At 39.0% G+C, this 230686-nt stretch carries 218 protein-coding genes, 10 tRNA genes, 1 other RNA gene and 1 other annotated feature (1 of these 230 cut by a window edge); of the genes, 88 read left to right on the top strand and 141 right to left on the bottom strand.

Annotation, left to right across the window (positions count from 1 at the left end):
* The 9 genes from TSP02S_RS02740 to TSP02S_RS02700 all read right to left on the bottom strand — a co-directional run.
* Positions 1-135, bottom strand: the beginning of a protein-coding gene (locus TSP02S_RS02740) for an ABC transporter ATP-binding protein (protein ID WP_041081690.1). Its footprint begins 1593 nt before the window's first position; only the first 135 of its 1728 coding nucleotides appear in the window; the start codon lies at positions 133-135; its stop codon lies off the left edge, out of view.
* 44 nt (positions 136-179) lie between these two features.
* Entirely contained in the window at positions 180-965 is a 786-nt protein-coding gene (prmC, locus tag TSP02S_RS02735) for a peptide chain release factor N(5)-glutamine methyltransferase (protein WP_232503751.1), read from the bottom strand.
* Positions 966-988: 23 nt separating this feature from the next.
* Positions 989-1288 (bottom strand): metal-sulfur cluster assembly factor, encoded by a 300-nt coding sequence (locus TSP02S_RS02730; RefSeq protein ID WP_041081689.1) that lies wholly within the window; start codon positions 1286-1288, stop codon positions 989-991.
* A gap of 12 nt (positions 1289-1300) precedes the next feature.
* The gene (locus tag TSP02S_RS02725; protein WP_041081687.1) at positions 1301-1783 is read right to left on the bottom strand and encodes a ferritin-like domain-containing protein; all 483 of its coding nucleotides are present in this window, start codon (positions 1781-1783) and stop codon (positions 1301-1303) included.
* 4 nt (positions 1784-1787) lie between these two features.
* Complete coding sequence (locus tag TSP02S_RS02720) at positions 1788-2276, bottom strand: ferritin (RefSeq protein WP_041081685.1); 489 nt, start codon at positions 2274-2276, stop codon at positions 1788-1790.
* 57 nt (positions 2277-2333) lie between these two features.
* Positions 2334-2966: a peroxiredoxin gene (locus TSP02S_RS02715; RefSeq protein WP_041081683.1), complete on the bottom strand. Its 633-nt coding sequence runs from the start codon at positions 2964-2966 to the stop codon at positions 2334-2336.
* 158 nt (positions 2967-3124) lie between these two features.
* Positions 3125-3970 (bottom strand): protease modulator HflC, encoded by an 846-nt coding sequence (gene hflC, locus TSP02S_RS02710; protein WP_041081682.1) that lies wholly within the window; start codon positions 3968-3970, stop codon positions 3125-3127.
* Positions 3967-4962: an FtsH protease activity modulator HflK gene (gene hflK / locus TSP02S_RS02705; RefSeq protein WP_232503750.1), complete on the bottom strand. Its 996-nt coding sequence runs from the start codon at positions 4960-4962 to the stop codon at positions 3967-3969. Before hflK ends, hflC begins: the two co-directional genes overlap by 4 nt.
* Complete coding sequence (locus tag TSP02S_RS02700) at positions 4934-6940, bottom strand: efflux RND transporter permease subunit (RefSeq protein ID WP_041081680.1); 2007 nt, start codon at positions 6938-6940, stop codon at positions 4934-4936. Before TSP02S_RS02700 ends, hflK begins: the two co-directional genes overlap by 29 nt.
* Before the next feature lie 86 nt (positions 6941-7026).
* On the opposite strand from TSP02S_RS02700, the gene TSP02S_RS02695 reads away from it, so the two are divergent.
* Positions 7027-7800 (top strand): TatD family hydrolase, encoded by a 774-nt coding sequence (locus TSP02S_RS02695; protein ID WP_041081678.1) that lies wholly within the window; start codon positions 7027-7029, stop codon positions 7798-7800.
* A gap of 9 nt (positions 7801-7809) precedes the next feature.
* On the opposite strand, the gene TSP02S_RS02690 is transcribed toward TSP02S_RS02695, so the two are convergent.
* Positions 7810-8988, bottom strand: a complete 1179-nt coding sequence (locus TSP02S_RS02690) for an MFS transporter (protein ID WP_041081676.1) — start codon at positions 8986-8988, stop codon at positions 7810-7812.
* A 191-nt stretch (positions 8989-9179) separates the two neighbouring features.
* On the opposite strand from TSP02S_RS02690, the gene TSP02S_RS02685 reads away from it, so the two are divergent.
* The 9 genes from TSP02S_RS02685 to TSP02S_RS02645 all read left to right on the top strand — a co-directional run bounded on the left by TSP02S_RS02685 (position 9180) and on the right by TSP02S_RS02645 (position 17652).
* The gene (locus TSP02S_RS02685) at positions 9180-9422 is read left to right on the top strand and encodes an NAD(P)H-dependent oxidoreductase subunit E (RefSeq protein ID WP_041081675.1); all 243 of its coding nucleotides are present in this window, start codon (positions 9180-9182) and stop codon (positions 9420-9422) included.
* Positions 9400-11001 (top strand): [Fe-Fe] hydrogenase large subunit C-terminal domain-containing protein, encoded by a 1602-nt coding sequence (locus TSP02S_RS02680; RefSeq protein ID WP_041081674.1) that lies wholly within the window; start codon positions 9400-9402, stop codon positions 10999-11001. Before TSP02S_RS02685 ends, TSP02S_RS02680 begins: the two co-directional genes overlap by 23 nt.
* 1 nt (position 11002) lies before the next feature.
* Entirely contained in the window at positions 11003-12142 is a 1140-nt protein-coding gene (locus tag TSP02S_RS02675) for a SpoIIE family protein phosphatase (protein WP_041081672.1), read from the top strand.
* Between the two features lie 13 nt (positions 12143-12155).
* Entirely contained in the window at positions 12156-12635 is a 480-nt protein-coding gene (nuoE, locus tag TSP02S_RS02670; RefSeq protein ID WP_041081670.1) for an NADH-quinone oxidoreductase subunit NuoE, read from the top strand.
* Entirely contained in the window at positions 12625-14505 is a 1881-nt protein-coding gene (locus TSP02S_RS02665; RefSeq protein ID WP_041081668.1) for an NADH-ubiquinone oxidoreductase-F iron-sulfur binding region domain-containing protein, read from the top strand. The genes nuoE and TSP02S_RS02665 overlap by 11 nt, the downstream gene beginning before the upstream one ends.
* An 11-nt stretch (positions 14506-14516) precedes the next feature.
* Positions 14517-16490 (top strand): [Fe-Fe] hydrogenase large subunit C-terminal domain-containing protein, encoded by a 1974-nt coding sequence (locus TSP02S_RS02660; protein WP_041081666.1) that lies wholly within the window; start codon positions 14517-14519, stop codon positions 16488-16490.
* Positions 16457-17134, top strand: coding sequence for a redox-sensing transcriptional repressor Rex (locus tag TSP02S_RS02655; RefSeq protein ID WP_041081664.1), 678 nt, complete (start codon positions 16457-16459; stop codon positions 17132-17134). The genes TSP02S_RS02660 and TSP02S_RS02655 overlap by 34 nt, the downstream gene beginning before the upstream one ends.
* Before the next feature lie 6 nt (positions 17135-17140).
* Positions 17141-17509 (top strand): YkvA family protein, encoded by a 369-nt coding sequence (locus TSP02S_RS02650; protein ID WP_041081663.1) that lies wholly within the window; start codon positions 17141-17143, stop codon positions 17507-17509.
* Positions 17510-17576: 67 nt separating this feature from the next.
* A tRNA-Asn gene (locus tag TSP02S_RS02645) sits at positions 17577-17652 on the top strand.
* Between the two features lie 130 nt (positions 17653-17782).
* On the opposite strand, the gene TSP02S_RS02640 is transcribed toward TSP02S_RS02645, so the two are convergent.
* The 4 genes from TSP02S_RS02640 to TSP02S_RS02625 all read right to left on the bottom strand — a co-directional run bounded on the left by TSP02S_RS02640 (position 17783) and on the right by TSP02S_RS02625 (position 22787).
* On the bottom strand, positions 17783-18919 hold the full coding sequence (locus TSP02S_RS02640; protein ID WP_041081661.1) for an aldo/keto reductase: 1137 nt from the start codon (positions 18917-18919) through the stop codon (positions 17783-17785).
* Positions 18920-18959: 40 nt separating this feature from the next.
* Entirely contained in the window at positions 18960-20642 is a 1683-nt protein-coding gene (locus TSP02S_RS10685) for a sensor domain-containing diguanylate cyclase (RefSeq protein WP_052465281.1), read from the bottom strand.
* A gap of 133 nt (positions 20643-20775) precedes the next feature.
* Positions 20776-22029 (bottom strand): ABC transporter permease, encoded by a 1254-nt coding sequence (locus tag TSP02S_RS02630; protein WP_041081660.1) that lies wholly within the window; start codon positions 22027-22029, stop codon positions 20776-20778.
* On the bottom strand, positions 22011-22787 hold the full coding sequence (locus TSP02S_RS02625; RefSeq protein ID WP_052465280.1) for an ABC transporter ATP-binding protein: 777 nt from the start codon (positions 22785-22787) through the stop codon (positions 22011-22013). Before TSP02S_RS02625 ends, TSP02S_RS02630 begins: the two co-directional genes overlap by 19 nt.
* A gap of 139 nt (positions 22788-22926) precedes the next feature.
* On the opposite strand from TSP02S_RS02625, the gene TSP02S_RS02620 reads away from it, so the two are divergent.
* From TSP02S_RS02620 to TSP02S_RS02600, 5 genes are read left to right on the top strand one after another with little or no spacing between them, the layout of a single operon-like run.
* Positions 22927-23541 (top strand): site-2 protease family protein, encoded by a 615-nt coding sequence (locus TSP02S_RS02620; protein ID WP_041084040.1) that lies wholly within the window; start codon positions 22927-22929, stop codon positions 23539-23541.
* Between the two features lie 14 nt (positions 23542-23555).
* The gene (locus tag TSP02S_RS02615; protein ID WP_041081657.1) at positions 23556-24044 is read left to right on the top strand and encodes a hypothetical protein; all 489 of its coding nucleotides are present in this window, start codon (positions 23556-23558) and stop codon (positions 24042-24044) included.
* Positions 24041-25120, top strand: coding sequence for a non-hydrolyzing UDP-N-acetylglucosamine 2-epimerase (wecB, locus tag TSP02S_RS02610; protein ID WP_041081655.1), 1080 nt, complete (start codon positions 24041-24043; stop codon positions 25118-25120). Before TSP02S_RS02615 ends, wecB begins: the two co-directional genes overlap by 4 nt.
* Positions 25120-26193, top strand: a complete 1074-nt coding sequence (locus tag TSP02S_RS02605; RefSeq protein ID WP_144380707.1) for a Gfo/Idh/MocA family protein — start codon at positions 25120-25122, stop codon at positions 26191-26193. Before wecB ends, TSP02S_RS02605 begins: the two co-directional genes overlap by 1 nt.
* A complete protein-coding gene (locus tag TSP02S_RS02600) occupies positions 26181-27818 on the top strand; it encodes a sensor domain-containing diguanylate cyclase (RefSeq protein WP_144380706.1) in 1638 nt (545 codons plus the stop codon). Before TSP02S_RS02605 ends, TSP02S_RS02600 begins: the two co-directional genes overlap by 13 nt.
* On the opposite strand, the gene TSP02S_RS02595 is transcribed toward TSP02S_RS02600, so the two are convergent.
* From TSP02S_RS02595 to TSP02S_RS02575, 5 genes are read right to left on the bottom strand one after another with little or no spacing between them, the layout of a single operon-like run.
* Positions 27805-30321 (bottom strand): AAA family ATPase, encoded by a 2517-nt coding sequence (locus tag TSP02S_RS02595; protein WP_041081650.1) that lies wholly within the window; start codon positions 30319-30321, stop codon positions 27805-27807. The genes TSP02S_RS02600 and TSP02S_RS02595 overlap by 14 nt on opposite strands.
* Positions 30318-30929 (bottom strand): hypothetical protein, encoded by a 612-nt coding sequence (locus TSP02S_RS02590; protein WP_041081649.1) that lies wholly within the window; start codon positions 30927-30929, stop codon positions 30318-30320. The genes TSP02S_RS02595 and TSP02S_RS02590 overlap by 4 nt, the downstream gene beginning before the upstream one ends.
* Before the next feature lie 11 nt (positions 30930-30940).
* The gene (locus TSP02S_RS02585; protein WP_041081647.1) at positions 30941-32926 is read right to left on the bottom strand and encodes an alpha-amylase family glycosyl hydrolase; all 1986 of its coding nucleotides are present in this window, start codon (positions 32924-32926) and stop codon (positions 30941-30943) included.
* A 14-nt stretch (positions 32927-32940) separates the two neighbouring features.
* Positions 32941-34146, bottom strand: a complete 1206-nt coding sequence (locus tag TSP02S_RS02580; RefSeq protein ID WP_041081645.1) for an adenosylhomocysteinase — start codon at positions 34144-34146, stop codon at positions 32941-32943.
* A 9-nt stretch (positions 34147-34155) separates the two neighbouring features.
* Positions 34156-35196: a DUF362 domain-containing protein gene (locus TSP02S_RS02575; protein WP_082025877.1), complete on the bottom strand. Its 1041-nt coding sequence runs from the start codon at positions 35194-35196 to the stop codon at positions 34156-34158.
* A gap of 98 nt (positions 35197-35294) precedes the next feature.
* Between TSP02S_RS02575 and TSP02S_RS02570 the strand changes: the two genes are divergently transcribed.
* The 11 genes from TSP02S_RS02570 (at position 35295) to TSP02S_RS02520 (ending at position 47097) form a co-directional block, all read left to right on the top strand.
* A complete protein-coding gene (locus TSP02S_RS02570) occupies positions 35295-36203 on the top strand; it encodes an AEC family transporter (RefSeq protein WP_041081644.1) in 909 nt (302 codons plus the stop codon).
* A gap of 68 nt (positions 36204-36271) precedes the next feature.
* A tRNA-Leu gene (locus tag TSP02S_RS02565) sits at positions 36272-36359 on the top strand.
* A 107-nt stretch (positions 36360-36466) separates the two neighbouring features.
* On the top strand, positions 36467-37948 hold the full coding sequence (locus TSP02S_RS10900) for a diguanylate cyclase domain-containing protein (protein WP_082025875.1): 1482 nt from the start codon (positions 36467-36469) through the stop codon (positions 37946-37948).
* A gap of 21 nt (positions 37949-37969) precedes the next feature.
* On the top strand, positions 37970-38800 hold the full coding sequence (locus TSP02S_RS02555) for a DegV family protein (RefSeq protein WP_041081642.1): 831 nt from the start codon (positions 37970-37972) through the stop codon (positions 38798-38800).
* Between the two features lie 46 nt (positions 38801-38846).
* Positions 38847-38933: transfer RNA gene (locus TSP02S_RS02550), tRNA-Leu, on the top strand.
* A gap of 43 nt (positions 38934-38976) precedes the next feature.
* The gene (locus TSP02S_RS02545; RefSeq protein ID WP_052465278.1) at positions 38977-39813 is read left to right on the top strand and encodes a Cof-type HAD-IIB family hydrolase; all 837 of its coding nucleotides are present in this window, start codon (positions 38977-38979) and stop codon (positions 39811-39813) included.
* Positions 39810-40970 carry a DegT/DnrJ/EryC1/StrS family aminotransferase gene (locus TSP02S_RS02540; RefSeq protein WP_041081640.1) on the top strand — a complete coding sequence of 387 codons (1161 nt, stop codon included), beginning with the start codon at positions 39810-39812 and terminating at the stop codon, positions 40968-40970. Before TSP02S_RS02545 ends, TSP02S_RS02540 begins: the two co-directional genes overlap by 4 nt.
* Positions 40971-42464 carry an apolipoprotein N-acyltransferase gene (gene lnt, locus TSP02S_RS02535; RefSeq protein WP_041081638.1) on the top strand — a complete coding sequence of 498 codons (1494 nt, stop codon included), beginning with the start codon at positions 40971-40973 and terminating at the stop codon, positions 42462-42464.
* Positions 42461-43648 (top strand): phosphopentomutase, encoded by a 1188-nt coding sequence (locus tag TSP02S_RS02530; protein WP_041081636.1) that lies wholly within the window; start codon positions 42461-42463, stop codon positions 43646-43648. Before lnt ends, TSP02S_RS02530 begins: the two co-directional genes overlap by 4 nt.
* A complete protein-coding gene (locus TSP02S_RS02525; protein WP_041081634.1) occupies positions 43645-44490 on the top strand; it encodes a creatininase family protein in 846 nt (281 codons plus the stop codon). The genes TSP02S_RS02530 and TSP02S_RS02525 overlap by 4 nt, the downstream gene beginning before the upstream one ends.
* Positions 44491-44616: 126 nt before the next feature.
* The gene (locus tag TSP02S_RS02520; protein ID WP_041081632.1) at positions 44617-47097 is read left to right on the top strand and encodes a vWA domain-containing protein; all 2481 of its coding nucleotides are present in this window, start codon (positions 44617-44619) and stop codon (positions 47095-47097) included.
* Positions 47098-47138: 41 nt separating this feature from the next.
* Here TSP02S_RS02520 and TSP02S_RS02515 read toward each other — a convergent pair whose 3' ends face one another.
* The 17 genes from TSP02S_RS02515 to TSP02S_RS02435 all read right to left on the bottom strand — a co-directional run bounded on the left by TSP02S_RS02515 (position 47139) and on the right by TSP02S_RS02435 (position 59655).
* Complete coding sequence (locus TSP02S_RS02515) at positions 47139-47402, bottom strand: stage V sporulation protein S (RefSeq protein WP_041081631.1); 264 nt, start codon at positions 47400-47402, stop codon at positions 47139-47141.
* Positions 47403-47460: 58 nt separating this feature from the next.
* Positions 47461-47536: transfer RNA gene (locus TSP02S_RS02510), tRNA-Arg, on the bottom strand.
* A 6-nt stretch (positions 47537-47542) separates the two neighbouring features.
* Positions 47543-47618 (bottom strand) — tRNA-His (locus TSP02S_RS02505).
* 5 nt (positions 47619-47623) lie between these two features.
* A tRNA-Arg gene (locus TSP02S_RS02500) sits at positions 47624-47700 on the bottom strand.
* Positions 47701-47775 (bottom strand) — tRNA-Gly (locus tag TSP02S_RS02495).
* Positions 47776-47954: 179 nt separating this feature from the next.
* Positions 47955-48491, bottom strand: coding sequence for a glucose-6-phosphate isomerase family protein (locus tag TSP02S_RS02490; protein ID WP_041081630.1), 537 nt, complete (start codon positions 48489-48491; stop codon positions 47955-47957).
* Between the two features lie 88 nt (positions 48492-48579).
* Positions 48580-50019, bottom strand: a complete 1440-nt coding sequence (locus tag TSP02S_RS02485) for an aldehyde dehydrogenase family protein (protein WP_041081628.1) — start codon at positions 50017-50019, stop codon at positions 48580-48582.
* Positions 50020-50033: 14 nt separating this feature from the next.
* Positions 50034-50870 carry a GntR family transcriptional regulator gene (locus TSP02S_RS02480; protein ID WP_232503748.1) on the bottom strand — a complete coding sequence of 279 codons (837 nt, stop codon included), beginning with the start codon at positions 50868-50870 and terminating at the stop codon, positions 50034-50036.
* 26 nt (positions 50871-50896) lie between these two features.
* Positions 50897-51874: an aldo/keto reductase gene (locus tag TSP02S_RS02475; RefSeq protein ID WP_041081626.1), complete on the bottom strand. Its 978-nt coding sequence runs from the start codon at positions 51872-51874 to the stop codon at positions 50897-50899.
* Between the two features lie 15 nt (positions 51875-51889).
* Positions 51890-52300: a D-ribose pyranase gene (gene rbsD, locus TSP02S_RS02470; protein WP_041081624.1), complete on the bottom strand. Its 411-nt coding sequence runs from the start codon at positions 52298-52300 to the stop codon at positions 51890-51892.
* A 30-nt stretch (positions 52301-52330) separates the two neighbouring features.
* A complete protein-coding gene (xylB, locus tag TSP02S_RS02465) occupies positions 52331-53854 on the bottom strand; it encodes a xylulokinase (protein WP_041081622.1) in 1524 nt (507 codons plus the stop codon).
* Between the two features lie 10 nt (positions 53855-53864).
* Positions 53865-54785 (bottom strand): ribokinase, encoded by a 921-nt coding sequence (locus TSP02S_RS02460; RefSeq protein WP_041081620.1) that lies wholly within the window; start codon positions 54783-54785, stop codon positions 53865-53867.
* A complete protein-coding gene (locus tag TSP02S_RS02455; protein ID WP_041081618.1) occupies positions 54778-55431 on the bottom strand; it encodes a transaldolase family protein in 654 nt (217 codons plus the stop codon). The genes TSP02S_RS02460 and TSP02S_RS02455 overlap by 8 nt, the downstream gene beginning before the upstream one ends.
* A gap of 4 nt (positions 55432-55435) precedes the next feature.
* Positions 55436-56404 carry an ABC transporter permease gene (locus TSP02S_RS02450; protein WP_041081617.1) on the bottom strand — a complete coding sequence of 323 codons (969 nt, stop codon included), beginning with the start codon at positions 56402-56404 and terminating at the stop codon, positions 55436-55438.
* Positions 56401-57912, bottom strand: a complete 1512-nt coding sequence (locus TSP02S_RS02445; protein WP_041084035.1) for a sugar ABC transporter ATP-binding protein — start codon at positions 57910-57912, stop codon at positions 56401-56403. Before TSP02S_RS02445 ends, TSP02S_RS02450 begins: the two co-directional genes overlap by 4 nt.
* Positions 57913-57915: 3 nt before the next feature.
* Positions 57916-58614, bottom strand: coding sequence for a deoxyribose-phosphate aldolase (gene deoC / locus TSP02S_RS02440; RefSeq protein ID WP_041081615.1), 699 nt, complete (start codon positions 58612-58614; stop codon positions 57916-57918).
* Positions 58615-58686: 72 nt separating this feature from the next.
* The gene (locus tag TSP02S_RS02435; RefSeq protein WP_041081613.1) at positions 58687-59655 is read right to left on the bottom strand and encodes an ABC transporter substrate-binding protein; all 969 of its coding nucleotides are present in this window, start codon (positions 59653-59655) and stop codon (positions 58687-58689) included.
* Between the two features lie 297 nt (positions 59656-59952).
* Here TSP02S_RS02435 and TSP02S_RS02430 point away from each other — a divergent pair, with 297 nt between their 5' ends.
* Positions 59953-60426 carry a hypothetical protein gene (locus TSP02S_RS02430; protein ID WP_041081612.1) on the top strand — a complete coding sequence of 158 codons (474 nt, stop codon included), beginning with the start codon at positions 59953-59955 and terminating at the stop codon, positions 60424-60426.
* Between the two features lie 48 nt (positions 60427-60474).
* On the opposite strand, the gene arcC is transcribed toward TSP02S_RS02430, so the two are convergent.
* The 5 genes from arcC to TSP02S_RS02405 form a co-directional block, all read right to left on the bottom strand.
* Positions 60475-61407, bottom strand: coding sequence for a carbamate kinase (gene arcC, locus TSP02S_RS02425; protein ID WP_041081610.1), 933 nt, complete (start codon positions 61405-61407; stop codon positions 60475-60477).
* 67 nt (positions 61408-61474) lie between these two features.
* The gene (gene rpsR, locus TSP02S_RS02420) at positions 61475-61717 is read right to left on the bottom strand and encodes a 30S ribosomal protein S18 (protein WP_041081608.1); all 243 of its coding nucleotides are present in this window, start codon (positions 61715-61717) and stop codon (positions 61475-61477) included.
* Between the two features lie 14 nt (positions 61718-61731).
* Positions 61732-62178 carry a single-stranded DNA-binding protein gene (locus TSP02S_RS02415; RefSeq protein ID WP_041081606.1) on the bottom strand — a complete coding sequence of 149 codons (447 nt, stop codon included), beginning with the start codon at positions 62176-62178 and terminating at the stop codon, positions 61732-61734.
* A gap of 2 nt (positions 62179-62180) precedes the next feature.
* Positions 62181-62525, bottom strand: a complete 345-nt coding sequence (gene rpsF, locus TSP02S_RS02410; RefSeq protein WP_041081605.1) for a 30S ribosomal protein S6 — start codon at positions 62523-62525, stop codon at positions 62181-62183.
* A gap of 120 nt (positions 62526-62645) precedes the next feature.
* Positions 62646-63575, bottom strand: coding sequence for an alpha/beta fold hydrolase (locus TSP02S_RS02405; RefSeq protein ID WP_041081603.1), 930 nt, complete (start codon positions 63573-63575; stop codon positions 62646-62648).
* 98 nt (positions 63576-63673) lie between these two features.
* Between TSP02S_RS02405 and TSP02S_RS02400 the strand changes: the two genes are divergently transcribed.
* The 11 genes from TSP02S_RS02400 (at position 63674) to TSP02S_RS02350 (ending at position 78759) form a co-directional block, all read left to right on the top strand.
* Positions 63674-64942: a hypothetical protein gene (locus TSP02S_RS02400; RefSeq protein WP_041081602.1), complete on the top strand. Its 1269-nt coding sequence runs from the start codon at positions 63674-63676 to the stop codon at positions 64940-64942.
* Between the two features lie 229 nt (positions 64943-65171).
* Complete coding sequence (locus TSP02S_RS02395; RefSeq protein WP_041081600.1) at positions 65172-69974, top strand: Ig-like domain-containing protein; 4803 nt, start codon at positions 65172-65174, stop codon at positions 69972-69974.
* A gap of 103 nt (positions 69975-70077) precedes the next feature.
* Positions 70078-71112 carry a D-alanine--D-alanine ligase family protein gene (locus tag TSP02S_RS02390; RefSeq protein ID WP_144380705.1) on the top strand — a complete coding sequence of 345 codons (1035 nt, stop codon included), beginning with the start codon at positions 70078-70080 and terminating at the stop codon, positions 71110-71112.
* A 17-nt stretch (positions 71113-71129) separates the two neighbouring features.
* The gene (locus TSP02S_RS02385) at positions 71130-71501 is read left to right on the top strand and encodes a CoA-binding protein (protein ID WP_041084033.1); all 372 of its coding nucleotides are present in this window, start codon (positions 71130-71132) and stop codon (positions 71499-71501) included.
* 222 nt (positions 71502-71723) lie between these two features.
* Positions 71724-72671 (top strand): tripartite tricarboxylate transporter substrate binding protein, encoded by a 948-nt coding sequence (locus tag TSP02S_RS02380; protein WP_171816305.1) that lies wholly within the window; start codon positions 71724-71726, stop codon positions 72669-72671.
* Between the two features lie 52 nt (positions 72672-72723).
* Positions 72724-74241 (top strand): tripartite tricarboxylate transporter permease, encoded by a 1518-nt coding sequence (locus tag TSP02S_RS02375; RefSeq protein ID WP_041081597.1) that lies wholly within the window; start codon positions 72724-72726, stop codon positions 74239-74241.
* Positions 74238-74684 (top strand): tripartite tricarboxylate transporter TctB family protein, encoded by a 447-nt coding sequence (locus TSP02S_RS02370; RefSeq protein ID WP_041081595.1) that lies wholly within the window; start codon positions 74238-74240, stop codon positions 74682-74684. The genes TSP02S_RS02375 and TSP02S_RS02370 overlap by 4 nt, the downstream gene beginning before the upstream one ends.
* Positions 74685-74706: 22 nt before the next feature.
* Positions 74707-76035 (top strand): NAD(P)-dependent malic enzyme, encoded by a 1329-nt coding sequence (locus TSP02S_RS02365; RefSeq protein ID WP_041081593.1) that lies wholly within the window; start codon positions 74707-74709, stop codon positions 76033-76035.
* 11 nt (positions 76036-76046) lie between these two features.
* Positions 76047-76334: a UxaA family hydrolase gene (locus TSP02S_RS02360; RefSeq protein ID WP_041081592.1), complete on the top strand. Its 288-nt coding sequence runs from the start codon at positions 76047-76049 to the stop codon at positions 76332-76334.
* Positions 76331-77488: a UxaA family hydrolase gene (locus TSP02S_RS02355; protein ID WP_041081590.1), complete on the top strand. Its 1158-nt coding sequence runs from the start codon at positions 76331-76333 to the stop codon at positions 77486-77488. Before TSP02S_RS02360 ends, TSP02S_RS02355 begins: the two co-directional genes overlap by 4 nt.
* Positions 77489-77499: 11 nt before the next feature.
* Entirely contained in the window at positions 77500-78759 is a 1260-nt protein-coding gene (locus TSP02S_RS02350; protein WP_232503747.1) for a nickel-dependent lactate racemase family protein, read from the top strand.
* 83 nt (positions 78760-78842) lie between these two features.
* On the opposite strand, the gene TSP02S_RS02345 is transcribed toward TSP02S_RS02350, so the two are convergent.
* The 11 genes from TSP02S_RS02345 to TSP02S_RS02295 form a co-directional block, all read right to left on the bottom strand.
* Positions 78843-79622 (bottom strand): VRR-NUC domain-containing protein, encoded by a 780-nt coding sequence (locus TSP02S_RS02345; protein ID WP_232503746.1) that lies wholly within the window; start codon positions 79620-79622, stop codon positions 78843-78845.
* A 76-nt stretch (positions 79623-79698) separates the two neighbouring features.
* Positions 79699-80334 (bottom strand): ABC transporter ATP-binding protein, encoded by a 636-nt coding sequence (locus TSP02S_RS02340; protein ID WP_041081585.1) that lies wholly within the window; start codon positions 80332-80334, stop codon positions 79699-79701.
* Positions 80319-80978 carry an ABC transporter permease gene (locus TSP02S_RS02335; RefSeq protein WP_052465276.1) on the bottom strand — a complete coding sequence of 220 codons (660 nt, stop codon included), beginning with the start codon at positions 80976-80978 and terminating at the stop codon, positions 80319-80321. The genes TSP02S_RS02340 and TSP02S_RS02335 overlap by 16 nt, the downstream gene beginning before the upstream one ends.
* A complete protein-coding gene (locus TSP02S_RS02330) occupies positions 80975-81763 on the bottom strand; it encodes a substrate-binding domain-containing protein (protein ID WP_041081583.1) in 789 nt (262 codons plus the stop codon). Before TSP02S_RS02330 ends, TSP02S_RS02335 begins: the two co-directional genes overlap by 4 nt.
* A 41-nt stretch (positions 81764-81804) precedes the next feature.
* Positions 81805-82785 (bottom strand): M48 family metallopeptidase, encoded by a 981-nt coding sequence (locus TSP02S_RS02325; RefSeq protein WP_041081581.1) that lies wholly within the window; start codon positions 82783-82785, stop codon positions 81805-81807.
* Positions 82786-82794: 9 nt separating this feature from the next.
* A complete protein-coding gene (locus TSP02S_RS02320) occupies positions 82795-83352 on the bottom strand; it encodes a LemA family protein (RefSeq protein ID WP_041081579.1) in 558 nt (185 codons plus the stop codon).
* A 78-nt stretch (positions 83353-83430) separates the two neighbouring features.
* A complete protein-coding gene (locus tag TSP02S_RS02315) occupies positions 83431-84438 on the bottom strand; it encodes a hypothetical protein (protein WP_041081577.1) in 1008 nt (335 codons plus the stop codon).
* 57 nt (positions 84439-84495) lie between these two features.
* Positions 84496-85704 carry an S-layer homology domain-containing protein gene (locus tag TSP02S_RS02310; RefSeq protein ID WP_041081576.1) on the bottom strand — a complete coding sequence of 403 codons (1209 nt, stop codon included), beginning with the start codon at positions 85702-85704 and terminating at the stop codon, positions 84496-84498.
* A gap of 129 nt (positions 85705-85833) precedes the next feature.
* Entirely contained in the window at positions 85834-87027 is a 1194-nt protein-coding gene (gene tyrS / locus TSP02S_RS02305; protein ID WP_041081575.1) for a tyrosine--tRNA ligase, read from the bottom strand.
* 4 nt (positions 87028-87031) lie between these two features.
* Positions 87032-87262 (bottom strand): preprotein translocase subunit SecG, encoded by a 231-nt coding sequence (gene secG / locus TSP02S_RS02300; protein ID WP_041081573.1) that lies wholly within the window; start codon positions 87260-87262, stop codon positions 87032-87034.
* Between the two features lie 66 nt (positions 87263-87328).
* On the bottom strand, positions 87329-88678 hold the full coding sequence (locus TSP02S_RS02295; RefSeq protein WP_052465275.1) for a B12-binding domain-containing radical SAM protein: 1350 nt from the start codon (positions 88676-88678) through the stop codon (positions 87329-87331).
* A gap of 142 nt (positions 88679-88820) precedes the next feature.
* Here TSP02S_RS02295 and TSP02S_RS02290 point away from each other — a divergent pair, with 142 nt between their 5' ends.
* Positions 88821-89666 (top strand): hypothetical protein, encoded by an 846-nt coding sequence (locus TSP02S_RS02290; RefSeq protein WP_041081571.1) that lies wholly within the window; start codon positions 88821-88823, stop codon positions 89664-89666.
* A gap of 241 nt (positions 89667-89907) precedes the next feature.
* Here TSP02S_RS02290 and TSP02S_RS02285 read toward each other — a convergent pair whose 3' ends face one another.
* Together TSP02S_RS02285 and TSP02S_RS02280 are read right to left on the bottom strand one after the other, a co-directional pair.
* Entirely contained in the window at positions 89908-90579 is a 672-nt protein-coding gene (locus tag TSP02S_RS02285; protein ID WP_041081569.1) for a GntR family transcriptional regulator, read from the bottom strand.
* A gap of 5 nt (positions 90580-90584) precedes the next feature.
* Positions 90585-90929, bottom strand: a complete 345-nt coding sequence (locus TSP02S_RS02280; protein ID WP_041081567.1) for a DUF1292 domain-containing protein — start codon at positions 90927-90929, stop codon at positions 90585-90587.
* Between the two features lie 205 nt (positions 90930-91134).
* Here TSP02S_RS02280 and TSP02S_RS02275 point away from each other — a divergent pair, with 205 nt between their 5' ends.
* The 6 genes from TSP02S_RS02275 to TSP02S_RS02250 are packed head-to-tail and all read left to right on the top strand — an operon-like array spanning position 91135 to position 97773.
* A complete protein-coding gene (locus tag TSP02S_RS02275; protein WP_041081566.1) occupies positions 91135-92118 on the top strand; it encodes a BMP family ABC transporter substrate-binding protein in 984 nt (327 codons plus the stop codon).
* 19 nt (positions 92119-92137) lie between these two features.
* Complete coding sequence (locus tag TSP02S_RS02270) at positions 92138-93640, top strand: ABC transporter ATP-binding protein (RefSeq protein WP_171816304.1); 1503 nt, start codon at positions 92138-92140, stop codon at positions 93638-93640.
* Complete coding sequence (locus TSP02S_RS02265; RefSeq protein WP_052465273.1) at positions 93615-94655, top strand: ABC transporter permease; 1041 nt, start codon at positions 93615-93617, stop codon at positions 94653-94655. Before TSP02S_RS02270 ends, TSP02S_RS02265 begins: the two co-directional genes overlap by 26 nt.
* Positions 94645-95538 (top strand): ABC transporter permease, encoded by an 894-nt coding sequence (locus TSP02S_RS02260; RefSeq protein WP_041081564.1) that lies wholly within the window; start codon positions 94645-94647, stop codon positions 95536-95538. The genes TSP02S_RS02265 and TSP02S_RS02260 overlap by 11 nt, the downstream gene beginning before the upstream one ends.
* The gene (locus TSP02S_RS02255; protein WP_041081562.1) at positions 95535-96386 is read left to right on the top strand and encodes a MurR/RpiR family transcriptional regulator; all 852 of its coding nucleotides are present in this window, start codon (positions 95535-95537) and stop codon (positions 96384-96386) included. Before TSP02S_RS02260 ends, TSP02S_RS02255 begins: the two co-directional genes overlap by 4 nt.
* The gene (locus TSP02S_RS02250) at positions 96376-97773 is read left to right on the top strand and encodes a xylulokinase (protein WP_041081561.1); all 1398 of its coding nucleotides are present in this window, start codon (positions 96376-96378) and stop codon (positions 97771-97773) included. Before TSP02S_RS02255 ends, TSP02S_RS02250 begins: the two co-directional genes overlap by 11 nt.
* Here TSP02S_RS02250 and TSP02S_RS02245 read toward each other — a convergent pair whose 3' ends face one another.
* From TSP02S_RS02245 to TSP02S_RS02210, 8 genes are all read right to left on the bottom strand, one after another.
* Positions 97774-98739 (bottom strand): histone deacetylase family protein, encoded by a 966-nt coding sequence (locus TSP02S_RS02245; protein WP_041081560.1) that lies wholly within the window; start codon positions 98737-98739, stop codon positions 97774-97776.
* Positions 98736-99173 (bottom strand): ribose 5-phosphate isomerase B, encoded by a 438-nt coding sequence (gene rpiB / locus TSP02S_RS02240; protein ID WP_041081559.1) that lies wholly within the window; start codon positions 99171-99173, stop codon positions 98736-98738. Before rpiB ends, TSP02S_RS02245 begins: the two co-directional genes overlap by 4 nt.
* 6 nt (positions 99174-99179) lie before the next feature.
* On the bottom strand, positions 99180-99530 hold the full coding sequence (locus TSP02S_RS02235) for an STAS domain-containing protein (protein WP_041081558.1): 351 nt from the start codon (positions 99528-99530) through the stop codon (positions 99180-99182).
* The gene (gene lexA / locus TSP02S_RS02230; RefSeq protein ID WP_041081557.1) at positions 99523-100122 is read right to left on the bottom strand and encodes a transcriptional repressor LexA; all 600 of its coding nucleotides are present in this window, start codon (positions 100120-100122) and stop codon (positions 99523-99525) included. The genes TSP02S_RS02235 and lexA overlap by 8 nt, the downstream gene beginning before the upstream one ends.
* Positions 100119-100496 (bottom strand): archease, encoded by a 378-nt coding sequence (locus TSP02S_RS02225; protein WP_041081556.1) that lies wholly within the window; start codon positions 100494-100496, stop codon positions 100119-100121. Before TSP02S_RS02225 ends, lexA begins: the two co-directional genes overlap by 4 nt.
* Complete coding sequence (gene gyrA / locus TSP02S_RS02220) at positions 100481-102907, bottom strand: DNA gyrase subunit A (protein WP_041081554.1); 2427 nt, start codon at positions 102905-102907, stop codon at positions 100481-100483. The genes TSP02S_RS02225 and gyrA overlap by 16 nt, the downstream gene beginning before the upstream one ends.
* A gap of 12 nt (positions 102908-102919) precedes the next feature.
* Entirely contained in the window at positions 102920-104797 is a 1878-nt protein-coding gene (gene metG, locus TSP02S_RS02215) for a methionine--tRNA ligase (RefSeq protein ID WP_041084028.1), read from the bottom strand.
* Positions 104798-104885: 88 nt separating this feature from the next.
* The gene (locus TSP02S_RS02210) at positions 104886-106454 is read right to left on the bottom strand and encodes an MBL fold metallo-hydrolase (protein ID WP_232503745.1); all 1569 of its coding nucleotides are present in this window, start codon (positions 106452-106454) and stop codon (positions 104886-104888) included.
* A 397-nt stretch (positions 106455-106851) separates the two neighbouring features.
* On the opposite strand from TSP02S_RS02210, the gene TSP02S_RS02205 reads away from it, so the two are divergent.
* The 15 genes from TSP02S_RS02205 to TSP02S_RS02135 all read left to right on the top strand — a co-directional run bounded on the left by TSP02S_RS02205 (position 106852) and on the right by TSP02S_RS02135 (position 125825).
* Entirely contained in the window at positions 106852-107814 is a 963-nt protein-coding gene (locus TSP02S_RS02205; protein ID WP_041081550.1) for an ABC transporter permease, read from the top strand.
* 32 nt (positions 107815-107846) lie between these two features.
* On the top strand, positions 107847-108821 hold the full coding sequence (locus TSP02S_RS02200; protein ID WP_041081548.1) for a sugar-binding protein: 975 nt from the start codon (positions 107847-107849) through the stop codon (positions 108819-108821).
* A 44-nt stretch (positions 108822-108865) separates the two neighbouring features.
* Positions 108866-110392 (top strand): sugar ABC transporter ATP-binding protein, encoded by a 1527-nt coding sequence (locus TSP02S_RS02195; RefSeq protein ID WP_041081547.1) that lies wholly within the window; start codon positions 108866-108868, stop codon positions 110390-110392.
* 16 nt (positions 110393-110408) lie between these two features.
* Positions 110409-112283, top strand: coding sequence for an ABC transporter substrate-binding protein (locus tag TSP02S_RS02190; RefSeq protein WP_041081545.1), 1875 nt, complete (start codon positions 110409-110411; stop codon positions 112281-112283).
* Between the two features lie 67 nt (positions 112284-112350).
* Entirely contained in the window at positions 112351-113358 is a 1008-nt protein-coding gene (locus tag TSP02S_RS02185) for an ABC transporter permease (protein WP_041081543.1), read from the top strand.
* 12 nt (positions 113359-113370) lie between these two features.
* Positions 113371-114225, top strand: a complete 855-nt coding sequence (locus TSP02S_RS02180) for an ABC transporter permease (RefSeq protein WP_041081542.1) — start codon at positions 113371-113373, stop codon at positions 114223-114225.
* Positions 114226-114234: 9 nt separating this feature from the next.
* Entirely contained in the window at positions 114235-115236 is a 1002-nt protein-coding gene (locus TSP02S_RS02175; protein WP_041081540.1) for an ABC transporter ATP-binding protein, read from the top strand.
* Positions 115220-116200, top strand: a complete 981-nt coding sequence (locus tag TSP02S_RS02170; protein ID WP_041081538.1) for an ABC transporter ATP-binding protein — start codon at positions 115220-115222, stop codon at positions 116198-116200. The genes TSP02S_RS02175 and TSP02S_RS02170 overlap by 17 nt, the downstream gene beginning before the upstream one ends.
* A complete protein-coding gene (locus TSP02S_RS02165; RefSeq protein ID WP_041081536.1) occupies positions 116197-118533 on the top strand; it encodes a glycoside hydrolase family 3 N-terminal domain-containing protein in 2337 nt (778 codons plus the stop codon). The genes TSP02S_RS02170 and TSP02S_RS02165 overlap by 4 nt, the downstream gene beginning before the upstream one ends.
* Complete coding sequence (locus TSP02S_RS02160) at positions 118533-119516, top strand: acetylxylan esterase (protein ID WP_041081535.1); 984 nt, start codon at positions 118533-118535, stop codon at positions 119514-119516. The genes TSP02S_RS02165 and TSP02S_RS02160 overlap by 1 nt, the downstream gene beginning before the upstream one ends.
* A 25-nt stretch (positions 119517-119541) precedes the next feature.
* Positions 119542-120678: an ROK family transcriptional regulator gene (locus TSP02S_RS02155; RefSeq protein ID WP_041081533.1), complete on the top strand. Its 1137-nt coding sequence runs from the start codon at positions 119542-119544 to the stop codon at positions 120676-120678.
* A 12-nt stretch (positions 120679-120690) separates the two neighbouring features.
* Complete coding sequence (xylB, locus tag TSP02S_RS02150) at positions 120691-122175, top strand: xylulokinase (RefSeq protein WP_041081532.1); 1485 nt, start codon at positions 120691-120693, stop codon at positions 122173-122175.
* Between the two features lie 574 nt (positions 122176-122749).
* Positions 122750-124051 carry an ABC transporter substrate-binding protein gene (locus TSP02S_RS02145; protein WP_041081530.1) on the top strand — a complete coding sequence of 434 codons (1302 nt, stop codon included), beginning with the start codon at positions 122750-122752 and terminating at the stop codon, positions 124049-124051.
* Between the two features lie 79 nt (positions 124052-124130).
* The gene (locus TSP02S_RS02140; protein ID WP_198407759.1) at positions 124131-124985 is read left to right on the top strand and encodes a carbohydrate ABC transporter permease; all 855 of its coding nucleotides are present in this window, start codon (positions 124131-124133) and stop codon (positions 124983-124985) included.
* A gap of 9 nt (positions 124986-124994) precedes the next feature.
* On the top strand, positions 124995-125825 hold the full coding sequence (locus TSP02S_RS02135) for an ABC transporter permease subunit (RefSeq protein WP_198407758.1): 831 nt from the start codon (positions 124995-124997) through the stop codon (positions 125823-125825).
* Between the two features lie 39 nt (positions 125826-125864).
* Here the strand turns inward: TSP02S_RS02135 and TSP02S_RS02130 are convergent, their stop codons facing one another.
* From TSP02S_RS02130 to TSP02S_RS02105, 6 genes are all read right to left on the bottom strand, one after another.
* Positions 125865-126920 (bottom strand): ABC transporter permease subunit, encoded by a 1056-nt coding sequence (locus tag TSP02S_RS02130; protein ID WP_041081526.1) that lies wholly within the window; start codon positions 126918-126920, stop codon positions 125865-125867.
* 1 nt (position 126921) lies between these two features.
* Entirely contained in the window at positions 126922-127962 is a 1041-nt protein-coding gene (locus TSP02S_RS02125; RefSeq protein ID WP_198407757.1) for an ABC transporter permease subunit, read from the bottom strand.
* A complete protein-coding gene (locus TSP02S_RS02120) occupies positions 127955-129547 on the bottom strand; it encodes a sugar ABC transporter ATP-binding protein (RefSeq protein ID WP_082025868.1) in 1593 nt (530 codons plus the stop codon). The genes TSP02S_RS02125 and TSP02S_RS02120 overlap by 8 nt, the downstream gene beginning before the upstream one ends.
* 78 nt (positions 129548-129625) lie before the next feature.
* Entirely contained in the window at positions 129626-130744 is a 1119-nt protein-coding gene (locus TSP02S_RS02115; protein WP_041081521.1) for a DUF3798 domain-containing protein, read from the bottom strand.
* Positions 130745-130822: 78 nt separating this feature from the next.
* Entirely contained in the window at positions 130823-131170 is a 348-nt protein-coding gene (locus TSP02S_RS02110) for a hypothetical protein (RefSeq protein WP_041081520.1), read from the bottom strand.
* 3 nt (positions 131171-131173) lie between these two features.
* Positions 131174-132421: a DUF1576 domain-containing protein gene (locus tag TSP02S_RS02105; RefSeq protein WP_041081519.1), complete on the bottom strand. Its 1248-nt coding sequence runs from the start codon at positions 132419-132421 to the stop codon at positions 131174-131176.
* 145 nt (positions 132422-132566) lie between these two features.
* Here TSP02S_RS02105 and TSP02S_RS02100 point away from each other — a divergent pair, with 145 nt between their 5' ends.
* Genes TSP02S_RS02100 through mscL form a run of 3 tightly spaced genes read left to right on the top strand, consistent with a single transcriptional unit; the run spans position 132567 to position 135087 of the window.
* On the top strand, positions 132567-132995 hold the full coding sequence (locus TSP02S_RS02100; RefSeq protein ID WP_041081518.1) for a 4Fe-4S binding protein: 429 nt from the start codon (positions 132567-132569) through the stop codon (positions 132993-132995).
* Positions 132979-134739, top strand: a complete 1761-nt coding sequence (locus TSP02S_RS02095; RefSeq protein WP_041081516.1) for an aldehyde ferredoxin oxidoreductase N-terminal domain-containing protein — start codon at positions 132979-132981, stop codon at positions 134737-134739. Before TSP02S_RS02100 ends, TSP02S_RS02095 begins: the two co-directional genes overlap by 17 nt.
* A 27-nt stretch (positions 134740-134766) precedes the next feature.
* The gene (mscL, locus tag TSP02S_RS02090) at positions 134767-135087 is read left to right on the top strand and encodes a large conductance mechanosensitive channel protein MscL (RefSeq protein WP_070104613.1); all 321 of its coding nucleotides are present in this window, start codon (positions 134767-134769) and stop codon (positions 135085-135087) included.
* A 4-nt stretch (positions 135088-135091) separates the two neighbouring features.
* Here the strand turns inward: mscL and TSP02S_RS02085 are convergent, their stop codons facing one another.
* The 9 genes from TSP02S_RS02085 to TSP02S_RS02045 form a co-directional block, all read right to left on the bottom strand.
* On the bottom strand, positions 135092-136204 hold the full coding sequence (locus tag TSP02S_RS02085) for a hypothetical protein (protein ID WP_232503744.1): 1113 nt from the start codon (positions 136202-136204) through the stop codon (positions 135092-135094).
* 166 nt (positions 136205-136370) lie between these two features.
* A complete protein-coding gene (locus TSP02S_RS02080; RefSeq protein ID WP_041081514.1) occupies positions 136371-137627 on the bottom strand; it encodes a glycerate kinase type-2 family protein in 1257 nt (418 codons plus the stop codon).
* Positions 137617-138210 (bottom strand): hypothetical protein, encoded by a 594-nt coding sequence (locus TSP02S_RS02075; protein ID WP_052465271.1) that lies wholly within the window; start codon positions 138208-138210, stop codon positions 137617-137619. Before TSP02S_RS02075 ends, TSP02S_RS02080 begins: the two co-directional genes overlap by 11 nt.
* 57 nt (positions 138211-138267) lie before the next feature.
* Positions 138268-139230 carry a TRAP transporter substrate-binding protein gene (locus TSP02S_RS02070; RefSeq protein ID WP_041081512.1) on the bottom strand — a complete coding sequence of 321 codons (963 nt, stop codon included), beginning with the start codon at positions 139228-139230 and terminating at the stop codon, positions 138268-138270.
* Positions 139231-139287: 57 nt separating this feature from the next.
* Complete coding sequence (locus TSP02S_RS02065; protein WP_052465270.1) at positions 139288-140469, bottom strand: Gfo/Idh/MocA family protein; 1182 nt, start codon at positions 140467-140469, stop codon at positions 139288-139290.
* 11 nt (positions 140470-140480) lie between these two features.
* On the bottom strand, positions 140481-141578 hold the full coding sequence (locus TSP02S_RS02060) for a M24 family metallopeptidase (RefSeq protein WP_041081510.1): 1098 nt from the start codon (positions 141576-141578) through the stop codon (positions 140481-140483).
* Positions 141575-143071, bottom strand: coding sequence for a tripartite tricarboxylate transporter permease (locus TSP02S_RS02055; RefSeq protein ID WP_041081509.1), 1497 nt, complete (start codon positions 143069-143071; stop codon positions 141575-141577). Before TSP02S_RS02055 ends, TSP02S_RS02060 begins: the two co-directional genes overlap by 4 nt.
* 12 nt (positions 143072-143083) lie before the next feature.
* The gene (locus TSP02S_RS02050) at positions 143084-143530 is read right to left on the bottom strand and encodes a tripartite tricarboxylate transporter TctB family protein (protein ID WP_041081508.1); all 447 of its coding nucleotides are present in this window, start codon (positions 143528-143530) and stop codon (positions 143084-143086) included.
* 52 nt (positions 143531-143582) lie between these two features.
* Positions 143583-144551, bottom strand: coding sequence for a tripartite tricarboxylate transporter substrate binding protein (locus TSP02S_RS02045; protein ID WP_041081506.1), 969 nt, complete (start codon positions 144549-144551; stop codon positions 143583-143585).
* Positions 144552-144967: 416 nt separating this feature from the next.
* Here TSP02S_RS02045 and TSP02S_RS02040 point away from each other — a divergent pair, with 416 nt between their 5' ends.
* Genes TSP02S_RS02040 through amrB form a run of 8 tightly spaced genes read left to right on the top strand, consistent with a single transcriptional unit; the run spans position 144968 to position 153447 of the window.
* A complete protein-coding gene (locus TSP02S_RS02040) occupies positions 144968-146161 on the top strand; it encodes a type II secretion system F family protein (protein WP_041081504.1) in 1194 nt (397 codons plus the stop codon).
* A gap of 60 nt (positions 146162-146221) precedes the next feature.
* Positions 146222-146569, top strand: coding sequence for a hypothetical protein (locus TSP02S_RS02035; protein ID WP_171816303.1), 348 nt, complete (start codon positions 146222-146224; stop codon positions 146567-146569).
* A 4-nt stretch (positions 146570-146573) separates the two neighbouring features.
* The gene (locus tag TSP02S_RS02030) at positions 146574-147560 is read left to right on the top strand and encodes a hypothetical protein (RefSeq protein ID WP_041081500.1); all 987 of its coding nucleotides are present in this window, start codon (positions 146574-146576) and stop codon (positions 147558-147560) included.
* The gene (locus TSP02S_RS02025; RefSeq protein WP_041081498.1) at positions 147532-148110 is read left to right on the top strand and encodes a hypothetical protein; all 579 of its coding nucleotides are present in this window, start codon (positions 147532-147534) and stop codon (positions 148108-148110) included. The genes TSP02S_RS02030 and TSP02S_RS02025 overlap by 29 nt, the downstream gene beginning before the upstream one ends.
* A gap of 2 nt (positions 148111-148112) precedes the next feature.
* Positions 148113-148577: a hypothetical protein gene (locus TSP02S_RS02020; protein ID WP_041081496.1), complete on the top strand. Its 465-nt coding sequence runs from the start codon at positions 148113-148115 to the stop codon at positions 148575-148577.
* Complete coding sequence (locus TSP02S_RS02015) at positions 148574-149044, top strand: hypothetical protein (protein WP_041081495.1); 471 nt, start codon at positions 148574-148576, stop codon at positions 149042-149044. The genes TSP02S_RS02020 and TSP02S_RS02015 overlap by 4 nt, the downstream gene beginning before the upstream one ends.
* Positions 149045-149056: 12 nt before the next feature.
* A complete protein-coding gene (locus TSP02S_RS02010; protein WP_041081494.1) occupies positions 149057-152611 on the top strand; it encodes a type II secretion system protein GspD in 3555 nt (1184 codons plus the stop codon).
* A complete protein-coding gene (amrB, locus tag TSP02S_RS02005; RefSeq protein WP_041081493.1) occupies positions 152608-153447 on the top strand; it encodes an AmmeMemoRadiSam system protein B in 840 nt (279 codons plus the stop codon). Before TSP02S_RS02010 ends, amrB begins: the two co-directional genes overlap by 4 nt.
* Here the strand turns inward: amrB and murJ are convergent.
* Genes murJ through TSP02S_RS01975 form a run of 6 tightly spaced genes read right to left on the bottom strand, consistent with a single transcriptional unit; the run spans position 153428 to position 160139 of the window.
* Positions 153428-154870, bottom strand: a complete 1443-nt coding sequence (gene murJ, locus TSP02S_RS02000; RefSeq protein WP_041081492.1) for a murein biosynthesis integral membrane protein MurJ — start codon at positions 154868-154870, stop codon at positions 153428-153430. The two genes, amrB and murJ, sit on opposite strands and share 20 nt — an antisense overlap.
* A gap of 2 nt (positions 154871-154872) precedes the next feature.
* A complete protein-coding gene (locus TSP02S_RS01995) occupies positions 154873-156066 on the bottom strand; it encodes a pyridoxal phosphate-dependent aminotransferase (RefSeq protein WP_041081491.1) in 1194 nt (397 codons plus the stop codon).
* Positions 156066-157211, bottom strand: coding sequence for a class I SAM-dependent rRNA methyltransferase (locus TSP02S_RS01990; protein ID WP_082025867.1), 1146 nt, complete (start codon positions 157209-157211; stop codon positions 156066-156068). The genes TSP02S_RS01995 and TSP02S_RS01990 overlap by 1 nt, the downstream gene beginning before the upstream one ends.
* Before the next feature lie 13 nt (positions 157212-157224).
* On the bottom strand, positions 157225-158313 hold the full coding sequence (locus TSP02S_RS01985) for an iron-containing alcohol dehydrogenase family protein (protein WP_041081488.1): 1089 nt from the start codon (positions 158311-158313) through the stop codon (positions 157225-157227).
* A 12-nt stretch (positions 158314-158325) separates the two neighbouring features.
* Positions 158326-159006: an endonuclease V gene (gene nfi, locus TSP02S_RS01980; protein WP_041081487.1), complete on the bottom strand. Its 681-nt coding sequence runs from the start codon at positions 159004-159006 to the stop codon at positions 158326-158328.
* Positions 159006-160139 (bottom strand): LCP family protein, encoded by a 1134-nt coding sequence (locus TSP02S_RS01975; RefSeq protein WP_171816302.1) that lies wholly within the window; start codon positions 160137-160139, stop codon positions 159006-159008. Before TSP02S_RS01975 ends, nfi begins: the two co-directional genes overlap by 1 nt.
* A gap of 123 nt (positions 160140-160262) precedes the next feature.
* Here TSP02S_RS01975 and TSP02S_RS01970 point away from each other — a divergent pair, with 123 nt between their 5' ends.
* Genes TSP02S_RS01970 through TSP02S_RS01945 form a run of 6 tightly spaced genes read left to right on the top strand, consistent with a single transcriptional unit; the run spans position 160263 to position 165231 of the window.
* Positions 160263-160661 carry a hypothetical protein gene (locus TSP02S_RS01970; RefSeq protein WP_041081485.1) on the top strand — a complete coding sequence of 133 codons (399 nt, stop codon included), beginning with the start codon at positions 160263-160265 and terminating at the stop codon, positions 160659-160661.
* Complete coding sequence (locus TSP02S_RS01965; protein ID WP_232503743.1) at positions 160655-161128, top strand: restriction endonuclease; 474 nt, start codon at positions 160655-160657, stop codon at positions 161126-161128. Before TSP02S_RS01970 ends, TSP02S_RS01965 begins: the two co-directional genes overlap by 7 nt.
* 13 nt (positions 161129-161141) lie before the next feature.
* Positions 161142-162398, top strand: a complete 1257-nt coding sequence (kamA, locus tag TSP02S_RS01960; protein ID WP_041081484.1) for a lysine 2,3-aminomutase — start codon at positions 161142-161144, stop codon at positions 162396-162398.
* A complete protein-coding gene (locus tag TSP02S_RS01955) occupies positions 162386-163282 on the top strand; it encodes a hypothetical protein (protein WP_041081483.1) in 897 nt (298 codons plus the stop codon). Before kamA ends, TSP02S_RS01955 begins: the two co-directional genes overlap by 13 nt.
* A gap of 2 nt (positions 163283-163284) precedes the next feature.
* The gene (gene dnaN / locus TSP02S_RS01950) at positions 163285-164385 is read left to right on the top strand and encodes a DNA polymerase III subunit beta (RefSeq protein ID WP_041081482.1); all 1101 of its coding nucleotides are present in this window, start codon (positions 163285-163287) and stop codon (positions 164383-164385) included.
* A gap of 3 nt (positions 164386-164388) precedes the next feature.
* Complete coding sequence (locus TSP02S_RS01945) at positions 164389-165231, top strand: ABC transporter ATP-binding protein (RefSeq protein ID WP_052465269.1); 843 nt, start codon at positions 164389-164391, stop codon at positions 165229-165231.
* On the opposite strand, the gene TSP02S_RS01940 is transcribed toward TSP02S_RS01945, so the two are convergent.
* The 5 genes from TSP02S_RS01940 to TSP02S_RS01920 all read right to left on the bottom strand — a co-directional run bounded on the left by TSP02S_RS01940 (position 165209) and on the right by TSP02S_RS01920 (position 170406).
* Entirely contained in the window at positions 165209-165940 is a 732-nt protein-coding gene (locus TSP02S_RS01940) for an amino acid ABC transporter ATP-binding protein (RefSeq protein ID WP_269763774.1), read from the bottom strand. The genes TSP02S_RS01945 and TSP02S_RS01940 overlap by 23 nt on opposite strands.
* Entirely contained in the window at positions 165937-166656 is a 720-nt protein-coding gene (locus tag TSP02S_RS01935; RefSeq protein ID WP_041081481.1) for an amino acid ABC transporter permease, read from the bottom strand. The genes TSP02S_RS01940 and TSP02S_RS01935 overlap by 4 nt, the downstream gene beginning before the upstream one ends.
* 32 nt (positions 166657-166688) lie before the next feature.
* Complete coding sequence (locus TSP02S_RS01930; protein WP_041081479.1) at positions 166689-167444, bottom strand: transporter substrate-binding domain-containing protein; 756 nt, start codon at positions 167442-167444, stop codon at positions 166689-166691.
* A 245-nt stretch (positions 167445-167689) separates the two neighbouring features.
* Entirely contained in the window at positions 167690-169021 is a 1332-nt protein-coding gene (locus tag TSP02S_RS01925) for a TldD/PmbA family protein (protein ID WP_041081477.1), read from the bottom strand.
* Positions 169018-170406 (bottom strand): TldD/PmbA family protein, encoded by a 1389-nt coding sequence (locus TSP02S_RS01920; protein WP_041081476.1) that lies wholly within the window; start codon positions 170404-170406, stop codon positions 169018-169020. Before TSP02S_RS01920 ends, TSP02S_RS01925 begins: the two co-directional genes overlap by 4 nt.
* A gap of 98 nt (positions 170407-170504) precedes the next feature.
* Between TSP02S_RS01920 and TSP02S_RS01915 the strand changes: the two genes are divergently transcribed.
* On the top strand, positions 170505-171578 hold the full coding sequence (locus TSP02S_RS01915) for a THUMP domain-containing class I SAM-dependent RNA methyltransferase (protein ID WP_041081474.1): 1074 nt from the start codon (positions 170505-170507) through the stop codon (positions 171576-171578).
* A 27-nt stretch (positions 171579-171605) separates the two neighbouring features.
* On the opposite strand, the gene TSP02S_RS01910 is transcribed toward TSP02S_RS01915, so the two are convergent.
* The 13 genes from TSP02S_RS01910 to TSP02S_RS01855 form a co-directional block, all read right to left on the bottom strand.
* Complete coding sequence (locus tag TSP02S_RS01910; protein ID WP_041081472.1) at positions 171606-176555, bottom strand: DNA-directed RNA polymerase subunit beta'; 4950 nt, start codon at positions 176553-176555, stop codon at positions 171606-171608.
* A 26-nt stretch (positions 176556-176581) separates the two neighbouring features.
* Positions 176582-180100: a DNA-directed RNA polymerase subunit beta gene (rpoB, locus tag TSP02S_RS01905; RefSeq protein WP_041081471.1), complete on the bottom strand. Its 3519-nt coding sequence runs from the start codon at positions 180098-180100 to the stop codon at positions 176582-176584.
* A 161-nt stretch (positions 180101-180261) separates the two neighbouring features.
* Positions 180262-180654 carry a 50S ribosomal protein L7/L12 gene (rplL, locus tag TSP02S_RS01900; protein ID WP_041081469.1) on the bottom strand — a complete coding sequence of 131 codons (393 nt, stop codon included), beginning with the start codon at positions 180652-180654 and terminating at the stop codon, positions 180262-180264.
* 15 nt (positions 180655-180669) lie between these two features.
* The gene (gene rplJ, locus TSP02S_RS01895) at positions 180670-181212 is read right to left on the bottom strand and encodes a 50S ribosomal protein L10 (RefSeq protein WP_041081467.1); all 543 of its coding nucleotides are present in this window, start codon (positions 181210-181212) and stop codon (positions 180670-180672) included.
* A gap of 12 nt (positions 181213-181224) precedes the next feature.
* Positions 181225-181356 (bottom strand) — a sequence feature (ribosomal protein L10 leader region).
* Positions 181354-182058, bottom strand: coding sequence for a 50S ribosomal protein L1 (gene rplA, locus TSP02S_RS01890; protein WP_041081465.1), 705 nt, complete (start codon positions 182056-182058; stop codon positions 181354-181356). (Overlaps the previous feature by 3 nt.)
* Positions 182059-182078: 20 nt before the next feature.
* Positions 182079-182504: a 50S ribosomal protein L11 gene (gene rplK / locus TSP02S_RS01885; protein ID WP_041081464.1), complete on the bottom strand. Its 426-nt coding sequence runs from the start codon at positions 182502-182504 to the stop codon at positions 182079-182081.
* 42 nt (positions 182505-182546) lie between these two features.
* Positions 182547-183611: a transcription termination/antitermination protein NusG gene (gene nusG / locus TSP02S_RS01880; RefSeq protein ID WP_041084018.1), complete on the bottom strand. Its 1065-nt coding sequence runs from the start codon at positions 183609-183611 to the stop codon at positions 182547-182549.
* Positions 183612-183616: 5 nt separating this feature from the next.
* Positions 183617-183814 (bottom strand): preprotein translocase subunit SecE, encoded by a 198-nt coding sequence (secE, locus tag TSP02S_RS01875; RefSeq protein ID WP_041081462.1) that lies wholly within the window; start codon positions 183812-183814, stop codon positions 183617-183619.
* Positions 183815-183840: 26 nt separating this feature from the next.
* Positions 183841-183917, bottom strand: a tRNA-Trp gene (locus tag TSP02S_RS01870).
* Between the two features lie 5 nt (positions 183918-183922).
* Positions 183923-184069, bottom strand: a complete 147-nt coding sequence (gene rpmG / locus TSP02S_RS10895; RefSeq protein ID WP_082025864.1) for a 50S ribosomal protein L33 — start codon at positions 184067-184069, stop codon at positions 183923-183925.
* Positions 184070-184096: 27 nt separating this feature from the next.
* Positions 184097-184183: transfer RNA gene (locus TSP02S_RS01865), tRNA-Tyr, on the bottom strand.
* A gap of 8 nt (positions 184184-184191) precedes the next feature.
* Positions 184192-184267, bottom strand: a tRNA-Thr gene (locus TSP02S_RS01860).
* Positions 184268-184382: 115 nt separating this feature from the next.
* Complete coding sequence (locus TSP02S_RS01855; protein WP_041081461.1) at positions 184383-186197, bottom strand: aldehyde ferredoxin oxidoreductase family protein; 1815 nt, start codon at positions 186195-186197, stop codon at positions 184383-184385.
* 128 nt (positions 186198-186325) lie between these two features.
* Between TSP02S_RS01855 and TSP02S_RS01850 the strand changes: the two genes are divergently transcribed.
* Together TSP02S_RS01850 and glyS are read left to right on the top strand one after the other, a co-directional pair.
* Entirely contained in the window at positions 186326-187171 is an 846-nt protein-coding gene (locus TSP02S_RS01850) for a glycine--tRNA ligase subunit alpha (protein WP_041081460.1), read from the top strand.
* Entirely contained in the window at positions 187168-189183 is a 2016-nt protein-coding gene (gene glyS / locus TSP02S_RS01845) for a glycine--tRNA ligase subunit beta (RefSeq protein ID WP_041081459.1), read from the top strand. Before TSP02S_RS01850 ends, glyS begins: the two co-directional genes overlap by 4 nt.
* Before the next feature lie 19 nt (positions 189184-189202).
* On the opposite strand, the gene guaB is transcribed toward glyS, so the two are convergent.
* A complete protein-coding gene (guaB, locus tag TSP02S_RS01840; RefSeq protein WP_041081458.1) occupies positions 189203-190663 on the bottom strand; it encodes an IMP dehydrogenase in 1461 nt (486 codons plus the stop codon).
* A 77-nt stretch (positions 190664-190740) separates the two neighbouring features.
* Here guaB and TSP02S_RS01835 point away from each other — a divergent pair, with 77 nt between their 5' ends.
* The 6 genes from TSP02S_RS01835 to TSP02S_RS01810 are packed head-to-tail and all read left to right on the top strand — an operon-like array spanning position 190741 to position 195410.
* Entirely contained in the window at positions 190741-191010 is a 270-nt protein-coding gene (locus tag TSP02S_RS01835; RefSeq protein WP_041081456.1) for an acylphosphatase, read from the top strand.
* A 15-nt stretch (positions 191011-191025) separates the two neighbouring features.
* Positions 191026-191637: a dTMP kinase gene (tmk, locus tag TSP02S_RS01830; protein ID WP_041081455.1), complete on the top strand. Its 612-nt coding sequence runs from the start codon at positions 191026-191028 to the stop codon at positions 191635-191637.
* Complete coding sequence (locus TSP02S_RS01825) at positions 191637-192746, top strand: ABC transporter permease (RefSeq protein WP_171816301.1); 1110 nt, start codon at positions 191637-191639, stop codon at positions 192744-192746. Before tmk ends, TSP02S_RS01825 begins: the two co-directional genes overlap by 1 nt.
* 5 nt (positions 192747-192751) lie before the next feature.
* The gene (gene yfcE / locus TSP02S_RS01820; RefSeq protein ID WP_041081452.1) at positions 192752-193309 is read left to right on the top strand and encodes a phosphodiesterase; all 558 of its coding nucleotides are present in this window, start codon (positions 192752-192754) and stop codon (positions 193307-193309) included.
* Positions 193306-194277, top strand: coding sequence for a hypothetical protein (locus tag TSP02S_RS01815; RefSeq protein ID WP_041081450.1), 972 nt, complete (start codon positions 193306-193308; stop codon positions 194275-194277). Before yfcE ends, TSP02S_RS01815 begins: the two co-directional genes overlap by 4 nt.
* Positions 194274-195410, top strand: a complete 1137-nt coding sequence (locus tag TSP02S_RS01810) for a trans-sulfuration enzyme family protein (RefSeq protein WP_041081448.1) — start codon at positions 194274-194276, stop codon at positions 195408-195410. The genes TSP02S_RS01815 and TSP02S_RS01810 overlap by 4 nt, the downstream gene beginning before the upstream one ends.
* Positions 195411-195430: 20 nt before the next feature.
* Here the strand turns inward: TSP02S_RS01810 and tsf are convergent, their stop codons facing one another.
* From tsf to TSP02S_RS01630, 36 genes are all read right to left on the bottom strand, one after another.
* Positions 195431-196027 carry a translation elongation factor Ts gene (gene tsf, locus TSP02S_RS01805; protein WP_041081446.1) on the bottom strand — a complete coding sequence of 199 codons (597 nt, stop codon included), beginning with the start codon at positions 196025-196027 and terminating at the stop codon, positions 195431-195433.
* Positions 196028-196071: 44 nt separating this feature from the next.
* Positions 196072-196557: a pantetheine-phosphate adenylyltransferase gene (coaD, locus tag TSP02S_RS01800; RefSeq protein WP_041081444.1), complete on the bottom strand. Its 486-nt coding sequence runs from the start codon at positions 196555-196557 to the stop codon at positions 196072-196074.
* Position 196558: 1 nt separating this feature from the next.
* Positions 196559-197185 (bottom strand): metallophosphoesterase family protein, encoded by a 627-nt coding sequence (locus TSP02S_RS01795; RefSeq protein WP_041081442.1) that lies wholly within the window; start codon positions 197183-197185, stop codon positions 196559-196561.
* Positions 197182-198033 carry a prolipoprotein diacylglyceryl transferase gene (lgt, locus tag TSP02S_RS01790; protein WP_041081440.1) on the bottom strand — a complete coding sequence of 284 codons (852 nt, stop codon included), beginning with the start codon at positions 198031-198033 and terminating at the stop codon, positions 197182-197184. The genes TSP02S_RS01795 and lgt overlap by 4 nt, the downstream gene beginning before the upstream one ends.
* Positions 198034-198036: 3 nt before the next feature.
* On the bottom strand, positions 198037-198468 hold the full coding sequence (locus TSP02S_RS01785) for a hypothetical protein (protein ID WP_041081438.1): 432 nt from the start codon (positions 198466-198468) through the stop codon (positions 198037-198039).
* Positions 198465-199028, bottom strand: coding sequence for an aminoacyl-tRNA hydrolase (gene pth, locus TSP02S_RS01780; RefSeq protein ID WP_052465268.1), 564 nt, complete (start codon positions 199026-199028; stop codon positions 198465-198467). Before pth ends, TSP02S_RS01785 begins: the two co-directional genes overlap by 4 nt.
* Positions 199025-199681, bottom strand: coding sequence for a 50S ribosomal protein L25 (locus TSP02S_RS01775; RefSeq protein WP_041081434.1), 657 nt, complete (start codon positions 199679-199681; stop codon positions 199025-199027). The genes pth and TSP02S_RS01775 overlap by 4 nt, the downstream gene beginning before the upstream one ends.
* A gap of 16 nt (positions 199682-199697) precedes the next feature.
* Positions 199698-200648, bottom strand: coding sequence for a ribose-phosphate pyrophosphokinase (locus TSP02S_RS01770; protein WP_041081432.1), 951 nt, complete (start codon positions 200646-200648; stop codon positions 199698-199700).
* On the bottom strand, positions 200648-202000 hold the full coding sequence (glmU, locus tag TSP02S_RS01765; protein ID WP_041081431.1) for a bifunctional UDP-N-acetylglucosamine diphosphorylase/glucosamine-1-phosphate N-acetyltransferase GlmU: 1353 nt from the start codon (positions 201998-202000) through the stop codon (positions 200648-200650). The genes TSP02S_RS01770 and glmU overlap by 1 nt, the downstream gene beginning before the upstream one ends.
* Positions 202001-202013: 13 nt before the next feature.
* A complete protein-coding gene (priA, locus tag TSP02S_RS01760) occupies positions 202014-204176 on the bottom strand; it encodes a replication restart helicase PriA (protein WP_232503742.1) in 2163 nt (720 codons plus the stop codon).
* 39 nt (positions 204177-204215) lie between these two features.
* Positions 204216-204434, bottom strand: coding sequence for a hypothetical protein (locus tag TSP02S_RS01755; RefSeq protein WP_041081429.1), 219 nt, complete (start codon positions 204432-204434; stop codon positions 204216-204218).
* 2 nt (positions 204435-204436) lie between these two features.
* Positions 204437-204970: a bifunctional pyr operon transcriptional regulator/uracil phosphoribosyltransferase PyrR gene (gene pyrR / locus TSP02S_RS01750; protein ID WP_041081427.1), complete on the bottom strand. Its 534-nt coding sequence runs from the start codon at positions 204968-204970 to the stop codon at positions 204437-204439.
* Positions 204964-205779 (bottom strand): hypothetical protein, encoded by an 816-nt coding sequence (locus tag TSP02S_RS01745; RefSeq protein WP_232503741.1) that lies wholly within the window; start codon positions 205777-205779, stop codon positions 204964-204966. The genes pyrR and TSP02S_RS01745 overlap by 7 nt, the downstream gene beginning before the upstream one ends.
* Positions 205748-206929 carry a tRNA guanosine(34) transglycosylase Tgt gene (tgt, locus tag TSP02S_RS01740; protein WP_041081426.1) on the bottom strand — a complete coding sequence of 394 codons (1182 nt, stop codon included), beginning with the start codon at positions 206927-206929 and terminating at the stop codon, positions 205748-205750. The genes TSP02S_RS01745 and tgt overlap by 32 nt, the downstream gene beginning before the upstream one ends.
* On the bottom strand, positions 206886-207524 hold the full coding sequence (locus TSP02S_RS01735; RefSeq protein WP_041081424.1) for a cyclodeaminase/cyclohydrolase family protein: 639 nt from the start codon (positions 207522-207524) through the stop codon (positions 206886-206888). The genes tgt and TSP02S_RS01735 overlap by 44 nt, the downstream gene beginning before the upstream one ends.
* Positions 207521-208261 (bottom strand): deoxyribose-phosphate aldolase, encoded by a 741-nt coding sequence (deoC, locus tag TSP02S_RS01730; protein WP_052465267.1) that lies wholly within the window; start codon positions 208259-208261, stop codon positions 207521-207523. The genes TSP02S_RS01735 and deoC (TSP02S_RS01730) overlap by 4 nt, the downstream gene beginning before the upstream one ends.
* Positions 208262-208272: 11 nt before the next feature.
* On the bottom strand, positions 208273-208821 hold the full coding sequence (locus TSP02S_RS01725) for an HD domain-containing protein (protein ID WP_041081422.1): 549 nt from the start codon (positions 208819-208821) through the stop codon (positions 208273-208275).
* A 1-nt stretch (position 208822) separates the two neighbouring features.
* Positions 208823-210031: a hypothetical protein gene (locus tag TSP02S_RS01720; protein WP_144380702.1), complete on the bottom strand. Its 1209-nt coding sequence runs from the start codon at positions 210029-210031 to the stop codon at positions 208823-208825.
* On the bottom strand, positions 209940-210710 hold the full coding sequence (gene radC / locus TSP02S_RS01715) for a RadC family protein (protein WP_171816349.1): 771 nt from the start codon (positions 210708-210710) through the stop codon (positions 209940-209942). The genes TSP02S_RS01720 and radC overlap by 92 nt, the downstream gene beginning before the upstream one ends.
* Entirely contained in the window at positions 210652-211248 is a 597-nt protein-coding gene (locus TSP02S_RS01710) for a Maf family nucleotide pyrophosphatase (protein ID WP_052465266.1), read from the bottom strand. The genes radC and TSP02S_RS01710 overlap by 59 nt, the downstream gene beginning before the upstream one ends.
* Positions 211172-211720 carry a Gx transporter family protein gene (locus TSP02S_RS10835; protein ID WP_232503789.1) on the bottom strand — a complete coding sequence of 183 codons (549 nt, stop codon included), beginning with the start codon at positions 211718-211720 and terminating at the stop codon, positions 211172-211174. Before TSP02S_RS10835 ends, TSP02S_RS01710 begins: the two co-directional genes overlap by 77 nt.
* Positions 211717-212085 (bottom strand): NusG domain II-containing protein, encoded by a 369-nt coding sequence (locus tag TSP02S_RS01700; RefSeq protein ID WP_041081415.1) that lies wholly within the window; start codon positions 212083-212085, stop codon positions 211717-211719. Before TSP02S_RS01700 ends, TSP02S_RS10835 begins: the two co-directional genes overlap by 4 nt.
* Positions 212069-213121 carry an FAD:protein FMN transferase gene (locus TSP02S_RS01695; RefSeq protein ID WP_041081414.1) on the bottom strand — a complete coding sequence of 351 codons (1053 nt, stop codon included), beginning with the start codon at positions 213119-213121 and terminating at the stop codon, positions 212069-212071. The genes TSP02S_RS01700 and TSP02S_RS01695 overlap by 17 nt, the downstream gene beginning before the upstream one ends.
* Positions 213091-214080, bottom strand: coding sequence for an AmmeMemoRadiSam system radical SAM enzyme (amrS, locus tag TSP02S_RS01690; RefSeq protein WP_041081413.1), 990 nt, complete (start codon positions 214078-214080; stop codon positions 213091-213093). Before amrS ends, TSP02S_RS01695 begins: the two co-directional genes overlap by 31 nt.
* A gap of 11 nt (positions 214081-214091) precedes the next feature.
* Positions 214092-214616, bottom strand: a complete 525-nt coding sequence (amrA, locus tag TSP02S_RS01685; RefSeq protein WP_041081412.1) for an AmmeMemoRadiSam system protein A — start codon at positions 214614-214616, stop codon at positions 214092-214094.
* The gene (locus TSP02S_RS01680; RefSeq protein WP_041081411.1) at positions 214613-215407 is read right to left on the bottom strand and encodes a 6-phosphofructokinase; all 795 of its coding nucleotides are present in this window, start codon (positions 215405-215407) and stop codon (positions 214613-214615) included. The genes amrA and TSP02S_RS01680 overlap by 4 nt, the downstream gene beginning before the upstream one ends.
* 19 nt (positions 215408-215426) lie before the next feature.
* Positions 215427-216167, bottom strand: a complete 741-nt coding sequence (locus TSP02S_RS01675) for an anaerobic ribonucleoside-triphosphate reductase activating protein (RefSeq protein ID WP_070104612.1) — start codon at positions 216165-216167, stop codon at positions 215427-215429.
* Positions 216168-216173: 6 nt separating this feature from the next.
* Positions 216174-217961, bottom strand: coding sequence for a ribonucleoside triphosphate reductase (locus TSP02S_RS01670; protein ID WP_041081408.1), 1788 nt, complete (start codon positions 217959-217961; stop codon positions 216174-216176).
* Positions 217962-218101: 140 nt separating this feature from the next.
* Positions 218102-219463, bottom strand: coding sequence for a M14 family zinc carboxypeptidase (locus tag TSP02S_RS01665; RefSeq protein ID WP_041081406.1), 1362 nt, complete (start codon positions 219461-219463; stop codon positions 218102-218104).
* A gap of 12 nt (positions 219464-219475) precedes the next feature.
* Positions 219476-220420: an oligopeptide/dipeptide ABC transporter ATP-binding protein gene (locus TSP02S_RS01660; protein ID WP_041081404.1), complete on the bottom strand. Its 945-nt coding sequence runs from the start codon at positions 220418-220420 to the stop codon at positions 219476-219478.
* Complete coding sequence (locus TSP02S_RS01655; protein WP_041081402.1) at positions 220402-221379, bottom strand: ABC transporter ATP-binding protein; 978 nt, start codon at positions 221377-221379, stop codon at positions 220402-220404. Before TSP02S_RS01655 ends, TSP02S_RS01660 begins: the two co-directional genes overlap by 19 nt.
* Positions 221376-222221, bottom strand: a complete 846-nt coding sequence (locus TSP02S_RS01650; protein WP_070104611.1) for an ABC transporter permease — start codon at positions 222219-222221, stop codon at positions 221376-221378. Before TSP02S_RS01650 ends, TSP02S_RS01655 begins: the two co-directional genes overlap by 4 nt.
* Before the next feature lie 10 nt (positions 222222-222231).
* Entirely contained in the window at positions 222232-223206 is a 975-nt protein-coding gene (locus tag TSP02S_RS01645) for an ABC transporter permease (RefSeq protein WP_041081401.1), read from the bottom strand.
* A 56-nt stretch (positions 223207-223262) separates the two neighbouring features.
* Positions 223263-224825 carry an ABC transporter substrate-binding protein gene (locus tag TSP02S_RS01640; protein ID WP_041081399.1) on the bottom strand — a complete coding sequence of 521 codons (1563 nt, stop codon included), beginning with the start codon at positions 224823-224825 and terminating at the stop codon, positions 223263-223265.
* 25 nt (positions 224826-224850) lie between these two features.
* Positions 224851-225978: an amidohydrolase gene (locus TSP02S_RS01635; protein ID WP_041081397.1), complete on the bottom strand. Its 1128-nt coding sequence runs from the start codon at positions 225976-225978 to the stop codon at positions 224851-224853.
* Entirely contained in the window at positions 225975-227105 is a 1131-nt protein-coding gene (locus tag TSP02S_RS01630; protein ID WP_052465264.1) for an amidohydrolase family protein, read from the bottom strand. Before TSP02S_RS01630 ends, TSP02S_RS01635 begins: the two co-directional genes overlap by 4 nt.
* A gap of 256 nt (positions 227106-227361) precedes the next feature.
* Between TSP02S_RS01630 and TSP02S_RS01625 the strand changes: the two genes are divergently transcribed.
* Positions 227362-227847, top strand: a complete 486-nt coding sequence (locus TSP02S_RS01625; protein ID WP_041081393.1) for a methylglyoxal synthase — start codon at positions 227362-227364, stop codon at positions 227845-227847.
* On the opposite strand, the gene TSP02S_RS01620 is transcribed toward TSP02S_RS01625, so the two are convergent.
* From TSP02S_RS01620 to ffs, 3 genes are all read right to left on the bottom strand, one after another.
* Complete coding sequence (locus TSP02S_RS01620) at positions 227810-228829, bottom strand: NAD-dependent epimerase/dehydratase family protein (RefSeq protein WP_041081391.1); 1020 nt, start codon at positions 228827-228829, stop codon at positions 227810-227812. The genes TSP02S_RS01625 and TSP02S_RS01620 overlap by 38 nt on opposite strands.
* Entirely contained in the window at positions 228826-229263 is a 438-nt protein-coding gene (locus tag TSP02S_RS01615) for a MarR family winged helix-turn-helix transcriptional regulator (RefSeq protein WP_052465263.1), read from the bottom strand. Before TSP02S_RS01615 ends, TSP02S_RS01620 begins: the two co-directional genes overlap by 4 nt.
* A gap of 115 nt (positions 229264-229378) precedes the next feature.
* Positions 229379-229644: signal recognition particle sRNA large type (gene ffs / locus TSP02S_RS10830), an RNA gene on the bottom strand.
* A gap of 167 nt (positions 229645-229811) precedes the next feature.
* On the opposite strand from ffs, the gene TSP02S_RS01610 reads away from it, so the two are divergent.
* Complete coding sequence (locus tag TSP02S_RS01610; RefSeq protein ID WP_041081389.1) at positions 229812-230216, top strand: pyrimidine dimer DNA glycosylase/endonuclease V; 405 nt, start codon at positions 229812-229814, stop codon at positions 230214-230216.
* Positions 230217-230686: the final 470 nt, after the last annotated feature.

Here is a 230686-nt window from a genome sequence, read left to right as displayed (position 1 = left end):
ATTCATATATCCATCAATTGCTCTTCTTACAATTTGTGGTGGCAAAAGATCAACAACTGCAGATACAAGAACTATGAGTATTGCAAGCACGAAAAACCAAAAATAAGGCTTTGCATAACCCAAGAGTCTTTTCAAATTCTTTCACCTCAATGTTGTTAGACTCACGAATTATTTTACTACTATATCTTTATATGAAAAAACCTGATTTTTCCAAATTGATCATGAAAAAATGAAATATTTCCAAAATAACAGAGTTCTTTCAATTGATCCCTTTGTTCTAAAGAAAACTCCATCATAACATGTTTTCCTTTAATGAATTCTATTTCCTTGAAAAATTGTTTGTAGAAATCAAGACCGTCTTCTCCTGCAAATAACGCGTCATGAGGTTCCGCCAAAACATCTTTTGGAAGAGTTGCAGTTGTAGGGATATATGGAGGATTTGAAATGATCAAATCGATTTTATGAATAAATGGCTTGACGGGTTCCAAAAATGCACCTCTGAGAAAGTTTATTCTTGCCCCCTGTTTTTGAGCATTTTTCTGAGCTATTGAAATGGCTTTTTCATTAATATCAGTCGCGTAGACTTCACAATCACTGTTCAACGCGATGGCGATGGCTATTGCTCCCGAACCTGTCCCTATATCAACAACAGTCCTTAGGTTCTCGCGATCGATTAACTCTAAAGCAAGATCAACTAAAGTTTCCGTTTCGATCCTCGGTATGAAGACACCTTCTTCTATATAAAATTCCAACCCATAGAAATAGCATTTTTTTGTTATGTACTGCAAAGGAAAACCATTTGATCTAAGTGTTGCAGATTCAAGTGTTTGCTTTGAAAGTTCATCATCGATCTTATTTTCAAATGAAAGCAGTATCCTTTCTTTTGTCATGCCAGTGATGGTTGACAAAATCAAAAGTGCCTCTGTCCCTGGTGATTCAGAGGCACTACTGAGTATATTCTTCAACAATATGTACAGTTCTCTAAAAGTCATATCCCAAATCTTTTTCGCAACTCCTCATTCATTCTGTCAGGTGTCCATGGTGGATCAAAGGTCAAGTTGATTTTGACATCTTTGACGCCTTCTATCTCGCGAATCTTGTCTTCGGCATCTTGCAGAATCATCCCAGCAAGTGGACAAGCAGGTGTTGTCATAGTCATTGTAACGGTCACATTATTCTGTTGATCGATATCTATATCGTAGACAAGTCCTAAACTCACAACGTCCAATCCCAGTTCAAAATCTATGACATTCCCCAAAGCCTTCAAAACATCATCTTTTGTTATCATATATATCTCCTTTCAAAGATTTTCAATCAAATTGGTGAGTAATTGTACATGGCTCATCTCTTCATTGACAATGAGATCTATTTTGTCTCCACCTAAGGACCCAGGAACAAACTGTTTGATACCCAGATAAAATATGATCGAGTCCTTTTCCAAATCTATGGCTATTCTCAAAAGTTCTGATACTGATCGAATATCTTTGAATTTAATAGTTGGATCAGATTTAATATCAAAAACTTTGCTGTTTGCGATTGCCTGCAGGTATTTGGCAGCCTCACCGGTTGGATCGAGAAATTCGGAAATCTCTCGTTCCTTTTTTGCGATATCCAATCTCATGGTGTGAAATCTCTTTTCATGTTCTTTTTCCATGTCCGCAAGTTTCAAAAAGACCGATTTTTTGGAATAATCGGAGAATTTTTCAGCAACTTTTGTGTAAAAAACTGCACCGTTTTTTTCGATTTGTTCTGCAATCTCAAAGACTTCGTCAATGTTGAACATCCTATCACTCCCTCTTAGCGAGTTCTCTATCCATCATTATTATACCAACAGGGCTGTCCTTTATCTTTTCAATCGTCTGTAAAATCTTTGAGGCACTTGATTCTTCTTCAATTTGTTCGTTTACAAACCATTGCAAGAAATTATATGCAGCGTGGTCGTTTTCCTTTTTGGATAGCTCGACGAGATTGTATATACTGGCTGTGACCTTTTGTTCGTGCTCATAAACATGTTTAAAGACCTCGAACGGTCCTGCCCATTCCTTTACAGGTCGTTCTAAACTGAATAATTCTACTCTTCCTCCACGCTCATTTATATGCTCGTAGAACTTCATAGCATGTTTGAATTCTTCTTTTGCTTGTAACTTCATCCAATGTGCCATTCCCTCGAGATTCTGCGAATCAAAATACGCTGCCATTGAAAGATACAAATACGCAGAATCCAATTCTTTTTTGATCTGTTCGTTAAATGCCCTTTGGATTGCCTCTTTTATCATAAAATTATCCCTCCCCAATTATATTTTAAACCCCCGAACAGTGTCGGGGGCATTTTACTAAACTTTCTTGTGGCACAGCCACCAATCAAGACATTCGTACTGCTCTTTCCTCTTCATAGCTTCTTCGATATTCGTTGGTGGTGGGACTATTACCTCATCCTTGAATAACTCATTATTTGGCCAATTTGCTGGTATGGCAACTTTGTTTTCATCAGCCACTTTGAATGCTTTCACAACTCTCACAATCTCATCGATATTCCTTCCCACTTCTTGTGGGTAATAGAGTATCGTACGAATTATCCCATTGGGATCTATTACAAAGACAGCTCTGACGGTGTTACTACCTTTTGCTGGGTGAACCATTCCGAGCATTTCCGCGACCTTTCCGGTGTCTGCTATGATTGGAAATTGAATTTGTACACCAATCTTCTCTTTAATCCATTCAACCCACTTAATGTGTGAGAAAACCTGGTCGACACTTAAACCAATTAGTTCGGCTCCAAGTTTTTTGAATTCATCGTATCTTTTTTGGAAACCAACGAATTCAGTTGTGCAAACAGGTGTGAAATCAGCAGGATGACTGAAAAGTACCAACCATTTCCCTTTGTAAGCATCTGGAAGTTTCATCTTACCATGTGTAGTGAGTACCTCCATCTCTGGAAATCTTTCACCCAAAAGTGGTATACCCATCCTAATCACCTCCAAGTAAAATATACCACAAATAAATATTTCTTTTCGTTTTAAATTCATATTGTTATGTACATAGAATACAATATTAATATAAAACATCCACACCAAATTGTCCTTCAAAAAACAAAAGAGATAGGAAATCGAGATCGAATTACTTTTCACTTCATTTGGTTGAGTATATTCATATCTTCTCCGATCAAGACAACACTATCTGGGATAATTAATTTATAACTGTCGAGTGTTCTCAGTAGTTTATAGAAATCTTGATCCTTTGAGAAGGCTTCGGCATATATACGTGTGGCACTTGCTTCTCCAGTACCTTTTATTCTTTCGGCCTCACTGAGAGCCTCGGCTCTCAAGACTGTTGCCTCTTTATCAGCCTCGGAGCGAATCTTTTGTGCCTCTTTTTGCCCTTCGGCTCTGATCAAAGCTGCTATACTTTGCCTTTCAGATTTCATTCTCTCAAAGACTGCTTGTTGATTTTCATTCGGCAGATCTGTGTGCTTGATCCTGACATCTCTTATTTCTATACCAAAATCGGCAAGATTCTTTTTAGAAAACTCTGTTATGTCTCCAAGATACTGCCTTTCACCGGTCACAATATCGTCGAAATCCAACTTCGCTAATGTGTTTCTCAAGCCAGAATAGACGACATCATCTATTCTTGAAAGCGCCAATGACACCGTCCTAACTGATTCGATAAACTTTTTTGGATCTGAGATTCTCCAGATGGCATAAGAGTCGACAAGCATTGTTTTCTTATCTAAGGTGATAACTTTCTCGACGGGTATATCATATATATAAAAACGCTTACTCAGGCGAACGACGTTGTCTACAAACGGTGTGCGCATGTACAGACCGGGCTCAGAGATCACCTTTCTTATTTCACCAAATCGAATGACTATTGCGTACTGGGTTTGATCAACAATGAAAAAAGACAACCCAACAAAGACAATCGCTATGGCTATAACAACGAGTATACTTATCAAGATCATCTTTTTCATTTTCCATCACCACCAATCAATTTGTCTAAGCTAAGTAAAGTGATGTTCTGTGAACCGTCGAGCAATATTATTCTCTTTGCCTTAGGTAGAACTTCTTCAAGCGTTTCAATCTTCAAACGAGTCTCTGTGACCTTCGGTGCATTTTTGTACTCGTTCAGAATGCTCAGGAATCTCTGCACTTCACCAGTTGCTTGCAAAACTTTTTGCTGAGCATAGGCTTCGGCTTCCAAAATTATCTTTCTTGTTTCCCCTTCGACGGAAGGAATAAGATTATTTGCGTATTTGAGAGCTTCGTTGATGTATCTTTCTTTATCCTGTTTTGCATTATTTACATCATCAAAAGCAGCAATGACAGATTGAGGTGGTACGACTTCCTGAAGCAGCACATTTATAATTGTCACGCCAACATCGTATTGGTTCAGTAGTTGTTGTGTTATTTGATGAACTTCGTATGAAACTTTATCTCTTTCTGCCGTTAGAATTTCATCAACAGTTCTCTTTGCTATCATTTCCCTCAAAGCAGATTCTGTAGTGAATTTGACAAGCTCTTCAGCATTTTCAACACTGAAGATAAACTTCACAGGGTCATTCACACGAAATTGGACAACCGCTTCGACCGATACTATGTTGCCATCACCCGTTAATATCAAAGCCTCTTCCTTTTTTTGAACATATTGACCGGGTCTTACTGTTCTAAAACCAATCTCTTGTTTTCTAATTGTCTGAACATCTACTATAACATGTGTTTGAAAAGGATATGGTGCGTGGACGTGTATACCAGGACCTGTTGTGTGGCTGTATTTACCAAACGTCTTAACCAATGCCACTTGAGAAGGACCAACTTGGTATATTCCAGTCATAAAATATGCAACTAAAATCGCTATTGTCACAAATATAATTACGAGCCTTGCACTCATTTCTCCTTTCTCCTTTCTTCTACTATAGCAGATAACCCAGAAAAATCTATTTTGAAATTCGTTGAGTTTTATCATATTTTATAATTCCACACATCCAAAACAACGTATAAAAAGCCGACATAAACATGGCAATGAACATCAAAAGTGCAATATGAACATGAACTCTCATTGGTGAAAGTAACAGAACACAAAAACCTATCCCCACACCAAACGCATTAGCCAATATTGGTCTTGCTGCTATATTCAGGGTATGAACAAGTGGAAGATCCACTTTTCTCTTTTGCATCATTTTATAAGTGTACGTGAAATGAATAGCGTAATCTATCCCTGCGCCGAGTGCTATGTTCATAATATAAGCACTAATAACATTGAGAGGTATGTTGAATAACCCAAGAAAACCATAAATATTCAGAATACTCAGAATAATTGGTATCATACTCATTAAACCGAGTTTGAAATCTTTGAGCATCAAAATCATCATCAATGTGATCAAAAAAATCGCTAAAATTATGCTTACTCTTTGATTTGAAAGGGTTTCATCGTTCATCTGTAAGTACTTGTAATTTTCACCAGTAACGGATACCTCTTTGAGCCCTTCGAGTGATAGAGATTCTAATGTATTCTGAAGATCATAATGAGTTTTCTTGGAGAGATCTTTCAGAAAAACCAGCATCAAGGCACTCTTATCGACTCGATTGACGAAAGTTCCTTCTGGTAAAACAAACGAGACCACGTTTCTAAAAAGTGGCGGAATCATTTCATTGATATCCAAAATGGACAAAGTGCGTCGGGCATATTTCAAAGCACTTTGTCTAACTTGTTCTATGATTTCAATACCCTGTTTTGACAACGGCTCTACGCTCAAATTGATTTTGACCATGACCGGGATACTCACTTGAGATATGCTTTCAACTATTCTCGAGCCTTCCATGACCTTGGAAGATTTTCTAAAAAACATCAATACATGAAATTCCTGTTTGACATATAAAACAAAAAAGCACAAGAGAATTGAAAGGCCAACAAGAATTATCAGATTTATCTTTCTATGTTTTATGAGATAATTTGTTATTCCATCTTTCCACAACTGCGTTCTTTGGTATCTCAAAAAACTCGCAATAGATGGTAAGAAAACAAAAGTGGCGAAACCTGCCATTCCAACGCCATATGCACCCGACAATCCGAGCTCTGTCATAACAGGAGAAGACGTAAAACACAGAGAGAGAAATCCAACAACTGTTGTTGAAGTAGTCATCAAAAGTGGTATAAATGTCTCTTTCAAGGCTCTATATGCCCTTTCAAAACAATTTGGATCTTTAATTGATAAATAATGCGACATATAGTGAAGGCCTGCTGCACTTCCCATAACCAACGTGATGAATGGCATTAAAACATTTTCAAGAGTTATGGTCTTACCAATCGCGCCATATATTCCAAGCATATACACAGTTGCCAATAAACTTGGCAAGAAAGAGAGAAGGGCTGCCCAAAAGTTTTTCAAACTGATGTAAAATATCACAAATATAACGCAAATAGCAATTGGTGAAAGATATTTCAGAATAAATCCTATATACTCAAGAGCCTTAGCCGCGATAAAGGAATTCCCGAAAAGCGCTGCACCATATTTTTTAGTCAACCGTGAAATCTCGGTCGACGTTTTTTCTGGTTGCGAAGATATTATTGCTATCAAAATTGCGTAATCTTTGCCCTTGTATTTGCCAACAAGACCAAGTTGTTGAGCAAATGCCACTTTACCACCGACAGTGAAAGGAAATTCAAGTGGATTTATAACAAGAGAAACGCCCTTCACACCTCTTATAACTGTTGCAGCTTCACTGACTTTGTTTTTGTCATCAGATGGTATGGCTATCAACACAAGATCTTTTATTGCAAAAGAATTTGATATATCTCTTTCGGTTTGAATATAATGTGATTGTCTTGAAACTTGAGATTTGAAATATCCACCTATCTTCAAATTTCTCAATTGCCAAATAGATAAAGAGCCAAGAACAATCATCAAAGCAACTGCAATCCATCTCTTCTTGATCCATTCCAAGAATTTTCGCCCCTCACTTCGTGTTGTGCTAAAATTTAATGATGATATCTTCAGAAAGAATATACCATTTTCGAAAGGAGAAAATTATGAGAATAGTCGACACACATGCTCATCTACATTTTTCTCACTTTAAAGGCGATTTAGAACATTTGGTTGGCAGATTTTCATCTGATGGTATAGAATTCGTTATCAACGTTGGAATAGATGTGGATGATTCAACAGAGTCACTGAATCTCGCCAGCAAGTTCAGCTCAATCTTTTGTTCAGTAGGCGTTCATCCACACGAAGCGAGTAAAGTCGAAAGAGATTACATACAGAAATTAAAAAAACTGGCAGAAAGTCCCAAGGTCATTGCCATTGGAGAAACTGGGTTGGATTACTACAGAAATTTTTCATCAAAAGAAGACCAAAAGAGGGTCTTCCAGGAGCAACTATTACTTGCCAAAGAACTCGATCTTCCTGTGATAATTCACATAAGAGATGCATATGAAGATGCATATGAGATGATCTCCAAAATTGGTCTTCCAAATGCTGGCGGAGTAATTCACGCTTTTTCTGCCGACACCTCTTGGGCTCTCAAGTTCATTGAAATGGGTTGTTTTATAGGAATAGGTGGTCCTCTGACCTATCCAAAGAACATCTCACTCAAAAACGTTGTGAGAGCAATTGGTATAGAAAATATCGTTACAGAGACTGATTGTCCCTATTTGCCACCACAACAATTCAGAGGAAAAAGAAACGAACCTGCATATGTGAGATTTGTCGTGGAAGAAATCTCAAGGATATTGAACGAAGATCCAAAAGAAATTTCAACCCAGCTCTTACAAAATGCAAGAGAATTATTCAGTATCAATCAATGAAAAGACAACTCACACCTTGATTGCAGAGTAGTTTCTTTTCATCCAAACAAGAGCGGGTAGTGAGACTAAAAGGCTGCACGTTGCCAAAACTGCAGATACGACAAATACCCAGTGATATCCCATTCTTGTTGCAACATAAGCAGAAATGACAGGAATAAAGATCCTACTGAAGATATTCAGACCCTGAAAGAACCCTTCCCAACGTCCAAGCTCTCTTGGTGCTATGTGCAGTTTTATGGTTTCTCTTGCAGGAAACCATAGGATAAAGCCTACTCCCATGATCACATGTGAGATAAAAAACAAGTATACATTCGGTACTAACCACAAAACAAAGGACAAGGTGATCAACAAAATACCTATAGTTAAATTAACTGATGGATGATTCTTCACAAACCTTTTCCAGAAAATCGATGATGCCACAGAGGCAGAAAAAACCAGCTCGAACAAGAAAGGTGAAGAGCCACCGAGTTTGAAATAGTCAATCAGATAATAAGAAATTACGAGAAAGCTTGCAAAATTGAAAGCCATGTTACACAAATATTGGTGGAACATGATAGAGAGAAATGTGCGAAGATTCGTGGTGGCGATTACATGACCATCAGGTACTTGCATTCCATTATCTATCTTAGGCAGTATTTTCAAATAAGAGAATGCGTAAAAAACATTCACACAAAAAACCATGAAAAATACCGCTCTCAGAAAACTCTGTCCATTCATAAAGGGAGCTAACAGGAAAACAAAGACGAAGTACGACACGGTCTTCAAAAATTCAGTCATAAAAAACTCAAATGAATATATCACTTCTCTGTATTTTGGGGTGAAGATCGCTCGTTCATACATGACCTGACATGGGTAAAAGATATCAGTGAGACTCAAAAACATCTGCGCAATGGCAAAGCTCCATAAACCCGTTGAGAAAGCAAAAATCAAAGATCCAACGGCAAATGAAGTCCTTGCAAGGAACAATCCATAATTGACAGAGATTTTTTCAAATCTCCTACCAAGCACATAAGCCAATATTGCTTGCACAATATAAGAAACACTGAACAACCATCCAACGTTTTCCATGGAAATGTTCATCAATTTTCCCAAAGTTGGCACGGCGATGATCGAGGAAAAAGAAAAACCAGAGATACTGATAAACAACAAATAAATCCTCACATTTTTATCGAGCTCACGCCATCGCATTTTATCACCATAAACAGTTTATATTACTAACTTCATTTTTTCAATTAACTCCTTTGAGTTAAACCATCTGTAATGGTAGATTAATTAACATTTCTCTTTTGTCGAGCAGCTTTCATTGACAGCGAACCTGTCGGCGTGATAAGATTATTGTGAAATATATAACGATAAAAATATCACGATTAGGTGGTCATATGGTGGTAAGAGTCTGCATGGGAAGCTCTTGTCATTTGAAAAATTCATATAGAGTTGTTCAGAAACTCGAGGAATTAAAACAAAAATACCCCGATATCTCTATATATGGTTCATTGTGCTTCGGCAGTTGTTCTGAAGGGGTTTGTGTTCAGATAGATGGAAAACTCTATAAACAAGTTAGTTCAAAGAACATAGAACAGATTATCTTGGAGGCGAAAAATGAGTCTAATCATCTCGAATGAAGCAAGTTGTATGTATTGTTATAAATGTCTTAGAAATTGTCCCGTTAAATCACTCAGCTTCAGTGATGGCAAAACAAAAGTAATCGAACAAGAATGCATAGAATGTGGAACTTGTATTTTAGTCTGCCCGCAAAAGGCAAAAAGTTATCTGAAACACATTTCACAATTCGAACAGATCTTGGGAAAACCCTTTCTTATATCGATTGCTCCATCGTTTTTTGCACACTATGACCAACCATACAAAGTCATCTCGTTGTTGAAAAAATTAGGTGCTATAGTAGTGCAAGAAACTGCTACTGGAGCGGAATTGATCTCAAAAGAATACGAAAATGAATTCTCAAATGGCAAAACAGTTATAACAACAGCGTGTCCTGTCGTTGTCAATTTAGCAGAAAAATACTATCCAAAAGTACTCGATTACCTTGCTCCATATGTTTCACCGATGACAGCACACTCAATACTCATGAAGAATCGCTACGGTGACTTTCCAATCGTTTTCATAGGACCTTGTATAGCAAAGAAAAATGAAAAATCAAACGTGGATATCGTACTGACTTTCGAGGAATTAGATGAGTTTATACAAAAAAACAAATTCAAAATCGATGAATTACCAGATGATTTCCCTACTCCTCCATATCCGCACAGAGCACGAATGTATCCAACATCTGGTGGGATAAATCATACTGTAAATGGTGAATACAGAAGTCATCTTTCAGTAGAAGGTCTTGAAAACATCTCAAGCATCTTTTCACAGATAGAAAGTGTAGAATATGGCTTTTTCATCGAAGCCTCTGCCTGTGTTGGTAGTTGTATTAATGGCCCAGCTATTAGAAAAGATATCAGCCTACTTGAAAAAAGAAGAAGAATAATGAACCACATTGAAAAAATGAAATCAATGGAATCAAAAGTCATCATTTCACATCCTTCGATGAATTTATCAAGAACCTTTCATGATAAACATGTAGCACCTTTGGTCAGTCAAGAACAGATCCAGGAAGTTTTGAAATCGCTCGGTAAAGACGACCCAAAAAGGCAACTGAACTGTGGTGCCTGTGGATACGAAACCTGTAGAGAAAAGGCTGCAGCTGTTGTTCTCAACAGGGCAGAAAAAGAGATGTGTGTAACATATCTTGTTGATAAACTGAAAGCCGCCACAAATAGAGTCGTCGAAGAATCACCAAATGCAATCATTATATACAAGGACAAGTCCATCCTGTACAAAAACAAGGCTGCCGAACAACTCCTCTGGGATATACCACAACAAAATCTCTCGGATCTTCTAAAGCAAATAGCATCACATCCAAATCAAGTCTACGAAATCCCTTCGAAAGGTTCCTTTTTCATAAAAACCTTTAAGCTGCCTCAAGATGCAAGTGAAGTTTTGTTAATGGTTGATATGACCAAGGAAAGGCAACAAGAAGAGAGATTAAAGATCATAAAACAAGAAACACTCAACAAAATTGAAGAAATGCTTTCGAAACAAATGAGAATAGCTCAAGAAATCGCAGGTCTTTTAGGGGAATCGATAGCAGAAACAAAGAGTCATTTTGTAGAACTTCGAAAATTCATGGAGGAATGAAATGCTTGCCTGCCAAATACATTTTGCAAAAAAGAATAAGCAAGGAGAAGAAATATGTGGTGACTCGATATGTGTGAAAAGAGATGAGAAAAAATTCGCCATGAGTGTCTCAGATGGACTTGGAAGTGGTGTAAAGGCGAGTATACTTTCAACACTCACCACTTCTATGGCAACCACGATGTTATTCAATGGCGTTCCAATCAATGAAGTTTTTTCTTCGATACTTGCAACTCTACCAATTTGCAAAGTCAGAGGTATAAGCTATGCCAATCTCTGTTCAGTAGTTTTTAATGCCGATCAAAACCTTTGTTCAATAGTAGAATATGAATTTCCCGTGACGCTCTATTTCAGAAACAAGGAACTCATAAAACTCGAAAGGCGAACGATCATCGTTGAAGCCAAAGAAATTTCGTTCAGTGAAATAATCCCTCAAGAAGGTGATTTGGTCTTTGTCATGACAGATGGTGTATCGCAAGCTGGAATGGGTACACAGAATTTTCCTCTTGGTTTTGGCGTGGAAAACATAATCAGAGAAATAACTGTTTTACTTGAAAACAATATAAATCCAAAGAATATAGTGGATCATTTGGTCAAACTGGCAAAGCAAATAGATCGAGGTACACGTGGCGATGATGCCCTTGCTGCAGTCGTCAAATTCAAAACCCTACAGACTGTGAACCTCTTTGTCGGACCACCTCAAGACAAATCGAAAGATGAAGAATTAGTTCAAAAATTCATGAAACAAGATGGCAAAAAGATCATATGTGGCGGCACAACCGCTCAGATCTTTGAAAGAATTCTCAAAAGAAAGGTTGAACTCGACCTTCGTTCCTTCTCCGAAGAATTCCCACCTATTGGAAAGATGGACGGAGTTGATCTTATCACAGAAGGTATAGTCACATTGACTCATGTCTTTCGTTATCTCAACGGACAACAGGAACGATTAGCTTACGGGGCAAGCATCTTGGTCGACATGTTGCTCGAGGCAGATCAAGTGAATTTTTTTGTGGGAAGAGCCATTAACCCTGCTCACCAAAACCCACTTTTCAGCCATGACATTTCTCTAAAGTTCAGATTGATTCATGACATAGCACAAATTCTCAAGCAAAATGGGAAGATTGTGAATCTCGAATATTGCTGAGGAGGTGAACAGAGTGGAAAGGAATTTTGAAAAAGTTGAAGAGATTCTGCAAAAACACGGATACAAGAAAGAAAATCTCATAAGAATCCTGCTTGATGTTCAAAAACAGTACAGATATCTGCCAGAGGATGTGATCAATTATATAGGTGTTGCATTGCAAATTCCTCCGGCAAAAATCTTTGGGGTTGGCACATTTTATGCCCAATTTTCTCTCAAACCAAAAGGCAAATACACCATACTTTTGTGTGATGGAACAGCCTGTCACATGGAAGGTTCAACTGCTTTATTGAAGGCTATAGAAGAGGAACTAAATATAAAACCTGGTGAGGTTACAAAAGATCTCATGTTCAGCGTAGATCAAGTTGGTTGTCTTGGAGCCTGTGCGTTGGCTCCAGCGATGGTGATAAACGAAGAAGTCTACGGAAATCTAACTCCCGAGAAGGTAAAACAGATCATCAAAAAAATTGAAGAAGGTGAAAAAGATGCTCAGTAGTGTTAGACAAGCAATCGAATTCATAGAAAAGCAGAAAGAAAAAAGAAATGAAAAACTACGTGATCTTTCGATTTATGTGTGTGTCGGAACAGGTTGTACGGCAAAAGGTGCAATGAAAATCTACAACGAGTTTCAAAGAATTCTTGAGAAAGAAGGACTCATAGACTCAGTCAAATTGTCAAAACTCGAAGAGCACGAAAGTCCTTTAAAAAGAACTGGTTGCTGTGGAAGATGTTCGAATGGACCACTTGTAAATATACTGCCTCATGGTTATTTCTATGCTCATGTCACCGTAGATGATGTTTCAAAGATTGTTGAAAAAACCATCAAACGTGGTGAACCTGTTGAAGAACTTCTTTTATTCGATCCAACAACAAATCAGCGTGTAAAAACTCTTGAAGAGACAACTTTATACGAAAACCAGAATTTTTACATCATGGAAGATATTGGAAAATGTGAATGTGACAACATAGAAGATTACATGGCAAGAGGTGGGTATAGTTCACTTATAAAAGTCCTATCTCAAATGAAACCAGAGGAAATAGTTGAGATGGTCAAAGCGTCTGGACTCAGAGGCAGGGGTGGTGGAGGTTTTCCAACGGGATTGAAATGGGAAGCCGCAAAAAATAGCAAGGCAGAGAAAAAATTCGTGGTTTGTAACGGTGACGAAGGAGACCCTGGGGCATTCATGAATAGAACTCTTCTTGAAAGAGATCCACATCTGGTATTAGAAGGTATGATCATTGCCGGTTATACCATAGGTGCACAGAAGGCATACGCATACATCCGAGCAGAGTACCCCATCGCAATTCACATGTTTCAAAAAGCAATAGACGACGCTAAGAGATTGGGACTTCTTGGTGAAAACATTCTTGGTACAGGTTTTTCATTTGATGTAGAGATCAAAGAAGGTGCCGGCGCATTTGTGTGCGGTGAAGAAACCGCCCTTCTTGCATCGATAGAAGGCAAAAGGGGAATGCCAAGACCAAGACCACCATTTCCAGCGCAATCTGGTTTATGGGGATACCCGACATTGATAAACAACGTTGAAACCTATGCGAATATACCGAGAATCATAAGAGATGGTGTTGAAAAATACAGAAAACTCGGTGTTACCAATTCACCTGGTACAAAGATGTTCTCAGTCACTGGACCTCTTAAAGTAACAGGAATCATCGAGGTTCAGTTTGGTACCACCCTGAGAAAGATAATCTATGACATCTGTGGTGGGCTTGTCAATGGTGAAGAGTTCAAAGCCGTACAAATAGGTGGACCATCTGGAGCATGTTTGTCCAAAGAATTTCTCGACATGCCACTCGACTATGACACATTGAGATCTGCAGATGCAATGGTTGGTTCTGGTGGAATCGTCGTTATAACAAAAAGAACTTGCATGGTAGAAGTTGCAAGATTTTTCCTGGATTTCACAAAGAGAGAATCATGTGGAAAATGTATACCGTGTCGCGAAGGAACAATGCAGGCATACACAATCTTGGAAAAATTCACCAAAGGCAAAGCCACAAAACAAGACCTTGAAAACCTCGAATTTCTCGCGAAACTGATCAAAACAACTTCACTATGTGGTCTCGGAAAGACTGCACCAAATCCGATAATAAGCACCTTAAAACTTTTCAGAGATGAATACATAGCGCACTTGAATGGCGTGTGTCCAAGTGGTACTTGTACCGCATTCAAGAAATACACAATCAACGAACAAATATGCAAAGGCTGTGGATTATGTGCAAGATCTTGTCCACAAGGTGCAATAACAGGTGAAAGGGGTAAACCATACAAAATAGATCAAGAAAAATGTTTAAAATGTGGTTTGTGCGTTGAAAAATGCAAATTCAAGGCTATAGAAATTCTTTAGGAGGTGATAACATGAAAGTATTCGTCAACGATAGAGAGATAGAATTGAAAAATGGTTCAAGAAATCTCCTTGAAGCTCTCAGAGAAGCCGGTATAGAGATACCAAACTTGTGTTATCTATCTGAAACCTCCATCTATGGAGCGTGCAGAATGTGTCTTGTTGAAATAGATGGAAAAGAAATTGTCACTTCCTGTACAACCAAACCACGTGAAGGTATGAGAATAAAAACGAACACACCACAAATCCATGAATTGAGAAGGGGTATCTTGGAATTATTGCTTGCTACACACAACAGAGATTGTACTACGTGTGAGAGAAATGGTAGTTGTAAACTCCAAAGATATGCCGAAGAATTTGGAATAAGAAATGTGAGATTTTCTCAAGTAAGCAAAAATACAAAAACAGATAAATCTTCACCTATAATCAGAGATAATTCAAAGTGTATTTTGTGCGGTGATTGTGTCAGAGTCTGTGAAGAAGTCCAAGGGATCGGTGTAATAGATTTTGCATACCGCGGTTTTGCTACACAAGTAACACCCGTTTTCGAAACAGAACTGTCAAAGACTGAATGTGTATATTGTGGTCAATGTGTTGCTCATTGTCCAACAGCTGCTTTGACCTTTAGAAATGACCTTGATCGACTTTATCAAGCACTCTCGTCTGGTAAAACCATCATAGGTATGATTGCGCCTGCAGTAAGAGTTGCCGTGCAAGAGGAACTCTCTATGGACTCAGACACTGCAATGGCGGAAAGGTTAGTTACTTTCCTAAAGATGTCTGGCTTCTCAAAGGTCTTCGATGTGGCATTTGCGGCAGACCTCGTTGCATACGAAGAGGCACACGAGTTCTATGAAAGAATCAAAAATAACCAAAGGCTTCCACAACTGACATCTTGTTGTCCGGCTTGGGTAAAGTACGTTGAACAGTTCTATCCACAATATGTTGAAAATCTCTCAACGGTAAAATCACCACAGCAGGCACTCGGAACTGTTATCAAAAAAATATACGCAAAAAAGATGGGAATAAATCCGGACGATATCATTCTTGTCTCATTCATGCCGTGCACTGCAAAAAAATTCGAAGCAGAAAGAGAAGAACACATAGGTACAGTTGACCTTGTCTTGACAACAAAAGAACTTTCACAGATGATCAAAGCCAGTGGGATCAATCTCAAACAAATCACACCTGAACCTTTCGATAGACCATTTGGAATTTCATCACAAGGTGGACTCAATTTTGGAAAGACAGGCGGAGTTCTTGGAACTGTAGTAGAAGTCATTAGAGAAGAAGTTGGCATATCAGATGAAAAATATCAAGACCTACAACCGGGTGTGAAATCAATAACGCTTCAGTTGAAAAATGGGAAAACAATCAAAGGCCTTGTAGTGTTTGGACTTGGCAATGCAAGAAATGTCATGAAAGAAGTGATGGAGAAAGTTACAGATGCAGACATAATAGAAGTTATGGCATGTAATTATGGTTGTGTTGGCGGAGGAGGTCAACCATATCCAAATGACTCAAGAGTCAGGCAAAATCGAGCAAGAATACTAAAAGAAACAGCAAATATAAAAGCAATCTATTCGCCTGTGGAAAATTACTATCTACAAAAACTATATCAAGAAGAGTTCAATGATCACCACACACGCCACATGATTCACACAAATTACAAACCAAGAAAACGCGTTGAATCAAAAGACATAGAGATATTGCCATTACCAAAAGAAGACAAAACAACAGTGAGAGTTTGTCTTGGCACTTCTTGTTACATGAAAGGTTCTTACAAAATACTCTCTCAACTCATAGAATCAGTCAAAAAAGTGGACCTTGCCGATGATGTAGAGGTAGTTGGAACATTCTGTTTTGAAAATTGTGGTAAGTCACCAAATGTCATGGTAAATGATAAACTAATCAGTGAGGCAACCTTTGAGAAAGTCAAAGAGGTGTTAAAGAGGTGCCAGATCAACAAGATAAAGAACCAATCTTGATACCAAAACCAACATTGGACAGATTGAAACTCTACCACAGGTTATTGAACGAAATAGAACAAAAGCACATATCGTCCGAGGAAATGGCGCAGAAAATTGGCACAACTGCCGAGCAAGTTCGAAAGGATCTGACATATCTCAAAACCACTGGAAAGCCAAAAGTGGGGTACAATGTGGAAACGTTGCGCCAAGAGCTTGAAGAACTCTTCGGCGTCAAAAAAACAACAAAGGTAATTTTGGTTGGCGCAGGACACCTTGGTAGTGCACTTGTGAACTATCCAGGTTTTGCAAATTATGGAATAGAAATCGTGGCAATCTTTGACAATGATCCAAAAAAGGTAGGTATGTTCATTGGTGAACTCTCGATATTACCCATGAAAGATATCGGCAGAGTGGTAAAAAGATTCGGTGTAGAAATAGGAATTATATGTGTTCCAAAAGAATCTGCTCAGGAAGTGGCTGAAATACTCGTTTCAAAAGGTATCAAAGGTATATGGAACTTTGCACCAACAAGGCTTATAGTCCCAGACGATGTTTTTGTGGTTGATGAGGACATGACTCAGAGTCTGTTGACACTCAAGCATTTCTTGGAAATGAAGAAACAGAAAATGCAAGAATCTCAGCATAATTCAGAAAAGGCTTGATTGTGAATGAAAATCGCTGAACTCAATTCAACGATTGCGGCTCTGTATTTGATGCGCAGAGATAAGCGCGTCCCAAAAAGATCAAAGATTCTGATTAGTATTGCAATTGGATATATCTTGAGCCCAATAGATCTGATACCTGATTTCATACCATTTCTTGGACAAATCGATGATCTTTTGATCGTACCAGCACTTGTTGGTATGGCGCTGAGATCAATACCAAAAAAAGTCTTTGAAGAATACAAATCAAAAGCTCAGCAAGTACAATTGACTAAACGTTTCGGAAAAATAACTTTGGTCATCATAGCTGTCTGGGTTGTTGTGATAGTCTGGTTGGTTCGTGTTGTTTTGAAGTTTATACAACATACAGTGTAATACTTTATTCACCTTTTGTATACTTGAAAAGTACCAAAGCTTTGATAAAATGATTCTCAGAAACTGTTCCGGCGTAGCTCAACCGGTAGAGCGGGTGGCTGTTAACCACTAGGTTGGGGGTTCGAGTCCCTCCGCCGGAGCCAAGCAGAAAGGCGGCTGAAAAGCCGTCTTTGTTATTTCAAAATCAACAATGGTGCTTCCATTTCTTTCCAATCCACTTATTTTTTCCTTTTATATTCATCATTTAATGACCTCTCTTTTTATCTTTATCTTCTATCTTTTCACAAATTCATTGTGAACTTTTTTAAGAAGTGAAGGAATCTCAAGTTTTTGGGGACATTTGCTAAGGCACTCGTTACACTCTATACAGAAAGAAGCTGACATTTTTTGGCTCTCAAACCATCTGTATGTTCCCATTCCTCCCTCTATATCTTCAAACATGATCGTTTCATTGTATAGTCTGAAATTTCCTGGAATATTCACACCATTTGGACATGGCATACAATAACCACATTCTGTGCAGTTGATCACTGCGAAAGACTCTAAGGTTTTTCTTGTTTCTTCAATTAGTTCTAAATCATCGTGTGTTAAGTTATTAGGTGTCACTTGGTTCATTATCTGTATATTTTCTTTCACTTGCTCTATAGTACTCATTCCACTCAAAATGACCGAGATCTGTGGAAAATTTCCAAGCCATCTCAAACTCCATTCCACAGCAGACCAGTTTTTCCCGTTTCTTTTCAAGATTTCCTTGGCTCTATTTGGGAGTTTCGCGAGCTTTCCACCTTTTAGAGGCTCCATTATCACAATAGGTAGTTTTTTGGAAGAGGCATACTTGAGACCATTCAAACCAGCCTGATAATTGATATCCATATAGTTGAGCTGAATTTGACAAAAATCCCAATCATAACCGTCTACAATCTCTTTGAAGATAGGATATTTATCATGGAAAGAAAAACCAGCAAATCTTATCTTTCCCTGTTTTTTTGCCATCTCGAAAAATTCAAAAAATCTCAAATCCTTTATTTTTTGCCATCTTTCTTTGTTGAGTGCATGCATAAGATACATATCTACGTGGTCGGTCTGAAGTTTTTTTAATTGTTCATCTAAAAATCTGTCGAAATCTTCGTATTTTTCTACCTGCCACACAGGAGATTTTGTGGCAAGGAAAACTCTTTCTCTATACCCATCTTCAAGTGCCTTTCCAACAACTTTTTCACTGTTTCCTCTATGATAAGGATATGCAGTGTCAACATAATTCACTCCATGATCGATAGAATATCTGATCATTTCTATTGCTTTTTCTTCATCAATTTGAGATTCATCGCTGTTTAAGATAGGAAGTCTCATAGCCCCAAATCCCAAGAGAGATGTCTTTATACCTGTTTTCCCAAAATCTCTGTATTGCATCATTTTACCTCCTTTATATCAAGTTTTGAGTTATTAGAAATCAATGATTTTTCTTTTCGAATTTCTTTTCGTACATTTTTAGATCTGCTTCCTTCAACGCTTCTTCGATACTTATTTTATTATCTGAAGACCACTTTGAAAAGCCGTAGCTTATTGAAATTCTCAAATCTGGGAAATCTCTAAATTTGATTTGTCCCAGAGAATTTTGAATTCTTTCAATAACTTGCTCTGCTTCCTTGATTTGTAAATCAAAAAACAGAACTACAAATTCATCCCCACCTATTCTAAATATGAGATCCTTTTTTCTTATATCATTTTGTAATTTCTCTGCCAGTGTCTTTAAAACTATATCACCCACATCATGACCATATGTATCATTTATCGATTTGAAGGAATCAACATCTAAAAAACATACCACAATATTGCTGTTGTTTTTCTGAATATCGTCAAGACATTTCATCAGAAATCTTCTATTGAACAAGTTAGTCAGAGGATCAAGGAAAATATCATATTTGTACTTCTCAATATCTTGCTTCAAACGCTCGGTAGTCATATATTGTACTATCATCTGTTTTCTGATTTGTTCTTTCATCTCCTGGATAGATTGCTCGAGTTCTGAAGTCTCTCTTATTTGTGATTCGATATTCGTATCTTCCACATCCAGTGGTGATCTCTGAAATTTTCTGATACTGTTCAGTAAACCCTGAATAGGTTTTGAAATCCTTCTGAAAACATTTACACTTATCCAAAACCCCAAGATTATCGCTATAGTAATCGCTGTATTAAGAGAAATTATCATAGATCTTTTCATCGATTCCATCTTTGAAAAATCCAGAACCATGAGGACTCTGAGCGTAAAAAAGGCGCTCTTTCCACTCCAATCAATGTTTGTGACTTGAGTCGTGGGAATCCAATTCTTGTAGACTTTGAAGTGAGAATTTTGCATATTTTGCACTACAAAAGTATTTTCTGCCTCAGGACTGCTGAAATATTCCTTCTCCTCATCAGTAACTGCTACATAATTTCCAAATGGAGCGAAAGATGAACCATACAAGCGTATCTCCTCTATGTATTTATTATCTTGTGCGATCTTTTTTAAGCCATCCCAAAGATCTGTTACAATCAGTGGGTCAAGTGATAAACCGATCTCTAATATCCAATTGTTTTGTAGTCTCTTATAACCAAAGATTCTCGGAAGGTTGGTTCTAAATTCAAAACTCAAACCTTCGATAAGAGATTCTCCGACTTTCAGAGGCTCCAATCTCCCTGCCCAGTACCTTGGAACAGCCTTTGCGATGTCAAGTCCAAGATCTTCGAGATAGTCTGTTCTCTCGATAACACCGCCGGGATTTATCAAATACCAATTCACACGATCAACAAACTGCAGAGAAAGATTCGCCAATTTTTCAGTCAAAGCCTCCGTTATTTGCTGATCAGAAAGGTCATTCAACACATCTGATTGCCAAATTGACAGGTTCAACGAATCTTTCAAAATGGGGTTGTAAGACGTATCAAAGGCTTTAATAGTTCTTTGCCATTGATCTATGTAAGAAGAAACAGAACTAACTATATTTTCGAAAGTTGGTCCAAAGACATATTTTTGGTAAAAATAGTTGAAGACAATTGTTAGAAACAAACTAATCCCAATTATGATGAAGGCAGATAGCAAAACTAATCTTTTGAGGAGTAAATTCTGCAGCGAAGGTTTCGAGTTTTTGTCCAATTTTTTTCCCCCTTAGACAATTGTTATATATGTTATCATACATTTATTAAATGTGAGAGTCATTTTATGGTGGTATAACACATACAATAGAAAAATCCGGGTGGAATTCATTCACCCGGATTTTGTGTGGACATCACTTCTTGAAAAAAGCCATTCTCTTAGATTTTCTCATAGACACACCGACTATGAGCCGATCACTGTTGAAGAGTTTTGTGATGAAAGTCACCAATACAACTGCGAGTACAACGTTGTAAATACATCCATAAATTACAAAGAGACTTTTGCCAAAAAGTAGATTTCGTATCGAAAGCATTGGATGTGTAAAAGGTATCGCAAAGATGATCACTTTCAACGGGACAGACAATGAAGAAAAATCTTTGAACATGGTTATGAGCATGCTGAAAATGGCAAGTGCAGTCAATGGAAAGGTCATGGTTTGTGCACTTTTGAAATCCTTGGAGACAATCCCCAAGAACATCGACATCCCAATTCCACATAAAAGCGCAGAAAACAAAGAGATACCTATCATTACATAGTCCCAAGTATTAAGAGTTAACCCAAGAGAACCAGTAGAAGAAACAGTAAAAGATTTCATGTAGAAATTAAAACCTATCATGTATATACCTGCCATGATTAATCCTGCTATTGTTGCAGCAAGAATTTTAGAAAAAACAATATAACTTCTATTCACAGGCATAGTCATGAGTGTTTCTAATGTTTTGTTTTCCTTCTCTAAACCCATTGAAGAAATAACGGTACTCCCTGCCATGATTATGAGCATCATCATTACAACAGATGTCATAGTAGTTTGTGAACTTGTAAGATTTAAAAGTTGTGATGGTGATAGTCCATCAAATGTTTTTTGATTGAAGAAAGTCGCATCGATTTTCTCAATCGGGTCAAGTACAAATTGCGGATTTTCGATACCATGTTGATTCATTAGTATCATTCTCACCTGATCTTCAACATTCTCACAGAATCTCTCAAAAACAGTTGATGAAATGGTATCGGCTATACCAAGTCCTTTTAGTAGCCAGAATACCTTTATCTTCCCCTTTTCACCTGATTTAATATTGCTGGTAAAATCATGGTCTATAAAAAGAAGCGCTGCTCCACCATTCTGTTGCAAACTCTTAAGGCCCTCTTCTAAATCTTCTCCCATGTATATGACATTTGCAAAATTGGCTATATTCTGTTCAATGGTTGCTCCGAAACCGTTCTTGTCAAGATTGACAACGGCTACCGACGGTTTTTTAGAGATCTCACTTTCTACACTTCCCACAGTTTTGCCGATAAAAGCATAGACAAAAGATACTACTACAACAACAACGATGCTCGAGACAGTCAGAACTTCTCTGAGTTCTTTTTTCAACAAGTTCCAGAACATCGTATCACCTCTGTAAAGACTTCCTCGACATTTGAAACGCCAAATTCTTCTTTCAAATTCTTAGGTGTACCAGTTTTAACTATCTGACCATTGTTTATAAGGGCAATTCGATCACAGAGAAATTCAACTTCGAGCATATTATGCGATGAGAGAAGGACAGTTCCACCGTTTTTAACGAACTCTTTGATGGTATTTCTCACTTCGCGTGCGTTTAATACATCCAAACCCGATGTTGGTTCATCGAGAACGGCTAACTTGGGATCGACCATCAAAGCCCTTGCTATTAAAAGCCTCCTTGTCATACCTTTGCTGTAAGTACTAACCTTTGTTTTTAAACGTTCAGATAAACCAGATATCTGTGTTCCTCTTTCTACTATTTGCTGAAAGTGACTTTCATTCTTTGCAAAAAATTTGGCGATGAATTTCAAATATTCCAATCCAGTGAGCTCTTTATATGCTCCTGCATCTTCTGGCAAATAACTTATAACCTTTCGAACTTCGTGAGGTTCACTTGAAAGATCATGTCCAAAAACCTTCACAACTCCCGCATCTGGTTTTAATAGAGTGCAAATAATTCTCAATGTAGTAGTTTTACCAGCTCCATTTGGACCAATAAGGCCAAAGATCTCACCTTCTTCGATCTCGAAGCTGATCCCCTTCAAGGCTTTGAAATTTCCGTAACTTTTTCTTAGATCATTAACTTCGACTATCTTCACCGCTTCACCCCCGAAAGAATATACTACGGAACCAAAATACATAAACCAAAAATAAGTGAAATCTACTAACTGGTATTTTCCAATTAACAATTGTCTTGAGTTGGTAATCATATTCAGTGAGTCATTGACTAAAAACCAACGTTGATGTGCTAAAATGAGCTCGAGGTGTCTTTCGTTGGTGGTGGTTGATTATCTCAAACATATCACAGAAACTGTTATAACCGGTTTCATAGCGGTTGTTTTAACAGTCACACCGCGTGAATATTTGAAAGCAAGAACTGCTGTTTTCTTCGGTGATCAAACTCCGGCAAAAGTAGGGCGTGTTTCGCTCAATCCATTTGTTCATCTTGATCCAATAGGTACTATAACATTCATATTCCTGGATTTTGGCTGGTCACGTCCCGTACCAATAAGACCTTGGAATCTCAAAAGAAAAAAGAAAACTTTTCTACTGGTTTCTCTTGTTGGGCCAATTGTCGGAGCAATCTGTTTTTTAATATATGGGCTTTTTGCTCGAGCGTTGGAAAGTAAGGAAAGCTATGTCTTTGAAACACTCTTTAAAGCTGCCAAATTCAGTCTGACGTACGCACTTTTTTCGTTGTTTCCAATACCGCCACTCGATGGTTCAAGAGTGCTCGGTGCACTCCTTCCAGAATATTATACAGAGTGGTATCTGAAATACGAAGTGTACGGTGTGTTATTCTTGTTAGCTTTGGTTGTTCTGTGGATCATGCCACTTGTAATGAGTCCATTTGTGAATTTCATCGACAAACTCACGATCTTTGTAACCGGATGAAAGGAGTCATAGGAATGTTGGTAATAAGATATCCGTTGTCTTTGAATGTGCTCAGGAGATTGAAAGCATCAGATCTTGTAAAATACACAGGAAGAATTATTGTGCTGAGCAGGCGCGCTTTTGAAAGAATTATAACTTACGAAAAAGCCGAAGGTCTTGTACCAGAGTATATAAACGGTGAATTGATTTGTTTTGGTTCATTGCAAAATGATTCCGTTCAGCTGTTGGAGATCAAAGATCATGAAGATTTTTTGGAAAAATCCTTTCTCTTTGGTGTTGTATCTGTCTTATCTAAAAGTGCTAAAGCCAGTAATTTCTATTTCAAAAGATATGCAAGGGTTATGTTTGTTCCAACTTGCGATGTAACCGTAAAGTCTTTCAGGATTCTGGCACACGCAGATTTGAAAAATGAAGCGGTCGTCGAAGTAGAAGTCGAAGATCTCTTGATGCGAGTCGCTATTGATTCAAAAGGATGTACAAAAACTGTGGGGGTAGATCAATGAAATCCTGCTTTGTCTTTGGCACAAGACCAGAAGTTATAAAAACCGCTCCAGTGTATCTATACTTCAAAAATCTCGGTGAAGAAGTAATTTTAATTGCAACAGCTCAACATAGAGAAATGATGGATATGATGATAAAGGTTTTCAACATAAAACCCGACTATGATCTTGATGTGATGACTCAAAATCAATCTTTGAATATGATAGTTTCACGGGTAATGGAGAGAATTGAACCAATCTTGATGAAGGAAAGACCCGATATCGTTTTTGTCCAGGGAGATACCACTACTGCTCTCAGTGCCTGTTTGGCTGCATTTCATCTCTCTATCCCAGTGGCACACATCGAAGCTGGATTGAGAAGTGGTGATCTTTATGATCCTTTTCCCGAAGAATTGAACAGACGATTAATCGATGTATCATGTAGATATCTTTTTGCTCCAACGAAAAGAGCAAAAGAAAATTTATTGCGTGAAGGTCTTGATGAAAATAGGATTTTCATCGTGGGAAATACCGTTATAGATGCATTAGAGCTCATAAGAAAAAAAATAAATATGGTATCTCTGAGAAAAGAGCTCATAGATTCAGATTATTACATTCTAATGACACTCCATCGTAGAGAGAACATAGGTGAAAAGATGAGATCTATTCTCAGGGCAACGGCAGACTTTGCGCAAAAAAATGATATTAGAGTGGTCTTTCCAGTACACAAAAACCCAAATGTGAGGCAGATTGTCGATGAAGAAGTCGGAAAAAATCCGAATTTCATTTTGATCGAACCTGTAGACTATTTGCATTTCTTATCGCTCCTTGATGGTGCAAAATTCGTTGTGACAGATTCGGGAGGAGTGCAAGAAGAAGCACCTTCTTTCAATAAATTCGTTGTAGTTGCAAGGCAGACGACTGAAAGGCCTGAATTGATCGAAGCGGGGCTCGGTATACTCGCTGGGACTTCTAAAGAAACGGTTTATGAAGCTATAAATGAAGCAAATAGAAAAAATCTAAATTCAATTGAAAATCCATTCGGCGATGGAAAAAGCTCGGAGAGAATATACAAAATCATAAGAGGTGATATCGCTTGATGCTGAGAATGGCTTTGATTGGATGTGGAAGAATCTCTCCAAAGCACGTCGAGGCTATAATTGAAAACCAAGAAATCGTCAAACTCGTAGCGGCATGTGACTTGGTTGAAAAAAAGGCAAAAACAGTGGCAGATCAAATTGAAAAAGTCATTGGGTACAGGCCTAACGTTTATACAGATTATAAGGAAATGCTAAAAATGGACGATATAGATTTTGTAGCGATTGCAACACCGAGTGGAACACATTACCAAATAACACTTGATTGTCTGAATTTTGCTAAGCATGTACTTGTGGAAAAACCAATGGCTTTGAGCACGACTCATATGAAAGAAATGGTGAATTTGGCAAGAAAGAAAAATTTGAAACTCGGTGTGTGCTTTCAAAATAGATTCAATCCGCCCGTCCAAGAATTGCGAAAGAAATTAGAGAGTAATGCCTTTGGTAAGATATTTTACGGGACAATAAGCGTGAGATGGAATAGAAATGAAGATTACTATAAGCAAGCCTCATGGCGTGGTACTTGGGATCAAGATGGTGGAGTTTTGATGAATCAGAGTATCCATGGAATCGATTTGCTTCAATGGATGCTTGGTAGTAAACCAAAAAGGGTCCTTGGCTTGATAAAAAACATGAATCATCCATATATCGAATCAGAAGATCTTGGTGTTGGAATAGTGGAATTTGAATCCGGTGCTATAGGAATAATCGAAGGCACTTCGAATATCTACGATAGGAATCTGGAAGAAGTTCTTTCAATCTTCGGTGAAAGGGGAACGGTGAAAATCGGAGGGCTCGCAGTTAACCGTATTCTTACCTGGAGATTTCCAAATGAAGATAGCCATCCTTATATGAACCTTTCAGATCCAGACACCGTTTATGGGAAAGGTCATGTCGCGTTGTACAGAGATTTCTGTGAATCTCTGATGAAAGATCATGATCCGTACATAACTGGTGAAGAAGGTCAAAATGCCGTTCAGATAATTCTTGGTTTATATAAATCGGCTATTGAGAATAAATGGATAGATCTACCTGTTGAATTTTCCACTGAACAGATGAAAAGGTGGTCCTTCTGAGAAAACTCAGTTGGTTGATGTTAATAATCATAAGTATAACAATTGGTTTCTACTATAAACCAGGATTACCTGATACAGTAGATATAGTTTTTACTATATACGTATTGCTTGTTGCTTCTCTTTTTTCGAACAATTTGAATTCAATTGTGATTCTCTCCACGGTTTTGCCATACACCCTTTACACTCAAAGTACCCTTGCACCTTTCTTGGTAGGCCTTGGAGTATTACTACAAATTGGAAAGATCGGTTTAAAAAGAAGAATATCTCAAGCGCTTGTCTTTTTCGCAACCACGGCGATCTCTATTCTCATAGCATCGATATTTGTTGATTTGTACCTTCATTTGGCTATCTTTTCGCTTATGACAATTTTGATATATATGTTTTTGAGCTATCTTTTTGGTGAACAATCTCATATAACCTTTGATGAAATCATCTACATTTTGTTTTTCGTACTAATCACAGCAATTATTGCAGGACTTCGCATGCCTCCTCCGTCTTTTGCGCTTTCAATTTATCCTGTTGGTTTATGGATGTATTTGAGAATTCTCTCTTTCAAGAAGACTTTAAAAATCTATAAATCACAACATGAAAGATTCCAACAGTTCAGAGAAAAGCTCGCCGCTTTAATAGAATTGACAAATACTGTTTCGCAGAAAAGTACTGTTCACCAAAGTCTTTCAATGGTTGCTGAAGCTGTTAGTCAGATCAGTGGTTATAGATATGTACTGATAAATATATTAGACAGAGAAAATGGCAAGATATTCAGAGCAGCTCATTATGGACTGAGTCAGAGTGAATTTGAAAGGCTCAAATCCAATCCCCCACCAATCGAATATATATCCAAATTCATGCAAGAAAGATTCAAGATCAGTAATTCCTATTTTGTTCCACAAGGTGCTCTTGAATTACCTGCCGAATATGTTGCAACGCTCTTGAATTCACATTCAGATCTTTTTAATGAACCAGATGCATGGAAACCAGATGACATGCTCATAGTTCCTGTTTACAGTCCTAACCAAGATCTGGTGGGGTATATATCCGTCGATGCGCCCATTCACGGGAAGCGACCTTCTGTGGAAGATGTTCAGATAATGGAATTGATAGCAAGCCAGGTTTATAAATTGCTTGAGCGCTCAGAGACTTACCAGAATATCGTAGTACGGCAACCTTACGACCAGCACACATTACTCTTAACACATTCGGCCTTCCTCGGAGTTCTTGAATCAGAGTGTCAGAAAGGACAACCTTTCGCAGTGGCTATAATAGATATCGATGATCTGACAAAAATAAATTCTCAATATGGCCATGAAACCGGAGACAGAATCATAGAGAAAATAGCAGAAGTCCTCAAGAACAAAACCAGAAAATCAGATGTGGCCGCGCGATACGGCGGCGAAGAATTCGCGATCATACTGAGAAATGTTTCAAAATCCAAAGCAATTGAGATCATCGATAGAATTCTGGATGAGATTAGAAAAATTCAAGACACTGTCAATGTAACCGCAAGTGCCGGTATAGGTATCTTTCCAGATCATGGAAGTGACTATCGGAGCATTATGAAATACGCGCTCAAAGCTCTTGAAATAGCCAAAAAGTCTGGCAAAGATAGATTTATGGTACTTTAAGCACTAAAACTGGCTCAACACCAAGAATCTTCAAAAGTTTCTGATCACTCGTGAAGATTATAACCTGTCTTTGCATAGCTTCGTCTTTCAACAATTGTGCAGCTTTTTCAAGTCGTGTTTCGTCGAATCTTATTAGAAAGTTGTCTATGATCAAAGGTATGGAATCTTCTGGTTGCAATGTATTGTAGAGCGCTATCTTATAACAAAGTAATAACTGATCCAACGTGGCACGACTGAGAGTGTCAATTGTATTTGTAAACTGATTCCCTACGAAAAATCTCACAGAAAGATCTTTTTCAACAGACATGCTTTGCGACAAATCAGTGAATCTACCGAACAAATCTTTCAGAATCCTCGAAAATTTCTCTACATAAGTTCCTGTAAGGCGAGTTAGCTCATTGAGTAGAAACTCCTTTACCTGTGCCGATTGATTTCTGAGTTTTGAGTATGCTTCTTTTTCAAGTTTTTTCAAGGAAAGCTGGTGTATTTGGTTTGCAATATCAGTTGAAAGATCGATTTTAGAAATCTGCTCATCGATCTTTTTGACTTTCTCACTCAGATTTTCTCGCTTTTCTGATAAATCTGCCATAGATTTCTCAAGTCTCTTTTTTTGTCCCAAAAATTCTGCCAATTCTCGATAACTCTGCGCCAAGACAAACAAATCTCCATGCTTAAATATGTCTTGTAATCTGAGTATTTGATCTATTTTGTGTTGAATTTGTTCTATTTTCGAATTTCTCTCAAATGCCATCTGAAGTTGCTGCATATCTTGCAAACCAAGTGAGCTAATTTTTGAGAAATACAGTGTTGATAAGTGTGATCGATCTTCCTTTACTTTCTCAAGATCGATTTTCACTTGATCGATGGATTGTTGAATCAAGAAATACTCTAATTGTTTTCTCTCAAGACTTTCAACAATCTCATTCAGTCTAAGCACAACACTCGGAACATCCTTTATATCCCTTGCTCCAAACCGATGAAGCTCACTCACCAAAGCCATTCCTTCTAAGGAAACTCTCTCTTCTAATTTCTCCATCTCCCGATCCTCATTCAACCATTTGCTGTATTCTTCATATGCCTTTTTCAATTCTTCCAAGCTATCGACACCAAAGGCACTCAAGACACGGTGAATGGCTGACTGTTTCTTTTTTTCAGCCGAACGAAACTCCAGCTGAAGCTTTATCTTTTGTTCATCTTCTTCTTCGAGTTTTTTCATCGTTCTAATTAACAGAAAAAAGAAAATGCCCGAAATTGCGCCGGTGATCACAGATATATAGAACCACACAGGGCTTATAAATAATCCAAACCCAACGCTAATCGCAGAGAAGATAAGTGTTACCAAACTCAAAACGCGTTCTAATCCCACGTGGCTTCTATGCTTTGAGATCTCACTCTCGATGAACTGTAGTTTATTGTTTATTTGTTTCATCTCAAGTTCTATAGAAGTGGGTACTTCGGCTTCAAGAGAACGAAGGATCTTATCTCCTTCACGTTTGAAAACTTCCCAATTTGGCCGATAACTCGCTCTATGACTTTCAAGCTGCTCCAATTTGTTTTCCAAAACTCTATAACTCAACTCGAAGTTCTTTATCCTCAATTTCACCTTTTCTATGTCTTCCTGCCAATCAAGTTCACTTTTCAAGTCATTCATCTGCTTTTCCACATCTGAACGTTTTTTGAGTAATTCTTCGATTTTGCCTTCGAGTTCTTTACATTTTTGCTCGGCATTCTCGATCTTTTGGTGAAGCTGTATGATCTCTGTGTATTCTTCTGCAGTGATAATAGGTAATCGTCTCTCCATGTCCAGCATTTCTTGAAGTTCTTTCAATTGCCTATTCAATTGCTCATCGATCTTTTCCAATTCTCGTGTGATCATGAAATCAACACGCTTTAGTTCATCAAGCAATTTTTGTTTCTGATTGAAAATATCGTTCAAATCACTCTCGATCTTTGATCTTTCTCCAATCAATCCAAAAAGTTGATGCCTATGCCACTGGAAAGCTTCAATCTCTTTTTGCAAAATTTCTATTTGCTCATCGATATCTTTCTCGGTCTTCAACAACCTTTCTTCAAACTCTGGTTGCCTTTTCAGAAGCATTGAAATTCTCTCGGCTTCCTCAAGTTGTGCCATCTTTCTTTTGAGTCTGGCTATGATGGTTTCATCTACTCTGAGCAGTTCAACGATGTCTTCTTCATCTGATAACAAACCAATCGATTCGACGTACTTCCTATCTAATAAAGGTTGCTGAATTAAGACTTCCTCTTCTTTCATACCTTCGATGATTAAAGAGCCACCAAATTCGTCAAAATCCCAAGGTTTATAACGGTTCAACTCATCTTCCGAAAGTCCACCGAGACCCGATACCATGAATCGATAAAGAGTGGTCTTCCCCGATTCATTTGGTCCAAAAACGACATTTACCCCATCTTTGAAGACCACTTGGCAATTATGAAATTTTCCAAAACCCGTTATCTTCAAGCTTTTTATCTTCAGAACACTCACCCCTCACAGAACTCTATCAGATTAATCAGAAAGCATAAAGCCTTTTGCGACATCTTTTCACTCATTCTTCTTTCGAACGAATCCTGTGGATCTCTGCAAACAAAGGCAACTTTGTTGCCAAATAGTTTTGCTTTTTCTGATTCAGAGAGCGTTACAAAATCTGGTAAATAGCCAACAACTCCATCTGAGAGATTCTCTGGATTTTCAATTGGTCTTGGGACAACACCTTTGGCAGAACTCTCGACGATTAGCAATTTATCATCTTCTGATAAAACAAAAACAGGTTTTTCAACCAAAACTGGATTTGAAGAAGATTCTATATCTGGTCTTTCCTGCACCAACTGTATATCAGGTAAATTCAGATGATATAGAAAACCTTCGTCTTGGCAGATTTTCAAGCTGTGAGGTACAAGTGAGAGAATCTGAATGATTTGATCTGGTAAAGCAAGATCACCAAAGAGATCTACTGCTATGTGTTCATCGGCATCGAATCTGAGAAATTCAAGAAAGATCTCTTTTTTTAAATTGGTTACCTGCTCATAATTCAATGGAAATTCAGCATCTTTTGAATCATAGAACTTTAGACCTACTAAATAGATCTTTTTCACAAGCTCACCGCCTATTTGAAATCTATTTTGTACAGAGCAAAATCATAACCCTTTAATTTACAAACTAAGGTCTTTGATGGCCTTTCTTGCTGCCAATTTGATTTGCTCCAAAATTCAACATCTTGAATATCTAAGACTTTGCCATAGGTTTTCTCAAGCTCGATACCTATATCTCTTTCACTCTCGTCGAGATTGGCAACGATTATAATTGCTTTATTATCTTTCCAATATGAGATGTTAGCCGTTTTGCCGTCCTGCCAACTCAGATAAACTGGCCTGTACGTCCCATTTACTATCAAGTCCAAGAACTGCCTTCTGAGTTCGATGATTTCAGACAAAAAATCCGTGAGTTCTGATTTTTTCCAATGCATCGCGTAGTGATCAAAAAAGGCAAGTTTCCCTTGAAATTCATCTTCACAAGAGAGTGTGAATCTACCACACGCATCGTTGTCAAGACCAAGATTCATGGGTTGAGTTTCCTCAATCTCCTGCCCTGAATTTATCATCAAAACGCCATTTGGCGCAAAGGCACAGAGAAATGCCACCAAATGCTTGAATTTGCCATCTTTTCTATGGGCAATTCTTGGGGTATCTGGTGTCTCGGCACAGGCAATATATGGAAGTTCAACATTTACAGCTACCGACTGAACAAATTCATAGGTTTTTTCATGAACCCTTGGAAGCATCCACCAACTATTGCCTATTATCACATCATAACCTGCTTCTTTTGCCTCTTTGGCTCTGTGCATTTCGAGCTCTTCAGCCACAAATACAAAAGATGGATCGTACATCCTTGCGTTCTTGATGATTATCTGTTCAAGTTCATCTGGCAATGCATGTCCCATATCGAGTCTTATACCGTCAATACCGAACCTTTTCTGAAAATACGGGATCACGGAAGCAATATAATCCCACAACTCCTTGTTTTGTACCCTGCCAGGAAAGCGACTTGCCTTTATGACATCAAATAGAACATAGGGAGCCTGATCTTTTGAAATCTTTCCTTCGGCAGTTACAGGATGGTCAAGATATAGTCTTAAAAAAGTCACATCATCCCAGGTAGGTTGTGGATCATTTATCCAATCCGAGAAACCAGGTGCAGTTACTAAACTAAAGTGTTTTGCGATATTGTACATGAAATTTTCTTCATTAGAATCTTTTTTTATCTTTTCCCACTTATCGGGATCTATTTTCTTTGGATCAAAAGTGAATTTTCCTATGTGTTTTATAACTTGTTCCTGGTCATAGATTTTTTTCATATTTTCAAAATCTGGTTGGCAAAAACCAAGATGCGGGATCTTTGGAGGTTTATAATCTGCCAGATCATCGACTTTAATCCAGTAGAACCAATCTGGATGTTCGAGAATTAAATTGCAATCCCTCGCAGCCGTTCGCGGGATAAAATCAAGTATCACCCTAATACCCAGAATATGGCATGCCTCAACTAAAACTAAAAACTCATCATCGACGTTCCAACCTTCAAGTAACGGATCGTGGTACTTTGAATCTATCTTCAAAAAATCTTTCACAGAATAAGGTGAACCTATCTCACCTTTTCTGAAAATATGACTACTCTGTGTGACGGGTAAAAGATAAAGTACGTCCACTCCAAGTTTCACAAGATGTGGTAATAGAGCAATCATCTTCAAGAATGTACCAGACTCACGATACCCAAGTATATCATCTTGTTCAAATCTTCCAAAACCTTTGTGATTATATGCAGTAGTAGATCGAACAAGTGAAGAATAAATAACAGATTTTCTGATCCAATCGCGATCCTTAATATTTTTTTGTAAACTCAAAGATTTCGTGTAGTCGATACCTTTTTCCTTTTTCTGAACAATCCACTTGATAATCGATTCAAAATAAGATGCCGGTTCTACAAAGGCTCTTTCATCTTCGAACTTTACTTCACCATCGTATTCATCAAAGAGCCATGATCTGGGTATACAATAATCTGGTTTTTTTCTTGGCTTTATGGATATTTTTTCTATCACCACCACACCTTCTCTCAGTAACTTTCAAGATATCTTTTCTGTTCAGGAGATAATTCATCAATTTTTATATTCATCGCATTCAACTTCATCCTGGCAACTTCCTCATCTATTTGTCTTGGAACAGGATAAACATTTGGTTCCAGAACCTTAGTTGACAAATAAATCAGGGACATAGCCTGAATGGCAAAAGAAAGGTCCATTATCTCAACAGGGTGTCCATCTGCAGCAGCCAAATTCACAAGTCTTCCTTCGGCAAGTAAAAACACCGTTCGACCATTGGGTAGAACATACCCAGTCACGTTCGGACGTGCTTCGAATTTTTCGACACACAGATGTTCAAGTGCTCTGACATCTATCTCAACATTGAAATGTCCTGCATTCGCAAGAATTGCGCCGTCTTTCATCTGCAAAAATTCTTCAACAGATATGACCGAAGTGTTACCGGTGACTGTGACAAAAAAGTCACCTACTTTAGCAGCTTCCTTCATTTGCATCACTTCAAGACCGTCCATCAACGCCTCAAGAGCCTTTATTGGATCAACTTCTGTAACGATGACTCTTGAACCAAGCCCCTTTGCTCTCATCGCAACGCCTTTACCACACCAACCATACCCAGCCACAACAACTGTTTTACCAGCAACAGTGAGATTGGTGTTTCTCATGATACTATCCCAGGTAGATTGACCCGTACCGTAGCGATTGTCAAAAAGATGCTTCATTAACGCATCGTTGACTGCTATAACTGGAACTCTCAATTTGCCTTCATTGTACAGAGCACGTAATCTCTTCAAACCTGTTGTTGTCTCTTCTGTGACTCCTTTTAGGGTTTCAAGCACATCAGGCATTTCAGTGTGTGCGGTAACGGTTAAATCTGCACCGTCATCCAATATCAAGTGTGGTTTTGCCTCCAGAACAGAATAAATACCCTTCATATAGACAGCTTCATCGCTTGTATGTTTTGCAAAGACATTCAATCCATTTTCTTTGAGAGCTTCTGCAACATCGTCTTGTGTGCTGAGTGGATTACTTCCTGTTATGAAGACTTCGGCACCAAGTTTTTTTATCAGCAAAGCCAAATATGCGGTTTTTGCTTCAAGATGAATAGACATACCAACCTTGAAATTATTCAAAGGCTTTCTAACAACATACTCGCTTTCAATAGAATTCAAAAGCGGCATAAACCTGCCCACCCAATCGATTTTCTTTTGACCAAGACTCATAAAATCACCTTACATAAATTTTCTAACCAGATCGATGGCATCGTTTGGACAAACTTCATGGCACACATAACATCTTATACACTTATTGTAATCGATAAAATACTTAGAAACTTGAATTACCTGTGCAGGACATCTTTCTTCACATATTTTACATTGAACACATCTTTTTTTGGAAATCTTTGGAACCCTGATGATAGTTCTCGCAATCCTTTTCAGAAATTTTGGAACAGGCAACGCCTGAGCAGTGATTGGTAGTTCTATCGTTGAACTCCACTCACCATCTATTTCATAGGAAGGTATCAGATGTCTCTTGAGGGCTTCTTTCAAGGTATAGATCATCTCGGGATCGATACTCAGTTTTTTACAGATTACATGATCGAGAACAAAGGCACTTTCACTCACCGCTATTACTCCGAAATGCTTTAATTTTCCATTCGCCGGACCATTTCCTTCCATACCTATGATTCCATCCAAGATCGTTAGAACTGGCTTGACAAGAAGATGAACATCTACAAGTAACGCAGCAAAATTTTCATTTGTCGCACACCTTATATGCCAGCCAGATTTCTCAAGACCAGGTATACAACCAAAGGTATTTTTCACTCCGAGAGTCAAGATCATCTGAGAATGTGTCTTGAGTTTTGCAATATTCACGATCTTATCTACTTTGAATATCTTCGAACTTATCTTTATTTTCTTATAGACCTGACCATCTACTTCAACTGGGTCGTCGAGTTCAACTATTGGAACAGAATATTTTTCGCACACTTGCAAAATGCCAGATTCATACGCCGCTTTCTGAAGAGTTGATGAAGCAGGACTATCTGCCACAAAAGGTTTGGTTCCAAGTGAAATCAAGAACTTCAAGACACTTTCTAAAACAGCAGGATGTGTTGTGACGCCATCTTGTGGTTTTCTTGCAGAAAGAAGATTGGGTTTCACTAATACACTTTCTTGCGATTTGAAAATCCCTGAATAATTCTTTAGAACAGGCTGTAGGATATCATCAACTTGGTCATATGAATCACATTTTCTCAGAAAAACTTTCAAAAGAACTTCCTCCTTTCTTTGAATATTCTACTTGAATTTGGTTAACATTTGTGTTTTCATCCTTGCACAAAGGTATTATTGTATTGGAAGGTGATCGATTGACACAAACCATTGTTAATCAAGTATTGATGATCTTTTTACTGATAGGGTTTGGATATTTCTTGAGAAAGATAAAGATAATGAACGACGGTTTCACTAAAGGTGCAACTGACCTGATAATTTATGTGACATTACCTGCAATGGTTCTGGCTTCGATGGACAGAGATTTCTCCAAGGAACTGGCTTCGAATGGCGTGTTAATCTTTTTCTTCGGTGCTCTGATGTATGCAATACTCGCTGTTTTAGCCTTCATTTTTGTGAGACTTAGAAAGATTAACTCGCAAGATAAAGGCGTTTATTTGTACATGGTGATCTTTGGAAATGTTGGCTATCTCGGATACCCCGTGGCAAAAATTGCCTTTGATGATATTGGAGTCTTCTACACTGCCTTTTTCAATATATGGTTTCAACTTCTCACTTGGACATTAGGTGTGAAACTTATGTCTAAGAACAAGATAAGAATCAGCAGGTTGATTCTAAATCCAGGACTTTCTGCAACACTACTGGGTGTGATGATATTTTTCTTCTCCTGGGATCTGCCAGTTGTTTTAAAAAGTACCTTAGAAACTATTGGTAACATGACAGTACCCTTAGCCATGTTTATCGTTGGTGCATTCTTGGCAGACGCAAAATTTTCAGATTTCTTGACAAAGATCGATTTATATCTTGCTTCGATGATTAAGTTAGTCGTTGGCCCTCTGGTAGTTGCAATGATACTTTATAAAATGGATCTACCTTTGATTATCAAATCGATTCCCATAATAATGAGCGGTATGCCATCTGGTGTGAATACGGCTATCTTTGCCAAAATGTTTGACAGGGATTACAAACTCGCATCTCAAGGCGTGGTGCTTTCAACGGCACTGTCCTTGATAAGTCTGCCAATTCTGATGACACTGGTACTCTGAATTTTTTCTAAAAGTGGTTGAAAAACCACTTGCCACCTTTGTAGATATGTGCTAAAATCATTCTTAGCGCCGAGGTGGCGGAACAGGCAGACGCGACTGACTCAAAATCAGTTGAGGGATGACCTCGTGCGGGTTCAACTCCCGCCCTCGGCACCATCTTTATCTTAAGCCTCTTAACACCCCGTTTGAATTCTTGTGTCAAATCATTTTTAGATTTTGCTAAAATTTGTATCAAGATCATCTTTCAATTTTGGAGGACAGGTATGGTTGAAAAAAGGCATTTTGCCAAGTCTCTTACCTTTATAATCCTGATTGGTTTGTGCATAGTCGTTTTTGGCATCTTTATCGCGATTGGCGTTTTTTCCAGAGTGAATATTTACATTAAACATAGTATGATGCAAGAAGCCGGCGATAAATTGAACATAGCCTTTCTTCTGGTGAAACAACATTATGAGAGTTATATCAATGGTTTTTTTGATGAACCATATGCACAAAACATGACAAAAGTTCATTTAGAAAATCTTTTTTATGGTCCAGAACATCTTGATTATTTTTGGGTCCTGAATAAGGAAGGAGTATTAATAGCGCATCCATATTTGAAAGATTACCTGAACAGATCTTATAAAGAAATAGACGATCCTGTGTATCAAAATGCTATTGAAAGAATTCTTCAAGCAGCTAAAGAAAACGAATCTTTTGTAGAGTATGAATTCTATAAATATGGAAGCTCTCAATTAGAACAAAAGACAAGTGCAATAAGAGTCTTCGAGCCATGGGGATGGATCATTGGAACTGGTTATTATAGAACGACTCTTTTGACAAATATCAAATCCATTCAGCAAAATTTTTTAATTGCCACCATCGTCTTTTTTGCCTTGATCTTCGTGATTTACTTTGCCTTTCTTGTTCAGTACAAAAAATCAAATGACAAGATAGCAAGAATCATAAAAGAAATTCGAACAGAAAGGGATAGATTAAGGGTATTGATCGAGTCCATGCCCCAACCTGTTGCCCTTTTTGATCAAGATCAAAAATTAATAGACCACAACAAAGCCTATTCTGAGATACAGAACTTTGGCTTGCCAAAGATGAATAACCAATGTTACGCAAACCTGCAATGTCCATATGAGATTAATTTAAAGACTCCCTCTGGCACAAAATGGTATACTGTGCATTGCTTCACAGTCGGGAAAGAAAACTACTCTGAAGGATTTATACAAATCTTCACCGATATCACAGAGCAAAAATTACAGATTCTTTTTTGGCAAGATAAAGCCAATCAAGACCCTTTGACAAAAATTGCAAATAGAAATATCTTAGAAGAGCTGATAGACAATTTTCCAAGCCTCGGGCAGAATTTCTCTGTTATAATGATTGACATAGATGGATTCAAGCAGGTAAATGATTTATATGGTCATTTAGTGGGCGATCGAGTTCTTGCCCATTTTGCAGAAGTGATTAAAAACTCTGTGAGAAAAGACACCCTTGTCATAAGATACGGTGGCGATGAATTTCTCATAATCTTGCCCAATGCTCAAAAAGGAGTTGCAAAGAATTTTATCGATCGTATCAGAAGAGAATTGCAAGAACCTTTGAAAATCGACGATATCAAGATAACCATCGGCTTTTGTGCAGGAATAGCAACCTTTTCCGAAGATGGCGAAAAACTCAGAGATTTGATCGAGCGCGCCGACAAAGCACTTTACATGGCAAAATCTTCAGGAGTAAATCAAACTAGTTTTTAGCCTTCAGAAAGGAGAATTCAGATGAAAATCGTACTTGTCTTTGATAGCAGCATAGATATACCAATCGGGTATGAATTTCCCATACCGCATTATATTCTGCCATTGAAAGTCTATGTTCAGGACAGTGAGTTTAAAGATAAAATCGAAATCACAGACGAACAGTTTTACTCACAGGCACTATCAGGAAAGAAGGTTGGAACCGCCTTGCCCAACCCTTCAGAAACTGCCCAATTACTCACAAAGCTTTCGAAAGAATACGATCACGTCTATATTGTCACTATCTCGAGTAAACTGAGTGGTACATGGAATATGATAAGACTCACCTTAGAACAGTTGAATCTCAAGAATACCACTTTGATAGACTCAAAAAGTGGCAGCGTAAAAAGTTTCTACGTGGTTTACAGGTTATTGAAAGACATTCTCGCCAAAAAACAAATTACAGAACAAACAGGACAACAATATGTTGAAGAATCTCTTTTGTTGTTCACCGTTACAACCCTTGATTATCTTCAAAGAGGTGGTAGGATAGGAAAGGCAAAAGCCCTTCTGGGTAAGATCCTGGGAATAAAACCAATTCTGTCAACCAACGATGAAGGAGAGGTTCTAAGCCTTGGTTCGGCAAGGTCGATCAAACAGGTGATTGATCAGATGGTGAGAAAGGCAAAGGAATTTTTGAAATTCGAAGATTATATCATTATCGGTGGTTATGGTGTTCAACATATGAAACAGTATCTGGACGAACTTTTGTCACACTTTCCCAAAGAAAAGATCCTTGGAATTTCAAGAATCGGTCCTGGTGTGAGCGCACATGTTGGACCAGAAGTCTTTGGATTGGTCATTGGCAAAGCCTAAGATCATTGACAAACTTTGATTCAGCGTGGTAAAATCTTTATTGCCTGCCGAGGTGGTGGAACTGGCAGACACGCATGGTTGAGGGCCATGTGGGTATGAGCCCGTGCGGGTTCAAGTCCCGCCCTCGGCACCAAAGGGAGCTTTAAGCTCCCTTTTTTGTTATACTTTTGTTGGTGATGCCTTTGATAAAGTTAATTTGTATCGACTTAGACGGTACCTTATTGGACGACGAAAAAAAGATATCTGAAAAAGACAAGCGAGCTATTCACCTTGCCAGATCAAAGGGGTTTAATGTGACAATCTTCACGGGTAGAAATTATTATGCCGCCCTACCCTATGTACAGGAACTTGGAATAGAGATCCCCGTTGTTTTTCAAAATGGAGCACTCATAGCTACACCTTCATTGAACAAAATCTTTCGAATGATAACCCTACATTCAAAAATTGCCCTTGAAGTAGTGAATCTGAGCAAGAGATATGAATTGTACCCCGTATTGTATGAGTCTTTCTTCAGTAAAAAGGATATGATTATTGAGAAAGATTATCATGGTGCATTTGAAAATTACTTCAGATTCAATCAACACAGAACAAGAAAGATCGACCGCTTAGAAGAAGTATTGTATAAAACTGAAAATGTAGCTGAAATCGCAGTGGTTGGCAGGGACGATTTAGTTGAAAATCTTGTGCAAAGCCTTTCAAATAAAATGGATGAATTCACACCCGTAAAAAACCAACACGTAGATGGCGAGATTTTCATGGAGATCTTTGGAAAAGATGTTGGTAAAGAAATAGCGCTTGATTTTTTGTTGAATCTATTTGAATTGAATCTATCAGAAGTGGCATACATAGGCGATAATTATAATGATCTGAAGATCATGCAAAAAGTTGGTTTCCCAATTTCAATGCAAAATGCACCAGATGATGTCAAGAAGGTGGCGAAATTTATAACCATCTCAAACAATGAATCAGGTGTTTCATTGGCAATAGAAAAAATAACGGGGGCGATGAGATGATTCCTTTGTCAAAGCCATATATCACTCAAACTGAAATAGATACAGTTATCGATGTCTTAAAAAGTGACAGATTGAGCATGGGAAAGTACACAGAATTATTTGAAAAAGAAATTTCAAAGATAGCTAAGACAAAGTACTCAATCGTCGTTAATAGTGGTACATCGGCTCTTCATTTGATTCTAAAATCGCTCGGAATACAGCAAGGAGATTACATGATCGTCCCATCATTTACTTTTGTCGCGTCTGCGAATGTTGCACTTTTTGAAAAAGCCACACCGATTTTCGTAGATATCGACCCAAAGACGTACAATGTCGACCCTAACGCTCTCGAAGACCTCTTAAAGAAAATAGAACAAGGTCGAATGCACATAAGTGGACAACGCGTGAGAATCGACAAAGTTCGTTTCTTCATGCCAGTTGATGTCTTTGGACAGCCCGTGGATTATGATGCAGTAGAACCGATTGTGTGCAAATGGAATTTGAAAATGATAGAAGACTCATGTGAAGCACTCGGTTCCGAGTACAAAGGAAAACCTTGTGGCAGTTTTGGCGAAGCCGGAGCATTTGCATTCTATCCGAATAAACAGATCACTACAGGAGAGGGAGGAATAATAGTTACTGACAATGAAGAAATAGCAAGAATGTGTAAAAGTATGAGAAACCAAGGAAGAGGAGAAGATGAAGCTTGGTTGAATCACGTACGTCTTGGCTATAATTACAGAATAGATGAATTGTCTGCGGCACTTGGTTACGCTCAACTGACTCACCTTGAAGATATTTTGTACAAAAGAGACAATGTCGCCAAACGTTACTCTCAAATGCTGAGTGAATATGATTGGGTTGAGCCACCTTATATAGCAAATTATGCAACGAAAATCGGCTGGTTCGTTTATGTAATAAAACTCGATGAAAAAATCAATCGAGATAGAATCATCGATTATATGTCTTCACATGGCGTTCAGGTCAGAAATTACTTCAGCCCCGTTCACCTTCAACCATTTTACAAACAGCTTTTTGGCTATACAGAAGGTATGTTGCCAGTTACCGAAAAAATCTCAAAAAGCACACTTGCAATACCTTTTTACACAACTATGACCATACAAGAGCAGCAAACTGTCGTTGAAATTCTAAAAGAAGCCGTGGAGAGGGTGGGTTAGGTGCTTTCCTTAATTTTCTCATCTGTCTTAACAGCTCTTTCGATGCCTGGTTTTCTTGCTGGTTTCATCATTTGGTTTGCACTCATACCGTTTTTCAAATCACTTGAAGAAAAAGGACCATTTCTTGGTGCCTTGTATGGCTTTCTGTACTTCTACCTTTTTTCTGCGATAAATCTTTTCTGGGTGTTACCGGTTTTGGTTGAGAATCTACCAAAGGTCTTTGGTAAATTTCCAGGGTGGCTTGGTTTTTTTGTCTTCTTATTGATGATTCTCTTAGAATCTTTACCATTTGCGGCTTTTGGTTTTCTATATGGTCTCATGGAAAAAACCATCAAGAAGAATCAACTCAAAGAGATATTCTTCACTGCCTCCTTGTACACACTCTTTGATTTCGTTAGAGGTATTGGCGAAATGGGTTTCACAGGAGGAACTCTTTCTGATGCGTTGTACAAGGATATAGGTATACTGCAATTGGCTTCTGTCATAGGACCATATGGCTTGACATTCATCATCGTTGCTGTGAACTGCTGGCTTTACATTATTCTCAGAAAGAGTACAAGACCAATCGAGAAGATCACCTTTCATATCCTTATAATAGTCTTTGTATCATATTTGATCTCTCTTTATCTACCAATACCAAAAAGCACAGACAAAAATATCGTTGCGATCCAAACGAACGTCGCTCAGGATACAAAGTACAAAGAGAGTTCTTCATATCTTTTTGGGCAATTCGAGCCTTTTTTATTGCAAATTAGAGATACTGTCGTTATACTCCCTGAAGATGTCTTTTCATTCGATCCAAGAAACAGCACCGTGGCACCACAGTTGATTGAACTGTGTAAAGAAAATGATCTGGATATTTTGATCGGTGCTATATCTGTCGATTCAAAAACTTATAATTCAGTCTTCCTGGTCAATGAAAATGGTTTTGTAGACAAATATTCGAAAGTGAAATTATTTCCATTTGTTGAGACACTACCTTATCAAAAAGTTTTCGGTATCTTTTCCTTTCTCCGTGGGCTTTCTTACTTTGAACCTGGTGAAGGATATAGACCACTATTGGTTAGAGATTATCCTCCCTTAGGTGTCCAGATATGCTTTGAATCGTACTTTTCCGAACCATCTAAAGAACTGGTGAAGAATGGCGCGCAGGTACTCATAGTCTGCACAAATGATGGATGGTTTGTCTTTGATGTAGCCCTAAAACAACATTTTGCAAAATCAGTGATAAGGGCAGTCGAGACAAGAAGACAAGTTATACAAGTGTCAAATGCTGGTATAACAGGCATGATAGATCCATATGGACGAATTGTTAAAATCGCCAAACCAAGAGAGTTCGAGAAAATCTCCTTTGAACTCATGCCAAGAAGAGACATCACAGTCTACTCCAAAATCGGAGATATTGTTGTGTGGTTTTCACTTGGTTTTGTGGTTTTTCTTTTGATCTTTCCCGGTAGAAAAACAATCAGTACGAGAAGGAGGATATGGCAATGAGAATAATCGCCATTGTGCTTGATAGTGTAGGTATAGGTGAAATGCCAGATGCTTCTGAATACAATGATGAAGGTAGCAACACACTTGTAAATACAGCGAAGGCTGTCGGTGGTTTGAATCTACCCAACTTGGCAAAGATGGGACTTGGCAATTTAGATGATATACCAGGTGTCCCAAAAACAAAAGCGATCGGAGCATATGGAATTATGTTGGAAAAAAGTCCAGGTAAAGATTCAACGACAGGGCACTGGGAACTCGCTGGAATTATTCTCAAAAAACCATTTGATCTTTTTCCAAATGGCTTTCCAGAAGAACTCATAAAGGAATTTGAAAAAAGAACAAAAAGAAGAGTCATTGGGAATAAACCCGCATCTGGTACTGAGATCATAAAAGAGCTTGGACTTGAACATGAAAAAACAGGTGCATTAATAGTCTATACATCCGCAGATAGCGTTTTTCAGATCGCCGCCAAAGAAGAGGTTATTCCCGTTGAAGAACTTTACAAATATTGTGAAATCGCAAGGAAAATGCTTGATGAAATGGGATACAAGGTCGGAAGAGTTATAGCAAGACCTTTCAGTGGTGAATACCCAAATTACGTGAGAACACCAAGGAGACATGATTATTCACTACAACCAGAAGATGAAATGTTACTCGATATACTCACGCAAAGTAATGTCCCCGTCTACGGCGTGGGAAAGATCTACGACCTATATGCAAGTAGGGGAATAACGGAAAGTTTTAAGACCGAAGACAACATGGATGGAGTCAACAAAATCATAAAAGTGATGGAGCAAAAAAGGCATTCGTGTATGATCTATGCAAATCTCGTCGATTATGATATGAAATATGGTCACAGAAATGATCCTTTTGGTTATGCCAAAGCACTTGAAGATTTTGACAAAAGATTACCTGAAATCTGGGAGAGAATGGAAAACGAAGACATACTCTTCATAACTGCAGATCATGGATGTGATCCCACTACCCCTTCAACAGACCACTCGAGAGAAAAAGTACCAATTTTGGTTTGCGGCAAAAAAATATGCCAAGATGTTAACTTTGGCATTCGAGAAAGTTTCTCGGATTTTGGTCAAACAATAGCAGATATCTTTGGTGTAAGAAAACTCAAAAATGGAAAGTCTTTCAAAAAAGATATCATGTGTCGAGAGGAGATAAAACAATGACAGAGTATCTCATACTCTCTGCTGAAGATATTACAAAATTCGAACCAGATAAAACCGTGATCGTGTCAGTGTTATCTCCGATTGAAACGCACGGAAGACACCTTCCAGTTGGTACAGATATCTTTATAGCCCGTAAAATTCTTGAGAAAACATGTCAAATCTTGTCTGAAAAATTCAAAATCCTCCGTTTGCCCGATATGTGCTTTGGAAGTGATGCACAACCGGTTTTTGGATCGATTTCGCTCAGATATCAAACCTTGAAGAATATGATCATAGATATAGGCAAAAGCCTTGTTAAAATGGGATTTAAATACTGGATCATTTTCGACAACCACGGAGGACCAAGACACCAACTCGCCTTGGCTGATGCAGCCACTTATTTAAAGAAAAAACATCAATTCTCACTAATAGTACCTTTCCTGCATATATTCCAAGAGATGCTCAAGGATTCTCAAGAAATAGGAATACCATCTGGCATGAATGGCGATATAAATGATCTACACGCCGGTACAAATGAGACTTCTTTAATGATATATGCCTATCCTGAGACGGTTAGAAATTACAATCTTCCAAAATACTTTCCAACGACAAAAAGTCGTTTGGGGAATTTTCTGAGATTTTTGAAATCAGAAGAACTGGCTGTCACAGTGGATTGGGTTAGTGATCCAAAAAATCCATATTATCTTGGAGATCCATCAAAAGCCGATGCACAGCGTGGCAAACAGATGATTGAATTTCACGTGAAAAAATCCGTTGAATTGTTTGAACAAGCTTTGAATTCACAGTACCGCCCGCCAAAACTCTATAACACGATCGTACGATTGCTGCTGAGAATACTCTAAAAATATATCCTTTCAGAAATTGCAGTTAAATGTTTAATCTGATACCCCAAATCCCTAAGACGTGTTTATAGCCGCTTTCTTAGTTTAGGTATATAATTAGTTACACACATCCAAGGGGGAGTTTGTATGAAAAAGGTGTTGATCACCTTATTAGTTTTGTGCTTTGGTACCTTGTTAGCCTACCAGATTGAACTCAGAGATAACCAAATATGGTCACCAAGTGAGTTGTGGAATGCCATATGGTGTTCTGTAAGCGTCAAAGATGAAGCAGGTGGCTTTGTTAGAGATCTCAAATTCGAAGATTTCAAGATAACAGAAAAGGCATATGGAAAAAACAATGAGTTACTCGAAGAAAAGATAGCAACTTTTCAAGACCATCCCAGTTATAAGTTTGGCGGAAAAGGTTTTTGGGAAAAATCAATCAACTCTGACAAACTGGACATAGTCTTTTTCATCGATGGAACAGGTTCAATGTCAAAATACGTAGATTCCATCATGCAACAACTCCACAAATTTCTGGACAGGCTACTTGAAACCGGTACGGATTTTAGAATCTTCATAAGTATGTATGAAACAGAAGATACACCAGAATGGACTATTTCTTCTTACCCAACCAGATTTTTCGGCCCAGCCATGATCGACGAAATAAGAGCTGCGGTAGATGAAATCGGTACCGGGGGTGAGTGGTGGAACCTCGCATGGGGATACGATGTCTTCTTGTGGTCCCTGAACCTTGATTGGCGCGAAGATGCAAGAAAGATCGTAGTCATAATCACAGATGTCTATACAGATTCTGTCTATGGACCAAATTGGTATTTTTCATCTGGTTGTGTGACCCCGATGAGCGCAGTTGATATAGCAATAAGAGAAACAGGTATTCAACTCTATTATTGTCAACCAGATGAAGAACAAATGGCAAAGACCGAGCTCTCCGAGGACTATTCTCCAATGGTTAATATCAAAGTGAAAGAAAACAACTTCGACAAACTCGAACAGAGAAACCCATTAGTGAAAAAACTTTCCTGGCCATTCAACCAGCAAGAAATAGAGCTTAAGAATCTCCCGATTATCGATTCGAAATATTATTTTGCGTGGGTAAGTGACTGGGGAAAATACAATTTTGTCAGTAAAGTTCAAGTAAAAGTATCTCTTGCTCAAACAGGAGAATCTGTTGATTTCACATTCTATCCACTGCAATATCCCGATGGCACCAAAGCCTATACCATGATAAGGAATGTCAAGTTCACGTTGAAAGATGAATCTGGCCTTTCAATGCTTGGTGAAAGAAACGTATGGATCTATTTCTACAAAGTAATGGGCGATCTTGACAGAATGAGCATCATAAGGGCAATGCATCAGATAAGCGATAAAAACGGAATAGTCTCACTTGATAGTGTAATTCCAGGAAAGTACTATTACATTCTATATACACATGGAAATGTGGAATATCGCTATGAACAACTTGGTTATACGGCAAACGGATGGGTCGAAATCATTAAAGATGGCATAAAACCTGGTGAGATAATAGCATACACCCTTGGAAAAGACACAGAGATTTACAGGATGCTCGGTTTGTTGGAAGAATTAGAAAACCTTGACATCTCAACTGTAAAAATGAAGACATTTGCTTCTGATGCTCGAAAATGGCTTGGAGAAATCAAAAATGACGGTGTGACACTTGTTGAAATCGAAGCAATAAAAAGATTCAATGTAGGGCTTGGCGCCATCATAAACTGTGCAGGGTATGCTGATGTAATACAAAACCGTACAATTGATGATTTCGTACAGATTGTACAGAAAATGACAGACATGATAAGAGCTGCACGTAAAGTTGTAGAAAAACTCGAATCGGCAAGACATATTTTTCTCAAGGTTACCAATCTCTTCATCGACATAATTACCGGTAATTGGAGTGGTGTCGCTGCAAATCTCACCATTGAAGAAGTTATAGACAAATTTGTCAATTACGTCAAAGACGAGCTGGTGAACGATATTGTGAGTACCGTTGAAAAGAAATTACTCGAAGTACTCAACAATCCTGAAAAAATTATCAGTTATTTTCACTCCAGAGTTGGAAATTGGGTGAAACAACAATTGGGTCCCGAACAAATAACTCAATATGTCTCTGACTTCGTTAGTGGCCAATTGATTTACAACAATTTCACGATAGATCTGGAAGAACAGATTACAAAGTTATTGTTTGATTCACAAGAATTAATTCAGAAAAATTCTGAAAGATACTGGAATTATTATGAAAGATCGAAACTGATAAGACAAGATTTCTATGAAATGAGAAAGCTATTGATGGGTGATCTATTTGACAAATCTTACAAAGCCCTGAAAGACCAAAAGTCAATAGACGATTGGAAAAGTGTACTCATAGTTTTTCGTGAAACAATTCCTTTGATCGTTGAATTCATAGAGCTTTTCGAGGTACGTTACCCAGAATTGAGTGATGTCAAAAAAGGTCTTCAAACACTTTATTCAGTTTTAGATGTCATAGGAACCATGACAAGAACCTATGAAATGGCTCTGAAGATGAATCATTTAGAAGATTTACAAAATCGAGTAAGACAGATCGTTGATTCTGTCTACAAGAACAAATAAAAATAAAGCCCCGCTTTCGCGGGGCTTTTGTTTTTCTGTCATCAATTTCTTGGAAAGACTATAAACTTTAGAGCTGTTCTTGTCTCCTTGTCGATTTCGACGTCTGTAAACGCAGGAATGCTGACAAGATCAATTCCACTCGGTGCCAGATAACCCCTGGCTATGGCAATCGCCTTGACTGCTTGATTCACAGCACCAGCACCAATTGCTTGAAGTTCTGCCTTACCACTCTCTCTGATCATACCTGCAAGAGCACCTGCAACCTTGTTCGGATTAGAGTTAGAGGCTACCTTCAGTACTTCCATCTTTTCTACCTCCTTTAGAAAAGCGATTTCAATTCCTCAGCTACGTTGACCAGGGGATTGGCGCGCCTGGCAGGACTTGAACCCGCAACCATCGGATCCGAAGTCCGACGCTCTATCCATTGAGCTACAGGCGCGCATCCTGGGGTGACCAGCGGGCTTTGAACCCGCGGCCGCCTGATCCACAGTCAGGCGCTCTACCAGCTGAGCTATGGTCACCACGTTGGTGCGCCCGGCGGGAATCGAACCCACAACCCTCGGATTAGAAGTCCGATGCTCTATCCTATTGAGCTACGGGCGCTGGAGCGGGCGACGGGATTCGAACCCGCAGCCCTCGGCTTGGAAGGCCGATGCTCTACCATTGAGCTACACCCGCTTGTATCACTAAGTATTTTACTACACCCTTTGGAAAAATCAAGAGCAATGAAAATTGTACCACACATTTCCAAAAGAATAAAGAACCTATCAATACCTAAAAAGAATTTTTTGTAGACAAAAGCAATAAGGTATGTCCCAGAGACCAAAACAGGGTGAAAATGTGTGGGTGAACAAGTCTCATTTGATATGAATCCCACCATTTTCGAAAAAGACTCTCTTTTTAAAACCCTCCAACTCAACACTTTTGTAATCATGCCCAGCATGTGCCGGATAAACCCCAAAAAATACCAGTGGCTCAGAAGAAGTGTTGACCGTTCTATGAGCCCAATATGGAGGTATATAAACAACCTTGTTGGGAGAAATTTCAATTGGTTCAAAATCTCCTTCTCTTGTCTGGCAAAGTACAAGCCCATTACCTCTTAAACCAAGATAGATTTCGGCCGTATTTTCTATCACATGGTAGTGACCCTTCGTCATAAAGAACTCGTTTTTTACTTTTCCAGGATATAGAACTGTTATTAGAAACATGAGATCTCCTTCTTTTTCAGTAATAGGCGCCTCAAAAACCTCGTATATCACTGGATTCTCCTTCTCCAATTTTGGATCGATCTCGCAAAAAATACCTTTAATATCATTGTATCTTCTAACTGTTTTGTTACCGAGTAGGTTCATTTTACCTTCTAAAACATCAAAAAAAACATTAAATGGTTTCATCGTTATACATTCCCTTCTTTCGAGCGTTATTGATTTTCTAAGGACAAACCAAAAACTAAATTATCCATTCCCAATAGCTTTGTGTATCTTAATAATCGATTCTCACATGTTTGATATACATATATTCATTGAAAACATGGTGTGAGTTTTCCACACCAAAGCCACTTTGTTTCCAACCGCCGTATGGATAAGCAAATTCACCACCAGATACGTTGTTGATACCAACTGTACCACTTTCAATCAATTTAGCAGCCTTTAACGCCTTTGAAAGATCCTGGGTATAGACATAAGAAACAAGTCCATATTCGGTATCATTTGCCTTTTGAATAGCCTCTTCAAAAGTTTCAAACGACATTATGGGTGCCGTTGGACCAAACACCTCATTTTTGACAACTTTCATTGAATGATCTACATCTACAAGAACCGTTGGTTCATAAAAATATCCTTTTTCAAACTCAATTCCCGATGGCTTCCTACCGCCATACAGAACCTTTGCTCCCATTCCTACAGCCTCTTCAACGTATTTTTTGACTGTTTCTAAACCATCTTTTGTAGTGAGAGGACCCATCTCTACGTCTTCTCTCAAACCATTGCCAATCTTTATCTTCTTAGTTTCTTGTACAAACAAATCTACAAAATCCCTGAAAATCGATTTGTGAACATATATACGATTGATAGCATTACAGACTTGTCCGCAATTTCTAAAGGCTCTTCTCACTGCGCCTTTTACTGCGGCGTTTAGATCTGCATCTTCAAAAGCTATGAATGGACAATTACCACCAAGTTCAAGCGTCAACCTCTTCACCGTATCTGCAGCAGAGGTCATTATATTCTTCCCAGCGCTCGTACTGCCAGTAAAAGCTATCTTGGACACAAGAGGATGCTCTGTGAGTACCCTTCCAATTTCACTTGTCTTCCCTGTCAAGACATTTAAGACACCTTTTGGTAAGCCCGCTTCAAGGAAGCATTCAGCGAGTTTTATCGTAGACAAAGGAGTACAATGAGATGGTTTCGCAATTACAGTGCAGCCAGTGGCTAATGCAGGACCAATTTTCCATGATAAAAGCAATAAAGGATAATTCCATGGAACGATAGCAGATACAACTCCAACTGGTTGCCTTATTGTTATGCTTAGTCTGTCTGATTTGTCAACGGGGTATGATTCACCAAGTATATTCAGCACTCCTTCGGCAAAGTATCTAATCGACTCTAAGGAACTTTTTACTTCTTCACGTGATTCTTTAATCGTTTTACCGTTCTCTAAAGTTAACAGGCGCGATATCTCCTCTGATTTTTCCTCGGCGATCTTGACACCTTTTTTTATAATCTCCGCTCTTTTAACAGGAGAAAGAACCGACCAACTCTTAAATGCCAAGAAAGAAGATTCAACAGCTCTCTCAGCTTCCTCAGCGGTCATCGCAGGAACTTCTCCAACTACTTCATCAACGTTGGCGGGATTTCGTACTTCTAAGAATCTACCAGAAGACGACTCCAATAATTCACCATTCACAATGCATTTGAATCTCACTGGTTAGTCCCTCCCTACGAAAAAGTTTGAAATTTCTTTGCAAAAACTTTGGTGAGTTTCAAATCGTGATTAAAAGATGAAGCAATGCTTTGCTCATCGATTGGTGTTCTAAAAAGGCGCGCTATGAAACGTGTCCTATCAGCCCTATGTTTTGCCTCGTAATACTCAACAGGTATATCTTGTTCTGCATATGTAATACTTCTCAAAAACAACAATGGATCTCCTTTGGATATCCCAAGTAATTTTGCATCTTGACTGTCAGCGCTTATTGCCTCAATTGTCCTCTCTCCCCAGAGAAGTTTGATTCCATACTTGTTTTCCAAAACACCATACAAAGATTGATCTTCAAGATCTTCATCAAGAAGTTTTGGAAAAAGACTAAACGGTAAAAATGTCGTTACCAACAATATCGGTTCTTCTTCTATATATCTCAACCTGTGTATTTTGATCACACGATCATTTGGTTTAATTGACAAATACTGAGCCAGCACCTCATCAGCCTTCACGATTTCTTTTTGTAGAACCTTTGTCTTTGGTTTGATCCCTTGAGAAACCATATCGGCATAAAAACCGGTGAGCTTCGACACGAGGCGTTCATCGATTTTGGGTTGTACAACTACAGTTCCAATGCCCCTGTAACGTTTTATAATACCTTTATTTGTCAGATCACTGAGAGCTTGTCTGATGACACTCCTACTGACTTGGAAGGCATCACAGAGATCTTTTTCTCCCGGAATCACGCTCCCAGGCTTGAGTTCCTTGGTTATCCAAGCATGTAATATTTTCTCCACCTGATAATACAAAGGCATTGGACTATCTCTTTGAAGCATATCCGAAGAAAAAGGTATCACGTCTTTACCTCCTATTCACAAAAACCTTAATCTAAAATACCTGATTCTAAGACGATTCTATCGATTTCTTCGAACAATTCATCACTCATTTCCCAATCAAGTGCCTTGAGGTTTTCTTGGAGTTGCTCTGGTTTGGTAGCGCCAGCGATTATCGAAGTTATCGCCTGATGTTTTACCAACCAGTTTATTGCAATCTCATTAACTGGCTTGCCAATCTTTGTTCCAATTTTTTTCAATTTTTCTACAACCTGTATGTATTTGCTCAGGTTATCACCGACCAACTTGGGATTTGCCGACCTCACATCTGTGAATTTTTCATTGTAGTTGATATCGCCAGTCAGTATTCCTTGCATCAAAGGACTGTATGGTAAAAACGCCAAGCCGTTTTTTTCACAGAATGGCAAGACTTCTTTTTCTGTTCTATATTCAAGCGCTATGTTGTGGTAACTCAAAGCATTCCTCTCAAACATATTATAGAGTCCTTGCATGCTACTGATGTGATCTAACAATTTCTGAGCAATGTCAATAGAGAAATTCGACAGACCTATGTATCTTATCTTTCCGATCTTTTTGAGTTCTATTAGTGCATCCATTGTCTCTTCTATTGGTGTGTTTGGATCAGGCCAATGGAGTTGATACAAATCAATGTAGTCGGTTTTAAGCCTTTTCAGGCTCTCATCAATTTCTCTGAAAATGCTGCTTGGTTTTAGGCATCTTGTTATCCTTTTTTGATCGTCCCATATCAAGCCACATTTTGTCGCAATGACGATCTTATCCCTTGGAAAACCTTTGATTGCCTTACCCAAAATCTCTTCTGCATGACCAAAACCATATACAGGTGCAACATCAAAGAAATTGACACCACTCTCTAAAGCTTTATGAACTATTTTGATGGAATCTGAATCGTTGGAATCTCTCCAAACCGAAGGCCCTGATAGACCCCAACATCCAAGTCCTATTACCGAAACATTCACCGGAAACCTACTTGTGGATCTGTATTTCATCAAATCCCTCCTTTTTTATCTCTCTCCATGATAAGTTACTCCCCCAACTAAGATAATGCTTGAATAAGATGTTTGCTCTCCTGTTCTCACAACGCCTCTTGCTTCATCATTGACCATATTTTTAAATTTTTCATGAGAAACGTACTCGATCTCTATTCCTTTTGGAAGAATTTTTAAGAGTTTCTCATGATATTTTGGAGAAATTCTCTTGATTTCTTCTGCCAACACAACTTTTTCTATCTCAAGTTCTTCGATTATTGGTGCGAGAACCTCAACTATCTTGGGTTTTCCTGATACGATACTCAAATCAATACAAAAATCATTCCACACCGGAAAACCAGAGTCCACAATCGCTAAGAAATCTCCATGTCCCATAAAAGCTATGAGATTGGACAAATCTCTGTTCAGAATTCCTTTCTTCTTCACATAAATCCCTCCTACTTTCTGATATGACATTTAAGTGATTTTTGCAAGTGAGTCGAAAATCTCTTTCAATGCTTGGTATGATCTTTCAAAAATTTCGTAAAGTTTGTTGTACCTCTCACTGAAATCGGAACGTGGTTCTATTGTTTGAACATCTTTGACGAAATTTCTTGCGTCGTTGATATCAATCAAACCTGCCCCAAGACACCCACAGATAGCCGCCCCGACAGAAGTAGCTTCCCCAAGATATTCTGGCAGACTGACCGGTCTTTCAAATATATCTGCTATAATCTGTCTCCAATTTCTTCCCTTTGCTCCACCACCTATGAGTCTGATCTTACTAAAGTGAAAGCCCCCGATTTTTTCAAAAATATCGAGAATGATCTTCAGATTAAAAGTCACACCCTCAAGAACTGCTCTGAGCAACTCTGGTTTAGTGTGCGTCATAGAAAGTCCAATGAATGCACCTCTTGCATTGACATTCCAACGAGGGCTTCTCTCACCCAGTAAATAAGGGAGAAAAACCAACGGACTTGATCCTGGAGTCGTTTTGTCGATCAAGTCATCGAGTATGGCATATACATCTAATTTCAACTCGCTGGCCACTTTATTTTCAAGATCACAAAACGTATTCTTGGCCCATTGATAGGAACCTCCACCTGCTTGCATAGTACCGGTGGGACAATAGAGATCTGGTATAGGGTAGCAAAAATTGAACGTCCTTGCCTGTGGGTCAAAAAAAGGTTTGTCAGAACAGGTACTAATCCAACTTGATGAACCTAAGTATAAATAGGCCTCGTTCGAATCAAAAACACCTGCACCTATTGTAGCCGCTGGTCCATCACCTGCTCCACGCACGACCAACGTTTTATGCGAAAGACCTATTTCGGAGGCAACCTTTGGGAGAATATTACCAACTATTGATAAAGACGATGAAACATCTGGGAATTTATCGATATCTATTTGCAAAACCTGTATGAGTTCCTCGGACCATCTTTTTTCTTTTATATCAAAAACATCAGACATAGACGCATCAGAAAAATCTGTTCCAAAAACTCCGGTGAGTTTATAAATTATATAGTCTTTCGGAAAAAGAAACTTAAAAGTCTTTTTGTATATCTCTGGTTGATTGTCTTTGATCCAAGCGATCTTTGGACCAAAATAGGTGGGAGTAATCCTTGAACCTGTGGTCAAATAAATTTTCTCGTTTCCGATTTTCTCTAGCCTCGAAGCTTGTTCGACACTTCTTTGGTCAGCCCATATTATTGCACTTCTCAAAAGGTTACCATCTTTATCGATTGGCACCACACCCATCATCTGTCCACTAAAGCTGATAGCTTTTATCTCATCCTTATCGATTTTTGCCTTATCGAGAATTTCATGCGTGGTTATTTTGACAGATTGCCACCACTGATTCGGATCTTGTTCTACCCAATTTACATTTGGAAAATAAGTCTCATATGGATGAAAGGAACTTGCCACCAATTTGCCATCGTTTCTGAAAAGAGTTGCTTTATTTCCTGTCGTCCCAAGATCATATGCTAAAACATAGCTCACAGCCATCACCTCATCTTACCGTTTGCGCATGTCCAAAATGCTCTATCTCATCTTTTGTCGGCATCGAAGGAGAAGTGCCAACCCGAGTTGTCGAAATAGCGGCTCCAATACGTGCATAATCTATCGCTTCAGCCAGTGAAGCTCCTCTTGAATAATACGAGGCAAAAATCCCAACAAAGGCATCTCCTGCACCTGTCGAGTCAATTGTGTTTACACTCAAAGCTGGTATGATATCTTTGCTAACCTTAGAACAGAAAACGCCTTTTTCACCAAGAGTTATAATCACCGTATCAACCAGCATTTCAAGCTTTGAGGCTATCTTGAATAAACTGTCTGTTCCATCCAAGGACATTCCTGCCAATTGACTGGCTTCAATCTCGTTGGGGATTATGATATCCACATATTTGAGTAATTCCCCGTCAAAGTCTCTCACGGGAGCTGGATTAAGAATCGTGGTTGCACCTGCGGTTTTTGCAATCTTCATGGCTTGCAAGGTTGCATCCAAATTAGCCTCAAACTGTGCTACAAAGACATCACAATCTTTGAAAATTGCCGCATTTGCATGGATTTCCTCAACTGAAATGTCAGTACACGCACCTGGAACAACTGTTATGGCATTCTTTCCATTCTTATCAACCGTGATCAGCGCAACACCAGTTCCACGGTTGTTGGATCTGAGTAAATATGATCTATCCAACCCAAAATCCGTGAAAGCCCTTTCAGCAACAGAAGCAAACATATCGTATCCAATCTTAGTCATGAATACTACATCAGCACCAGCTTTCTTAGCAGCAACAGCTTGGTTGAATCCTTTCCCACCAGGTCCATATTTGAATACATTCGCAAATACCGTCTCACCAACCTGAGGAATATGAGGCGAAAAAGCCGTCAAATCTACTACAAAACTGCCGAATATCGCCACTTTATTCATTGTGTATCCTCCCATTAACTTTTGGCAATAACCTTTTGAAATCTTCTGAGAATCTCTTCACATCTTCTTCAACATATTCAGGAACCAAGGCAAACTTGTTAAATACATCAAATGGAATAGCTACCTCATCTGCACCAGATATGATGGCATCGATTACTTGTTCTGTCGACTTCAAACTTGCAACAACGAGTTTGGTATCTTCAGAATTTTCAATGATTTGTTTGAATTGTCTTATTCTTTCGTTTGGATCTATACCTCTTCGTTTTGCTCGATCATAGTAGAAAGCTACGTAATCAACACCAAAATTCAGTGCAAAGACAAGTTGTGATATCTCATAAACAGCCGTTGCACAGACTTTGAAACCTCTTTCTCTTAAAGGAGTGCATAGGTTATATTTTTCCACAACCCATGGTATCTTGATGACGAACTTTTTTGGGTCCAACTGCTCTAATATTTCTTCATCCAAATTTTCTACTTGAAAGAAAATTGTTGAAACATTCAAATTTGTCAGACGTCGAATCACATTCATGAGATCTTTACTAAAACTTTCTTTCAAAATAATTGAAGGATTCGTTGTGATACCTATACCTATTTTTTGTGCAAATAACAATGCTTCCTCACTACATCCATCTATATATATTTTCATCAGATCACCTTCGACCAGCTTTCACGTATTGATCAAAGAATACCGCAACCACTATGATCAATCCTATTGCCATTTGCATAATGAACGGATCTATACCCAGTAAATTTCCCCCATTTCTCAACGTTTGAATTAAAAGAGCTCCTATAACAGCTCCCAAAGCAGTCCCTATTCCTCCATTCAAACTTGCACCACCTATGACAACCGAAGCAATGGCATCCAATTCATAACCTTGGCCCGCCGTAGGAACACCAGCAGCCAATCTCGATGCCAACATGATTCCAGCTAAACCACTCAACAGCCCAGAGACTGCATATGCACCATAGTAATTGAGTCTCATATTTATACCTGACAATCGAGCAGCTTCTCTGTTACTTCCAAGTGCATATAAATTTCTCCCAAATCTCGTGTACTTCAACGCAAGTGCAACAACGAGTGCTGTCAACAACCACAGCCATACAAGTTTGGGAATATCTAAGATAGTCTCAGATGAAAAATTCACAAAACCACTTGGTATACCAGTTATCATTCTTCCAGAGGAAATGTACATCACCAATCCTCTCACAAAAGTCATAACACCGAGGGTCGCTATAAAAGGTGGAACTTTTAAATCGTAAATAGCTGCACCATTTGCAACACCAATCATGACAGAAACCATCAATGCAATTATTACCGCCGATGTGGAAGAAATTTGATAGCTGAGTCTCGAAGATGTCAACATTGCAAAAATCATCCCTGAGAGCCCAACAACGGCACCAACGGACAGATCTATACCACCAGTCACTATTACAAAAAGCATAGCCAATGCAACCACACCGTTTATCGACGTTTGTCTGAGAAGGTTCGTGATGTTTCCAAACGATAAAAATGTACCCTTTGTTGTGAATATCAACGATACGACCAATATTGCAAAAACTATCAATAGATTTTTCTCACCCAGAACTGTTCTTTTGCCTGCATTCGTTTTGTTCTTCACGCAACATCCTCCCTTTTCGCTGTGTATGTCATCGCAAGTGCTAATAAACGCTCTTCAGAGAATTCTTCACGAGATAACTCCCCCGCAACTTTTCCATTGGAAATCACCAAAACTCTGTCACAGATTCCTATTAATTCTGGAAGATATGAAGAAATAAAAATCACACTCTTACCTTGCTTCACGACTTCACCTATTAATCTATAAATCTCCGCCTTTGCCCCTACATCTATACCGTTTGTCGGCTCATCGAGTATCAAAATGTTCGCGAATCTGCTGAGCCATCTTGCTAATACAACTTTCTGCTGATTTCCACCGCTGAGTTGATATATAGTATGGTTAATACTTGGAGTCTTTATGGATAGTTTACTGACAAGATCTTTGGAGAGTTCTCTCGCTTTTCTGTGGTCTACAAGAAGGAGAAATTTACGAAGCAGATCACGATAATTCACAGCATTTATGTTGAATTCAACGCTTTGTGTGGGGAATATACCCTGTAATCGGCGATCCTCCGGAAGATATCCTATGCCAGAATTTATTGCATCCTTTGGAGTTTTTATGTTCGCCTTTTGTCCTTTTATGAAAACAGAACCTGAGAGGATCTTATCAGCGCCAAAGATTGCCCTTGCCACTTCTGTTCTACCAGCGCCAGCCAGTCCATAGAAACCTAATATCTCACCAGAATGAAGAGTGAAAGATACATCTTTAAACTTCAAGCCGGTCAATCCTTCGACTCTCAACAGCTCTTGACCTTTCTCAACATTCTGCTTGAAGTACATATCTTCAATCTTTCTCCCGACCATAAGTGGAATGAGATTCTCCACTTTTTCTATTTGTTCAACCTTGTAAGTACCCACCAATTTGCCATCTTTGAGTACTGTGACAGTATCGCAGATCTCAAAGACTTCTTCCAAATTGTGTGATATATAAATGACACCGACTCCTTTATCCTTTAACCTTTTTATCAATCCAAAGAGCAACTTTTTTTCATTATCAGTTAGAACTGCTGTTGGTTCATCAAAAATGACCAGCTTAGGATCACGAAGTAAGACTTTCGCAATTGTCACCATTTCCTTTTGCGCCAAACTCAGATTTTTAATATCTAAACGTACATCGACATCAAGTCCAATTTCATCTAAAAACTTTTTTGCTTCACTTCTCATCTTGCTCCAATTTATAATCCCAAAGCGACCTGGTTGCGAACCCAAGAAAAAATTCTCAGCTATACTTATGTCTGGCGCAGTCATCACATCTTGATAAACAGCAAAGATACCAAGTTTTATTGAAATTATCGGATCATTTCTTTTTATCTCCTTCCCTGCCAAATAAATTCTTCCAGAATCTTTCTCATACGCACCTGTGATTATTTTTATCAAAGTAGATTTTCCCGCACCGTTTTCTCCAACAAGTCCCCTGACTTCCCCGTTATTGACTGTCAAATTAACTCGATCCAAAGCCTGAACTCCTGGGAAAGATTTACTCACATCTTCTAATCTAAGCAATTCTTGCATCAATCACTTCCCCCTCTGTTTTGTATGAAATTCGTCTATGATCTGTGTGGCGGAACTACTGCCGAAAAGACTCACACCAGCTTTGAGAAAATCCTCAACTTGTTTCAAAGTTCTAATACCGCCAGACACTTTTATTTTCTTTTTATCGTCAACTACTGAACGAATTGTTTTTACATCATCCAATGTTGTACTCCTTGGTCCAAAACCCGTTCCTGTTTTTATGTAATCGACCTCTGGGCATTCCAAAATTATTTCACAAATCTTTTTGATTTCAACTTCTGATAGCATACATGTCTCTATTATCATCTTACAGATTCGATTATCATCTTTGTCTTTGATATACTGAGATATCGTATTTATCTCTTCTTTTACATAATTCCAATTTGCTGATTTGACGGCTGATATGTTTATAACTACATCGAAATCTGTGATTTTTTTGCTTAACGACATATAATAATCTATTTCTTTCAATTTCATTTCTACGGGACTATAACCAAAAGGAAAGTCGATACCAACAACAATCCTTATTTCAGTGTTGGCAGTTTCTTGAAGAACATACCTTAAACCATACCAAGGAACCGCTATACCCCTGACTTTGTATTGAATCGATCTATCGACAAATTCAGCTATTTCATTCCAAGTAACATCAGGTCTGAGTATAGTACTATCAAAGATCTTACTTATCTCAAAATTCTGCTTCAAAGGTCATTCTCCCTTTCTGCTTGATATAGTAAAGAGGGGGGATTAACCCCCCTTGATATGACACGGTGTTTCTCAATATCTCTTTCTCTTGAATGGATCAAGAGCCCATGTGAGGTTATCCATATTTTCCTTGGTCACCACATAGACTCCGGTATCGAAATAGAGTGGTAATGGTTCACCGTGAATAGCCATGAATGCAAACATGACACCTTTATAACCCATTCCGTGTGGATCTTGTACTATCAAAGCTTTGAGACTACCATTTCTGAGTGCTTCTACTTCCTGAGGATCTGAATCGTATGCAACGGCTATGATCTTATCCTGGAGTTTTCTTTCCTCAATTACTCTGGCAACTCCATCACCAGTGTGGTTGTTATCAGCAAATATAGCTACCAAGTCATTCCCATAAGCAGTTATCAAATCTTCGGTTGCAGCAGCTGCCTTTGCAATGTCATTATCTACATATCTCGTTGGAAGAATTTCAAGACCAGGAGCAAGTTCTTTGAGTTTAGCAACAAAACCATCGTCTCTGTCAATCAAAACTTGAACGCCAGCCATTGAACTGATGAGTCCTACTTTTCCCTTCAATGGTTTTCCTGCTTTTTTCAAAAGTTCGACAACTTTTTCTGCTGCAAGTCCTCCACCGACTTTGTTATTCGTTGCCAAGAAAGAGTTGTAACCAGTGTCGTAGACAAAATTGTCGATTAGAATTACTTTAATTCCCTGTTGATATGCTTTGTTCAAAGCTGGAGCAGTTGCCTGTGAACTTGTGGAAGAAATCACTATTGCATCTGGTTTCTTTCTGACAACATCTTCTACAATGGCAACTTGTTTGTCGATATCGGCCTCAGAAGGTGGTCCATAAACTGTTACCTTGACCAAGCCTTGCAGATCTTTTTCGGCGTTCTTTGCACCCACAATGGTGTACTGCCAGAAATCAGAGTCCGTTGCTTTGACGATAAATGCGATCTCGTAAGCTCCAAAAACTACTGTACCAAAAATCAGAACAAGACCAAGACAGAGCAATAACAACTTTTTCACAAAAACACCTCCCCGCGATATAGTAGTACATTGTAATGTTATAACATTTCAACTCATGCCCCAAAGACAAATCTTGTTGAATAATAACTAATAAGAACGATATTCTGGAAAAAAGCAAAGATATTTTGTTGAATTTTTACTCTCACTGATTATTACTTCGGCTATCTTTAGAAAACACAGATATTCACCAATAGTTAATTCTCCAAAGTGCGATGTTAACATTTGTACCAAATGAATATCTTCTAATGACTTTTTAATGAGTCCGTGTTTGTATAATTCATAAAGGGGGGATTTTTTATGAAAAAGCTGATATGGACCGTTTTAATTGTTTTGTGTTTCAGTACACTCGTTTTAGCAGAAACCCAACAGATTCCAGAGCCAATTGGAAGACCAAGTTTTGTAGTAAGTCCTCAAATTTTGATCTTTTCAACCAAAGAGATCAGAGAAAAATCAGTTTTTGTGTATAACACAAATGTCAGATCTGCCGCAAGCTGGACAGTCCAAAGTTCAAATTTCATTCGTGTGGACAGTGACCTACCAAATCCTCTTCCGGCTCTGTCAGGTGGATATCTAAAAGTATCGGTGAATTGGAGTCAAGTCGATGCAAACATAATCAGAGTTGAAAATCCAGATCTATTACACAAATTACTATCACAGATTCTTGGTACAGAGCTTCCATCAAAACCAATCGGATTTGGATTGATTTCTATTTCAGAAAAAATCGGTGCAGCAGTCTATGTTCACATCATAAAAGTTGTCATATTGAAATGAATAAAAGGGGCATGTGCCCCTTTGAACTTACCAAGAATTGGAACAACTTCACTTTATTCGTGTACCAGTTTTACCATTCAATGCTAACTCTAATTTTGCCATATCTGTTATAAAACATTCTCTACCTGTTGCTTTCACAAAATCTATTGCGGACTCTATCTTTGGTCCCATGCTCCCAGACGGGAACTGACCTTCTTTCAGGTATCTTTCTGCTTCATCAACGCTCAATTCACTCAAATCTTTTTGGTTTGGTTTTCCATAATTCAGTGCGACTTTCTCAACACCTGTCAATATTACAAACAAATCTGCATTGATTTCGATGGCAAGTAACGCGCTCGCCCTATCTTTATCTATCACAGCTTCTACACCTTTTAGAATACCGTCTTCTCTGATCACCGGTATTCCACCACCGCCGGCGGCAATTACTATCACGTCGTTTTTCAAAAGCACTTTTATTACTTCTTTCTCAACTATATCGAGGGGTTTTGGTGATGGAACGACCCTTCTATACCCTCTTCCTGCATCTTCTTTCATGATCCATCCTTTTTCTCTTGCGAGTCTTTCTGCTTGTTCCTTTGTATAAAATGGACCAACTGGTTTTGATGGATTTTCAAAAGCCTTATCATTTTTGTCAACGACGATTTGGGTGATGATACCAGCTATTTCACGTTCCTTATTTTTCTTTGCGAGATTGTTTCTGAGTGCTTGAGCTATCATATACCCAAGGCTTCCCTGAGTTTGAGCATCATTCACATCTATTGGGAAAGGAGGAATGACATCCTTCGCCATCTCTTGTTGAATTAAGATATTCCCAACTTGTGGTCCATTCCCATGGGTGATGACTACATCGTATTCTTCGAGCATGTCGACCAGATAACCCATCGCTTCTGTCAATGCCCTGAACATATTCTCTGCCGTTGGTCTTTCACCTGGTCTATTCACCGCATTGCCGCCAATGGCTACAACAGCAAGTTTTTTCATTCATCCCGACCTCCCTCAAAGAAACAAAAGAGGGACAGATGTCCCTCCAAATGTGCAAACAAAAGACTTACAGCTTTATGAATGGCAACAAAGCCATATGTCTTGCACGTTTTATTGCTACCTTAATCATTCTCTGGTGTTTTGCGCAGTTACCTGTAACTCTCTTTGGTATGATCTTACCTTTATCTGTGAGATACTCATTGAGTAAACGGATATCTTTGTAGTCCACATAACTAACCTTCATTTCGCAGAGTTTGCACTTTTTGATCTTTCTCTTTCTTCTCTTTTTCTGTTGCTGTTGCTGTGCCATCAATTCACACCTCCTCAAAATGGTGGTTCATCGGGATCGTGTTCGTCAATCTCATGCTCCTCTGGTTCAATGATCTCTTCTTCTTTTGGATAAAATGGCTCTTTTGGCATCAATTCTGGTTCTTCAGCAGCTTTCTTTTCCATGAATCTTATTTCTCTTGCCCAGATCTCAGCAGTTGTTCTATTTGTTCCATCCTTAGCCTGCCACTTTTGGAGCCTGAGTTCACCCTCTACTAAGATCAATTGTCCCTTCTTCAAATAAGTTTTTGCAAAATCTGCCAATTTGTTGAAAGCCACAATCCTTATGAAGTCAGTCGTTTGCTGATCATCAGAGACTTCCTGCCGAATCGGTCTGTTCACGGCAAGACTGAAATTCGCCACACTTCTGCCGGAGGTAGTGAATCTGATCTCTGGATCTCTGGTTATCCTTCCAATGAGGATTACCTTGTTGAAATATGACATACTCATTCCTTCTTTTCTTCAGGCTGAGCTTGTTCTTTCCTTTCCTTTTTCTCAAGATCTTCTCTTCTGAATGTCTGCCAGCGAAGAATTTGAGGCGTTACTCTGTAAAATTCTTCGAGTCTGTTCAGATCTGTCGAAGGGGCTTTGAACAACAGAACAGTATAATCTCCTTCTGTTTGATGGCTGATGGAATAAGCCAATTTTCTGATACCCCAGCGATTCACCGATTGAACAGTTCCCTTAACACGCTCTGCAATGATTGTTTTGACTTTTTCAACTAAAGCTTCTCTTTCCTCGTTTTTCAAACGAGGATCGATGATGAACATGGTCTCATAGATTCTTTCCATCACTTACCTCCTCCCTCGGTCTAACGGCCTTGCCTACCTCCGGCAAAGCGGGAGCACACAAAATTATACACAAACCGATGACGAATTTGGTTACAAAATCGTGAAACACAAAACTTTTCATCAGTTTGTTAATTGCCTGAGCAAACACTCGACAAACTCATTGGGACATTCTTGTTGAGGAACATGTCCACAGTCTTCAATGATACACAAAGTGGCATTTTTGAAACTATTGGCAAGTTCTTCACTTACTTTTAGTGGTATTACTCTATCTTGTCTTCCGTGTATCACAACAACTGGACAAGTGACTTTTTCAAATTGATCTTTCAGATCTTTATATTTTGTGGACTTTGCGAATTCCCATAATGCCTTTTTCCAACCAAGGATCTTGGTAGGCCTTGTGTATGCTTCCTTGTCTTGTTCGGTGATTTTTGATGGATCATAATATGCATCAGCAAGTGATTTTTCAAAAGAATTAGTTATTATTTTTCCGATCACATCTGGTCCGATGTGATTCACTTGAGGTATATTCATCAGGAATTTCACAAAATCATTCGTCCAATCTTCATTGAAAATAGCAGCATCAACTAAAACGAGTGCTTCAACTCTTTCAGGGTAAATCAAAGCAAAATTCAATGCAACAAAGCCACCTGCTGAATTTCCCACCAAGATTGCCTTTTTTATGTCAAAATGATCCATCAATTTTTTGAGTAACTCTACTTGGTATTCGTTTGTGTATGGATTGTATTTCAAATCAAAACGTCTTTCTGTGAGACCAAAACCCGGTCTGTCATAAGAAATCAATGTAAAATGTTCAGAAAGTTTTCCAACGACTTTTTCCCACGTATAAGTACTTGAACCAAAACCATGTAGAAGGATCATATATCTTTCATCTTGCCCATATTTCTTGTAATGAATCTCAAGTCCATCTATTTTTACAAATTGACTATCGGGATATGCCAATTCCCTGTGATTGAACTGACCATCTTCGTAAAAATAGAAAAACGGAGCAAAGAAAAGAATGATCAATATCGAAAACCATATTATGTTCAAAGAATATCCACCCGATAAAATTATATCAACATAAGAAAAAATGAGTTCTCAAGGAGTACCGTATTTGTACGATGAAATATAATGACAGAGGTGTTTTTATGAAAAAATGCGCGATCATACTATCTGTATTACTTTTTGCTTTGGTTTCTTGTCAACAAAGATCTGATATAAGTGTCTCTTTATCTGTTGATCCACCATCACCAACACCAGACAGCACGGTGACAATTCAATTGACTGCATCTTTTGATGTTGGTATAACCTTAGCCGCGATCAGTATAGATGGTAAGACCGTTCAGAGTGGAGATACACTCCCACTTCAATATTCATGGAAACCTTCTGAAGCAAAAGACTACATAGTCGAAGGCTATATCGAAAACATATTTGGACAAAAAAAGACCAAACAGACATCCATCACGGTTATCGACAAAACTGCACCAACCATAGGACAAATAAGAGTTATACCGACATTTCCCGAGATTGATTCAGCCATCTATCTATCCATTGTTGCACAAGATCCTGAAAGTAGGATCCTAAAAGCCACTGCAAAAGTAGGATCTGAATCAAAACAGGTTCAAACAATAGACAACCCAATAATTATTGAATTACCCATTCTAAGACAAGAGGGAGAGTATCCACTGGACATAGTCATTTCAAGTGGTGATTTTGCAAAAGTCGCAACATCAACCATGCTTACAGTGTATCCAAATGATCTATCCCCACCAACTATTGATATGAATTTTCAGAAAAGTTCATTCTCCACAGAAGAAAATGTCGTTTTGAATATAAAAATCGAAGATGATACAGAGATTTCTTCGGTTTTAGTAGAATGCGATGGAGCAGAAAAATACGTGAAGAGTTTTACCAAAACCAAATCTGCGGATTTGTCAGTTAACCTCGGAAAATTCGATTTAGGATTTCACTCTGTATCAGTGATTGTAAAAGACATACGTGGAAAATCGACAATTTCAAGTGGTGCTTTCGCCGTTGGAATAGGACCTGCTGATGTGAAATTACAGATCGATAACTCAAACCCAAGCCCTGCAGATCTGGTTGAATTGAGTGTACAAACAGATGAAACACTTGTAAAGCAAATAACCTTCTATGTAGATGGTACGATCATCTCACAAGGAACTGCATTTTCGTGTTGCTGGAAGGCAGTTTCTGGAAGACATGTTCTCTCAGTATCTCTTGAAACAACTGATGGAAGAATTGGTACAGACTGTATACAGATCGATGTACAAGATAACAAACCACCAAAGATCGATTCTTTCAAAATAGGAAACACACAGTTGAAAACCGATGATTTTATTAGTTTCTCAGCTGGCTATTATGGTATCGACTCACAATCAGTGATGATACAGCTGTAAAACAAGGTGGCACGATAACAGTTATAGTTTTCTCAGGGTCGTTCCCAAATATAAACCCAGTTGGAACGATAATCCTGGTTCAAGAAAGTGTTTCCGATGATCTCAAACAAGCCAGTTATGTCGGTGCGGCTTCTTTTACTCAAGGTAGATTTTATCTAATACCAAATGGTATAACGGATATCTATGAGAACCAACTCCCAAATCTATATTTCCCAGTTGAGGTGAAATAATGAAGAAGATAATTCCACTTTCGATTGTCTTGTTTTTAATCGTATCATGCGCAATGCTCGATAAAATACCACCTGTCCTTGAAGTATCACTTTCCAAAATCACTGATGTAGCTGGTGAGAATATCATTTTGAATATTTCAGCAACAGATCAAAGCGGAATAGATAGAATAGAAATTTATGCGAACGATAACATCATTCTCAAGACAACTCAGACCGGGCAGATATCTATTCCAGCTCCATATGGATCTTTCACACTCAGGGTAGTCGCATACGACAGGGCAGGAAATTCGTCATCCAAGGTAATTGGCTCTTTCAAAACCAAAGATCTCACAAAACCAAAGGTAGCGATTGACTACACTCCAAAGGGTGTTCAACCTGGCGAGATCGTTACTGCGATAGTTTCAGCTCAAGACAATGAAAGTGGAATCAGAGTTATGGGGTTGAAGATAAACAAAAAAGAAGTTCAGCTCACTAATAATAGATACACCTTTCAAGCGCAGGCAGGTACCTATGAATTAGAAGCCTATGCAATTGACAACGAAGGAAATGACAATGTTACAAAAATCACATTGAATGTCTCTACTGCAGGCGACACATCTGGTCCAGAGATTGATTTTCCCAACCTTCCAAAAAAAGCCAGACCTGGCACTAATGTCAATATAGCGATCACAGCAGTAGATGAAAGTGGTGTTTCAAAAATCATCTTTAACGATGGCAAAGAAACAGTTTATGTGCCAACCATGCCGGCTACACAACTTGTATGGAATATAGCGAGAAATGTCGGCACGACGAATCCATATAGTTTTACCGTTACTGCCTACGATTCAAGAAACAATTACGCAACAAAGACCGGCTCAATCGAAATCGGTATCAATCTACCCCCCTCTGTCTCAATAGAAGTAGACAACCCCACTCCAAAAGAAGGGGATAAAGTCAAAATATCAATCAATGCAAGTGATGATTCAAAAGTAACACAAGTTGTTCTGTACATAGACAATGTATCTGTTAGAACTTTTACACAGGAACCTTATATACATGAATGGACCGCGGTAAAAGGTATTCACAAAATAAAAGCTGTTGCAACAGATGATTCGAATGAATCAACCGAGGCTTTTTACAGTATCAACGTTGGTGTGATAGATACTGAAGCACCTATCATTTATTTCACATCACCATATGGAGTACCTGTGAATGAGGCTTATACATTCTATGTATTTGTAACGGACAACGTTCAAGTAAATGAGGTCACATTTACCTTCACAGGACCTGTACAGAAAGGACCAATCCTTGCTTCAACGATAGGTGGTGGCGTTTTCACTATTACCGAGACATTCACAACAAAGGGAAATTATGAGGTGATTGTTGTTGCAAAAGACAGTTCTGGAAATAGTTCTTCGCAAAAAGGACAGTTCCCCGTTGATGAAGCGTACATAGTAAAAGCTCCAAAGATAAAAGAATTTTCCTATTCACCTTCAGTGTTAAATCAAGGAGAGAAGGTTCATTTTAAAGTTGTCGCGCAAGATGATTTAAGTCTTAGTAGGTGCGATTTTTATGTAAATGGTATAAAGAGAAGTTCGATAAATCCATCTGTAAACATCTTTGAATGGGATTGGTCCGCTACCACGCTTGGTGTTCACGATATAAGAGTTGTTGTTATAGACACAGAAGGTTTTACTGCGGAAGCAACGGGCACCGTGACAGTGATTACAGAAAGACCCATTGCGAAAATCTTGCAACCAGAAGATGGTTTTAGAACACCATTCGCCGATAACATGGGCTTGTCACTGAACGCACAGGTTGTAGACACAAACAATCCATCAACTGCTTATTTTGATGTGAAGGGACCCGTGGATGAAAGAATACCCGTCACAGCCTCAGGTGATGGACCAATATACACCTTCAGTGCAAAATGGAAAGTTCAGACGTATGGTGAATACCAAATAGATTTCTATTACAAAAACGATATAAACCTATCAGATGCAACATCCGTCTCTGTGAACATACTGGACCTTGGTGTGACCTTTGAGCAACCATTACCAGGTCAACAGCACCAATGTGGATATGATTTGACTGTAAGGGCAAAGGTGAGTATATATCTCACAGAGGATGAAAAATTCGAAATATCATACAGTTCAAGAAAATTAGAACTTTCTGTGCCAAATCCAATCATCACAACTTCTATATATAACATCTATCAAACAACTATACCATCTACATTTTTCACCGAACCGGGTGATTATACATTAACCTTCTCTGGAAAAACCACAGCGAATGAAGAAGGTTTTGGAAAAACAACTGTTAATGTCATTGACAATCAGCCACCAGTTATAACACAAGCCAGAATCAGTTCACAAGATATCTTAGAGGGTGGTATCTATAACGTAGCAATGTCAAGTGTCCCTACAGTGACCATCACAGCAAGTGACAACAGGCAAGTAGCCAGTATACAGCTCCAAAAGAAAATATCTAATATTTACACAAATATATCCACTTCGAGCGGTAATACCCTCAATTACAATATACAGAACCTTGATCCTTTTGAAAATTACTTCAGGATCGTTGTAACAGATCTTGACGGCAACCAGACGATTCGAAATTTTGTAGTTTATGCATACGAACAGACGCCTCCAGAAATAAGTGGTTTTAGAGTTATGCAGCTGTATCCATCTGCTGATGTCTATGATATGTATGCACAGCTTTTGATTCAAATCAGAGGAAATCTAAACAACAACACACAATTCAAAGTCACAGATGAAACAGGTATAAAGGAAGTCAGAGTAAGGATCTTAGATGGCGAAACAAATGGGACCCTTTACGAACAACCAATTAAAAAACTCTATGAATATACTACAGGAAATATACCCAAAGAGCTTTTTATAAATAACCAAGATATTCCGATGTATACTCCTTCACAAGTTGGAACTTACAAAATAAATCTTGAAGCCGTTGATGTTTTTAACAACATAACACTCATAGCACAACAAGAAATTACTGTTGAAGATCTCACACCACCAATCGTTAACCTCGACATACCAGCTGGTAAATATTATGGAACAAACAACGACGGCAGGAAAATAATCAGAACCTTCACCGATGTCAAAGTGAGTTTTTTAGATAATACCGAACCAATTCACAAAATCGAGCTGTGGATAATCGACTCAACAGGTAGAACAGAAAAGATCGGTGAAAAATCAGATCTCGCAACCAACAGTTGGACATTTGAAAACATAACTTTGGGAATTTACTCCGATGGTGTTGCAAAATTCAGAGCAATTGCAACAACGACAAGCGGTGCAGCTGGTGAAGGTGAACTCGCAGTAGTAATAGATAACAAAACAAATCCAGTTGTGACTGTACAACTTCCACCGGCTTTGACATTTGGCTCAAGACAAGTCTATAGAGGTTTACTAAGTGTCACAGCACAAATAACAAACACAGATGTACCTTATGACGTACAGAAGGTAGAATTATATGTCGACGGCACAAAGAAAAGTGAAATTAGATCGCCTGTTCAAGAAAATGGTGAATTGAAATTTCAATTCTCGTTAGAAACCACATCGTACACCAACGGGAACCACACTATCGCTCTGAAAGTTTATGACCACGCTGAAAATAGCTCTCAACTAACAGATTCCAGATGTTTTGCAAACGTGATATTCGACAACAGTGCACCTGTTTTACTCAGCGATAGTGGTAGAATCTACACAAATCGACCTGATATAACCTTGCAAGTAGATGAAAGTTATGGAATTCGAGAAACATTTTTGATAATTGAAAGTAGTGCAATAAATCCACAACCTGGTACTTTGACCTTTGTGCATGGTTTGTCTGAAAATACTTCAAAACCATTTTCTTTATACATTAAAGACACAGCAGGTAATATCGCAAATTACTCGGGAACCCTTTACTACGATACACAAAAACCCGTCATAACAATAGAAAATGTCGAGCCAACAGATATAGCATCTGAAACAGGTGCAATATTCACTCTGAACTTCCTGGATAACTTGACCAGTGTCTCAACACTGAATATTTACGAAAACAGCACACTTAAAGAATCACTCAGTTTGTCTTGGAATCAGACAAACAAAACATGGACATACGTCCCACCAATAAACTACGAAGGACAAAAGACCTTTAAATTTGAAATTTATGATAGAGCCGGGAATTTGAGTGATCCAAAGCAACGGACAATCGACATAGACACCCTTGCAGCGAGGATTAACTCGTTCAACTGCGATATCACTAAATACATAGATGGAATCTATTACACAAATTCAGGTACATCAAATGTCACATGGTCTGTCACCGATGGTTATTTTGACAAAGTCACTCTTGAAAAAGGTCAAGCCATACTGATATCTGATGGATCACAAGATGGCGACCATGAGGTGGGATTAGATCTTGGATTGAATGTCGTTAAACTTACTGCATATGATCGAGTTAAACACAAAACAGAACAGACAATTAGAATCATTCGTGACAATCAAGAGCCGCAGATAAGTAATGTCAAAATAGCGAACATCGATGTAACAGAAAATGCCACTACGACAATTACTGGAACTGGGAATAAAACCTTGACCTTCTCGGTGAGCGAATTATATATTGATTGGAATGAATCTTCGATTTATGTCAATGATACAAAAGTTTACTCAGGCAACGACTGGAATAAAACCGGTACCAATCCAAATTACAATATCACAACTTTATTGAATATATCGAGTAATACAAAAATAGATATCATTTTGAAGGATTACGCAGGTAATGAAAGAAGGTTCACCTTCTATGTTGAGGTTCAGTAATAAAAGTCAAGCTCAGACATGAGGGGCAGACAACTGCCCCTTTTTGTTAACAAAAAATCAATTGAACAGAACATTTTTGAAATGATTTTTGATAAGAGAAAGCGTGATAATCAATTTGACAAAAACCATGGAGGTGGTTTTTACGAAGGTGGGGTTAGCCTATAACTTACCAAGAGGAACAAGACCAGATGTTGAAGATTGGGAAGCAGAGTACGACAGTATGGAAGTCGTTATGGACATCAAAAAATCTATTGAAAATGGAGGGCACGAAGTCGTTCTAATGGAAGCTGTGCCCGAAAAATTTATTCCCATCCTTACTTCCGAAAAGATTGACATTGTGTACAATTTTGCAGAAGGAACTTTCAGTAGAGCGAGAGAAGCTCAAGTTCCTGCGATCCTTTCTTTCTACAACATTCCTTACACTGGTTCAGATGCCACGACACTTGCTGTTTGTCTTGACAAAGCACTCACAAAACAGGTTCTTTTAACAAAAGACGTCAAGACCCCACGATTCCAAGTGATTCGTTCTGTGGAAGAAAAACTCAGAAAGAATATGAGATTCCCATTGATATTGAAACTCAATGCCGAAGGCTCTTCAAAAGGTATCTCCGAGACAGGGCTTGTGCATAATTATGAAGAATACAAAAAAGAAATCGAAAGATTGTTCTCTATTTACGATGAACCAGTTTTAGTAGAAGAATTCATTAAGGGGAGAGAATTCACCATAGGTGTCTTGCAAGAAGGTAACAAATACCGTGTTTTACCCATAATGGAAATTCACTTCAAGCACGGAAAAGAATTCTACAGCTATAAGGTCAAGAAAAATTCAGATTATTACGTGGAATACACCTGCCCAGCGCAGATCGATTCCGTACTGGAAAGAAAATTGAAAAACATGGCAGTAAAGATCTGCAAAACCTTAGAGATTAAAGATGTAGCAAGGATGGATTTGAGAGTTTCTCAAGAAGACGGTAATCCGTACTTTTTAGAGATCAATCCACTTCCAGGTATGGCAAAGGGATTTTCTGATCTGCCAAGGATAGCTGAAATCGCAGGATTTGCATACGAAGATTTAGTACTTCACATCCTTGATAATGCAATGCAAAGAAATGGTTTGATCGAACGTGCCCTTGTGTGATTTGGGGGTGATATATGGTGAACCCCAGAGACTTTAAAAAAATTGCAATTGTTGGTGCGAGTGAAAGTGAACAAAAATACGGCAACAAAATCTTAAAAGACCTTCTTAGCAAAGGTTTTGAGGTTTTTCCTGTGAATCCCAAAGGTATTACGATCGAAGGTATCAAGAGCTTTAGAACGCTTGAGGAATTACCAAAAGATGTAGAACTTCTTGTCTTTGTGATACCACCAGAAAAGGGATTAGAAGAAGTACAAAAGGCTGTTTCAATTGGTTACAAAAGATTTTGGTTTCAACCAGGAGCAGGTTCGAAAGAAATCGAAAGCTTTCTAAGGAGTTCGAATTCAGAATATTCCATAGGAAAGTGTATAATGATCGAAACCAGTTTTTAACCCCGCTTTTAGCGGGGTTAAATTTTTCCCATTGGTGAAAAAAGTTGCCAGAGCTAACAATAACGAAAAAGAAAAAGAAAAACAGAGAAATAAAACCCTTCAAAGCTCTCACCTTTTTGAACTGTTGAATTTGGACTACAATTATCTGTTTTAGTACTTGTGAATCTTCTTACATCTAATTTAAACTATTGATATATCCAAAACTTAGGGAGGGTGATGTTTGTGAAGAAAGCTGTTTTATTGATGTGCTTAACCATTTTTGTGTTCTCAACATTCTTTGCAGCGAATTTCCCAACAAAACCTATTACTTACGTCGTTTGCTTTGATCCAGGTGGAGAATCAGATATCACAGCGAGGATCCAGCAGCCATACCTTGAAAAAATCTTAGGAGTACCAATTGTAATAACCTACAAAGCTGGTGGTGGTGGAGCAACAGGCTGGTCTGAACTTGTCAATCGTGCCACACCCGATGGATACTCTATCTATGGAACTAATCTTCCACACATCATACTCCAACCAATTCAAGGTGGTGTGCCTTATAAAACAGAACAGATCGAGAACATATATTTCTTCCAGACAACACCTTGTACACTGGTGGTACCAATTGACAGCCCCATCAAAACATTCGAAGATTTTGTGAAATACGCCAGCGGTAAGAAATCTGTTCTAATAGGTGGTAGTGGTCAGCCATCTGCCAATAGTTTTGCCACATTAAGACTTGCAAAGGTTGCGAAACTCAATCTCACTTATGTCCCATTCACTGGAACTGGAACAGCCGTTCCGGCTCTACTCGGTGGCAATGTCGATGCCTTGATGACCTACTCAACTGTTTCTGTTCAGTATAAAGATAAACTCAGAACAATTGCAATTGCAACAGAACAAAGAGTCCCATTCTTGCCAGATGTTCCAACCTTCAGAGAATTGGGTTACGACGTAGTTGAAAAGGCATTCCGTGGTGTGGCAGTACCCCCAGGAACACCAGCAGAAATAAAGAGAATACTCGAGGCAGCTTTTGCAGAGGTCAACAAAAACCCGGAAGTGAGAGCAAAGATGGAAGAAATAGGCTTTGTGATGGAAGACTACAATGAAGAACAATCAAAAGAACTCGTTGCAAGATTGATTCCGTATTATAAAGAACTCTGGGACGAAACGCAAAAAATGGGTAAATGATTCCTTCCCGCGCTACCTGGCGCGGGATTTTCGAAAGGGGGAAATCAATTAGATGGCGAGTTTTCAGTATCTACTAAGCGCTATTCCACAGATTCTCACAGCGAAAATTCTCTTTTTGATGATAGGTGGCGTTGGTATAGGATTGGTAATAGGTGCACTTCCAGGTATGAGTGCAACCATGGGAGTTGCCTTGTTTTTACCCTTAACCTACTGGATGACACCTTCCGAAAGTTTGGTTTTCCTTGGTTCGCTTTACATGGCCGCGATATATGGAGGAAGTTTTTCAGCTATCCTTCTCAGGACACCTGGTACGCCTTCGAATATCGGAACAACCTTTGATGGCTATCCTATGGCAAAACAAGGTAAAGGTTGGCAGGCAATCTTGATAGCCACCTATTCATCTTTGTATGGTGGACTATTCGGTATGATTTGTTTTTTAATCTTTGCCCCTATGCTTGCCCGAATCGCTTTGAGATTTGGCCCGCCTGAATATTTCTGGCTTGGTATCTTTGGATTAACGGTTATATCATCTCTATCACGTGGAAATACACTGAAAGGTTTCATCGGTGGGTTCATAGGAATGATGATAAGCTTTGTTGGAGTTGCACCGATTGGAGGAAACGTCAGATTTACATTTGGATCTTCACATTTGATTTCAGGTTTTGGTTTAATACCTGCACTTGTGGGATTGTTCTGTATTCCTGAAGTTATAAACATGGTAATTCAGAGAGGACAAAAACAACTTTTTATAGAAGCAAAGGTAGAAAAAGGCACCGCTCTAAGGATTTTCGTAGAAGTTATGAAAAAACAATTAGATCTCATCAGAGCGTCAATCATTGGCTTTATAATAGGCGTATTACCTGGTGCGGGTGGAAATATTGCAAATTTGGTTTCTTATAGTGAGGCAATGAGAGCATCAAAGCACCCAGAAAAATTTGGGACAGGTGTAGCAGAAGGTGTTATAGCTACAGAGACTTCGAACAACGCAACCGTAGGAGGAGGATTTGTTCCACTCATGACACTGGGTGTACCTGGCACGCCTGTTGATGCGATTTTGTACGGTGCTCTTTTGATACAAGGTTTGAGACCAGGTGCAGAACTTTTCACAACACGTGCCGATGTTGTCTACACTTTCATAGTTGGTGTTATAGCTGCTACATTAATTATGGTACCAATCGGTCTACTCTTTGGCAAGGGTATGACAAAGGTCGTTTATAAAATCCCAATACACGTACTTGTTCCTGTGATCTTACTGCTCACGATGATAGGTTCATATTGTGTACAAAATAATATCAGTGATGTTTATACAATGCTCATTTTAGGTGTGCTTGGTTATATTCTAAGAAGATTTGGTTTTGAAGCTGGGCCAATAACACTTGGACTCATCTTAGGTCCTATTGCTGAAACAGGCTTTACTCAAGGTTTACTCATGGGAAGAAAACTCGATTATCCATGGACAGTATTCTTTATTCGCCCAATTTCCTGGGTTTTAATCGTATTGTCTGTATTGTTCCTGCTGTGGCCTTTGATCAGAAAACAAAGTCCATCAGTGGGGGGAGTTAAGCAATGAGATCGAATATAATTTTAAGCGCCATATTCATTCTGCTTGCTTTAGTATTTCTTTATCAATCAAAGGATTTAAATTACTTATCGGCGATCTTTCCGCAGATCATCTCAATTCTGTTGATAGCCCTTTGCGTGGCATTGATCGTGGTATCTACCAGAAAAAAAACTCAAGAGAAAACAGAGAAAATAGAAAAAAAGGACTTTTTATACATATTCATCGTCATTGCATTGTCTTTTGTCTGGATATACCTGATGGATTGGGTCTTTGGTTTTGTTGTGGGAAGCATCATTTTCATGACGATCATATCGTTGATAGTCGGTGGAAAAAATATGAAATTTGGACAACTTGTAGGTAATATAATAGCCTTTAGTGCTATAACACTTGCATTTTGGTATTTACTTGCAAAACTTTTAGTTGTTCCACTTCCAAGAGGTCTATTTTTCTAATTTCAAATAGGAGGTATGAGAGATGCAAGAAAAAGATGTCGAGAGCTTACTGAAAAAAGCTCAAAAACCTTCGCAAGATGCGATGATACTCCATCCTTTCTACAAAGGAAAGATTCAAACCGCACCAAAAGTTCCTGTTCGAACTTACGATGATTTTGCGATCTGGTATACACCTGGTGTAGCCAGAGTTTGTCAAGAAATAGCAAAAGACAGAGAAAAAGTATATGAATACACAAACAAAGAAAATACCATCGCTATCATAAGTGATGGAACAAGAATCCTTGGGCTTGGAGACATAGGACCAGAGGCTGGTCTTCCTGTGATGGAAGGAAAGGCATTGTTGTTTAAATATCTCGGTGGTGTAGACGCAATACCTTTGTGTATTGGAACAACAGAAATAGAAGAAACTGTACAATTTTGTAAGTGGTTGTCACCATCGATCGCAGGTATAAATCTTGAAGATGTCGAAAAACCAAAGTGTTTTGCACTCTTGAAAAGACTACAAGAAGAACTGTCAATTCCAGTCTTTCATGATGACCAGCAGGGTACTGCAACTATAACTTTGGCTGGTTTAATAAATTCCCTTCGAATAGTTGGAAAGAAAATCGAAGAGGTTCGAATAGCCATCATAGGAGCGGGCAGTGCCAATTACGCATTCTTGCGGCTTCTTGAAAAAGTAAATGTCGATCTTGGAAATGTCGTTGTCTGCGATTCAAAAGGTATACTCACAAAACAAAGAGCCCAGACACTCGATGAAATAAGTAGGCAGATGTGGATCAAAACAAATAGAGAAGATATCAGTGGAGGTATTGAAGAAGCCCTTAAAGGCGCAGATGTGTGTATAGCCTATTCGAAAAGTGGACCTGGAGTTATAAAACCAGAGTGGGTAAAGGCGATGAACAAAGATGCAATAGTCTTTGCCGGCGCAAATCCAGTCCCAGAGATCTGGCCTTGGGAAGCAAAACAAGCAGGTGCGAGAATAGTTGCAACAGGTAGAAGTGACTTTCCAAACCAAGTGAACAATTCCTTAGGTTTTCCAGCGATCTTCAGAGGAGTTCTTGATGTGAGAGCCACCAAAGTGACCGATGAGATGTGTGTAGCTGCTGCTCAAGCAATAGCCGACTTTGCTTATAGAAAAGGTATACACGAAGAATATATAGTACCCACTATGGAAGAAGACCAAGTCTATGTCGAAGAAGCAATTGCAGTTGCTAAGAAAGCCATCGAACAGGGTGTTGCTCAAAAAATTCTGAGCGATCAAGAGCTCAGAGAAAAGATCGAAGGAAGAATTAAGGCTGGAAGAATTATGGAAAGAGTTCTGGTGAATGCTAATATCATCAAACTTCCATAGGAGGTTTTCTAATGGATGCAATAGTTTTCAGCAAGAAAGATAATGTCGCAACGGCTATTAAAAATCTCTCAAAAGATCAAGAAGTTCTTGTGAACTTCGAGAATACAACGCTGAAAATAAAACTAAATCACGACATACCATTCGGACACAAATTTGCCATTAAAGATATCAAAAAAGAATCAGAAGTTTTCAAATATGGCGAGCCAATAGGTATTGCAACACAAGATATAAAAACAGGAGACTATGTTCATGTGCACAACGTATCAGGCAAACGTGGTGTGAGGAGGTATACTACGTGAAACTTTTTGGATACAAAAGAAATAACAATTCAGTTGGTTTTAGAAATCATTTTCTCGTTGTGCCTACGGTGATTTGCGCAACAAGAACGGCTCAAGAGATCGTAAACCATGTGGATGGTGCTGTATTATTAGACAATCAACATGGTTGTAATCACATGAAGCAAGATCATGAAAAAGTCTTCGATGTATTAATTGGAATGGCATCGAATCCAAATGTAGCCGGAGTTCTGTATATCGGTTTGGGATGTGAAACAATTCCAACAAAACAAATTGCAGAACAGGCAAAAAAAACTAACAAACCTGTAGAATGCCTGATAATTCAAGAAGAAGGTGGAACTCTTCAAACAGCTCAAAAAGGTATACGTCTGCTTGAAAAAATGATAAGAGATATTGGAAGTTTCGAAAAAACAGAGGTCGATTTTTCCGATGTTATTGTTGCAATAGAATGTGGTGGTTCAGATACTACATCTGGTATCGCGTCAAATCCCGTAGTCGGATACGTCGCAGATAAGATAATAGATCTCGGTGGGACTGTGGTTTTTTCTGAAACAACAGAAATCATAGGTGCAGAGCATCTTTTGGCAAAAAGAGCTATAAACAATGAAGTTGCACAAAAGCTCCTCGCATTAGTTAATAAATGCGAAAAAAGTGCCCTTGCCGGTGGTGAGGACATAAGGGGAGTTAATCCAACACCAGGTAACATTCAAGGTGGTCTCACGACTTTGGAAGAAAAATCACTCGGTGCGATCTACAAAGCAGGTACAAAAACAATCGTGGATGTCTTAGATTACGCAAAACCTATCACTGAAAAAGGATTAATTTTCATGGACAGTCCCGGGCATGACGTCGAATCAGTTACAGGTATGGTCTCAGGTGGTGCACAAATAATCATTTTCACAACAGGTAGAGGTACTCCAACTGGTTGTCCCATAGCACCTGTTATAAAAGTCTGTGCAAATCCAAGAACATACCAAAAAATGTCGGACAACATAGATTTTGATGCAAGTACTGTAATCGAGGGAAAAGAAACAATAAGTCAAGCAGGAGAAAGATTGTTCAATGAATTAGTCGAAGTGATCAATGGAAAGAAAACAAAGACAGAGATTCTAAAACATCACGAATTCGCAATATATCTAACCCAACCAACTCTGTGAGAGTGATGAAAATGAGAGAGTATACACTCAAGTATGGTGAGCAAATTATTTCATTCACTCTGGTAAATGATATAAAAATAGACATACTCCATCCAAACAAAGAACTCGATGCGGTTGAAGATCCTACAGATCAGATCAAAAAAAGTCTCAGAGCACCAATTGGTTGTGAACCATTGAAAGAAATGGTTTTGAAAGAAAAACCAAAAAATGTGGTAATTCTCGTGAGTGATTTGACAAGACCAAGTCCTTCACACATCCTTGTTCCACCAATAGTAGATGAACTCTTAGAAGTTGGACTGAAACAAGATCAAATAACCATTGTCTTTGGTTTGGGATTTCACCGAAAAATGACAGGTCAAGAAATGCAAAAAGCAGTTGGAAAAGAAGTCTTTGAGAAAGTGAAGTGTATAAACCACGATGTATCAGAATGTGTCTTCATAGGAAAGACAAAAAGAGGAACCCCGGTTGAGGTTTTTAAACCTGTGGCTGAATCAGATTTTATCATAGCAACAGGTAACTTGGAGCTTCACTGGTTTGCCGGATACAGTGGTGGAAACAAAGCACTTTTACCAGGTGTGTGCAGTAAAAAAACAATCGAAACCAATCATTCTTACATGCTCTTGGACGGTGCAGTTTCTGGGAAGATAGAAAACAACCCAGTCAGAGAAGACATTGAAGAAGCAGGAAAGATGGCAAAGGTGAGATTTATAGTCAATGCCGTATTGAACAGTAAAAAAGAAATTGTAAAAATCGTAAGTGGTGATCCAATACTTGCACACAGAGAAGGTGTCAAATACATAGATATGATGTACAAAGTCAATATAGGCAAAAGATACGACATAGTGATCGCTTCGCCTGGTGGATTTCCAAAAGATATAAATCTATACCAGGCACAAAAAGGTTTAGACAACGCCTTCCAAGCGGTCAAAGATGGTGGAATCATAATCTTGGTTGCAGAATGCCGTGAAGGTTTCGGAGAAAAAACCTTTGAAGAATGGATGAAAAAGGCAAAGACCCCAGATGAACCACTCGAATGGATCAAAAAAGATTTTTGCCTGGGTGGTCACAAAGCTGCTGGTTTTTGCAAGGTGATGAAAAAAGCAAGGATTTTCCTGTGCTCGAAAATGGATAAAAGTATCGTCGAACAAATTTTCATGACACCATTCGATTCTCTACAAGATGCAATAGACCATGCTCTGAAAGAATATACGCAAAAACCAGATATATTATTGATGCCATACGCAAACTCAACATTACCATATCTCGACTGATCTTGCATACCCTGCCAAATGGCAGGGTTTTCTGATGCGATAAAAAGTGTATTTTCAATACCATGATAATCAATGAGCAATTCTTAGATATTTTTTTCACTCAACTTTTCGAAATTGACAATCTTCAAGATATCGCCTTTTACTATCATGGCATAGATACCCTTAGATGTCAAAACTTCCACCGTCTTTGCTTTCATGTCCAGTGCTGCATAGATTGGATAAAGTCTGTATTCTTTCAACGTTGGTAAGAACTCCCTGAGTCTTTCGAGTTTTTTCACAAAATCTTCTATGTACTCCACCTTATCTGGATTTGCCTTTACCTCAACTACAAATGCCTTCTTTTCAGATTCATTTAACGCAAGGATATCTATCTCTAAAGATTCACCACCACGTCTGATGTACTTTCTCACATCGATTATCTCTGGTAAAACATCGAAATAATTTTTCAAGGCTATCTCTATAGATGGAGCAAAGATGTCCTCAACAAGTGTGCCCATTTTGTTTGCCAATGCCCCCCATTGTTTGTTCATATTCTCTATATTCCTCTTGCTCCATTCTTTGAATTCAACCATTTCATCTTTAAACGCTTTCATCTCGTTTTTGAACTCGAGCATCTCATCTTTAAACGCTTTCACATCATTTTTGAAATCGAGCATCTCATCTTTGAACATTTTCATCTCATCCTTGAATACCTTCATCTCATCTTTGAGCATCTTTGTGTCATTTCTGATCTCGTCTTTGAATATCTTCATTTCGGTCTTCAAATTTTGAATTTCTATCTCTGTTTTTTGCTGAATATAAACCAAACGCATCATTGCTTCTTCGAGTTTATCCACACGTTCCTGAACCTCCATGTCTACCACCTCTATGTTATTATTTTACAACAAAGAAAACCACTATTGTCTTCAGCGAAAATATGTCAGTATATGATGAATCTACTCACAAATAAAGACGACCATTTTCAATGAAAAAGATCCTTTCACACAATCTTGATAACTGTTCTTTATCATGCGATACGATTATTATGTAGCTTTTTGTAGATATTTGTAAGATGAAATCTTCAACTACCCTTTTGCTATCTTCATCGAGATCTGATGTTGGTTCATCCAAAAGTACAACCTTCGGTTCGAAAACAAAACCACGCGCAAGACATACCCTCTTTGCCTGGCCACCAGAGATCTGCCAAGCCTTTTTGTCCAAAAGATCCTGAATCTGCAATTTTCCAGCTATCGCGTAAACACTGTCCTGTATATTCTGTTTAGAAATTTTTCTGATCTTCAAAGGATAGGCAATATTCTCAAAAACCGTTTTTTTAAAAAGTACGGGATGTTGTGGGACATAGGTAACCATCTTTCTAAAATATGTGATCGCCTGTGAATCTATATTTTGTCCCATGAATTTGAATAACTGCCATTTACCAGTGTATAAAAAAGCAAGGTTCAAAAGAAAGGTGGTCTTACCTGCACCAGATGGACCCGTTATTCCAACTATTCTCTCATTCATTTTGAAATCTTCAACAAAAAGAGTGAACTTTGAATCATAACTGAAGGAAAGTTTTTCTATCTCATAGACCATTTTCTATTCTCCATTATGTTGGAAAACATTGTGAGTAAGAAATTTATGATGAAAGCTATGACCAAAAGTATTATGCCACATATGATTGCTTGTTCAAATTTTCCCATATTTGTATAAAGAACTATAGAAGTCGTCAAAACCCTTGTCTTGCCAGCAATATTTCCACCGACGATCATCACAGCACCAACTTCACCCACAACCCTACCAAAGGCTGTTAAAACAGCGTTCATCACACCTGCAGAAGATTCTTTGAGAATACCCATCATCACCTGTATATCGCTTGCACCAAGCGTTTTCATGACAACCCTGAGTCTTTCATCTACTTTTGAAAAATGTGAATAACACACAGAAAAAATTATCGGAATTGCTATCAAAATCTGTGCAAAAATCATCGCATTAGAGCTAAAAAGAAGCTCCATATTTCCAAGCGGTCCATTTCGTGATAAAAGAAGATACACCAAAAGACCAATCAAAACAGGTGGGATCCCAGTTAGAGTTTGAAAAAACACAACTACAATTTTTTTGAGTCTAAAATGGAAAAAATCAACAACTAATGCTAAAGGTATAGCAATCAATGTCGATATCAAAACTGCTGTTGAATTCACATAGACAGACCTTAAAGATATCTCAACTATCTCATTCATTTTGGTTCAAAAAGTAGATTAAAAAGTTTCGTACCATTTACTGAAAAATCTCTGATCACCTTTAAAGTATCTGGATCAAGGACAAATCTCACAAAATCCAACGCGCCTTTGTAATTTATTCTACTGCTTTTATTTGGATTAACCACAATGAGACTGTAGATATTCAGCAATTGTGGATCGTTTTCAAAAAAGATCTTCATATCAAGCCTGTTCTTCAAAGAAAGAAAAGTAGACCTATCAGTGAGCGTGAAAGCCCTTTTCTCATTTGCAATCAAGAGAGTTTTTGCCATATCTTGACCTGTTTGAATATACCAATCACCAGAAGGTGTTTTACCTATCGAATTCCAGATTTGTTTTTCCTTTTTGTGTGTACCAGATTCATCCGATCGCGAAACGAAAGTCAATTTATTATCGTAGATATACTCGAAAAATTCCTGAAGATCTTTGAAAGATGGAACTACACTCTTAGTTGGACCAACTACTATGAAATCGTTGTACATAAAACTCACTCTCAAAACACCATGTCCCTGTTGCATAAACAAGAGTTCATCATCAGGCGAATGTACCAAAAGTACATCTGCATCTGCCCTTTTCCCATATTCAAGTGCCATACCTGTTCCAACTGCTATGACACTCAAAGAATATCCATACTGTTTTTCAAACAAGGGTTTTAGAGTATCTAAAAACCCCGTGTTGTAAACACTCGTTGTGGTTGCAAGGATTAATTGTTTCGCCATGCAAAAACTCGATGCAACCAAAAACAATAAGGCAAAAAGCTTTTTCATTCACATGGAGCTCCTTTCAACCATCTTAACAACCAAAAAACTCAAAGTTCTTGTAATTCTCTGAGCACTATCTCGGGCGGAATGTTTTCAAGTGTCGCGATGCGTTTGTGAATTGGTGGATGTGTGCTGAACAAATCTGCAAAAAATCCTTCTTTGTTGTTGATATTTCTTTTGAGTGGATCTGAGATAAAAAGATGCGCCGTTGCAATGGTTGCACCTTTGACTTTTTGCTTGAGTTTTTGAGTCTTTGCAATCTTTCTGAGTGCACCTGAAAGTCCTTTGGGGTTTCTGGTCAATTCAACTGCCTTTGCATCTGCCAAATATTCGCGAGTTCGTGAGACTGCAAAGATCGTTATCCTACCGATAAAAGAAAACAGTGTAGCAGCCAGCGCAATAATCAAAAGTGCAAAAATAATGTACGCGGTGCTATCACCTTTTCCTTTTTTTCGTGAACGCCTCGAACCAGACCATGTCATAAACCTCAAAGCCCGCCATGCAAACAACTGGACCAAAACCATTGTCCCAAGGATCGCACTGATCGTAGTCATCAAAAGAGTGTCTTTGTTCAAAATATGACTCACTTCATGTGCAATGACACCTTCTGTTTCTTCTCTGTTCAAATTTTTCAAAAGCCCTCGTGTGACACAGATTGCACTATCTTTTTGTTTGAAGCCCGTTGCAAAGGCATTGATGTTTTCATCTTCCATCACATAGACCTTTGGAACAACCGTTAAACCGGAAGCAATCGAAATCTCTTCGACAATATTTCTGAGTTGCTTTTCTTCAAATTCTTTTTCATTCACAGGTTTTGCACCAACTGAATTGAGCACCAACGAAGCTCCAGATTGAGTTCCAACCAAGACCTGGATTGAAGCAATTATTATCAATACAACTGTCCCAACTGGAAAACTTGAAAAAAGACCATCTATGATGATTCCTAAAATTGCCATCATCAACATGAAAATCAAAATCAAAAAATATGTCTTTCTAAGGTTTTTCTTTTGAAGCGCAAAATAGTTCATAGAATCACCTTAAAAAGAAAGATCAACCTTTGGTGTTTCCTTCTCTGTTGCCGCAGCTTCAAAGAATGGAAATGCCTTGAAACCAAAGATTCTCGCAACTATATTGGTTGGAAAGATTTCAATAGATGTATTATACTTCATCGTTGTGTCGTTATAGAACTGTCGAGCATATGTAATTCTATTCTCAGTACTTGTGAGTTCTTCCATCAATTGGCTCACTTGTTGATTTGATTTGAGTTCTGGGTATCTTTCAAAAACCGCAAGCAACCGAGACAGAGCACCAGACAATTCACCTTCTGCCTTTATGCGATCATCTATTGAACCACCAGCAACTGCTTTTGCACGTGCATTTATTACCGCTTCAAGAGTTTCTTTTTCAAATTTCATATATCCTTTAACGGCATTCACAAGATTTGGAATAAGATCATGTCTTCTTTTTAACTGAACATCAATCTGACTCCAGGCATTTTCAACACGCTTTTTCCTGCTAACCAAAGAGTTATATGCACCTATGAACCATACAACCAATATAAGAACAATCGCAAGTACTATTCCAAATATAAGCATTCAAACACCTCCTGATCAAATATATCACAAAAAATAAAACCCCGGCACATGCCGGGGTTTGTAAAAACTCATATTTTCTCAGAAGCTTACAGACATATCCCAAGAAACTGTTGTTGTCTTTTCAGCTGCATCAAAGACCAAGGAAACTGTATGAGAGATAAGGTCTTGTTCCCAGCTTGCCCAACCTGCTGCACTGAACCCCAACATGTTTGTAACATCAAGGGCAACTTCTGCACCGATTGTCACTGGATCCAAAACATTTGTATTCACAGCAAAGCCAAGTGTACTTGGACCCGCGAATGCCACACTGCCGTTGAATTTTTCCATACCAAAGTCAACACCGAGCATGTAATTGCTTGGAACAAAACCACTTGTTGGAACTTCCAAGTAAGCATAACCTGTTAAGCTACCTGCACTGATATTGAGTGCCTTTGCGACATCGAGCTTACCACCGACAGCTATACCTGGCAAAGCTCCAGCTTGTGCACTGCTAAGGACTTTCTGAACCAAAACTTGCAATGTGACAAAGGAGAAGTTCAAAGAATTCCAAACATCAAAATCTACTTCAGTTGAACTTGGTAAATATGCATACAATACCAAGTTATCAGAAAGATCTCCGGCTTTCATAGCAAAATCAAATGCCAAAGCAGCTGTTCTGTTTCGAGAGGTAAAATATGGTGGAGTGACATACCACTGGAAGTTTGAACCAGTGACATAGCTAAATCCACGGCTGAGTAAACCTGCTCTGAGTGTTACAGTGAGTGGATCTGATACATAAAGCTTTTGCCAAATTTGAGTGCCCCAAGTCATCGCAGGCTCCCATGTTGATGTGGCAGTTCCAGTCATTTCAAGGGTTTCACCAACGCTGCTTCCAGAACGAGAAACAGACAGAGTAAACCCAGTAAGACCTTGCGAAGAACTTGCGCTGATGTCAATCCTGCCTGTTACGCCAAGACTAAGAGATGTTGTAAGGTCGCTAGCATCATAAGTTACACCAAGTGATGTGCCAAGCCAACCAGAAAAGTTCACTGCACCAAAGGCTGCGACTGTTACCAAAGCGAGTAAGACTACCAAAAGTTTTTTCATACTTTTACACCCTCCTTCACCTTTAAAGATTAGTGTTGATTTTACCCCAAATGGGGATCACATTGCACCTACGATCATCGCTGCTACCGCAATCACAATAGCACCTATTACAGCACCTGTGAGGGTAGCGTTTGCTTTTTGAAGTTCAGAGATCTGTGTCATGAGTTCGTTCTTGAGATTTTCAATTGAAGTTGTCGTTTGTGCAAACTGTGCATTTGTATCTTCTTTAAGAGCCAACAAACCTTCGCGAACTTCATCGATCTGAGTGCTCATCTTGTCCATTTCATCGAGAACATAATTGATCTGTTCATCATGCATCGCTGTAAAATCATTGAAGCTGGATTCAAGACCAGAAAGTTTTGACTCAAGTTCGGCAAATCTATTGGCAGTGTCTTGTTTCAAAGCTTCGATTGCCTTTGCATTTGCATCGATACCTTTTGCCTTTTCTTCAAGTGCTGCGACTCTGTCTGTTACTTTGTTGAGATTTTCTTGAGTTCTGTCGAGTTTGATAGACACATAACCAAGTGTCATGACTGCATTATCCAATGTTGCACTCAGATCGCCTATTTTTTCTTCCGCTGCGGCAATTCTTTCACCCTGGGCAGTAACCCTTCCTGTTAAATCCTTAAGAACATCTTTCACAGGTTCAAGTGCAAGGAGCTTCTTTTGAACAGCTGCGATTTTCTCGTCAAGCTGGCTTACGGCTTTTTCTAATGCAACTACTCTGTCAACAATCACAGCATCTGCGTTACTCAATTCTGCAAATTTACCCTCACAATTCTTTTGGAGATTTGCAACTGCTTCATACAACTTAATGACATCTTTATCGTGGATGTTCACAGTTTGTTTAAGCATCTCCAAAGACTTGGCAAGATCTGAAACCTGTGATTTGACAGAAGCAATTTCGCCAGAAGTTGTGCTCAGAGCGTTGAGTTTTTTCTCAAGTTCATCGACCTTTTGTACCGTGGCTCCGAGTTTCAAGCTGATTGCATCAAGAACCCTCAGCACATCTGCAATATGTGGTGCAACGATTTCAGTTTCAAGTAAACCAATTAATCTGCTAATCATTGCTGCTTCTTCATAGCGGGTGATATTCCGATCACCTTTGAAGGTACCATCAGGATAACCAATGACAATACCCTTATCTTTCAAATGTTCAACATAGGAATAAGCCCAGTGTGTTTTTGGAACATCCGGGAACATCCCCGCAGCAAGTACCCCTACTGTCACAAAGAGTGCTAAGGCTAATAGCACGAGTTTCTTCATAGCTCCAACCTCCCTTCATATTATTTTCGACGGTGGGATTATTGCTCCCCCCACTTGTCAAAGACCAGAACAACGATCGAGATAAATTATAACACTGCTTGGTATCAAAAATCAAGAGTACAAATAAGTTTACTGTCGTACGAGTTTGAAAAACTGTCTCTTGCCAACTTTCAAAACTTTATCTCTGTCTACAGAGATTTTAGCATAGATGTCTGTTATTTTTTCATCGTCCAATTTTATTCCGCCTTGAATTATCAATCTTCTTGCTTCGCTTTTACTTGACGCAACTTGCAACTTCATGAGTAATTCTACCAATTCAACCTCGTCTTTGTCAAGTACAACGACGGGCATCTCACTTGGTAATTCCTTTTTTCTAAAGATCTTTACAAATTCATTCTCGGCATCCTTTGCTTGGTTCTGCCCATGGAAAAAACTTGTTATTTCGAAAGCCAATTTCATTTTAACATCTCTTGGATTTATCGATTTGTTTTGCATGAGTTTATCATATTGATCTATTTCATTTTCAGGCAAACGTGTCAAAAGCTTCATGTATTTGATTATCAATTCATCTGGTATGGACATCAACTTCCCATACATATCAAATGGTGTGTCGTTGAAGGCAATGTAGTTTCCATAGCTTTTACTCATCTTCATCTTACCGTCTGTTCCTTCTATAATAGGCATCGTCATGACAACCTGTGGTTCTTGTCCCACTTCTTCTTGGATCTTTCTTCCCACTAAGAGATTGAAATATTGATCCGTTCCACCGAGTTCTACATCCGCTTGAATTGCAACTGAATCATACGCTTGAGCAAGTGGGTAGAGAAATTCAGCTATGGAGATGGGGATATTTGAAGAATATCTTTTTGAAAAATCATCTCTTTCAAGCATTCTCGCAACCGTGTATTTCGAAGCAAGTTTTATTACATCTGAAAAACTCATTTTGGAAAGCCATTCACTGTTGAAACGGACCTCTGTTTTGCTTTCATCCAAGATTCTGAATGCCTGCTCTTCGTATGATTTTGCATTCTGTCTTACTTCCTCTTCAGATAGCATAGGTCGAGTTGAATCCCTACCAGATGGATCACCAATTTGAGCGGTGAAATCTCCTATTATCAAAACTACCTGATGACCCAGATCTTGAAATTGTCTGAGTTTAAATAATACAACTGCATGACCAAGATGTAGATCTGGTCTTGATGGATCAACACCGAGCTTCACTCGAAGATGTTTTTTTCTTTCGAGCTTGCTCAAAAGGTCTTCATCGTTCACGAGATCTACGACGTTTTTCTTCAAAATCTCAAGTTGTTCCTTGGGATGCATTGCATCACCTCGACATGAAAAATGCCGTGAGAATACTACTCAAGAAGAAAGCTATGCTCAAACCAAGGGTAATCTTTCCTGCTGTGTCAAGACCTTTCTTTCTGCCAAACATTGTGTACAAAGACCCAGAACCAAAGGCACCTCCAAGCTCTGCAAATTTACTCATCTGCTGAAGTACCATGTAGATCAACCCTACGCTGATCAATGAATGAACTATTATCATGACGGTTTTCACCAAGACACCTCCTTCTTCGAATATAGTATCACAAGAATATGCGATTCAAAATAGATAATAACAAAATTATGCCTTTTGATGATCGATCTGTAATTCGGTTGGTTTTTCCCTTGTTGTCAAAAGCTTTATCAAAAAAGGTATACCGCGTGTGAAAATTAACTTGGGAGTGGTGTAAACTGAGTAATAAGCTCTCACAAACAGCTTTTTCAATTCTTTCTTTGAAAACTCAGGATGCTCAAAAACGAGATTTGTTCCATCGAATAGAGAAAGATCCTTCAAATTTATTTTTGCTCTTAATTTTTCATAGAGTCTCGTTCCAGGGTATGGTGTGAGAATAGAAAATTGAACGATTTGGGCACCCAGCTTTCTCGCCATTTTTATGGTTTTCATTATAGATTCTTTCGTATCATTCAATGCACCCATGATAAAGCTTGCAAAAAGATCGATTTTGTATTTTTTCAAAAGTTTTGCGACCTCAAAAGCTATAGAGCTTGAAAGTTTTTTGTTGTATTCTTTTAGAATATCATCTTCAGCACTTTCAAAACCTATAAAAAGCATCTTACACCCAGATTTTGACATTGCCTCGAGCAAATCTTCTTTACCCAACAATTCGTCTGCCCTTGAAAAAGCCCACCAACTAAAAGAAAGATTCTTTCTCATCATCTGCTCACAAAGTTCTATAGTCCTTGTTTTGTCAATTGTAAAATTGTCGTCGAAAAAGATCACCGAATTATATCCCAATCGCTCGACTTGTTTTAACTCTTCGATCACATTTTCAACACTTCTTTTTCTGATCTTTCGACCCATGAACTGTGAAGCACTACAAAATTCACAATCAAAAGGACAACCACGCGAGGTTATTAGACTGGTTGCGAGCTTGCCATCGAATTTTGTTTTGTACAACCTTGCATTTTCTCTGTCGGGAAAAGGCAATTGATCAAGATTTTCTATCAATCTAAGTGGATTGATGACTACCATGTTATCTTTGAGATAGCTCAACCCACTTAATAAAGGATATTTCTCGTTCCTTTGAAGCGCCTCAACGAGTTTTAGAAAAGTATATTCTCCCTCACCAAGAATCACATAATCACAAATCCGTTCTTTGAGAATCTCTCCATACTCGGCAGTTGCATGTGGCCCTCCAAGGACTGTAACAACACCTTGCATTTTTGCAGTTAAAGAGATTTGCTTTGCCAGAGGATATCTCACCGTATCTGCTGAAATACCAACGATATCAAAATCAGAATAATTGAAATTTTTCCAATCGAATCTCTCTACATTCATATCGATTAATCTGACAAGATTACCAGCATTTTTTAAAACTGAACTTATGTAAGAAAGTCCTAATGGTGGATACACAGCACCCAAACGGTAATAATATCCACTGTTCATAGGATTGATAAGAAGAATCTTCATTTCTTTCACCACTTCCTAATATTTACAAATATTTTCATCATCAATTATACACTCCTTAGTTTTTGTTGAACAATTTTGATCTCTCCATCCTATAAAATAAAACGATATCAATTGTTGTATAATTCTAAAGGGAGGCTTGTACGTGGCTCGCTCTGAAATTGTTCACAAAGTCGATAAATTAGAACAAGCAATAATGGAATTGGTTTATGCACAGAGAAAAACTGAGATGCAGATTCAGAATCTGACAGAACAATTCATGGTCTTTCAAAACGAAGTTCGTGAAGCAAACCGAAAGAGAGAAGAAGGTATTGAACAACTCAAAAAAGAAATGCTTGCCTTCAAAAACGAAATGGCTGAATTGAATAAAAAGAGAGATCAAAGCATGGAAGAGTTTAAGAAAGAAATGGCAGAACTAACCAGAAAAAGAGAGCAGAGTATGGAAGAATTCAAAAAAGAAATGCTTGCCTTTAAAAACGAAATGGCTGAATTGAATAAAAAGAGAGATCTGAACCTTGAAGAATACAAGAAAAAAGTTGATCAAAATATAGAAGAAATGAGACGCCAATGGGGTAATTTGGCAAACAAGATGGGGACACTGGTAGAAGATATCTTTGCACCTTCGATGCCTCAGGCAATCAAGAAATACTTTGATTGTGATCCTGACACGGTGACTCAAAGGTATTACACGCGTACTGGCGAAAGAGAGTTAGAAATAGACCTACTTGTGCTATGCAACGAGAAAAAGCGAGCTTTCGTTACAGAGATAAAGAGTTCACCAGATAGGATAAAATATGTCGAACAATTCATTGAAAAGACAAAGATCTTGAAAGATTTCATACCTATGTTGAAAGAATACGAGCTTGTTTTTATATATGCTGGTATGAGCTTAAATGAAAGTACAGTGAATTTATTAACAAAAAACGGCATCTATGCGATGATTCTAAAAGGTGATATCCTACAGATCGTCAACTTTGACCAAATTGTTTGAGATAAAATCGAGTTCTTCTCCAATCTGCACAATCTTAATCTCGAATACGATTCAATACCTCACTATAAACAAAGGGCGATCTTTTGATCGCCCTGAGTGAACCTTTATAAAGTCAATCTATGTGTCAAAAGGAGGGTGGGGGGTTCCATTCACATTCCATCTTTTAGACGATGTGGTTCAAATTTAGGTTCAAGTCAATTGCGTGACATTATTGTAAACAAAAAAACATGAAACCCGGCTTTTAAATTCTATGTATTTGGATGATTTGAACAGAGGGATGGTAATAAAGTAATGAGAACGCGAACAATTCACCAATATGGTTTGACAAAAATACGGTGCGTCTGATCACAAAGTTTTTATCTTCAAGATCCAAATGCTTCGAAAGAGCCCTTGGAATTTTCACAAGTTCGATGTGTTCCTCAACTACACCTGAATCCAAGGTCTGGATACAAAAATCCACTGGGTGAATATTATCCTGTGATTGCAAAAGCTTGAGAGCCATGGGGTTCTTGATAGGATCCAAAAAACATCTCTCAAAACACACGCGGCTTTTTTCTTTATACCACGTTATCTCAAATGACAGTGCAGGCATATTCTTTTTGAAATAGTCGTATTCTTTTGGAACATTAGCGAGATTTTTTCGAATGAATTCAAAAGTCCAACAATCGTCGATCAGTCCCAATAATTGTTTTTTTGGCTTGAAAATAGCAAAGGTGCCGTGACCTTTGACTCTCTTCACGACACCTTCCTCTACGAGTTTTTCGATAGCCATTCGAACAGCTTGTCTGCCAACACCATAGAGATTTGCTAACTGCTTTTCATCTGGCAGTCTGTTATCCGCCAAATAATGTCCACTCTCGATCTTGGCTTTTAGATCTCTGTAAATCGATTCAACTGAATAACTTTTTTGCAAAGTTATCAGTTGTCCTCCTCTTCGTCGTGTTCATGTTCGTGCTCCTCAACATCGAGCATACCTCTTAGTTCATCATCTTTCTCTAAGAGCTCATTCCAAGCCGCCGAGACTCTCTCGAACTCTTCTTCGGTTTCTATAGAATCAACGAAGAGATCTCCATTTTCGCCTTCTTTGACCTGGAATGGATAGATTTCACCAAAATCTGTGATTTCACCTTTTTCGTCGACCATTATTTCTTCACAAACCCAGTATTCCTTACCTGAGTCCTCGATCTTGGCAAGTAACACAAAATGATGGTCAACGTTGTTCTCGTCGGTTAGAACGAAAACTTCAAAATCCTCTTTTTGCATAATATCAGCTCCTCAAAAAGCAATGTTGTAATTACATGATACCACAAAACAATGATAATAATTTGATTTTTGAAAACAAAAGTATAAACAAAAGATTTGACAGTGAGATAATCTGTGGTAAAATATTTTCGGAAAGTACCGAAATAATTTCGGATATTTGGTTCTCGCTACATCCAATACGATTTTACAACAGAGGTGAGTGAAAGTGAAGAAAATCATCGTATTCATCACAACAATTTTTTCTGTGATCGTTACAGGTTACAGTGTGGCACTCTTGATAACTGGTGAAGTGGGTGGAAATGCAATTTATGAAATGATGGTAGAAGGCGCGACACGTGCATCGAAGGAACTTGGATTCGATGTGAAGGTCATCGAAGGAGGTTACAATTCGGCTAAATGGGAACCTTTGTTGATCAGCCTTGCATCAACCAAGTCATACGATCTGATAGTGACATTTACGGAAGGAATGCCAAAAAGCGTTGAAAAGGCAGCCAGAATCTTTCCAAATCAAAAATTTGCACTTATAGATGGAATCGCTCCAAATCTCTCCAATGTTTATTCACTTGGCTTCAAGGACGAAGAGATGGCATACCTTGCAGGTTATTTTGCAGGTCTTGTGACAAAGAGTGATCTTCGCGGGGCAAACAAAGAACTGAAAATCGGCATGATTGCAGGTGATATCTACCCAGCCATGATGGAGAAGATGAAGCCCGCTTATGAAAATGGCGCCAAGAATGTTGACGAGAAAATTGAGGTCTTATTTTCTGTGGCAGGAAGTTGGGCAGATCCGAATAAGGGTGCTGAATTAGCCCAGATGCAATTTTCACAAGGCGTTGATGTAATTTTCTTGGTTGCGGGCGGCACAGGTGTCGGTGCCATTCAAAAGGCAAAAGAGTTTGGTAGGTATATTATTGGCGTCGACTCAAACATCATCTATCTATCACCAAATTCAATCCTGGCTTGTGTATTAAAAAAAGCAGATGTGGCGATCTACGATGTTCTCAAAAGGGCTTACCAGGGAAAATTACCTTTTGGAACCAGTGAACGATGGGGAATAAAAGAAGGTGTGATCAGTTTCACTTTTGATGATCCTTATTATCTACGAAACGTACCTGAACAAATCAGAGAAAAGATGCTCGATCTTTTTGAAAAATTAAGACAAGGGACGATCAAAGTTCTCGGTGAGTGAAATGAGCGCCTGTGTCGAAATGAGAGAAATCTACAAAACCTTTCCGACGAGTCATACAGTGGCATTGAAAGGGGCAAATCTCCGCGTTGAAAAAGGCACAATTCACACATTACTTGGAGAAAATGGTGCAGGTAAAACGACTTTGATGAGAATTCTGTGCGGTCTGGAAAAAATGGACAGTGGAAAGATATTTCTGAACGGCAAGCAAGTGAACATAAAAAACCAGCATGATGGATTGAAACATGGTATAGCAATGGTTCAACAGAATCTGAGTTTGATAGAAGACTTCACAAGTTTGGAGAATATCGTTTTGCAAAAGATGCCTTCAAAATTTTTTGCCTTTTTTGATTCATCAAAAGCCATAGAAACGATCAACAAGATAATGGAGCAGAACAATCTCTTTGTTGATCTTGACAGGAAAGTAGCTGATCTACCAATTGCGGAAAGACAAAAAACAGAGATATTGAGAATTTTGTATCTTGCGGCAGATATCTTAATATTCGATGAACCAACTTCATATCTCACCGAAGTGGAATCCGAACAATTCTTCAAAGTAGTGAAAAAACTCAAAAAATCTGGAAAAACAATTATTTTCATCACACATAATGTACAAGATGCACTCACTATATCAGACCAAATAACGATTTTGAGAAATGGCATTACCGTATACTCTTCAGATGAAAACAAACCATCTGTGAAAGAACTCTCTCAAATAATGGCAGGTGAAACAGAAGTTATTCGTAAACAGCCGACCAATAGAATCAAAAAAAATCTATTAACCGTTGAGAATCTCACCTTTGCAACTGACAGGCAGATAATTGGGCCTGTATCGTTTCACGTTAGGGAAGGTGAAATATTGGGAGTGGTGGGATTTGGTTCATCTGGAGCGATTGAATTAACCGAGACAATAGTTGGTATGAGAAGAGCATCACAGGGAAGGCTCATTTTTCTTGGAAAAGATATAACTTTTCAAGACATAGGTGAAAGAAGAAAAATCGGCATTGGCTATATTCCTCAAAAAAAGATTCAGATCGGACTTTCAATGAGTCTTCCAACAGCTTACAATTTGATCATCAGTAATTATAAAAAATTTTCTTATCTTGGTTGGCTCAAACATAAAAAGATTGAAGAATGGTCTGACCAACTTTTGAAAGAGTATGAAATCAAAACTTCTTCTGTTTGGCATCCGGTTGAGATCCTCTCAGGTGGAAACATGCAACGAGTTGTGATAGCAAGAGAATTGAGTTCAAAACCAAAATTATTAATCACATGCGATCCAACTTCTGGCTTGGATCTGAGATCTACAAATTTCGTGCATAGAGCCTTCCTGAATTTGTGCGAACAAAAATCGTCCATCTTCATCTATTCCAGTGACCTTGACGAAATACTAAGAATCTGCGACAGAATTTTGGTAATGTCAAAAGGTAAATTGGTTAAGCATTTTGAAAATACTCATATGATGAAAAAAAGTGAGTTGATCGAGGCGATGTTGTCCAATGAAAATAGAGCAGAATTGGTTTAAGATTTTCTTTTTCACAGTAATTGTATCTTTTCTGTGTGGCTCAATGATAATTTCACTCACAAGTGAAAATCCATTACTGGCAATGAAATGGTTCTATTTGGGACCTATAAGTAATACCTATTTTTTTGGTAATACATTGAGTGGATCTATACCATTGATTTTAACTGGGCTTGGTGCTGTAATCGCCTTTTCAGCAGGTACCTTTAATCTTGGATTGGAAGGTCAACTGTATTTTGGTACATTGTGCGCAACATTTGTGGCGCTTCATCTCACAGATTTGAACAGAGAAATTTCCATATTCCTGATTTTATCGGTGGCTTTCGTTGCTGGTGGATTAATAGGAGTCCTTTGTGGTTTTTTGAAGGTCTTTTTCAAAGTAAATGAACTACTATCTTCATATCTGATAAGTCAGGCTCTGATCTATATCGTTGATTATTTTTTGAATGGTCCTCTTAGAGATCCATTTGCCGGTCTTTCAGCGTCAAGATATATCAGTAATTCTATTATGTTTTCAAAGATAATGTTACCTTCAGATCTTCATAGTGGTATTTTCCTGGCACTTGCTCTGACGATTTTGATTTACTTCATAATGCAGTTTTCGTCCTTTGGATATCAAATCAAAGTAGTAGGTTCAAACTATGAATTTGCCAGGTATGGTGGAATAAAAGTTTCTGTGATCTGGCTTGTTACATTACTTTTGAGTGGTGGACTGGCGGGTCTTGGAGGAATTATAGATGTTTTAGGTGTACATGGACGTATGATAAAAGGTTTTTCTTTTGGCTATGGTTTCAATGGCATAGCCGTAGCATTGATCGCAAGGAACAATCCCATCTTTGTCATACCTTCTGCCTTGCTCTTTTCGTATCTCGAGGCAGGAGCGCAGATCAGCTCCATTATGGCAGATGTAACTCCAGAGATCTCCAAAATCATCCAAGCCACAATATTTTACTTGATCACTGCAGAAGCATTTGTGATACTCTTGATCAAAAAGAAGGTTGCAGATTATGGTAGCTGATTTCATACACTCGGTGATCTCATCATCTGTCCCGATAATTTTGGCTGCCTTGGGAGGAATGTTTACACACCTCGTTGGGAAGTTGAATATCGCCCTTGAAGGTATGATGCTCACCGCGGCATTCATGGCTATATATATCGCAGACAAAACTAAAAGTTTTTTGACGGCCATTTTAGTATCTATTTCAATATGCTGTATCTATGCAATGTTGATTGTCATTGCGATGAAATTAAAGGCAAATATCTTTCTTGCTGGATTGGCAATCAATCTCTTTGCAAATGGACTCACCAGTTTTCTTATGGTTCATCTTTTTGGTTCGAAAGGCACGGTTGTGTCCCAAAACGTACCAATCTTTAATAAAATAGAACTACCATTCATTAATGATGTTCCTTTCATTGGTAAAATACTAAGCGGATACAATGTCTTGGAATATATAACCTTCATACTTGTCTTTGTATGTTATGCAATCGTTAACAAAACCGTGTTGGGATACCAAATAAAAGCCGTTGGAAAAGACGCAATCGTTGCGAGAAATCTTGGCATAGATGTTGATAAAATGATAATCACGAGCTTTCTTTTGAGTGGCCTTTTCACAGGTCTTGCAGGAGCTGTTCTGTCTTTACCTATGAGATCCTTTGTATCTGGTATGAGTAATAACCGTGGATGGATAGCCCTCGTCGCCGTTATCATAGGAGGAGAAAGGGTATTCACAGTTGTTTTGTCTTGCTTGATCTTTGGATTGTTCAGTTTTCTCTCGAGCTTTCTCCAACTTTTCTCAAAAATCCCAGCCGAACTCCTGATGGCTGTTCCCTATATTTTCACAACCGTAGTTATATTGATTTATGCCTATCTTAAAAAGAGCAAAGCGGGGGTAAGAATATGAATATTGTGAGTGTTTTTCAAAGCATGAAAGATGTATTACCCACTTTGAGTGAATCACAAGAGCGAATAGCAAGATTCATTATAGAACAGCCAACAAAGGTTTTGCAGATGAATATCGTTGAATTCGCCCGTTTATGCAACGCCTCACCTTCTACAGTTGTCGATCTATGCAAAAGACTTGGCTTTTCTGGATTCAGAACTTTAAAAATCGCAATTGCACAGGAAATAAATTTGTTGCAGACCATGAGACCAGATCCACTGAGAATAAGCCAAATAACTAAGGATTTCTTTGGCTTCATCTTTTCAGAACTCAAAGAATCTATTCAGCTCGTGAGTGAAGATCAAGTAGAAATTGCAGCGAAAATCATTCTCAAAAGCAAAGTCATAGAGATCCTTGCTTATGGTTTTGATGGTATCGCTGGAAAAGATCTCTTTTTGAAGTTGAAAGAGTTTGGTTTTCAAGTGAATTTTTTTGACAACCCATTTTTGCAGAGTATTTCTGCTGCACAACTTGGTGAGAATGGATGTGCGGTGGCTATTTCGAGTAGTCATTCTTCAACCGATCTTCTTGATTCCATAAATTATTCAAGAAATTCCGGTGCAAAAGTTATAGCAATAGCATCACCTGCCTCAAAAATCGCACAATCATGTGATATATTATTACCCACATACGTCGAAACAGAAGTTCTTTCTGAGGGTGGTTTTTTGACACGCTATCTACAATTATTGGTTATAGATCTAATGGTTCTAAAGATGTTAGAACTGGACAAAGAAAAATTGGAAAAGAAGTACAGAGACTTTGAGCAAATATTGGCTTACAAACGAAGGGGAGATAAGGGTGTCTTCTGAATTCTTTGCAACCATAGATATAGGTACGACAAATATCAAAGTGGCGGTTTTTGACCAAAATGGCAACAAACTCTTTGATTTTCAACGAAGGTGTGCTGAATCGTCGAAAAGCGATGCGCATGAAATCGATCCCGAAAAATGGTGGAAGGTTGTCGTTCAAGCCTTTCATACGATGGACGAAAATTTGAGAAAAAAAATCACCTCGATTTGTGCAACAGGTCAGGGACCAACAACCGTACTCGTGGATAAAAATGGTAATATTTTGGGGAAAGCTATCACTTGGCTCGATAAAAGGGGATATGAACATATCAATTCTATAATCGAGAAGGGGATAGATGAACAAATTGCCACTGTTATCTCTCACCTTCTTACAGTTAGAAATACTATCAATGAAGCTTATCTCATTCAACCCAGTGATTACATAATTCTGAAATTAACTGGACTAATTGTGAATGCAACCTTTCCATTTGAAGGATATCTACCATGGAATGAGAGAGTTTTGAGAATCTTTAACTTGAATAAAACTTTTCTCATACCAAAATTGGTACCAGCAGGAACTCCCGTTGGAAAAATCAAAAAGGAAACTTCTAAAATCTTACGAATCAATGATCAGGCTCAAGTCATTGCTGGAGCGCCAGATTTTGCAATGGCACTCATCGGTACCGGCACCATAGAAGATGGCATATTGTGCGATAGGGGTGGGACATCACAAGGATTGACCTTGTGCAGTAAAAAGAAACTTTGTTGCCAAGGTCTTATGACAACGCCTTTTTTCATCGAAAATCATTGGAAGATAAGTGCCGTTATGACTACAACTGGAAAATCATACGAATGGTTCTCACGAAATGTAACCCGAACGAGATTGGTTGAACTTTCTCAATTAATCACCGTAAAAAGACCGACGGGTGTGATTTTCTTGCCACATTTGAACGGTGAAAGAAGTCCTTATTGGAACAAAGATCTCAAGGGAGTATTTTTCGGATTGACTCTGAAGGAAGACTGGAGATCTCTTTTGGTTTCTGTTATCGAAGGTGTTGCATACGCAATGAAAAATATCATAGAGATAATGGAATCATGTGGATGCAAAATAAACATCATCAGAGCAACTGGAGGTCAGGCTGTGAATGAATTGTGGAATCAGATAAAGGCTGATGTACTGGGAAAGGAGATTGAAGTATCACAGATTTTTGATTCAGAGTTACTTGGTTGTGCAATAATTTCGATCTCAGCTTTGAGCGGTGAAAGTTTCGTAGACCTGAGCAAAAAAATCGTAAGGATTTCAAAAGTATTTACTCCTATAATGCACAGGCACAACGAATACCAAAGATATTTCCAAGTGTACAAAGAATTACACGAGCGCAATATAGATCTTTTCAGCAAATTGTGATCACTCAAAATTAGAGAAAAAATTCACCGCTGCAGAGGCATTTGCCTTTGGATTATAGCCTCCTTCTTGAATGATGAGCGTTGGTAATTTTAGTTTCGAGATCTGCTTCGCAATCCTTGCATAGTCTTCATCTTCCAAGTTGAACTTACCGACAGGATCTTCTTTGTGAGTGTCAAAACCAAGAGATACTATAAGCACATCTGGGTAATAATCTCTTATCTCCCTGATCGCATAAGAAAGTGCTTCAGAATACTTTTCCCAATCTGCGTGTGGTGGCAGTGGCAAATTCAAATTGAAGCCTTCACCTGCCCCTTCACCGACTTCACTTTCTTTACCACTTATCCAGGGATAAAAAATCTTTGGATCACCATGAATTGATATGTAGTATACAAAATCAGTATTGTAAAAGATCTGTTGAGTCCCATTACCATGGTGAAAATCAAGATCCAGTATTACTACCCTTTCTGTTCCCTTTTTTATCAAGTAACTTGCAGCAATAGCTGCATTGTTGAAATAACAATAGCCTCCACACAGATTTTGCGTGGCATGATGTCCTGGTGGCCTCACCAGAGCGTATACACTATTGGCATTTAACTCTATAATCGACGCTGCCGTTAACGTCACGTCCACAGCCCTTTTGGCGATCTCGAAAGTGTTGTGAAGGATCGGTGTCCCCGTATCAAAACACATATCATAGCCAAAGACTTCCAATATATATTCTTCACCATCCAAGATAGAAGAAGATTTTGCCTTTAGCCATTCCACGTACGCTTCTTCATGAACCATATAAACATAATTCATGGGAAATCTACTCGGAGGAATGAGATTATCAAAGCCATGAAGGATGAGTACTTCTTTTATTGCATCTATTCTTTCAGGTTTCTCAGGATTTTCTATGAATTTCCCGTTGTCGATCTCTTTGGTTGGTCTATAAGTCGAATGAAATGAATCGTAGACTATCTTCATTTCTCCATCTCCTCGATTTTCTTCACACGCCTTTCATGTCTTCCACCTTCAAATTTTTCATTCAGAAAGGCTTCAGTTATCCACTGTGCCAACTCGCTACTTATAAATCTGCCAGGAAGAACGAGTACATTCGCGTCATTATGCAACCTTGCAAGTTTTGCCATTTCTGGAAATAAACACAGAGCGGCACGTATGCCTTTTATTCTATTTGCCGCTATACTCATTCCTATGCCAGTACCGCAGATCAATATTCCAAAGTCGGCATTTTTGTCTTTGATATCACTTGCTACCTTTTTTGCAAAATCTGGATAATCAACGGCATCTTCAGAATAAGTACCTTCATCCAGAACCTTGAAATTCTTCGACACCAAGAACCCCTTCAGCGCTTCTTTGAGTCTGAACCCAGCGTGATCTGATCCAAGGGCGATTTTCAAAGATAATCACTCTCCAAAAAAGATCTTTAATGCCTCTTCCACGGTTTCGCGGATTGAAAAAACCGAATCAAGCATTGTCATCTTGAAAATTCTCTTCAGATTACTCTCAAGTCCACATAGTACTAAGGCACCACCATTCATCCTACAGGACCTCTGAAGACTTATTAAGACACCGAGTGCCATACTGTCCATGTAATCGACTTGAGACAGATCAAGAACGATATTCACCTTACCTTGCTGTACAAAATTGTTTCTGATATCTTCCTTGAAATCCATTGCGTTGTTCATATCAAGTTCTCCACTTGGACGAATTATCCAGACGTTTTTTATATTAGTCACACTGTAGAGTCTATTCATAGATTCTTATCACTCCTACTATTTTTCCAATAATCTTTACCCGAGCTGAATCTATTTCTATCGGTTTTAATTTTGAATTTGCTGGTTGAAGGATTATTTTATCTTCTTCAACATATACTTTTTTTAAAGTGGTCTCGTTGTTATCTATCAAAACAGCTGCTACATTACCATTTTCAACAAACTCTTGTTTTCTGATCACCACATAATCTCCATCGATTATGTGTTCTTCTATCATGCTATCACCTTTCACCTTCAACAAGAAATGTTCAAAACCACTTTTTACCATACTAATCGGTACTTCAACGAGTTCTGTTGGATTTTCTATCGCTTCAATTGCAGTTCCTGCAGCAATAGTACCAACTACGGGCAATCTAACTGATTCAGATCTGTTCAGGATTCTTATGCTCCTTGCTCTTCTGCCTCTTGTAATATAACCTTTTTTCTCTAAAGCATCAAGGTGAATCATCGCACCTCTGGGAGTTATACGAAAAGCTCTTGCGACATCTCTGACACTTGGGGGATATCCATGTTTATCTACATAGGAAAGGACAAAATCGAGAACCTTTTTTTGCCTTTCTGTCAATTCTTTCATTTATCAAACACCACCCTCAGGATTATCTTACCTTCTTTTTGTTCGATTTTCAATCCATGATACGTAAGGGCTTTCAATTCCGTGCCTCGAAGTTCTGAAAAGGCAACAAAATCACAGTATAGAACATCATCGATTTCACAGCTATATGGAAAGATTTTTCGCGCATCAATCATGTATATCCAATCATTGACCGTATCAAAGATCATATCTTCGATTTCTTTCACTGGATATTCTTTTTTGAAAACTACTTCGTACTTGAGTACGGGTTCATAATTATCTACCAAAATCTGAATGAGGTCGTTGAACAAAGACTCAATATCATCGCAGATCAGTTCATACCTCAGATCTGCCGCATGATCTAACTCTCTGTACATGATTCTACCACCGCAAAGTGAGACACTTCATCTGATTCTGAAAGTTCAACAACCTTTACTCCCTTAGCTGTCCTGCTGAGTAAACTCACCGTCGAAATCTTAAACCTTATCGATTGACCATTTTTGGTCATAACTATCACATCAGAATCAGGATTGGTCACCACATCTATGCCGCACAATTGACCAGCTTTCTCTACGCCAGGCATTGTCTTTATTCCAACGCCACCTCGAGATTGTATCCTATACTCACTCAACGGCGATCTTTTGCCAAAGCCTCTTGCCGTTATGGTAAGAATTTCGCAATTTTGGTTTGAAATATTTACCATCCCAACTACTTCGTCTCCATCTCTCAACTTGATACCACTAACACCCATGGCACTCCTGCCCATCTGCCTGACTTCCTTTAATTGAAACCTGATCGACATCCCATGCTTGGTTGCAAGAATTATGTGATCATCTTCGTTGTTAGATAATGTTGCGGCAACAACCATGTCACTATCTTCAAAAGTTATCGCCCTGATGCCACGACTTGTGACATTCCCAAACTCTTTCAAAGGTGTTCTCTTTATCTTGCCATTCTTGGTCACTAAAACCAGATCACCCAACCACTCATCGAAAGAAATCATAGTCAGGACAGATTCATCTTCTTCGAGATTTAGATAAACTCTCACAGGTTTCCCTTTGCTGTCGCGTCCAGTAATTTCTATTTCGTAATTCTTCAGTATGTAAGCCTTTCCTTTTGAAGTAACAAACAACGTCTGAGAGTGAGTTTTGCTCGTGCAAACAGTCAATATCTCATCATCTTCTGTTGTTCTAACACCAACGATTCCCTTTCCGCCTCTTCTTTGACTGCGATAATCTTTTAAATTAGTAGACTTCAGATAACCTTTTTCAGTCAACGTGATCACTATTTCTTCGTTTGGTATGAGGTCTTCTGGCATGTACTCTAACTCCTCAGATGCGTTTTCAATCTTTGTTTTCCTTTCATCAGCGTACTTTTTCTTGAGTTGTTCAAGTTCTTGATACATCACATCATAAACTCTTTCATCACGTGTGAGGATATCCTTAACGTCTTCTATCTTCTTAATCAACTGAGAATACTCATTCTGAAGTTTCTCGACTTCAAGACTTGTTAATCTACCAAGTCTCATATCAAGAATGGCTTTTGCCTGTTCTTCAGTCACAGACAGAGTTTCGATTAGATTTCTTATAGCATCATCGCTGTCTTTACTGGATCGGATTATATCAACTACCACACCGAGTGCCCGCGCAGCCTTCATGATACCTTCCACTACATGTGCCCTTCTCGAATAAACGTTCAACTCAAACTGAGATCTTGCTCTGATCACGTCGTATCTGTGTTTTATGAAAGCCTTGAGTAATTGGATAAGATTCATCAATTTTGGTTTTCGGTTATCTATCACAAGCATTTGGACACTGAAAGATGTTTGTAAAGAAGTATGTTTGTATAAGTTGTTCAATATGATGTTGTAGTTGGCATTTTTTGGAAATTCTATAACAATTCTCGTACCTCTCTTATCTGATTCGTCTCTGATATTCTTTATCATCATCTTTGGATTTTTTTCAGCATAACTGGCTATCTCTTCTATCAGTGCAGCTTTACTGACACTGTATGGTATTTCAGTTATCACCAAATTATCGTATTTCTTTCCTTCCTCAAATTCAACCTTAGCTCTCAGAATTATCCTACCTTTTCCAGTTGCATAAATCTCAGGCAATTCACTGGCATTAACAATTACCGCACCTGTTGGAAAATCTGGACCTTTTATTTCTTCAAGAAGTTCAGAGATAGTCGCATTCGGATTTCTAATTAACTTTTGCACGGCATTTATGACTTCTGTTATATTGTGGGGTGGTATACTCGTTGCCATGCCAACTGCTATTCCATTTGCACCATTTATCAAGAGATTTGGTACCTTTGATGGCAAAACAACTGGCTCATCCAGTGAATCATCGAAGTTTTTCATCATTGGTACAGTTTCTTTATCCAGATCTTGTAGCATTTCTTCAGCAATTTCTGAGAGCTTTGCCTCGGTGTACCTCATAGCCGCAGGAGGATCTCTATCTATCGATCCAAAATTTCCTTGGCCTATTATCAGTGGATACCTCATTGAAAATGGCTGAGCAAGTCTCACAAGTGCATCATAGACAGAAGCGTCACCATGGGGATGATACTTACCCAAAACTTCACCGACGATTCTCGCACACTTCTTAGACTGAGCGTTGTGAGTTAAACCCAGTTCATACATCGCATAGAGAATCCTACGTTGAACCGGTTTCAACCCATCTCGCACATCTGGGATAGCGCGTCCTATGATGACGCTCATTGAATAATTCATGTAGAGTTCTACAAGTTCTTCTTCTATATTTTTTGGAAGAACGTCTGCCACCTTAAAACCCTCCTATGAGATAGTCGCACCTGGTGCAATATTTCCATCTACTGTCAAAACTCTCAGATTAACACCATCTTTTGCTGCAAGGAGCATTCCCTGCGATTCAACACCCATCAACTTTGCTGGTTTGAGATTGGCAACTATGATAATAGTTTTTCCAACAAGATTTTCTGGTTCATAATACTTTGCGATTCCGGCTACGATTTGCCTTTGACCAAGTTCTCCGACATCAAGGATGAGTTTGAGTAATTTGTCGGATTTTGGCACTCTCTCAGCTGAAATTACTCTTGCTGTCCTCAACTCAACTTTTTTGAATTCATCAATTTCTATGAGATTATCCACTTTCAATTCACTCTCCTTTTTTTCAAAACTGAGTTCTTTCTTTTCGAATAAAGGCTTACCATGAACTGTCTTTACAGATGATTTGAGAACACCCCAATTGTCGAGAAAGTCTTTTGTGAGTTTTGAATCAAAACCAAGCCTTGTTAAAACTTCTTTAGAAGAATCAGGCATGATTGGAGAGAACATTATAGCAACCTTCAATAGAGCTTCGCACACATTGTACAGGACCGTAGAGAGTGCTGAATAGTCTTTTTGTTTTGCCAAAACCCACGGTCTTTTCTCATCAAAGTACTTGTTTGAAAGCATCAAAATTTCCAGAATTTTCTCTACAGCTTGCGTTAAAGAATATTCATCCATGAGTTTCTCATATTCTTTCACACGTATCATGACATCTTCCTTGAACTTTTCATCTATTTCATCATACTTTTCAGGAGCTGGCAGAATTGATGAATAATGCTTTTCCACCATGGCGAGAGTTCTATGCAACAAATTACCATAATCATTTGCAAGATCTGAATTCAATCTGTTCACAAGATTCTTTTCAGAAAAATCTCCATCTTTACCAAAATTGATATCTCTAAGAAGATAAAATCTCAAAACATCATTACCGTATTTCTCAACAAAATAAGTTGGATCAATGGCATTGCCCAGGGATTTAGAGATCTTTTGACCATCTACCGTTAACCAACCATGAGCAAAAACAACCTTGGGCAAAGGCAATCCAACAGAGATCAACATAGCAGGCCAAACGATCGAGTGGAAACGATTTATCTCTTTACCTATCAAATGTAAATCTGCAGGCCAATATCTGTTGAATCTTTCCATATTAAATGGATAACCTATTGCTGAAACATAGTTTATCAATGCATCCACCCAGACATATATGACGTGTTCTGGATCATCTGGCATCGGGACTCCCCATTTAAAGGTTGTTCTTGTGATACTCAAATCCTTCAAACCACCTTCGAGAATCTTCAACATTTCATTTCTTCTAAAATCTGGTTGGACAAATTCAGGATGATTTCTGTAGTGTTCTAAAAGCACATCTGTGTACTTAGAAAGCCTGAAAAAATAATTCTCTTCGCTTATATATCTTAGCTCTCTGCCGCAAGAAGGGCAGAGTTTGTCAGAACCTATCTCATCTTCATTCCAATAGGTCTCACACGGAACACAATACCAACCTTTATACACACCTTTGTATATATCACCATTCTCCAACATCTTCTTGACAAAATACTGGACCACTTTCATATGATCTTCATCAGTTGTCCTTATAAAACCATCATTTGTGATCCCAAGTCTATTCCAAAGATTTTTGAATCTACCAGCAAGCTCATCACAAAAACTCTGTGGGTCCTTACCGACTGCACTGGCTGCCTGCAAAATCTTCTGACCATGTTCATCGGTACCTGTTAAGAAAAAGACATCATATCCCATCATGCGCTTATAACGTGCTATGATATCAGCAACTATCGTTGTGTAAGCACTACCAACGTGAGGATCAGAATTCACATAGTATATTGGCGTAGTGATATAAAACTTCAGAAAAATCACCTCCATCGCTGTTTTTATTTTACCGCATTTTCATTGCTGAAAAATTTCAGCTCGTGTCGGATTTTGTTTATAGAAAGATTCACAACCAAAAAGTGCTGTCCAAAATCACCCTTTTCCCCCAACGCTTGATGAACCACTCTTTGTCCAAGGTATGAACTGGTAATATCAAATCTGGATTGAGTTCATTTATGATCTGTTCGAGTTTCTTAGCTTCTACATGTCCAGAAGCATGAAATTGCTTACTGAAAATAACCTGGTTATTTTCAGTGACTTCAAAACCATATGTCTTTATGGAAAACCTCCTCGTCCAATTGGCAAACCTTAAAAAATCCATTTGTTGCTCTTCTGTGTAAGCTTCACTGGATGAGTGAATATAAATAGATCCTTGTAGAACTTCTTCATCAAGATCGAGTATGTTGTGAAAATCCCAGTATCCTGCTGAAATCATATAATCCGATGGACGTGAATTAATAAACTGTGGAAGCAACAAAATCCCGTTAATCTTCGCCTGTTGCACAATTTCTTTTTCAAGACCCACAAATGACGATTTGGCTGTGTGAAATACCTTTATGTATTTCATCTCCTGATCAGACAATCTCCATATTGGTTCCACTTCACCCATTTTGACAAGATAGGCATAATCTTTTGGCATTAAGACAAGCGATCTATTTGCACACATTGCTATCTTCAGAAAACTCATTAATCTTTCAAGGTGCTTCACAGAGAAATCAACTATAACAAGTTTATTAGTACTTCGAACAAGTTCAAGGGCATTTTCATAAACACTTCTTTCATTACCATGCGGGCCATTTTCTCTTGACACAGTCGTCCCTTCTGTAATAAGCAATAAAGGATGCTTGCCCTTCAAAAACTGGAAAAAATCATCGGTTCTCTTTGAAAGTTCGAGTCTTTTTTCCCCCAGATTTTCTCTCCAGAAAGTTTCTTCTTCAATCGTTTCGGGACCTGTCCGAAAATCTCCGGTGTATGCAACCCACCAGTCACCTACCTTTGCAACCAAACCAGCCGCTCCAATCACAGAATGATAGACGGGTAACACATATAATTCATTTTTCCATAATTCCTTGAGACTTAATTGAATAAAATAATTTGGATCTAAAGCACATGGTGCGTCAAGATAATTTTGTACACACATCTTTCTTCTGATGAACATCTTTCTTTCTGTCTTGAGCACATCAAATCTGTATATATCATCTTCTTGTGGTCTCTGTCTTTTTCTCAAATACAACTCATTCCACACTTCCTGTCTGATTTCTGCATTGGTGCTGAGAATAGCAAAGGTTTCACTTGTAGTCAATATTGGTATCGTCTCGCTTATTAATCCATTCAAACCAGTATGATCTTCATGACCATGACTCAAAAACAAGAAATTTATACGTTCATTCCTTTCAAAATCTGGTGGTTCAAGATCTTTTCTATAAATATTGAGTTTTGGTAATAATCCAAGCTTGAGAAGATCATGCAAAACCTTCCCAGTTCTTGGTTTTAAGTATTCCTCAAAATATAAAGACCACTTCGAGAAATTCAAACCAAAATCCAATAGAAAACCTTCATTGGAATCATCAAGAACTAAGACCTTGTTACCACCTATACAGTCAAATCCATCCAAGACTTCTATTTTCAAACTCATCTCTCCCACATTTCACAGACAATTATAATGTTACAACACATTCAAAAAAACAGCGACACAACAATTGTTTTTTTCCATGATCTTTCTCGTCATGAGAAAGCGGGAAATTATTTTTTAGTTGATGCGACCTTGATTGGTTAAACCAAAATAGTTACAGAAAATATTCAAAAATAATGTGGTTAAGTGAAGACGGTATTAAATAGATTGAAAAAACGAGCTTCTGTGAACAATTTGATACGAAAAGAACAAGAAGAAAGAAATCGGCTGAACAATATAAATAAATATCCAAATCGACCGAAAATAATCAAAAATCAGGCTTGATTTTATGATAAATTACTATTACAATTTTTCGAGGAAAGAAATAAAACGAGAAAGTGCATTCGAGGAGTGATCTCTTTTGGCTAAAGAAAAAGACGAGTTCAAGACGAAATTCTCCAAAGAACTCGGTCCCTTAATAGCTCTAATCGCACTCTTGATCTTTACAGCTGTACTCAATCCAAGGTTTTTGACTCTTTTTAATCTTCAATCTCTTGGAAGGCAAATTGCCATTTTTGGTATTTTAGCCGTTGGTGAGACATTTGTGATTATATCTGGGGGCGGAGCGATAGATCTTTCAGCGGGATCTGTAGTTGCTCTATCAGGTGTCACAGTTGCATGGTTAATGAAGCATCAGGTACCAGTTTGGTTGAGTATTTTGTTGATTCTACTTTTTTCTGCCGGCATTGGAATGTGGCACGGTTTTGCAGTAACAAAGATGAGGGTTCCTGCATTTATCGTTACACTTGGTACACTCACAATTGCCAGGGGTATGGCAGCTGTTATAACAAAAGGTTGGCCCATTGTTGGTTTGCCCAAAAGCTTTTTGACTATAGGACAAGGAGATTGGCTTGGTGTACCAATAGCTGTTTGGATATTTGGAATATGTGTTCTAATACTCCATTTTGTTTTGAGAAAAACCGTTTATGGAAAGCATTTACGAGCTATTGGAGGTAATGAAGTCGCGGCAAGATTTTCTGGTGTTAATGTGGATAGAGTACGGTTTGTGGCATTTACTACTTGTTCTGTACTTTCTGGTTTGGTTGGAATCATTGTAGCTTCAAGACTCTCGCAGGGTCAGCCTGGCGTTGGTAGTTCTTACGAGTTATATGCAATTGCTTCTTCAGTGATCGGTGGCACAAGTCTCGCGGGAGGTGAAGGAACTGTAATAGGGGCAATGATAGGAGCAAGCATAATAAGTTTACTGTGGAATGCACTTGTTATGCTCAATGTTTCAACTTATTGGCATAACGTTGTCATAGGCATAGTCATCGTAGTAGCCGTTACACTTGATGTACTCAGAAAGAGACTGGCTAAACAGTGATTTTTCTAAACCATCTTGGGGGAGGTGTTCTTGTGAAGAAGCTCTTTTTGATTACTTTGTTGGTTTTTCTGGTAGGTACTGTCTCCTTAGCCATCACAATAGGTGTCATCGGGAAATCAGTGCATCCATACTGGGCACAAGTTGAAGAAGGAGTCAAGGCAGCGGGCAAAGCCCTGGGTATTGACGTCAGGTTCTTTGTTCCAGCAAAAGAAGATGTCCCAGCCCAGCTTCAGATGCTTGAAGCATTTATTGCTCAGAAATTCGATGGTATAGCTATAGCACCATCCGATCCGAGCGCTGTGATTCCTACGATTAAGAAAACTCTGCAGCTTGGCATACCAGTCATAACACTTGATACCGATACACCCGAAAGTGGAAGATATGTATACATCGGCACAAATAACTACAGCGCTGGATACTTAGCCGGTACAGTCATGAAAGAATTGCTCGGTGGCAAAGGAAAGGTTGCAATCGGGACAGGGTCTCTCACGGCAATGAATTCACTCGAGAGAATGCAAGGTTTCAGAGATGCAATTGCTGGGACTGATATCCAAATAGTCGATGTATTGAACGATGAAGAAGACGGCGCAAGAGCTGTATCGCTTGCGGAATCTGTTCTGAGTGCACATCCAGATCTGTCTGCCTTTTTCGGTGTGTATGCATACAACGGTCCAAGCCAGGCTCTGGTTGTTGCCAATGCTGGTAAGAAGGACAAGGTAAAGATAGTGTGCTTTGACACAACAACAGATATCCTTTCTTATGTAAAAGATGGAGTCATACAAGCAACCATGGGCCAAAGACCATATATGATGGGGTACCTTTCAGTAACAATTCTGTATCTGATGAAAAAGATAGGGGTACAGAATACCCTTACAATGCTCCCGAAAGTCACCGTAAACAACAAAGTTGACTACATAGTCGATACAGGTGTTGATGTAGTCACCCCAAGTAATTTATCAGAATATTTGAACGAGATGGCAAAACTCGGTATCCCAATAAGATTCTAAAATCAAGGGGGCAGTCTTGCCCCCGTTGGAAGAGGTGACAGTTTTTGGAACTCCTCACAGCAAAAGCAATTACAAAAAGATTTCCTGGTGTTCTGGCACTCGATGCGGTAGATTTTGAAGTTCATAGAGGTGAAATTCTCTCCCTCATAGGTGAAAATGGAGCTGGAAAGTCAACCTTAATAAAGGTTCTTTCTGGTGTGTATAGAAAAGACGCAGGCGAAATCTCTCTAAATGGTGAAAAGATAGAATTTCACCATCCTTCAGATGCTTTCAAGAATGGAATAAGTGTCATTCATCAAGAGCTCAATGTCTGTGACAATTTAACAGTCGCTGAAAATCTATTTTTGGGTTATGAGATAACCAAAGGAAAAAGGTACAATTTGACAAGTATTGTGGATGATTCGAGCATGGAACATAAGGCTCAAGAATTGTTAGAAATAATAGGTGCTCGTTTTTCACCACAAACATTGGTTCGAAATCTGAGCACCGCGCAAAGGCAAATGGTTGAAATTTGCAAAGCTTTGACGCGCTCACCAAGGATAATCTTCATGGATGAGCCAACCTCATCCCTTGCCGTGGGAGAAGTTAAGAAACTCTTTGAAATCATTAGAATGCTCAAAGATAAACAAATATCTGTTGTATTCGTTTCCCACAAAATCGACGAAGTGATGGAAATCAGCGACAGAATAATCGTGATGAGAGATGGAAAAAGGGTTGGAACATTACAAAATAATGAATTCAACGCAGATAGCATAATTCGTCTAATGGTCGGTAGAGATATTGAATATTTTCCACATGTGGAGACAAAACCGCAAGATGTACTACTTGAGGTGAAAAATTTGACTTGGGAGAACAAAGTGAAAAATGTCTCTTTCACTCTCAGAAGGGGAGAAGTGCTTGGTTTTGCTGGATTGATAGGTGCCGGAAGAACTGAAACGATGCATCTACTGTTTGGTATAAATAAAAAGGAAGCAGGAGAAATATATATAAATGGAAAAAAAGCTGAAATAAATTCTCCTCATGAAGCAATCAAACATGGCATAGGTTTGATACCAGAAGATAGGAAACTACAAGGCTTAATCCTTCGAATGACAGTTAAAGACAATATATGTCTACCAATTCTCAAGAAAATCAGCAAAATTCAATTTATTCTTGACGACAAGACAGAAGTAGATATTTCTGAATCGTTTGTAAAAAGACTTTCTGTGAAAACACCATCTATCCATCAAGTTGTCGAGAACTTATCAGGCGGCAATCAGCAAAAAGTTGTTCTCTCAAAATGGTTAGCAACAAATTCAGAGATAATCATCTTTGACGAACCCACAAGAGGAATTGATGTTGGAACAAAGGCTGAAATACACAGAATGATAAGAGAACTTGCAGTTAAAGGAAAGGGAGTAATAATGATTTCATCGGAACTACCTGAAATATTGAATTTAAGCGACAGAATAGTTGTTATGTGGGAAGGACAAATAACAGCTGTTCTTGATAACAGAGAAAAGAGAGTCACTCAAGAAGAAATAATGTATTACGCATCTGGTAAGAAAAAACAGAATGAAAGGAACACATAAGGGGAGGTGCGTTTCAATGAGGCGTTTGGTATCATTTCTAATCCTTGCTCTAACAGTCATCATAGCATTTTCACAACTTGCTCCGGGTATTCCTCGTAATGAAACATTTATTGCTAATCAACTGACGGGACGTGTCGGGACACCGGGAAATTTCAACCTTTGGGCTGGTTGGAGATCACAAGACAGAGGAATCCAAAACTTGCTACTTGAACCACTCTGGTGTGTCGAGTATGCAACAGGAGAAATTATCAATGCCCTTGCTGCCGAACCACCAATTTACAACAAAGACTTCACAGAGCTCACCATCAAACTCAGAAAAGGAGTTTACTGGAGCGATGGTGTTCCATTCACGGCAGACGATGTTGTTTATACAATCACACTCGTCAAAAACACACCTGGCATGGACTACAATTCTCAAATGCAAGCAGTCAAAGAAGCAATTAAAATCGATGATTACACAGTCTTGTTAAAACTCACAGTTCCTAATTCAAGATTTCACACTTATTTACTTGACAGATGGGGAGCTTTGAGAATCCTTCCAAAACATATCTTTGAGAAAGTAGAGAACCCGTTGACTTTCGAATTCAACCCACCAGTTGGAACTGGACCTTATGTATTGAAAGATTTCGACCCAGGTGGATATTGGACACTTTGGGAAAGAAGAGAAGATTGGAACAGAACTCCAACCGGTATGCTCTATGGAAAACCTGCTCCAAGATTTGTACTCATTCAAACTTTCGGAACAACAGAAAGACAAGTTTTGGCAATGGCTCAACACGAACTTGACGCAGCAGATCTGACTATGGAAGCTCTAAGAGCTGTATTACAAAGAGTAAACACCGCAAGAGCTTGGAGAAGAGACTTCCCATGGACTGTTAACATCGATCCATGTGTCACGGGATTGATGTTCAACAACGCGAGGGCACCATTCAATAACCCAGAAGTCAGATGGGCTCTTACCTTGGCAATAGACATTGTTGAATACGCGGCCAATGCATTCGACGGAGCTGTGACACTCAGCCCAATACATGTGCCATTGACTTCTGCTTATTATGATTGGTATTACACAAAACTCGACAAGTGGTTGAAAGAATTCGAAATTGATCTTGGTAACGGTGAAAAATTCAAACCATATGATCCCACAGCTGGCAAGAGGTTGGCAGAATATGTAAAGAGCAGAGGATACACGGTACCAACAGATGAAGAAACCATAAATAAAGTATTCGGACCAGGTTGGTACAAGTACGCACCAGATGTTGCAGAGAAACTCCTAATAAAGAACGGCTTTAAGAGAGATAAATCCGGTAAATGGTTGTTGCCCGATGGTCGTCCTTGGACAATCACGATTCTGACAACCACTAACCCAGCACATCCAAGTTACAGAAATGGTTTTGCACTCGCTCAAGCTTGGAAGAAATTCGGTATCGACACAAATGTCGTAACTTCGGATGCGCTCGCGACTCTTGGACAGAGGGGAGAATTTGAAGTTACTACAGATTGGCCCGCAGCAGAACCGTGGGGTGGTCATCCAGATCTTTACAGAGTCTTAGACCCATTCAACTCTGAATATTTAGTGCCAATTGGCCAAAATGCACCTTGGGGGAACTATGGCAGATGGACTAATCCCGAACTGGACAAAATCATAGTCAAACTGAGAGAAACAGATTGGAATGACACAGATTCAATAATTGCATTTGGTGTTGAAGGGCTCAAGTTATTGATCAAGGAAATGCCTGGTATACCAACATTCAACTATCCTGGAGTCATAGCTTGGGATGAATATTACTGGACAAATTATCCTGGTGCAGAAAACATGTATGCTCAGCCATACCATCACTGGCCGAATTTCAAGTACATGTTACCATTCTTGAAACCAACAGGTAGAAAGTAATCTTTCCCATCTTGCCGGGGTCGTAAAGGCCCTGGCATTCAGGTTAGTTAAAGGAGGGACTGGGCTCTTGAACTTTGTGAAAAGATATCTTCTACCAAGACTTTTCATATATTTTCTGGTAATTTTCGTTGGCATAACGATGGTTTTTATTATTCCACGACTTCTTCCAATAGATCCTATTCAACAATTGATCGGTCAAATTTCATCTCGAGGTACATATCTTGACCCAAAAACTCTCAACAACTTAATAGACACTTTGAAGGAATTATATGGGTTAAAGGGAAGCCTCTGGCAACAATATTGTTCATTCTGGCGCCGCTTCCTTGGCGGTGATTTTGGTCCATCTTATTATCAGTTTCCAGTACCTGTAATTTCTCTAATCAAGCAATCCCTCCCGTGGACTATCGGTTTACTTTTGACAACTACAATCATTTCTTGGATATTGGGAAATATATTCGGTGCACTTGCCGCTTATTTTTCCAACAGACGTTGGGTTAAAGTGATCGATATAATAGCGATGATCATAAGGCCGATGCCTTATTACATATTAGCTCTGAGTTTACTCATGTTGTTCGCCTATATCTTCCCAATTTTTCCATTAGGTGGAGGATATCTAATAGGTGGACAGATTAAATTTGGTTTGCAAACCATCCTTACTCTCTTAAAGTACGCATTTCTTCCTGCCATGTCCTTGATATTGATAGGTTTCTTCACTTGGTTTCAAGCCATGAAGTTAGTGGTTCAGACAGTGAAGTCAGAAGATTTCGTGACCTATGCCAACATAGGTGGAGTTACACAAGCGAGAATTGTCAATAAATACATAATAAGAAACGCCATGTTACCACAGATAACTGGCCTTGCGCTTTCCTTAGGTCAGATATTCAGTGGATCATTGATTACAGAAATTGTTTTTTCTTATCCGGGACTTGGTACACTCCTTTACAACGCCATCTTTACCGGTGACTACAATCTGCTAATGGGTATAACTGTAATATCGATTTTCGTCATCACGACAAGTATTTTACTCATCGATCTTCTCTATCCACTCTTTGATCCCAGAGTAAGGTATAGGTAAGGAGTTGAAAGAATGAATGTATTAAAAGATTTGCTGCGTGACCTAAGATTTAGATTTGCGTTTCTAATTGTTTTGATACTCATTGTTCTGACAGTATTATCTTTCTTCTCACCTTACAATCCATATAGATGGAACCTCGTTCCAAGAGATTTACCACCAAAATGGCCTCATGTTCTTGGTACGACTTCTATGGGGCAGGATGTTTTCTGGATACTCACTTTCGCCGTTAGAAACTCTCTCACCGTGTCTTTATTGGCTGGATTCATCTCCAGAATCATTGCAATCGTAATTGGTATGATTGCAGGTTACAAGGGTGGAAAAACAGACAAGATTCTGATGTTCATGAGTGATTCGTTTTTGATAATACCTCTGTTTTTAATAATAGTTCTATTTGCAACGATGATGAGAGCAAGAATGACTCTTGTCACTCTTGGTTTACTACTTGGTCTCTTTGGCTGGGCTTGGGATGCACGTGTAATTAGATCCCAAATTCTAAGTTTGAGGGAAAGAGATTTCACATACACCGCTATATTATCTGGTTCTGGAACATTTTCAATTATCTTCAAAGAATACATGCCTTTTGTAATTCCACTCGTCTTTGCCACATTTATTGGAAACATGTCTTGGGCTATAGGTATGGAAATAGTCCTTGCAATTCTTGGCGTATCTAATCTTGAAATACCCACGATCGGTACCATGCTTCAATGGGCAATCAATTACCAGGCGATGTTGCTCGGCTATTGGTGGTGGATTTCAACACCTGTTGTTACCGCTGTACTTCTTTTCATAGCACTTTATTTGCTATCGGTGAGTATAAGTGAATACTTAGATCCACGTATGAGAATTCAGAGAATTGGCAGAAAATGAGGTGTCGATATGGATTTAGTTATGAAAGCCTTAGAATTGAAAGCGTATTATATCTTGGACGTTTATGGAAAACAAAGAATCATCAAAGCAGTGGACAATATTGATTTAGAGATACAAAAAGGTCTTGTTTATGGCATAGCGGGTGAAAGTGGCTGTGGCAAGACAACTTTATTGAAAACCTTGTTTGCAATCATAGAACCACCATTGAGATTGGTGGATGGAAAAGTATTTTACTACAACGATAAAGAGATCGATGTTTATTCAATTAAAAATGAAGAAAGAAGAAAACTCAGATGGTCGTTTGTCTCGTATGTTCCCCAAGGTTCAATGAGTGTTCTTAACCCTGTAACCAAGATCAAAGAAACTTTCAAAGACTTTTTGAGTAGTCACGTGAAAGGAAAAAATAGAGATCAGATTTATGAAATTGCAAAGCAGCATATAAAAGAACTTGGTCTTCCTTTGAAAGTACTTGATGCTTATCCCCATCAATTGTCAGGTGGGATGAGACAAAGAGTCACCATAGCTTTAGCGACCTTGTTGAATCCGACTTTAATAATCGCAGATGAACCTACCACTGCTTTGGATGTTGTAACCCAAAGGGGTGTTATTCAACTTTTAAAAGACATTCAGTCAAAGCAGAAGAACACTTTGATCATCGTAACCCACGATATGGGTATACATGCGAATGTAGCTGACCAACTTGCAATTATGTATGCCGGAAAGATAGTCGAAGAAGCTCCTACAATTGAGATTTTTGACAATCCCTTACATCCCTATACAAAATACCTCATCAACTCTCTGCCAAAGTTCGGAGACAAAACCAAAAAAGAAAGTGCACCAGGTAGTCCACCATCGCTTTACAACATACCATCTGGTTGTAGTTTCCATCCAAGATGTCCATATAGTTTATCGATATGTAAAGAACAATTCCCACCACTGAGAGAATATTCGGATAAACATAAGGCCGCCTGCTGGTTAATGGAGGGACAAGGATATGCAAAAACTCATTGAAATCAAAAACCTTACGAAGATTTTCTCAATTGGAAGTATTTTTTCACGAATAAAAATAACAGCTATCGACAATGTCTCTTTCGATATAGGACGATCAGAAATTCTGACATTAGCCGGCGAAAGTGGTTGTGGGAAGACCACAATGGCAAAAATAATCCTTGGATTTGAAGAGCCTACTTTTGGTGTGGTGAATTACAAAGGAAAACCAATTAACAGGCGCAATAGGCAAGAAAAAATGAATTTTCTAAAAGAAATACAGGCAGTTTTCCAGAACCCCTTTTCTACTTTCAATCCATTGAGAAAGGTCGATAGTTATTTTTATGAGACACTTCATAACTTTGGAATCACACAAAACCGTCGGGAAGCTGATCGTTTAATTCAAGAAAAACTGAATGCGGTGGGTGTTCATTTCGATGAATTCATAGAAAGATATCCAAGTGAATTTTCTGGGGGACAACTCCAGCGAATTTCTATAGCAAGATCTTTACTGACAAACCCTTCAATGTTGATTGCCGACGAACCTGTTTCCATGGTCGATGCTTCGCTGAGAATGTCTATAGTGAATCTTTTCAAAGAATTGAGAGACAAATTTGGTCTGAGCGTTCTTTATATCACTCATGATTTAACCACAGCTTATTATGTGAGTGACAGAGTGGCTATCATGTTCCGCGGTAATTTGATTGAGTTTGGACCGGCTGAGAAAGTGCTTCTAAACCCCAAACATCCATACACAAAATTACTCAGAGAATCTGTTCCTGAGGCTGATCCGAAAAGAAGGTGGACCGACAAAGTGAAGATAACCGAATTTGAGGAAGAAGAATACAAAAAAATTGGATGTCGATTTGCAGCAAGGTGTCCTCAAGCAATGAAGGTATGTCACGATCAGCCACCATCGTATTATCAAGTGGATCAAGTAATAGTCAAATGCTTTTTGTACAGTCAAGAAAGGAGTGAATCAATATGACAGTTCCACCTTACAAAAATCCAGATATACCAATTTCATCGAGAGTGGAAGACCTTTTGTCGCGAATGAACCTCGATGAAAAGATTGCCCAATTGGGTTCGATTTGGAGTTATGAATTGTTAGATGATCAAGGAAATTTTTCAAGTGAAAGAGCAGAAGCTTTACTGAAAAACGGTATAGGACATATCACAAGACCTGGTGGTGCTACTAATCTATCTGCAAAGGAAGTTGCAAAATTGGTCAATCAGGTACAGAGATATTTGATTGAGCAAACAAGACTCGGTATACCTGCCATCATGCATGAAGAGTGTTTGAGTGGCTATATGGGACTTGGTGCGACTAATTTTCCACAACCCATAGCGATGGCAAGCACATGGGATCCGGAATTGATCGAAAAGATGACGAGTACTATCAGAAATGATATGAGAAATATGGGAATTCATCAAGGTTTAGCCCCTGTCCTTGATGTTGTTAGAGATCCCAGATGGGGAAGGACGGAAGAAAGTTTTGGAGAATCTGCTTATCTTGTTGCGAAAATGGGTGTTTCATATATCAAAGGCCTCCAAGGTGAAGACATCAAAAAAGGTGTAATAGCGACTGCAAAACATTTCGTAGGATATGGTGCATCTGAAGGTGGAAAGAATTGGGCACCGAGTAATATCCCTCCAAGAGAAATCAGAGAGATATTCATGTTTCCGTTTGAGGCAGCGGTAAAAGAGGCAAAAGTTCTATCCATTATGAATTCATACAGTGAAATAGATGGCATTCCTTGTGCTTCTTCAAAAGAACTTTTCACCGATACATTGAGAAAGCATTGGGGGTTCAATGGCATAGTCGTGTCGGATTATTTTGCAATAGATATGCTCAGAGAATACCATAGATTAGCGAAAGACAAAAAAGAGGCAGCAAAATACGCCTTGCAAGCTGGTATCGATATTGAATTGCCAAAGACAGATTGTTACGCGACTCTGAAGGAATTGGTTGAACAAGGATTCATATCGGAAAGTGCCATTGATCAAGCTGTATCAAGGGTATTGCAAATAAAGTTCATACTCGGGTTGTTCGATAAACCTTATGTCGATACAGAAAAAGTCGAACTGAAAAAACACTATAGTATAGCAGTTGAAATAGCAAGAAAGTCGATCGTATTGCTCAAAAATGACGGTATTCTCCCATTGAAAAAAGATGTGAAAATAGCCCTCTTAGGTCCGAGTGCATCTCAGGTAAGAAATTTTCTGGGAGATTATGCATACCTGGCTCACATAAAAGTGTTGCTCGATAACATCAATCAAACGACTTTCAATATGCCAAAATTCAATCTCAAGGATGTGGAAAAAATTGTCAATGAGAACATCGAAAAAATACCAAGTATACTCGATTCCATGAAAACTGAAGGCATAACATTTACGTACGCTATGGGATGTGATGTTACAGACAATTCTACCAGTGGTTTTTTAGAGGCACTGCGTACGGTAGAAAACGCAGACGTTGCTATTGTGGTTGTTGGAGATAAATCAGGTTTAACCAAAGATTGCACAAGTGGCGAATCAAGGGATAGTGCTAACCTGAAACTGCCAGGCGTTCAAGAAGAATTGATTCTTGAAATCGCAAAACTTGACAAACCAATAATCTTGGTTCTTGTGACTGGTAGACCATACTCGTTGAAAAACATAGTGAACAAAGTGAACGCAATAATCGAAATGTGGCTGCCTGGTGAAGTAGGAGGCAAGGCACTGGTTGATGTCCTATTTGGAAAAGTCAATCCAGGTGGAAAATTACCAATAAGTTTTCCAAGGAGTGCTGGACAGATTCCTGTTCACCACGACGTGAAACCCTCAGGAGGTAGATCGCATTGGCATAAAGATTACGTTGATGAATCTGTGGAACCATTGTTCAGCTTTGGTCACGGCCTTTCATATACTACATTTGAATTTTCAAATCTCGTCATAGAACCACAGAAAGTCCCATCAGCTGGACAAGTGACAATAAAAATCGATGTGAAAAATTCTGGTGAGGTAGAAGGTGATGAGGTAGTTCAATTATATTTGACAAGAGAACATACATCTGTCACAAGACCTTTAAAGGAATTGAAGGGTTTCAAAAGAATTACGCTCAAACCAAAAGAAAGCAAAACAATCATTTTCAAAATTCATACCGATATGCTTGCTTATTACGACAGAGATATGAAATTGGTCGTTGAACCTGGTGTTTTTAAAGCTATGATAGGAAGCTCTTCAGACGACATAAGATGTTCTGGAGAGTTTGAAGTCATAGGGGAGAAAAGAGAACTTGGAGATCTCAGAAAATTCTTTAGCGATGTGGAGGTAATATGATGGTTTATTTTGATATGCCATTGGAAGATCTTAAAAAATATTTGCCGCAAAGATACGAAGAAAAAGATTTCGATGATTTCTGGAAACAAACGATTCATGAAACAAGGAGGTATTTCCAAGAACCAAATCTTGAGAAAGTAGATTTTTATTTACAGAACGTTGAGGTTTTCGATGTGACTTTCTCTGGTTACAAAGGACAAAAAATAAAAGGATGGTTGATTTTGCCAAAGCTCAGAAATGGAAAATTACCCTGTATAGTTGAATTTGTTGGTTATGGAGGTGGAAGAGGATTTCCATTCGACTGGTTGCTCTGGAGTGCAGCAGGGTATGCGCACTTTGTAATGGATACAAGAGGGCAAGGTAGCAACTGGTTGAAGGGTGATACACCAGATTATGAAGAAGATTACCCGTCAGATCCACAGTATCCAGGCTTTATGACTAAAGGCATAATGAGCCCAGAAACCTTTTATTACAGAAGAGTGTTCATGGATGCCTTTATGGCTGTTGAGGCCGTTAGCTCTCTTCCACAAATAGATTCACAGATGATAATCTCTTGTGGTGCAAGTCAAGGCGGAGGAATAGCTTTGGCTGTGAGTGCATTGTCTTCGAAAATCAAAGCCTTACTCTGTGATGTTCCTTTTTTATGCCATTATAAAAGAGCAGTTCAGATAACAGATTCGATGCCTTATGCAGAAATCGCAAGATATTGCAAAATTCATATTGACAAAATCGAAACAGTATTCAAAACCCTCTCTTATTTCGATGGCATTAATTTTGCAGTTCGTGCGAAATGCCCTGCTTTGTTTTCAGTAGCACTTATGGACGATATCTGTCCACCATCAACAATTTTTGCTGCTTACAATCACTATGCAGGCGAAAAAGATATTAAAATCTATCCATACAATGGTCATGAGGGAGGTAGTTCTTTCCATATATTGGAAAAATTGAAGTTCGTTAAAACAACAGTCTCCATGAAAAGATGAATCCTACTTAAGGAGGGAAAAGCCGTTGAAATATAACTCACCAAGGATAAAAGTTTTAAACAAGCAAAATATACTTAAACTCATACATGAGAATCATCCCATTTCGCGTGCTGAGATATCTATCATCACTGATCTAACACCAAGTAGTGTCACGAGATTAACCAAAGAACTGATCGACGATGGTTATATAAGAGAAAAAGGCACAATTGGAAAGAACTCCCCAGGTCGAAGAAGGATGTTGCTCGACTTGAATAAAAATGCCTCTGTAAGCCTTGTCTTTGATCTTGGTGTGAATGTAACCACATTTGGTTTGGGTTATTTCGATGGCAAGGTTGACTTAGGTGGATCTTTTGAGACACCAAAACATCCCAAAGAGTTTTTCAAAAAGGTAAAAGAGATATATAGCAAAATGCAAAAAGAGCGCAAGATAACAAGAATTTCTTTCTCCATACCCGGTATGGTAAATATGGTTGAAAATAGAATTCTCTTGGCTCCTAACCTTCACTGGCAAGATATATCAATAAATGAATTCCTGGATGTAGATATACCAATTCTCGCAGACAATGAAGCTAATCTGTCAATGATGGCTGAAAAATATCATTCAAAGGATTTAAAAGAAGTCAAAGAAGCTGTTTTCATAGTGATCAGAGAAGGTGTTGGAACAGGTGTACTTTTAGATGGAAAAATATATCGAGGACCATCCTTTACAGCAGGCGAAGCAGGGCATATGACAGTCGATATACGCTCAGATAAAAAATGCCATTGCTCTAATGAAGGATGCTGGGAGCTTGTTGCGTCAATTAACTGGGCGATAAAAAGTTACCAAGGGGAATTACAAGGAAAGAATGCAATAGAAAAATTCAGCTCATTGAAAAGAAAAAAAGACAGCAGGAAAATTCTCGAAGATTTTGCAAAAAATATCGCTATTGGAATCGTAAATATAGTGAATATCATAAATCCACAGTTAATAATTCTTGGCGGTGAGGTACAGGACTTGGGTGAATATTTCTATAACTCCATAGAAGAAGAAGTCAAAAAAAGAGCACTCAGAGATGCCACAAGACAACTTAGGATCAGACCAACGATTTTTGAGACTGTGAGCTCAAACCTTGTGGGTGCAGCTGTTTTAGCGATAGAAGATATCATTGAAAAGGTCAAATAGGAGGGTTTTCAAATGGATTTTTTTGCTGGATTAGACCTCGGTACCACAGGAATTAAAGGTATCTTGACAGACGAACACGGAAAAATATACACCATTGAGAATGAAAAACTCACTTTGCAAACTCCAAAACCCGGTTGGTCCGAACAAGATCCCCTTGAATGGTGGAATGCCACAAAAAATGTGATCAAAAAACTCTCACAGAAAGCAAGACAGTTAAATGGAACAATTTGCGCAATATCAACAAGTGGTCAAATGCACAGTTTAGTAGCTATTGACAAAAGCGGAAAGATTCTGAGAAATGCCATATTGTGGAATGATCAAAGAACATCTGAGCAGTGTAAAAAAATAACCAACATACTTGGTGGAGAAGAAGAGGTTTTGAAGGTTCTGGCAAACCCTATTCTAACTGGATTCACCTTGCCGAAGCTTTATTGGATTAAGGAAAATGAAGGTGAGATATACGGTAAGATCGATAAAATTCTGCTACCAAAGGATTTTATAAATTATATGCTCACTGGTGAATTTGCAACAGAACATTCGGATGCATCAGGAACAGTAATGTACGACATCTACAGCATGAACTGGAGTCAATATATCTTGAATACATTTGGCATCTCAATGACACTACTTCCAAAGATAGTCAATTCACATTCGATAATCGGAACGATCAAGAAACAAATTGCCCGTGAATTGGATTTAGATGAAAAAACTTTGATCGTCGCTGGTGGTGCAGATAATGCATGTGCGGCACTTGGTGTTTGTGTAACTACCCCAGGTGATGTGATGATAAGTTTGGGAACATCTGGAACAGTCGTTGCTCCGACGCTTGCAGATAAACCCGACCCAAAAGGTAGGGTTCACTTCTTTGTTCACACCATACCTCAGACAAAATACCACATGGGAGTAATGCTCTGTGCAACTTATTCTTTAGAATGGTTCAAAGAAAAGTTCCTGATCGAAGACTATGAAACTATAAATCGAGAAGTGAATAAAGTTCCTGTTGGTTCAAATGGTGTTATCTTCTTACCCTATCTGAATGGCGAGAGAACTCCCCATAAAGACCCAAATGCACGCGGTGTTTTCTTTGGATTATCCTCATATAACAACAAATGGGATTTGGTTAGAGCTATCTTTGAAGGAGTGGCTTGTGGTATAAAAGACTCTTTTGAAATAATCAAAGAACTTGATGTCCCTGTAAAAAACATAAGAATAGCAGGTGGGGGAGCAAAAAGTGACATTTGGGTTGCCATTTTGGCAGATATATTAGGATCTGAGATACAAAGACCCCTTGTCAATGAGGGCGCTTCTTATGGTGCAGCGATTCTTGCCTTTTCTGGTTTTACGGGTAAAAATCCCATCAAGGTCTCTAAAGATTGGTTCAAAGTAAAGGATATCACTGTGCCTTCCGGTGAAAACAACGAGAGGTATCAAAAACTTTATGATAAATACAAAAAGCTCTATCAAAGATTGAAAGATCTCTTTTTAGAAAACTTTTAGATCCTATGATTGTTCCAAAATCAAAAGTAGGTAAAAGCAAAAAAACCAGTTAAAATCACAAAAACAAATCCACCAAAAGTTATACTCAACAAAGTTCCAAGACAAAGATGGATACTGAAAGAACATAGAGTTTTTATATCAAAATCACAATACAAGGGCAAAGGGATTGTATTGTTAAGGATGTAACATCGTATACTATATAATGGAAGGCGCCAACCAGGATCCTGGGAAAATACCCCATCGTATATTGCCATAGGTCTAATCTCTTGGGTCATCTTTGCTTGGATTGATAAAACTGAATATGAAAAAGACAGATGTTTTTTGTTTTCCAATCAAATGATTCTATGAAAATACTCGTTTAAAAAACTATATGCAAAAGATCAAACAAATATGCCATCTTTAGATCTTTTTCAAGATGTTCTTGGATAAAAAAATAATATGATTATTCCCCCACAGGAGAGGTTATTTCTCCTGTTTTTTTAGTTGTTTTGGGATACACGCAAGATACCTTGATTTCATCAAAAAGAAAAATGTAAAATAGAGATGTCACAAAATCCGAGCAGGGGGTGTAGGTATGAAGCGGTTGGTTTTGATAATTGTATCTTTAGCCACCCTTTTTAGTCTCACACTCGCTAAAACAACCATAACACTTTGGCATGCTATGAGTGGAGCAAACCTCACGGCTCTTGAACAAATCGTGAAAGACTTCAATGCAACTCATCCAGATATCGAAGTTGTCGCGGTATTCACAGGAAGCTATGCTGAAACTCTCACCAAAGCCATTGCAGCTTACAGAAACAATACACAACCACACATAGTTCAAGTATACGAAGTTGGCCTTCAGACAATGCTTGACAGTGGTGCTATTGTGCCAGTTTTTGAGCTTGCGGAACCAGATTTTGACTGGGGAGATATAGTGGTACCCATTCTAAATTATTATTCCGTTGATGGAAAACTCTATTCAATGCCATTCAATTCATCCACAGCTATTCTATACTACAACAAAGATATCTTCCAGAAGGCTGGTCTTGATCCCAATAAACCCCCAACAACCTTTGATGAAGTCTTCGAATATGGAAAGAAAATAGTTGAATCAAAGGCTGCCTTAGGCGGAATCGCCTTTGGATGGCCTGCATGGGTTTTCGAACAAATGCACGCGCTTCATGCACAATTCTATGCGAATAACGAAAATGGGAGAAAAGCAAAGGCAAGCGAGGTTTATTTCAACAAAGATTTTGGTGTTAAAGTCTTCAGTGAATGGATTAGATGGGCGCAAAATGGCGTTCTTGTTTATGGTGGAAGGGAGTACAATGCCAACAATGCATTTTTGGCAGGTCAAGTGGCAATGTTGATTCAATCCACATCTTCGGTTGGCTCTATAGAAAGTAAAGCCAACTTTAAAGTCGGTACGACTTTCCTACCGAGAATCCCAGGATATCCAAAGGGAAATTCTGTTATTGGTGGTGCAACTCTTTGGGTCATGAAAGGAAAACCAAAAGATGATTACAAAGCAGTTTGGGAGTTCTTGAAATACGTTGCAAAACCAGAGGTCTCTCAAAAATGGCACAAGTCAACAGGCTATTTCCCAACAAGCAATAGTGCTTTAAAAGGACTTCTCGATGAAGGTTGGTTTTCAGAACATCCAAATCACCTAACTGCTTTCTTACAGATTTTGAGTGGAATCAACAGACCTGAATCTCAGGGTGTGAGATTGGGCAATTTCGTAGCAATAAGAGATGTTGTAGATTCTGCATTTGAGAAAGCATTGCAATACAAAGGACCAGATATTGAAAAAGTAGCAAAATCAATACTCGATGACGCGGCAAAACAATGTAACCAGATTCTTAAAGATTACATCTCTCTGTATGGTAAATAAATCACAGGGGGCTTTTTGCCCCCTTTTTGATTTAGTTTGGATGGTGATCTGAGTGCACAGCAAATTCCCAAATAGAATCATGCCATATATCCTTCTTTTACCATCAATAGCGGTAATTGTGGTCTTCTTTTTGATACCAACGATTCGTTCAATATACCAGAGTTTTTTCAGAGTATCACCTTTTGGTGATCGTCGGATCTTTGTGGGATTTGGAAATTTCTCAAGACTCTTTAGTTCAACAGCCTATGTTGATAGCTTGATAAGAACGTTGATCTTTGCGGGTTCAGTGGTTCTGATTGGCCTTGTTTTCTGTGTCATAGTTGCAGCATTACTTAACCAAAAACTCCGTGGAATGACGATTTACAGAACCTTTTTCATATGGACTTATGCTATCTCTCCAGCGATTGCAGGCACCGTATGGGCTCTGATGTTCAATCCAGCAACAGGTCCAGTAGTTTATCTGATAAAACTTCTCACAGGAAAAACAATCAACTGGATGAACGATGGAAATTTGGCTTTGGCTATTGTCATTATCGCTGCTGTGTGGAAGATGATGGGATATAACATCATATTTTATCTTGCGGGTTTACAAGCCGTTCCAGATGAATTGCTGGAAGCGGCTGCGATAGACGGTGCGAATGGGATAAAAAGATTTATCAGAGTGACCTTGCCCTTACTTTCGCCGACGACATTCTTTTTGCTCATAATGAATATGCTCTATGCTTTTTTCGAGGTTTTCGGCTTGATCGATATCATGACTAAAGGTGGTCCTGGTAATGCAACTGAGGTACTGGTTTACAAACTGTACAGGGATGGTTTTATAGCTATAGATATTGGTTTTGCGTCAGCACAGTCCGTTGTGCTGTTTATCTTTGTAACGATACTGACTGTCCTACAATTCAGATACACCCAACAAAGAGTTTTCTATGGTTAGGTGATGTGCGTGAAGGCTTACAAAAGGCAAAAAACTCAAGTATATACAACACTGACGATCCTGACACTTTTGGTAATGTTTCCGGTGTATTATGCATTCGTTATGGCAACATTAAACTCGGTAGAATCTTACAGTTACCCACCAAGATTCATACCAAGCAGTCACTTGTTTGAAAATATGAAGGAAGCTTGGAAAAATGCTGGCATGGGTAGATTGATGTTCAACAGCGCTTTCACCGCAACCGTAGTTGCTGTGGCAAAGATATGTTTTTCAATTCTTGCAGCCTTTGCCTTTACTTATTTTGGCGACTTTAAAGGTAAGTATCTATTTTTTGGATTGATATTAATAACCCACATGTTGCCATTACCTGTGAGACTTCTTCCAACATATGACATGATGAAAACCTTTGGATGGGTTAACACTTATTACGCATTGACAATACCGTTCTTTGCAAGTGCAACTGGTACACTCCTGTTTAGACAGCTTTTTCTCACTGTCCCATCATCTCTCGCCGATGCCGCGAGAATCGATGGTGCTGGACCGATGAGATTTCTCTGGCACATTCTTGTCCCGCTTTCGAAGACAAATATGGGAGCTTTATTTTTGATAGAATTCAACTACATATGGAATGAATACCTTTGGCCTCTTGTGATAACTACTACTAAGGAAATGAGAGTAGTACAAATAGGCATAAAGATACTCTTAGCATCTGAAGCACAAGCCGCTGACTGGAACATAATAATGGCAGGAACAATAATGGCAATGTTACCACCTCTGATCATGTTGCTCATCTTTCAAAAAACATTTATGGAAGGCTTCAGTATGAAAGAAGAAAAATAAAAAGGGCCTGGTAGGCCCTTTTTTATCAAATATCAAACGCTAATGCTTTTGCTTTTTTGCACTCCAACCATGCATTGCAAGTGCAAATGCTATTACTGCATAAGCAAGAAATTCCCTGAAAAATTCTCCAACTTGAGGTTGTCCAAACAATTTGTTTCCAGCACTCGGCGCAACAACAAATAGGGTATGAAACAACAAAACACCTATTATCGCATTCCAGATAGAAGCCTTCCTTGTCGACGCACCACCAACGAGTAATGCAGCAATCGAGAACAGCCCAACTTGCTCGTGACTGTTATAAGTATTTATGGTACTTATATCCTGCAGGTATATGATCTGACCTATTGCCGCAAGAACTGTGGACATAATCACCGATATTATTCTGAGCCTGTTCACATTTATCCCAGCAACCTCAGCTATGTGCATATCTTGACCTACCGCTCTGATATCTTGACCGAGTTTTGTTTTGAACAAAAAGTATATGAAAAAACAAAGAATAACTGTTATGAGTATCGGTATCATAAAAATTCTCACAGTTCCTATTTGAATTGTCCAGGGTTTGTTCAAGGCCGATGCAATAGTTCCATAAAGGTCTACTGTATTTCTCAAACCGACACCTTCAGGGAGTAAAAATTGTTTCGTTTTAAACGGAATTATCGAGCCTATAAAGAATAAAAAGATTAACTGATAAACCCCATTTGCAAAAAAGCCAAGGATCATCGATGTGATCATCTCTCTACCCTTTGCCCTGTTTAGAACAAGTCCCACAATCCATCCCAAGATGACTGCTATAGCCGATCCAAGGAGCATAGATACGACAATTCCTGGTATACCTTTCATCTTCCAATCTACCACGAAGAACATCGCTGTTTGTCCAGCCATAGCCCCAAGAACGATACCAAAATTCAAACCCATTCCAGCAACTACTGGTATAAGAAGCGAAAGCACTAAAAAGGTATTTCTACTGAGTCGCCGGACAACTTCACTTAACAAAAACAACGGAGGTATCTTTGCAATCAAAACCGCTGAGATGGAAAGAACCAAAAAGGCTATGGGGACTGCGTTTGATAGTAAGATTTTTCTTAATTTTTCCATCTCAGTTCGCCTCCTTTGGAGTCCTGGTTAGTGCATATAGAATCATTCCATTGCTCACAATTAATCTCATAACTTCTGTTATGTCTCCCCTTGTTATTTGACTCAGGACAGGTAAAGCTATCGTCAGAAGTGTCTGAAAAGCGACAGTTCCAACAACGACATTTGTTATAGAAGCCCTCCTTATGGAAGCACCTCCTATTAAAATAGAAGCCACTGCAGGAAAGGTCATGAACAACGGAGCTTGATATAGTTGTAAGAAACCATAACTCTGTGCATATACTATGATCCCGACACCACCTATGATCGTGGAAAATGTTACAGCAATCAATCTTGCTCTTTTTGTGTTCACACCCGAACTTATCGCATAGCGTTCATTCTGACCTGTCAAATCAATGGCAAGACCTAACCTCGTTTTGAAAAATAAATAAACGGCAAAACAACTACCTGCGAAAAATAGTAACAATCCAGTTGGTACTTCAATCCCTCCAATTTTGAATTTCAAGAAATTGTTCAATACCTGCCCAAAATAATTCTGAAGAGTCAATGTATACCTCAACCCCCTACCACCAATTGCCCAGACCATATCGGGATTGGAGAAAGGTAACAATAACCACATAATAGACATGAATGCAACTATTGAATAACCCATATATGTTCCTACCATCATCTCTTGCCCACGAACTCTTTCGAGAAGCCAACCATAAGCAAAACCAATGGCTGTACAAAATGCTATAGCCAGTAATACAGAAAACCAAAGACCAGTGAATCCAACAAGACCAAGTTGCATACTGATCAACGCACTGATGAGTCCACCGATTATTCCAATTGGAAGACCAAAATTTGGACCAATACCAGATCTTATAGTTGGTACCATCGCAAGCACTAAAACACCGTTCATCCCGATTCTCTTCAACGAATCACCTATTAGAGATGGGATTGAGACATTCGTAAAGGCAGCCAAGACAAAAAGGCCTATGAGAAAGATGAAGATTATCAAAGTTGGTATGTCCATACGCTTTAGAAAATCAAAGAGTTTATTCACTTGCATCCACCTCCTGTAATTCTCCAGCCATTGCGAGTCCAAATTGCGCATCGGATGCATCTGGTGGTAAAATTGCAGAAAGTCTTCCCTCGGCAACAAGGGCTATTCTGTCACAAATTGTTCTGAGTTCGGCAAGTTCACTCGATGTCATAACTATTGTGATACCATAATCTCTATTCATCTTAACCAGATGGTCAAGTACAAGTTTCTTTGCCCCAACATCGATGCCCCTCGTCGGCTCTGACACGAAAAGAATTTTTGGTTTCAAAGTAAAAGCTCTGGCTAAACATACCTTTTGCTGATTTCCACCACTCAATCTCCTAACTGGTTGAGTGGGAGATTTGCATCTTATATCAAGTTCTTTGATCATTTTGAGTGCATGTTCTCTGATTGTTTTCTTATCGTACACCTTGAAGACAAGGAGTCGCTTTGTAAATTCATCAAATGCCTCTATTGCTGTTGCTGCTATGTTCATTTCTATGGATTCGTTGAGTAAAAGTCCAACACCTCTACGATCTTCAGATAGATACACCACTCCGTTTTTCAAAGCATAAGCTGGATCGTTCAACTTGTATGGTTTACCTTCAAACAAAATCTCTCCAACTGCGGGGAATATACCCGCTATGCCATTTGCTATACCGAGTTTCCCGTGACCTGCGAGTCCTCCTATACCGAGTATTTCTCCCCTTCGAATATTTATACTGAAATCTTTCACATTCTCACCTGGCATCTCTACTTTCAAATTCTTGATAGACATTATTATGTCCGCTTCTGAAGGTTCTCTCTTCCTAAATGGCAAACCAACTGAATCTAATTTTCGTCCAACCATTTTCTCCGCGATCTCAGATATCGTAAAAGACGAGGCAGATCCCTGATCAACGACAATCCCATCTCTTAAGATAGTTATTCTGTTAGAAACTTTCAGCACTTCAACAAGCCTGTGAGATATGAAAAGGATTGATATGCCTTTTGAAGAAAGAAATTTAACTGCATCAAGAAGTTTTTCAGCCTCTGTCTCTGATAAGACCGCTGTTGGCTCGTCAAGAACAAGTAATTTCAAATTTTTCTTGTCTATTTCTCTGGCTATTTCTATGAATTGTTTGTGACCAACGGGCAGTCCTGCAACGGGCAAGAATTCATCGACATTCATACCAATTGAAGTAAGTGCTTCTTTTGCATCCTTTCTCATTGATGAGAAGTCAAGAGTCTCCAGAGATCTTCCAAAAACCTTGCTGATAATATTACTCTTGGTTATTTCTCTATTGAGTTTGATGTTTTCTACAATGGTGAATCCTGGCAATAACATAAATTCTTGGTGAACCATACCTATGCCAAGTTCCATAGCCTTTCTTGGAGAATCAATGTTAACCTTCTGACCATTTATGAATATTTCTCCCTCAAAACCGCCAGTTGAATGAATCACAGGCATTCCAAAAAGGATATTCATCAAAGTGGACTTACCAGCACCATTTTCTCCAACAAGGCCGTGAACTTCACCAGGCATCAAATCGATATTCACATTTTTGAGGACCTGGTTACCGTAGAAAGATTTGCTGATGTTCTTCATTTCAAGGACTTTTTCCACACACATTCCTCCCATAAATCAAAGATGTCGGCGTTAAAGCCGACATCTTCAATAAAAGCAATTAAATATCCATACTCATCAGAATTGAGTCTTTCCAAAGATGACCGAATCACATATTACAAGATAATAATTACCTGCATTTGGATATCTACTTATGGACTTTAGACCATATCCAGAAACCTTTTGGGAGATCACTTTGTCAAAGATGGCTTTCACACCATTCATATCGTCTGCCTTCACAGTCTTTTTGACGAGTTCCACTGCCAAGTCAACGCCAGCCTCGACGAAGACCATGTTAATTGGTATGGGCCATGTTGCAAATCTGCCAGCTCCACCTTGTTCAACTATCTTACTATTCACAGCCTTGAGTATGTAGTTAATATCGCCTTTCTTTTCAGGTGGAATTGCTATGCCAAGAGAACCCGGAAAACCATGTGTTGGTGATGGACAACATGGTTCAGCATATATTCCACCATGTTGTAAAATAGCCTTTTGTAGAGGTTCTTGCATACCGCAGTTCGTTGAGAAGAATGCAGTATCCTTTCCGTACTTCGCGATTTGCCTCGGGACATCTTCAAGAATGAATTGCTGTGCGCCAGTCAAACCTTGTTCTCCAAGTGGATCTGGAGCGGAAACAAATATGAATTCAATACCGAGTTCTTTACAACGTCTCTCCATGATATCGCGTCTTTCTGCAAGGAGCTTGTAACTCATGTGCCTTGGGAAAGAATAATGGATAAATCTCTTTGCGCCCATGCTGTAAGCCAAATCGATTATCGTAACACCACGACCCAAGTCATCGGTTTGGAATGAAACATCGGCTACCGAACCAACGAGTTCGGGATCTTCATGTGCCACACCAACGACAAAGATCATATCAGGTCTGAATTCCTTGACTCTTCTTATAGCCGAAACTGTTCCAGGTACACCCTGGCAAATTACTATTGCCTTGACCATTGGATCATAAGCAAGTTCAACTATTCTCGCAATCGTTGTCTCCTGCTCTTGCATGAATTTGTCTGGATAAGTGACATGGATTATCTCTTTACCATATTTTGCTATGACATTTTCCGCACCGCGATACTCATCTTCGCCCTGTGAAACTGTACCCGTTACAACACCAATCTTAAAACCAAGTGCTGCAAAACTAAAGGTTACGGCAAGAATAAGTACAAGTCCAACAACTAACTTTCGCATCCTCTTAAACACCCCCTACGCGTGATTTTGGTATCAGTATTATAACACATACATATCACTTTAAAACAACTCCACATTTCATCGTGAATGGACAAGGAACTTTATTTTTAAAAGAAGCTTTTCCTTATCATAATCAATTTCCACCGAGTTCACCAACATTGAAATGAGCATCATATCCTCGTCTGAACCATATTCACCAGCCAATGGCAGATAGTAATAAGCCATTTCTTCGTGGCTTTCAACTTTCAAATAGCTCTCAAGAAGATGTAGATCCTGATCATTCAATGTAACGTTAGACTCTATTTTGGCTGAAATTTCATCTTCTTTTATATCTATATCTATATTCAATTTTTTGGCAGATCTCGAGAAAAGAAATCTCATCAACTGTGAAGATAGCTTTGTGACGATCTCTATCTTTCTTGGCATTACCTACTCCGCCCCCTTATGAAAAACTCGAATGAGTGGTACCAAAAACATGGCAACCAAACCTCCTGCAAATCCGTTGTTGTAGAGATTGAGACCACCGTGTAAAAATCCCACATTGTTTACCACGGCAGTATGGACAAAACCAGCTATTACACCCCATATTGGTCCAAATTCGCCAGCTATTGGGGCAAGCGTTGTTCCAAACAACGCAGCCAGAATATTATTTGGTTCACTGAGGCTGTATTTGTTGGTTACCGCACTAATAGTCACCCCTATTAGAATCGGCAAGACATTTTTTGGATGTTTTCCAAATGCTCCAAAACCAACGACTGTCATTATGCCCCCAATCGTTGGGCCATTCAACTGACTACCAGTCAAAAGCACATACAAAGTCATTATGAAACCAAGGATCCCCATATTAATAAGTGTTGTTGGAAAACCTTCTAAAATGATGAAGTCGGTGACAAGTCTACCAGAGTGTTTCATCAATTTTTTATAATCTTTGAACGATTTTCCATTTAGTTTCCAGCCATAATATGTGAGCAAGAAAAAGATCAAAAACATAAAGATCGACAACAAAAGATTGTTCCCGCTTGACCAGACTTTTCTGGAAGGTATTTCATATCCATAGGTTCTCATGAATGCCGCTGCGACCATACCTATTATCCCACAGGTAAAACCTACGTTGTACAGATTATAACCTTTGTGCGTTGTCAAAAAATGAGCAGCCAAGTCTGTCAAGAAAAAACCAATGATTATCGCAACAACATATGACAATATCACTTGTTCCATACCACCAACTGGCAAAAAAAATGCAAGTTGCGTTACAAGAGGTGAAATGGCCGTACCAAAATAAGATACGTAAATGTACCTGGAGAACGGTTCACGCTTGTACAACGAATATAGGTAAACTCCGATGATTATAGGCCATACGTTGAATATATTTTTCCCAAACAGTGCAAAACCACCAACAGTTAAAACACATGCGAAAGACAAACCAGTAACTGGAAGTTTTAGAAGTTGAAGTAACCAAGAGAAAAGAACCATCAAAAGACCAGAATTGACGAAAGCCCCTGATACACCCCCTATTTCAATATAGTCTGTTAGAAGATAGTCCGGTACGGTCACTATTCTCACCAGGCTCCTATACAATTCAACTGGATGCCACAAACCTCCTGTTAACAAACCAAAAGCAATGAAAACCACGCCAACAGAATAAAGAAAAACTCGCTGTAAAAACTTCACTCTCATAGAAGACCCCCTTTTTGTTTTCTATCTCATTTATACCAAACTTGGCCTTTATTTTATGACACTTTAAAAAGTCATTTTAGTGTTATAGTTATCGTAGAAAGATTTTCATAATACGATTAAAAACCAACCTTGGGGGAATACAGAGATGGGCAAAAAATTATCCGTCAAGGACAGAGAAAGATGTATAGGTTGTTATTCTTGTATGTTTGCATGCTCCAGAGCGTGGCATAACATAATAGGGATAGAAAAATCAGCTATGAGAGTGAAAAATTATCCTGGAGTTGAAGGGGCATTCTCGGTGAGAGTCTGTCAGGCTTGCCTTGATCCAGAATGTGCACAGGTTTGTCCTACAGGTGCACTCAAGCTTTCGAAGAGAGGTTATGGCGTTGAATTAGAAAAAGAAAAATGTACACATTGTATGAAATGTGTTAAGGCATGCAGTGCAAGTGCACTTCAGTGGGATGAGGAAACAAAACTTCCTTTGCCTTGTTTGCACTGTGGAATCTGTGTCATGTATTGCCCAACAAATGTGTTAGAAATGCAAGAGGTGATAGGCAATGTACAAAATGCTTGAAATAGATCTCAGTACAGGACAGACAAAGGTCAAAGATATATCTGAACTTTTTTCAAGATTCATAGGTGGTACGGGGGTCTTAACATATCTTGCTCTGAGAGAATTGACCAGAGAATTGGATCCTCTTTCACCACAAGCACCGATTTTTTTTGGCATAGGTCCCTTTAATAATTATTTCCCAAGTGCTTCAAAGACGGTGGCGATCTTTAAATCTCCTTTGACAGGCGATCTTGGCGAATCGCATGCCGGCGGAAGGCTTTCGTTGGCCATCTTCGCTGCTGGATTTCACGTAATCAAAATTACGGGTAAGGCAGAAAAACCTGTTTATCTGTCAATCGACAATGAAAGAGTTAATTTAGTTCCATGTCGATCTTTGTGGGGAAGGAGTGCACTTTCAGTTGAAAGAATCTTGCGTGAAAAAGAAGACAACAGAAAAGGAAAAAAGAGCATAGTAAGAATAGGTCCTGCAGGAGAGAGATTGTCGCCAATTGCATGTGTTACCGTTGACTCCTCGAGACATTTTGGAAGACTTGGCTTAGGTGCGATACTTGGATCAAAGAATCTCAAAGCTGTTGTGATCTCGGGAAACAGGTATAATTCTATTTCAGACAAAAAGGAATACCAAGCATTTTATAATGAACTCTTCAAAGATCTCGCTTTTTCTGAAAACACATACAAATATAGAGATCTTGGAACTTCGGCAAATGTTGTACCTTTATCAAAAATACACAGCCTTCCTACTCGCAACTTTTCCCAAGGCTTCTTTGAAAATGCACAAAGAATCAGTGGAGAATATTTTGCTGAAAATTTTCTCGCACAACAGATCTCATGTTCGCATTGCCCAATTGGATGTATCCACATTGGTACACTAAGAGAATTATTCGCAGACCCACATATGTACAAGACAATAAAGGTATCCTATGACCATGAACTGATTTATTCAATAGGCTCGAATTTGAGCATAGCCGATGCGGGAGAAGTCCTAAAACTCTTACAATTCATAGAAAGACAGGGTTGGGATGCCATAAGTATTGGTGTCGCCTTAGCATGGGCGACTGAAGCCTTCCAGAAAGGAATAATCAATCTTTCACACACCGATGGTCTTGCATTGGGTTTTGGTGATAGTCAAACTTACATGAAGGTTTTGGAGAATATATCATCTGGTAAGAATGAATTTTACCGAGATCTTGAAAAAGGAGTCTATCACTGTGCAAAAAAATATGGAGCCGAGGACTTGGCAATACATTTCAACAGAAACATGACTGGACCCGATGCCTTTGTAGGATATGCAGTCGGTGTAAGACACTCACATCTTGACTGTGCTGGATACAGCATCGACCAAAAATTCTTAGGAAGACAACAGGATCTTGAAAAAGAAGTCAAAATGATGTACGAAGAATCTCTCTGGAGAATGATCACCAACTCCCTTGTAACTTGTCTTTTTGCAAGAGGCACATATACCCCAAATATCGTAGAAAAAGGTTTGAGATTACTCGGATACGATGTAGATATACAGCAACTCACCAAGGTTTCACGTGTAATTCATGGTATGAAATACATACTGAAAGAGAGACTCGGTTTTGATTTTGAAAAACTCAAACTTCCAGCAAAGCTCACAAGAATCTATACCGGTCGAGGAATGATAACCTTAGAGGATTTCAAAGAAAGAATAAGAATTTATACACAATTGGTTTTGCAGGATAAGTATCTTGCAAAAGAATTATTGAGTCAACAATTTCAATAAATTTTCATATCTCAAGGGGGGAAGATCATGGGAAAAATGTTTAAAGAATTTGCAGCTTTTCTTAAACAGTACAATGTGATAGGCCTTGCAGTAGCCATCATCATCGGTGGAAAGCTAAATCAATTCGTCAGCTCTCTTGTGAATGATCTTCTAATGCCTTTGATTTTTCAACCGGCACTCAAAGCAGCAAATATCGAGTCAATAGAACAACTCCAATACAAAGCCATCTATTGGGGCAAGGTCATATCAGCAGGTATCGATTTTCTCATAGTCGCATTCGTTGTCTTTTTGATCATAAGAGCCATGACAAAGGTGTCGGAGGCTACAAAGAAAAAAGAAGGCAAATGAAAGGCTAATTCGAGAGTCCACCTAATTCATCAACTCTCAAAATGTAAATATCAAACCCACCAGAACCAGTCGAGGTGGTATCTCCTATCATTATGAAACCACCTGCTGGTACTGTGTTGATGCAATAGCCTACATCAAAACCTTTACCTCCATAAGTTTTTGACCACAATTTTTCTCCTTTATTATCGATTTTCATCAAATAGAAATCATCATACCCTGCTCCATAAGAATTGGTTGAGCCGAAGACTAAATAACCATCTGTCATCTCCAATACGCAACGTGCGACATCTGGCTTAGGTTCATGATAAATTCTTTCCCAAGACAATTTGCCTGCATTGTTTAATCTGACAACATAGAAATTTCTATTATACTGAGGCGACTCAGATGCCCCAACAGCTATGTATCCGCCATCTGTTGTTCTTTTTATGCGATAGATAAAATCTTCATATGGACCGCCACGATATTCTTCTTTTATCATTTCGCCATTCTCACTCAACCACAGAAAATACGCATCAAAACTACCCGATTTATTGGATTGACCAACAGCGAGATAACCATCCACTGTTTTCTCGACACTGAACAATCCTTCGCTACTTTCTGTGCCATAATTTTTCTCCCAGAAAGTCTTACCTTCTTCATCTATTTTTATGACATAAGCCTGGGACGATTTTCCTTCAAATGATCGGGTACTGCCAACAATTACAAAACCATTATCAATCGCCAGCGTTTGATACGCATAATCGTCTTCTGGACCACCATATGTCTTTTCCCACAATCTATTGCCATCTTCATCGATTTTCAAAATGTACACATCGCTTTTTCCAGCACCAAAGGATTTTGTCCAACCAGCGATCAAATAACCACCTCTTGCCTTAACTACGCAAAATGCAAAATCATCGGCTTGACCTCCAAAAGTCTTGTACCAGAGTTTGTTCCCGTGAATATCTATTTTCAAAACATAGACATCAAACCCACCAGCTCCATAGGAAAAAGTCGATCCAACGGCGAGAAATCCATCGTTTATAGTTAAAACATACCTGCCATAGTCGACATTATTTCCTCCAAAGGTCTTCTGCCACGTTTCAACACCAAAAATGGTTGTTATCCCAACAATCAAAAAAAGTAAGGTGAATAAAAACACCTTACAGAGAATAGATCTTAACTTGCTAAACAATGAACCCACCCCCTTGGTGGAAATCGTCTGTTTGTTTTACAAAATTTTTGCTCCGACAGATTAAAAAGTTATTAAAAAACGGTGAGATCTCCATATGGATATTTACTTCTCAATCGTCGATCAAAGCAACTATCAAATCATTGACATTTGTACCAGTTGGTCCGGTGATCAAAAGATCACCAACAGCCTTGAGTGCATTGTAAGAATCGTTGTTTAAAAGCATTTTCACAGGATCTATCCCGATAGATTTCATCTTTTTAAAAGTCGCACCATTCACTATTCCACCGGCTGCATCGGTAGGTCCATCTGTTCCATCTGTACCAACAGAACAAATGACAACATTCTCAAGTCCATCTATTTCAATAGCGGCAGATAGTACCAACTCTTGATTTCTACCACCTTTTCCTTTTCCTGTTACATGTACTACTGTTTCACCACCAAGTATCAACGCAGCTGGTTTAGAGATTGGTCTGTTGTTTTCAACAATCTCTTTTGCGATGGATGCTATGAATCTACCAGCTTCTTTCGCTTCACAAGAGAGTGTGGTTGTCAGAATAAATGTGTTATATCCAAGTTTTGATGCCACTTGACTTGCTTTTTCACACGCAATTTTTACACTTCCTACTATGTAGCTCTCGACATTTTCCAATTTTTTGGGAGTTTCCTCATTCAATTCTTTTAAAAGAGAATCATCAACTTTTATGTTGTATTTTTGAATTATTCTCAGAGCTTCTTCACTTGTACTTGAATCCGGCCAGGCTGGACCTGAGGCAATACTGTCCAATCTATCTCCCAAGACATCAGACAAGACCAGTGAGATTATCTTGGCTGGATGAACCTTCTGAGCAAATCTTCCGCCTTTTACGGATGATAAATGCTTTCTTATAGTATTTATTTCGATGATACTTGCACCACTTTTCAAAAGTTGCTCGGTCAGATCCTGGAGTTGTCGCAATGTAATATTGCCTTTTGGCTTTTCAAAAAGCGCTGAACCACCACCAGAAATCAAAAACAGAACCACATCTTTCTCTGTCAAATCACTCACAATTTGTAAAGCCCTTTCTGTAGCGATAATCGTGTTTTCATCTGGTACAGGATGACCTGCTTCGTAGATTTCAATGTCCTTTATTTCTCCTTGACTGTAGCCATACTTAGTGATAACTATTCCTTTTGATATCTTGTCTCCAAGAACTTCTTTCGCGCTCTTTGCCATCCTCCAAGCCGCTTTACCTATGGAAACAAGTACAACATCTGTTGAGATGTTCATACTTATCAGAGTTTTTTTAACTGATTGATCAGGTAAAACAGTTTCTATTGTCTCGTTTATTATTTTCATAGCATGTTCTCTGAGCCCATTACTTATCATGAATCAAACCTCGATGTATTTTGATCAAAAGTCTCCCTCCCAGATAAGCACCCAAAAGATTGAATATCAAATCAAACATGGTGTCTTCTAATCCTTTTTGTGCACCAAGTATAAAGAGTTTATCCGATATGAATTCTGATATCTCCCAGATAATCCCAGCAAAATTTGTAAGTAAGAAAGAAAGAAAAACAGCCCTCTTTTTCCTTGTTTCACCTTCCCAAAATTTGGAATCTGTCGACACGATAAAATAAAATAAAATCACTCCCAGCAACGAACCCATGAAATGTAATCCCTTGTCCCAAAATGGTATAAGATCATAGAAACCCAAAAATTGTCCAAACAATGAATGTATGATGATATGAACTCTAAAGAGTGTCTTCACACTTTGTGGAATTTGTTGATTCACTATTTTTTCGTGTAATTCAGGAGAGATACTACCAAGAAGGAAAACGACATAACCTATACTCTGAACGATCTTAAGCCGAAAGATTGAAAAAAACACAGGTATAAAAGAGAATACAATGAGTGACTTATCCAAAAATGATATAGAAGATCTTTCTGTCGTCTCTAAAGTATTTTTCACCCCTGTTCACCTATTTAAGATCATAACACAAAAAAGGCTGCCTTTCGGCAGCCTTTTTCATTGTGCAAGAACTTCAGTCCAAGTTGTGACAGGCCATGTGGTCTTGAACAGTTCTTCAATAGCTGGCTTTGCCATTTCTCTAATCTGTTGAAGCGTCGAAGAATCAAGCGTGATTACTTTCATGCCATTTTTCTCAAGTTCAGCTATGATGTTACTTTCATTATCTCTTATCTTTTGTGTAGCCCATGCACAAACCTCATCCATTATCGTTTTAACAAGTTGCTGATCTTCTTTAGATAACTTTTCATAGGTTGTCTTGTTCATAGTAACCCAGCCAACACCGCACAAATGGTTTGTCAAAGTGAGATACGACTGTACTTCATACAGCTTAAAAGATGAGATCTGAGTCAGATCTCCTTCAGATGCTTCTGCCCTGCCCTCTTTGAGTGCTTGATAGAGTTCTGTCAAAGGCACAGTCACGGGCTTTGCTCCGATTGCTTCCCATATTTTCACCCAGGTTGGTACAACAGGTAGTCTGAGCTTAATATCCTTCAAATCTTGGAGGCTGTAGATGGGTTTGTTCGAAGTGAATTGCCTGTAACCACGATAAACAGTTCCAAGACAGATCATATTGCCTTTTTCTGCTACTTGTGCTTTTGCTTTTTCGCCCAAAGGTCCATTCCATACTCTCAAGAAGTGCTCGTAGTCTTTGATGATAAATGGTGCATTGACAAAGAAATACTGTGGTGCGAATACCTCGACAGGTCGTCCACCGGTAAATTGTAAATCAACAATACCCTGAGCACACTGGTTATTCACATCTTCTTCTGAGGCTTGACCGATAATTAATTCAACACTGATTCGACCATTGCTCTGAACCTCGATTTTGTTTTTGAACAATTCCATGGCATCAGCTAAAACATGACCTTTTTGAAATGGTGTGGAAGCCTTGAGAGTGATCTGTGCACTGAAAGCCACTACCGATAAAAGTAGCACCAAGACAAAGATAGATCTTTTCATCTTCAATCCCTCCTACCCAAAAAATTCCCCCAAGATACACCCCACACGGTTTGAGGGTTAATCGATTTCCACCTTCTTTTGTAGCTCGGCAGAAACATAAGCGGCATAGATCACCTGAACAGTTTGTTTGGCAAGATCAAAATCAGATACAGGATCTCTATCTTCAAGTAAAGCCAGTGCAAAATCTTTCATTTCTTGTGGATAACCCCTTGTCCAAAATTCATCTGCCGATGGAAAACTGTAACCTGCTTTGGTCTCAAGTTTTTCACAAATGTACTCATCTCTCCAAGTACCGTCAACAGGTGCAAAGGCAATCATTGAATCATTTGGAGTCATATTGGCAACAACCACACCGTTTGACATGTAAATTTCCATTTTATTCTTCACGCCACCAAGACTCAGATCTGTTGAAAAAACCGTTGCCTTAGAACCATCTTCAAAATCAATGATCGCCACAGACCAATCCTCAACATCTTCCCAACCCGTTGCTACAAAACAGGGGCGATCTTTCAAAACTTCCATTTTCGTCAAAGACGCTATCTGGGCTGTCACTGCAACAGGTTTTAATGGTTTTCCATATCGCGTAAGTCCTTCAAAGTGCTTCATATGTATCGCAGCACCTATCGGATGAGAACCGAGCCTCATCAAACTCCCCCCACCCGATGTTCTCCATCTCCTTGAATAGGATGCCTGTGAACCAGAGTGACTACACTCGGCCCTCAATTCAAAAACAACTCCATTTGAAACTTTGATCATTTTCTTCATCTTCTCGATCGCAGGTGCATACACCCAGTTTTCTGCATACATGAACTTGATACCTGAATCTCTTATTTTTTTCTCGAGTGCAGTTATCTTGTTGAGGACCTTTTGATACATCTCTGTCTTTGGTACCTCAACCCCCACCCTCTCCAACTCAGGACGATCCTCTCCATAATAACCAAGCAAAGGCTTCTCACATATGACATGTTTCCTGTTCTCACACGCACAAAAAATCACTACTTCGTGCAAATTTGTGGGAGTACATATATCAACAACATCTACTTGATCACTTTTGCATAGCTGTTCAAAATTATCAAATACCAATGGCACTCCATATTCAGCAGCAAATCTTTCTGCATTTTCTCTTCTCGATGCACAGACACCAACAACCTCGACATGAGGGTAATTCTCTCTAAAGGCAGCCATGTGAATCTTTGCGATAAAACCAACTCCAACCATTCCAACGCGAACCTTTTTCACAGTGATACCTCCTACAGAACAAGAATGTCTGGGCGAATGAATTTTGTTTTGTTGATTTCGATTTCTATTTTGGGGAACACAAATGGTTTTGTTATCATGACCGGTCCAGACTCAGTTGCTATGAAGCCGTCTTCTGATTTTGTGCCGCTTATCGTTGGATTCCAGCAGAATGCCTGATTTTTCCTTATGATTTCTTCACAATCAGGTGTGACTCTTATATCTCTTGCATAATAACCCATTGATCCGCCTTGATGATGTAACTTCCATTCATCAGGATAACCTCGTCTTTTGTACTCCTCTATGGCTGCAAGAACGGGAACATTCATTTTTTCACCGACTTTTGTTTTTTCAATCATCACACATTCAATCTCAACATTCTGTCTATACTGTTTGAGAAAACTATCTGGGATCTTGCCAAAATACACCATGCGAGTTACAGTTGTTATCAAACCTTTGTATCGCGCATTTACAGAAACCATCACAGATTTTTCTATCTTTTTCATTGTGGGAATAGGATGTCGATACAACCTGGCTCTTTCATCCGCCGCCACCATAAAACCTGTTGGATCAATTCTGTACTTCCACAGTTCTGCACTTATTCTCCCGGCAATCTCTGCTTCTACATCACCTGGTTTTGTAAAAAGTAAAACACTCTCGAGAGATTTTGAGAGCTTTTCACCAAGATACAGATATCTTTCAATCTCAGCTTCAGTTAACTCATATCTCAGTTTGTTCAAATCAGATTCTACATAACGAAAACCCGCTACAAGAAAGTCAGAACCAACTTCTCCATCAACGATCTTTTTTACCAACTCGATCTCCTTGTTTTCAAACCACTCATAATCAATAATCTCGAATCCAAGTTCTCCTACTTCTTCGTCTCTCATCCTCGGTGCTTCTATGCGATTTGCTATCACATAGCACCTGCTTTTGGTAATCAATACAGAAGCAACTCCCATTTCTGTAGCTATACCAACCATGTTCAATCCACCGGCAGTTATCCAAGAAAAATTCGGTTGTTTCTTGATGAGAATTCCAGAAAGATTGTGTTGATCCATGAATTTTCTAATCCTCTCAAATTTCACATTTACCTCTTCTTGCCGATTCATGCATTGGCAGCTCCTTTCTTTTTTGAAGCCCTATAAGATCCTAATAAACTGATAGTCACAGATATGATTGCAAGTACTAACAAACCAAGAGATATTGGTCGCTTGAATAGAATTGTCCAGTCGTTTTTTGATACCAAAAGTGCCCGATTCAAATTCTGTTCTGCCTCAGGACCAAGGATCATCCCAAGTACAAGGGGTGGAAGTGGAAAATCACCCTTTCGCATCAGATAGCCAATGACACCGAAGATAAGTGCAACCGCAACATCGTGAATGTTGTTTCTCAGCGAGAAGGACCCAACTATACAAAGCACAAGAACAATCGGCATGAGTACGCGATCCGATATCTTCAAGATATTTGGTGCAATTAAAATTGAAGCAAAGCCAACGATCAACATCAAAAATTGCACAATAAACCATCCTGCAAAGAGCGTGTAGATCATATCGGGATTATGAGCAAACATCATTGGACCTGGTCGAACACCTATGAGTATAAGCGCTCCAAGCATCACCGCTGTGACGGCATCACCAGGTATACTCAAGGCCAACATCGGCACCATTGCGCCACCTGTTACTGCGTTGTTTGCTGTTTCACACACAGCCACACCCTCAAGTGCTCCCTGACCAAATTTCTCTTTATTTTTAGACCACCTTCGCAGCTCATTATAAGCAAGAAACGTCGCAATCGTCCCACCTGTACCTGGTATCACCCCTATTATTGTGCCTATGACAACACCAAAACAAATTGGAATCAGAATCGATCGAAATTCACTCCAGTTCAGCCATATTCCAGAAATATTCTTTGTAACTTGCTCGATTTGCTGTTTTTTCTCCAGTCTTTGAATGACTTCAGAAACGGCAAAAACACCTATAAGAACTGGTAAAAATTCAAAGCCGCTTTCAAGTTGTGGGATTCCCAAGGTTAAACGTTCTGTCCCTCTGATATTGTCTATACCTATCATCGCAAGCAACAAGCCAATGAGACCCGAAATGGCTCCCTTCAATAAACTCTTACCCGAAACACTCGCTATGATAGTCAAACCGAAAACAGCCAACGAAAAATATTCCGCAGGTCCAAATTTAAGAGCCATCTTCGCCAAAAATGGTGCCAGTAAAACCATACAGACACCGCTTGCAATTCCACCAATAAAAGATCCTATCAATGCGGCGCTCAGAGCCTTCCCAGCTTTACCCTGTTGAGCCAAAGGAAATCCATCTAACGCTGTTGCTGCTGCAGAAGGTGTACCAGGTGTTCGTAGTAAAATTGCAGATATTGACCCACCAAACATCGATGCACAATACATGCCTACAAGCATCAAAAGCGCAATCTTTGGGCCAAGATAATATGTGAAAGGTAAAAGAAGGATTATACCCATCGAAGAAGTCACACCGGGTAAAGCACCAACTATGATTCCGCCGACAACCCCTAAGAGTATTAACATAAAATTCGATGGCTGCAAAGCTATCTTTATTCCATCAATCCAGTAACTCAACATCATATGCACCCCTTAGAGAGAAAAATCAGGTAGAGGAACAAGAAAAACTCTCGAGAAAATATAATAAACAACAACTGTCGTACCAATACTCAGTAAGATATTCACATAGATTTTTTTCATTCCAAAAATGTACGCCGTTCCAAATACGAAAAAAGGTGTTAGGTATAAGAAACCAATCTTATTTAGTAACCACACATATACGATGAACACCACAATAAGTGCGACGAATTTTTTTATGAAACCAAAATCGATTTCTTTCTTAGAAGAACTCTTTGACAAAAAACTTTTCAAAACAAGCGCCACACCGCAAATCATCATCGCAATCGTGATAAGTCTTGGAAAATCCGCAGGACTCAATCCCAATTTAGCAGGCTTTATCTTCAGAGTACTGATGTAGAATACCAACCCCAAAATGACTATCAACAAACCATTAACAAGATCAGACTTCTTGACTGCCATCTTTCTCCTCCAAAACCTCCGCCCATAAAAGGGCGGAGGAAGTTTAAATTTCTCACTGGCCGTACTTTTCACCGAGTTTTTTGGATTTCATGAGATTTTCCCAGAACTGGCTTTGCTGTCTTGCAAAATTTTGGAATGTTGCAGAGTCCATGTAAGCCAAGACACTACCAAGTTCTTTAGCTTTTGCGAGAAACTCAGGGTCATTCATACACTTGTAGAAGATATCGTGAAGTGCCTTGATGGTTTCTAATGGTGTTCCCCTTTGTACTGCAACACCACGCCACATACCAAGTCTGAAGTCATAACTTTGTTCTAATGCCGTAGGTGCATCTGGGAAGATACTGAGTCTTGATGGTCCCATAACTGCGAGAACTCTCAAATCACCATTTTGAACATTCGACATTCCTTCTGGAGCCGCCGCCATCACACAATCAACATGTCCACCGAGAAGTGCTGTAACTGCTGGACCTCCTCCACTGTGTGGAACATGTATGAATTTGACACCAACAAATTCTTCAAATGCCACCGCGACAAGATGGTTACCTCCACCGGCACCACCATTACCCATGGTGATCGTCTCGGGATTTTTCCGGGCTGCCTCGACAAGATCACTAAGTGTTTTGTATGGTGAATCAGCCCTCACCAATATATAACTTGGATCGTTGACGATATTGATTACTGTGACAAAATCATCAATGGTGAATTTGACTTCGCTCCAGTGAATCTTTGTGACAATAGGCGTTGCGAAAGAAAGTAGCGTGTACCCATCTGGCTTTGCCTTCAAAAATTCCATGACACCTGTCACCGCACCGGCACCAGGTATGTTGTTCACTACAAGTGGCTGACCATTCGCGTATTTTGGAAAAACCGAAGCAATGGCTCGGAAGATCAAATCAGTTGCTCCACCAGCAGACCATGGGACAATGATCGTCACGGGTTTTGTTGGAAAATCCGCAGCCAATCCCATAAATGGAACTATCAAGGCGATCAAAAGAACTAATGCGAAGAACCTGTTTTTCATTTACCACACCTCCCCATTAAAAATAATTTTTTCTTTCTAATGTTTATTGTACCATCTGTAAAAGAATTTTATCCAACCAATGTTTCACATCCGCAACCTTGGTGCGGTTTGTATTACATTATAATTGCTTAAATGTAACGATAGCATCACTTTGTAACTTATATCTCACAAAAGAAGAAAAACGAGAACAAAGTGTCCTAAAGAACCACAGTAGTCAAAAATTAGAGAGTATCATCAAAAAACATCGACATATCAGATTGAAAAATCATATAGATTAAATGATATAAAATATAATAGATTTACGAGAGCAAAACTATGTCTCACATAAATTCATTTACCAAAATCTTAGGAAAGCTATTTTGTAACGATTTCCAAATTTTACAAAGTGGTATACTCTATGACAAGAGGGTGGATAAGTGGCCTTTTACAAATACATTGCCGTTGACAGAACAGGTAAGAAAGTCAAAGGTGTTTTAGAAGCTGACAGCGAGTCACAACTCATAGATCTACTGAAGAAAAGACAATATGCAGTCTTAAGTGTTGAACAAACAGGTTCAAGAAAAGAACACGCGTTTTTTGGTATATCACTTGCCGAATTGGTGATTTTTTCAAGGCAACTTTCAACTATGGTGAGTGCAGGAGTGAGAATCAAAGACGCACTGGCAATTTTATCAAACCAGGTAGTTTTTTCGAGTAGATTTCGTAAGACCATAAATCACCTTGTTGTTTCATTGGAAGCTGGTTCGACCTTTTCTGAAGCCTTGAGAAACGAGAAAGTCTTTGATTCGATCTTCATAAACCTGGTTTCTGCGGGAGAAGAAGGTGGTGTACTCGATAAATCACTCGAAAAGGCTGCTGATTTTTATGAGTCCTCCAAACGTTTACAAGATGAAGTTAAATCTGCCATGGCTTATCCAATATTTGTCTTGGTGTTTGCAATAGGTGTGATATTCATCATATCGTTTTATATACTGCCGAGATTGATAAGTGCCTTTGGAAGTATACCGACTTCTGGCATCATAAGTTTTCTCATGAATGTAAACAAATTTTTGAGCAATCATTGGCTTGGCTCATTGATCGCAGCTATCTTTGTGGTCATTGGGCTTGTGATCTTTATGAAAACCAGATTCTCAGCTTATGTGAAGGAGTTTTTCTCTACTCTATTTCCACCAGCTGCTAAACTGCGAAATATGATGGGTATCGAACGCTTCTGTAGGACTCTCTCTGTGCTGACAGGCAGCGGTGTTTTACTGACAAAGGCTGTTGAAATGGCTGCTGCAGCTTCTAACAGTCCACGGGTTATAAAGAGAAGTAAACAAGTAAGTGAAAGAGTTAAAGAAGGCGCGAGTTTGAGACAGGCAATGATAGAAGCAGGGATCTTTCCACAAATTGTTTATGAATTGGTTGGTACAGGAGAAGAAACGGGAAAGCTCGAAGAAGTATTGGCAAAGGTTGCAGATTTTTATGAAGATCAAGTTAGAGTAGGCGTGAAGAAACTGGTGTCTCTGATCGAACCAATGTTAATCGCAGGAGTAGGTGGATTCATAGCCTTTATGGCTTTTACAATGTACAGTACCATCTTTCAATTGCAGCAAACGATAGGAAGGTGAAGATGTCTGTCGTTAGAGTTACTGTTCAAAGTTCTTATAATGCTTGGCTTTGTATGTTGTATGATCTACAGTTTCTCTTGGATAGACAAGATACGAAATGAAATTCAACCATATTACATCAAATGTACTATCTACAAAGCCTTAGAATGGGTTGATGGCGAGATACCAGGGACGGTAACGGTTGGACAACACGAAAAAGATTTGAGAATCAGAGCAGTTACAATTGGAAATGGCAGACAACCAAAGACAATAATTATGGAAATAGACAGTGGAGTCAAGGTAAGAGGAAAGGATAATCTGGCAATATTGATTTCGCCAAATAGTGTCTTAAGAGCTGGAACGATCGAAGCAGTCGATTGGACTATCACATTTCCACCTGTTGTAACAAAGATCAATATAAAGAGGTGATTAAATGCAAATATTTCATAAAATGATTACAGCAATAGATATAACCAGTCGATATGTATCACTCGCAAGAGGTAGAAAGTCGAGAGGTATTCTCACCCTAATACAAGATTTTTATAAGGATCTCAAGAAAGATGAAAATCCATCTGAGTTGCTCAAAGAGTTCTCTCATAAGATCCGACCAGATATCGAAGATATAGTGACTGTAAATTTTCCCAATGAGAACTTGTTGTTCTATACTATCGATGTACCATCTGGTCTTAAACCCCAAGAAGATAAAGATTATGCACGAACCGAGGTTTCAAGACTTTTGAATCTACCAGCCAATGAAATTGTTGTAGAATCAATTAGAAATACATTGAATAAGATGCTTATTGTGGTATCAAGACAAAGGGATATAAACCAAGTTGTATCCACAATAGCTCAGGCAGGTTTCTTGGAACCAGATGTTGTTTTACCAGACTTGTTCAAGTATTTTGAGTTGATCGATTTACCAACCACTTCCACATCTGTTTTATTATTATTCACACCTGAATACGGTGCAGTCGTGATATTCATAGCAAAGATTCCCGTAGCAATTAGGACCTTTGCCTACTCAACTTGGGAACTAATGGATATTCTTGTGGAAGAAACTGGTATCACCCAGGAAGATATACATAAGAAAGTAGATGCACTAAGCACATCAAATATCGCATCTTTGACAAGTTCACTTCTCACCGATTTACCTTATACAGTGGAACGAGAGATAATATTTTTGTTGAATACTGTTTTGCCCAACACTTCAATAAGGGATGTATCTAATTTTTACGTTCTGTGTGATCCACCAGCGTTGATCGAGTTTTACGTCAGAGTATTCAATCAATTTGAATCATTCCAAGGTAAAGTTCAAGGTACCAAATTTTCTGTAAAATGTAATGAAGTGGGGATTGGTGTGCTTGGGCTTTTGGTGAGAGGTGGTGCTGAATTTGGAAAAAATAAACTTGTACAGGCATAAGAAACAGGTTCTAAAGCTATCATCTTTTTTCATACTGTTAGCGGCGCTCCTTGCTCCAGTCTTTGCAGTGAGATTCACAAGTGAATTTTACAAAAAATCTGTCATAGATTCTCTGAAAGCCGAGCACAGTTATGTGTTGCAAAAATACAAAATTGAGTTGAAGGTCTCTGGATTGAAAGATCAGTTACAAAACGTGATTAGCCAGAATCAAACTCTCTACAATATGAGTAAGAGATTACAGGAGAGAATAGATTTGCTCGAAACGCATATGCTCGATTATTCAAACAGCAGTGCTCATATAAAAGAAATACTGAACCTTTGGAATAAAGAGCAAAAAGACTGGATGATGCTTTCACAAATGAACTTCGATGGACAGTTGTTGTTTACAATTTATGAATTGTACCAACCTGATACTCAGTCAACGATAGAAAAACTCGCTCAAAAATTGATCGATCTTGGTTACAAAGTGGATAAATTAGTAGAATACAATACACCGATGAGCTTTTTGTCAATGCAACTCACAAAGGTTACCGTTCAAGGTAGGCGATGATCATGCCGCGCAAAGTCGGTATTTTGTTGGCTATTTTGATCTTCGTAGCTCTCGCAGCTTATTTCGATGTCTATGATTATCTCAGATTCAACACTTTTGCCGAGAAAATAGATGCCGAACTTGTGAGACTTCTTGAATACGATAAGAATGTCACGGCAAAAAAAGATTATGTTGATCAGCTCGAAAAAACAATAGAGCCAAGGATAAAACTCAACCAGATCAAAGATCTTGTACAGAAATTGGGATTGGACTTCACGGCTCAGAAAGATGGAACGTATGTCATCCAAGGAGAGAGTTCATCTCAAGACTTTTCAGATATACTCTACAAAATTCTCAACTCGGCGAATGTGAGCATCAAATCACTGACAGTCACAAACAATCTGAAAGTGCCAGTAGAGGTTCTTGGCATCACCGAAAAAGGTTCTGTGACTTTCAAGATCGTTTTTACGGGTGTGATGATCGAATGAATAGAAGAATTGTCCTTTTGCTGATATTGTTAATCGGTGTATGGGGCATAGCTATCTATTTTCTGTTTTTCTATGGAAAGACAGTAAAGCCTGTCACGGTTGCTCAGACAAACCAGCAAATCCCACCACTTAGGAAGAGATTGGGACCTGACGATTTGAAGAACATATCAGAAAAATTCCAGCAAACTGTGCAAAACATAAATCCGTTTGAACCTTTTTTACTCAAATTCGATAAAGAAAAATTGAATGCAGATATGCTCTCATCAATTGAACCTTTGTCTGGTTACAAATTTGTGGGTTATGCGAGGGGTGAAACTGAGAGATTTGTCTTGCTTAGTACAGGAGGGCAGGCCTTCAAAAAATCACCAGATGATGTGCTCGATGGCAGATATCTGATCTTGCACGTAACGAGTTTTGCTGTAGCGATTCTCGATTTACAAACGGGAAATTTATTAACGATAAGATGAGGGGGGACATCTATGAAGAAAACCCTTGCATTAATCCTGGTGCTGCTCATAGCAATCGCATACGGAGCACAGATTACAAGTATCGGCCCAAGTTTTCAAGATGGGCAGGTGATTTTTCGCATCGATACCGATGCAAGCCTTACCAAAGATAACATCTTTGTTGAGAAAAATGCTGCCGGTTCTCTTGTTTCGATACATCTCAAGAATGTGAACTTGGCAAATTCCCCTTTCTTTTTACCAGTTGCCTATGGGCCTGTTGATTCACTCAGAGCTATTGGTACATACCAAGGTTCATTGGTTCTATTTCAATTGCTGATACCAAGAGAACCATCAATAGAGATCGCTGGAAAAACACTGAAGGTGGCATTTAAAGGCTCTGATAAACGCATAGATCTTGCTCTAACTGAAGGAAGCAATCTTGAAACTGCTGTGAAGTTTCTTTCCGAAGAACTCAATTTGAACGTTGTTTTATCTGACACGGTAAAAACTGCCAAATTGGCTTTAAAACTTTCAAACATAACACCTGAAGAAGCTTTGAGAAATTTACTTTTGACCATTAAAATAGGTACAGAACCGCTGGCTTATAGTTATATGCCTGATGGTACACTTCACATAGGAACGAAAAAAGAAATCTCACAGAGATTTGCCCAATTCTGGGGTATCTACGAAGTCAGTGAAGATATCGTTCAAAAGATAGAAAAAATCCTTTCTCCAACGACGATCATGACCTACCTTCCTAACAAAGCTCTGTTGTTCGTGTATGGTGACATCTACGAGCAAGAACTCATCTCCAAAATTCTTTCTGTTGCTCCCCCTTCTGTGACAAGAGAAATAACTGTTTCTGTTCCAGTAGAAGATGTCTCAAGACTCCTCACTTCACTGAAGAATGTCTACACCTTTGAATTCAATTTGCTCGAAGGCCTTGATAAATTTATAATCACAGGAGACTCAAAAACAGTTCAAACTGTCGTGAACTATATCATGCAATTGGAAGAAAGGTTTAAAAAGACAAAAATAGAGTTACCTACCGATCAAGCCACAAAGACAACAGAAACTCAAACTCAATCAAAGCAGCTCAAAGTGATCTATCCACAGGAAGCATCGAGAATATTGGAAAATATAGGACTTCAAGTGATAGAACTACCTTTTGGCGTTTTGGAAATCAAGGGTTCAGAGATTCAATTACAACTTGCAGAAGCAGTTCTACGCGACTTAGGTTTCACAGAGCAAATTCAGGTAGAACCACTCAATATTCCAAAACCCATCCAGGAAAAAGTCATCTCGGCTCTCAGCACAGTTTTTGGTGTCCCAATATCGAGGTTTGTTGATCTGCAGGATGGCTTGTTTATAATAGCTCCGTTAGAGATAAGAAATGCCATCAGAAGTATTGCATCTGAATTGACTCGTTTTTATTACACACTAAAACAATCCGAAGTCTTCTTTTTGAATGACGAACAGACCGCAACACAGGTATCACAAATATTGAATCAAATATATGGAATAGAGAGTATTACAGTTCAAAACATCCTAAAGGTCACAGGATCAGAAGAAGATCTGAACAAAACCAAAACCTTCTTAAAGACTTTTGTCAAAGATAGGCTTATAAGGACTGTGAATGTTGCATTCGATGATCAGACTTACACTGAAGTTAAAACCTTGATTGAGAGTACATTTGATGTTCGAATTGAAGCAAATCTGAAATCCCTCAGAAGAGTTATAATCAGCTCTTATAACCAGGAAAATCTACAAAAAGCCATCGAGGAGCTACAAAAAATTTATTCATTAATCACACCAATCGTTCCTCAGAAAGTAGTGAAGCTTATACCAATAGTGCAAAAATTGAGTTTTGAAGATGCAAAGTTGATGCTTTCAAAACTCTATGAAATCGAGCTTGAAAAGACAGAACTATTCTACATAATCACAGGTACAGAAGAGAAGATAAGAGAAGCAAGTGATTTCTTGGAAGGAATCAGAAAATCCCTTCAAGAAGAAGAAACATACACTATAGTCCGTGTCCCGGAAGATTTTGCATTAAAAGACATATCAGACATATTGAGCAAGATAGCACAGATAAATATCTATACAGCAGATCAGATAATGATATTACACGGTGAAAAAAAGGCAATAGAAAAAGCACAGATTTTGTTGGACGAGATTCAATCTGTTCTACCCAAGATAAAACCAGAAGAATCAAAGCCGGAATTAGTAGCAAGAGTCCTTGAGTACAAAGAAGAAATCCCCGTTGATGAATTTCAGAGTTTTCTACAATCAATCGGTAATACGGTGAAGATAAGTGCATATCCAAAACTTGGTATCATCGTGATTTCAGGTCCATCTTTAGATGTTGAAAAAGCAATCTTAGAGTATGAAAAATTCTCTGAAAAATTAAAACAAAAGGCAGAAATACTGAAGGCAGAAACTCAACCTATTCAGGTGAGAAAAAACAGCGACGGTACAGTATCAATAGTTTGTGATGACAAATCTTTGAAAGAAGTGATAACTGCTGTTGCTCAAACATTAGAAGTATCTTTGATATTTGTGAGTACACCATCTGAAAACATAACAATGAATGTTTCCTCAATGAACTGGGAACAGTTCAAAAAATTAATTCAAGAGCAGTATGGTTATTCGTTCGTTGAAACAGATAGTGCTACAGTCTTCATAAAACCAAAAGTTGAAGTAGTCGTCGATCGAACTTTAGAGCAAAAATTCATTTACAACTTACCTCATAACCTTGATAAAGTTAAATCCATGGTCGAATTTTATGGTGGCAAAGTTTACGTGGACGATCTGAAAGATTTGATCATCATAACTGGTTTGAACGCTGAGGCAAAGGAACGCGTTGAACAATTGATGGTAGATATCTCAAAACCTTTGAAACAAGTGGAGATCGAGGCGCGGTTGATAGACAGATCTTTGCTTGACAGTCTTGAAAGATCATTCTCTTTTGGATTCAGTTTGGCTGGAACAGATACAAGCGTCAGTCTAACCGATGGAACACTCAATATCACGACAAACGTCATAAACATGTTCGATTATCAACAACTACTATCACTCATACCAAAAGCCAGTCTCTCTGTAAATGCCAATTTGAGCGACTCAAACACCTTGAACAGCTTGCTTGCAAGTCCAAGAATTGTAACAAGTAGTGGACAAGAAGCAAGGATATTGATTGGAGACAGAATACCATATCAAACAGTTGATGCAGAAGGTAATGTTACTGTGAATTTCTTAGATACTGGTATTGAGCTTAAGATAACTCCATATGTGCGAATGGATAATACTATTGAACTTTCTGTTTTTACCAAGGTGAGTAAAGCGACCTATTATCCAAATATAGATATACCCGGTGAGAGCACACGCGAAGCACAGACAAAAGTAATCATTAAGAATGGAGATACATTAGTAATCGGTGGTTTGATCAGAGAAACGGATGAACAAACTCATTCAAAGGTACCCATTCTTGGAGATCTACCTTTCATCGGACAGTTGTTCAGAACGAAGACCGACGAAAAAGATAAACGTGAATTGATAATCTTCATAACAGCAAAGGTGATTGAACAATGAAAAGATCTCCTGTGGTAGCTGGCAGTTTTTATCCCGGATCAGTTGCCAGATTGAAATCGAATATCGAAGAGTGCTTTTTATCACCACTCGGTCCTGGCTATATCCCAGATAAAAGTGTTAAATCACTTGAGAAAAATCTGGCGATAATTGTACCGCATGCAGGCTATATCTACAGTGGACCAGTTGCGGCACATGCCTATGCCGAGGCCGCAAAATTTGGAAAGCCAGAACTCGTAGTCCTGGTTGGTCCCAACCACACTGGTTTTGGCTCACAGGTGGGTGTTTGGGACCAAGGTGAATGGTTGACTCCGTTCGGATCTTTGGAAATCTCTACAGATGCGGCACAAAAATTCTTGAAAAACTGTGATGAAGCTCTCGTAGATTATGAAGCACATATGAACGAACACTCACTTGAAGTACAATTACCATTTTTACAATATTTGTTTGGAGAATTCAAAATACTTCCTATCTCTGTTTTTCCAATATTCATAAATGTCTGTCAAAAAATAGCGACTGGCTTGGACGAAATCGCCAGACAATATCCATCAACTCTGTTTGTGTTTTCTACGGATCTCAATCACTATGAAAGTGCCGAAATAACAAAAAGAAAAGATGAAATGGCAATAGAAAAGATAGCTGAAAAGGATCCACTTGGTCTTTACACAGTTGTCGCAAAACACAAAATCACTATGTGCGGGCTTTCATCAATCGCGGCTTTGTTGTTCATGAAACATTTTGACAAGCCAAAACTGTTGAAACACGCAACAAGCGGTGATGTCACAAAAGACACAGCACAGGTAGTTGGTTATGCGAGTTTTATCTGCGAACCAGCTTGAAAAGCTCTCTGAGTTCTGGGACTTTAAGTAATCTACACATTAACATGTAAACAGCTATGCCAAACAGAACAAGTAAAATGGTGAAAAGACGCGAATTACTGTAAGTCGATGCGATTAATATGGTACAAACCATTACAATAGAGGCAAGGGTTATCTTTAGCAAATGAAGTGTATCGAACTTTGGTTTTACTTTATAGACAAGATACATCATACCACAAAAGCCTGCAATGGACGTTGCCAGTGCTATCCCAGCCACACCAATGGTCAAACCCAGCGTGAAATCCAAGATACCATTGACAATGAATGAAACGAGTGTTGCTTTAAATGGTGTTTTCATATCTTTTCTTGCATGGCAGGCTCGCGAAAGAACAGCCATGATCGAATAAAGAGGCAGACCGATCGAATAATAAAAAAGAACGATGCTGGTTCTGAGTGTGTCTTGGTATGTGAAAGCACCATGCTGATAAACAAGAATGATGAGTCTTTTGCTCAAAATCATCAAACCTAACATGGATGGGACAGTCAAGAATAAAGATAGTTTAACTGAATCAAAGAGATGCTTTTCGAATTTCTCTGACTCATTCACCATCATAGGTAAGACCACAGTTGCCATGGCGACTCCAAAAACACCAAAAGGCAACTGATAGAATCTATTAGCATATTGCATAGCCGAAACATTGCCTGGTCCAAGTAAAGAAGCGACATTCACATCAATCAAAACATTGAATTCCGAGACAGTCATCGCCAAGAGTGCAGGAAAGAAAAGCTTTAAAAATTCTTGAATACCCGCAAAGCTCGGTTTATATTTAAAACCAACTCTTTTTGATGCAGGTACCAAAGAAATGAACATGAAAAGCCCACCAAGTGTAAAACCCAAAGTGGGACCAATTATCTTAGTATTAAAGATATCGGCAGACAATGTCCCTAAGATCACACCAATGTTCATCAATGTTGGTGAAAGTGCTGGTATAAAGAAGATATTATAGGAATTTTGAATGGCATATAAAACAGCCCACAAAAAGATGAAAACTATAAAAGGCATACTTATTCTTGCAAGTAATAATACCAAGACTCTGGTCTGTTCATTGGCGCCACCCGACAACAAAGTAGGAACAATCCCAGGAAAGATCTCAACTAAAACAGTCAATGAAACAGTCACAATCCCAAGTACTGTGATAACAGAAGAAGCAAATTCATTACTTTTATTCTTTTCATTGTACAGTGGCACAAACGCCGAAGTCATGGCACCTTCGGCAAAAGCCCGGCGAAGCAAAAATGGGAAGGAAATCGCAATCACATAAGCATCAAATTCTATACCTGCACCGAATTTATGTGCAAGCAACACATCTCTCAACAGACCAGTTACTCGAGAGATCAAAGTAGCTATGGCAAAAAGAGTACCATACTTCAACATCTGTGTCATTTTTATCTCTTTTCTGAGTATGCTTTTAAACCAAGAGACAATATTCTAACGGCATCACGTAACTTTTCTTGATCAAGTACATAGGCGATTCTGATTTCGTTCAATCCCGCATTAGGTGTTGCATAGAAACCATCAAGTGGTGACACCATCGTTGTCTTGCCATCAACTTCAAAATCAGCCAACATGAATTTGACGAACTTTTCAGAATTGTCTATGGGAAGTTTCACAGAGACATAGAAGGCTCCATGTGGTTTTTTGAAGACTGCTCCTTCTATCTTTTTGAGTTCTTCATAGACGGCGTCCCTTCTATTTTCATACTCTTTTTTGATTTGCTCGATGTAATCATTATCGAGTTTCAAAAGTCCAATCGCTGCATACTGTGATGTCATGGCCGGACACAATCTCGCTTGAGCAAATTTCAATGCCGCTTGGTAAAATTCCCTGTTCTTTGTCAAGAATGTACCAATTCTTGCACCGCACACACTATATCTCTTGGAGATACTGTCTACAATAATTGTTTTATCAATAATCTTGTCAAAAGTCATCATCGATATCGCTTTGTATCCATCAAAGGCAAACTCTCTGTAAACCTCATCAGAGATCACACACAGATTTTTTTCGAATGCCACATCTGCTATAGTTCTAAGTTGTTGCTCATCATAAACCGCTCCTGTTGGGTTACATGGATTGGAAAAGATAATGGCTTTTGTCTTTGGTCCTATTTTTTCAAGAAATGCTCCCTTTTTGGGGACAGAATATCCATCTTCTGGGTAGGTCCTCACAGGAACTAATTTAACACCAAGTTGTGCCGCAAAACCAGCATAATTGGCATAAAATGGTTCAAGTACCAATATCTCATCATCTGGATCTGCAACAACGGCCATGGCAAATAACACAGCCTCACTTCCTCCATTTGTAACGATGATCTCAGAGGAAGATACATGTATATCGAATTTTTCGTAATACTTTGTGAAGGCTTCACGGAGTTCCAAAAGACCCGCTGAATGAGTGTATGCAACAACCTTTGGTTTATACATTTCTGCATACTCAAAATAAATACTCGGTGTAGGGATATCGGGTTGTCCAATGTTCAGATAATAAATCTTTTTACCTTTTTTTGCGGCCTCCTCTGCGAACGGTATCAGTCTCCTTATAGGACTTGCTGGAGCCTGCTGTGCCCTGTTGGAAATATTCATCATGCTCGCCTCCAAATTTGCATTATGTAAAATTTCAAATATCTTGTTTCAGGTACATCGAGTAGAACCGGGTGATCGGCCGGTTGAGACCCTCTATAGAGTATACATGCCTGAACTTTACAATCTTCGGCGGAATCCTGTAAAACTTGCTCAAAATCCTGCTCTGATAGAACCTGTGTACAACATGAAGAGACTAAAATTCCCGGTTTTCTCAACAATTTCATTGCCCGGAGATTTATCTCTTTATGTCCGCGTTGAGCTGATATTCTTGAACTTGCAGATTTTGCAAAAGAAGGTGGATCAAGTACGATTAAATCATATTTCTCCTGTGAAGATTCTTGCTTGAGCCAATCAAAGGCATTTTCTTTGATCAATTCGTATTTTCCATCGAAGCCATTTAATTTCAATAATTGTTCCGCGATTTGCAAAGAACGTTCTGAATAATCGATCAACTTCACATGCTTTGCACCGTATTTCAATAGATGTAAAGAAAAGTTACCAGTATAAGAAAAGACATCCAAGCACGCCTTATCTTTCGCATATGGTAAAACAGCTCTTGCATTGAATCTCTGGTCCAGAAAGGTCCCAGTCTTTTGCCCTTTCAGATCTGCAGCAAGTGTTAAATCTTCAGAGCGATAGAATATCACCTCTGGTCCTGTACCATAAAGCCATTCACATATTTGACCCAATCCTTCTTTTGATCTCACAGAAGAATCAGATTTTTCATAGACACCGGTAACATTTAGTTTCTTCACAAGAGTTCTTACAACCAGATCTTTTAATTTATCCATGCCAAGGGTGTTAATCTGAATAACTATATACGAATCGTACTTATCAACGATCAAACCAGCAAGCCAGTCTGACTCGCTGTAAATCAATCGGCAAGCTTGCTCAGATCTGAGTATGTATTCTCGCCTTTTAATAGCCTGATCGATTCTTTCTTCAATAATCTGCTGAGCTGTCTTTGGCTGAGTCGTTAAAAGACGAATTGTTATCTTTGATTTTGTATTTATATATCCACGTCCAAAGAATTTCCCATCTTGAAGAAAAACATCTACAATCTGACCTTCTTCAAACTCTCCATCTATCTTCGATATCTCAGTTGAATATATCCACGGATGATAATTTCTCTTGATCTTGTTCAAAACAACGCGTGCACTAATTTGACCTCATCCTTTCATACAGTTTTTTTATACTTGACTCATCAAATGAGCCACGAGTCCATTGCATGTGTTTGGCGGTTAAAGCCCTTTTAACCCATCCTTCGAGTTCTTCGTCATCTATTCGCAATTTAATCTGTAAACCAGATGCTGTTATGAAATCTCTTATGTCACCAAAAATCTCCTTTACCACATTCACTTTTTGAGGTACTTCACTCTGCGCACCTTGGACAACTGCATCAAGAAATGCTGCTGTCGCATCACCATGTCTAATTCCTTTGAAGGTGCTCAAAGGATATCCAAGTACATGTGCAAGAGTTGTACTCGTTTGACTTATCACCATACCCGCCAAGCAAGACGCAAAGGACATGGCCGTTCTTGCCTCAAGATCGTTTTGATTTTGAAGCACCCTTGGTAGATTTTCTTTTATCATTTTCATCGCTTCAACTGCGTACAAGTCGGATATCGGAGTGGATCTTTTTGAGAGAAAGCCTTCCACTGCATGACACAGCGCATCAAGGCCCGTCGATCTTGTCAAAGAAACGCTCATACTCACAGTGTACAAAGGATCTATCAAAGCAATTATTGGAAAAATTACATCATGTGCAAATCCTCTTTTGAAACCTGTATCGTCTGTCAAAACTGAGTACTGGGTTACTTCACTCCCCGTTCCCGACGTTGTTGGAATGGCTATTATGGGAAGTGATGAGTCATATTTTGTGGCATCGTATAAGTCTTCTACAGATAATGATTTGTTTTTAAGCAAAACAGCTATCGCCTTTGCCGAATCAAGTGGACTGCCTCCTCCTACACCTATGACAAAGTCAAAATCATGGATTCTACACTCTTTCACCGCTTGACGAATATGCTCAAATGTTGGATTTTCGTCTATTTTGTCGTAGATGTAATATTCAATAGATAAAGATCTAAGAGCATCTTCGACATCTCTCAAGGACCCATTTATTCTGGACGAAGTCTTACCTGTTATAATGAGAGTTTTTTTCCCGAATTTTTTGAATATTTCTTTGTTTTTCTCAATCACCTTTTGTGAAAATAAAATCTTCGTTGGCATAAAATATTGCCACATCTTTGACACCTCCTAAAATGAAAGTTTATCACTTTTAGATTTCCATCTCTGAGAAACTATGTGCGCAATTCTGGTTGGTTCAGGCAATCTGTATGATGTACAACATTTCAGTACAAGATCGATCGATGATTTGAGATCACTCATATGACCCGGCGATACAAACAAAGGTTTGGAATCGTTTTTGGTCCTTAGAACAGCCCCAATGATCTCGCCGCTATCGTCGTACAGATATTCATAATCTCCTTTTTTATTTCCAGGTTCTTGATACTTACCATAAAGATGAGATTTTGCAACACCTATCGTGGGAAGTTCCAAGAAAAGTCCCATATGTGCTGCTATACCCATATGTCTGGGATGAGCTATTCCCTGACCATCAAACATAATCACATCTGGTTTTGATTTCAACTTTTCCCATGCTTTGAGAAAAACAGGACCTTCCCTGAAGGCGAGCAATCCAGGAATGTATGGAAATGAAACTGGCGAACTTTCTGTGACACACTCGATTGTTTTCATCGTTTTGACATCGATCACTACTATCACGGCATATCCCTGATCAAATTTTGGAAAAGACAGATCTACACCAGCTACTAAATCGATATTTTCCAATGGTACCTGTTTAAGCAACTGCCTTAACTTCAGCTGTTGTTCCTTGGCTTGCTGTGGTGTCAAATCCCATGAATGAAGTTGTCTCATTACTTAGTCACCATCACAACTGCATCGTATGGAAATGCTGGATAGATTCTGTTTTCAGACATCTTTTTAACAATAGATAGATACTGTACAAATACGTCTTGATCCGAGGAGAGTTTGAAAACAAAATCGTAGTTAGGATACACCTTTTTTATGAGCGACTTTATCTCTTCTTGTTTTGCTTTATTGAGTATTATAACCGTGTCCCTATTCAAATTTATTCCCACATCTTCCCACACAATTTGATTTGGCAAAACACCTGCTTTTTGATTCCAAAGATCTTGAGATCGTACGAGAAATCCCCTTGACTTATCCGAAGAACAATTGAGTAAAAGAACCTTTGGCATCGATTTAGTCTCAGGTACATTCAGGGACATAAGAACATTCTTATAATCGGCAAGTTTCTGTGGGTCAGCAACTACATCACCATCTTTATTAATCACATAAGGAAACGATACAAAGCCGATACTCATACTTTTTTTCAGTTTCAGGAAAAGGTATATCAATTCACCTATATCAATGTTCATAGAAACATTCTTTCGAACACTCGAGAATATAGATGCAATCTGAAAAACATCAAGATTTCTTGCCTTTTCAACAAGCTTTATGAGCACTTCTTTTTGCCTTTCTATCCTCGCAAGATCACCCATTGCTTCCCGACGATATCTTATGTAGGCAAGTAATTCGTCTCCCTTCATCTGGTAAATCCCCGGTTGAAAATCGATGTAAAGATTCTGAACTGTATCGGAGTATTTCATGGGTTCTTTTATTTGTATCTCAATAGGACCAAGTTTGTCACCAAGATACTTGAAGACCTCATAATTCACAATTGCATATCCATCAAAATCAAGGTTCAACAACTGCTTCAGTGTTTCTTGAAGACCATCCATGCCAGATCTTTCATACAATGAATTTATCTTGTTCTTCCCAACCAATAAATCCCTTGGAACATTGCTTATCAAAACCTTTCCACGTTGATGATCAACCAACAAAATCATAATCGCATCAGTTCTAACTGTTTTTTCTATGACAGCATCTGTCCCCACAACAAGCAAACAATACGGATTTTTCTCCACCTTTTTGTAAAGCATCTCCAGCAATATCTTGCTCGGCACTAAAAAACTGAGTATGAGCATGGTGATGCCGATAAAAATAGCTGAAAACAAAATAATTAGTGTAACCTTTCGCAGTTTTTGCACCTCCAATGGAATTTTACCATTCAAAGTTGTACAATGTGTATTGGTAATGGAGTGATACAATTGTTTTTATTGAAACTGACCATCTTCGTAATACTGAGTTGGGTACTTATAAAAATCGCAAATAGATCCCTGAAAAGCCAAAAAACACTAAAGGCACGAGTACAAAGATCGCTTCAAGAAGCAGGTTGGGTTTGTTTAGAACACACCTATTACGGCAAGAGCTGGATAGCTACTTATAAGAAACTGTTGCAAAGACAAATAGTTCTTGTCAACGAAGATCAATTGACATTCGATGATTTGAGAAAGGTTGTAATCATGGCGCTTTTGTCAAACGTGTATCATATTGAAATATACTACTATCAAACCACTCCTCATGCAAGGAAGGCACTTCACATGCTTTCGAAGTCGCGCAAGTCTCATGGAATAAAATTGACCACGCGGGAGCTTGCAAAATGCTGATCGTACTTTTAGTGACATTTGTTTTGTCAATTGCACTTTATTTAATTTTCAAAAGAAGATCACCAAAATTATCAGAATTGAGAAAGAAATGGGAACGTGGGTTCAAAGATGGGTGGAGTTTTGAGCAGTTCATGGCAGATCTTTTCACAAGCCTTGGGTATCGGGCTGCAGCGACCAAGGGATCTCATGACTTTGGAGTCGATTTGATAGTCAAAAACGGCAAAGCTACTTATGTATTCCAGGCAAAATATTACAGCAACTCAATATCACCAAAAGCACTTGAAGAGGTACTCATGGCTGCTACATTGTATGGAATCGACAGAATTGGAATCGTTACTAACGCTGAGATACCACAATCGGTGAGAGATCTTGCCCAAGAAATCTGTAGAAAAACCTTCATCAAAAAAGTTGTTTTGATCAGTAAATCGGAGATAGAAAAGATGCTCAGAGGAGAAAAACTTATCTGAGGAGGTCTTTGATATGAGAGATTACAGAGAAATCTCGATCTGGAAAGATGTGAAGCAAGAAGAATGGAATGACTGGCACTGGCAGTTGAGTAACAGAGTAATGGATCTTGAAACGCTGCAACACATCGTGAACCTAACCGAACAAGAACGAGAAGGTGTGAAACACTCTCTCAAATTTTTAAGAATGGCCATAACACCTTATTACGCAACCCTAATGGATCCAGATAACCCAAAATGTCCTGTGAGAATGCAGGCTATTCCAACCGCGAAAGAATTGAATATCTCCAGTGAGGAGATGTTAGATCCTTTACACGAAGACGTAGATTCACCAGTAAAAGGATTGACACATAGATATCCAGACCGTGTTTTGTTACTGGTGACAGATCAATGCTCGATGTATTGCAGACATTGTACCAGAAGAAGATTTGCTGGTGAGACCGATGCACCACTTTCAGATGAACATTTGAACAAAGCCATCGAGTACATAAGAGCCAACAAAAAGATCAGAGATGTTTTAATCTCTGGCGGAGATCCTTTAACCCTTTCGACTGAAAGACTTGAGAGCATAATATCTCGAATTAGGGAGATCAATCATGTTGAGATTATAAGAATAGGTACTCGTGTTCCTGTGGTGTTGCCAATGAGAATTACTGAAGAACTCACAAAAATGTTAAAGAAATATCACCCAATATGGATAAACACACATTTTAATCACCCCAAAGAATTCACTGAAATGTCAACTAAGGCACTTGCAAGATTGGCAGATGCTGGAATTCCACTTGGTAACCAGAGTGTTTTGCTTAGAGGCATCAACGATTGTCCACAAATCATGAAAAAACTGGTACATGAACTGGTGAAAAACAGAGTGAGACCATATTACATATACCAGTGTGATCTTTCCAGAGGGTTGTCACATTTCAGAACGACTGTTTCAAAAGGTATAGAGATCATAGAATATCTCAGAGGTCATACTTCGGGTTTCGCCGTACCTACCTATGTGATCGACGCGCCAGGTGGAGGTGGTAAGATTCCGATCGAACCCCAGTATCTAATCTCGATGGGTGAAGGAAAAGTCATAGTGAGAAATTACGAAGGAGGTATTTTTGTATACAACGAACCTCGAGATTACAGGAGTGAATGTGACGAAAACTATATTGAAGAGGAAAGAAAGAGCACCGATGGGGTTGCTTCCTTACTGACAGGAAAGCGCAGGTATTTACTTCCTAAGGAAAGTGACAGAATTCGGAGGTCAAAAGGTTGGCAAAAGTGATTTACGTTGTCGGTAATGCAAAAAATGTTGGAAAAACAACAGTTGTTAAGCATCTCTTGAAAGAAATGAATAAGATTTGTGTTACGAGCATCGGCTTTGATGGAGAAGAGACCGATACCATAACTGGATCACCCAAGCCCTTAGTGGAGCTTAAACAAGGTGATTTTGTCCTAACATGTGAAAGATTCCTTAATGGTTCTCATTTCTCAATAATCGAAGCAGTCGATGAAAATCCATTGGCTGGCACGGTCTTTCTGGCTCAATCCATACTCCCTACTTCTGTAATGATCGCTGGAGCAACACCTAAAGCCATCGAAATCGCCTCCAAAAAAGATTGTTTTGAAACACTTATAGTTGATGGAGCCTTGGATAGACTTGTACACGCTGGATTCATCGAGGATGCGCACATCATCTTTGTAATTGGCACGCAGCAAGGAGAAACAGAACTTCAAAGATCTATTGAACGAGTTTTGGGTGCAATTCAAATTCCCCTTGCACCACTATTTGTTAAAGAGATATTCAAAAATTGCACCGGTGTTTGTGGCTTGAAAAGTGATGGTACAGTACGAAAATTTGGCTCATCATTATTGGATATCACAATCTCAAAACACGAGAAATACGAATGGCTCTTTGTTTCGGGTGCTCTCTTGGAAGAAGCGGTTAAAAAGCTTGGTCGGACGAAATTATGCATATCGAATCCCTTTTCATTTTTCGGAAATCCTTCGAAATTTGATAATATATATACGATGAAAAAATTGCAACTCGATAGAGTATATGTGAATCTCTTTGACAAACTATGGCTCAAAGATAAAGTCCTAAATATTGTGAAATCATTTGGATATGATGTATGTGATATACTTTTTGCCGACTCTCAGGAGGGATGAGAATGAAGATCAACGTAGAAGCAAGTGAACTTTCGAATAAGATCTCAATTGTCTCAAAGACTGTGCCCTCGAAGACCATCAAACCTATAATGGCATGTATTTTATTTGATGTTTCACAGAAAGGAACATACCTACATGCCACCGATCTGGAAACAGGAGTTAAAGCCCGCGTAGAATGTGAAACTGATAGTGAAGGAAGATTTGCAGTCGATGCAAAGATTCTCTATGAAATAGTTAAGACCTTGCCCAATGAAGGGAAAATTCAATTGAATTTTTCATCTGGTTTGCTGGCTCTCGAGTGTGGACGCAGTAAATTCAGGGTTCCAACCATGGATCCAAGTGAATTTCCAGAGATCTCTTTACCGTCTGAAGGATATGCGCTTGATATAGAATCTAAGACACTTTCAGAGATGATTGAAAGAGTTATCTTCTGCGCTGCCAAAGACGAATTCATGAGAAATCTCAACGGTGTTTTCTGGGAAATAGGAAATGGCTTTCTCAGACTTGTTGCATCTGACGGCTTTCGCTTAGCCTTGGCGGAGGAAAGGCTATCAACACAAAGTGAATCGAGTTTTCTGATTTCACTCAAGAGCATGAAGGAACTTCAAAGTATAGTTCAAAGTTGCTCTGAAACAAATATAACCATTCATTACGATGGTAAGCGACTATCTTTGAGTACACCAAACATCGAAACAGTCATGAGAGTTGTAGAAATAGATTTTCCAGATTACAGGAAAGTCTTACCCAAAGCCTTTAAAAGTAAAGTTATCTTTTCAAAGAATGATCTAATTGAAGCACTCCGAAGAACAATGGTCATAGCAAGGAGAGGTAGTGAGTCGGTTAAAGTAGAAGTTGGTGAAGATATCTTGTCTCTGAGCAGTAGGAGCCCAGACTCTGGTGAAGTAAACGAAGAATTACCTATTAGAAAAGAAGGCGAAGACATCGTTGCTGCTTTTAACCCTCTTTTTTTGATGGAGGCTTTGAGGCATATTCACACAGATGAAGTTGAGTTCAATTTCGTAGACAGTACAAGTCCTTTACAGATCAACCCATTGAATGTAGAAGGATATCTATACATAGTCATGCCCATAAGGATTGTGTGAAAAATGAAAATATCATGTACAAACATTTATAAAACTTTCTCAACCAAGAGAGTACTTGAAGATATCTCATTTGAGTCTGAAGAAAATTGTATAGCAATCCTGGGTGCTAATTCAGCAGGTAAAACTACCTTGCTCAAGATTTTTGCTACAATTCTCAAACCCGATCGAGGTAATATAAAAATCGAGCAAATCGATGTGGTGAAAAGCCCCGAAAGGCTCAGAAAAATACTCAGTTTTGTCCCAGAAAATCCCTCATTATTGAAAGAACTGAATGTTGTTGAAAACATAAAACACTTCGCCGCCTTGAAAAAGATGAGAGTTAATCCTGTGCAAATCATGGAGAAGTTTTATATACCAATTACAAAAAATCCTGTCAGAACCCTTTCTAAGGGAGTCCAACAAAGATTGATGATTGCAATTGCCCTGATGAACAATCCAAAACTGTTAATACTCGACGAACCTACGAGTGGCCTTGATCGTGAATCAAAAGAATTGTTGTGGAAATTGCTCATTAATATGAAAAATGAAGGTACGACGATTTTGCTGAGTACACATGACGAAGAAGAGGTTTCAGTACTCGCGGATTATTTAATCTTGCTGAGTGAAGGTAGGATTCTCCTTACAGGAAAAGTACAGGATTTGCCAGTTGGAAAATTCTATGCCGTTCAGGTGCTACAGGAAGTATCTAATTCTCAAAATCATGTACTATCTAATTTAAATGGAAAAATCGTCCTTCTTGTTAAAGATGAAGAATTACCAAAACTAATAACTCAGCACAAAGTGCTGAACGTCAAGAGTATCGGGCTGAGAGAGTTGATCGAGCTCAAGAATAAACGGTTGCTATAAAATTTTTTGCATTCTGAGACATTGGTTGTGTGAAAAAACTAATTGGATCCGAATCTTCGACGATGATACCGTTTTCCATGTACAATATCCTGGAAGCCACACTTTTTGCAAAATTCACTTCGTGTGTTACTACCACCATTGTGTGACCTTGATTTGCAAGTTTTTTCATCACTTGGTGAACTTCTCCAACTAATGTGGGATCGAGTGCCGATGTGGGCTCATCAAAGAGTATGAGATCTGGTTTCATTGCGAGTGCACGCGCGATTGCCACCCTTTGTTTTTGGCCTCCAGAGAGTTGAGAAGGATAACTTTGAGCCTTTCCAGTCAAACCAACGACTTCAAGGCATTCTCTCGCTACTTGGTATGCCTTGTCTTTAGAAAACTTTTTGACCTTCGTCAGACCAAGCATGACATTCTCTAAGGCTGTCATATGGCTGAAAAGATTGAAATGTTGAAAGACAAAACCAATCTGCGATCTTATTTGTCTCAAGATTGATTGATCATCAGTAATCCTTTGACCTTTAAAAAATATCTCACCCTTATCTGGCTTCACTAAATAGTTTATCGTTCTAAGTAATGTTGATTTACCAGCACCAGATGGCCCCATTATGACAACTATCTCCCCCTGACTAACTTCGAAAGAAATCCCTCTTAAAACCTCAGTTTTCCCGTATCTTTTGTGAACATCAACTACTTGCAACAAACTCATGGTATGGCGAGCCTCCTTTCTAACCAATTCCCCAGAACAGAGAGGACACTTGTAACAGCAACATAGAAAACAGCTATGGTCAAATAACTTTCAAAAGACGCCAACGTCTGTGTTCCAACCTGTCTACCAGTCATAGTTAACTCAGCTAATGCTATGACTGACGCCAAAGAGCTATCCTTTACAAGGCTTATCGATTGTCCTATTAGTGCAGGTAAAGAGATCCTGATGGCCTGAGGGAAGTGAATGTACAAAAACACCTCAAAATTCGTCAAACCCAAGGAAAAGCCCGCCTCTAATTCCCCCTTGTCCACTGCATCAAGACCAGAACGGATTATCTCGGCAAGGTATGCACCTTCAAAAGCTGACAAACCCAAGACTGCGGCCCAAAACCTATCAAAGGGTAAAATACTTCCAAGACCATAATAAGTCAGGAGTATCACGACAAGTAATGGAGTATTTCTGAAAAAGAAGATATACAGCACGGCAAACTCTCTGAAAATCCCCGAAGATCTTCTCATCAAGGCAAAGACAATACCAATTGCAAATGAAATGAGCAACGAGAAACCGCTCAAATTCATCGTTGTGAGTAACCCCTTCAAAAATACCGTGCGATATTTCAATACAATTAACCAGTTGAATGGATAAACTTGAGCTATAGAAAAATACAATACCACCAAAACCAATACTGTAAGAAATATCGCATAGACTTTTTTCATGAATACACCTCCAAGAATGAGGGCTTCTGCCCTCATTCACCAGTCAGCCACTTTTTGTAGAGTTCATCGATCAAACCAGTCGTCTTGGCCCACTGAATGAACGTATCAAGCCATCTGAGAGTTTCAAGATCTCCTTTTCTAATCGCAATCCCCAGATCTTCGAGACTCAGCAATTCTTGAACCATACCGAGAGTATCGTATTTTTGCGTTAAAAACTTTACATAAATTGAATCATTCACCATGATATCTGCTCGCTTTGAAACCACCTGAAAAGCCGCTTCATCCATAGTTGAAAAAGTCAATATCTTGGCTTTTGGAAACATCCTTCTTGCAGTGAATTCACCTGTAGTACCAAGTTGAACAGCTATAGTCAATTGCCTTTGAGAGAGTTCCTCATAAGTTGGTGGAGTCTTGAATGTGGCTTTGTTATATAATATAGCCTGTCCGACAGTTAAATATGGTATCGAGAAATTCACCTTTAGAGCGCGTTCGGGTGTGATCGTCATACCAGAAAAGATCATGTCGAATTTTCCAGAGATAAGAGCCGGTATGATACCGTCCCAATTGACAATGACGAACTCTACTTTTACACCAAGAATCTCTGCCATCTTGTTGATCAACTCAATTTCAAGCCCGACACGCTCTCCTTTTTCGTCTGTACCATACAACGGCATGTAACCCTCGTCTTGTCCAATTCTCAAAACGCCTCTTTTCTGAATATCCTCGATCAGTGAAGCAAAACTCAGTGTTGCTACAACTAAAATCATCACCACCAAAAATCTTTTCACCTAAATCACCTCCGTATAATAAAAAAACCGGGCTGTTTTTTCACAGCCCGGTTTTTTGTTACTTTTACCCTATCAGGTGGCACCTAACGAAGTACCACCCGGGGATCAACCGGGCTGTACTTCGCATGATGCTTTATTTCAACTATTGAAGGTTGGAGCCAACAGCAAAAACCAATCACCACTAAGCCACCTTTCAACTTGTTTGCATAATCATACTATGACAAATCAAATCTGTCAAGAGTCAATCACGAACCGCTACCTGCTACATCAATATTTTCAACCAAAATAGATGGAAAATAAGCAGAACCCGAAACCAAATCACAATCAGTACCTATTTCCTCAATCCTCCTGAGTAGCTCAAGAATATTTCCCGAGATAGTTATCTGTTCAACGGGTTTAATTATTGCGCCATTTTCAACATAATACCCTAATGCACTCACAGAAAACTCTCCAGATACAGTTCTTACTCCTGAGTGCAAACCATCAAGAGCAGTTATTATCACACCTTTTTCAAGCTGCTTTATCAAATCTTCATAGCTTTTTTTACCCACCTCTACAACTACATTCAATGGTGTACATTTATAAGTGAAGACATTGCCCGTTGGTTTGACACCATCTCTCTTTGCAGATTTCAGTGAGTGAAAATACGTTGTTAAAACACCGTGGTCTATGAAAGGTTTTCTCCTTGTAGGTACTCCTTCGTTGTCAAAAGATCTCTTTATAGGTGCTTTCTCAAAAAGTGGGTCATCGACAACAGTTAGTATTTCACTGGCAATCTTGGAATTGAGTTTACCTTTCAATGGAGACAGACCTTTTTGCACCGATTCAGCAGAGAAAATCGGCATAAAGGCAAAAAACAACTCTGAAAAGACATCTCGCCTGAGTATAGCCCTGTATTTACCACTTGGGATACTTTCTGCACCAAGTTGTGAAAGCGCTTCTTGAGACGCTTCAAAAGCCACTTTTTCTGGATCGATATCGCTTGGTTTTGATCCAAATTTCACCTTGAATCCTCTTTTTGGTTTTTTACCATCTGATGCGACAAGATATACATAAGCTGCACCAAGACCAGCACTCTCCGAAAGATTGAGTCCCTTTGTGTTAAACACTGAAACCTCATATCTCTCGTGGGAGTATACACTCATCATAACCATGGCTATACGCTTATCAAATGCCATCGCCTTCTGCTCCATAGTCTTTGCAATGTCTATCTTGTTCCTAACAGGTAGTTTTTCAAACTCGTCTTTAAAAAATTGTGGATTGTGATATTCACCAGATCCGTCATATATAGAATCTTCTTCTAATGTATCGGTTACCAAAAGATTCTCATAAGCACTATCTACCAAAAATTTCACCGAGTCTTCATCAACAATTTCACATGATGAAAAAGCGGCTTTTGAATCTTTCAGTCCTTTGAATGTAACTTTTAATGAATCTGCATCGTTGTAGTTATCGATATTTTGCTTACTCACAACAACTCCAAATTCTCTCTCACGAGTGAAACGCAATTCACATTCGTCAAAACCCTTCTTTTTGGCGTAAGAAAAAACTTTATCTTTGAAATCTTCTATCCTCATTTACTTCGCCCCCCAACTATGAGCTCAGTTACCCTAATCGTGGGTTGTCCAACATCTGCCGGAACACTACCAGACATAGATCCACACATTCCTTGGCCACGCGATAGATCATTTCCAACCATATCGATCTTTTGAATCACTTCTGAACCTTTGCCTATAAGAGTAGCACCGCGGACGGGTTTTGTTATCCTACCTTTTTCTATCAGATAACCTTCAGCGACGGCAAAGTTGAATTCACCTGTGGCAGGGTGAACAGATCCTCCACCCATTGTTTTTGCGTATAATCCATATTCTGTTGCAGCGATAATCTCTTCTGGCAAAAATTTTCCAGGCAGTATAAAGGTATTACTCATCCTTGAGGTTGGTGCAAATTTATAATTCTGTCTCCGACCGCATCCATTTGGTTGTATCCCCATTTTCTTGGAATGGAAACGATCAACAAGGTATGTCTTGAGAATCCCATTTTCTATGAGTAAATTCCTTTGCGTTGGTGTTCCTTCATCGTCGATATTATTCGATCCCCAAGCGTTTGGTATCGTACCGTCGTCAACAGCAGAAACGCAATCTGACGCTATCTTCTGACCAAGTTTTCCTGCAAAGACAGAAGCGCCTTTTGCCACTGAAGTTGCCTCAAGCGCGTGTCCACATGCTTCATGGAATATAACACCACCAAATGCATTTGAAATAACAACCGGCATTTTTCCAGCTGGTGCATAATCTGCTCTGACCATTCTGTCTGCAATCCTGGCCGCTTCAACCCCCACATCATATGGATCAAGCAAATTGAAAAATTCTATACCCATTGCTGCTCCAGGACCAAAAAAGCCTGATTCTTGCTCTGAATCTTTTGTTGCAACAGCATTGACCATAAGCCTTGTCCGAACACGACGATCTTGCGATATCAATCCATCTGAATTTGCTATAAAGATCTTTTGATCATAATCCCAATATCTTATAACAACTTGACTTATAAGGTTCGAATAATTCTTTGCCCCTTCATGCGCCCTTTTCATAATTTTTGTTTTTTCAGATTTTGATACATCCTGAGGATAGAAGAAAATTAAATGAGAATTTTTTACATCTTTGTTGATCATGTTGATTGACCTTTCCACACCATTTTTGATTTCGAGCGCATCTATTAATCTGTTAAGCACTAAAGACAACTGTTTTTCAGAAAAATCATTCGTATAGGCATACACTTGTTGTTCGTCTTTGAAAACCCTCAAACCTATCCCAAATTCCCGACCACTGCTGGCAACTTCTACTCTACCATCGATCATGGTCATCTCTGTACTCGATCTGTCTTCGGCGAAGATCTCTACAAAATCTGCCCCCTTGCGGATGCCTTCATTTATAAGCCGCTCGACGATCCTATTCTCTAACAAAAAACTCACCTCCTATGGTAATTGTATCATGCTAAATGTTAGTAAAACTAACTAATTCATATATATATTTTGATACAATCAACTACAGAGGTGTTAAGATGGAATTTGTTGCTTTGTGTAGTTCTGGACTCGAGGGAGCTGTGTGTATTGAATTGAGAAAGCATGGCTTTAAGATAAAAATGGTTACAGCAGGGCACGTACACTTTCTTGGAAAAATAGAAGATATTCCTTTACTCAATTTTAGTCTAAACAGTGCTGACAGAATTTTGATACATATGACTTCCTTTGAAGCTCAAGATTTTGATGATCTATACAATGGTGTTCACAGTGCCCAGTGGCAAGAGATAATCCATAAAAAGGCAAATCTTGTGGTTGAAAAAGTCAAGGTGAGAAATTCAAGACTCTCTGCGACTGGTGCTGTTGCGTCTGTTGTTAAAAAAGCCATTTACAACAAGATCAAATCAGATGGAAAAAGTGATGGGACAGAATATCCCTTGTACGTGTACCTGAAAAACAATGTTGTTTCTATAATGATCGACACCACTGGAAAGGACGCGTTGAATAAAAGAGCGTATAGAATCAAAACATCCGTGGCACCATTACGCGAAACTATCGCTGCTGCTCTCATATTGCTGAGCCAATGGGATGGAAAAACTATTTTGGTCGATCCTTTTTGTGGAAGCGGCACAATACCAATAGAAGCTGCAAGAATAGATCTTAAAATTCTGAATAACAAGAGACAATTTGCCTTTCAAAGATGGCCCATATTTGACAGATACCCCATCAAAACCCAAGGAAATGTTGATATGAAAGATCAAATAATCGCAATGGGCTTTGATAAAGATCGACGAATACTAAAAATAGCAAATGAAAATGCTCAGAGAGCTGGTGTAGAAAAGAATGTAATCTTTCGCCATGTCTTTTTCGAGGACTTAAAATCATTTAAAGACCAATTTCATGTCATCAGTAACCCACCATTTGGAATCAGATTGAAAGAAGGTGACTCAAAATTCTATAGACATCTTTCGAAAATAATCAATCTGTTTCCAAATTCCAAGATATGTTTGATAACGCCCAAAGAAGATTTAGAGAAACTCTTTGCCGTTAAAGCAAAAAAGAAATTCAGATTTCAAAACAGTGGTATTTGGACATGGTGTTATATCTTTGAGTGAAAAAAGAAGGGGCTAAAGCCCCTTCCTTTATGCCATTTTTTCTGCCTCTGCTGCTCTTGGAGTCTCTTCTATCTGAATATTTGCAAAGGTCTCCAAGCCAGTACCAGCAGGTATTAATTGACCAACGATCACGTTCTCTTTGAGACCTTCCAAGAAATCCACGCTTCCTTCAACTGCAGCTTCGGTCAAAACCTGCGGTGTCTGTTGGAATGATGCTGCACTGAGCCATCCTTTTTGTTCCAAAGAAGCCTTCGTTATTCTCAGGAGTCTTCTTCTATACCTCATAGGTTCCTTTGGTGCTATCTGATAGAACGTTGGTTTGCCTTCTTCGTAAATACAGACTTCTTTAACCCCTGCTTGAATGGCTTTTTCAATTGCTTCCTCTACCAATTCTGTTCCTTCAGCCGCTATTTCCTCGATTTGATCGCCAATCTTTGCAACTATTTTCCTTGCAAGAATCTTGCCGATTACGAAATTCTTATTACTCTGAACGTTCGCATTTGCCTTAAGTATTTCTTCGTTTATTCTTTCAGCTTCAGATATAGTCAAGAGTTGACCAGGTAAGTAATCTGTATCACCAGGATCAATTACTTCAACTCTTCCAAGCATTTGTTTTATAATGATCTCAAAATGCTTGTTGTGTATCTCAACACCTTGCTCTACATAAACTTTTTGTGTTTCCTTGAGTAAATACATTGCCGTTGACTCAACTCCAAGTGTGTCCATCAACTTTCTCAATCTTATAGTTCCTGTTGTTAACATCATACCTGGCAACACTTTTTGTCCAACCTTGACCTTGACCTTTGTTTTGTCATGAACTTCATATTCATGTATACCGCCAAGGTAATCTTCAATATAGATCTTCTGTTTACCTTCCACATCTTTTATGTCTTTTACAAAACCAGCCTCTAAAGCGAAAACACCTTCTGGTTCCTTGAGTTTTTTCCTTGCCTCAAACAATTCCTCTGCCCTTGGTAGACCCTGTGTTATATCTGCTGTTGTCGCTATACCACCTGTATGGAATGTTCTCATCGTAAGCTGTGTCCCAGGTTCACCTATAGATTGTGCTGCGATTATACCTACAGCCTCACCTACCTGCACAACCCTGTGGTTAGACAGATCCATACCATAGCACATTGCACAGACACCTTTTTCAGATTCACAGGTTAATACAGAACGTACGTATATGTTTGGTCTCACTTGAATATGGCTGATGCCATTTTCTTCAAGTAATTTTGCAGTCGTTTCGTCTATCTCTTCTTGGAACACAACTAACTGTCTTTCTCCTTTTTTGTCATTCAGATCTTGCAGTGAAATAGTTCCCACTACTGGGTACATTTTTACCTTCAGCGATTTCTTACCAGCAGTTCTTGCCATTCTAACAACATCCCATGTTAATTCTGTTCCAACTTCCAGGTAAGTACCATCGACTCTCACTTCTTCTGCGATTTCGGTATAACAACGAGGTATGTGCAGGCTCTGTAAGTCTAATGTTTGTTCAACACAAACTGGCACTGACACAGAATAATTTGCAAGGAATTCAGCATCATCGTCAGAGAGCATAGTATTTCTAACATACTCTTTCATGGTCTTTGGGTTTTTCACGACTTCTCCAGTTAATGGATTAAGGACATCCTTTGCCAAAACTCTTCCAAAGAGGAAATCTTTCAATTTCTGCACAGGCAGATCATCACTTACAAGTTGAAGGGCTTTTATACCATTTTCTGTACCACAATCAGTTGTCGTTATTACAATACTTTGAGAGACATCAACCAATCTACGTGTTAGATAACCTGCCGATGATGTCCTTAGAGCTGTATCTGCAGCACCTTTTCTCGCACCATGTGTCGAAATGAAGAACTCCATACTACTTAAACCTTCACGGAAGTTTGAAATAATTGGTATTTCGATTGTTCTACCTGATGGATCTGCCATTAAACCACGCATTCCAGCAAGTTGCTTAACTTGGTCGGTATTACCTCTCGCACCTGAATTGACCATCATGTATACAGGATTGAAAGGATTTTCACCAAGAGCATCATAAGTTGCAACTTGGACATCTGCCGTGGCTTTGTTCCAAGCTTTTATTATCTCTCTGTACCTTTCTTCAAAGTTGAGAAAACCTTCGTTGTATTGGCTTTCAATATATTCCACCCTTTGTCTGGTTTGATTAATTATTTCATTCTTCTTCGGTGATATTGTTAAATCTTTTAGAGAAATCGTAAGTCCAGACAGCGTGGCATAGTGGAAACCAAGGTCTTTCATATTATCAAGTAAATCAGCAGTGGCATCGATGCCGTGTCGTTTAAAGGTATCGTAGATAACATCTTTAATTTCTTTCTTACCGAAAACGCGTTCATAATCTCTAAGGTCTGGTGGAATGATTTCATTGAGAATAATTCTGCCAATCGTTGTCTTGATCACCTTTTCTCCATCGGCAGTTCTTACCTTAGCCAATACTGGAGTGTGAAGTTTAACATAACCAAGAGAATAAGCAAGCACAGCTTCCTCGGTTGATCCAAAACGATACTTTATTTCCTTGGGTTTTACATCTTTGTAGTCATTTCCTACAGCTGTTAAATAATATACTCCAACGATAATATCTTTTCCGGGCATCGATATAGGCTTCCCATGTGCCGGTGATATTATGTTGTACCTTGAAAGCATCAGGTATTTTGCTTCAGCTTGTGCTGCCGCAGAGAGTGGTACATGTACCGCCATCTGGTCACCATCAAAATCAGCATTGAACGGTGGACAAACAAGAGGATGTAATTGAATGGCGTTACCTTCTATTAATTTAGGTTCAAAGGCTTGAATAGACATTCTGTGAAGTGTAGGTGCCCTATTAAGTAAAACCGGATGGCCTTTTATAACCTCTTCAAGTATATCCCATGCCTCTGGCATCTCTTTTTCTATGATTGCTTTTTTCATCTTACGAGCTGCCTTGCTTGACTCTCCACCTTCTTCGAGGAGTTTTGACAAAACGAATGGTCTGAACAACTCCATAGCCATCTTTTTTGGAAGACCACATTGATGTATTTTCAGTTCAGGTCCAACGACTATGACAGCTCTACCCGAATAATCTACGCGCTTTCCTAAGAGATTTCGCCTAAATCTTCCTTTTTTGCCTTTAACAAGATCTGTCAATGATTTTAGTGCTCTACCATTTCTATCCGCAACAGCCTTGCCAATTCTTCCGTTGTATATGAGACTATCAACGGCTTCTTGGAGCATTCTCTTTTCATTTCTTATGATGATATCTGGTGCATTCAGTTCTAATAACCTCTTGAGCCTGTTATTCCGGTTTATAACCCTTCGATAAAGATCGTTCAAATCTGTGGTGGCGAATCTACCACCATCTATTTGAATCATTGGTCTGAGCTCAGGTGGAATAACAGGTACAGCTTCCAAAACCATCCATTCTGGTCTTACGTTGGATTTGATCAAATCTTTCACAATTTTCAATCTCTTTAATAATTTCAACGCCCTTCCGCTACTTTTTGGAAGCTGAGATAATTCCGACTCGATATGTGCTCTTAGTTTTTCCAGATCAATCTTTTCGAGCAACTTTTTTACAGCTGTTGCACCATAATGGGCTTCTATTTTGCCAGGGTACAGTTCTCGATAAGCTTCATATTCACTCTCAGTGATTATCGAACCAATAGTCAAACCAGTTTTCTCTGAGAGCTCTTCATCGATCTCTGTAATGGCCACTATGGGTCTGTCGTTTTCGACTTCCGCTTCAACTGTGAATTGATCGGGATAATGTTCTTCAAAGATTTTGTATTCGTGGGCAGACAAAACTTCATCTTCAAACAAGAATCTATCTGCCAAATAATCTCCGGCTTTAACTGTATCGCCATCGTTAACATATGGGAGTGCACCTTCAAAGATCGGGTATTGCTTTTCTTGAATGACTTGTTCAATGTATAATGTACCAGCCGACAGGACTTCGTAAGTACCGTCTTCCATTGGCCTAACATTTAATTCCTTACCGAAAACTACTTTACCAGAGCTTGGACTCTGAATAGGTTGAATTGTACCAGCACTCAAAAGTTCATCAGCAGCCTTTACTTTGCTACCATCTTTTACAAGCACTTTGACACAATATGGAATAGTTATAGTGACAGGTTGCTCCTTACTCGTCGCGAGTGGTTTTATCGTCATTGTAGAAGCCAGCTCATCTATTTCAACAGTTCCATCAAAGGGTGCATAAAATGGTGAAATCTGCTTTTGAGCAACCAAAGGAGTGTCCTTTTCTACTAATTGATCGTTCTTCACCAGCAAAATCATCCCTGGTTGAAGCTGAACAGGAACGCGTTGGTTGTTTCGAACGATTATCCATGTGATTTCTCTTCCAGTGTTACTTTTTTCGGTTTTGATCTTTACCTCACCATCGATATCTGATATAACTGGAGATTTTGGGTTCTTAACGACAACTGCTATCTCTGCCTCGAAATCCAAGGCTTTCCTGTAAATCTCGTACTCTGTTTCATACAGTGAGTCTGCGGCAGCAAACTGAGTCTTTTTGGGATCCACAATGATATAGGTTCGCTCGATGATCCTTCTACTGCCATGGTATATGATATTTTCAAGGTCTCGCGCGGGTATATTCAACAAAGTAGAAAGTACACTTGGGCTGCTTTTTAAATACCAAACATGAACCACAGGAGCCGCTAATTCTATGTGTCCCATCCTTTTTCTGCGAGCTTCCTTGGATTCCACCCTCACACCGCATCTCTCACAAACAGTTCCCTCGTATTTTTTACCTTTGTACTTTCCACAAACACATTCATAATCTTTGGTCGGTCCAAAGATTTTTTCACAAAATAGTCCGTCGCGCTCTGGTTTGAATGACCTGTAGTTAATCGTCTCGGGTTTCTTGACCTCTCCGCTTGACCAACTTCTAATCGTTTCCGGAGAAGCTACGCCAACTCTTACCGATGCAATCTTTCTCTTAAAAGTAGATATCGCCATTCATCTTTCCCTCCTCGGCAACCTTTTTAAACCCGGTCAATATCGACTTCATTGCCGCTTTCATCATAGACTCTCACATCTAATGCAAGGCCTCTCAGTTCTTTGATCAACACACGAAAACTTTCAGGTATACCGGGTTCAGGTATGTTTTTGCCTTTGAGGATTGCCTTGTAAACTTCATTTCTACCCTTGATGTCGTCTGATTTGATCGTTAACATTTCATTCAAAGTGTGTGCAGCTCCATGAGCTTCCAGTGCCCAAACTTCCATTTCACCAAATCTCTGACCACCAAATTGAGCCTTACCACCAAGAGGTTGCTGATGTATCAAAGAATAAGGTCCGGTGGAACGAGCATGTATTTTGTCTTTTGCAATATGGATGAGTTTCATCATGTAGATACATCCAACGACTACGGGCTCTGCAAATGGTTCTCCCGTTCTTCCATCTCTGAGTACGACTTTACCAGAACTCTCTTGATCGTTGTCTCCTTCGTCAAGACCGAGAACTCGTCTCTCTTCATAAAGCCAAGGCAATATTTCATTTTCCTTAGCTCCATCGAAAACTGGTGTTGCGAACCAGTTGTTCGTTAATTTTGCCAACCACCCAAGGTGGGTCTCAAGAATCTGTCCCACATTCATTCTCGATGGAACGCCAAGCGGGCTGAGAACTATCTGAACGGGTGTACCATCTGGCAAAAATGGCATATCTTCTTTCGGCAAAATCTTTGAGACTACACCTTTATTTCCATGCCTTCCTGCAAGTTTGTCTCCAACTTCAAGTGTTTTTCTGCACGCAACATAAACTTTTACAAGTTTATTGACACCGGCTCCAAGATCCGATACATCTTCTTTGTCAAAGATTTTTACATCTATAACCCTTCCATCGGTTCCGTGAGGTAGTCTAAGTGATGTATCCTTGACATCTTTACCACGCTCGCCAAAGACCGATCTTATGATTTTTTCTTCCGGTGTTGTTTCACCTTCGCCCTTAGGTGTCACCTTACCCACAAGAATGTCTTGTGGACCCACATAAGCACCTATTCTGACAATTCCATTTTCATCAAGATTTCTCAAGGCTTCTTTGCTGACATTTGGAATATCCACTGTTATTTCTTCGGGACCGAGCCTTGTATCACGCGCTTGGGTTTCGTAAACTTCGATGTGCACCGATGTGAATGCGTCTTCCTCCAGTAACTCTTCACTAACGAGAATGGCATCTTCGAAATTGTAACCTTCCCATGGCATGAAAGCAACCAGTACGTTCTTTCCCAAGGCAAGCTCTCCCATGTCTGTCGCAGGACCATCGGCAATAACATCGCCAGCTTTGACCAAATCTCCAGCATTGACTATTGGGCGCTGATTCACCGTTGTATCTTGATTGGTACGTATGAATTTCATCAAGTAATACTCATCCAAAACCGGTTTACCATCTCTAACAATGGGCTTGCCATCTTTATTGATTCTTTCGATAACTATCTTTCTTGCATCTACCTTTCTGACTATTCCATCGTGTTTTGCCAATATGACATAACCAGAATACAAAGCTGCGTCATACTCGATGCCAGTGGCGACAAACGGTGCTTCTGGCTTCACAAGAGGTACAGCCTGCCTCTGCATGTTAGAACCCATCAAAGCCCTGTTGGCATCGTCGTGTTCAAGAAATGGTATGAGTGCTGTAGAAACACTGATAATTTGCTTTGTCGAGACATCCATGAACTGAACCTTTTCTCTATCAACATACTGGACTCTTTCCATGAACCTTACAGGTACTTTTTCATCGACGATATTCCCGTCCTTGTCAATCTTTACAGTACAAGGAGCAATATTGTAGTGTTCTTCTTCGTCTGCTGTGAGATAAACTATCTCATCTGTAACACGACCATTGACAACCTTCCTATAAGGTGTTGTCAAAAAGCCAAATTTGTCAAGATCTGCATATACTGCCAGAGATGTTATGAGACCTATATTCGCACCTTCAGGTGTCTCGATTGGACACATTCTTCCATAGTGAGAATGGTGAACGTCTCTTACCTCAAATCTTGCACGTTCGCGCTTCAATCCACCTGGTCCCACGGCAGTCAAACGTCGTTTGTGTGTTAGTTCTGCCAATGGATTTACTTGTTCCATGAACTGCGATAGCGGGCTGGTGGCAAAAAATTGGTTGATACTTGCAATTATGGTTTTGACATTTATCAAACTCTGGACGGATATTTTATCCAGCGAGTTGTAAAGAGTCAGGCGTTCCTGTATCAATCTCTGAGCACGAGAAAAAGCTCTTTCAAACTCGATTTTTATCAACTCACCGACAGTTCTCACCCTTTTATTTCCAAGATGATCCTTGGTATCCATTATCTCTGGGTTTCTGCTCACATCAAGCAGATATCTCGTAGCAAGAACAATGTCAAGTGTTGTTAGAACGGGATCTTGTGATTCATAATCTCTCTTCCCGGCTTCTTCTTCTGAAAGTCCTTCTATCTGTACAAGATACTTCTTGTATGCTTGGTTCAATCTTCTGTTTATCTTATAACGTCCCACATCTGATAGTTCAAATCTTTCAGTGCTAAAATACAATCCTGCCAGATAAGCCCTTGCCGCATTAACCCTTGGAATTTCCCCGGGTTTTAGTTTTCTGAATATTTCCATATGCGCTTTATCAGAATCAACTTCACCATAAGCATCTATCATTTTTTCCAGGGTCTTCTGAGCTGCTGGATGAGCCCTCACTATGGTCGACAATTTTGACTCCAAGATGGTCTTAGCAGCTGACTTAGTCAGAATGCCACCTTTTTCAACGACCTTTTCTCCATCAATAACAACATCATGGAGAATAATGGACCCAACGGCTTTCTCCATGGTATATTCGTCGTCAGCATCTATCGAATCAGGGAAAAGTTCCAAGATCTTCAAATCATCCTCATAACCAAGTGCTTTGAAAAGTAAGAAAAGATTTATTCGCCTTTTGCGGTCAATTCTTGCATAAAACATGTTTTCCGCAGTATGATAGAGTATCTCCAGCCAAGCACCTCTAACTGGTAAGAAATGTGCAACATATATGGGTGCCACTACTTGAGTCTTTGGTATTTCGTCCACGAAATAAACACCCGGCGCTCTCACCAACTGGCTTACTACAACTCTCTCAGCACCATTGATGATGAAAGTACCATTCTGAGTCATGTATGGTATAGAACCCAAAAATGCTTCATCTTGACGCATTTCACCGCTGTTAACGTCCGTAATTCTTACCGTTGTGTAAACAGGAACAGTGTGGGTCAATCCTTTTTGCTTGCATTCCTCAACTGGCGCATTCGGTTCTCCAATTTTGGTTGAGATGAACTCCAAAAGAAGTCCTTTTTCACCTCTTTTCAAGTCACCTTTATGTGGTTGAGAGCTAATCGGAGAGAATTTCTTGAGAACTTCCATTATACCATTCTCCAAGAAATCTCTGTAGGAATCGATTTGCATCGATATGAGGTTAGGCACCTTTACTGCATCTTGTATGCGACCGAAGGTGAGTCGTTCTCTTCTTCCATATCGTACGGTTCGCATCAAATCACCCCATTTTGTGGTAGAATCTTCTTAGGAGCAAAAAGACAAGAAAATTACAGAGTAGCAGAGACACCAAAATATGTTAACACAAAACAACCTATACCAGCATAGCTGGTATAGGTTTGATACATATTTTTTTCCATCAAGAAAAGCTATTCACATTACTTCAAAGTAACCTCTGCTCCAGCCTCTTCAAGTTTCTTTTTCATATCTTCTGCTTCATTCTTTGGCACGCCACTCTTAACGATTGCATCTGGGCTTCCTGCTTTTTCAACTAAATCTTTCGCTTCTTTCAAACCGAGTCCAGTTATTTCTCTTATTACCTTGATAACTCCTATTTTGTTTGCGCCGAAACTCTTCAATATGACATCAAATTCTGTCTTTTCTTCAGCTTGAGCTTGTGGTGCACCAGCAGCAGCTGGGGCAGCAACAGCAGCGACAGCAACGGGAGCAGCCGCTGTAACACCAAATTTTTCTTCAAGAGCCTTAACAAGTTGAGCAAGTTCAGCAACTGTTAACTTTTCAATCGCCTCAACAATTTGTTCCACATTCATTTTACCACACCTCCGTCATTGTGATTTCTTTTCTTGTACGGCACTCAAAACATACAAAAGTTTCCTAATAGTTCCGTTCAGCACGTAGACCAAGTTAGTAATAGGTGCTTGCAATCTTCCAAGTACCATCGCGTAGAGCTCTTGTTTTGTTGGGAGATTCGCCAGATTGTTAACTTGATCGCCATCAAACCATTTTCTTTCAAGGTAAACTCCTTTGAAAATACCTTCTAATTTTCTTTCCTTGGCAAATGAGTTGATGATTTTTATCGCATCAACTGGATCTCCAGAGCGAACATATAAAACTGCTGTTGGACCAGACAAAACTTTTTCGAACTCACTCGAATTGTAACCAACCTCCGACAAGGCTTTGCCGATCAAGGTGTTTTTGGCTACAGTGAAATGAGCAGCTCTTTGGTATTTAGAATAAATTCTGCGCCTAATTTCTCTCATCGTTGCCACGTTGAAACCTGTGTAGTTCACAAACAATATCAGTGAAGAATCACTGAATTCCTCTTTGAGTCTTTCCAATATCTGTTGCTTTTGCTCTTTTGTTATCAACTTCGCACCTCCTTTCACAATAAAAAAGGTCTCTTAATCAAGAAGAGACCCCACGCCAAAAAGCGTAATCCACAATCTTGCCTCGGTAGGCGGGGAGTACCTCTTCTGAAAACCTACTTTCTTCGGCTATTCACTTTATCTTTACTGTGCCGATTCAAGATCTGCCTGATCGACCTTTATTCCAACTCCCATCGTAGAAGTTACAACAACCTTTTTTATGAACTGTCCTTTGACCCCTGCTGGTCTCAATGCCATTATCTGTTTATAAGCGGAAATCAAATTTTCCTTCAATTTTGAAACATCGAAAGACCGCTTTCCAATTGGAACATGCAAACAACCTGTCTTATCACTTCGAACTTCTACTCTACCCATCTTGAACTCTCTGACTGCTGACTCAACATCATCAGTCACCGTACCTGATTTTGGGGATGGCATCAAACCACGGGGACCGAGAATTTTTCCAAGTTTACCTATTGATTTCATCATATCCGGTGTCGCTATTGCAATATCAAAATCGGTGAAATTCTCATTAGTTATCTTTTCAACCAACTCATCGCCACCGACGAAATCCGCTCCTGCTTTTTTTGCTTCCTCTGCCTTATCGCCTTTTGCGAAAACTAATACCCTAACAGTTTTACCTGTTCCATGTGGAAGAACGACAGTACTACGAACTTGCTGTTCAGGTCTCTTTGTGTCTATGTTAGTTGACATGTGTAATTCTATAGTTTCATCGAATTTCGCTGTAGCAGTTTGTTTCACCAAATCAAGAGCCTCGTCAATCTTATAAAATCGTGCTCTATCGATCTTCTTCCTTATTTCCTCATATCTTTTGGAGTGCTTCGGCATACGCCTCCTCCTTTCTTAAGTCAGTCTACAACTTCTATTCCCATACTTCTGGCTGTACCTTCAACTATCTTAATTGCCGCTTCAAGATCATTAGCTGTTAGATCAGGCATCTTTATCTTTGCGATTTCCTCTACTTGCTTTCTGGTAACCTTTCCTACACTTTTTCGTTTTGCTTCTCCAGAGCCTTTTTCAAGACCTGCTGCCTTTTTCAACAAAAACGACGCTGGTGGTGTTTTGACGATAAAGCTGAAGGATCTGTCTTCGTAAACTGTTATAATAACTGGCAAAACCATACCAGCTTTGTCAGCGGTTTCGGCATTGAATCTCTTGCAGAACTCCATTATGTTTACTCCTCGCTGACCCAGAGCAGGTCCTACAGGAGGAGCAGGAGTTGCCTTACCAGCAGGAAGCTGCAACTTGACTTCTGCAACAACCTTCTTCGCCATTCAGTTTCCCTCCTTTGGTGGTCTGGGAATATTCCCTCCCACTCATTGAATCTTTTCAACCTCCGATGTCTTAACGGTCACAGGAGTTTCTCTTCCAAATATAGTAACCGCAACACGTAATTCTTGTTTCTCTGGGTCTATTTCCTTAACTACCCCGGCAAAGTCCTCAAATGGTCCTGATGTTATTTTTACAACATCACCAACACGGAAACCAAACTCAACTTTGACAGGTCTTACCTTTTCTTCATATGTTTCTAATCCTGCAAGTCTCAAGATAGCACGGGCTTCTTTCGCTTTAAGTTCTAAAGGTTGTCCACCGGACGATACGAAATCTATTATATTTGGAACGGTTCTCGCAAATTGCCATGTTTCATCGTTCATCATCATTTCAACAAAGATGTAACCGGGGAACAATCTTCTCTTATGAGTTTTGGCTATTCTGATCTCTTTTCTTGTTCCCAGATCGACTATTTCAACACGACCATTTGTATCAGATTGAATCTTCCTGCCTTCTGCGAGAAGTTCTCCATTCTTTACTTTTTTACCCTTACTGACCCTTTGCGAGTCAAAAACTTCAAGAGGAATATGGTACACATCTATTTCTCCATCTTCTCTCTGAATTTCTACACGCTTAACTCTTTCATTTTCGACTATCTTCCCGTCCAATTCACATAAGTATTCAAAATCCTTCGTTAGAGGCATACCTTGCTTTATTCGAGCACCTATTTTTATACCAGTTTCGAGTTTTGATCCCTCTGGTAGAAAATAGGTCTTGGAATACTTTCTGTCTATCGTTTCAACGACAACTTTTCTATAGTTTCTGATATTAGTTATAGTGCCACTGTGTCGGACATGAATCGCCGGTTCTTCAGCGAGCAAATCACCTTTTTCGACATCGGTACCACTTTTCACAGTTATCTTTGCATTCAAAGACACAACGTAGCGTTTTACTGATTTTGCAGTTGCATCCAAGATCGTTTCCTCTGGAACCAGTATTCTGCCAAAGAAACGACTCGACCCCGTTGATTTTATCTTCGCCTCCAAGTTTTCTTTCGCTGTTTGTTCAAAACCTGCCATGGTTCTAAGGATGAACCATTTTTTCTTCACATTTATCACCCTATGCCCAAGGCCTTCAGTAACGCTCTGATACTCCCTGAGAAAAACATATCAAGTAGAAAGAAATAAACTCCCATTACTAAGAGTATCAAAACAACTACGGAAGTGGAGGTCAAAAGCTCATTTCTATTGGGCCAATGAGTCTTTTTTGCCTCACTGAGGATTTCTTTGAAAAACTTTTTAATCTTCTCCATTCGTATCCCTCCAGGATACAAAAAATTGGCAGGGCCGGCAGGAGTCGAACCCGCAACCCCCGATTTTGGAGACCGGTGCTCTACCCAATTGAGCTACGGCCCTGCGTCTCACTTAGCCTCATTATGAACTGTGTGCTTGTCACACTTTGGACAGTATTTTTTCAGACTCAACTTGTCCTTGTCGTTCTTACTCTTGTCTGTATAGTAGTTCTTTGTACCACAGACTGAACACTTAAGGGATATCTTATTTCTCATTTTCTCACACCTCTTATTCGTAAGAAATGGTGGTGAGGGGAGGATTTGAACCTCCGAAGGCGTTCCGCCAGCGGATTTACAGTCCGCCCCCTTTGGCCGCTCGGGCACCTCACCACCCATTTTGGAGCCAGCGAAGGGACTCGAACCCCCAACCTGCTGATTACAAATCAGCCGCTCTGCCGGTTGAGCTACGCTGGCACCACATCCTTGTCAATTATATTCTCTGATACTTTGCTTGTCAAGGAACTGCATATTTGAAGATACAACATTTGTCTCTAAATAAGATTAAGCGTTTGTATCGTGTTGGAAAAATTTAACTGAGAATACCTCTTAGGTCATCGAGAACAAAGTCAAGTCTTTGTTTTTTCAGTGTTTCAACCGTAGGTATACCTCTTTCATCCCAACCTCTCAATTTGTAATACTCACTGAGCAGTTGATCGTATTTATCTCTTTCAAGCTTCATTCCATCTATTTCTTGGTCAAACCATCTCTTTGGAGGATAATCCATATACCTGTTCCAATTTCCTTTGAATTCTCTCACCCAATAGCATCTTATCAGAGAATAAACCCTGTCTGCAGCTTCAAAGATCTTTTGCAAAGTCCAGTCTTTTCCAGTTATTGCACTCAAGATCTTTGCATACCACTCAAGATCCAATCCAAGTTCTACCCACGGCAAGCGGCATGCAGTTAAAATCTCAAACATGCCACCTCTTATACGTTGTTGCTCGATTACCTTAGAGGCTTTTTCCGGTGAATAAGTCATTACGTACTTAGATGCAGCACCTTCCTCCAGAGGTGAAGAACCTATTTCCCAGGCGATGATCCAGGCTTCTTTATGGTGTGCACCGATAGCACTTGTTCCGTAAGCAAGAGCCATAGCTGGGTATATATAACAATTGTAAGCGGAAACCTCAAGGCCTTTAACATGCATTGCAATATCTTCAAGATTCATCTTTTCCGCAGCTACTTTGACACCTTCAGCGAGTAAATTGGCAAGCTCGCCATCGCGATAAGCAATTTTTTTCGTCAATTCAACGGCTTTTTCGTATTCTCCAAAACCTGGTGCATCTTTTATTATTCCCTTTTCATGTGCTTCCATCGCAAAGCTCAGCACCACGCCGAGTGAAATAGTATCCATACCAAATTCATCGGCCAATCTGTTCAAGACTGCTACCCGATTCAGTGAAGGCATACCAGTGTTTGGACCGAGCATACCAACATTTTCGTAATCGAGTTCACTTTCCTTGCCTTCCATGTCAAGAACGACATTTCCACATATCATATTGCAATTGGGACATCCTCGCTTACTGACTTTCATGGCTTCCATGGAATATCCATCAACCGATCGAGCATATTCGAATTTCACTTGGGAGAAATTCCTCGTGGGAAGTGCACGATTCTTGTTAGCCCATTCGAGTGTGGCGAGTGTTCCCTGTCTCATCCAAAAATCATAGGCAGGTAACTTGGGAATGATTTTATAGACTTCTTTTGTGTATTCTTCAAAAGCCTTTTTATCTTTTACCTCAACATCTTTTGTTCCCTTTACAACAATGGCTTTAAGTTTCTTACTTCCCATAACCGCACCCATACCAGGTCTTCCGCCAGAACGCCCCTCCTGAGATATGACCACGGCGAATTTCACCAAATTCTCACCAGCAGGACCTATACTCAGAACTCCAATGTGATCTCCATGAACTTGTTTTAATTTTCTTTCAGTTTCAAAAGTACTCAGTCCCCAAATACCTTCTGCGCTCAATATACTCACGTGATCATCTTCAACATAAAGATAAACAGGCTTGTCGGATACCCCTTCTATAACAATTGCCATGTAACCAGCTTTTCTCACGTGAACAGACGCCATTGTTCCTATATTTCCATCACCATATCCACCTGTTAATGGACTTTTGGATGCTATGACGAGTTTCCCTCCACTTGGTGTTCTCAATCCATTGAATGGACCTGCAGCCACTACGAGTTTGTTTTCACTGGATAGTGGATCAACATTTTTTACCTCATCCCAGATAATTTTACTTGCGAGACCTCTTGCGCCTATAAAGTCATCCAGAATTTTTTCGTCGATCTCTTGTTTTGTGACACTTTTTGTCGAAAGATTCACTCTTAGGATCATAGATATTTCCCCCTTTAATAGATATTCACAACTTGAGTATAGCAAAATTAATCAATTAAACCAAAGGTACAAACTCTTGAAAGGTGTTATACAAAGTCGTATAATGAGCATGAAACGGAGGTGTTTTGATGTACTTGCAAGAGGTAATAGAGAGACTCAACAATTACTGGGCAGCTGTAGGATGTATGATAGATCAACCATACGATATGGAAGTTGGCGCTGGTACTTTTCATCCTGCCACTTTTTTTGGATCACTGAGAGAAGGAGAATGGAAAGTTGCATTCGTTCAACCAAGCCGCAGACCAGCAGACGGTAGGTACGGTGAAAATCCAAATCGTCTTCAAAGATATTTTCAGTATCAAGTCATCATAAAACCATCACCAGAGGATTCCCAAAATTTGTACCTGGATTCTTTACGCGCCTTAAACATAAATCTGAATGAACACGATGTCAGATTCATAGAAGATAACTGGGAATCACCGACTCTTGGAGCGTGGGGTGTCGGTTGGGAAGTTTGGCTTGATGGTATGGAAATAACGCAGTTTACTTATTTCCAACAAATCGGCGGCATTCCTCTGAAATCTATTCCACTCGAGATAACCTATGGTGTTGAGAGAATAGCTATGTATCTCCAAGGAAAGAATAATATCTTCGATGTGATGTGGAACGAGAAGATCTCATATGGTCAGATCTACCTGGAAAACGAAAGACAATTTTCCAAATACAATTTTGAGCTTTCAAATGCACAAAGTCTTTTCCAGTTATACGATATCTATTCTTCTGAATTTGAGAACCAGATCAACAATGGTAATTATCTTGTGGCATATGACTATATGATAAAATGTTCTCACACCTTCAATTTACTCGATGCAAGAAATGCCATAAGTGTCGCTCAGAGACAACAGTATATAAGATCTATCAGGTCTATGGCTAAACGCTGTGCGGAAGCCTTTTTGGGAGGTCAATCAAAATGACAAAAAGTGCACTATTTGAAATAGGTGTCGAAGAATTGCCAGCAAGTGAAATCGATCAGATAAAACAACAGATCAAAGAGTTATCGGAGAATTCTCTACGTGAATCAAAAATCGATTATGAGAAATTATTTTGTTTTGTGACAAATCGCAGAATCTGTATATTAATACAAAATCTCTCTGAAAAACAGCAAGACATGATTGTTGTGAAAAAAGGGCCATCTCAGCAAGTAGCCTTCTCTAATGGTGAACCCACAAGAGCCCTGATGGGTTTCTTATCGGCTAATCAAGCGTCTGAAAATGATATCTTCGTTCAGGAAGGTTATATCTATCTGAAAAAGAAGATCGAAGGAAGAAAATCAGAAGAAGTTTTACCAGAAATTTTCAAAAATATAGTTTTATCACTTAAGTTCACTAAACCAATGAAATGGGCAAATGGAGAATATGAGTTCATAAGGCCTGTGAAATGGATTTTATGTATATACAACGGTCGTGTTCTTCCACTCGAGTTGTTTGGAATAAAATCATCGAATAAGACTCATTCACATCCATATATTGGAAAGAAAATAGAAATTGAGAAGCCTGAGAACTATATAGATATCCTCAGAGAACATTTTGTAATCGTTGATGAGGAAGAAAGAAGAGAAAAGATAAGAAGACAACTCGATGAACTTGAGAAACAAAATGAATTCAAATGTGAGAAAGAAGAAAAGATGATCGACAAGATTTCAAAGATAACAGAATGGCCAATTGCAATAGTCAGTGATTTTAAGCAAGATTATCTGAATTTGCCACCCGAACTCATAACCGTTACCATAAAACATCACCTGAGTGCATTCACAACATCAAAAAATGGCAAAATGACAACCTCTTTCATTGCTTTCGTAGACAGACCAGAAGGGGATTTTTCCAAAATCATTCAAGGATATCAAAATGTCGTTAATGCACGTCTCGAAGATGCTCATTATTATCTCGAGATAGACAAAAGATATAAACTCGAGGATTTCAACAAGAAGTTACAAGAGATGGTCTTTCAAAAAGAACTTGGCACACTATTTGACAAGGTCAAACGAATTGAAGAAATTTCAGTGTATATCGTTGAGAAACTTGGTCTGAAAACTTTACTTGAGAAGGTTCGGAGAGCGGCTATACTGTCGAAGGCCGATATTGCTTCTCACGTTGTATATGAATTTCCAGAACTGCAAGGAGTTATGGGAAGAATCTACGCTACCTTGAATGGAGAAGACAGCGAGGTTGCCTACGCGATAGAAGAACAATACGCAGAGCAATTACAAACAAAGATTGGTGCCATCATAGGTATTTCTGACAGAATCGACACAATCGTTGGAAATCTTGCAGTTGGTAATATACCAAGTGGCTCGAAAGATCCTTTTGGTTTGAGAAATAAGTTGGATACGATTTTGCGCGCAATTGTACTCCAAAGGTGGGATATAGATCTCGAAGATTTACTGTATACAGCACTGAAGCTTTTAAACATGAAATGTAGTAATCAAACGATCGAGGATTTCATGAGTGGAAGGTATTACGCATTTTTAATCAACGAAGGATTTACATATGATGTAGCCAGAGCCGTTGTCCACTTATGGAAAAGACCACTCAGAGGATTTCTCTCGGCTAAAGCAGTGTCGAAAATGATGGATACCGAAGACTTCAATAAATTGTGTATCGGATTTGAGAGAGTTCATAACATTACAAAGAATTACACTGACACGAATTTCGACGGTGCTTTGTTTGAAAAAGAGGCTGAGAGATCTCTGTTGAATCAATTCATTCATGCAAAATCTATTGTCTCAGAGAGCCTGAAGGAACTTGATTACGAAAAGGCAGTGAGTTCGTTAATCTCGTTAAAGCCACACATAGATAATTATTTCAACGAAGTTTTTGTTATGTCTGACCGAGAAGATATAAGAAAAAACAGACTTGGTTTTCTCAAGAATATCGATAAATTGTTCATGGAAATAGGCGATCTAACTCAATTAGTAAAAAGAGAATAAGGGCGCCATGCGCCCTTTTTCATTGGTTAGAAGGCGACCAGTAATTCGATGGCTCTCTTGTGATGATTATGTCATGTGGATGACTTTCACGAACACCTGCTTGAGTTACTCTCATGAACACTGCTTTATCTCTTAATTCCTGCAAATTTCTCGCACCGATATAACCCATCCCCGCTCTCAAACCTCCAACAAGTTGATGGACTACATCTTTTACGGCACCTTTGTAAGGTACCATCCCTTCAACCCCTTCAGGAACAAATTTGAAGTTTTCATTTTGAAAATATCTGTCTGCACTGCCCTTTTTCATAGCAGCCTCACTGCCCATTCCTCTGTATGCCTTATATTTCCTTCCCTGGTACAAAATCGCATCACCTGGCGCTTCCTCCGTCCCTGCGAAGATACTACCTATCATCACTGAATCAGCACCAGCTGCAAGTGCTTTGACGATATCTCCAGAATATCTTATACCGCCATCTGCAATGGAGGTCACTCCGTAATTTCTACAGACCGCTGCACATCTCATGACTGCCGTCAACTGTGGAACACCTATACCTGCAACAACCCGTGTAGTGCAGATCGAGCCCGGTCCTATTCCAACTTTCACAGAATCAGCTCCTGCTTTGATCAAAGCTATTGCACCATCCTCTGTTGCAACATTTCCAGCTATGATAGGAAGATCTGGAAAATCTGCCTTTATTTTTCTGACTGTCTCCAAGACCTTCTTAGAATGGCCATGTGCCGTATCAACTACGATAAAATCTACTTGGGCATCTCTCAATGCCTGTACCCTTTTCAGTGTATCTTCACCAGTACCAACCGCCGCACCAACGATTAACCTTCCCTTCGAGTCGCGAGCTGCAAAAGGATGTTCGATGACACTCATAATGTCTTTAATGGTTATCAAACCAACTAATCTCTTTTGCGAATCAACTAAGGGTAATTTTTCGATTTTATGCGCATGCAGGATTTGCTTAGCTTCATCAAGACTGATTGATGGTTCCGCAACTATGAGTTTTGACATCGGTGTCATCAATTCTTTAACGGGTTTGGTATAATCCTTCTCAAATCTGATATCTCTATTAGTTATCAAACCAAGTAGATGTCTGTCTTCATCAACAACTGGTAAACCACCTATGCGATAAGTTGACATGAGTTCTAAGGCCTTCTCTATAGTATCATCAGAATTAATAGTCACTGGATCATAGATGACTCCGTTTTCAGTTCTTTTTACAATCGAGACTTGATGAGCTTGTTCTTCAATGGACATATTCTTGTGGATAACTCCAACTCCACCTTCTCGGGCGAGTGCTTTTGCGAGTTCCGCTTCTGTGACTGTGTCCATAGCGGCACTGACAAGTGGTATATTCAACCAGATATCCTTTACCAACCTCGTTTTCACATCAGTCTGAGACGGCAGTATTTCACTATATTGGGGTATTAAAAGAACATCATCAAAAGTAAGCCCTTCTTGAAAATTCAAGGTTCCACCTCCTATACATTTTGCATTTTTCGATGTATTATGTTTTGCAGAAATTATATCATCGAGGTGGTTAACTTATGTCGGCATTTTTCATAAAAATCTACGGTCGTGTACAAGGTGTTGGATTTAGGTATTTCGCTTACAAAATTGCAAAGAAAATGGGTGTAAATGGTTATGTGAGAAATGCTGACGATGGCTCTGTGGAAATTCACGCACAAGCAAGTGAAAATGTATTAAGAGAATTTATAAACCAAGTGAGTAGAGGTCCAATCTCGGCAATAGTCACAAATGTAGAATACAAGGAGGTCAGCGAGGAAGATTTTCAGACCTTTGAAATTCTCGATTGAAAAAGGAGGGAAATAATGTTCGTATCGTTTGAGGGGATCGATGGTAGTGGCAAGGGCACACAAGCAAGACTCTTTTTGGAATATCTTAAAGAAAAAAATATCCCTTTTATTTACGTTAGAGAACCTGGGGACACAGAAATCGGTGAGGCAATAAGGAAATTACTTTTAGAAAATCGTGATATGCCGATCTCTCCAAGAGCAGAACTTCTGCTGTTTTTGGCAAGTAGGGCTCAATTGGTATCGCAAGTAATATCACCTGCTCTGATCGAAAACAAAATAGTTGTGGCAGATCGATTCATAGACTCGAGTGTTGCTTACCAGGGTGCAGGAAGGAATATAGGATTAGAAGAAGTCGAAAAATTGAATGATTTTGCAACAAGTGGTTTGAAGCCAGACTTGACGTTTTATATAGATATCACGGTAGAAACTTCAATGAAAAGGAAGAAAGTCTTTGATAGAATTGAATCTGAAGGATATGAATTTCTCAAAACGGTCAGAGACGCATATCTATATCTGGCAAGAAAATTTTCTGACAGGATAGTAATAATAGATGGAGAAAAAACTGTCGAGGAAATTCACAAGCAAATCATTGGGATTTTTGAGAAACGAGGTGGACAGAGTAGATGATGCAAATTTCAAGATTAATTTTAACTGATTTAAAGCGCATCTTTAAGAATCGCCTGTCTCTTTTCACAATTATTACCGTGCCACTACTTGTGATACTATTAACTACTATCTTGTTCAACAGTTACAGTTTGTTTCATGCTCGAATTGGCATAGTCAACCAAGACACTGACCCACTCTCAAGATTCACAGTGGGTATAGTCATGTCTCTTTTCAGGGGAGGTACCATATCATATGCTGGACCTGATTACGAAAAGAGACTGTTGAATGGTGAATACAACGCAATTGTGGTGATACCAAGAGATTTTTCAAAGGATCTGTATGCTGCAAGACAAACAACTATGACTTTCATACCAAGTCCAATAGATCTCCAGGTATCATCGATCATGTATCAACTTTTTAGATCCATGTTCGAAGATCTTCAAGGTAGCCCATTCTTCGACCCACAAGTGATCAGATATTTATTTGCTTCTCCTGGTTATCCTGCACCGAAATTGATAATGAGCGAGAAAGAAGAGTTACTCAGCTTCAAATCCCTGCTTACCCCCATTGCTATTTTTTTATCGGCAGCCTTTGTGGTACTTGCGTTATCTTGTGGATCGATAGTTAACGAAAAGGAAAACGGCTTAACAGATATATACCTTTCAAGCAATTTGAATCACATGTCATACACCATATCGAAGATTTTTTCTTATACCATATTGGGTATCATAGAATCTTTCATTGCTTTTGTCTTATTTATTTTTCTGAAGGTTCATCTTCCCGTTGGATTACTTATTTTACTGATCTTTTTGAATTCCTTTTTTCACGCCTGTGTTGGTGTTCTTCTCTCTTACTCAGCTGGGAGCACACAAACAGCAAGCCTTTTTGGTTTGAGCGTGGTCGTCGTCTCCTTCTTTTTGAGTGGAATGATAGTACCGATAAGTTCAATGCCCCAATCGGTCCAGACAATTGCAAAGTATTTCCCGCTATTTTTGGTGAATTACACTTTGAGAAAAACCCAAATATATGGCTTGGTTGGAACAAACGAATTGATCACCATGGTTGTGGTTTCAACGATAATCGTTTCTTTGACAACAGTTGTAGGGATTTTTTACTTCAAAAGAAGGTGAAAGATTTGTCCAAAGTATTGATTGTTTCAGACACACATGGTTCACTCGCAAGTTGGAATAAGATTGAAAAATCATTTCAATCGATTGACGAAATCTTTCATCTCGGAGATATTCTTTATCACGGTCCGAGAAATCCTCTACCCAATGGTTATAACCCAGCCGAACTTGCCAGTATCTTAAAGGCAAAGACAAATATATCGTACGTAAGGGGAAACTGCGATGCAGACGTCGATCTTTTAGTTCTTGAGAACGAAGATATGCCCAAGATAATGTCTTTAACCTTTAGAGGATTCAAAATGGTTCTGTTGCATGGTGAGAATATTCAAAATGACGATGAAATTACGCAATTACTTGACAAATACAGTGCTGATATACTGGTTTACGGGCATTTTCATATCCCAAGACTTGAAACAGTAAAATCAAAAATCGTCCTCAATCCAGGCAGTCCTTCCCTTCCAAAGATGAATTACCCACCGACATGTGCTTTGCTTGAATTTTCACAGAATCTGAGAATATCTATCTATACCATCGAAGGAGAATTGTACAAGGAGATGTTCTTATGATAGATCTTTCGACATTGATCGAGGGGCTAAATCCAAGAATCGAAATCGTTAAAAATGAAGGCACCATGTTACCGTCAGATATCGATTATGCTGAATCGGCATCGATTCTCGAAGAAGATGTTGTGAAAAGTGAATCACCTTGTGAAACAATAGTATTTATAGACAGCAGAAGAAGAACATTTGAATCAATAAATATCCTTGGATATGTTGTTTTGCTGAGTCAGATCGTTACAGGTGCTGTTATTTTCAAGAATGGGAAGTGTACAGTGCTTTTTTCACCAGATAAGGGTCCAGAATCAAAGTTGGTTCTTGCAATGCCAAGAGCATTATCAGAGATACTTGAACTGGGTGAAAAAAGTGTAAGAATAGGCAAATTACTCTGTGATGTTGCCATTGGTAACGATGCCAAATCCGCATTGGATTCCTATATGCAACAAATTGAACGAAATGAGGTATGTAAATATGTCGGTGATTTCTTAACGATAAAAGATGGAAGCATTGATTTTACAACGCCTTCTTTCGGTGTGGCACGTGGTCCTGTTGGATTAGTAAAAAACGTGCAAAAAGCCTTCGTGAGTCTGGAAGTCTTCAAAACATATGGCTCTATGAAAAAAGCACAGAGATCTAAGTGCATTGTTACGAAACTGGTTGGCAGTGATTCTCTTTTGAGAATAATGTCATATATCAAGTTGGTTAATATTCCTGGTCTGAAGGGTCTTGTGCGCATGGAAACAGTCATCGAAGAAGATAGATTTGAACAGACAAAATACGACATTTTCGAGACTTTCAATCAACTTGCTTCAACTTTACCTTCATTAGTAGATGAACATTCACTTATTCCACGAACACCTGAAGATACACTACCGGTTATCTTTTTAGAGCGTTACTTAGATCGATATTTCTACAATCAATCTTATATACACTGTAGTCTCACTGAAGCCCTACATGGAAAGGAAGTGATATTTTGAAGGGATTTTCCACAAGATCGATCCATATAGGGGAACTCCATCAGCTCGATTCAGTTACCACTCCTATCTATCAAACCGCCAATTTTCTAATGAGCCCATCTAAGTACAGAGTAAATTACCGTGACAATTATATCTATTCGAGAATGTCAAATCCAACAGTAAGGGCTGTGGAACAAAAATTGGCAAATTTGTGCGGAGCAAAGGAAGGTATTCTATTCTCATCTGGTATGGGAGCGATTACTTGTTCACTTTTATCGGTTCTTTCAGAAAAAGACAAGGCAATCTTTCTAACCGAGCTCTATGGTGGCACACACAGCTTAATTCAAAAAATTTTACCTGCATTGGGTATTAAGTGTGATTTTTTCTCAGTGGATGATATATCAACTCTCTCAATCAATGATGCAAAAGTCATCTATGTTGAATCCTTGACGAACCCACTTTTGAAACTCACAGATGTAGAATACTTATCAAAAATCGCGCATGAAAATGGTGCTCTACTCTTTGTAGATAATACTTTTTTATCACCGTATAATTTCAGACCACTTGAATTCGGTGCAGATTTGGAGATACACAGTGTCACAAAGTATATCAACGGTCATTCAGACGTAATCTTAGGATTTGTGACAAGCAAAAGAGAAGATCTCATCGATATGATTTGGCAGAAGATGTATACGTTGGGGCTCAATCCCAATCCTTTTGAAGCATATTTAGTGGGAAGATCTGTTAAGACTCTCGCATTGAGAATGGAAAAACACAATCACAACGCAGAACAAATTGCGCAGTTTTTGTCAAACCATGAAAAAGTGACCAATGTCAGATACCCAACATTTTATACACGAATTCCCAAGTGTTATGAAAATTGCCCAGGTTTTGGAGCAGTTGTCTATTGCGATCTTTCAACACAAGAAAGAGCCTTACACTTTGTCGAAAACCTAAAAATATTCAAACAAGCAACTTCACTTGCAGGCGTAGAGTCCTTAGTTACAATCCCATCTTTGACCTCACATGCCTCACTGAGTGATGAAGAACTCAAAAGAGCTCAAATTTCAAAAGGTGGAGTGAGAATTTCTGTGGGAATAGAGGATTTGGAGGACTTGGTTGAAGATCTAAAACAAGCACTGGAAAAAATTTAAGGCGCCTTAAGGCGCCTTTTTTATTCTGCTCCAACCTGCATTCTCACAAATCTGGTAACTCTGATGTTCTCTCTTATCTTACCTATGAGTTCATCAATTATTTGTTTCACTGTTTTTGTATCATCAAAAATATATTTTTGATCATAGAGACATACCTCTTCATAGAACTTCTCAAGCTTTCCCTGTACTATTTTCTCAAGAACAGCTTGTGGTTTATTTGAATCCTTTAGTTGTGCCAAATAAATCTCTTTCTCCTTCTCAATGACATCCGCGGGAACGTCTTCTCTTGTTACATAAGTGGGATTCATCGCAGCAACATGTTTTGCAAGGTTATATGCCAATTCTTTGAATTCTGGCATCCTTGCAACAAAATCCGTTTCACAACCAAGTTCAAGTAGAACTCCTATCTTATCATTGAAATGAATATAAGAAGTCACTACTCCTTCTTTAGTTGCTCTTCCAGCTTTCTTCTGAGCGACGGCAGCTCCACGTTTTCTGAGTATTTCAATTGCTTTTTCAAAATCGCCTTGGGCTTCATTCAAAGCCGATTTACATTCCATGACTCCTGCACCTGTCATATCTCTGAGTTTTTTTACCATCTCTGCACTTATCTCCATACAAAAACCTCCTTTTAGTCTTGGGCAAAATTAGCCGAGCCATATTATATCACAGCATTCAGTTTCATTTTCTTTAAAGCTTCTACTACATTTGGTGGAACCCACATACTCACATCTCCACCCATCGCTGCAACCTCTCTCACAAGACCTGAGGACAAAAAGGAATATCTTTCATCCGTCATGAGAAAAACCGTCTCGAGTTCATGACAAAGGTGTTTGTTCGCTATAGCCATCTCAAGCTCATATTGAAAATCCGTCAGAGCCCTCAACCCTCTGATCACAACTTTTATACCCTGTTTTCTAAGATAATCTACCAAGAGACCCTCATGATAATCCACATGAACGTTCTTCTTATCGCCAACCAACTGTGATATCATTTCCATCCTCTCTTGTGCTGTAAAAATTGGTTTCTTACGTGGATTTACCATTATTACTACCCATAACTCATCAAAGATTTTCAATGCTCGATTGATTATATCCAAATGCCCATAAGTTATCGGATCAAAAGATCCAGGGTATACCGCCTTCATTTTAATCACCACCACAGCTGGTCTGGAAGACCTTACCATCGTCAATCCTAAGTGCCGTTAATTTCCCACCGTATACACAACCAGTATCAATCCCTATCTTATCATGCAAGACAAGCACATCATTAAAAGGTGTATGTCCAAAGACCACCTTATATCCTTTCAATGGATTTTCACTGTATATAAACTCCTCTCTTATCCACAACAAATCAAAAGTGTCTTGTCTTTCTAAAGGGATATGCGGCCTAACACCTGCATGTACAAAAAAATACCCATCTTCGATGTGATAATAAACGGTGTTTTTGAAAAACTCAAGATGCTCTAAGGGTATCTTTCTCACATCTTTATAACTTCTAATTGTCGCACCTGCTCCGTTCATCATCCAAAGTTCAAAATCTTTACCATCAAGTAAATAATTCAACATCATCCACTCATGATTGCCTCTGAGAAAAACACAATCGTAGGTTTGACTCAAAATCATCAGTCTATCAACAACTGCTTTGCTATCTGGACCACGATCCACATAATCACCAAGAAATATCAATTTATCTCCTGTACGAAGGGGTAATCTATCCATCAAATTGTTCAGTGACTCTACACAACCGTGAATATCACCTATTGCGTAAATCAACTCAAGTCCCTCCGTCTGTACAAAAACAGACCAAAACCTATCAGTATCATCAAAGCACTGAACAATTGTGCCGTTCGCAGATTACCCAAATAAAGACTGTCAAGCCTCAGTTTTTCAATGCAGATTCTGCCAAGTGAATAAAGACACAAATAGAGCGAAAAAACCTCACCAAAATTCTTTCGATATTTCTTCATGAATTGAGTCAAAATAAAAAAGACAAAAAGATCCCAAAGACACTCATATAAAAAAGTCGGATGAAAATACTCAAATTGAGAATAACCAAATGGTCGAAACTTAGCTGGCACATACATCTTCCATGGCAGATTTGTTGGTGCTCCAAAGGCTTCATAATTGAAAAGATTTCCCCATCTACCTATCGCTTGACCTAATGGAAGGTATGCAGCACCAAGATCAAGAATTTGAAATGTACTAAAGCTGATCTTTTTTTTCAATTTGGTGTAGAAAGCAAAAGTAACTATGGCAAAAACAACTGCTCCTTGTATTGCCAATCCCCCATGCCACAACATCAAGATTTCAATGGGATTTCTTTGATAATACCTCCAATTGAAGATGACGTAAAAAAGCCTTGCTCCTAATATTCCAAAGATCACGGCATAAAAGATGAGTTCATCAAGTTGATCTAAAATGATATTCTCTCTTTTTGCACTTTTTCTTGCAAGATAATAAGAAATGGCTATTCCGAAGAGAATTAAAACAGAGTAATAACGAAGTTCGAATCTTCCGAATTTTAATATAGCACTTGATAAAATGAGTTCCCCACGGAACACTTGTATGAGAAAGATCGAGCACAGAATTGAAATTACGATAAAAATCAATAACTTCAACATGAGTTATTTCTCCAAGATATGTTCTCTTATTTCGTTTATCTGTTTTTTGATCTTGTTAGCAGTTCTATAATCTTCTTGCTTTAAGGCTTTTTCCAAGCGGTACTGTAAAACATATATTCTACGCCTTGCAACCTCTTGCAAATCTTCCTGGGATACCTCACTCTTACCAAAAAGGATTTTCATAATAGCCACAGGAGCAACAGAAAAAACTAACTCATGCGACAAAGAAATGTCCAAAGATATCTCACCTAAATCGGTATCTTGAACAAGCTCGATATGCCCTGCGAGATATTTCAAACCTTCCTTTGACAAATTCAAAGCTTCACTCAACTGGTTTCTCATGCATCGTTCACAAAAGGCTATTTCTTTCACCATACCATCAGCTATAAACCTATAGGTTTTCGCATCTGAACTTCCACAAAAATCACATTTCACAAAATCACCTCATAGGAGTTGAAAACAGACATTGCCTTACCAACACCTTCATTTATAATCATCTCAACCGCATTGACTGTAACATCAAAAACGCGGTCTAATACAATCAACTGCTCATCTTCAAAGTCTTGAAGAACAAAATCTACCAAATCAACGTTTTTGGGTTTTGGTCCTATACCAATCCTCACTCTGATGAAATCAGTGGTGTTTACATTGTCAATTATAGATTGCAGCCCCTTATGGCCACCTGAGCTTCCACTGGGTCTTATCCGAATTCTTCCAATCGCCAGATCTACATCATCGTATACAACAATTATATCATTGATCGTGCAATCAAAATCACTCAGTGCTTGCTTCACAGCCCTTCCGCTTAGATTCATATAAGTCAGTGGCTTTATTAGGGATAATTGGTCACAAAGGCTGAAGCTGTATAAAGAATTTCTCTGCCACTGTAAACATTTTTTCAAGTGACAGTACTTATCAACAAACATAAAGCCCACGTTATGCCTATTAAGAGCATAACGTGGACCAGGATTGCCTAAGCCAAAAACCAATTTCACTTCTCTTCTTCAGCTTCCTCTTCTTCTTTCTTGCCTTTCTTTATGACTTCTGGTTCAGCTGTTGTTTCTGCTGGTTTGACCTCTTCCTCTGCAGCGAGACCGCGAGGTACAACAATCGTTACTACTGCTTCCTGTGGATTCAACAAAGCCTTCATACCTTCTGGTAATTTCAGATCTTTTACATGAATAGATTGTCCAAGTCCGAGTTTTGTCACATCTATCTCTATGTACTCAACCACAGCTGAAGGCAAGGTTTCAACAGGTAATTCGCTGTGTAACACTTCCATGATCCCGCCTTTTTCAACTCCTTCGGCTTTACCAACAACACGGACCGGAATACTTATCTTCATTGTGTGACCTTTGGCAGGTTTGTAAAAATCAATGTGAACTATCTCATCTGTAACCTTGTCGACCTGTACATTTTTGATGAAAACTTCTAATGTCTCAACGCGATCGCCTGTGTTTAACTCAAGTTTCAAAGGCAGGGCTTCAGAAATCTTGTGAAATATCTTTTCTACCTCAAATTTGTTCAAGGTGATGCTTATCGGTTTTGTCTCTGGTCCATAAATCACAGCAGGTATATTGCCTTTTGCTCTAAATCTTCTGACAGCCCTTTTTCCTTGCTTGGTCCTTAAATTTGCTGTAAGTTGCATAACCTTTTGTCCCTCCTCATCTGAACAATATACTCACCGAAAGATTTTTTCTTATTCTTATGATTGCCTCTCCCAACAAAGAAGCCATGCTGAACACACAGAATTTCTCTGGTAACTCTTTGTGATACACGGTATCAGTTATATAGACTTTATCGATGCCACTTTTTTGAATCCTTTCGACAGCGTTACCCGAAAGAACACCATGAGTTGCACATGCAAGTATACGCCTTGCACCAGATTTTTTCAAGATCTCTGCACCTTGGACGAGTGTTCCACCTGTATCAATTATATCGTCAAACATAAGCGTTATTTTATCTTTAACATCACCTATGACATGAACAACCTCAGCCACATTATCAGCAGGTCTTCGTTTATCAAGTATCGCCAAAGGGACTCCAAGTTTTTCTGCAAACTTACTTGCCCTACGAACAGCACCTACATCTGGTGCGACAACAACTAAATCACCTTTCTCTTCCTTGTAGATCTTCGATATTTCCTCGCTAAAAACCGGAAAACTGTACAGGTTATCCAGCGGAATGTCAAAAAACCCCTGGATCTGTTCTGCATGAAGATCAACTGTGAGTACTCTCGTTGCGCCGGCAACAGTGATGAGATTTGCCAGTAATTTAGCTGTTATTGGGTCTCTACCTTTGGCTTTCCTATCTTGGCGTGCATAACCATAATAAGGTATCACAACTGCTATACTATTTGCCGATGCACGTTTGAATGCGTCGATCATGATCAAAAGTTCCATGACATTTTCATTCACCGGTGGTGAAAAAGACTGTAAAACAAAAACATCATGTCCTCTAACCGTTTCATTTATCTTGACATTGATCTCTCCGTCTGAAAAGCGAGAAACCTGACAATCTCCAAGTCTTAGTCCCAGATAGTCGGCAACACGTTTGGCGAGCTCGGGGTTTGAATTACCTGAGAAAAACTTCAGATCGTTCCGCTGAAATGGCATCAGCCTTCCTCCTTTTGTTTTTTCTTCAGAACCCAATCTGGTTTGTTTTCCTGTCTTGCTCTTGCTATTGCCAAACTCCATTCTGGTACATCCTGAGTTATCGTTGAGCCTGCTGCAACGAATGCTCCCTTCTTAATCCGCACAGGTGCAACTAATGCCGTGTTACTTCCAATGAAAACCTGATCTTCTATTACTGTTTGATTTTTCTTCTTACCATCGAAATTGCATGTTATCGTACCAGCTCCTACATTCACATTTTCACCTATTTGCGAATCTCCAAGATACGTTAAATGCTGTGCCTTCGTATTTGGCCCTATCTTTGAATTTTTCACTTCCACAAAATTCCCAATCTTGACTTTTGGATACAAGACTGTACCTTCTCTCAACCTACTAAATGGTCCAACCGAAACATCACACATAATGTGAGCACCTACACATTCCGATCTTGTCACGGTAACTCGATCTTCTATCACACAGTTTACGATACGAGTCATTGGACCTATCACGCAATCTTCACCAACTGAAGTTTCACCTTCCAAGAAACTCATCGGATATATGACAGTGTCCCTACCAATCTTAACATTAGCATCTATGTATGTAGACAGTGGATCAATAATTGTTACACCTTCAAGCATGAGTTTTTCAAGTATGCGCCGTCTTAGTATTCTCTCAACTTCCGCAAGCTGAATTCGATTGTTTACACCAGAGAAATCCTCGGCATTACTATCTTTGTACACATTAACTTTTTCAAGCAAACCGACCGCATCTGTTAGATAATATTCATTCTTACGGTTTTCGTGCTTTACCTTTGGAAGTACTTCTAACAATTTCTCACCTTTGAAAACATAAACACCTGTATTTATTTCTCTAATCTTTTTTTCCTCTTCTGAAGCATCGAATTCCTCTACTATCTTTACAAATTCACCGGCATCATCCTTGATAATCCTCCCATAACCTGTCGGATCAGCCATATCCACTGATACAATTGTCACGTCATAATCACCAGAATGGTGTGCTCTAATGATTTTCTGTAGTGTTTCTTGCCTTATCAATGGCATATCACCGTATAGAATTAACACATCATCTGTTGGGTTTATAAAGTTTTTTGCACTCATAACTGCGTGTGCTGTACCAAGCTGCTCTGCTTGATACGCCACATCTACATTATCAGGAAGAACTTGTTTCACCATCTCTGCTTGATGACCAACAACTACACATACTTTGTCTGCCACTCCAAAAACAGCATCGAGGACCCACTGAATCATGGGCTTGCCGCACAGACGATGAGTAACTTTTGGGTATTTTGATTTCATCCTACTGCTCATTCCCGCCGCAAGTATGAGGCTCACCATATCCTCAGCCCCCTCACCATAGACGTGGAGGATTCACTAAAACCCTCCAACCTTTCTTTCCAAGTTTTGTGAATACCTCATCCAACTTCTGCAAAGTTCTCATGAGAGCATCTGTTTTGACCAAAAAATGAAATCTGTACTTACCCTTCAGTTTGAAAACAGGGTGTTCAACAGGTCCAAGGATCTTTTCATCACTCAGTGAGTTTGCACAAGAACTCACTATCTCCCATCCTATCGATGGATCCTCACTTTCAAGAACTACCTGAACTAAATCACCAAAGGGAGGATAATCCAAGTCCTTTCTTTTTTGTAACTCTTTGAAGTAAAATTTTTCTGTATCAAAAGTAAACAGATGTTTTATAACTTCATTCTCAACCTCCGAAGTCTGAACGATCATTTTTCCATTTCTCACCATTTCGCTCCCTTGGCAAAGCTGTTGAAAAATATGCACTCTGGAGTTATAGTCTGGCTGAAACAACAATCCATCAAGATCTAAAAAGGCTATCAATCCAACTCTTTCAAGTCTAAAACCATGCAAAACCAATCTTGTGCCTATGAGAATATCTATCTCTCCTCGTTCGAACTCAACAAATCGATTAAACATCGTTGAATAACTCATTTCATCACTATCGATTCTCACTATTCTCGCTGATGGAAAATGGTATCTGATAATCTTCTCTATTCTCTCTGTTCCATATCCCTTTGGATATAAAGCGCGAGTTCCACATTTCGGACACAGATCATCAACAGGTTCGGTATGACCGCATTGATGACATTTATACAAATTCGCAGATTTGTGAAAAGACATCGCCACATCACATTTTGGACATATGACTGTATATCCACAAATCGCACAAGTGACGAAAGGTGCATAACCTTTCCTTCTAACGGTTATAATAATTCCCCTGTTATTTTCAAGTGTATCTCTCATCTGCTCGAGCAACTTGTCTGAAAGAAAACTGGTTTGCTTTCTTGTATCAATAACAAGGATATTCTTTGAGTCATCTGGCAGGTTGAAAATCCTGGATTTATCCAAACGGTGGTAATCATCTATCCGACCAGTTGTTGAAGAGAGGATGATCGGTATATTCATCATTAGAGCCTTTCTTCTCGCCATTTCAACGGCATCATAAACCGGTTCATCGAATTGATAATAACTCTCGTCTTCATTACTCTCTACAACAACAAGCCCCAAGTTTTTTATCGGCAAAAAAACGCCTATTCGTGTACCAACGAAGATCTTTGGCTCTCCTTTGATTGCATTGAACCACGTCATAGCTTTTTGAGACTTTGATATTCCGCCATGATAGACACAGATTTCTACACCAAGATACTTTTGCAGCATCCCTGTTAAATACGGTATCTGTGATGAAAGAGGAATAAGGTAAAGTACCGATTTACCTTCTTCAAGTGTTTTTCTTAAAACATCAGAGATTACTTTGAACCTTCTTTCGATCGATCCTTTAACCACTAACCATTCTTTACATTCAAGTCCAGATGGTAAAGACAGATCGTTTTTCTCCCAAACAAGATTGTGCAAAATAGGAGTTTGTGTGAATCTTATCAAACCCTTTTTTTCCATTCTCCTGAGTTTTTCTATACCCACTCCAGTCGCTTCGATCACCTGACCGACTGTGGCTCCTTCTCCTGAAAAAAGATAGTTGATGACATCATACTCATCAGGTGTTTTCGCAATACGAAGTGATTCTCCAAGTGATGAATTCAAAATTACAAAAAGTTCTCTCAACCTTGGCTTTGGAGTTTTCATCGCAGGGACTTTTCGTAATTTCACAAAACCTTTTTTTAAATAATTGTCGAGGACTTTTTCTCCATGAACAGAGAGAAAATCTTTCAACCTCAATCTTTCTAAACCTATCAAATCAGATATCGGTTCGACGAAAACTTCGGCATACTCATCAACAAATGTCGGTATCATCAGATCAAATAACTGTCCAATGGGAGAATAAAAACGTTCAGAAGCCCACTTGATCATCTTAACGTCATGAACAGATAAGAAACTTGCACCATCTATCCTTTCTGTTATCGTCTTAATACCAGGTTTAGATTCTACCGATCCTACAATATATCCGATGGTGACTCTGTTATTGAAATCAACAAGCACACGTTCTCCCAACTCGAGATTATCCCCAAAGGAGTATAAAAAAGTCTTTCTCAACGGGATTTTTGAGATGGCAACTTCGTACACCATCAACAATCAACTGTCTTTGCGTTTCCAAAGGATTTTATCACCCAAGGTTATTGAATGAAGTGTTTCGGGCAGTTGTAAGGGAATTTTCTCGATGATCTCAATTATCAGGTCTTGAGGGATAGAGGTTTCGATCCAAATTTCACTGATATCCACATCATAATGTTCTCTTTGAACGATGCCACCAAGAACCTTCTCGATAGCTTTGGCATATCTTTCGTATACCACAGTTATTCCTCCATATGAACTATATAAACAGCATCCTCGCCGTCTATCTCGTTCAAAGTGACATTAACCCTTTCCCGGTTCTTAGAGGTAGGAAGATTTTTCCCCACAAAGTCTGGTCTTATTGGCAATTCCCTGTGTCCCCTATCTACAAGCACAGCTAATTGAACACAGCGAGGTCTCCCGCGATCTGAAAGCGCATCAAGTGCAGCTCGAACCGTACGACCGGTGAAAAGTACATCGTCAATCAACACGACTGTCTTATTGTCTATTGAAAAATCCATCTTTGTTTTATCTTCACTTGTGCGCTTTTCGTCATCTCTATACGGTCCAACATCAAGCTCACCAATTGGTAACTCTTTTCCCTCTATCGATTTCACAAAGCCAGCAAGTCTTCGTGCCAAGAATACACCTCGTGTCATGATACCAATAAAGACCAATTGGTCAACACCGTGGTTTTTTTCAACAATCTCATGGGCTATTCTCATCAAAGACCTTTTTATATCTTCGGCATTCAATACTTTGATCTTGTTCACCATTTTATACCAACACGAAAATCTATATGCCAGTCATAATTAAGCTCGTTGAACAAATCAGAGCCTGTTTGCTTCGAAAACGGATAATACACAGAAACACCGATATTGAAATCACCAATTTGCACGTTTCCACCGAAATCGAGCGATAAACTACTCTTGGAGTTCTCAGGTTTATAAAAAAACGGCACTGCAAAATACAAATTCACAGGCAAGAGATTCAACTGAGCGCCAGGAGCCAAATTCCAAAACTCATTCGATACATACATTGCATCAAAAGAAAATTTCATTTGGTCAAATTCCAATGAGATTCCAGCTCCAAGATCTGCCGTGTTTATCAAATCAGAATCCGACGACCAAACCCTGAACTTCTTCACCACTATGCTGTAATAAGCATAACCATCTTCCACAAATTTTCCTCTCACACCAACATCTACGAAGACAGAATAATTCTCCGAAGAATCTTCCTTAATCCGCTCTAATCCTATATTCATTCCAAGATCAACATTTCCCGACCTACCCGCTACTCCATACAGAAAACTAAGTCTTTCTTTGTTGAAATCACTGAAATCACTTGAGAGACTGAGAACACCCGCTAAAGAATCTTTTGCCGGTTGGATTAAAGAAACCGAGAAACTGCGAACATTACTCGCGCCTAATCTCAAAGTGTTGGATATCAAAAGTTGACGCAATTCGTTTTCAACTATACCCGCAGGATTCACCCTGAAAGCCCAAGGTCCCGTCGCACCCACATAACGCCCATCGCCTGCAAAATCGATAATGTCACCCAAACACAGTATTGTCAACAGAATCATAACAAAGCTTATCACCCTCACCCTTGACATATGAATTGATCACCTCCTTCTTCAGATCGACAAAGGTTCCATCGTAAATTGAACGTCTCAATCGCTCCATAAATCTCATCATGAAACGCAAATTATGATTTGTAAGCAATATTCCACCAAGAGCTTCGCCTCGGTCGAACAAATGATGTATATATGATCTTGTATAGTTTTTGCAGGCTATGCAATCACAACCTTCTTCTATCGGATCCAAGTCGTCCTTGAACCTTGCAGACTTTATGTTCAATCTTCCCTTGAAAGTCAACGCCGTACCGTGTCTTGCAAGCCTTGTTGGAAAGACGCTATCAAACATATCAACGCCGATTTCTACAAGGTGAACTATTAATTCCGGTGACCCACCACCCATAAAATACCTTGGCTTTTCTATGGGTAAAGATTCTACTGTAACACCGGTTAAGTGTAAAGTCTTCTCAAATTCCTCTCCAAGGCTCAGTCCACCTACTGCAAAACCATCAAAAGGCATTTTGGCGAGCTCTTGAGCGCTTAACCGTCGAAGATCTTCGTACATCCCACCCTGCGCTATTGCAAACAACATCTGCCCTTCATTAACACCGTATTTCAAACACCTATCTGCCCATTGATGGGTTCTTCTCAAAGATTTGAGCGCTTCTTCATAACTGTCCATGGGTCCTGGACAGTGATCAAGGACCATAACAATGTCAGAACCCAGCACCCTTTGTATCTCAATTGAAAGTTCTGGTGTCAGGAACAATTTAGAGCCATCGACTGGCGACCTTATCAACACGCCATCATCATTTATCTGGCGCAAATCCCGTAGACTGAAAACCTGAAATCCACCACTATCAGTAAGTATACCACCATTCCAGTTCATAAAGCTATGTAAACCACCATGGATTTTTATCACATCTAATCCAGGTTTAACAGCTAAATGATAGGAATTTCCCAAAAGAATTCCAACTCCTATACTTTTCAAATCATCAGCGCGCATCAATTTAACATTTGCATTTGTTCCAACGGGCATAAAGATAGGAGTGTCAAAGACACCATGTGATGTATGAAGTTTCCCAACGCGCGCTTTCCCGTTACAAACTTTTATCTCAAACCCTAATGTCTGCCCTTTGAGCTGTGATTTCTCTGACACTCTTCAACGCTCCTTCCACTTCACCTGTGAAAGTTTTCAATTCGTGCAGAAGATTCTCTTTGAATTTCTCATCTTTGAGTGACTTTAAATTTATCAAGACATTTGCCTTGGCAGAATTAAAAGCACCTTCCGCAAGTTCAGCCGCACTTACAACATCAGAAATTGCATTTATATTACCCCATTGCGCAACAGCTACCGCCTGCTTCAAAATTTCTTTCAAATGGCGACAAGTCTCATAAGGTACACGTGCGGCTTGTTTTAGTGACTCTTGAATTGCCTGACTTCTCTTTTCTTTCTCTTCTACAGTGTTTTTTGGCAACCTGTACGCACTCATAACTTGATCAAAGGCTTTTACATCAAGATCTATGCAATCAAGTAAGATCGTTCGTTTTTCCTGCATTGTACTCACAATTCTCTCCATCTCTGCATGCCAGTCAGAATAATCTGACCTTGAAAGAGTGAGATTGGCAACCATTTCAATTAATGAAGCAGCCAAAGCACCAACCAGCGCACTAACGGCGCCACCACCTGGTGTTGGACTTTTATCAGAGACTTTCTCAACAAATTCCCTTATTGAGAGCTTGGCAAAATTCATCCCTCCACCCCCTCTGAGAGTATTTTAACTGAGGAACTTGTACCTATTCTACTCGCTCCGGCTTTTATTAACTCAATCGCCTGCGAGAAACTCCTGATGCCACCAGATGCTTTAACCGAGAGTTTTTCAGAGCACCATTTCATGAGATGAACATCTTGAACTGTCGCTCCAGCGGTTCCAAAACCCGTTGAAGTCTTGACAAAGTTAGCCCTTGCCAATTCACTCAATACGCAAGCGGCTATCTTTTCTTCATCGCTGAGATAACATGTCTCAATTATAACCTTCACTGGTCTACCATTGGCAGCTTCAACTACTGAACAAATATCTTCATAGACATAGGTCCATTCTTTCGATTTAAGCATACCCACATGAATCACCATATCGATCTCATCAGCACCAAGTTGAACCAATTCTGCAGTTTCTCTTGCCTTGACAAATTGAGTCACGGCACCAAGCGGAAACCCAACTACGCTCACTACCTTTACCTTAGATCCACTCAGTCTGTCGACTGCATACTTCACAAAAGAAGGATTTACGCAAACACCATAGAATCCGTATTTTATGGCTTCATCACATAAATTCGAGATCTCTTCTAATGTCGCAGTTGGTTTGAGTAGAGTGTGTTCAATAGATTGCTTAAGTTCATCGATAGTAACTTTTCTATCTTCAATCTGGAATGAATATTCTTTTTTGTATTTCACTATTCTCTCTTCAATAGCATATTCTATATTGTTCACAAAAAACCACCTCACAACCCTAACTCTTTGTTGATCGTTCTCATAGCATCCAAAGACAATGTCAAAAATTCCTCAAGAGACAATCCAAACTCTTCACAACTCTTCATCTGCTCTCTGCTTGCACCCTTAGCAAAAAGTTTTTCCTTGAATCTGCGAACCAAGAAATCTGTGTCAATAACCGAAAGTGATTTTTCGGGCGTTATCAATGCAGCTGCAACAATAAATCCTGTTACAGGATCGGCCGCATAAATGGCCTTCTCCATAGTTGTTACAATCTCCTTTTTTTCACAATGAGCCAATATCGCATCAAGAACAGGTTTTGGAAGTTCATAACTTTTTAGTAATTCAACGGTTTTAAACCCATGATTTTGAGGATCGTCCTTTGTGTAGTCATAATCAAGATCATGCAATAGACCGGCAAGACCCCAGAGTTCTTCATCTTCACCAAGTCTTCGTGCAAGCGCTCTCATTACAACTTCAACTGCGAGACAGTGTTTGATGAGATTTTTCGATTTCACATGATTCTTTAAAAGCTCAAGAGCATCTTCTCTTTTCAACATATCACGCCCTCCTATAGAGATTTCTGCAATGCCGTTCACCATAATAAAGTCTGAGAAATTCCATATCTTTAAACACAATCTGAACATCACCAAACTGAACAATTAACTCTATGAGTTTTTTCGCACCTTCTTCAGGATCGTTTATAGATATAAAATTCTTGCTTGGCGCATATCTTCCAAAAATTCCCCTTGTACAAATAGGCAAGTTGGTTTTGTTCGCCGTGGCAAATGTAACAGACTCCGATGAATTGATCAGTTTAGATAGGTATTCTTTTATACCTTCGTAATCTTTCTTAGCAGCGGCTTCACTTAGAAGAAGCACCAATGCTTGAGGATCGAAGTTCGAGAGAGCTTCAACCAAATTCTTGTCGAAAGATCCTTTGTTAGCATAATCGATTGCCTGGTTAAGTATGACAATCCTTGGACAAAAAGTATATTCATCGTTCTTCGACATCTTTGCCCTGCAAGCAGCGTATTTGGCACACGCATAAGATTTCTTGTCCAAAACATCTGCGATCTTAATGGCTCTTTCCTCATCTTCTGTTAATGCAGAGATCAACAAAACCAAAAGCTTATAGCCACCTTGCGATATACAGTTTGCGAATAAAGCGGCGTTTATCTGACCAGTGTCATATGCCTCGAGCAAAAGCCCAATATAAGGATCCTTCAAAATACTGAAGGCAGACCTGAAAAGTTTTGCGGCGTCGCGGAATTTACCGGCGAAGAGTAAAACTTCAGCAACCGATAGTAATGCAACAGGTGATGATGAATATTCTCTAAGCAAATTCTTTAAAGCTTCTATGGGTGATCTACTAGTCGCATACAAATCCTTTGTCAAATTCAGTGAATCAAAATAGACGCTTTTTTCTCCAACAGAGCCCTGTCTGGCAAAGTCACCTTCCAAAAATAATTTTAATTGTTCCAAAAAGATTCTATGAATTCTATCCTCAACTTGCCCTATTCTTTTATGGATTGAACGTTGTATGAGAAGATCACTTTCACCGTAAGTGAAATAATTCAAGTCATAGATAGACCATATATCCTGAACAGGTATATTCAGTTCTTCCTCAAGCGTTATCTTAGGCTTTGATGGGGTGACATCTTTCTTGGGTTGTTCCTTATGTTTCACCCCTTTTTTTCCAAGATCTTTTTCTAATTCCATTTTTAACCTCAACAGATTCAGAATCCTTTCGTCCTTCTCTTCTTCCATTTGAACTGTCCTCCAATAAACCATGTGCTCTGAAACTGTAATAACTTTCTCTACCTATTATTAAATGATCTATCAACCTGATACCAAGTATATTACCAGCATTGGCTATCATTTCGGTTGCTCTTTTGTCATCTTCGCTCGGTGTTGGATCTCCAGATGGATGGTTGTGAACAATGATCAACGCATTTGCGTTTGATCTAACTGCGATCCTGAAAATCTCAGTAGGATGAAATAGAGTTTGATTATTCGTTCCTTGCGTTATATCCCTGTGAAAAACTACAAATAGTTTACTATCAACAATAATAACACGTAATACCTCTTTTTCAAACAACCTCATATCATGACAGTACTCAAAAACCGATTCCGGTTTACCCAAAGCAATGCGTACATCTGAAAGTTCTTGGTATAATCTCTTTCCAAGTTCAAGTGCAGCCTTCAAAGAAGTTGCCTTTGCAAGTCCAATTCCATTGACAGAGGCAATTTCTTCTAATCCAGCATTTGACAAGGTTCTGAGCGATCTGTCGAATTTATCATACAGTTCTTCGGAAAGTTGATACACATCCTTCCCCTTAGTACCTGTTCTCAGAAGTATGGCAATGAGTTCTTGCTCAGATAATCCCTCAGAACCAACCTTCATCATCCGTTCTCTTGGTTTCAGAACTCCACCATCCTTTCCTATAGAAATACTCCCACAAATCAGCTATGGGTAAACCTATGACAACATATGGATCCCCAACTATTGATTCGACAAATACTCCACCAAAATCCTGTAAACCATAAGACCCAGCTTTACCCAGAGAATAGTTTTGTGCGTAATATTTCACAACTTCTTTTGGTACTTTTCTAAATTTCACTCTCGCAGTTTGTGTTTTCAACCACATCTCACCCCAACTGACAACCGCAACACACGTATGGACCGAATGCCATTTTCCAAGTAATTTACAAAGTTGCGATTCAGCATCACAGAGGTCTTTTGGTTTTCCAAGAATGGTTCCATCTATCTCTACAACTGTATCAGCACCAATAACCACAGCATCCTTGACTTTATCAAAAACATTCAAAGCCTTCAGAAGTGCGAGCTTTTCCACAGTATGTATCGCGTCGTCGTCGTGTATTTCTTCAATCTGAGGAATTACTATTTCAAAGTTTTCGAACAGTGTCTTTAGAATCTTCTGTCTGCGTGGAGATGAAGATGCCAATATAATTCTTTTGAACACGAGGTATCACCTTTCCGGCTATATATGCGTTTGCAAAAGCACCAGGCAAACCAAGTATTATCATATAAGGCAAAATCCAAAAAAGCGCTTTACTACCAACAAAAACCGATCCAACGAGAGTCTGTACAACGTTGTTGGTAACACTGCCCAAAATGCTCACACCTATCAACCCAAAAATCCTCACCTTGAATGCTGCCGATTCGATGAATGCCGCTGAAATCGATCCAAAAACACTCATAAAAAAAGCTACATCCAAAAAATGACCTGTAACCAATGATCCAACAAAACTCTTTCCGATTGCAACGATCAAACCATCCTTTGCACCGAAAAGAACTATTGACAAAAGTACAACGAAGTTTGAAAAACCCCACTTCCCATTTGGAAATGGAAAGGGTACAAAACTTTCAAGAACGTATATCGCTATACCCAAGGAAATGAAAAGAGAATTCAAAGCTATCTTTTTACTCCTCACCAAGTCATCACATCCACATCACTTTTACCAATAAATTTCACGACAACTTTGTTCGGAATACACACTATCACACCATTTGGCCCAACTTTACCGGTCTTTTCACAGATCTTCAAAGGACAATCGCTGTTCTCTACATGAACTCTCTTACCATCAAAAACAATGTCCATGATGTGTTTTCCATCGTTTTTTAACTCATATCTGATATCTTGTTTCAACACAGCAATCAATCGTCCATCTTTGTAGACTTCAACATATCCTGTAAGACTACTTTGATGTGTCAAAAACCAAAACGCCAGGAAAACAACAATTATGGCGACAACAATAAAAAGATCAGATATCCTAAAAATCTTACTTTGCCCGTTCATAAACTGAAAATGATGGTGATTTATGAATTGCACCATCTTCACCGATTAGTAAAACACTCCCGCCAAATCGTGGATATTCTAAAACAACATATTCCCATTCCTGCGCCATTACAAAACCCGATGTGGACAAAACATCAGCCGTTGTCGCATCCTTTGCGATGACAGTCACCGATTGTGCACCGTGGGCAGGATAACCAGTCTTTGGGTCAAAAATGTGGTGATATCTCACTCCATCAACGATGAAGTATCTTTCATAGTCTCCAGACGTTGCCACCGCCCCATCTGTTAAATAGATATAATCAATTGCTGACTCTGATTTTCGGGGATCTCTCACACCAATTACCCAAGGTCTGGAGCCGAATTTTGGTCCCAAAATCCTAATATCTCCGCCGGCTTCTACAAACCCTGTACACTTCGCATCTATTTCTTTGGCTATCTGGTAAGCTCTGTCCAATGCATAACCTTTCGCAATTCCACCAAGATCCAGTTTCACACCATCGTTCAATCTCACTCTCCTTGTTCTGCCATCCAATTCAACCTTTTCCACTCCACAATGCCTTAGAATCTCATCGATCTCTGACTGAGATGGTATTTTTGTGGGTACACGCTCAGCTATTCTGTCAAAACCCCAGAGTTTTATCAAGTTACCTAAGGCTGGATCGAACGCGCCTTCAGTGATCTGTGAAAATTTCAATGCTGCATCAATCAACACGAAACTCTCTTCATCAAGATCAACCCAATCTTTTGATGAATTTATCTTGCTAATAGTGCTATCTGGATTATTTGGATCAAATTTTTTGTAAACTCGGTCCAATTCATTGAAGATAATCTCTGATAGGTTCTTCGAACCCTTTTTGGAAGATACCACAATCCTGCAATACGTGCCTAAGGTAAAACCTGTATATTCATAATAACTCGGTGGTATACGCACAAAAACCATCACTAAAATAGCCACAGTGATAGCAATTCCAATCAAAAAAATCACAAGAACGAAATTGCTTATTCTCAGAATATTTTTGCTATCTTTTTTCCGCACTCTTTGCACCTACCTTCTGAATCTAATGCTTTGATCTGAACATTGTAGCCTTCTCTCTGGATAACCATTGTCCCACAATCTGGACATACCGTGCTCTCATATCGTGGATCCCAGAGATTGCCAATATAGACAAAATCAAGATACTCATGTGCAAGATCATAAAAATCTATTAATTTTTCTGAAGGAGTTGGCGGATTGGTCATTTTATAGTTTGGAAAATAACGAGACAGATGAAGTGGTAAGGATCGATCTAAACTCGACAACCACTTGAATTCATTCTCAAGTTGTTCTCTATCGTCATTCACACCAGGTACAATTAGAGTGGTTATCTCTACATGAATCCCATAGGCTAAGGATCTCTCAATAGTCCGTTTCACAGTGTCTAAGTCTCCACCTAAAAGGTGATAGATCTTCTCATCAAAGGCTTTGAGATCGATATTCATAGCATGAATAGACTGAAGTAACAAATTAAGTGGTTCTTTTTCCACAAGACCATTTGTCACCAAGACATTATATAAACCTTCCTTAGCCGCTATCCTCGAGGTGTCAAGAACAAATTCAAACCAAGTGAAGGGTTCATTATAAGTATATGCAATCCCTTTTGAGCCCCGTTCAATTGCAATAGATACTATCTGCTGTGGAAGGACTCGCCTTGTTGGAGTCATCTGCTGAGATATCTCCCAGTTTTGGCAGAAAGCACATTTCATATTGCACCCAAAGGTTCCAACCGAGAGTATTTTATCAGAAGGGTTGAAATGGAACAAAGGCTTCTTTTCTATGGGATCAATGGCAATCGAGGTGATCTGCCCGTAGTTCATCAATTCCATCACACCGTCCTGATTCTTTCTGGTAAGACACAACCCTATTTGCCCTTCTGATAAAACACAGTGATGTGGACAGAGCTCACACCTTACTTTTCCATCACCAAGACCAGTGAAATAGAGCGCCATTTTTTGCACTCAATCACCCCTCAGTGATACCTTTCAACAGTGAATCTGTATATGGTGATTTTTTCACCGGAAAAGATACCAGCCTTTCTCTTTGCAATATTAATCTGCTGTTCGACAGTATCAACACCCGGTAAATCTGGTAGTAGGAGTCCTCTTTTAAAGCCACTAACAACTATTACCCCATATTTTCTTGGATCGAGTTGATCCACATCTGATATTCTCTCTGGTTCACTCAAAATATCCACACTGACTTCGATTTCGTCAAGTTCTCTCTGTGTGAGTGGTGTAAATCTCGGATCCTCTGTAGCAGCTGCGATTGCGTTATCTCTTATCTCCTCGGCTAAATTTGCCTTGGTTGGAAGATAGGTACCTATACACCCTCTCAATTCGCCATTCAGCTTGTGCAAGCTCACAAAGGCTCCAGATTTTCTTTTCAAAAGTTCTTGTGGTGCTTCGTCCTTAAGCGGATCGATCATTATATGTTCTTTTATCCAGGCTTCGATACTCCTGATAGCCCATTTTACATATGGATGTTCACCTTTCATGTTATTACTTCCCCCCTCTTTATTACCCCTGTATTTCGAAAACTCTGAAGCGTGAGAAACTCAAAATCCTCATCATAAACGAGCATACTTCCTCCCCTTAAAGATGAACGTGACAAAAGTACTTTTGCAAGATCTTCAGCAAAAGAGAGATCCTTCTTGAGTGGCTTACTTGCACTCAAAATCCCATCGATTTTCACTGTACAATCATAATGTCCATCCCACGAGATAAAGATTTGGTCAGAAACCTCATTCATGAAAAAATTGTGCACATTTTTCATTTGAATCACGAAGTCTCTAAACCTTTGAGATAAACAAAGTACAGTTTTTCTACCTGATGTTTTCGAGAAATTCTTGAAATAATACATACATTCACTGAGCTTGTTCAAAATGGTATTCAAACCCATTTTGTACGATCCGATGTTTAGTCCAAAATCTGCTGATGGAATTAATATCACTCTTACTCCAGCTGAAAAAAGTTCATTGAGAAGATCAAGAGAATATTCATTACCAACGACAAGTAGCAGGTCTATTTTGTACTTGAGGAGGTTCTGCATTATTTTGTATTTCCAGCCCTTTGGTATATCTTTTAAAAATAAACTTGGTAGAATTGATCCACCAAGGTTCTCAAATCCAGCTGTCATTCGTACGTCTATAAAATGTGATTCATCACGATAAAGCCCTCCCCAGCCATTCGAAAAACCTACAATAACATTTTCAGATTTCTGGACGAGCGTATGAATAAACTTGTTGAAACCGGGGCATACACCTTCAACCAAAAGGCCTATCCTCACCAAAAGCCTCCCAAATAGATTATACCCTTTGAAGGCTGTCAGCGGTCTTTTGCAAAGGTATTGTAAAACCACGAAGAATGAATTTTGAAAAATAACTTTTGCAGAGATTTGCTATATCTTGGATATATTTGTAATCAACCTGTGGTAGTTCATTGAAGGAAGGATCGAGGTTATTGCCAACTCTACAATTCTGAATGACATAAATATCGATACCTTTTAGCCACTCACAAATTCGATGGAAATCTTCGATTGAAAGTAGTGAAGGGTGAAAAGTTGTCCGAAATTCATAATTTGGTGCATATATTCTTATTAATTCAACTGATTTTTGTATACTGAAAATATCAACATTGGATCTACAAATCTGGGTGTATTTATCCAGCGGAGCCTTTATATCCATCGCTACAAAATCTATCAGATGCAGATCAAGCAATTTTTTCAATACAAGTGGGTTTGTGCCATTCGTATCAAGTTTCACCATCATATTTAATCTCTTGACATCGTAGATCATCGACTCTAAATCCGAACAGAGAGTCGGTTCACCTCCTGTGAAACATACACCATCTATCATTTGATGGTTTTTCGATAGCCAATTTACGACTTCTTCCCATACGATCTGATAGTGTGATCCGTTTTTGTTAATCAAATTTTTATTATGGCAATAAGGACACCTGAGATTACATCCAGCTGTAAACACCACAGAGCATAGGTAACCCGGGTAATCCAAAAGACTGACTTTGGTCCAGCCTTGAATCAAACGCATAGATACTCACTCATGGTGAATTTTATAAACATCTCTGAATTTGAATTCTTCTTGCTTTCCTGGATTCCAATTCTGAACAGGTCTATAAAAACCAACTACCCTACTCCAAACTTCTGTCGCCCGACCACACACCGGACAGTTGTAATGTTCTCCCGATAAGTACCCATGGTCCTGGCATATACTGAAAGTCGGAGTAATTGTGATATAAGGCAACCGATAATTCTCAAAGATTCTTTTGATAAGAAGTCCGATTACCATCGGATCTTCTACTTGTTCACCTAAATAAATATGGAAAACCGTTCCGCCGGTATATCTGATTTGCAATTCCTCTTGCATTTGAAGTGCTTCGAAAAGGTCTTCAATTTGGCCTACGGGGAGTTGAGTTGAATTTGTATAAAATGGTTCGATATCACCGTTTGTGAATATATCACCAAAACGCTGTTTATCGATCTTTGCAAGCCTATAAGAAGTACCTTCAGCAGGAGTTGCTTCAAGATTAAATAGATTCCCTGTCTCCTTTTGGTAATCGATCAATCGTGTTCTCATGAAATCGAGAACCTTTATGGCAAAATCTCTGCCTTCTTCAGTATCTATACCTTTTCCAAACAAATTCATAAGAGCTTCGTGCATACCGATTAAACCAATTGTACTAAAATGGTTGTGCCAATATTGTCCAAAAAATTCTTTGATATTTTTTAGACAAACCCTTGAATATGGATACAACCCAATCTCAGTTAATCTTTCAATGAATCCACGTTTGATTATGAGACTCTCCTTTGCCAGATCCATTACATCTGACAATCTTTCAAAAAACTCTTCAACTGAATTTGAAAGATATCCAAGCCGAGGCATGTTGATGGTTACAACACCAACAGAACCCGTCATCGGGTTTGCACCAAATAGTCCTCCCCCTCTTTTGCGCAATTCACGATTATCAAGTCTCAATCTACAACACATACTTCTCACGTCTTCTGGCGCCAAGCCAGAACTTATAAAGTTGGCAAAATATGGTACACCATACTTTGAGGTCATTCTCAAAATCATCTCTGCAACTTCACTATCCCAAGGAAAGTCATGAGAGATGTTATAAGTCGGTATAGGAAAACTAAAAATCCTTCCTTTAGCATCACCTTGAAGCATTATTTCGCAAAATGCCTTGTTAAGCATATCCATTTCCTTCTGAAAATCTCCATAACATTTATCTTGAAACTCTCCCCCTATGATAACCGGCTCACGAGCAAGATATTTTGGTACTACTACGTCCATTGTTATGTTCACAAAAGGAGTTTGAAAACCAACCCTTGTTGGGACATTTAAATTGAAGATAAATTCTTGCATACATTGCACCACATCTGAATAAGATAGTCTATCATAAGCTATAAAAGGAGCAAGAAATGTGTCAAAATTAGAAAATGCTTGAGCACCTGCCGCTTCACCTTGTAAAGTATAAAAAAAGTTAACTACTTGCATTAATGCTACTCTAAAATGTTTTGCGGGTTTGCTTTCAACCTTTTGTTCAACACCCCCAAAACCTCTTATTAAAAGATCTCTCAAGTCCCATCCACAGCAGTAAGGGGCGAGAAGATTCAAATCATGAATGTGAAAATCACCATTTAAATGAGCTTGACTGATTTTCTCTGGATAGACCTTCTCCAACCAATATTTTGTAGTCAATGCCGAGACTATATAGTTATTCATTCCTTGAAGTGAATAATTCATATTGCTGTTTTCCTTCACTTGCCAGTCTTGCAAAGAGAGGTATCTTTCAATTAAATCAACAGTATCAAAAGACATCGTCACACCCCCGCATCTACTATATAATGTGTACATGATCAATAATATACTATATATAGTATAAAGTCAAGAAGACAGGGTATTATCAATTGATAATATGGAGAAACACAAGAAAGTTGGCAGCGCATAAGCGCTGCCATTCACTTCTTGAGGGAGGTGTATAAACAGGTATACAGGCCGGCTGTTAGCTGAATCTGAACCAATTTTTTAATTGGAATCACGTTGAATTTCGTCTTTTTCTCTAATAATCCGATACGCGAATCGATAATTTCTCTGACTTTTTCTGATGTTTCTGAAAGTACCCGATCTTTACTCTTCTGGGACTTTATGAGTCGGTAGAACATTCCCCATTTGAACAAAGAGTAGGATTTAGCACTTATCTGATTGTCGAATTTTTCAGCAACAGTTGCATTTCTGTTGAGCTCCTCAGCAGTCTGAGCCCAACGAAGTCTTGCCTGATAAGATCTCTTGAACGATTCCATGAAATATTCAAGTGCATCCTGAAACTTGGTGTGAGTATCGATCTTGTTCTTTATCTTTTCATACAACGATATGAGATGTTCCATATCGTTCTTATCTGATTCAAGGTCTTCAAGAACTAATTTTCTCCTACTTATCTTTGTTGGTTTAGTATTCTCGATTCGTTCATCGTAGTAATATGGTACCTCACATACAAGTTCAAAGACGTTTTTGTTGAAACGCTTTGCATATCCAATGCTACTTTCTCCACTCATTATAATCGTTGCAGGATCGACATTTGCGTATTTCTCATAGTAATCGTAAGCATCAACTGTCGTAGGCATCAAAAAAACAGCTTGATGAAATTGCCTTGCATATGGTATCTCCGGCTCACCAAGTGAAAGTGGCACATTTTGATCATTGGCAGCCTTTTCAAAAATGGGATACAACAAAGGAGCATCCTCGCTTATGTAATAGTAAACACCACCAAAACCTGCATTGTGCAAACTGTATATGAACGAAGGTGGCGTCTGATTTATTATATTCATGAGTGCCTGTGTTTCTGGTGTTGGTTTATCAAATTTGAGAGTTTTGTACTCTATGGGGAAAGACCATTCTACCTGTTCATTACCTGCAGGTCTGTAATAGTTATACACATAATGCTTGAAGGAATAAGGTTTTTTGAACCACCCTTCATTGAGTTTTGCACCATCCACGTCGGCAACCTTCACAATATACCAAGTGAAATCAAAGATATCTCTGAATTCTTTATTCTCAGCCAGCTTCCAGGACAGATAATCTAACATCACACTCCCAATAGGTTCATTTGGGTGAGGAAAACCATAAAGCAATGCAGATTTACTTCCGTTACCAATTTTCAAACACAAAATCGGTTCGCCACTTGTTGATTTCCCAGCTTCAAAAAGATCGACAATCTGTGGAAATTGAGCTTTTAACTTCTTCGAGGACTCATTCAGTTCATTGACAGTCATGAATTTCCTGTAATCTGGGACTTGCTTGATAACTTGTTCAACAATGCTCATCCTTTTCCCTCCCTATACCTTCAGGCACGAAACATAGTGACCTGGTTCTATTTGTCTAAGCTGCGGAGTCTGTTTTTCGCACTCAATATCTGCATATGGACACCTGTTTGCAAAATTACATCCAATCTCTGGTTGAAAGATTCCTATCAATTCCTTGGGTTTAATCTTTTGCTTCTTCTCAAAAATCGATGGCGAGTAGCTCACCAGAACCTTTGTATATGGATGCAGCGATCTTTCTACAACCTGCGAAGATGTCCCAAGTTCTACAATTTTGCCAAGATACAAAACTGCTATTCGGTCACTCACGTACTTAGCCAAGGATATATCGTGTGTTATAAACATCACAGTGGTCTTCTGTGTTTTGACAAGATCAAGCATGAGATTTATGACACTGGCTCTTACGGACAGATCAAGCATCGAAACACATTCGTCTGCTATCAAAAAAGATGGATTCAACATCATTGCCCGCAACAATGAGATTCTTTGCAACTGCCCTCCAGATAATTCATGTGGATATCTAACCAAGAAAGATTGAGCGGGCTCAAGACCAGCACGATGCATAAAATGTCTTATTATCTCTTTTCTTTGATGGTCATTTTCCCCAATCTTGTTTATTCTCAGTGGTATCATAAGAGAATCTTCTATAGTCAATCTTTGATCAAAAGATTCATATGGATTTTGAAATATTATCTGGATCTCTCTTCTTGTATCTGGATCCAATTTAGTTGAACCATCTACTCTTTTTCCCTTGAACAAAATCTCGCCATCTGTTTCTCTTTCTATCCTACTCAATACCAAGCCAAGTGTTGATTTACCACAACCACTTTCCCCCAATACACCGAATATCTCACTTTGGTCTATATCAAAACTCACATTATCGAGTGCCTTTATGATGTACTTTCTCAACAAGCCCACTGTGAAATATTTTTTCAAACCATTCACTTGCAATATTCGCATGATCTATTCCCCACTTTCAAACAAGCTACATGGCGTTCTCCAAATTCAACGATTTTGGGGATCATTGTAAAACATTCATTTGAAACTAAATTGCACCTATTTGCAAAAACACATCCATTTATTTCTTTTGAGAGATCAGGAAGATTTCCCGGTATGCTGTGTAATTTTCCGCCCTTTTCAGCAAAATCTGGCAGTGAAGTAACAAGAGCCTTTGTATATGGATGCAATGGTCTGTGAATTACATCGTCCTTTCTCCCATATTCCATGAGTCTTCCGGCGTACATTACGGCGATATCATCACAGAGTTCTGCCACAACACCTAAATCATGACTTATCACCATACCCGTTAGAGAAAATCTTTCAATCAAATCTTTCAATTCTTCTATTATTTGTCCCTGTGTGACCACATCGAGGGCAGTGGTAGCTTCATCCAAGATCACAAATTTTGGCGAATTGACAAGAGCGAGCGCTATCATAACTCTTTGCATCATACCACCTGAGAGTTGGTGCGGGTAACAATCCAGAACTCTAACTGGCAAATTAACTGTATTCAAAAGAAATTCAAGTCTTTCTTTGATTTTTTCCTCAGTTATCTGTGGGTTGTGTATCACCAGCGCTTCTGACATTTGGACTCCAATCTTATGAACAGGGCTCAGGGCATTCATCGATCGTTGAAAAACCATCGAAAATTCTTTCCATCTTATTTTTGTAAGCTCATCTTCACTCATTGAAGTTATTTCATGACCGAGCAACTCTATCCTTCCCTTTACTACATATGCGTTTTTTGGAAGAAGTCGCATTATTGTATGTGCAAGAGTACTTTTGCCTGAACCCGATTCACCAACAACACCAAGAAATCTTCCCTTTTGGACAGAAATATCTAAATCTTCAACGGCATGTATTTCTTTTTTTCCAACGATGTATCTAACAGTTAGGTCTTTCACATTGAGCGCATTCATTCTTCGGTCACCTCACCAAGAGATGGATAAAGTGCCTTTTGCAATCCATCTCCAATGAAGGAAAATCCAATAACAGTAAGAATCGTGAAAATCCCAGGGAAAACTATGATCCACCAAGCAAAGGTCATATATGACTTTCCTTCACTTATCATCTTGCCCCAACTTGTTACATTGGGGTCACCAAGTCCAAGAAAACTCAATGCCGCTTCCGTCAAGATAGCCCCACCAATTTGAAGTGCACTATTTGCCACAACTGGGTACATCCCGTTTGGAATTATATGAGAAAACATTATTCTAAGAGTACTTTCGCCATTCGTGCGCGCTATCTTCACAAAAGCCCTTTCTTTTATGCTCAAGGTCTGTGCTCTCATAATCCTTGCGTTTGAAGGCCATGTTGTCAAACCTATAACGAGCATTATATAAAAAAGATTTCTACCAAATATGGCAACTATGATGAGTATCAAAAAGAATACCGGAATCATCAGAAAAGAATCTATGATCTTACTCACTATCTCGTCAACTATACCACCGTAATAACCAGACAAAGTGCCAATGAAAATACCTATCAGTGCTGAAAGACCAGCGGCAACAAAACCAACAAGAAGTGAAGTTCTACTACCAAACACGACTCGGCTGAATACATCTCTTCCAAGATGATCTGTGCCAAAAAGATGTTTCAACCCAGGTCTTTCAAGGACATCACCTGTCATCTCACCGGCTCTGTAGGGAGCTATTCGAAAAGCAAATATTGCTAGAAAAACCATCGTCAAGAAAATGAATAAACCTGCTACTCCATATTTGTTTGATAGGTATCTTTTCAAAAAAGATTTGAATCTGCTCACATAATCACCTCTAAGTCAGTCTAATCCTTGGATCGACAAAGGCGATCACCAAATCTGTTATAATCATAGCCACACTTATGAAGACGGCCATTAAAAAATAAATACCAAGTATCAATTGATAATCTCTTCTATATATTGCATCCAGCAGCAATCTACCCATCCCAGGCCATGAGAAAACTGTCTCAATAATCGTTGCACCAGTCACAGAAAATCCCATGGTTATGCCAAAAACAGTTAAAGAAGGTATAATGGCATTTCTTATCACGTATTTCTTGAAAAGTCTCTTTCTTGGTAAGCCTATAGCAGTCAAGGTTATTACATAATCTTGTTTATAATTTTGAATTATACTTGCTCTTGTCACTCTGTAAAAAACCGGCATTTGGATCAAAATAAGTGTTATAGCAGGCAAAGTCAAGTGATGTAGTAAATCAGCAAATTTACGTATTCCCTCATAAGATTCCCTTAGATTGAACATACCCGAAGTTGGAAACCATCGAAGTTTTGCTGAAAATACAAGGATCATTATCAAACCAAGCCAAAAAGATGGCATTGCATACAATATGTAGGAAATAATCGATACAATCGTATCACTGTGTGTCTTTTGTGTTCTACTCACAAGTATCGCAAGATAGGTGCCTATGAAGAAAGCAATAAGACTACTTGTGATTGTTAAAATGAGAGTTGGAACGATTCTTTGTTTTATCAGAGTCCAGCTTGGCTGATCATATACATAAGAATAACCAAAATCTCCTTTTAATAGATTTCCAATGTATTTGAAATACTGCATAACAACCGGTTGATCAAGTCCATATCTTTTTCTGAGTGCTTCTATCATCTGCTTTGATGGATTTTCAAGCCCCGCCATTATAGTGACAGGATCACCCGGCGCAAAATGTATAATGAAAAAATTCAAAGTCAGAACTAAAAACACCAATATGGCAGCAGAGATAATCCTTCTTGTTAAATAACGAGCAAAATGATCCATGTAAAAGCACACTCTCCTTTAAAGGCAAGCCACCCACAGTAGTGGGTGGCAACTGATTATTTATCCAACCAAGTCTTTGCGTAGTTATTGAGAGCTATCTTTCCAATCAACTGATATGGCATATCCTTTACATATTTCTTGTGTACATAATTGATCGCAACTTCGCCAATTGGATAAAATGGGAGATCTTGTGCGAGTATTTCTTGAATTTTGAAATAATATTCCTTTCTCTTGTTTTGATCTACAGCAGTTGCACCTTCATCAAGCAACTCATCAACTTCCTTAGAAGAATAACCCATCACATTTATATCTCCACCTGTACCTACTCTGAGCTTAAGATTATCTGGATCGGGCCCTTGGAAACCATTGAGAACTGTTAGGTCAAAATCTCCTGCCTTTAAACACTTTTCTATGTAGGCAGCTATTTCATATTCTTCCAACTTTACCTTGATACCAACCTTGTCCAATTGCTCTTTTATAATTGTAGCCATATCCCTCCAAACCTGTCCTTGGAAATAAACCAAAGTAACCTCAAATCTATAACCATCTTTTCCTCTTGGATATCCTGCTTCGTCTAACAATTTTTCAGCCATTTTCAAATCTTGACTTGGTGCCTTTGTGTTTGGGTTGTAAGCCCAGGGGATACCTATCGTATAAAATCCATCACTTACAGATCCGTATTTAATTGCTTTGTCGAAAATTTCTTGCCTATTGAGAGCATAAGCAGCTGCAAAACGCACCTTTGGGTTATTAAAAGGTGATGAGCGCCTTGCGACATTGAATCCCATATAATATCTACTTGGAGCCGGTTTTTGAAAAACAACTAAATCTGGCATCTTTTGATAGATTGGAATGTGTACGACGCTAACGTTGCTATTTACATCAACTTCGCCACTCAGCAAAGCTTGTTGAGCGGTGTCTTGATCTGGTATGATCTTAAAAATAATCCTATCAAGATAAGGTTCACCCATAAAGTAATCAGGATTCTTCTGTAAAGTAACGTGACTGCCTTTTACCCATTCAACAAATTTAAAAGGTCCTGTCCCAACAGGTTTCTGCGTGGCTGGATTATCCATCCAATCGACAGGAGACCCATCTTTGGTTATATCGTATATGTGTTTTGGCATCACCCACGTTCCATACCAAGCCAAAAATCCCAGGAAAGCTGCTTGTGGTTGACTCATTTTGAAAACTACTGTGTAATCATCCTTTGCCTCGATTGATACAACCTTTTCAAAGTACTTTGAAGCCGTTGCCTCTGGGCGAGATTTGATCTGGCTGTACGTCCAGACTGCATCTTCAGCTGTACATGGTACACCATCGTGCCACTTTACACCTTTTCTAAGATGAAAAGTATAAGTGAGTCCATCAGAAGAGACTTCCCAGCTTTCAGCAAGGTCTGGTATCACATTGTAATCAGCATCTAAAGCTACGAGTTTGCTGAAAATACATCCGTAAATCCCATTTCCAGCATCGTCAGTCTTTGCATTTGGGTTGAAAGAGATAGGATCACCCCAATAGGCAATAACCAAAGTTCCACCTTTTTTAGGTGTTTGGGCGGCGATGAGTAACAACGTGCAGGCTACCAAAAATACCAGAACAAGCAGTTTCTTTCCCATGATAACACCTCCTTAAACAGTTTAATTAAGAACAACTGTAAACAATCTTTCCATCTACAATTACGGTTTCAATCTTTGCATCTGGTTTTAGGGGATGATCGTTTGATACAACCAGATCTGCATCTTTCCCAACACAGATACTTCCAACTCTATCGTCAATTCTAAGCATTTTTGCTGGATTGATAGTGATCATCTTTAAGGCATCATCGTAAGAAAGTCCATTCCTAACAACCACACTACCAAGCAATCTCAAATGTTTTTGTGAAATAACTGGATGGTCTGTCATTAAAGCAGTACATATACCTGCTTTTAACAACTTCACGGGTATCTTGTCATTGACATACCTGAAAGCCGAATAGAGTTTTGAAAACATCACAGGACCGTACACAACTGGAACACCAGATTGCTTTATTTCATTTACAAGTAAATCTCCCGCAAAAACATGATCAATCGTTGCATAAAGACCGAATTCTTTTATGATATTCAAAACTGCAATGATCTCATCAGGAGAAGTTGAAAGGTGAATTTTTGCCATCATTTCCTTTCTCAGTACTTTCGATATATAGCGATACTGAAATTCTTTCACATTATCAACATTCTGTGGGTTTTCTATCCATCTTTTCACATCATGCAGAGTATTTCTCAAAAGAGCGACCGTTCCCATCCGAGTGGATGGATATGGCTCCTTGGATTTGTATTCTCTGATTCCTTTGGGACCCAGTGCCATCTTCAGAGCTGCCTCTTCTAACAATACTCTGCCTGTGGTTTTTGTTACTAACCCTACTCCTCCAATTACATTGGCGCTGCCTGGTCCAGTGTAGACTGTGGTCACTCCACCAGATATAGCATCATAAAAAGCTTTATCGAAGAAATCAATTGCATCTATTGCCCTCATCTGTGGAGTTATAGGTCCTGAAAAATCATTGACATCACTGTATTCCCAATCCAATCCTTCTGGGATCAAACCAATGTGACTGTGCGCATCGATAAAACCTGGGGTGATGAACTTTCCCGCTGCATCTATCTTTCTGTATTCAGAGTCAAAACCAACCATTTTACCAACATAATCTATCTTTCCGTTTCTGACCAGCACCAACCCGTTTTCGATAGTTTCAAATCCAGTCCAGATAGTGCCTCCAATAATTGCGATCATCTTTCATTCCCCCAGTAGACTTGACCATCGACGATTGTGCATACCACTTTCGTATCTGGTTGAAAAGGCTTACCTGAGAGAATCACAAGATCTGCGGACTTCCCGATTTCTATCGATCCTGTCTCGTCATCTATACCAAGAATTCTTGCGGCATTGATGGTGATAAGAGATAATGCTTCACAAATGGAGAAACCTTCAGATATAGATAAACCAGCGAGTAAATCAAGATACTGAATAGGAATCGTAGGATGATCCGTTGTGAGGCAGAAATCCATACCCTTCATTTTCGAGAGATTTGAACTGTCTAAATTTTTCAACTCGACTCCTCTTTTGGAGAAAACCACAGGACCATAAACAACAGGTATATCTCTTAGATCATCTTTTAACATGTAAGCTTCGGTTCCATGGTCAAGTATGATTTTTATATCGAATTCCTCGGCAAGTCTTTTTGCAGCAACAATGTCTCTAACAGTATGAACATGAATTCTCAATGGAATTTTTTTCTCAAATAAAGGGATCAAAGCTTCCAACTTTGGATTTGTTTTTTCATGGGTGTCTTTCATATATTGCTGTGTCTGCGTGAGAATTGATCTTATCTCAGACACTATTCCCATCCTCGTGGTAGGTGTCATCTTACGTTCTGTGAGAAATCTCTTTGGGTGTTCTCCAAGCGCAGCTTTGATGCATGCTGATTTTTTGATCAATCTTCGATTCGTCTTATAAATCGCACCCTGCCCTGGTATAATGGTGATTTTTTCCACGCTACTGCCAAAAGACATATATGAACCTGGAAGTATGCCAATTGTCGTTACACCAGCCCTTATTGCATCTTCGAAAGCAGGATCAAATGGGTCAACTCCATCCACTACATTCAAATGAGGGGTCAAAGGGTCTGAACCCTCAAATCCATGATCACCATTTTCACCCTCAAGGCGGTATATTCCTACGTGTGTATGTGGATCGATAAAACCAGGTACGACGTAATAATTGCTGGCATCGATACAATCTTCAACACCATGAAAGCCATATTCTCTCGTGATTTGTCTGATCTTTCCATCTTCGACGAGAATGGTAACATCATTCATCTGCTCAAATGGTGTGAGCAGAACCCCGCATTTGATTTTCAAGATAGACCCTCCCAAAGGAATATATAGATCTACAAAAATGTCTTGAAAAATCCCTTAACTGTTTTTATTGTCGCTAATCATACCACCGAATTTACGTATTTAAATTGAATTTGATGTTACGCAACAAGCAATTAAAGTTCGTATAACAAACATTTTCATCGTTGTGGTTTTAAAATCTTTTTCTGATATCTTCAAAATGCCGAACTTGAAATGAACCATCCAATCGATTAACATTGACTATGGGGGTGAATGTCACATGCAAAAAAGAATTATCATGACAAGGAAAAAAAGAATAGCTCTAATTGCCCATGACAGAAGAAAAAAAGACTTGATTGAATGGGTAGAATTCAACAAGGGTACCTTGTCGGAACATGAACTCTTTGCAACGGGGACCACAGGCTCTTTGATTGAACAAAAGACAGGTCTTAAAGTGACAAAATTCAAAAGCGGACCCTTAGGAGGAGATCAGGAAATAGGGGCAAAGATATCAAACGGTGAGATAGATATATTGATCTTCTTCTGGGATCCCCTTGAACCTCTCGCACATGACGTTGATATAAAAGCACTCATAAGAATTGCCACGGTATACAATATACCAGTCGCGATTACAAGATCAACGGCGGACTTTTTAATATCTTCACCGCTTTTTAAATCTGAATATGAACGAATACAACCAGATTATGAATCAGAACTTAAAGAAAAGATCATGAAGATCGTTCAGCAAAAGTCAGAGCAGAGCTAATTTTTTTCAGATAACCATTGTCTTCAAACCATTGCAGAGCATCTCTCAAAGAATCACAAAGAGGTCTTGGACTATAGCCGAGTTTTTCTGTGGCTTTTTGATGTGAATAAACATAGTTTCTTGTCAAGGTGTGGACACTGTATGGCGTCAGCAAAGGTTTCTTCTTTCTTATGAGATAGTAAACCGATGTAATTAAGGAAACAGGATAGGCTACATAACTCGGCAAGAAGATGTTCACAGATCTTGAAGACCTAATCTTTTGAAGAGTCTGAATAAAAGCTCTTATTGTTGTGTAATGACCACTTGCAATGAACAAATCTCCTTTTTCAGCCTCACTACAAGTCTTGATCAAAAGATTTGCTACATCTCGTACATCGACAAAATCAAAGGAACCTGAAACACCAACTTTGAGAAGGTTTTTCGAATACAAAAGCAACAGATTTCCCATTTCAGATACTCGCCAATCGTATGGCCCAACAATCCCTGTAGGGCAGACAATAACTGCATTCAAGCCTTCTTTTGCTGATTCGAGAACTTTCAATGTAGCCATTGCTTTTGATTTTGCGTAGTCCCCCGATGTCTTTTGGGGATCTATAGGAACCGATTCATCTATGAGTGAGCCTGGTTTTGGCTCAGAAAATGCGTGTATAGAGCTTACATAGACAAGTCTTTGAACTCTGTTTTCTTTACATGCTTTTATGATATTTTCAGTACCACCTACATTCACTTCATAAACCATTCTTTTCTTTCCCAGAATCGATATCATTGCAGCAAGATGATAAACCACCTCAACGTCTTTGCTCGCATCACGAACAAAATCATAGTCTCTTATATCTCCTTTAACAATTTGTATTGGTAAACCTTCAAGTGGTAGAGTATCTTCAAAAGGTACTACCATCGCTCTGACATTTTGTTTTGATGCAACAAGTAATCTAACAAGGACATTCCCTAAATGACCCGTTGCTCCCGTCACCAAAATCATCGTTTTTCACCCATTCCAAAAAGCTTTGAAAGTCTTTCAAAGCCATCAGCCATCACCGCCAGATCCTGGGAAGGTATCTGGGAGGTGACCTTGTCTATCAGTTTTGAAAAATCTGAAAGAATCTGTTTGTATATTTGCTGACCCTTTTGAGTTAACTCAATCATTACGACGCGTCTGTCTTCATTTGATCTTGATCGCATGACAAAACCCTTTTGCTCAAGTGAATCAACAAGAAAAGTTATGTTGCTCTTTGTCATGGAAAATGCCTGAGCAAGTTCACTCATCTTTTGTGATCCTCTTTGAGCAACATATAAAAGTACATACAGTTCAATAGCTCTTAAATTCTCAATTTCATTGTTAAAGTTGAGCATCCTCGAAAATGTTAAGACCAAATCGAAAATAGATTTCATAATCTGCTCTGCGTCAATTTTCATGTACCCACCCCAAGTGAATTATATAGTTAATTTTATAAACTGTCAAGAATTTTAATTATAGGATTTTAAAAATACCACATTGAGCGGGTGTAAAAACAAGGCAAAATAAAAGGTGCCACGAACCTATCTTCGACTGACCCAGACCAGGACGGTACTGTATTTCCAGCTCCAGTCAGGCTTCCCTGCGGCACACGACGGAAACTGCTTATGGCTGCTTCCTTCCGGACCTGACCAGGTTCACAGCCCATCGTTGCACAGGACCCAACCTTCAACGCTTTCCATACAGCCCATTTCCTAACCTGAGTAGCCTCAGATAGGCCTTCAGCCCCGCTATGGCGGATTTCGGGTTACAGGGGACCGCCAACCCCCCGCCTATCGTGGCACCATGTTCAATTATACTATGAACTCAAAGATTATCGAACCTCATAAAAAATCACTGGCAAAACATTAAACAAAAAACCGCAGCTGATAGCTGCGGAAAAATGTGAAAATATTGACTTTTTAGAAATCCGCACAAGATTTATGATAATAATTATTTTGGTGATCGAATGAGATTGTGGTCGATAGATTTTAGTTATTTAGACAGAAAAGGATTACTCGCTGTATGGAGAGAGGCACTCCTTGCAAAAGCCGTTTTATCTTTTAAAACCAAGGGGTATAAAAATCATCCTCAGTTGGAGAGATTCAAGAGTCATTCTAATCCTCTGAAGGCAATAAACACGTATCTTTTCTATATCTATGAAGAATCAAAATCAAGAAATTATAACTTTGATCTTTCAAAAATCGATCTTTCACAAGTAGATAGTTCCATAAAAATAAAAGTCACAAAAGGTCAACTTCGGTATGAATTTGAACATCTACTCAGAAAACTTCAAAAGAGAGATCATCAAAAATATTTGGAGTTGCTCAACAGAGAACATGTTAACCCAATTGACCTACTCCCAATCCCCTGAAGGGGATAGGATTCTTTGAGTCAGTACGTAGCTATCGCTACTCTGACTGGGCGAGTCAAGTGCCTTCTACTCCTATCCAGCATTAACTGGATTCAGAGATACCCTTACGTTGCTATTTCCTTTACTCCATTGAGCGATAGACTGTTCATGAAGCCTATCCATAGGTTGTTGGACTCAATGGAGTGTTTGACATGTCTCTCAGTATACTTTAAGAGTGTGTATTCATTCCCTTTTATGTACATTATAATACATCATTGTTTATGATTTGTCAAAGCCATTCATCACAATCCCATAAATGGAATGTGTCTTCTGGCCATTTTTCTATAAGCTTTTCTATGTCGTTGATGGAGATGTTGAAAGCTTTGAAAAGATCAAAAGATAAATATAAGGTGTCTAATTTCCAAAAGAGTAGACTTATGCCAATATACGAAATGAGATTTTCCAGGATCCTGGTTGGCGCCTTCCATTAT

Source organism: Thermotoga profunda AZM34c06 (assembly GCF_000828675.1).
GTDB lineage: Bacteria > Thermotogota > Thermotogae > Thermotogales > DSM-5069 > Pseudothermotoga_B > Pseudothermotoga_B profunda.
Note: the sequence above shows the minus strand (reverse complement) of the source record. Positions and strands in the feature narration are given on the sequence as shown.

Coding starts and splice junctions, on each gene's coding strand:
- TSP02S_RS02540 (WP_041081640.1), top strand. CDS start 39,810: ATGATTCCTTTGTCAAAGCCATATATCACTCAAACTGAAATAGATACA.
- TSP02S_RS02280 (WP_041081567.1), bottom strand. CDS start 90,929: ATGCAAAAAGAGGATTTTGAAGTTTTCGTTCTAACCGACGAGAACAAC.
- TSP02S_RS02095 (WP_041081516.1), top strand. CDS start 132,979: ATGTACAAAATGCTTGAAATAGATCTCAGTACAGGACAGACAAAGGTC.
- TSP02S_RS01815 (WP_041081450.1), top strand. CDS start 193,306: ATGATAGATCTTTCGACATTGATCGAGGGGCTAAATCCAAGAATCGAA.
- hflK (WP_232503750.1), bottom strand. CDS start 4,962: ATGATAAAACTCAACGAATTTCAAAATAGATTTTTCTGGGTTATCTGC.
- TSP02S_RS01940 (WP_269763774.1), bottom strand. CDS start 165,940: ATGAGTTTGTTGCAAGTAGTTGATGTTCACAAAAGATACGGGAAAACT.
- TSP02S_RS02395 (WP_041081600.1), top strand. CDS start 65,172: ATGAAGAAGATAATTCCACTTTCGATTGTCTTGTTTTTAATCGTATCA.
- TSP02S_RS02695 (WP_041081678.1), top strand. CDS start 7,027: ATGAGAATAGTCGACACACATGCTCATCTACATTTTTCTCACTTTAAA.
- TSP02S_RS01925 (WP_041081477.1), bottom strand. CDS start 169,021: ATGAGGATAGAAGATTTCAAAGATAAAGTTTTTTCTTACGCCAAAAAG.
- TSP02S_RS02260 (WP_041081564.1), top strand. CDS start 94,645: ATGGTAGCTGATTTCATACACTCGGTGATCTCATCATCTGTCCCGATA.
- pyrR (WP_041081427.1), bottom strand. CDS start 204,970: ATGGTGAACAAGATCAAAGTATTGAATGCCGAAGATATAAAAAGGTCT.
- TSP02S_RS02320 (WP_041081579.1), bottom strand. CDS start 83,352: ATGCTTATATTTGGAATAGTACTTGCGATTGTTCTTATATTGGTTGTA.
- TSP02S_RS01675 (WP_070104612.1), bottom strand. CDS start 216,167: ATGCGTTTGATTCAAGGCTGGACCAAAGTCAGTCTTTTGGATTACCCG.
- TSP02S_RS02295 (WP_052465275.1), bottom strand. CDS start 88,678: ATGAAGATTCTTCTTATCAATCCTATGAACAGTGGATATTATTACCGT.
- TSP02S_RS01915 (WP_041081474.1), top strand. CDS start 170,505: ATGGAATTTGTTGCTTTGTGTAGTTCTGGACTCGAGGGAGCTGTGTGT.
- TSP02S_RS02445 (WP_041084035.1), bottom strand. CDS start 57,912: ATGCAAGAATTGCTTAGATTAGAAGATGTGAGTAAATCTTTCCCAGGA.
- TSP02S_RS02045 (WP_041081506.1), bottom strand. CDS start 144,551: ATGAAAAACAGGTTCTTCGCATTAGTTCTTTTGATCGCCTTGATAGTT.
- TSP02S_RS01835 (WP_041081456.1), top strand. CDS start 190,741: ATGTCGGCATTTTTCATAAAAATCTACGGTCGTGTACAAGGTGTTGGA.
- TSP02S_RS02020 (WP_041081496.1), top strand. CDS start 148,113: ATGCCGCGCAAAGTCGGTATTTTGTTGGCTATTTTGATCTTCGTAGCT.
- TSP02S_RS02360 (WP_041081592.1), top strand. CDS start 76,047: ATGGATGCAATAGTTTTCAGCAAGAAAGATAATGTCGCAACGGCTATT.
- TSP02S_RS02605 (WP_144380707.1), top strand. CDS start 25,120: ATGCTGAGAATGGCTTTGATTGGATGTGGAAGAATCTCTCCAAAGCAC.
- TSP02S_RS01720 (WP_144380702.1), bottom strand. CDS start 210,031: ATGGAAGAAGAGAAGGACGAAAGGATTCTGAATCTGTTGAGGTTAAAA.
- TSP02S_RS01770 (WP_041081432.1), bottom strand. CDS start 200,648: ATGCCATTTCAGCGGAACGATCTGAAGTTTTTCTCAGGTAATTCAAAC.
- rplK (WP_041081464.1), bottom strand. CDS start 182,504: ATGGCGAAGAAGGTTGTTGCAGAAGTCAAGTTGCAGCTTCCTGCTGGT.
- TSP02S_RS02665 (WP_041081668.1), top strand. CDS start 12,625: ATGCTCAGTAGTGTTAGACAAGCAATCGAATTCATAGAAAAGCAGAAA.
- TSP02S_RS02225 (WP_041081556.1), bottom strand. CDS start 100,496: ATGTACAGAGAGTTAGATCATGCGGCAGATCTGAGGTATGAACTGATC.
- TSP02S_RS02545 (WP_052465278.1), top strand. CDS start 38,977: ATGCCTTTGATAAAGTTAATTTGTATCGACTTAGACGGTACCTTATTG.
- TSP02S_RS02060 (WP_041081510.1), bottom strand. CDS start 141,578: ATGAATCGGCAAGAAGAGGTAAATGTGAAATTTGAGAGGATTAGAAAA.
- rpmG (WP_082025864.1), bottom strand. CDS start 184,069: ATGAGAAATAAGATATCCCTTAAGTGTTCAGTCTGTGGTACAAAGAAC.
- TSP02S_RS01625 (WP_041081393.1), top strand. CDS start 227,362: ATGCAAAAAAGAATTATCATGACAAGGAAAAAAAGAATAGCTCTAATT.
- xylB (WP_041081532.1), top strand. CDS start 120,691: ATGGATTTTTTTGCTGGATTAGACCTCGGTACCACAGGAATTAAAGGT.
- amrB (WP_041081493.1), top strand. CDS start 152,608: ATGAAAAGATCTCCTGTGGTAGCTGGCAGTTTTTATCCCGGATCAGTT.
- TSP02S_RS01965 (WP_232503743.1), top strand. CDS start 160,655: ATGCTGATCGTACTTTTAGTGACATTTGTTTTGTCAATTGCACTTTAT.
- amrA (WP_041081412.1), bottom strand. CDS start 214,616: ATGAAAGGTGAACATCCATATGTAAAATGGGCTATCAGGAGTATCGAA.
- TSP02S_RS02100 (WP_041081518.1), top strand. CDS start 132,567: ATGGGCAAAAAATTATCCGTCAAGGACAGAGAAAGATGTATAGGTTGT.
- TSP02S_RS02140 (WP_198407759.1), top strand. CDS start 124,131: ATGCCATATATCCTTCTTTTACCATCAATAGCGGTAATTGTGGTCTTC.
- TSP02S_RS02415 (WP_041081606.1), bottom strand. CDS start 62,178: ATGTCATATTTCAACAAGGTAATCCTCATTGGAAGGATAACCAGAGAT.
- TSP02S_RS02210 (WP_232503745.1), bottom strand. CDS start 106,454: ATGAGTTTGAAAATAGAAGTCTTGGATGGATTTGACTGTATAGGTGGT.
- TSP02S_RS02160 (WP_041081535.1), top strand. CDS start 118,533: ATGGTTTATTTTGATATGCCATTGGAAGATCTTAAAAAATATTTGCCG.
- mscL (WP_070104613.1), top strand. CDS start 134,767: ATGGGAAAAATGTTTAAAGAATTTGCAGCTTTTCTTAAACAGTACAAT.
- tyrS (WP_041081575.1), bottom strand. CDS start 87,027: ATGCATCCCAAGGAACAACTTGAGATTTTGAAGAAAAACGTCGTAGAT.
- TSP02S_RS02170 (WP_041081538.1), top strand. CDS start 115,220: ATGCAAAAACTCATTGAAATCAAAAACCTTACGAAGATTTTCTCAATT.
- lexA (WP_041081557.1), bottom strand. CDS start 100,122: ATGAAAGAATTGACAGAAAGGCAAAAAAAGGTTCTCGATTTTGTCCTT.
- TSP02S_RS02615 (WP_041081657.1), top strand. CDS start 23,556: ATGTTGGTAATAAGATATCCGTTGTCTTTGAATGTGCTCAGGAGATTG.
- TSP02S_RS02335 (WP_052465276.1), bottom strand. CDS start 80,978: ATGAATGAGATAGTTGAGATATCTTTAAGGTCTGTCTATGTGAATTCA.
- TSP02S_RS02475 (WP_041081626.1), bottom strand. CDS start 51,874: ATGAAATACAGATCCACAAGTAGGTTTCCGGTGAATGTTTCGGTAATA.
- TSP02S_RS02640 (WP_041081661.1), bottom strand. CDS start 18,919: ATGCAATACAGAGATTTTGGGAAAACAGGTATAAAGACATCTCTCTTG.
- TSP02S_RS01745 (WP_232503741.1), bottom strand. CDS start 205,779: ATGATTCTGTTGACAATACTGTGTTTGGGTGACATTATCGATTTTGCA.
- rpsF (WP_041081605.1), bottom strand. CDS start 62,525: ATGGAAAGAATCTATGAGACCATGTTCATCATCGATCCTCGTTTGAAA.
- TSP02S_RS02650 (WP_041081663.1), top strand. CDS start 17,141: ATGAAAATCGCTGAACTCAATTCAACGATTGCGGCTCTGTATTTGATG.
- TSP02S_RS01610 (WP_041081389.1), top strand. CDS start 229,812: ATGAGATTGTGGTCGATAGATTTTAGTTATTTAGACAGAAAAGGATTA.
- TSP02S_RS01935 (WP_041081481.1), bottom strand. CDS start 166,656: ATGAAAAAAGTCTATGCGATATTTCTTACAGTATTGGTTTTGGTGGTA.
- TSP02S_RS01910 (WP_041081472.1), bottom strand. CDS start 176,555: ATGGCGATATCTACTTTTAAGAGAAAGATTGCATCGGTAAGAGTTGGC.
- TSP02S_RS02400 (WP_041081602.1), top strand. CDS start 63,674: ATGAAAAAATGCGCGATCATACTATCTGTATTACTTTTTGCTTTGGTT.
- TSP02S_RS02105 (WP_041081519.1), bottom strand. CDS start 132,421: ATGAGAGTGAAGTTTTTACAGCGAGTTTTTCTTTATTCTGTTGGCGTG.
- TSP02S_RS02310 (WP_041081576.1), bottom strand. CDS start 85,704: ATGAAGAAACTCGTGCTATTAGCCTTAGCACTCTTTGTGACAGTAGGG.
- TSP02S_RS02530 (WP_041081636.1), top strand. CDS start 42,461: ATGAGAATAATCGCCATTGTGCTTGATAGTGTAGGTATAGGTGAAATG.
- TSP02S_RS02010 (WP_041081494.1), top strand. CDS start 149,057: ATGAAGAAAACCCTTGCATTAATCCTGGTGCTGCTCATAGCAATCGCA.
- TSP02S_RS02720 (WP_041081685.1), bottom strand. CDS start 2,276: ATGATAAAAGAGGCAATCCAAAGGGCATTTAACGAACAGATCAAAAAA.
- TSP02S_RS01645 (WP_041081401.1), bottom strand. CDS start 223,206: ATGGATCATTTTGCTCGTTATTTAACAAGAAGGATTATCTCTGCTGCC.
- TSP02S_RS02430 (WP_041081612.1), top strand. CDS start 59,953: ATGAAAAAGCTGATATGGACCGTTTTAATTGTTTTGTGTTTCAGTACA.
- TSP02S_RS02660 (WP_041081666.1), top strand. CDS start 14,517: ATGAAAGTATTCGTCAACGATAGAGAGATAGAATTGAAAAATGGTTCA.
- TSP02S_RS01665 (WP_041081406.1), bottom strand. CDS start 219,463: ATGAGCATTGTTGAACAAGTTATCAAGCAAGTCCCAGATTACAGGAAA.
- TSP02S_RS02490 (WP_041081630.1), bottom strand. CDS start 48,491: ATGAAACCATTTAATGTTTTTTTTGATGTTTTAGAAGGTAAAATGAAC.
- TSP02S_RS02145 (WP_041081530.1), top strand. CDS start 122,750: ATGAAGCGGTTGGTTTTGATAATTGTATCTTTAGCCACCCTTTTTAGT.
- arcC (WP_041081610.1), bottom strand. CDS start 61,407: ATGAAAAAACTTGCTGTTGTAGCCATTGGCGGCAATGCGGTGAATAGA.
- wecB (WP_041081655.1), top strand. CDS start 24,041: ATGAAATCCTGCTTTGTCTTTGGCACAAGACCAGAAGTTATAAAAACC.
- TSP02S_RS01615 (WP_052465263.1), bottom strand. CDS start 229,263: ATGAAAATTGACGCAGAGCAGATTATGAAATCTATTTTCGATTTGGTC.
- kamA (WP_041081484.1), top strand. CDS start 161,142: ATGAGAGATTACAGAGAAATCTCGATCTGGAAAGATGTGAAGCAAGAA.
- TSP02S_RS02375 (WP_041081597.1), top strand. CDS start 72,724: ATGGCGAGTTTTCAGTATCTACTAAGCGCTATTCCACAGATTCTCACA.
- TSP02S_RS10900 (WP_082025875.1), top strand. CDS start 36,467: ATGGTTGAAAAAAGGCATTTTGCCAAGTCTCTTACCTTTATAATCCTG.
- TSP02S_RS02350 (WP_232503747.1), top strand. CDS start 77,500: ATGAGAGAGTATACACTCAAGTATGGTGAGCAAATTATTTCATTCACT.
- lgt (WP_041081440.1), bottom strand. CDS start 198,033: ATGTTGAAGTTATTGATTTTTATCGTAATTTCAATTCTGTGCTCGATC.
- TSP02S_RS02520 (WP_041081632.1), top strand. CDS start 44,617: ATGAAAAAGGTGTTGATCACCTTATTAGTTTTGTGCTTTGGTACCTTG.
- TSP02S_RS01825 (WP_171816301.1), top strand. CDS start 191,637: ATGCAAATTTCAAGATTAATTTTAACTGATTTAAAGCGCATCTTTAAG.
- rpoB (WP_041081471.1), bottom strand. CDS start 180,100: ATGCGAACCGTACGATATGGAAGAAGAGAACGACTCACCTTCGGTCGC.
- nfi (WP_041081487.1), bottom strand. CDS start 159,006: ATGAGACAACTTCATTCATGGGATTTGACACCACAGCAAGCCAAGGAA.
- TSP02S_RS02690 (WP_041081676.1), bottom strand. CDS start 8,988: ATGCGATGGCGTGAGCTCGATAAAAATGTGAGGATTTATTTGTTGTTT.
- TSP02S_RS02525 (WP_041081634.1), top strand. CDS start 43,645: ATGACAGAGTATCTCATACTCTCTGCTGAAGATATTACAAAATTCGAA.
- TSP02S_RS02630 (WP_041081660.1), bottom strand. CDS start 22,029: ATGTTCTGGAACTTGTTGAAAAAAGAACTCAGAGAAGTTCTGACTGTC.
- TSP02S_RS02325 (WP_041081581.1), bottom strand. CDS start 82,785: ATGAACTATTTTGCGCTTCAAAAGAAAAACCTTAGAAAGACATATTTT.
- TSP02S_RS01850 (WP_041081460.1), top strand. CDS start 186,326: ATGTACTTGCAAGAGGTAATAGAGAGACTCAACAATTACTGGGCAGCT.
- TSP02S_RS02625 (WP_052465280.1), bottom strand. CDS start 22,787: ATGTATTTTGGTTCCGTAGTATATTCTTTCGGGGGTGAAGCGGTGAAG.
- TSP02S_RS01995 (WP_041081491.1), bottom strand. CDS start 156,066: ATGAATATTTCCAACAGGGCACAGCAGGCTCCAGCAAGTCCTATAAGG.
- coaD (WP_041081444.1), bottom strand. CDS start 196,557: ATGAAGGCGGTATACCCTGGATCTTTTGATCCGATAACTTATGGGCAT.
- TSP02S_RS01855 (WP_041081461.1), bottom strand. CDS start 186,197: ATGATCCTAAGAGTGAATCTTTCGACAAAAAGTGTCACAAAACAAGAG.
- TSP02S_RS01945 (WP_052465269.1), top strand. CDS start 164,389: ATGAAAATATCATGTACAAACATTTATAAAACTTTCTCAACCAAGAGA.
- TSP02S_RS01655 (WP_041081402.1), bottom strand. CDS start 221,379: ATGAATGCGCTCAATGTGAAAGACCTAACTGTTAGATACATCGTTGGA.
- TSP02S_RS02460 (WP_041081620.1), bottom strand. CDS start 54,785: ATGAATAAAGTGGCGATATTCGGCAGTTTTGTAGTAGATTTGACGGCT.
- TSP02S_RS02265 (WP_052465273.1), top strand. CDS start 93,615: ATGAAAATAGAGCAGAATTGGTTTAAGATTTTCTTTTTCACAGTAATT.
- TSP02S_RS02175 (WP_041081540.1), top strand. CDS start 114,235: ATGGATTTAGTTATGAAAGCCTTAGAATTGAAAGCGTATTATATCTTG.
- TSP02S_RS02675 (WP_041081672.1), top strand. CDS start 11,003: ATGCTTGCCTGCCAAATACATTTTGCAAAAAAGAATAAGCAAGGAGAA.
- TSP02S_RS02680 (WP_041081674.1), top strand. CDS start 9,400: ATGAGTCTAATCATCTCGAATGAAGCAAGTTGTATGTATTGTTATAAA.
- tmk (WP_041081455.1), top strand. CDS start 191,026: ATGTTCGTATCGTTTGAGGGGATCGATGGTAGTGGCAAGGGCACACAA.
- TSP02S_RS01985 (WP_041081488.1), bottom strand. CDS start 158,313: ATGTGGCAATATTTTATGCCAACGAAGATTTTATTTTCACAAAAGGTG.
- TSP02S_RS01670 (WP_041081408.1), bottom strand. CDS start 217,961: ATGTCTTTTGATACTGTTGATTTAATTGAAAGATACCTCTCTTTGCAA.
- TSP02S_RS02030 (WP_041081500.1), top strand. CDS start 146,574: ATGCAAATATTTCATAAAATGATTACAGCAATAGATATAACCAGTCGA.
- TSP02S_RS02255 (WP_041081562.1), top strand. CDS start 95,535: ATGAATATTGTGAGTGTTTTTCAAAGCATGAAAGATGTATTACCCACT.
- TSP02S_RS02730 (WP_041081689.1), bottom strand. CDS start 1,288: ATGATAACAAAAGATGATGTTTTGAAGGCTTTGGGGAATGTCATAGAT.
- TSP02S_RS02080 (WP_041081514.1), bottom strand. CDS start 137,627: ATGATAAGTAATGGGCTCAGAGAACATGCTATGAAAATAATAAACGAG.
- TSP02S_RS01640 (WP_041081399.1), bottom strand. CDS start 224,825: ATGGGAAAGAAACTGCTTGTTCTGGTATTTTTGGTAGCCTGCACGTTG.
- glyS (WP_041081459.1), top strand. CDS start 187,168: ATGACAAAAAGTGCACTATTTGAAATAGGTGTCGAAGAATTGCCAGCA.
- TSP02S_RS02555 (WP_041081642.1), top strand. CDS start 37,970: ATGAAAATCGTACTTGTCTTTGATAGCAGCATAGATATACCAATCGGG.
- TSP02S_RS01735 (WP_041081424.1), bottom strand. CDS start 207,524: ATGAATTTTGCCAAGCTCTCAATAAGGGAATTTGTTGAGAAAGTCTCT.
- TSP02S_RS02330 (WP_041081583.1), bottom strand. CDS start 81,763: ATGAAAAAGCTTTTTGCCTTATTGTTTTTGGTTGCATCGAGTTTTTGC.
- TSP02S_RS02515 (WP_041081631.1), bottom strand. CDS start 47,402: ATGGAAGTACTGAAGGTAGCCTCTAACTCTAATCCGAACAAGGTTGCA.
- TSP02S_RS02340 (WP_041081585.1), bottom strand. CDS start 80,334: ATGGTCTATGAGATAGAAAAACTTTCCTTCAGTTATGATTCAAAGTTC.
- TSP02S_RS02235 (WP_041081558.1), bottom strand. CDS start 99,530: ATGAATAGACTCTACAGTGTGACTAATATAAAAAACGTCTGGATAATT.
- rplA (WP_041081465.1), bottom strand. CDS start 182,058: ATGCCGAAGCACTCCAAAAGATATGAGGAAATAAGGAAGAAGATCGAT.
- TSP02S_RS02165 (WP_041081536.1), top strand. CDS start 116,197: ATGACAGTTCCACCTTACAAAAATCCAGATATACCAATTTCATCGAGA.
- TSP02S_RS02070 (WP_041081512.1), bottom strand. CDS start 139,230: ATGAAAAGATCTATCTTTGTCTTGGTGCTACTTTTATCGGTAGTGGCT.
- TSP02S_RS01700 (WP_041081415.1), bottom strand. CDS start 212,085: ATGAACGGGCAAAGTAAGATTTTTAGGATATCTGATCTTTTTATTGTT.
- TSP02S_RS02110 (WP_041081520.1), bottom strand. CDS start 131,170: ATGCCAAGAAAGATAGAGATCGTCACAAAGCTATCTTCACAGTTGATG.
- TSP02S_RS02035 (WP_171816303.1), top strand. CDS start 146,222: ATGATCTACAGTTTCTCTTGGATAGACAAGATACGAAATGAAATTCAA.
- TSP02S_RS01620 (WP_041081391.1), bottom strand. CDS start 228,829: ATGATTTTGGTGACGGGAGCAACGGGTCATTTAGGGAATGTCCTTGTT.
- TSP02S_RS01660 (WP_041081404.1), bottom strand. CDS start 220,420: ATGCGAATATTGCAAGTGAATGGTTTGAAAAAATATTTCACAGTGGGC.
- TSP02S_RS02715 (WP_041081683.1), bottom strand. CDS start 2,966: ATGGGTATACCACTTTTGGGTGAAAGATTTCCAGAGATGGAGGTACTC.
- TSP02S_RS01975 (WP_171816302.1), bottom strand. CDS start 160,139: ATGCTCATACTCAGTTTTTTAGTGCCGAGCAAGATATTGCTGGAGATG.
- TSP02S_RS02685 (WP_041081675.1), top strand. CDS start 9,180: ATGGTGGTAAGAGTCTGCATGGGAAGCTCTTGTCATTTGAAAAATTCA.
- TSP02S_RS02115 (WP_041081521.1), bottom strand. CDS start 130,744: ATGCGAAAGTTAGTTGTTGGACTTGTACTTATTCTTGCCGTAACCTTT.
- TSP02S_RS01725 (WP_041081422.1), bottom strand. CDS start 208,821: ATGTTGAAAAGAGAAGATGCTCTTGAGCTTTTAAAGAATCATGTGAAA.
- dnaN (WP_041081482.1), top strand. CDS start 163,285: ATGAAGATCAACGTAGAAGCAAGTGAACTTTCGAATAAGATCTCAATT.
- TSP02S_RS02580 (WP_041081645.1), bottom strand. CDS start 34,146: ATGAGTCTTGGTCAAAAGAAAATCGATTGGGTGGGCAGGTTTATGCCG.
- TSP02S_RS02015 (WP_041081495.1), top strand. CDS start 148,574: ATGAATAGAAGAATTGTCCTTTTGCTGATATTGTTAATCGGTGTATGG.
- TSP02S_RS02190 (WP_041081545.1), top strand. CDS start 110,409: ATGAGGCGTTTGGTATCATTTCTAATCCTTGCTCTAACAGTCATCATA.
- rplL (WP_041081469.1), bottom strand. CDS start 180,654: ATGAATGTGGAACAAATTGTTGAGGCGATTGAAAAGTTAACAGTTGCT.
- glmU (WP_041081431.1), bottom strand. CDS start 202,000: ATGGTGAGCCTCATACTTGCGGCGGGAATGAGCAGTAGGATGAAATCA.
- TSP02S_RS02315 (WP_041081577.1), bottom strand. CDS start 84,438: ATGAAAAAACTTTTGGTAGTCTTACTCGCTTTGGTAACAGTCGCAGCC.
- tsf (WP_041081446.1), bottom strand. CDS start 196,027: ATGGAGATAAGTGCAGAGATGGTAAAAAAACTCAGAGATATGACAGGT.
- secE (WP_041081462.1), bottom strand. CDS start 183,814: ATGGAGAAGATTAAAAAGTTTTTCAAAGAAATCCTCAGTGAGGCAAAA.
- TSP02S_RS01635 (WP_041081397.1), bottom strand. CDS start 225,978: ATGATCGCAATTATTGGAGGCACTATCTGGACTGGATTTGAAACTATC.
- TSP02S_RS02050 (WP_041081508.1), bottom strand. CDS start 143,530: ATGGCAGTCAAGAAGTCTGATCTTGTTAATGGTTTGTTGATAGTCATT.
- TSP02S_RS02725 (WP_041081687.1), bottom strand. CDS start 1,783: ATGTTCAACATTGACGAAGTCTTTGAGATTGCAGAACAAATCGAAAAA.
- TSP02S_RS02370 (WP_041081595.1), top strand. CDS start 74,238: ATGAGATCGAATATAATTTTAAGCGCCATATTCATTCTGCTTGCTTTA.
- TSP02S_RS02455 (WP_041081618.1), bottom strand. CDS start 55,431: ATGAAAATATATATAGATGGATGTAGTGAGGAAGCATTGTTATTTGCA.
- TSP02S_RS02365 (WP_041081593.1), top strand. CDS start 74,707: ATGCAAGAAAAAGATGTCGAGAGCTTACTGAAAAAAGCTCAAAAACCT.
- TSP02S_RS02055 (WP_041081509.1), bottom strand. CDS start 143,071: ATGTTGAGTTACTGGATTGATGGAATAAAGATAGCTTTGCAGCCATCG.
- rpsR (WP_041081608.1), bottom strand. CDS start 61,717: ATGGCACAGCAACAGCAACAGAAAAAGAGAAGAAAGAGAAAGATCAAA.
- TSP02S_RS02245 (WP_041081560.1), bottom strand. CDS start 98,739: ATGAAGATAGTCTACGATTCATTTCATTCGACTTATAGACCAACCAAA.
- TSP02S_RS01775 (WP_041081434.1), bottom strand. CDS start 199,681: ATGCAACTTACAGCAAATTTAAGGACCAAGCAAGGAAAAAGGGCTGTC.
- TSP02S_RS02130 (WP_041081526.1), bottom strand. CDS start 126,920: ATGGAAAAATTAAGAAAAATCTTACTATCAAACGCAGTCCCCATAGCC.
- TSP02S_RS02180 (WP_041081542.1), top strand. CDS start 113,371: ATGAATGTATTAAAAGATTTGCTGCGTGACCTAAGATTTAGATTTGCG.
- TSP02S_RS02270 (WP_171816304.1), top strand. CDS start 92,138: ATGAGAGAAATCTACAAAACCTTTCCGACGAGTCATACAGTGGCATTG.
- hflC (WP_041081682.1), bottom strand. CDS start 3,970: ATGAAAAAGATGATCTTGATAAGTATACTCGTTGTTATAGCCATAGCG.
- murJ (WP_041081492.1), bottom strand. CDS start 154,870: ATGACACAGATGTTGAAGTATGGTACTCTTTTTGCCATAGCTACTTTG.